At 33.4% G+C, this 230,686-nt stretch carries 240 protein-coding genes, 6 tRNA genes, 3 rRNA genes, 1 pseudogene and 2 riboswitches (2 of these 252 only partly in view); of the genes and pseudogenes, 198 read left to right on the top strand and 52 right to left on the bottom strand.

The genetic code is table 11. The features are described from left to right. Window positions 1-499 carry the 5' portion of a LysR family transcriptional regulator gene (locus tag ACM591_RS04190; RefSeq protein WP_326026634.1) on the bottom strand. It extends 377 nt beyond the left edge of the window, so 499 of the gene's 876 nt are visible here — the first part of the coding sequence; its start codon is at window positions 497-499; its stop codon lies off the left edge, out of view. Window positions 500-639: 140 nt separating this feature from the next. Between ACM591_RS04190 and ACM591_RS04195 the strand changes: the two genes are divergently transcribed. From ACM591_RS04195 to ACM591_RS04235, 9 genes are all read left to right on the top strand, one after another. Further along, window positions 640-1,914 (top strand): YjiH family protein, encoded by a 1,275-nt coding sequence (locus ACM591_RS04195; RefSeq protein ID WP_038679027.1) that lies wholly within the window; start codon window positions 640-642, stop codon window positions 1,912-1,914. Between the two features lie 38 nt (window positions 1,915-1,952). Next, window positions 1,953-3,617, top strand: coding sequence for a urocanate hydratase (hutU, locus tag ACM591_RS04200; RefSeq protein ID WP_326026632.1), 1,665 nt, complete (start codon window positions 1,953-1,955; stop codon window positions 3,615-3,617). Further along, window positions 3,614-4,852, top strand: a complete 1,239-nt coding sequence (hutI, locus tag ACM591_RS04205) for an imidazolonepropionase (RefSeq protein ID WP_029378435.1) — start codon at window positions 3,614-3,616, stop codon at window positions 4,850-4,852. Before hutU ends, hutI begins: the two co-directional genes overlap by 4 nt. 508 nt (window positions 4,853-5,360) lie before the next feature. Further along, entirely contained in the window at window positions 5,361-6,551 is a 1,191-nt protein-coding gene (locus ACM591_RS04210; RefSeq protein WP_418354436.1) for a SulP family inorganic anion transporter, read from the top strand. Further along, a complete protein-coding gene (locus ACM591_RS04215; protein WP_038679019.1) occupies window positions 6,551-7,681 on the top strand; it encodes an amidohydrolase in 1,131 nt (376 codons plus the stop codon). Before ACM591_RS04210 ends, ACM591_RS04215 begins: the two co-directional genes overlap by 1 nt. A gap of 78 nt (window positions 7,682-7,759) precedes the next feature. Then, complete coding sequence (locus tag ACM591_RS04220) at window positions 7,760-8,641, top strand: SDR family oxidoreductase (protein WP_029378438.1); 882 nt, start codon at window positions 7,760-7,762, stop codon at window positions 8,639-8,641. 127 nt (window positions 8,642-8,768) lie between these two features. Then, entirely contained in the window at window positions 8,769-9,380 is a 612-nt protein-coding gene (locus ACM591_RS04225; RefSeq protein WP_029378439.1) for a flavin reductase family protein, read from the top strand. Window positions 9,381-9,536: 156 nt separating this feature from the next. Beyond that, a riboswitch (SAM riboswitch) is annotated at window positions 9,537-9,637 on the top strand. Window positions 9,638-9,749: 112 nt separating this feature from the next. Next, a complete protein-coding gene (locus ACM591_RS04230) occupies window positions 9,750-11,042 on the top strand; it encodes a Na+/H+ antiporter NhaC family protein (RefSeq protein ID WP_029378440.1) in 1,293 nt (430 codons plus the stop codon). Window positions 11,043-11,474: 432 nt separating this feature from the next. Further along, a complete protein-coding gene (locus ACM591_RS04235) occupies window positions 11,475-11,981 on the top strand; it encodes an SRPBCC family protein (protein ID WP_029378441.1) in 507 nt (168 codons plus the stop codon). Between the two features lie 287 nt (window positions 11,982-12,268). Here ACM591_RS04235 and ACM591_RS04240 read toward each other — a convergent pair whose 3' ends face one another. Next, window positions 12,269-13,030: a MurR/RpiR family transcriptional regulator gene (locus tag ACM591_RS04240; RefSeq protein ID WP_418354437.1), complete on the bottom strand. Its 762-nt coding sequence runs from the start codon at window positions 13,028-13,030 to the stop codon at window positions 12,269-12,271. 222 nt (window positions 13,031-13,252) lie between these two features. On the opposite strand from ACM591_RS04240, the gene ACM591_RS04245 reads away from it, so the two are divergent. Next, complete coding sequence (locus ACM591_RS04245; protein WP_029378443.1) at window positions 13,253-14,848, top strand: alpha-glucoside-specific PTS transporter subunit IIBC; 1,596 nt, start codon at window positions 13,253-13,255, stop codon at window positions 14,846-14,848. Window positions 14,849-15,028: 180 nt separating this feature from the next. On the opposite strand, the gene ACM591_RS04250 is transcribed toward ACM591_RS04245, so the two are convergent. Continuing rightward, window positions 15,029-15,559: a hypothetical protein gene (locus tag ACM591_RS04250; RefSeq protein ID WP_029378444.1), complete on the bottom strand. Its 531-nt coding sequence runs from the start codon at window positions 15,557-15,559 to the stop codon at window positions 15,029-15,031. 264 nt (window positions 15,560-15,823) lie between these two features. Between ACM591_RS04250 and ACM591_RS04255 the strand changes: the two genes are divergently transcribed. The 3 genes from ACM591_RS04255 to ACM591_RS04265 all read left to right on the top strand — a co-directional run bounded on the left by ACM591_RS04255 (window position 15,824) and on the right by ACM591_RS04265 (window position 17,804). After that, window positions 15,824-16,738: a bile acid:sodium symporter family protein gene (locus ACM591_RS04255; RefSeq protein ID WP_418354438.1), complete on the top strand. Its 915-nt coding sequence runs from the start codon at window positions 15,824-15,826 to the stop codon at window positions 16,736-16,738. A 225-nt stretch (window positions 16,739-16,963) separates the two neighbouring features. Further along, window positions 16,964-17,608, top strand: coding sequence for an HAD family hydrolase (locus ACM591_RS04260; RefSeq protein WP_232164534.1), 645 nt, complete (start codon window positions 16,964-16,966; stop codon window positions 17,606-17,608). A 4-nt stretch (window positions 17,609-17,612) separates the two neighbouring features. Beyond that, on the top strand, window positions 17,613-17,804 hold the full coding sequence (locus tag ACM591_RS04265) for a hypothetical protein (protein ID WP_029378447.1): 192 nt from the start codon (window positions 17,613-17,615) through the stop codon (window positions 17,802-17,804). Between the two features lie 48 nt (window positions 17,805-17,852). Here the strand turns inward: ACM591_RS04265 and ACM591_RS04270 are convergent, their stop codons facing one another. The 3 genes from ACM591_RS04270 to ACM591_RS04280 form a co-directional block, all read right to left on the bottom strand. Next, window positions 17,853-18,035, bottom strand: coding sequence for a hypothetical protein (locus ACM591_RS04270; protein ID WP_029378448.1), 183 nt, complete (start codon window positions 18,033-18,035; stop codon window positions 17,853-17,855). After that, window positions 18,032-18,391: a hypothetical protein gene (locus ACM591_RS04275; RefSeq protein ID WP_029378449.1), complete on the bottom strand. Its 360-nt coding sequence runs from the start codon at window positions 18,389-18,391 to the stop codon at window positions 18,032-18,034. The genes ACM591_RS04270 and ACM591_RS04275 overlap by 4 nt, the downstream gene beginning before the upstream one ends. Before the next feature lie 70 nt (window positions 18,392-18,461). Next, window positions 18,462-19,292 carry a formate/nitrite transporter family protein gene (locus tag ACM591_RS04280; RefSeq protein ID WP_029378450.1) on the bottom strand — a complete coding sequence of 277 codons (831 nt, stop codon included), beginning with the start codon at window positions 19,290-19,292 and terminating at the stop codon, window positions 18,462-18,464. 303 nt (window positions 19,293-19,595) lie between these two features. Between ACM591_RS04280 and ACM591_RS04285 the strand changes: the two genes are divergently transcribed. After that, the gene (locus ACM591_RS04285; protein WP_029378451.1) at window positions 19,596-20,984 is read left to right on the top strand and encodes an amino acid permease; all 1,389 of its coding nucleotides are present in this window, start codon (window positions 19,596-19,598) and stop codon (window positions 20,982-20,984) included. A gap of 402 nt (window positions 20,985-21,386) precedes the next feature. Then, window positions 21,387-22,814, top strand: coding sequence for an alkaline phosphatase (locus ACM591_RS04290; protein WP_135059298.1), 1,428 nt, complete (start codon window positions 21,387-21,389; stop codon window positions 22,812-22,814). Window positions 22,815-23,045: 231 nt separating this feature from the next. On the opposite strand, the gene ACM591_RS04295 is transcribed toward ACM591_RS04290, so the two are convergent. The 6 genes from ACM591_RS04295 to ACM591_RS04320 form a co-directional block, all read right to left on the bottom strand. Beyond that, window positions 23,046-23,921, bottom strand: coding sequence for a MurR/RpiR family transcriptional regulator (locus ACM591_RS04295; RefSeq protein ID WP_029378453.1), 876 nt, complete (start codon window positions 23,919-23,921; stop codon window positions 23,046-23,048). A 2-nt stretch (window positions 23,922-23,923) separates the two neighbouring features. After that, window positions 23,924-25,363 carry a PTS transporter subunit EIIC gene (locus ACM591_RS04300; RefSeq protein ID WP_029378454.1) on the bottom strand — a complete coding sequence of 480 codons (1,440 nt, stop codon included), beginning with the start codon at window positions 25,361-25,363 and terminating at the stop codon, window positions 23,924-23,926. Between the two features lie 72 nt (window positions 25,364-25,435). Further along, on the bottom strand, window positions 25,436-26,323 hold the full coding sequence (gene murQ, locus ACM591_RS04305; protein ID WP_029378455.1) for an N-acetylmuramic acid 6-phosphate etherase: 888 nt from the start codon (window positions 26,321-26,323) through the stop codon (window positions 25,436-25,438). After that, complete coding sequence (locus ACM591_RS04310) at window positions 26,320-27,378, bottom strand: MupG family TIM beta-alpha barrel fold protein (RefSeq protein ID WP_029378456.1); 1,059 nt, start codon at window positions 27,376-27,378, stop codon at window positions 26,320-26,322. Before ACM591_RS04310 ends, murQ begins: the two co-directional genes overlap by 4 nt. Window positions 27,379-27,476: 98 nt before the next feature. Beyond that, on the bottom strand, window positions 27,477-27,806 hold the full coding sequence (locus ACM591_RS04315; RefSeq protein WP_038679009.1) for a hypothetical protein: 330 nt from the start codon (window positions 27,804-27,806) through the stop codon (window positions 27,477-27,479). A gap of 188 nt (window positions 27,807-27,994) precedes the next feature. Then, entirely contained in the window at window positions 27,995-28,687 is a 693-nt protein-coding gene (locus ACM591_RS04320; protein ID WP_029378458.1) for a helix-turn-helix transcriptional regulator, read from the bottom strand. Window positions 28,688-29,143: 456 nt separating this feature from the next. Here ACM591_RS04320 and ACM591_RS04325 point away from each other — a divergent pair, with 456 nt between their 5' ends. The 4 genes from ACM591_RS04325 to ACM591_RS04340 all read left to right on the top strand — a co-directional run bounded on the left by ACM591_RS04325 (window position 29,144) and on the right by ACM591_RS04340 (window position 34,741). Continuing rightward, window positions 29,144-29,935, top strand: a complete 792-nt coding sequence (locus ACM591_RS04325) for an inositol monophosphatase family protein (RefSeq protein WP_029378459.1) — start codon at window positions 29,144-29,146, stop codon at window positions 29,933-29,935. A gap of 125 nt (window positions 29,936-30,060) precedes the next feature. After that, a complete protein-coding gene (locus tag ACM591_RS04330) occupies window positions 30,061-31,023 on the top strand; it encodes an LCP family protein (protein ID WP_167330437.1) in 963 nt (320 codons plus the stop codon). Between the two features lie 296 nt (window positions 31,024-31,319). Further along, window positions 31,320-34,274 carry a formate dehydrogenase subunit alpha gene (gene fdhF / locus ACM591_RS04335; RefSeq protein WP_029378461.1) on the top strand — a complete coding sequence of 985 codons (2,955 nt, stop codon included), beginning with the start codon at window positions 31,320-31,322 and terminating at the stop codon, window positions 34,272-34,274. Then, window positions 34,274-34,741: a DUF1641 domain-containing protein gene (locus ACM591_RS04340; RefSeq protein ID WP_029378462.1), complete on the top strand. Its 468-nt coding sequence runs from the start codon at window positions 34,274-34,276 to the stop codon at window positions 34,739-34,741. The genes fdhF and ACM591_RS04340 overlap by 1 nt, the downstream gene beginning before the upstream one ends. Window positions 34,742-34,905: 164 nt before the next feature. Here the strand turns inward: ACM591_RS04340 and ACM591_RS04345 are convergent, their stop codons facing one another. Next, complete coding sequence (locus ACM591_RS04345) at window positions 34,906-35,160, bottom strand: hypothetical protein (protein ID WP_155238581.1); 255 nt, start codon at window positions 35,158-35,160, stop codon at window positions 34,906-34,908. On the opposite strand from ACM591_RS04345, the gene ACM591_RS04350 reads away from it, so the two are divergent. Genes ACM591_RS04350 through ACM591_RS04360 form a run of 3 tightly spaced genes read left to right on the top strand, consistent with a single transcriptional unit; the run spans window position 35,048 to window position 37,255 of the window. Continuing rightward, a complete protein-coding gene (locus tag ACM591_RS04350) occupies window positions 35,048-35,281 on the top strand; it encodes a hypothetical protein (RefSeq protein WP_029378463.1) in 234 nt (77 codons plus the stop codon). The two genes, ACM591_RS04345 and ACM591_RS04350, sit on opposite strands and share 113 nt — an antisense overlap. A gap of 27 nt (window positions 35,282-35,308) precedes the next feature. Then, window positions 35,309-36,085 (top strand): N-acetylglucosaminidase, encoded by a 777-nt coding sequence (locus ACM591_RS04355; RefSeq protein ID WP_029378464.1) that lies wholly within the window; start codon window positions 35,309-35,311, stop codon window positions 36,083-36,085. A gap of 45 nt (window positions 36,086-36,130) precedes the next feature. Next, window positions 36,131-37,255, top strand: a complete 1,125-nt coding sequence (locus ACM591_RS04360; RefSeq protein ID WP_029378465.1) for an FAD-dependent monooxygenase — start codon at window positions 36,131-36,133, stop codon at window positions 37,253-37,255. Window positions 37,256-37,353: 98 nt separating this feature from the next. Here the strand turns inward: ACM591_RS04360 and ACM591_RS04365 are convergent, their stop codons facing one another. From ACM591_RS04365 to ACM591_RS04385, 5 genes are all read right to left on the bottom strand, one after another. Beyond that, window positions 37,354-38,310 (bottom strand): 2-hydroxyacid dehydrogenase family protein, encoded by a 957-nt coding sequence (locus tag ACM591_RS04365; RefSeq protein WP_029378466.1) that lies wholly within the window; start codon window positions 38,308-38,310, stop codon window positions 37,354-37,356. A gap of 141 nt (window positions 38,311-38,451) precedes the next feature. After that, entirely contained in the window at window positions 38,452-38,766 is a 315-nt protein-coding gene (locus ACM591_RS04370) for a DMT family transporter (RefSeq protein ID WP_029378467.1), read from the bottom strand. Next, entirely contained in the window at window positions 38,766-39,086 is a 321-nt protein-coding gene (locus tag ACM591_RS04375) for a DMT family transporter (protein ID WP_029378468.1), read from the bottom strand. The genes ACM591_RS04370 and ACM591_RS04375 overlap by 1 nt, the downstream gene beginning before the upstream one ends. A gap of 476 nt (window positions 39,087-39,562) precedes the next feature. After that, a complete protein-coding gene (locus tag ACM591_RS04380) occupies window positions 39,563-40,024 on the bottom strand; it encodes a CHAP domain-containing protein (protein ID WP_029378469.1) in 462 nt (153 codons plus the stop codon). Between the two features lie 329 nt (window positions 40,025-40,353). Continuing rightward, on the bottom strand, window positions 40,354-40,725 hold the full coding sequence (locus ACM591_RS04385; protein ID WP_029378470.1) for a DUF4870 domain-containing protein: 372 nt from the start codon (window positions 40,723-40,725) through the stop codon (window positions 40,354-40,356). Between the two features lie 270 nt (window positions 40,726-40,995). Between ACM591_RS04385 and ACM591_RS04390 the strand changes: the two genes are divergently transcribed. After that, window positions 40,996-42,066 (top strand): NAD/NADP-dependent octopine/nopaline dehydrogenase family protein, encoded by a 1,071-nt coding sequence (locus tag ACM591_RS04390; protein WP_029378471.1) that lies wholly within the window; start codon window positions 40,996-40,998, stop codon window positions 42,064-42,066. Window positions 42,067-42,094: 28 nt separating this feature from the next. Further along, entirely contained in the window at window positions 42,095-43,492 is a 1,398-nt protein-coding gene (nhaC, locus tag ACM591_RS04395; protein WP_029378472.1) for a Na+/H+ antiporter NhaC, read from the top strand. 760 nt (window positions 43,493-44,252) lie between these two features. On the opposite strand, the gene ACM591_RS04400 is transcribed toward nhaC, so the two are convergent. Further along, entirely contained in the window at window positions 44,253-45,032 is a 780-nt protein-coding gene (locus ACM591_RS04400; protein ID WP_326025901.1) for a CHAP domain-containing protein, read from the bottom strand. A 478-nt stretch (window positions 45,033-45,510) separates the two neighbouring features. On the opposite strand from ACM591_RS04400, the gene ACM591_RS04405 reads away from it, so the two are divergent. The 4 genes from ACM591_RS04405 (at window position 45,511) to ACM591_RS04420 (ending at window position 49,004) form a co-directional block, all read left to right on the top strand. Then, window positions 45,511-46,563, top strand: coding sequence for an LLM class flavin-dependent oxidoreductase (locus tag ACM591_RS04405; RefSeq protein ID WP_029378474.1), 1,053 nt, complete (start codon window positions 45,511-45,513; stop codon window positions 46,561-46,563). A gap of 14 nt (window positions 46,564-46,577) precedes the next feature. Next, a complete protein-coding gene (locus ACM591_RS04410; RefSeq protein ID WP_029378475.1) occupies window positions 46,578-46,937 on the top strand; it encodes a DoxX family protein in 360 nt (119 codons plus the stop codon). Window positions 46,938-47,385: 448 nt separating this feature from the next. Next, on the top strand, window positions 47,386-47,733 hold the full coding sequence (locus ACM591_RS04415) for a transcriptional regulator, SarA/Rot family (RefSeq protein WP_029378476.1): 348 nt from the start codon (window positions 47,386-47,388) through the stop codon (window positions 47,731-47,733). A 188-nt stretch (window positions 47,734-47,921) separates the two neighbouring features. Continuing rightward, window positions 47,922-49,004, top strand: a complete 1,083-nt coding sequence (locus ACM591_RS04420; protein WP_029378477.1) for a PTS sugar transporter subunit IIC — start codon at window positions 47,922-47,924, stop codon at window positions 49,002-49,004. Between the two features lie 304 nt (window positions 49,005-49,308). Here the strand turns inward: ACM591_RS04420 and ACM591_RS04425 are convergent, their stop codons facing one another. Genes ACM591_RS04425 through ACM591_RS04440 form a run of 4 tightly spaced genes read right to left on the bottom strand, consistent with a single transcriptional unit; the run spans window position 49,309 to window position 52,304 of the window. Then, window positions 49,309-50,007, bottom strand: a complete 699-nt coding sequence (locus ACM591_RS04425; protein ID WP_029378478.1) for an amino acid ABC transporter permease — start codon at window positions 50,005-50,007, stop codon at window positions 49,309-49,311. A gap of 13 nt (window positions 50,008-50,020) precedes the next feature. After that, a complete protein-coding gene (locus tag ACM591_RS04430) occupies window positions 50,021-50,704 on the bottom strand; it encodes an amino acid ABC transporter permease (protein WP_029378479.1) in 684 nt (227 codons plus the stop codon). Window positions 50,705-50,706: 2 nt separating this feature from the next. Continuing rightward, window positions 50,707-51,558 carry an amino acid ABC transporter substrate-binding protein gene (locus tag ACM591_RS04435; RefSeq protein WP_058625597.1) on the bottom strand — a complete coding sequence of 284 codons (852 nt, stop codon included), beginning with the start codon at window positions 51,556-51,558 and terminating at the stop codon, window positions 50,707-50,709. Continuing rightward, window positions 51,555-52,304 (bottom strand): amino acid ABC transporter ATP-binding protein, encoded by a 750-nt coding sequence (locus ACM591_RS04440; RefSeq protein WP_029378481.1) that lies wholly within the window; start codon window positions 52,302-52,304, stop codon window positions 51,555-51,557. Before ACM591_RS04440 ends, ACM591_RS04435 begins: the two co-directional genes overlap by 4 nt. Window positions 52,305-52,456: 152 nt before the next feature. On the opposite strand from ACM591_RS04440, the gene ACM591_RS04445 reads away from it, so the two are divergent. The 4 genes from ACM591_RS04445 (at window position 52,457) to ACM591_RS04460 (ending at window position 56,223) form a co-directional block, all read left to right on the top strand. Continuing rightward, the gene (locus ACM591_RS04445; protein WP_029378482.1) at window positions 52,457-53,608 is read left to right on the top strand and encodes an acyl-CoA dehydrogenase family protein; all 1,152 of its coding nucleotides are present in this window, start codon (window positions 52,457-52,459) and stop codon (window positions 53,606-53,608) included. 160 nt (window positions 53,609-53,768) lie between these two features. Beyond that, complete coding sequence (locus ACM591_RS04450; RefSeq protein WP_029378483.1) at window positions 53,769-54,671, top strand: ABC transporter substrate-binding protein; 903 nt, start codon at window positions 53,769-53,771, stop codon at window positions 54,669-54,671. A 194-nt stretch (window positions 54,672-54,865) separates the two neighbouring features. Next, complete coding sequence (locus tag ACM591_RS04455; RefSeq protein WP_029378484.1) at window positions 54,866-55,414, top strand: biotin transporter BioY; 549 nt, start codon at window positions 54,866-54,868, stop codon at window positions 55,412-55,414. A gap of 71 nt (window positions 55,415-55,485) precedes the next feature. Then, complete coding sequence (locus ACM591_RS04460) at window positions 55,486-56,223, top strand: GNAT family N-acetyltransferase (RefSeq protein WP_051283171.1); 738 nt, start codon at window positions 55,486-55,488, stop codon at window positions 56,221-56,223. A gap of 73 nt (window positions 56,224-56,296) precedes the next feature. On the opposite strand, the gene fdhD is transcribed toward ACM591_RS04460, so the two are convergent. After that, on the bottom strand, window positions 56,297-57,094 hold the full coding sequence (gene fdhD, locus ACM591_RS04465; protein ID WP_069796672.1) for a formate dehydrogenase accessory sulfurtransferase FdhD: 798 nt from the start codon (window positions 57,092-57,094) through the stop codon (window positions 56,297-56,299). 191 nt (window positions 57,095-57,285) lie between these two features. Here fdhD and ACM591_RS04470 point away from each other — a divergent pair, with 191 nt between their 5' ends. The 7 genes from ACM591_RS04470 (at window position 57,286) to ACM591_RS04500 (ending at window position 64,373) form a co-directional block, all read left to right on the top strand. Continuing rightward, window positions 57,286-58,290, top strand: a complete 1,005-nt coding sequence (locus ACM591_RS04470; protein WP_029378487.1) for a LacI family DNA-binding transcriptional regulator — start codon at window positions 57,286-57,288, stop codon at window positions 58,288-58,290. Window positions 58,291-58,409: 119 nt separating this feature from the next. Continuing rightward, window positions 58,410-59,570 carry a galactokinase gene (locus ACM591_RS04475; RefSeq protein WP_029378488.1) on the top strand — a complete coding sequence of 387 codons (1,161 nt, stop codon included), beginning with the start codon at window positions 58,410-58,412 and terminating at the stop codon, window positions 59,568-59,570. 32 nt (window positions 59,571-59,602) lie between these two features. Further along, complete coding sequence (gene galE / locus ACM591_RS04480) at window positions 59,603-60,604, top strand: UDP-glucose 4-epimerase GalE (RefSeq protein ID WP_029378489.1); 1,002 nt, start codon at window positions 59,603-59,605, stop codon at window positions 60,602-60,604. A 3-nt stretch (window positions 60,605-60,607) separates the two neighbouring features. Continuing rightward, window positions 60,608-62,098 carry a UDP-glucose--hexose-1-phosphate uridylyltransferase gene (gene galT / locus ACM591_RS04485; protein ID WP_216715612.1) on the top strand — a complete coding sequence of 497 codons (1,491 nt, stop codon included), beginning with the start codon at window positions 60,608-60,610 and terminating at the stop codon, window positions 62,096-62,098. 193 nt (window positions 62,099-62,291) lie between these two features. Next, window positions 62,292-63,083: a molybdate ABC transporter substrate-binding protein gene (gene modA / locus ACM591_RS04490; protein WP_172606468.1), complete on the top strand. Its 792-nt coding sequence runs from the start codon at window positions 62,292-62,294 to the stop codon at window positions 63,081-63,083. Between the two features lie 12 nt (window positions 63,084-63,095). Further along, window positions 63,096-63,767 (top strand): molybdate ABC transporter permease subunit, encoded by a 672-nt coding sequence (gene modB / locus ACM591_RS04495; RefSeq protein ID WP_029378492.1) that lies wholly within the window; start codon window positions 63,096-63,098, stop codon window positions 63,765-63,767. After that, window positions 63,768-64,373 (top strand): ATP-binding cassette domain-containing protein, encoded by a 606-nt coding sequence (locus ACM591_RS04500; RefSeq protein WP_418354439.1) that lies wholly within the window; start codon window positions 63,768-63,770, stop codon window positions 64,371-64,373. Between the two features lie 165 nt (window positions 64,374-64,538). Here ACM591_RS04500 and cudC read toward each other — a convergent pair whose 3' ends face one another. Next, window positions 64,539-65,096, bottom strand: coding sequence for a choline uptake/conversion transcriptional regulator CudC (cudC, locus tag ACM591_RS04505; RefSeq protein WP_029378494.1), 558 nt, complete (start codon window positions 65,094-65,096; stop codon window positions 64,539-64,541). Between the two features lie 232 nt (window positions 65,097-65,328). Here cudC and ACM591_RS04510 point away from each other — a divergent pair, with 232 nt between their 5' ends. Further along, window positions 65,329-66,333 carry a ThiF family adenylyltransferase gene (locus ACM591_RS04510; RefSeq protein WP_029378495.1) on the top strand — a complete coding sequence of 335 codons (1,005 nt, stop codon included), beginning with the start codon at window positions 65,329-65,331 and terminating at the stop codon, window positions 66,331-66,333. Between the two features lie 11 nt (window positions 66,334-66,344). After that, a complete protein-coding gene (locus ACM591_RS04515; protein WP_029378496.1) occupies window positions 66,345-66,845 on the top strand; it encodes a MogA/MoaB family molybdenum cofactor biosynthesis protein in 501 nt (166 codons plus the stop codon). A 204-nt stretch (window positions 66,846-67,049) separates the two neighbouring features. Here ACM591_RS04515 and moaC read toward each other — a convergent pair whose 3' ends face one another. Beyond that, window positions 67,050-67,535, bottom strand: coding sequence for a cyclic pyranopterin monophosphate synthase MoaC (gene moaC, locus ACM591_RS04520; RefSeq protein WP_029378497.1), 486 nt, complete (start codon window positions 67,533-67,535; stop codon window positions 67,050-67,052). Between the two features lie 65 nt (window positions 67,536-67,600). Between moaC and glp the strand changes: the two genes are divergently transcribed. From glp to ACM591_RS04555, 7 genes are all read left to right on the top strand, one after another. Further along, window positions 67,601-68,860, top strand: coding sequence for a gephyrin-like molybdotransferase Glp (gene glp, locus ACM591_RS04525; protein ID WP_326026629.1), 1,260 nt, complete (start codon window positions 67,601-67,603; stop codon window positions 68,858-68,860). Continuing rightward, entirely contained in the window at window positions 68,857-69,348 is a 492-nt protein-coding gene (gene mobB, locus ACM591_RS04530) for a molybdopterin-guanine dinucleotide biosynthesis protein B (RefSeq protein ID WP_029378499.1), read from the top strand. The genes glp and mobB overlap by 4 nt, the downstream gene beginning before the upstream one ends. Then, window positions 69,349-69,804, top strand: coding sequence for a molybdenum cofactor biosynthesis protein MoaE (locus tag ACM591_RS04535; RefSeq protein ID WP_029378500.1), 456 nt, complete (start codon window positions 69,349-69,351; stop codon window positions 69,802-69,804). It begins immediately after the preceding gene. Further along, window positions 69,801-70,034 (top strand): molybdopterin converting factor subunit 1, encoded by a 234-nt coding sequence (moaD, locus tag ACM591_RS04540; protein ID WP_029378501.1) that lies wholly within the window; start codon window positions 69,801-69,803, stop codon window positions 70,032-70,034. The genes ACM591_RS04535 and moaD overlap by 4 nt, the downstream gene beginning before the upstream one ends. A gap of 7 nt (window positions 70,035-70,041) precedes the next feature. Continuing rightward, the gene (gene mobA / locus ACM591_RS04545; RefSeq protein WP_029378502.1) at window positions 70,042-70,650 is read left to right on the top strand and encodes a molybdenum cofactor guanylyltransferase MobA; all 609 of its coding nucleotides are present in this window, start codon (window positions 70,042-70,044) and stop codon (window positions 70,648-70,650) included. Window positions 70,651-70,664: 14 nt separating this feature from the next. Continuing rightward, window positions 70,665-71,687, top strand: coding sequence for a GTP 3',8-cyclase MoaA (gene moaA / locus ACM591_RS04550; protein ID WP_038678983.1), 1,023 nt, complete (start codon window positions 70,665-70,667; stop codon window positions 71,685-71,687). Window positions 71,688-72,087: 400 nt separating this feature from the next. Continuing rightward, complete coding sequence (locus tag ACM591_RS04555; RefSeq protein WP_029378504.1) at window positions 72,088-72,447, top strand: transcriptional regulator, SarA/Rot family; 360 nt, start codon at window positions 72,088-72,090, stop codon at window positions 72,445-72,447. Between the two features lie 258 nt (window positions 72,448-72,705). Here ACM591_RS04555 and ACM591_RS04560 read toward each other — a convergent pair whose 3' ends face one another. Beyond that, window positions 72,706-73,917: an MFS transporter gene (locus tag ACM591_RS04560; RefSeq protein WP_029378505.1), complete on the bottom strand. Its 1,212-nt coding sequence runs from the start codon at window positions 73,915-73,917 to the stop codon at window positions 72,706-72,708. A 1-nt stretch (window position 73,918) separates the two neighbouring features. Further along, on the bottom strand, window positions 73,919-74,353 hold the full coding sequence (locus ACM591_RS04565; RefSeq protein ID WP_038678980.1) for a MarR family winged helix-turn-helix transcriptional regulator: 435 nt from the start codon (window positions 74,351-74,353) through the stop codon (window positions 73,919-73,921). A 181-nt stretch (window positions 74,354-74,534) separates the two neighbouring features. Between ACM591_RS04565 and ACM591_RS04570 the strand changes: the two genes are divergently transcribed. The 3 genes from ACM591_RS04570 to ACM591_RS04580 all read left to right on the top strand — a co-directional run bounded on the left by ACM591_RS04570 (window position 74,535) and on the right by ACM591_RS04580 (window position 80,301). Further along, the gene (locus tag ACM591_RS04570; RefSeq protein WP_029378507.1) at window positions 74,535-75,296 is read left to right on the top strand and encodes a VOC family protein; all 762 of its coding nucleotides are present in this window, start codon (window positions 74,535-74,537) and stop codon (window positions 75,294-75,296) included. A 367-nt stretch (window positions 75,297-75,663) separates the two neighbouring features. After that, entirely contained in the window at window positions 75,664-76,911 is a 1,248-nt protein-coding gene (locus ACM591_RS04575) for a lipid II:glycine glycyltransferase FemX (RefSeq protein ID WP_029378509.1), read from the top strand. 195 nt (window positions 76,912-77,106) lie between these two features. Further along, window positions 77,107-80,301, top strand: coding sequence for an efflux RND transporter permease subunit (locus ACM591_RS04580; protein ID WP_326026628.1), 3,195 nt, complete (start codon window positions 77,107-77,109; stop codon window positions 80,299-80,301). A 217-nt stretch (window positions 80,302-80,518) separates the two neighbouring features. Here ACM591_RS04580 and mspA read toward each other — a convergent pair whose 3' ends face one another. Continuing rightward, window positions 80,519-80,836 carry a membrane stabilizing protein MspA gene (gene mspA, locus ACM591_RS04585; protein ID WP_017722914.1) on the bottom strand — a complete coding sequence of 106 codons (318 nt, stop codon included), beginning with the start codon at window positions 80,834-80,836 and terminating at the stop codon, window positions 80,519-80,521. Between the two features lie 64 nt (window positions 80,837-80,900). Continuing rightward, window positions 80,901-81,077 carry an SE1832 family protein gene (locus tag ACM591_RS04590; RefSeq protein ID WP_099265842.1) on the bottom strand — a complete coding sequence of 59 codons (177 nt, stop codon included), beginning with the start codon at window positions 81,075-81,077 and terminating at the stop codon, window positions 80,901-80,903. Between the two features lie 150 nt (window positions 81,078-81,227). Here ACM591_RS04590 and ACM591_RS04595 point away from each other — a divergent pair, with 150 nt between their 5' ends. Continuing rightward, complete coding sequence (locus ACM591_RS04595; RefSeq protein ID WP_029378511.1) at window positions 81,228-82,136, top strand: AEC family transporter; 909 nt, start codon at window positions 81,228-81,230, stop codon at window positions 82,134-82,136. A gap of 520 nt (window positions 82,137-82,656) precedes the next feature. On the opposite strand, the gene ACM591_RS04600 is transcribed toward ACM591_RS04595, so the two are convergent. The 3 genes from ACM591_RS04600 to ACM591_RS04610 all read right to left on the bottom strand — a co-directional run bounded on the left by ACM591_RS04600 (window position 82,657) and on the right by ACM591_RS04610 (window position 85,457). Continuing rightward, window positions 82,657-83,448 carry a glucose 1-dehydrogenase gene (locus tag ACM591_RS04600; protein WP_029378512.1) on the bottom strand — a complete coding sequence of 264 codons (792 nt, stop codon included), beginning with the start codon at window positions 83,446-83,448 and terminating at the stop codon, window positions 82,657-82,659. Window positions 83,449-83,507: 59 nt separating this feature from the next. Further along, window positions 83,508-84,365: a RhaT/GlcU family sugar-proton symporter gene (locus ACM591_RS04605; protein ID WP_029378513.1), complete on the bottom strand. Its 858-nt coding sequence runs from the start codon at window positions 84,363-84,365 to the stop codon at window positions 83,508-83,510. Window positions 84,366-84,587: 222 nt separating this feature from the next. Then, on the bottom strand, window positions 84,588-85,457 hold the full coding sequence (locus ACM591_RS04610; RefSeq protein ID WP_029378514.1) for a GNAT family N-acetyltransferase: 870 nt from the start codon (window positions 85,455-85,457) through the stop codon (window positions 84,588-84,590). A 123-nt stretch (window positions 85,458-85,580) separates the two neighbouring features. Here ACM591_RS04610 and ACM591_RS04615 point away from each other — a divergent pair, with 123 nt between their 5' ends. Then, a complete protein-coding gene (locus tag ACM591_RS04615) occupies window positions 85,581-87,719 on the top strand; it encodes a DNA topoisomerase III (RefSeq protein ID WP_058625602.1) in 2,139 nt (712 codons plus the stop codon). A gap of 110 nt (window positions 87,720-87,829) precedes the next feature. Continuing rightward, entirely contained in the window at window positions 87,830-89,164 is a 1,335-nt protein-coding gene (locus ACM591_RS04620; protein ID WP_186335556.1) for an NCS2 family permease, read from the top strand. A 190-nt stretch (window positions 89,165-89,354) separates the two neighbouring features. Here ACM591_RS04620 and ACM591_RS04625 read toward each other — a convergent pair whose 3' ends face one another. Next, entirely contained in the window at window positions 89,355-89,738 is a 384-nt protein-coding gene (locus tag ACM591_RS04625; protein ID WP_418354440.1) for a hypothetical protein, read from the bottom strand. Between the two features lie 373 nt (window positions 89,739-90,111). Here ACM591_RS04625 and rpsJ point away from each other — a divergent pair, with 373 nt between their 5' ends. The 36 genes from rpsJ (at window position 90,112) to ACM591_RS04805 (ending at window position 110,371) form a co-directional block, all read left to right on the top strand. Continuing rightward, window positions 90,112-90,420 (top strand): 30S ribosomal protein S10, encoded by a 309-nt coding sequence (rpsJ, locus tag ACM591_RS04630; RefSeq protein WP_002482611.1) that lies wholly within the window; start codon window positions 90,112-90,114, stop codon window positions 90,418-90,420. 27 nt (window positions 90,421-90,447) lie between these two features. Further along, window positions 90,448-91,107, top strand: a complete 660-nt coding sequence (rplC, locus tag ACM591_RS04635) for a 50S ribosomal protein L3 (RefSeq protein ID WP_017722923.1) — start codon at window positions 90,448-90,450, stop codon at window positions 91,105-91,107. Window positions 91,108-91,133: 26 nt separating this feature from the next. Continuing rightward, entirely contained in the window at window positions 91,134-91,757 is a 624-nt protein-coding gene (gene rplD, locus ACM591_RS04640) for a 50S ribosomal protein L4 (RefSeq protein WP_029378518.1), read from the top strand. Continuing rightward, window positions 91,757-92,032 carry a 50S ribosomal protein L23 gene (gene rplW, locus ACM591_RS04645; RefSeq protein WP_002482614.1) on the top strand — a complete coding sequence of 92 codons (276 nt, stop codon included), beginning with the start codon at window positions 91,757-91,759 and terminating at the stop codon, window positions 92,030-92,032. Before rplD ends, rplW begins: the two co-directional genes overlap by 1 nt. 31 nt (window positions 92,033-92,063) lie before the next feature. Further along, window positions 92,064-92,897, top strand: coding sequence for a 50S ribosomal protein L2 (gene rplB / locus ACM591_RS04650; protein WP_017722925.1), 834 nt, complete (start codon window positions 92,064-92,066; stop codon window positions 92,895-92,897). A gap of 64 nt (window positions 92,898-92,961) precedes the next feature. After that, window positions 92,962-93,240: a 30S ribosomal protein S19 gene (gene rpsS, locus ACM591_RS04655; protein WP_017722926.1), complete on the top strand. Its 279-nt coding sequence runs from the start codon at window positions 92,962-92,964 to the stop codon at window positions 93,238-93,240. A gap of 28 nt (window positions 93,241-93,268) precedes the next feature. Further along, window positions 93,269-93,622, top strand: a complete 354-nt coding sequence (gene rplV, locus ACM591_RS04660; RefSeq protein ID WP_017722927.1) for a 50S ribosomal protein L22 — start codon at window positions 93,269-93,271, stop codon at window positions 93,620-93,622. Between the two features lie 24 nt (window positions 93,623-93,646). Beyond that, entirely contained in the window at window positions 93,647-94,300 is a 654-nt protein-coding gene (rpsC, locus tag ACM591_RS04665) for a 30S ribosomal protein S3 (protein ID WP_017722928.1), read from the top strand. Window positions 94,301-94,302: 2 nt separating this feature from the next. Beyond that, complete coding sequence (gene rplP, locus ACM591_RS04670; RefSeq protein ID WP_017722929.1) at window positions 94,303-94,737, top strand: 50S ribosomal protein L16; 435 nt, start codon at window positions 94,303-94,305, stop codon at window positions 94,735-94,737. Then, window positions 94,727-94,936 (top strand): 50S ribosomal protein L29, encoded by a 210-nt coding sequence (gene rpmC, locus ACM591_RS04675; protein WP_002482620.1) that lies wholly within the window; start codon window positions 94,727-94,729, stop codon window positions 94,934-94,936. Before rplP ends, rpmC begins: the two co-directional genes overlap by 11 nt. Before the next feature lie 26 nt (window positions 94,937-94,962). Beyond that, window positions 94,963-95,226: a 30S ribosomal protein S17 gene (gene rpsQ, locus ACM591_RS04680; RefSeq protein ID WP_002482621.1), complete on the top strand. Its 264-nt coding sequence runs from the start codon at window positions 94,963-94,965 to the stop codon at window positions 95,224-95,226. Window positions 95,227-95,257: 31 nt separating this feature from the next. Next, on the top strand, window positions 95,258-95,626 hold the full coding sequence (rplN, locus tag ACM591_RS04685) for a 50S ribosomal protein L14 (RefSeq protein ID WP_002482622.1): 369 nt from the start codon (window positions 95,258-95,260) through the stop codon (window positions 95,624-95,626). A 42-nt stretch (window positions 95,627-95,668) separates the two neighbouring features. Beyond that, window positions 95,669-95,986 carry a 50S ribosomal protein L24 gene (rplX, locus tag ACM591_RS04690; RefSeq protein ID WP_017722930.1) on the top strand — a complete coding sequence of 106 codons (318 nt, stop codon included), beginning with the start codon at window positions 95,669-95,671 and terminating at the stop codon, window positions 95,984-95,986. Window positions 95,987-96,011: 25 nt separating this feature from the next. Next, window positions 96,012-96,551, top strand: a complete 540-nt coding sequence (gene rplE, locus ACM591_RS04695) for a 50S ribosomal protein L5 (protein WP_017722931.1) — start codon at window positions 96,012-96,014, stop codon at window positions 96,549-96,551. A gap of 21 nt (window positions 96,552-96,572) precedes the next feature. Next, window positions 96,573-96,758: a type Z 30S ribosomal protein S14 gene (locus ACM591_RS04700; RefSeq protein WP_002482625.1), complete on the top strand. Its 186-nt coding sequence runs from the start codon at window positions 96,573-96,575 to the stop codon at window positions 96,756-96,758. A gap of 31 nt (window positions 96,759-96,789) precedes the next feature. Further along, entirely contained in the window at window positions 96,790-97,188 is a 399-nt protein-coding gene (rpsH, locus tag ACM591_RS04705) for a 30S ribosomal protein S8 (protein ID WP_017722932.1), read from the top strand. A gap of 27 nt (window positions 97,189-97,215) precedes the next feature. Then, window positions 97,216-97,752 (top strand): 50S ribosomal protein L6, encoded by a 537-nt coding sequence (rplF, locus tag ACM591_RS04710; protein WP_029378519.1) that lies wholly within the window; start codon window positions 97,216-97,218, stop codon window positions 97,750-97,752. 31 nt (window positions 97,753-97,783) lie between these two features. Beyond that, entirely contained in the window at window positions 97,784-98,146 is a 363-nt protein-coding gene (rplR, locus tag ACM591_RS04715; protein WP_017722934.1) for a 50S ribosomal protein L18, read from the top strand. A 20-nt stretch (window positions 98,147-98,166) separates the two neighbouring features. Next, a complete protein-coding gene (rpsE, locus tag ACM591_RS04720) occupies window positions 98,167-98,664 on the top strand; it encodes a 30S ribosomal protein S5 (protein WP_029378520.1) in 498 nt (165 codons plus the stop codon). 16 nt (window positions 98,665-98,680) lie between these two features. Beyond that, window positions 98,681-98,860, top strand: coding sequence for a 50S ribosomal protein L30 (gene rpmD / locus ACM591_RS04725; protein WP_002482630.1), 180 nt, complete (start codon window positions 98,681-98,683; stop codon window positions 98,858-98,860). 18 nt (window positions 98,861-98,878) lie between these two features. Then, window positions 98,879-99,319: a 50S ribosomal protein L15 gene (gene rplO / locus ACM591_RS04730; RefSeq protein ID WP_017722936.1), complete on the top strand. Its 441-nt coding sequence runs from the start codon at window positions 98,879-98,881 to the stop codon at window positions 99,317-99,319. Next, a complete protein-coding gene (gene secY / locus ACM591_RS04735) occupies window positions 99,319-100,611 on the top strand; it encodes a preprotein translocase subunit SecY (RefSeq protein WP_029378521.1) in 1,293 nt (430 codons plus the stop codon). The genes rplO and secY overlap by 1 nt, the downstream gene beginning before the upstream one ends. A 17-nt stretch (window positions 100,612-100,628) precedes the next feature. Then, a complete protein-coding gene (locus tag ACM591_RS04740; protein WP_029378522.1) occupies window positions 100,629-101,279 on the top strand; it encodes an adenylate kinase in 651 nt (216 codons plus the stop codon). Between the two features lie 173 nt (window positions 101,280-101,452). Next, window positions 101,453-101,671: a translation initiation factor IF-1 gene (gene infA, locus ACM591_RS04745; RefSeq protein WP_001118443.1), complete on the top strand. Its 219-nt coding sequence runs from the start codon at window positions 101,453-101,455 to the stop codon at window positions 101,669-101,671. Between the two features lie 31 nt (window positions 101,672-101,702). Further along, window positions 101,703-101,816, top strand: coding sequence for a 50S ribosomal protein L36 (gene rpmJ / locus ACM591_RS04750; RefSeq protein ID WP_002471372.1), 114 nt, complete (start codon window positions 101,703-101,705; stop codon window positions 101,814-101,816). 21 nt (window positions 101,817-101,837) lie between these two features. After that, entirely contained in the window at window positions 101,838-102,203 is a 366-nt protein-coding gene (gene rpsM, locus ACM591_RS04755) for a 30S ribosomal protein S13 (protein WP_029378523.1), read from the top strand. Window positions 102,204-102,226: 23 nt separating this feature from the next. Next, window positions 102,227-102,616 (top strand): 30S ribosomal protein S11, encoded by a 390-nt coding sequence (gene rpsK, locus ACM591_RS04760; protein ID WP_029378524.1) that lies wholly within the window; start codon window positions 102,227-102,229, stop codon window positions 102,614-102,616. A 75-nt stretch (window positions 102,617-102,691) separates the two neighbouring features. Continuing rightward, on the top strand, window positions 102,692-103,636 hold the full coding sequence (locus ACM591_RS04765) for a DNA-directed RNA polymerase subunit alpha (protein ID WP_017722939.1): 945 nt from the start codon (window positions 102,692-102,694) through the stop codon (window positions 103,634-103,636). Between the two features lie 18 nt (window positions 103,637-103,654). Further along, window positions 103,655-104,023, top strand: coding sequence for a 50S ribosomal protein L17 (gene rplQ, locus ACM591_RS04770; RefSeq protein WP_029378525.1), 369 nt, complete (start codon window positions 103,655-103,657; stop codon window positions 104,021-104,023). Window positions 104,024-104,950: 927 nt separating this feature from the next. After that, on the top strand, window positions 104,951-105,760 hold the full coding sequence (locus ACM591_RS04775; protein ID WP_038678967.1) for an energy-coupling factor transporter ATPase: 810 nt from the start codon (window positions 104,951-104,953) through the stop codon (window positions 105,758-105,760). Next, on the top strand, window positions 105,757-106,620 hold the full coding sequence (locus ACM591_RS04780; protein WP_326025884.1) for an energy-coupling factor transporter ATPase: 864 nt from the start codon (window positions 105,757-105,759) through the stop codon (window positions 106,618-106,620). The genes ACM591_RS04775 and ACM591_RS04780 overlap by 4 nt, the downstream gene beginning before the upstream one ends. Then, window positions 106,610-107,416: an energy-coupling factor transporter transmembrane protein EcfT gene (locus ACM591_RS04785; RefSeq protein WP_326026626.1), complete on the top strand. Its 807-nt coding sequence runs from the start codon at window positions 106,610-106,612 to the stop codon at window positions 107,414-107,416. The genes ACM591_RS04780 and ACM591_RS04785 overlap by 11 nt, the downstream gene beginning before the upstream one ends. Before the next feature lie 6 nt (window positions 107,417-107,422). Then, window positions 107,423-108,217 (top strand): tRNA pseudouridine(38-40) synthase TruA, encoded by a 795-nt coding sequence (gene truA, locus ACM591_RS04790; RefSeq protein ID WP_029378529.1) that lies wholly within the window; start codon window positions 107,423-107,425, stop codon window positions 108,215-108,217. A 215-nt stretch (window positions 108,218-108,432) separates the two neighbouring features. Beyond that, window positions 108,433-108,870: a 50S ribosomal protein L13 gene (gene rplM, locus ACM591_RS04795; RefSeq protein ID WP_029378530.1), complete on the top strand. Its 438-nt coding sequence runs from the start codon at window positions 108,433-108,435 to the stop codon at window positions 108,868-108,870. Window positions 108,871-108,889: 19 nt separating this feature from the next. After that, window positions 108,890-109,282, top strand: a complete 393-nt coding sequence (rpsI, locus tag ACM591_RS04800; RefSeq protein ID WP_017722946.1) for a 30S ribosomal protein S9 — start codon at window positions 108,890-108,892, stop codon at window positions 109,280-109,282. Between the two features lie 222 nt (window positions 109,283-109,504). Next, window positions 109,505-110,371: an alpha/beta hydrolase gene (locus ACM591_RS04805; protein WP_038678964.1), complete on the top strand. Its 867-nt coding sequence runs from the start codon at window positions 109,505-109,507 to the stop codon at window positions 110,369-110,371. 119 nt (window positions 110,372-110,490) lie between these two features. Here ACM591_RS04805 and ACM591_RS04810 read toward each other — a convergent pair whose 3' ends face one another. After that, window positions 110,491-111,498: an LLM class flavin-dependent oxidoreductase gene (locus ACM591_RS04810; RefSeq protein ID WP_038678962.1), complete on the bottom strand. Its 1,008-nt coding sequence runs from the start codon at window positions 111,496-111,498 to the stop codon at window positions 110,491-110,493. Between the two features lie 148 nt (window positions 111,499-111,646). Here ACM591_RS04810 and ACM591_RS04815 point away from each other — a divergent pair, with 148 nt between their 5' ends. The 6 genes from ACM591_RS04815 (at window position 111,647) to ACM591_RS04840 (ending at window position 116,984) form a co-directional block, all read left to right on the top strand. Continuing rightward, complete coding sequence (locus tag ACM591_RS04815; protein WP_326026624.1) at window positions 111,647-112,654, top strand: NADP-dependent oxidoreductase; 1,008 nt, start codon at window positions 111,647-111,649, stop codon at window positions 112,652-112,654. Window positions 112,655-112,674: 20 nt separating this feature from the next. Next, on the top strand, window positions 112,675-113,682 hold the full coding sequence (locus ACM591_RS04820; protein WP_029378534.1) for a zinc-binding alcohol dehydrogenase family protein: 1,008 nt from the start codon (window positions 112,675-112,677) through the stop codon (window positions 113,680-113,682). Between the two features lie 221 nt (window positions 113,683-113,903). Continuing rightward, the gene (locus tag ACM591_RS04825; protein WP_029378535.1) at window positions 113,904-115,487 is read left to right on the top strand and encodes a BCCT family transporter; all 1,584 of its coding nucleotides are present in this window, start codon (window positions 113,904-113,906) and stop codon (window positions 115,485-115,487) included. A 134-nt stretch (window positions 115,488-115,621) separates the two neighbouring features. Then, window positions 115,622-116,158, top strand: a complete 537-nt coding sequence (gene amaP / locus ACM591_RS04830; protein ID WP_017722952.1) for an alkaline shock response membrane anchor protein AmaP — start codon at window positions 115,622-115,624, stop codon at window positions 116,156-116,158. 12 nt (window positions 116,159-116,170) lie between these two features. Continuing rightward, window positions 116,171-116,410 carry a DUF2273 domain-containing protein gene (locus ACM591_RS04835; RefSeq protein WP_029378536.1) on the top strand — a complete coding sequence of 80 codons (240 nt, stop codon included), beginning with the start codon at window positions 116,171-116,173 and terminating at the stop codon, window positions 116,408-116,410. Window positions 116,411-116,483: 73 nt separating this feature from the next. Then, window positions 116,484-116,984: an Asp23/Gls24 family envelope stress response protein gene (locus tag ACM591_RS04840; protein ID WP_029378537.1), complete on the top strand. Its 501-nt coding sequence runs from the start codon at window positions 116,484-116,486 to the stop codon at window positions 116,982-116,984. A gap of 92 nt (window positions 116,985-117,076) precedes the next feature. Here the strand turns inward: ACM591_RS04840 and ACM591_RS04845 are convergent, their stop codons facing one another. Then, window positions 117,077-119,041, bottom strand: a complete 1,965-nt coding sequence (locus tag ACM591_RS04845) for an IucA/IucC family protein (protein ID WP_038678957.1) — start codon at window positions 119,039-119,041, stop codon at window positions 117,077-117,079. Window positions 119,042-119,144: 103 nt separating this feature from the next. Here ACM591_RS04845 and ACM591_RS04850 point away from each other — a divergent pair, with 103 nt between their 5' ends. The 7 genes from ACM591_RS04850 (at window position 119,145) to ACM591_RS04880 (ending at window position 127,824) form a co-directional block, all read left to right on the top strand. Beyond that, on the top strand, window positions 119,145-120,323 hold the full coding sequence (locus ACM591_RS04850; protein WP_029378539.1) for an MFS transporter: 1,179 nt from the start codon (window positions 119,145-119,147) through the stop codon (window positions 120,321-120,323). Beyond that, window positions 120,320-122,077 carry an IucA/IucC family protein gene (locus ACM591_RS04855; protein WP_029378540.1) on the top strand — a complete coding sequence of 586 codons (1,758 nt, stop codon included), beginning with the start codon at window positions 120,320-120,322 and terminating at the stop codon, window positions 122,075-122,077. The genes ACM591_RS04850 and ACM591_RS04855 overlap by 4 nt, the downstream gene beginning before the upstream one ends. Before the next feature lie 3 nt (window positions 122,078-122,080). Then, a complete protein-coding gene (locus tag ACM591_RS04860) occupies window positions 122,081-123,142 on the top strand; it encodes an alanine/ornithine racemase family PLP-dependent enzyme (protein WP_326026623.1) in 1,062 nt (353 codons plus the stop codon). Window positions 123,143-123,237: 95 nt separating this feature from the next. Beyond that, complete coding sequence (locus ACM591_RS04865; protein ID WP_029378542.1) at window positions 123,238-124,248, top strand: ABC transporter substrate-binding protein; 1,011 nt, start codon at window positions 123,238-123,240, stop codon at window positions 124,246-124,248. Window positions 124,249-124,259: 11 nt separating this feature from the next. Next, on the top strand, window positions 124,260-125,294 hold the full coding sequence (locus tag ACM591_RS04870) for a FecCD family ABC transporter permease (RefSeq protein WP_029378543.1): 1,035 nt from the start codon (window positions 124,260-124,262) through the stop codon (window positions 125,292-125,294). Continuing rightward, the gene (locus ACM591_RS04875; protein WP_029378544.1) at window positions 125,291-126,253 is read left to right on the top strand and encodes an iron chelate uptake ABC transporter family permease subunit; all 963 of its coding nucleotides are present in this window, start codon (window positions 125,291-125,293) and stop codon (window positions 126,251-126,253) included. Before ACM591_RS04870 ends, ACM591_RS04875 begins: the two co-directional genes overlap by 4 nt. Window positions 126,254-126,504: 251 nt before the next feature. Continuing rightward, on the top strand, window positions 126,505-127,824 hold the full coding sequence (locus ACM591_RS04880; protein WP_216715635.1) for a YjiH family protein: 1,320 nt from the start codon (window positions 126,505-126,507) through the stop codon (window positions 127,822-127,824). 200 nt (window positions 127,825-128,024) lie between these two features. On the opposite strand, the pseudogene ACM591_RS04885 reads toward ACM591_RS04880, so the two are convergent. Beyond that, a pseudogene (locus ACM591_RS04885) lies at window positions 128,025-128,355 on the bottom strand (heme oxygenase). A gap of 239 nt (window positions 128,356-128,594) precedes the next feature. Further along, complete coding sequence (locus ACM591_RS04890) at window positions 128,595-128,855, bottom strand: hypothetical protein (protein ID WP_017722958.1); 261 nt, start codon at window positions 128,853-128,855, stop codon at window positions 128,595-128,597. Window positions 128,856-129,030: 175 nt separating this feature from the next. Here ACM591_RS04890 and ACM591_RS04895 point away from each other — a divergent pair, with 175 nt between their 5' ends. The 19 genes from ACM591_RS04895 to glmM all read left to right on the top strand — a co-directional run bounded on the left by ACM591_RS04895 (window position 129,031) and on the right by glmM (window position 145,662). Further along, the gene (locus tag ACM591_RS04895; RefSeq protein ID WP_029378547.1) at window positions 129,031-129,534 is read left to right on the top strand and encodes a metal-dependent hydrolase; all 504 of its coding nucleotides are present in this window, start codon (window positions 129,031-129,033) and stop codon (window positions 129,532-129,534) included. A gap of 115 nt (window positions 129,535-129,649) precedes the next feature. After that, the gene (locus tag ACM591_RS04900; protein WP_029378548.1) at window positions 129,650-130,837 is read left to right on the top strand and encodes a UTP--glucose-1-phosphate uridylyltransferase; all 1,188 of its coding nucleotides are present in this window, start codon (window positions 129,650-129,652) and stop codon (window positions 130,835-130,837) included. A gap of 17 nt (window positions 130,838-130,854) precedes the next feature. Continuing rightward, complete coding sequence (gene trhA, locus ACM591_RS04905) at window positions 130,855-131,538, top strand: PAQR family membrane homeostasis protein TrhA (protein WP_037557200.1); 684 nt, start codon at window positions 130,855-130,857, stop codon at window positions 131,536-131,538. Between the two features lie 236 nt (window positions 131,539-131,774). Beyond that, the gene (gene sdrM / locus ACM591_RS04910) at window positions 131,775-133,115 is read left to right on the top strand and encodes a multidrug efflux MFS transporter SdrM (protein WP_069796684.1); all 1,341 of its coding nucleotides are present in this window, start codon (window positions 131,775-131,777) and stop codon (window positions 133,113-133,115) included. A 158-nt stretch (window positions 133,116-133,273) separates the two neighbouring features. Further along, on the top strand, window positions 133,274-133,732 hold the full coding sequence (locus ACM591_RS04915; protein ID WP_029378551.1) for a SepA family multidrug efflux transporter: 459 nt from the start codon (window positions 133,274-133,276) through the stop codon (window positions 133,730-133,732). Between the two features lie 242 nt (window positions 133,733-133,974). After that, window positions 133,975-135,039 (top strand): P-loop NTPase, encoded by a 1,065-nt coding sequence (locus tag ACM591_RS04920; protein WP_029378552.1) that lies wholly within the window; start codon window positions 133,975-133,977, stop codon window positions 135,037-135,039. 502 nt (window positions 135,040-135,541) lie between these two features. Then, window positions 135,542-137,094 (top strand): 16S ribosomal RNA (locus ACM591_RS04925). Between the two features lie 288 nt (window positions 137,095-137,382). Beyond that, window positions 137,383-140,305, top strand: a 23S ribosomal RNA gene (locus tag ACM591_RS04930). Window positions 140,306-140,384: 79 nt separating this feature from the next. Continuing rightward, window positions 140,385-140,499 (top strand): 5S ribosomal RNA (rrf, locus tag ACM591_RS04935). Together the 16S, 23S and 5S rRNA genes with 6 tRNA genes alongside form the textbook arrangement of a ribosomal RNA operon. Window positions 140,500-140,510: 11 nt before the next feature. After that, window positions 140,511-140,585: transfer RNA gene (locus tag ACM591_RS04940), tRNA-Asn, on the top strand. A gap of 3 nt (window positions 140,586-140,588) precedes the next feature. Further along, window positions 140,589-140,660: transfer RNA gene (locus tag ACM591_RS04945), tRNA-Glu, on the top strand. A gap of 10 nt (window positions 140,661-140,670) precedes the next feature. Continuing rightward, window positions 140,671-140,746 (top strand) — tRNA-Val (locus ACM591_RS04950). 17 nt (window positions 140,747-140,763) lie between these two features. Further along, window positions 140,764-140,847, top strand: a tRNA-Tyr gene (locus tag ACM591_RS04955). A gap of 4 nt (window positions 140,848-140,851) precedes the next feature. Further along, a tRNA-Gln gene (locus tag ACM591_RS04960) sits at window positions 140,852-140,926 on the top strand. 3 nt (window positions 140,927-140,929) lie between these two features. Beyond that, window positions 140,930-141,002 (top strand) — tRNA-Lys (locus ACM591_RS04965). Window positions 141,003-141,359: 357 nt separating this feature from the next. Then, window positions 141,360-142,265 carry an arginase gene (gene rocF / locus ACM591_RS04970; RefSeq protein WP_029378033.1) on the top strand — a complete coding sequence of 302 codons (906 nt, stop codon included), beginning with the start codon at window positions 141,360-141,362 and terminating at the stop codon, window positions 142,263-142,265. A 272-nt stretch (window positions 142,266-142,537) separates the two neighbouring features. Further along, window positions 142,538-143,344, top strand: a complete 807-nt coding sequence (cdaA, locus tag ACM591_RS04975; protein WP_029378032.1) for a diadenylate cyclase CdaA — start codon at window positions 142,538-142,540, stop codon at window positions 143,342-143,344. A gap of 1 nt (window position 143,345) precedes the next feature. Continuing rightward, complete coding sequence (locus ACM591_RS04980) at window positions 143,346-144,278, top strand: YbbR-like domain-containing protein (protein ID WP_029378031.1); 933 nt, start codon at window positions 143,346-143,348, stop codon at window positions 144,276-144,278. 28 nt (window positions 144,279-144,306) lie between these two features. Further along, window positions 144,307-145,662 carry a phosphoglucosamine mutase gene (gene glmM, locus ACM591_RS04985; protein WP_029378030.1) on the top strand — a complete coding sequence of 452 codons (1,356 nt, stop codon included), beginning with the start codon at window positions 144,307-144,309 and terminating at the stop codon, window positions 145,660-145,662. Window positions 145,663-145,820: 158 nt separating this feature from the next. Here the strand turns inward: glmM and ACM591_RS04990 are convergent, their stop codons facing one another. The 4 genes from ACM591_RS04990 to ACM591_RS05005 are packed head-to-tail and all read right to left on the bottom strand — an operon-like array spanning window position 145,821 to window position 150,975. Beyond that, window positions 145,821-146,924, bottom strand: coding sequence for a mannitol-1-phosphate 5-dehydrogenase (locus tag ACM591_RS04990; protein WP_029378029.1), 1,104 nt, complete (start codon window positions 146,922-146,924; stop codon window positions 145,821-145,823). Next, window positions 146,924-147,358 carry a PTS sugar transporter subunit IIA gene (locus tag ACM591_RS04995; protein WP_029378028.1) on the bottom strand — a complete coding sequence of 145 codons (435 nt, stop codon included), beginning with the start codon at window positions 147,356-147,358 and terminating at the stop codon, window positions 146,924-146,926. The genes ACM591_RS04990 and ACM591_RS04995 overlap by 1 nt, the downstream gene beginning before the upstream one ends. Window positions 147,359-147,364: 6 nt before the next feature. After that, the gene (locus ACM591_RS05000) at window positions 147,365-149,395 is read right to left on the bottom strand and encodes a BglG family transcription antiterminator (RefSeq protein WP_029378027.1); all 2,031 of its coding nucleotides are present in this window, start codon (window positions 149,393-149,395) and stop codon (window positions 147,365-147,367) included. Between the two features lie 41 nt (window positions 149,396-149,436). Continuing rightward, the gene (locus ACM591_RS05005) at window positions 149,437-150,975 is read right to left on the bottom strand and encodes a PTS mannitol transporter subunit IICB (RefSeq protein WP_038678940.1); all 1,539 of its coding nucleotides are present in this window, start codon (window positions 150,973-150,975) and stop codon (window positions 149,437-149,439) included. A gap of 796 nt (window positions 150,976-151,771) precedes the next feature. On the opposite strand from ACM591_RS05005, the gene glmS reads away from it, so the two are divergent. The 5 genes from glmS to ACM591_RS05030 all read left to right on the top strand — a co-directional run bounded on the left by glmS (window position 151,772) and on the right by ACM591_RS05030 (window position 157,463). Next, entirely contained in the window at window positions 151,772-153,577 is a 1,806-nt protein-coding gene (gene glmS, locus ACM591_RS05010; protein ID WP_029378025.1) for a glutamine--fructose-6-phosphate transaminase (isomerizing), read from the top strand. Between the two features lie 237 nt (window positions 153,578-153,814). Continuing rightward, window positions 153,815-154,171 (top strand): DUF2200 domain-containing protein, encoded by a 357-nt coding sequence (locus tag ACM591_RS05015; RefSeq protein ID WP_038678932.1) that lies wholly within the window; start codon window positions 153,815-153,817, stop codon window positions 154,169-154,171. A 41-nt stretch (window positions 154,172-154,212) separates the two neighbouring features. After that, window positions 154,213-154,995 (top strand): ABC transporter ATP-binding protein, encoded by a 783-nt coding sequence (locus tag ACM591_RS05020; protein WP_326026972.1) that lies wholly within the window; start codon window positions 154,213-154,215, stop codon window positions 154,993-154,995. A 68-nt stretch (window positions 154,996-155,063) separates the two neighbouring features. Next, a complete protein-coding gene (locus tag ACM591_RS05025) occupies window positions 155,064-155,918 on the top strand; it encodes an HAD family hydrolase (protein WP_326026970.1) in 855 nt (284 codons plus the stop codon). Between the two features lie 403 nt (window positions 155,919-156,321). Next, window positions 156,322-157,463 (top strand): IS3 family transposase gene (locus tag ACM591_RS05030; RefSeq protein ID WP_107539410.1). Its coding sequence is split into 2 segments (ribosomal slippage): window positions 156,322-156,592 and window positions 156,592-157,463, totalling 1,143 coding nucleotides; the frame shifts between segments, so codons are not numbered across the junction. A gap of 167 nt (window positions 157,464-157,630) precedes the next feature. On the opposite strand, the gene ACM591_RS05035 is transcribed toward ACM591_RS05030, so the two are convergent. Further along, a complete protein-coding gene (locus ACM591_RS05035; RefSeq protein ID WP_225489527.1) occupies window positions 157,631-158,686 on the bottom strand; it encodes a DUF975 family protein in 1,056 nt (351 codons plus the stop codon). Window positions 158,687-158,817: 131 nt separating this feature from the next. On the opposite strand from ACM591_RS05035, the gene ACM591_RS05040 reads away from it, so the two are divergent. Continuing rightward, entirely contained in the window at window positions 158,818-159,549 is a 732-nt protein-coding gene (locus ACM591_RS05040) for a metallophosphoesterase family protein (protein ID WP_029378021.1), read from the top strand. Between the two features lie 119 nt (window positions 159,550-159,668). Here ACM591_RS05040 and czrB read toward each other — a convergent pair whose 3' ends face one another. Together czrB and ACM591_RS05050 are read right to left on the bottom strand one after the other, a co-directional pair. Then, a complete protein-coding gene (gene czrB / locus ACM591_RS05045) occupies window positions 159,669-160,634 on the bottom strand; it encodes a CDF family zinc efflux transporter CzrB (RefSeq protein ID WP_029378020.1) in 966 nt (321 codons plus the stop codon). 20 nt (window positions 160,635-160,654) lie between these two features. After that, window positions 160,655-160,954: an ArsR/SmtB family transcription factor gene (locus ACM591_RS05050; RefSeq protein WP_029378019.1), complete on the bottom strand. Its 300-nt coding sequence runs from the start codon at window positions 160,952-160,954 to the stop codon at window positions 160,655-160,657. 158 nt (window positions 160,955-161,112) lie between these two features. Between ACM591_RS05050 and ACM591_RS05055 the strand changes: the two genes are divergently transcribed. From ACM591_RS05055 to ACM591_RS05095, 9 genes are all read left to right on the top strand, one after another. Then, window positions 161,113-161,769, top strand: coding sequence for an SDR family oxidoreductase (locus ACM591_RS05055; protein WP_029378018.1), 657 nt, complete (start codon window positions 161,113-161,115; stop codon window positions 161,767-161,769). 241 nt (window positions 161,770-162,010) lie between these two features. Beyond that, entirely contained in the window at window positions 162,011-162,706 is a 696-nt protein-coding gene (locus ACM591_RS05060) for a FadR/GntR family transcriptional regulator (protein WP_029378017.1), read from the top strand. A 559-nt stretch (window positions 162,707-163,265) separates the two neighbouring features. Continuing rightward, on the top strand, window positions 163,266-164,204 hold the full coding sequence (gene manA, locus ACM591_RS05065; RefSeq protein ID WP_029378016.1) for a mannose-6-phosphate isomerase, class I: 939 nt from the start codon (window positions 163,266-163,268) through the stop codon (window positions 164,202-164,204). 18 nt (window positions 164,205-164,222) lie between these two features. Beyond that, the gene (locus tag ACM591_RS05070; RefSeq protein ID WP_213017872.1) at window positions 164,223-164,456 is read left to right on the top strand and encodes a hypothetical protein; all 234 of its coding nucleotides are present in this window, start codon (window positions 164,223-164,225) and stop codon (window positions 164,454-164,456) included. A gap of 284 nt (window positions 164,457-164,740) precedes the next feature. Next, complete coding sequence (locus ACM591_RS05075) at window positions 164,741-165,721, top strand: YeiH family protein (RefSeq protein ID WP_029378014.1); 981 nt, start codon at window positions 164,741-164,743, stop codon at window positions 165,719-165,721. A gap of 71 nt (window positions 165,722-165,792) precedes the next feature. Next, window positions 165,793-167,160 (top strand): EVE domain-containing protein, encoded by a 1,368-nt coding sequence (locus ACM591_RS05080; RefSeq protein WP_029378013.1) that lies wholly within the window; start codon window positions 165,793-165,795, stop codon window positions 167,158-167,160. A gap of 292 nt (window positions 167,161-167,452) precedes the next feature. Beyond that, the gene (locus ACM591_RS05085; protein ID WP_017722057.1) at window positions 167,453-167,836 is read left to right on the top strand and encodes a thiol-disulfide oxidoreductase DCC family protein; all 384 of its coding nucleotides are present in this window, start codon (window positions 167,453-167,455) and stop codon (window positions 167,834-167,836) included. Window positions 167,837-167,869: 33 nt separating this feature from the next. Further along, the gene (gene rbsK / locus ACM591_RS05090) at window positions 167,870-168,733 is read left to right on the top strand and encodes a ribokinase (protein WP_326026938.1); all 864 of its coding nucleotides are present in this window, start codon (window positions 167,870-167,872) and stop codon (window positions 168,731-168,733) included. A gap of 181 nt (window positions 168,734-168,914) precedes the next feature. Then, the gene (locus tag ACM591_RS05095; RefSeq protein ID WP_029378011.1) at window positions 168,915-169,364 is read left to right on the top strand and encodes a Dps family protein; all 450 of its coding nucleotides are present in this window, start codon (window positions 168,915-168,917) and stop codon (window positions 169,362-169,364) included. A gap of 151 nt (window positions 169,365-169,515) precedes the next feature. Here ACM591_RS05095 and deoD read toward each other — a convergent pair whose 3' ends face one another. Further along, entirely contained in the window at window positions 169,516-170,226 is a 711-nt protein-coding gene (gene deoD / locus ACM591_RS05100) for a purine-nucleoside phosphorylase (RefSeq protein WP_038678924.1), read from the bottom strand. 173 nt (window positions 170,227-170,399) lie between these two features. Here deoD and deoC point away from each other — a divergent pair, with 173 nt between their 5' ends. From deoC to ACM591_RS05120, 4 genes are all read left to right on the top strand, one after another. Next, complete coding sequence (gene deoC / locus ACM591_RS05105) at window positions 170,400-171,062, top strand: deoxyribose-phosphate aldolase (protein WP_029378009.1); 663 nt, start codon at window positions 170,400-170,402, stop codon at window positions 171,060-171,062. A gap of 65 nt (window positions 171,063-171,127) precedes the next feature. Beyond that, entirely contained in the window at window positions 171,128-172,429 is a 1,302-nt protein-coding gene (locus tag ACM591_RS05110) for a pyrimidine-nucleoside phosphorylase (RefSeq protein WP_038678922.1), read from the top strand. 11 nt (window positions 172,430-172,440) lie between these two features. Further along, the gene (gene deoB / locus ACM591_RS05115; RefSeq protein ID WP_326026937.1) at window positions 172,441-173,628 is read left to right on the top strand and encodes a phosphopentomutase; all 1,188 of its coding nucleotides are present in this window, start codon (window positions 172,441-172,443) and stop codon (window positions 173,626-173,628) included. Continuing rightward, window positions 173,625-173,978, top strand: a complete 354-nt coding sequence (locus ACM591_RS05120) for a MauE/DoxX family redox-associated membrane protein (RefSeq protein WP_029378006.1) — start codon at window positions 173,625-173,627, stop codon at window positions 173,976-173,978. The genes deoB and ACM591_RS05120 overlap by 4 nt, the downstream gene beginning before the upstream one ends. A gap of 225 nt (window positions 173,979-174,203) precedes the next feature. Here the strand turns inward: ACM591_RS05120 and ACM591_RS05125 are convergent, their stop codons facing one another. After that, a complete protein-coding gene (locus tag ACM591_RS05125) occupies window positions 174,204-174,674 on the bottom strand; it encodes an S-ribosylhomocysteine lyase (RefSeq protein WP_029378005.1) in 471 nt (156 codons plus the stop codon). Between the two features lie 276 nt (window positions 174,675-174,950). On the opposite strand from ACM591_RS05125, the gene ACM591_RS05130 reads away from it, so the two are divergent. The 3 genes from ACM591_RS05130 to ACM591_RS05140 all read left to right on the top strand — a co-directional run bounded on the left by ACM591_RS05130 (window position 174,951) and on the right by ACM591_RS05140 (window position 178,242). Beyond that, a complete protein-coding gene (locus tag ACM591_RS05130) occupies window positions 174,951-176,135 on the top strand; it encodes a M20 family metallopeptidase (RefSeq protein ID WP_029378004.1) in 1,185 nt (394 codons plus the stop codon). Beyond that, window positions 176,132-177,346 (top strand): L-aspartate--L-methionine ligase LdmS, encoded by a 1,215-nt coding sequence (ldmS, locus tag ACM591_RS05135; RefSeq protein WP_029378003.1) that lies wholly within the window; start codon window positions 176,132-176,134, stop codon window positions 177,344-177,346. Before ACM591_RS05130 ends, ldmS begins: the two co-directional genes overlap by 4 nt. A gap of 230 nt (window positions 177,347-177,576) precedes the next feature. After that, window positions 177,577-178,242 (top strand): DUF2750 domain-containing protein, encoded by a 666-nt coding sequence (locus ACM591_RS05140; RefSeq protein ID WP_029378002.1) that lies wholly within the window; start codon window positions 177,577-177,579, stop codon window positions 178,240-178,242. A gap of 84 nt (window positions 178,243-178,326) precedes the next feature. Here ACM591_RS05140 and coaW read toward each other — a convergent pair whose 3' ends face one another. Then, window positions 178,327-179,124, bottom strand: coding sequence for a type II pantothenate kinase (gene coaW / locus ACM591_RS05145; protein WP_029378001.1), 798 nt, complete (start codon window positions 179,122-179,124; stop codon window positions 178,327-178,329). Window positions 179,125-179,425: 301 nt separating this feature from the next. Here coaW and ACM591_RS05150 point away from each other — a divergent pair, with 301 nt between their 5' ends. The 30 genes from ACM591_RS05150 (at window position 179,426) to fabZ (ending at window position 206,985) form a co-directional block, all read left to right on the top strand. After that, window positions 179,426-180,286, top strand: coding sequence for a GNAT family N-acetyltransferase (locus tag ACM591_RS05150; protein WP_029378000.1), 861 nt, complete (start codon window positions 179,426-179,428; stop codon window positions 180,284-180,286). 109 nt (window positions 180,287-180,395) lie between these two features. Then, window positions 180,396-180,944, top strand: coding sequence for a DNA-directed RNA polymerase subunit delta (rpoE, locus tag ACM591_RS05155; RefSeq protein WP_042362308.1), 549 nt, complete (start codon window positions 180,396-180,398; stop codon window positions 180,942-180,944). 315 nt (window positions 180,945-181,259) lie between these two features. Beyond that, window positions 181,260-182,870, top strand: a complete 1,611-nt coding sequence (locus tag ACM591_RS05160; protein ID WP_418354441.1) for a CTP synthase — start codon at window positions 181,260-181,262, stop codon at window positions 182,868-182,870. A 259-nt stretch (window positions 182,871-183,129) separates the two neighbouring features. Further along, entirely contained in the window at window positions 183,130-183,990 is an 861-nt protein-coding gene (gene fdaB, locus ACM591_RS05165; RefSeq protein ID WP_029377997.1) for a class IIb fructose-bisphosphate aldolase FdaB, read from the top strand. Window positions 183,991-184,455: 465 nt separating this feature from the next. Further along, window positions 184,456-185,715 (top strand): UDP-N-acetylglucosamine 1-carboxyvinyltransferase, encoded by a 1,260-nt coding sequence (locus tag ACM591_RS05170; protein ID WP_029377996.1) that lies wholly within the window; start codon window positions 184,456-184,458, stop codon window positions 185,713-185,715. 88 nt (window positions 185,716-185,803) lie between these two features. After that, the gene (locus ACM591_RS05175) at window positions 185,804-186,127 is read left to right on the top strand and encodes a helix-turn-helix domain-containing protein (protein WP_326026935.1); all 324 of its coding nucleotides are present in this window, start codon (window positions 185,804-185,806) and stop codon (window positions 186,125-186,127) included. Between the two features lie 149 nt (window positions 186,128-186,276). Further along, window positions 186,277-187,704: an aldehyde dehydrogenase family protein gene (locus tag ACM591_RS05180; RefSeq protein WP_029377994.1), complete on the top strand. Its 1,428-nt coding sequence runs from the start codon at window positions 186,277-186,279 to the stop codon at window positions 187,702-187,704. Window positions 187,705-187,885: 181 nt separating this feature from the next. Beyond that, a complete protein-coding gene (gene rho / locus ACM591_RS05185; protein ID WP_029377993.1) occupies window positions 187,886-189,202 on the top strand; it encodes a transcription termination factor Rho in 1,317 nt (438 codons plus the stop codon). Window positions 189,203-189,346: 144 nt separating this feature from the next. Then, complete coding sequence (locus tag ACM591_RS05190; protein ID WP_017722078.1) at window positions 189,347-189,604, top strand: type B 50S ribosomal protein L31; 258 nt, start codon at window positions 189,347-189,349, stop codon at window positions 189,602-189,604. A gap of 196 nt (window positions 189,605-189,800) precedes the next feature. Continuing rightward, a complete protein-coding gene (locus ACM591_RS05195; RefSeq protein WP_029377992.1) occupies window positions 189,801-190,400 on the top strand; it encodes a thymidine kinase in 600 nt (199 codons plus the stop codon). Then, window positions 190,400-191,476, top strand: a complete 1,077-nt coding sequence (gene prfA, locus ACM591_RS05200; RefSeq protein ID WP_029377991.1) for a peptide chain release factor 1 — start codon at window positions 190,400-190,402, stop codon at window positions 191,474-191,476. Before ACM591_RS05195 ends, prfA begins: the two co-directional genes overlap by 1 nt. Further along, window positions 191,463-192,299 carry a peptide chain release factor N(5)-glutamine methyltransferase gene (prmC, locus tag ACM591_RS05205; protein WP_029377990.1) on the top strand — a complete coding sequence of 279 codons (837 nt, stop codon included), beginning with the start codon at window positions 191,463-191,465 and terminating at the stop codon, window positions 192,297-192,299. Before prfA ends, prmC begins: the two co-directional genes overlap by 14 nt. 93 nt (window positions 192,300-192,392) lie before the next feature. Beyond that, a complete protein-coding gene (locus ACM591_RS05210) occupies window positions 192,393-193,436 on the top strand; it encodes an L-threonylcarbamoyladenylate synthase (RefSeq protein ID WP_038678910.1) in 1,044 nt (347 codons plus the stop codon). Further along, complete coding sequence (locus tag ACM591_RS05215) at window positions 193,433-193,849, top strand: low molecular weight protein arginine phosphatase (protein WP_029377988.1); 417 nt, start codon at window positions 193,433-193,435, stop codon at window positions 193,847-193,849. Before ACM591_RS05210 ends, ACM591_RS05215 begins: the two co-directional genes overlap by 4 nt. 152 nt (window positions 193,850-194,001) lie before the next feature. Then, window positions 194,002-194,526, top strand: a complete 525-nt coding sequence (locus ACM591_RS05220) for a TIGR01440 family protein (protein ID WP_038678908.1) — start codon at window positions 194,002-194,004, stop codon at window positions 194,524-194,526. Between the two features lie 23 nt (window positions 194,527-194,549). After that, complete coding sequence (gene glyA / locus ACM591_RS05225) at window positions 194,550-195,788, top strand: serine hydroxymethyltransferase (protein ID WP_029377986.1); 1,239 nt, start codon at window positions 194,550-194,552, stop codon at window positions 195,786-195,788. A gap of 18 nt (window positions 195,789-195,806) precedes the next feature. Continuing rightward, window positions 195,807-196,436 (top strand): uracil phosphoribosyltransferase, encoded by a 630-nt coding sequence (gene upp, locus ACM591_RS05230; protein WP_017722086.1) that lies wholly within the window; start codon window positions 195,807-195,809, stop codon window positions 196,434-196,436. A 23-nt stretch (window positions 196,437-196,459) separates the two neighbouring features. Next, window positions 196,460-197,590 carry a non-hydrolyzing UDP-N-acetylglucosamine 2-epimerase gene (wecB, locus tag ACM591_RS05235; protein ID WP_038678906.1) on the top strand — a complete coding sequence of 377 codons (1,131 nt, stop codon included), beginning with the start codon at window positions 196,460-196,462 and terminating at the stop codon, window positions 197,588-197,590. Window positions 197,591-197,747: 157 nt separating this feature from the next. After that, a complete protein-coding gene (locus ACM591_RS05240; RefSeq protein ID WP_029377984.1) occupies window positions 197,748-198,098 on the top strand; it encodes an ATP synthase subunit I in 351 nt (116 codons plus the stop codon). A gap of 28 nt (window positions 198,099-198,126) precedes the next feature. Then, on the top strand, window positions 198,127-198,849 hold the full coding sequence (gene atpB / locus ACM591_RS05245) for a F0F1 ATP synthase subunit A (RefSeq protein WP_029377983.1): 723 nt from the start codon (window positions 198,127-198,129) through the stop codon (window positions 198,847-198,849). 37 nt (window positions 198,850-198,886) lie between these two features. Beyond that, complete coding sequence (gene atpE / locus ACM591_RS05250) at window positions 198,887-199,093, top strand: F0F1 ATP synthase subunit C (protein WP_017722089.1); 207 nt, start codon at window positions 198,887-198,889, stop codon at window positions 199,091-199,093. Window positions 199,094-199,190: 97 nt separating this feature from the next. After that, window positions 199,191-199,718: a F0F1 ATP synthase subunit B gene (locus tag ACM591_RS05255; protein ID WP_038678904.1), complete on the top strand. Its 528-nt coding sequence runs from the start codon at window positions 199,191-199,193 to the stop codon at window positions 199,716-199,718. Further along, window positions 199,718-200,257, top strand: a complete 540-nt coding sequence (locus tag ACM591_RS05260) for a F0F1 ATP synthase subunit delta (protein ID WP_038678902.1) — start codon at window positions 199,718-199,720, stop codon at window positions 200,255-200,257. Before ACM591_RS05255 ends, ACM591_RS05260 begins: the two co-directional genes overlap by 1 nt. A gap of 20 nt (window positions 200,258-200,277) precedes the next feature. Then, on the top strand, window positions 200,278-201,789 hold the full coding sequence (gene atpA / locus ACM591_RS05265) for a F0F1 ATP synthase subunit alpha (RefSeq protein ID WP_029377980.1): 1,512 nt from the start codon (window positions 200,278-200,280) through the stop codon (window positions 201,787-201,789). A 31-nt stretch (window positions 201,790-201,820) separates the two neighbouring features. Next, window positions 201,821-202,687: an ATP synthase F1 subunit gamma gene (gene atpG / locus ACM591_RS05270; protein ID WP_017722093.1), complete on the top strand. Its 867-nt coding sequence runs from the start codon at window positions 201,821-201,823 to the stop codon at window positions 202,685-202,687. Between the two features lie 21 nt (window positions 202,688-202,708). After that, window positions 202,709-204,121 carry a F0F1 ATP synthase subunit beta gene (atpD, locus tag ACM591_RS05275; protein WP_029377979.1) on the top strand — a complete coding sequence of 471 codons (1,413 nt, stop codon included), beginning with the start codon at window positions 202,709-202,711 and terminating at the stop codon, window positions 204,119-204,121. A gap of 19 nt (window positions 204,122-204,140) precedes the next feature. Then, a complete protein-coding gene (locus ACM591_RS05280) occupies window positions 204,141-204,545 on the top strand; it encodes a F0F1 ATP synthase subunit epsilon (RefSeq protein WP_017722095.1) in 405 nt (134 codons plus the stop codon). 339 nt (window positions 204,546-204,884) lie between these two features. Then, window positions 204,885-205,118 (top strand): DUF1146 family protein, encoded by a 234-nt coding sequence (locus ACM591_RS05285; RefSeq protein WP_017722096.1) that lies wholly within the window; start codon window positions 204,885-204,887, stop codon window positions 205,116-205,118. A 106-nt stretch (window positions 205,119-205,224) separates the two neighbouring features. Next, window positions 205,225-206,490, top strand: coding sequence for a UDP-N-acetylglucosamine 1-carboxyvinyltransferase (gene murA / locus ACM591_RS05290; RefSeq protein ID WP_029377978.1), 1,266 nt, complete (start codon window positions 205,225-205,227; stop codon window positions 206,488-206,490). 57 nt (window positions 206,491-206,547) lie between these two features. Beyond that, complete coding sequence (fabZ, locus tag ACM591_RS05295; RefSeq protein ID WP_029377977.1) at window positions 206,548-206,985, top strand: 3-hydroxyacyl-ACP dehydratase FabZ; 438 nt, start codon at window positions 206,548-206,550, stop codon at window positions 206,983-206,985. Between the two features lie 49 nt (window positions 206,986-207,034). Here fabZ and ACM591_RS05300 read toward each other — a convergent pair whose 3' ends face one another. Then, window positions 207,035-207,475, bottom strand: coding sequence for a YwpF-like family protein (locus tag ACM591_RS05300; protein WP_017722099.1), 441 nt, complete (start codon window positions 207,473-207,475; stop codon window positions 207,035-207,037). A 190-nt stretch (window positions 207,476-207,665) separates the two neighbouring features. On the opposite strand from ACM591_RS05300, the gene ACM591_RS05305 reads away from it, so the two are divergent. The 7 genes from ACM591_RS05305 (at window position 207,666) to yidC (ending at window position 213,531) form a co-directional block, all read left to right on the top strand. After that, complete coding sequence (locus tag ACM591_RS05305; protein WP_029377976.1) at window positions 207,666-208,085, top strand: single-stranded DNA-binding protein; 420 nt, start codon at window positions 207,666-207,668, stop codon at window positions 208,083-208,085. A 426-nt stretch (window positions 208,086-208,511) separates the two neighbouring features. Beyond that, window positions 208,512-209,207: a transglycosylase family protein gene (locus ACM591_RS05310; RefSeq protein ID WP_326008537.1), complete on the top strand. Its 696-nt coding sequence runs from the start codon at window positions 208,512-208,514 to the stop codon at window positions 209,205-209,207. A 265-nt stretch (window positions 209,208-209,472) separates the two neighbouring features. Next, a riboswitch (TPP riboswitch) is annotated at window positions 209,473-209,571 on the top strand. Window positions 209,572-209,648: 77 nt separating this feature from the next. Further along, window positions 209,649-210,329: a thiaminase II gene (tenA, locus tag ACM591_RS05315; protein ID WP_042362325.1), complete on the top strand. Its 681-nt coding sequence runs from the start codon at window positions 209,649-209,651 to the stop codon at window positions 210,327-210,329. 1 nt (window position 210,330) lies between these two features. Further along, on the top strand, window positions 210,331-211,152 hold the full coding sequence (gene thiD, locus ACM591_RS05320; RefSeq protein ID WP_029377973.1) for a bifunctional hydroxymethylpyrimidine kinase/phosphomethylpyrimidine kinase: 822 nt from the start codon (window positions 210,331-210,333) through the stop codon (window positions 211,150-211,152). Further along, entirely contained in the window at window positions 211,145-211,933 is a 789-nt protein-coding gene (gene thiM / locus ACM591_RS05325; RefSeq protein ID WP_038678895.1) for a hydroxyethylthiazole kinase, read from the top strand. The genes thiD and thiM overlap by 8 nt, the downstream gene beginning before the upstream one ends. A 2-nt stretch (window positions 211,934-211,935) precedes the next feature. Then, window positions 211,936-212,574, top strand: coding sequence for a thiamine phosphate synthase (gene thiE / locus ACM591_RS05330; protein ID WP_037557147.1), 639 nt, complete (start codon window positions 211,936-211,938; stop codon window positions 212,572-212,574). Window positions 212,575-212,661: 87 nt separating this feature from the next. Beyond that, window positions 212,662-213,531: a membrane protein insertase YidC gene (yidC, locus tag ACM591_RS05335; protein ID WP_029377970.1), complete on the top strand. Its 870-nt coding sequence runs from the start codon at window positions 212,662-212,664 to the stop codon at window positions 213,529-213,531. Window positions 213,532-213,647: 116 nt separating this feature from the next. On the opposite strand, the gene ACM591_RS05340 is transcribed toward yidC, so the two are convergent. Then, a complete protein-coding gene (locus ACM591_RS05340; RefSeq protein WP_029377969.1) occupies window positions 213,648-214,295 on the bottom strand; it encodes an HD domain-containing protein in 648 nt (215 codons plus the stop codon). Window positions 214,296-214,407: 112 nt separating this feature from the next. Continuing rightward, window positions 214,408-215,892 carry a cardiolipin synthase gene (cls, locus tag ACM591_RS05345; RefSeq protein WP_069796650.1) on the bottom strand — a complete coding sequence of 495 codons (1,485 nt, stop codon included), beginning with the start codon at window positions 215,890-215,892 and terminating at the stop codon, window positions 214,408-214,410. Window positions 215,893-216,034: 142 nt separating this feature from the next. Here cls and csoR point away from each other — a divergent pair, with 142 nt between their 5' ends. From csoR to ACM591_RS05360, 3 genes are all read left to right on the top strand, one after another. After that, window positions 216,035-216,328 (top strand): copper-sensing transcriptional repressor CsoR, encoded by a 294-nt coding sequence (gene csoR / locus ACM591_RS05350; protein ID WP_029377967.1) that lies wholly within the window; start codon window positions 216,035-216,037, stop codon window positions 216,326-216,328. A gap of 5 nt (window positions 216,329-216,333) precedes the next feature. After that, a complete protein-coding gene (gene csoZ, locus ACM591_RS05355; protein ID WP_306810357.1) occupies window positions 216,334-216,543 on the top strand; it encodes a putative copper chaperone CsoZ in 210 nt (69 codons plus the stop codon). A 215-nt stretch (window positions 216,544-216,758) separates the two neighbouring features. Beyond that, on the top strand, window positions 216,759-216,899 hold the full coding sequence (locus ACM591_RS05360) for an Lmo0850 family protein (RefSeq protein ID WP_099265859.1): 141 nt from the start codon (window positions 216,759-216,761) through the stop codon (window positions 216,897-216,899). A gap of 279 nt (window positions 216,900-217,178) precedes the next feature. On the opposite strand, the gene ACM591_RS05365 is transcribed toward ACM591_RS05360, so the two are convergent. Next, a complete protein-coding gene (locus ACM591_RS05365; protein WP_058625514.1) occupies window positions 217,179-218,384 on the bottom strand; it encodes an FtsW/RodA/SpoVE family cell cycle protein in 1,206 nt (401 codons plus the stop codon). 251 nt (window positions 218,385-218,635) lie between these two features. Between ACM591_RS05365 and ACM591_RS05370 the strand changes: the two genes are divergently transcribed. The 14 genes from ACM591_RS05370 to sigB all read left to right on the top strand — a co-directional run. After that, entirely contained in the window at window positions 218,636-219,706 is a 1,071-nt protein-coding gene (locus ACM591_RS05370) for a D-alanine--D-alanine ligase (protein WP_038678888.1), read from the top strand. Window positions 219,707-219,718: 12 nt separating this feature from the next. Next, entirely contained in the window at window positions 219,719-221,074 is a 1,356-nt protein-coding gene (locus tag ACM591_RS05375; RefSeq protein WP_099265860.1) for a UDP-N-acetylmuramoyl-tripeptide--D-alanyl-D-alanine ligase, read from the top strand. Between the two features lie 581 nt (window positions 221,075-221,655). Continuing rightward, a complete protein-coding gene (gene cshA, locus ACM591_RS05380) occupies window positions 221,656-223,182 on the top strand; it encodes a degradosome RNA helicase CshA (protein ID WP_029377962.1) in 1,527 nt (508 codons plus the stop codon). Between the two features lie 190 nt (window positions 223,183-223,372). Continuing rightward, window positions 223,373-223,852, top strand: coding sequence for a PH domain-containing protein (locus ACM591_RS05385; RefSeq protein ID WP_029377961.1), 480 nt, complete (start codon window positions 223,373-223,375; stop codon window positions 223,850-223,852). Then, window positions 223,845-225,353, top strand: coding sequence for a PH domain-containing protein (locus ACM591_RS05390; RefSeq protein WP_418354442.1), 1,509 nt, complete (start codon window positions 223,845-223,847; stop codon window positions 225,351-225,353). The genes ACM591_RS05385 and ACM591_RS05390 overlap by 8 nt, the downstream gene beginning before the upstream one ends. Continuing rightward, window positions 225,340-225,831: a PH domain-containing protein gene (locus ACM591_RS05395; protein WP_029377959.1), complete on the top strand. Its 492-nt coding sequence runs from the start codon at window positions 225,340-225,342 to the stop codon at window positions 225,829-225,831. Before ACM591_RS05390 ends, ACM591_RS05395 begins: the two co-directional genes overlap by 14 nt. A gap of 61 nt (window positions 225,832-225,892) precedes the next feature. Then, a complete protein-coding gene (gene acpS / locus ACM591_RS05400) occupies window positions 225,893-226,246 on the top strand; it encodes a holo-ACP synthase (RefSeq protein WP_029377958.1) in 354 nt (117 codons plus the stop codon). Window positions 226,247-226,359: 113 nt separating this feature from the next. Continuing rightward, entirely contained in the window at window positions 226,360-227,508 is a 1,149-nt protein-coding gene (gene alr, locus ACM591_RS05405; RefSeq protein WP_326026932.1) for an alanine racemase, read from the top strand. Between the two features lie 87 nt (window positions 227,509-227,595). Next, window positions 227,596-227,766, top strand: coding sequence for a type II toxin-antitoxin system antitoxin MazE (gene mazE / locus ACM591_RS05410; RefSeq protein ID WP_017722121.1), 171 nt, complete (start codon window positions 227,596-227,598; stop codon window positions 227,764-227,766). Then, window positions 227,763-228,125 (top strand): type II toxin-antitoxin system PemK/MazF family toxin, encoded by a 363-nt coding sequence (locus ACM591_RS05415; protein WP_029377956.1) that lies wholly within the window; start codon window positions 227,763-227,765, stop codon window positions 228,123-228,125. Before mazE ends, ACM591_RS05415 begins: the two co-directional genes overlap by 4 nt. A 348-nt stretch (window positions 228,126-228,473) precedes the next feature. Continuing rightward, complete coding sequence (locus ACM591_RS05420; RefSeq protein WP_029377955.1) at window positions 228,474-229,475, top strand: SpoIIE family protein phosphatase; 1,002 nt, start codon at window positions 228,474-228,476, stop codon at window positions 229,473-229,475. A gap of 79 nt (window positions 229,476-229,554) precedes the next feature. Beyond that, window positions 229,555-229,881, top strand: coding sequence for an anti-sigma factor antagonist (locus ACM591_RS05425; protein ID WP_029377954.1), 327 nt, complete (start codon window positions 229,555-229,557; stop codon window positions 229,879-229,881). Between the two features lies 1 nt (window position 229,882). Next, on the top strand, window positions 229,883-230,365 hold the full coding sequence (gene rsbW / locus ACM591_RS05430; protein WP_029377953.1) for an anti-sigma B factor RsbW: 483 nt from the start codon (window positions 229,883-229,885) through the stop codon (window positions 230,363-230,365). Then, window positions 230,340-230,686, top strand: partial view of an RNA polymerase sigma factor SigB gene (gene sigB / locus ACM591_RS05435; RefSeq protein WP_419749110.1) — the 5' portion only. It continues 424 nt past the right edge of the window; the window shows 347 of its 771 coding nt (coding positions 1-347); its start codon is at window positions 230,340-230,342; its stop codon lies off the right edge, out of view. Before rsbW ends, sigB begins: the two co-directional genes overlap by 26 nt.

Consider the following 230,686-nt stretch of genomic DNA (forward strand, 5'->3'; position numbering starts at 1 on the left):
AAACATAAGACTCTTCATATAATGGTATGGAAGTTATATCTTCATCAATGATTTGTTCGTTTGTGAAAGCGAGATGATTTTCAAAATTAATAAGTAATTCTATTATTTTAGTCTGATCATGAATTTCTGAAATTAGATAAGTTTGGTCTGCGTTCTGCTTTTTATGTGTTGCCAACACTTGAGAAATCCATTGATTTGTAGATTCTAAAATAGAGATTTTGATTTTGGGCACATGCCCCATATTGAGATCATACATTTTCTCGATTGTTTGATGATAATTCTGTATGAGTTGTAGAGCGTAGTTATAGAAATGGATACCTTTTTCGGTAATTTTAATATCTTTAGTAGTTCGCGTAAATAAATCATAACCTAAGTCTGATTCCATCTTTTTTATCGTAGTAGTCAGTGATGGTTGACTAATATGTAAAAAATTAGCTGCTTTCGTAAAGCTGTTGTATTTTACAACTGCCACAAAATATTCTAATTGAATAACCTTCATATCTCATACACCTCTTAAAATTTTATTTATAGTTTTAAGTTATCAATAATTAGTTTATTTATATTGGTAGTCTATATAATAACATACTATACTGTGAAATATAGAGGGAGGCGTACTTTCATGTAAGGGGCGTGAAGTACATGTGGAAATTTTTCATTTATAGTCTTATTGGTATTATATTCTTCTTTGTACCAATTACTATTAGCGGTCAATCGACGATTATGATTGATCATATCGTACAGTGGATATCAAAATTGCTTAATCCGATATTACCGTACTATGTATTGATTTTAATATTGATTGGCGCAGCACATCCATTTATCAATAAGAAATGGAATAAGTCTAAAACAGATATAGTCTTTAGTTTATTTAAAGTCATAGGGGTATTTATTGCTTTTATGGTGGTATTTGATTTTGGACCTGGTTTTGTATTAACCGAGAGTATTGGACCTTTTTTATATGAAAAATTGGCAATACCTTTAAGCGTATTAATTCCTATAGGTGCAATATTCTTATCCTTTTTAATAGGATTTGGATTACTGGAATTTATTGGTGTTATTTGTAGACCAATAATGAGACCTATTTTTAAAACGCCAGGAAAATCAGCTGTAGATGCTGTTGCTTCGTTTGTAGGTAGCTATTCAATAGGCTTATTAATTACAAATAAAGTATATAAAGATGGAGGATATACGCACAAAGAGGCAGTAGTAGTTGCAACTGGGTTTTCAACGGTATCTGCTACTTTTATGATTATCGTAGCAAATACATTAGGTATTATAGAATATTGGAATCTTTATTTTTGGTTTACTTTAGTAGTGACATTTATCGTGACTGCAATAACGGTACAAATCCCACCTATAAGAACAGAGAAAACAAGCACATATCAAGACCAACCGTATAAAGAAGAAATTCGTAGAGATATGCCATTATTAAAAGAATCATGGCTTGAAGCTAAGATAGCCGTCAAAAATTCGAAAACTTTGATAGAAAATATAACAGAGAATTTGCGTGACGGTGTAGTAATGACGATTGCTATTTTACCATCTATCATGTCGATAGGATTTTTAGGATTAATCATTGCGGAATATACACCAATTATTGAATATATTTCTTATATTTTTTATCCGATTATAAGTATTTTTCCTGTAAGTGACGTAGCAGTCTTAGCACAAGCTTCAACAATCTCTATAGTAGAGATGTTGTTGCCAGCAGCGATAGCTCAAAGTGCAGATTTAGCGACAAGATTTATAGTAGCAGTTATGAGTGTTTCAGCCATTATTTTCTTTTCGAGTGTAGTGCCAGTGATTTTATCGACGGAAGTTAAAATATCAGTCGGTAAACTAGTCATAATATGGTTTGAAAGAGTGGTATTCACCTTACTTATTACTATTCCATTTGCATTATGGATATTTTAAATAAAGGAAAATTTTATTAAATTAAGGAGTGATTTTTCATGAGAAAAATAGTAGCGAAAAAAGGTTTAGATATTGAATGTAAAGGTTGGGAACAAGAAGCGGTTTTAAGAATGTTATATAACAACCTAGATCCTGAAGTAGCAGAACGTCCAGAAGACTTGGTAGTTTATGGAGGTATTGGAAAAGCAGCTAGAAATTGGGAAGCATTTGAAGCGATTGAAGACACATTACGTTCGTTAGAAGCAGATGAAACAATGCTAGTACAATCAGGTAAACCAGTTGCTGTATTTAAAACACATGAAGAAGCTCCACGTGTATTAATTTCTAACTCAGTATTAGTTCCGGAATGGGCAAACTGGGATCATTTTAATGAATTAGATAAAAAAGGATTAATGATGTATGGACAAATGACTGCAGGTAGTTGGATTTACATCGGTTCTCAAGGTATTGTTCAAGGTACTTATGAAACATTTGGTGAACTTGCCAATCAACATTTTGATGGTAAATTGAACGGTACAGTAACATTAACTGCTGGACTAGGTGGTATGGGTGGTGCGCAACCACTTGCCGTTACTATGAACGGCGGTGTTGTAATTGGTGTGGATGTGGATGAAACACGGATTGATAAACGTATAGAAACACGCTATTGTGACGTCAAAACACATGATTTAGATGAAGCATTACGTTTAGCTAAGGAAGCACGAGATAAAGGTGAACCGCTTTCTATTGGTTTAGTAGGTAATGCTGTCGATACACATAAAGCCATTTTAGATAAAGGTTTTAAAATTGATATCGTAACTGACCAAACCAGTGCCCATGATCCATTAAATGGTTATGTACCAGAAGGATATTCATTGGAAGAGGCGAAAGCAGTTCGTGATAAAGACCCAAAACAATATGTTAAAGAATCACAAGCTTCTATGAGAAAACATGTTGAATATATGCTTGAATTTCAAAAAAATGGTGCTGTCGCATTTGACTACGGTAATAATATTAGACAAGTTGCATTTAATGACGGTTTAGAAAATGCATTTGATTTCCCTGGATTTGTACCTGCATATATTCGACCATTATTCTGCGAAGGGAAAGGTCCTTTCCGTTTTGCAGCTTTAAGTGGAGATCCAAAGGATATTGAGCGCGCTGATGAAGAAATGAGAAAAATCTTCCCAGACAATGAAAAATTAATTCGTTGGTTAGACTTAGCGCAAGAAAAAATTGCGTTTCAAGGTTTACCATCTCGTATTGCTTGGTTAGGGTATGAAGAGCGCGCCAAAATGGGCTTAGTATTGAATAAATTAGTACGTGACGGTGAAATTTCTGCACCAATTGTTATTGGACGTGACCATTTAGATTCTGGATCTGTAGCAAGCCCAAATAGAGAAACTGAAGGAATGAAAGACGGTTCTGATGCTGTTGGTGATTGGGCTATCTTAAATGCCTTAATCAATACTGCAGCAGGTGGTTCGTGGATTTCATTCCATCACGGTGGTGGCGTTGGTATGGGTTATTCGTTACATGCTGGTATGGTTGTTGTTGCAGATGGTTCAGAACGTGCAGACAAACGTTTAGGACGTGTACTTACTACGGATCCGGGTATGGGTGTAGTGAGACATGCTGATGCTGGATATGAGTCTGCAATTGAAGTAGCAAAAGAAAAAGGCATAAAAATCCCAATGATTACAGGTAAAGGAGACAAAAAATGAACGATTTAATTATTCAAAACATAAAAGAACTTATTTTACCAAAATCAACTGAACGTCCATTAAAAGGAAAAGAATTAGATGAGCTAAATATCATTGAGAATGGAACTGTCGTTGTAAAAGATGGCAAAATAGTTTATGCAGGTAATCATTCTAATGATTATGAAGCTAATGAAGTTATTGATGCAACAGGCAAAGTAGTTTCACCCGCACTTGTTGAAGCACATACACATCTTGTACATGGCGGGTCTCGCGAACATGAAATGTCACTCAAAAGACAAGGTGTTTCATATTTAGAAATTCTGGAACAAGGTGGAGGTATTTTATCTACTGTCGAAGCGACTCGTAAAGCGACTGAAGATGAATTGTTTGAAAAAGCAGAAAAGAATCTCTTAACTATGATTGAACATGGTGTGTTAGCTGTAGAAAGTAAGAGTGGCTATGGTTTAGATAAAGAAAACGAACTGAAACAGTTACGTGTATCTAATCGTTTAGCAGACAAATACAATTTAGATATGAAGCATACTTTTCTAGGACCTCACGCAGTTCCTAAAGATGCACAATCAAATCAAGCATTCTTGCAAGAAATGATTGACCTATTACCTGAAGTTAAACCATATGCAGATTTTGCAGATATATTTTGTGAGACAGGTGTATTTACCATTGAGGAATCACGAAAATATATGCAAGCTGCTAAAGCGTTAGGGTTTGATGTGAAAATTCATGCTGACGAAATCGATCCATTAGGTGGACTTGAATTAGCCATTGATGAAGGTGCGATTTCTGCAGACCACCTTGTTGCTTCTAGTACAGAAGGTAAAGCAAAACTAAAACAAAGTGACACTGTAGCTGTATTACTTCCAGGCACAACATTTTATTTAGGCAAAGAAACATATGCAGATGCGAGAGGCATGCTAGATAATGATGGTGCGATTGCAATTGCAACAGATTTTAACCCTGGTAGTTGCGTTACCAATAATTTACAACTTGTAATGTCTATTGCTGCGCTAAAATTAAAATTATCCCCAAATGAAATTTGGAATGCGGTAACGGTAAATGCTGCAAAAGCAATAGACGTAGCTGCTGGAACAATTAATGAAGGAGATAAAGCAAATATTGTAATTTGGGATGCACCTAACCATGAATATATTCCATATCATTACGGTATTAACCATGCAGAGACAGTGATTAAAGATGGCAAAGTATTGGTAGATAATAAAATTCAATTAAAAGGTTAATATAATTATACTGTCAGTCTGGGGCATCAAGTGATGCCCAAGATTATTTAGAGCCACTTCTCAATTTATTGAGTTAGTGGCTCTTACACATGAGCAAGGTCTCAGGTGGCCCAAGTCCACTTCTCAATTTATTGAGTTAGTGGCTCTTACACATGAGCAAGGTCTCAGGTGGCCCAAGTCCACTTCTCTAAAGAACCACTTCTTAATTTTGTTAAGATAGTGGTTCTTACACATGAGTTTTACTCAGGTGCTCCGCTTTTGAAATTGAAGTGGCTCTTACACATGAGCAAGGTCTCAGGTGGCCCAAGTCCACTTCTCTAAAGAACCACTTCTTAATTTTGTTAAGATAGTGGTTCTTACACATGAGTTTTACTCAGGTGCTCCGCTTTTGAAATTGAAGTGTCTCTTACACATGAGCAAGGGCTGTGGTGCTAAGCTTTTTATATTTTGATAAACAGAATTGATAAAATATTTTGACAATTATGATACCATATGACATGAGGAAGATATGGGGGTGACATTCGGCGTGACAAGCAACGGATATATAAAACAATGGCAAGGTAATATCATTCCGAATGTACTATCCGGTGTATTAATAGCATACGCACTTTTGCCAGGTGCTATTGCATTTTCTTTTATCGCAGGCGTTAGCCCAACAATAGGTATGTTGAGTACTGGGTTAATGATGATTGTCATTAGTTTTACAGGCAATAGGAATTTAATGGTCTCAGCGCCAAGTAGTGGTGTCTCTTTAGTTGTAGCACCACTTATGGCTAGTCAAGGGATGCAAGCAGTGATTCTAGCTACAATTATTATGGGATTAATACAAATTATATTTGGTTATTGTCATACAAATAAACTATTAGATTATATTCCTACAGGCGTTGTCATAGGATTTATGAATGCGCTTGGAGTACTACTATTCTCATCCCAACTTGATAATATATTTCAAATTTCTAATGCTACTTATGTTCTTGTATTAATTTCATTTTTAATTATTTGGTTGTCACAAAGGTATATAAAATTCATACCAGCACCTTTGGTTTCTATTATTGTATTAACCTTTGCCACTTGGTTAATTAAGCCAGATATACTATATGTTCATAATTTAGCTTCCATACATGTACGTTTTCCCAATATTACTTTACCTAAAATGATGTATGATTTAGAAAATATATTTATTATCTTTATGTATGGATTAACAATGGCAATTGTAGCTGTAGTACAAACAACTTTAACCGCTCGAATGATGGATGTTGTTACGGATACGACTAGTAATAAAAATAAAGAGTCAATTGGTCAAGGTATTGCAAACTTTATTGTAGGATTGTTTGGTGGATATGGTGGTAGTGCATTAGTGGGACAATCAAAATTCAATTTGAGTATGGGAGCAACATCAAGAGTTTCAACTTTGATCACAGGAAGTTTTTTAATTTTTAGTTTGTTTGTATTTGCTAGTTTTATTGGTCAGATACCTATGGCGGTATTAGCGACCGTACTAATTACGATATCATTAAATACATTTGATAGAAGAACTGTTTCGTTTGTTAAAAAAGCACCTATTTTTAATGGGGGTATAGTAATACTAACGATGGCGATTATATTAATAACGAATAATTTAGCTGCAGGTGTAGTGATTGTAACAATTGGTTACTACCTCATTTTGCGCTTGAAAAATAAGAAAGGGCGTGACATATAATGCCACAATATGAAGATTACATAAATTGGAGAAGAATTTTTCATCAATATCCAGAATTATCAGATGCAGAATATGAAACAACAAAAAGATTAAGAAGAATTTTAGAATCGTATGATATTACAATTCTAGATTTACCTTTAGAAACTGGCTTAGTAGCAGAGGTTGGTCAAGGTGAGCAATTTGTTGCAGTGCGAACAGATATAGATGCTTTGCCTATCAAAGAACAAGTTGTACATGAATTTACATCTACGAATGAAGGTATGATGCATGCTTGTGGACATGATATTCATATGGCAAGCATACTTGCAGTAGCAACAAAATTAAAAGAAATAGAAGCGCAATTAACTGGACGCGTACGTATTATCTTCCAACCTGCAGAAGAACTAGGTTATGGAGCGTATCATATTACTGATACAGGCGCGATAGAAGGTGCTAAAGCGGTGTTAGGTTATCATAATTATCCTACATTAGACATTGGTGAATTTGCAGTGAAACCAGGAGTGATTACATCTTCTGTAGATCGATTTGAATTTAAAATTAAAGGTGTAGGCGCTCATGCTGCGAAACCTGAACAAGGTAATGATCCAGTTATTGTGTTAGGACAATTAATTAATAGCGTGCAGTCTATTGTTAGTAGGAATTTATCAGCATTTGATAATGGTGTTGTTACTATTGGTGAAGTATCTAGTGGTAATACATGGAACGTTATTGCAGATGAGGCTTATGTTCAAGGTACAGTGAGAAGTTTTGATGAAGAGAAACGTAATTACATCGAAAAACGCTTGCGTGCAATCGGAAGCGGTCTTGCAGAGGCATTTGATGTTGAAATTGAAACGTTATATCACCGTTTACCAGGTGCGGTTGTTAACGACGAAAAATTAACAGAAGACGCTAAAGAGGTTGCTAAATCAGTAGGTTATAATGTGAGTGTTATGGACCAACCATTAACTATTGGAGAAGATTTTTCTGGTTTCTCAAATAAATATCCAAGTGTATTTGTATTTATTGGTTCTAATAGTGAATATGACCTGCATCATCCTAAATATGATCCAGACGAACGTATATTAGAAAAAGTACCAGAGTATTTCGTAAGTTTTGTACAAAAACTTTTAAATGAGCAATATCAATAGAATCTTCGAATGATGTATTAAACATTGAAAAATCAGGGTAATGCATAAACATATTGATTAAATAAGGAGTGTTTGCATATGCCAGGTCAAGATCCTAGAACAAAATTTTCAAGTGAAGATTTCCCAAAACAAGAGCAAGACGTTCCAGGTTTACAAAATAAATTAGACCCTAAGCCTGATTGTGGTGAAACAACTTATATCGGTTACGGACGTTTGAAAGATTACAAAATGTTAGTGACTGGTGGAGATTCTGCTATCGGTAGAGCCGCTGCAATTGCGTATGCTAAGGAAGGTGCAGATGTGGCGATTAATTACTTACCAGCTGAGCAAGCGGACGCTGAAGAAGTACAACAAGTGATTGAATCAGCAGGACGTAAAGCTGTATTAATCCCAGGTGATATACGTGATGAGCAATTTAACTACGATTTAGTTGAAACAGCTTATAACAAACTTGGTGGTTTAGATAATGTAACGATTGTAGCAGGACATCAGCAATATAGAAATAATATTAAAGGCTTTGATACGGAATCATTTACTGAGACATTCGAAACAAATGTTTATCCTATTTTCTGGTCAGTTCAAAAAGCAATTGATTATTTAAAACCAGGTGCAACGATTACACTGACTTCATCCGTGCAAGGTTATAACCCAAGCCCAATCTTGCATGATTATGCTGCTTCCAAAGCGGCTATTATTTCACTTACCAAGAGCTTATCTGAAGAATTAGGTAGTAAAGGAATCCGAGTGAACTGTGTAGCACCAGGACCATTCTGGTCACCACTCCAAATTTCTGGTGGACAGCCTCAATCTAAGATTCCAACTTTTGGCCAAAAAGAAGTGTTAGGTAGAGCAGGTCAACCGGTTGAACTTTCAGGTGTGTATGTACATTTAGCAGCTGAGGAATCAAGTTATACTACAGGACAAGTTTATGGCGTGACAGGTGGTACTCAATTAGATTAGAATTGATGAAGTAACGATACAGTAATTTGAAAATTAGTGTTATAATGTTTCGGCGATACTAAGTATAAGGAGGAAAGGATAGTTTAATATCCTACCTCCTTATTTTTGAAAGGAAAGGTAATCATTTATGAAAAAATTTAAAGCAGACGCTTTAACAAAAAAACAAAATTATAAATTATTAAGTGGAAGTGTGATACCTAGACCCATCGCATTTGTTACTTCTCAAGATAAAGATGGGCATTTAAATGCAGCGCCGTTTAGCTTTTTTAATGTTGTTAATAGTGCACCTCCAATGATTATGATTTCTACAGGGCGTTCTGAAGGAAAGCGAAAAGACACTTCTTTAAATATTGAGGAAACGGAAGCGTTTGTAGTACATATTACAGATGAAGCTACAGTCGAACAAATCAACAATACTGCAGCACCGTTGTCCCGTAACCAAAATGAATTAGAAAGAACAAGTTTGAAATGTGTTGACTCTGAATTAATTTCAGTACCTGGTATCGAACAAGCTAAAATTCGAATGGAATGTAAGTTAGATAGAATTATTCCACTAGGTGATCCACAAGAAGGGTCCGATTTAATTATAGGCGAAGTAGTCATGTTTCATATTGATGAATCAGTTTATTTTGAAGATAGTAAAATAGATGCTGATGCGCTTAGTGCGGTAGCTCGTTTAGCTGGTAATGATTACGCTTCTTTAGGTAATAAGTTCACTATCGAACGTCCGATGAAGTAAATATAAAGCAATTAAATGAATTGTATAAGCTATATAAAAATAGTAGATGTTGAAGGGATTAGACAATGAAAGCATTAATAAAAATTGTTTTCTGTTTAATCCCTATTTGACGAATTACAATTAATACTGTACTGTAATAAAATAAAATAAAATAATAACTTATCAAGAGAAGTTTAGGGACTGGCCCGGTGATACTTCGGCAACATGATAATGCGTGTGCCAAATCCAGTAGCATAATTTATGCTAGAAGATAAGAATGAATCGCAGTTTACTCTTTCTTCTTAATTTAGAAAGAGTTTTTTTATTTTTAAGGCTTAAAAATAACAGAAGGTTGGATTCTGTTCTAATATTTAGGAAAGTTGGTTATGTATGGAGGAAACGAAAAAAGGTAACGCTTGGGCTTTGATACCTTTAATCATATTTGTTGGTATGTTTTTAGGTGTTGGTATAAGTACAGGTGACTTTACAACAATGCCACTCAATGTAGCTATATTAGTTGCTTCTATTGTTGGCTTAGTGTTAAACAGAAAAGAATCATTTCATAAAAAAGTTGAAGTTTTTACAAAAGGTGCAGGACATTCCAATATTATTTTAATGATGCTAATTTTCTTATTAGCAGGTGCCTTTTCTCAAACGACAGAAGATATGGGTGGCGTGCAGTCGACGGTTAATTTAGGGTTATCATTAATACCAGAAAATTTAATTATCGTTGGACTATTTATAATATGTATGTTTGTATCATTATCAATGGGGACGTCTGTTGGGACGGTAGCTGCTATAGCGCCAGTTGGTTTTGGTTTAAGTCAGGCTACAGATGTTTCAGCGGCAATCACAATGGCTACTGTTGTTGGTGGAGCTATGTTTGGCGATAACTTATCGATGATTTCTGATACTACTATAGCTGCAGTACGTACTCAGAAAACGAAAATGAGTGATAAATTTAAGGTGAACATAAAGATTGTTTTGCCTGGTGCGATATTTACTATTATTGTGCTTTGGTTTTTAACAAATGGTGCACATATAGATGTAAATAAAAGTTATGATTATGATCTTGTTAAAGTAATTCCGTACTTATTTGTGCTTATCTTAGCATTAATAGGTATAAATGTAGTTATTGTATTAATCGGAGGTATTGTACTTTCTGCAATAATCGGTTTAATCTATGGTTCATTTGGATGGACAGGTTTATTAAATTCTATATCAAAAGGTATAATCGGTATGGAAGATATAGCGATTATTGCATTGCTCATTGGTGGTTTAGTTGCGCTGATTCAACATAATGGTGGTATTACTTGGTTATTAAATTTTGTGCGCAGTAAAGTGAAATCTAAACGTGGTGCAGAACTAGGTATTGCTGGATTAGTCAGTGTTGCAGATATATCAACAGCAAATAATACTATTTCTATATTAATGGCAGGGCCGTTAGCAAAAGATATTTCAGAAGAATATGATGTAGATCCACGTAAATCGGCTAGTATTTTAGATATGTTCGCAAGTTGTTTTCAAGGGATGTTGCCATATAGCCCTCAATTGATTGCTGCTGCAGGTGTGGCGTCTATATCTCCATTTGAATTAGTTCCTTACGCAATCTATCCGATGATACTAGGTGTTTGCGGACTTATAGCGATTTTCTTCAGATTACCTAGGTTAGATAAAAAGTAATTAAGATATATTAAAACATTAAGATCAAATTGCGAATTGATTTTTAAGCTCTAATTAGAGTGTTGAAATTACATGCTAATAAATATGAGGTAGAAGGTATTTGGAAATTGTTGTTGTTCATTGTGTTATTTAATACTAAGTAATTATAATAGAGATTAAATGAGTCCGGGATATAAAGGTTTCCCGGGCTCATTCGCTATTTTAAATAAACAGTATGTTAATAGAATATGCTAAGATAAATATAAAGTTTATTTAGTAAAATATTCAATATAAATGAAAGTTTTGACGTTTACTGACTAATAGCGATAAAATAAGGTTGTTAAAGCTTTATAAATATGAAAGAACATCACTATATTTACTTTATAATTGTTTAGAAGTATAGTGTAATGCGTTAGAATAGTAATAAGAGTGAAAGTAGGTGAACAATCGATCGTGGGTAAATACAATGTAGAAAATGAAAATGTTGAAATTCGTCTTGAAAGATTATTTAAGGTAGAACCTGAATTATTATACCAAGCTTGGACAGACCAACGTTTTCTTAAACAATGGTTTATGACAACTGAAAGAACAAATAAAACTATTGAAGTAACTGCTGAACAAAATGGAAAGTATAAAATTGTTGATGTTCGTAAGGGTAAGGAGAATATAGTGCAAGGTACATTCGCTTCATTAACACCTTATGAATATATCGTCATGACAATTGGTATGCCCGAATTAAGTGATTCAGAAGATACGATAGAAGTTGAAATATTCGAGAGAGAGCCAGGCATTACGCAAATGATTTTCAATTATAATGCTTTTGTACCAAGAGAAAGAAGATTAACATCTTTAGAATATAAACAGAAGAAGAAAGAATATCATGATTCGACGGCACATGGATTTGAAATGTTATTCGACAAACTACAATTAACGCTTGAAGAGTTTGAAGCGGATTTATAAAATAGTTCGCTAATATAACAATCATATTGTTATATATGGTTTTGTTATACTATTCCAACGCTGATATCATTGTTTGAGTATGAATAAGCTTCGTCCCGTATCAAAGTTAATACTTTATATGGTTTGCTCGGTCGGCACTTAAAATAATCATGCTCCCTTTAAAGTAAACACTAAATGTGTAAAGGCTTTAGAGGGAGCATTTTTGTAATTAATAAATTTAACATAATTCTTAAACTTCAAAATCGTTATTTAAACATGTCGCATAAGACAATAATTAGAAATTTATTTTAGTGCAATTCACCTATTACTTTACGTTCATTATATTTTCGTAATAAGGTTTCGAAGAAAATATGGTAACTAATAAAACTTGAATAATCTATACCATCTGCTAAGTAAAATGTATTACTAGATACATAAATATTATAACTCGCTTTTTGAGCAAGGGTATTATCTTTTAAAGTGGTTACAGAGAAAAAATATTTTTGACGCAACTGTAATAAATTGCTGATATCTGTCAATTGCTCTGATTCACCAGAAAGGGAAATGATAAAAAAGATGTCTTTTGGTGTTGTTTTATTCAAAACCATTTTAAATTCGTGTACGTCATGAAGTACTATAATACTTTTATGTATCGTTAGTAAGATACGCTGTGCTTCTTGAGCAACATTCATTTGAGCTAATCCTGTTCCATATAAATAAATCGTTTCTGCTTGATAAATTTTATCTGTAATAAGATTATAGTCGATTCTTTCTAAATAAGTAAAAGTATTTTCAATTTCTTGTTTAAAGCCTTCGATTGAATCTGAAGGTAATTGATGTGCTTGTTCAGTTTCAAATTTTAAATAAGATTTGAAATCACTATAACCATCAAAGCCTAACTTGCGAGTGAAACGATGAATGGTGGCGTTAGACGCGTGGGTGTGTTCGGCTAATTCTTGTATTTTCATCGTTTTACATTGTAGGATATGTGTATTAATAAAATGTGCAATATATAAGTCGTTTTCATTTAGTTTATTAAAGTTATTGTTAACACGTTCATCTAAAAACAATTTTATCACCTCACACTTCATGAAAATATTTTCATGTTTTGAAAATATAATCTGATTATACAAAATTGTTCCGAATGGCGTCAAACTATTGTTTGAATGTAAGCGTTTCCTTTAATATTGAATTAATCACATACAACACATATTCAATGAATTATATTTATCGATTTATTATGAATGATGTATAAATAAATCTTATATATATAAATAGGGGGTTATACGGCTATGAATGCAATTAAGAGATTTGGAAGTGCAATGATTGTTCCTGTATTAATGTTTGCATTTTTCGGTATTGTTTTAGGATTTGCGACTTTATTTAAAAATCCGTCAATCATGGGAAGCATTGCTAATGATGGAACAACTTGGTTTAAAATTTGGTCAGTAATCGAAGCTGGCGGTTGGACAATTTTTAATCATATGGAAGTTGTGTTTGTGGTTGGTCTGCCACTATCTTTGGCTAAAAAGGCTCCTGGACATGCAGCTTTAGCAGCATTGATGGGCTACCTCATGTTCAATACTTTTATAAATGCAATACTTACGCAATGGCCGCATACATTTGGAGCGAATTTGGAAAAAGGCGTTGAAAATGTAACAGGACTTAAAGCGATTGCTGGGATTGAAACGCTAGATACGAATATACTTGGTGGTATTATCATTTCAAGTATCATAACTTGGATACATAATCGATACTACAGTAAACGATTACCAGAGATGTTAGGGGTTTTCCAAGGCCTAACATTTGTGGTGACGATATCATTCTTTGTTATGTTACCAATAGCATTACTTACGTGTGTTATTTGGCCGACTGTTCAAGGTGGTATTACTTCATTACAAGGATTTATTATTGGATCAGGCTATATAGGTGTTTGGTTGTATCACTTCTTAGAACGAGTACTAATTCCAACAGGATTACACCATTTTATCTATGCGCCAATTGAAGTTGGTCCTGTTGTAGTTAATCATGGCTTAAAAGCAGAATGGTTTGAACACGTTAATGAATTTGCTAAAAGTACAGAACCATTAAAAGAACAATTTCCATATGGATTTATGTTACAAGGCAACGGTAAAGTATTCGGTGCTATAGGTATTGCTCTGGCTATGTATTCAACTACACCTAAAGAAAATAAAAAGAAAATTGCAGCATTACTTATTCCAGCAACTTTAACTGCAGTAGTAGTCGGTATAACAGAACCATTAGAATTTACGTTCTTATTCATAGCGCCATATTTATTTGTATTGCATGCTTTATTAGCTGCAACAATGGATACAATGATGTATGGATTTGGTTTAGTAGGTAACTTTGGAGGGGGACTATTAGACTTCTTTGCAACAAACTGGATACCGTTAGCACAAAATCATTGGTTAACATATGTGATACAAATCATCATAGGCTTAGGATTTACAGCAATTTATTATTTCTTATTTAGATTTTTAATTCTGAAATTTGATATTCCACTTCCTGGTCGTAAAAAAGATGAAGAAGATATGAAATTATATAACAAAAATGATTATAAAGGTAAAAAGAACGAAGATAATAATAGAGTATCAACAGGAAATGATTATGAAGATAAGGCGATTTATTATTTAGAAGGTTTAGGTGGTAAGGAAAATATTAAGGATGTAACAAATTGCACAACACGCTTAAGACTTACAGTGAAAGATGTTGAGAAGGTCGAAGATAGTGCTTACTTTACACATAATCAAATGGCACATGGATTAGTAAAAAGTGGTAAAAATGTCCAAGTAGTTGTAGGTATGTCAGTGCCTCAAGTAAGAGAAGCATTTGAAAATTTAGTGAATAATGATGATGTAATAAAATAATATATTAGTTTTATATGATGAATGACGCAAGGATGAAAGACTTGTATAAGAACTAGTTAATAATTTCGTTTTAGGAAACAATTACCTATAAGATTAAGAGGAACCAAAACACAAATGTCTTGGTTCCTCTTTTTTATTATTTATTGTATATTGGTGATTTTTATAAGCAGGCTGTTTATATTACGAAATTCTAGCTTTATTCATCCAACGAGGTTGGTATACAGCGCCAAGGATATCGATATTATGCGTAGCCATTATATATATGAGTTTTGCAAAGACTGAGGGTGACGTAGATACGTTTATCTTATTGCGATTAAAAGTATATGTAATGTACTCAGTTTGATTTATTAAATTCAAAATATCGATGACCTTGTCTTTAATAAATGCGTCACGAAGTCCATCTACAACTAGTTCAAAACGTCTGGAAGATAATAATAAATGATCTAAATCTAGAAGGTCATTAGTATCTGTACCTTGTAGTATTTGATAAATGGAATAGTTATGAAAACTAAGGAAACTAATCATATATGGTAATTGCTGCTTTGGTAAATTAATCTCTAAAGCATACAAATTATTTTGTTTGAAAATAGTAAATTTAAATGAATTACAAAATTGTATTTGTTTACAAAGTTTGGTTAAATTTTTTCGTGTGGCACGATTGTTTAATCCACCAATATTTAACACAAAAGTTTCAGTTTTATCTAAAAACATATGATACCCCCAATATCTATGGAAAGTGTTTTATCTCTATTAATCATAATATTCAATTACACTTAAATTTTCACAAGTTATTATTTCTATTAGATTGTACCACTCTTTTTTATTGGAATCACTAGGTCTTAAGAACGAAGTTAAAATTTTTAAGAGAAGTTACGTACAGATATTATATTTAGAATATTTAGAAAATTAAGTTGTTTGTAAGTTTAAAGTATGATACATTCTTCTTTGTTAATACATAAAGGGAAGTGTTTATAGATGTTATCAAAGGTAAGTAGATTTGCAACCAACACATTCTTATTATGGATGTTAGTTGCTGCAATTATAGGTTTTATTTTTCCTGCTCAATTAGCAACACTAAGTGGATGGGTTCCTTATTTATTAGGTATTGTAATGCTGGGGATGGGGCTAACGATAGACCCTAAAGATTTTAAAATTGTATTTCAAGCGCCACGCTCAGTGATAATTGGTGTTATCTTACAATATACAATCATGCCATTAACAGCTTTTTTAATTGCTAAATTATTTAATCTGCCACCAGAAGTAGCTATAGGTGTTATTTTAGTGGGATGTTGTCCTGGCGGAACATCAAGTAATGTAATGAGCTATCTTGCTAATGCAAATGTCGCTTTATCAGTTGCAATTACAAGTGTGTCCACACTATTAGCGCCAATTCTAACGCCAGCCTTAATATATTTATTTGCTAATCAATGGTTAGAAGTATCGTTTATGAGTATGTTTTGGTCGGTTATCCAAGTAATTTTAATTCCAATTATTATTGGTTTTATCTTACAAAAATTATTTAAAAACTTTGCCGCTAAGTCAGCGAAAGCTTTACCAATTGTTTCAGTTGTTGCTATATCGCTTATCCTAGCGTCGGTAGTAGGTGGAAGTAAATCACAAATACTTGAAACAGGCTTATTGATTTTTGCTGTTGTTATCTTACACAATATTGTAGGTTACACACTTGGATATACTTTGGCTAAAATATTCCATTTGGAAAGAGCCGATAAAAAAGCTGTTTCTATAGAAGTAGGTATGCAAAATTCAGGTCTAGCAGTATCACTAGCCACCGTTCATTTTAGTCCATTAGCTGCAGTTCCGGGAGCTGTATTTAGTCTGGTTCACAATATTACTGGACCAATATTAGCTAAATATTGGAATAAGCGATAAAAATAAGAAGAAGCTAGGCTAATTTATGAACTGTATTTAGTCAAGTAGACAAATAAATAATTAAAATAACCTAATGGTCTAATTCATAGCTATGTTATGGATTGGGCCATTTTTAATGCGATTCACTTATGTCATAAAAATGGTTACAATTAGTTAATTCAAATCTGAAATATGATAAGCTATCATTAAACGAATGTGATCTCATATTAAATAGGAGGCGTAATTATGTACAAAGCAGTTGTATTTGATTTTGATGGCACGATTATAGATACAGAAAAACATCTGTTTGAAATTATTAATAAACATTTAATTCAACATAATTCAGAAGAAATATCATTAGACTTTTATCGTCAGTCCATTGGAGGCGCTGCAACGGAATTACATAGATATTTGGAAGCACAACTCGGTAAGGATAATAAGGAAAAGGTTTATTTAGAACACAATGAAACGAGTGTTACATTACCGATTGTTGATGCAATGCATCAGCTTATGCAATATTGTAAAAAACGTCATATCCCTATGGCAATTGCCACAAGTAGTTACCGTGAAGATATTCAGCCAACGTTTGACAGTTTGGGATTGGATGAATATATAGATGTAATTGTAGGGCGTGAAGATGTAGAGGCGATTAAACCAAACCCAGACCCATATCTCACTGCTGTCCAAAGATTAAATTATAATCCAGCAAATTGCCTAGCGATTGAGGACTCAGTAAATGGTGCTACAGCGGCTATTACTGCTGGTCTTGATGTTATTGTTAATACTAATGACATGACCGAATTACAAGACTTTAGTCAAATTGCATATACAGGGAAAGATTTGTCTGCTGATGAAATCATAGCGTTATGTTTTGAAGTTGATAGGAGTTAGTTTTATGAATATTTATTTGTTAATATTTTTCCTAGGTGGTCCTATCGTATTAGCTATAGGTAATTTAGTTTTAGGACCTATATTTAATAAAAAGATTCCTTTTAATATACAATTTCGTTCATTTATGGTTGGTTCGATGGTTTATTTATTAGGTGCTGTAGCTTTATATTATTTTGTACTACAATATAGGTTTTAATTATATATTAAAAACAGATGACGCTTTACGAGACAAGCGCCATCTGTTTTATAGAAATTGAAATATTAATGTTACACATACTAGGACAAGTAGCATAGCATCTATACCTATCATGATAGCAAACCGGGGATTCTTTTCTCCGGTTTCTTTTGTTTTTTTATAGGCTTTCAAATTTGGTATTAAGCTCACAATTAATAAAATAATTACTACGATTCCTAAAATTACACTCATGATTTGTCACCACCATTTTGATTTTTTGCTAGAAACTCCCATACGTAGCCGGCAATAATACCTAAGATTAATCCAATAATAATTCCGGCTTTTATTGCTGAAAAGAGAGCGCTTATGATAATCGCAATTAATAATGCAATAGGAATGGTTATACCAAATTTATATTTTCGTTCTGGAGAATTTACAATAGAAAACAAAGTATAATATAAAATACCAAAAACAAAAATCACCATTATACTTTTTAATATTAAAGGACCAACTGAACTATCAGATCCACTAAAATAATTTAAAAAGAAAAATAACACACCAAATATAATGGAAATCGTAAGCGTACGTTTCATTAAGTGTTTATTCATATATAACTCCTTTGTAATAAATCTACTGAAAATTATACCATATAACACAGATGAATTATTGTATTAGCAGTTATCTTGGTATATTACGTTCATATTGGTGATGATCATTTAAATATGCATAAAACAAACCTATTATTAATCCTCCTCCGATATAATTACCAATGCCTGCACCTAATAAATTAATAATTGCAGGTATAAGTGCTAATTCACTGCTTTGATATACTAAACCACCACCAAATAGTACAGAGTTATAAACCACATGCTCATAACCCATAAAGGCAAATATAGATACACCAAACATCATAACGAACATTTTAGCTAAAATATCGTCTATTTGCATCGCTATAACTAAAGAGATATTAATGAAAAAATTAGCGAAGATACCCTTAATCAATATTGATGTAAAACTAGCAGTTAATGTCTTATGTTCAATAGTATGCTCTAATTGTATTAACATGTCAGTAGTCATCACATCAGAATGACGTAATAATAAGAAAAATAAAAAGCCACCTAATGCATTACCGATAAAGCATAATGTGAAAATTTTCAAAACTCTGGTAGGGTTGATGACACGATAATATAAACCAACTGTAAAATACATAAAGTTACTTGTCAGCAATTCTGAATTAGTAAATAAGATGAGTACTAGAGCAAAACTAAATGCTATAGATGCAATAATATTGATGATGCCAGAAGGTAGATGAGTTTCTAGGGATGCTTTAATAAGTAAGACAAATACAGTAATAACACCTAGAATAAAACCAGCCATTATAGCTCGTAGTAAATAGCGCTTAAAATAAAAACTTTGTAAGATGTCTTTAGTTTTAATAGTATCAACTACGTGATCAATCCAAGCTTTGCCATAAAATACTTTATCCCATTTAATGTTTTTTTCGCTCAATTTTTTATCCCCGCTTTCTGTAATTAATTATAAGTATACTATGTTATGTAGAATTTGTGATATTTTTCACAAATTCTACATGAATTCATGTTCACTTAAATTTTTATAGTTGATTTTCAAGAAAAATAATTTTTAAAAAAAGCTTTACTTTCCAATGTAAAATCGCATACAATTGATAAACGGTAATGTAAGCCCTTACATTATTCGAAAATAATTGTTTAAATTTTTTGAATTTATAGTATAATAACGACATAATAAGTGAATTTAGTTCCACTTATATTTGAAAGAGATGGGGTTTGAATGATGAAAGATAATAATGAATTACAGAGGGGGCTAGGTGCACGTCAAATGCGTATGATTGCACTTGGTGGAACGATTGGTGTAGGACTATTTATGGGAGCTACAAGTACTATAAAATGGACAGGTCCTTCTGTTATATTTGCATATTTAATAGCAGGTATATTTTTATTCTTAGTAATGAGAGCAATGGGAGAAATGGTTTATTTACATCCAACTTCTGGTTCTTTTGCTAACTTTGCGAGTGATTACATACATCCAGTAGCAGGGTATCTAACAGCTTGGAGTAACGTTTTTCAATGGGTAGTTGTAGGTATGAGTGAGGTTATTGCAGTCGGAGAATATATGAACTATTGGTTCCCTGACTTACCACAATGGATACCGGGCGTTATTGTTGTAGTTTTATTAGCTGGAGCTAACCTTGTATCTGTTAAAGCGTTTGGTGAATTTGAGTTCTGGTTTGCAATGATTAAAGTAGTTACAATTATTTTAATGATAGTAGCTGGTTTTGGTCTTATCTTCTTTGGTCTAGGAAATGGTGGAGAAGCAATTGGTCTATCAAATCTATGGGATCATGGCGGATTTATGCCTAACGGTTGGATTGGCTTTTTCTTTGCACTTTCAATTGTTATCGGATCATACCAAGGTGTTGAATTAATTGGTATTACCGCTGGTGAAACAAAAGATCCACAAAAAAATATCAAGAGCGCGGTTAACGGTGTTATCTGGCGTATATTGATTTTCTATATTGGTGCAATTTTTGTAATTGTTACAGTTTATCCTTGGAATGAACTAGGCAATATTGGTAGTCCATTTGTAGCTACATTTGCTAAAGTAGGTATCACTTTTGCAGCAGGATTAATCAACTTTGTTGTACTTACTGCAGCGATGTCAGGCTGTAACTCAGGTATATTTAGTGCTAGCCGTATGTCATTAAATTTATCTCAAAAAGGTATGTTACCTAAATTCTTTGGTAAAGTTATGAAAAATGGTGTCCCTGTTTGGACTGTACTTGCCATTGCAACAGGCATTTTAATTGGTGCTTTGCTTAACGTAATCTTACCGTTATTTATCAAAGGTGCCGATAGTGTATTCGTATATGTTTATAGTGCTTCGATTTTACCAGGGATGGTACCATGGTTCATGATTTTAATTAGTCATTTAAGATTTAGAAAAAATCATCCTGAAGAAATGGAAGGCCACCCATTTAAGATGCCAGGTGGTGCATTTACAAACTACATTACAATGGCGTTCTTTATCATGGTATTAATCGGTATGTTATTTAATAAGGAAACTGTGGTTTCTGTAGTTATCGGTATTGTATTTCTATTGTTTATGACAATGTTCTTCTTCTTGAAGGGCTACCATAAATTAAGTAAAGATCAACAACTCTAAAGTGTAATAGGGTAATTATATTTATATAAATTATTTTAATATTTAAAGTATTTTGTGAGAGGCTGGGACAATTTTAATTGTCCCAGCCTTAATGATTATAAAGAACCACTTCTCAATGTAATGAGTTAGTGGTTCTTATGCATGAGCAATAGCTTAGGTAAACCTTTTTTATCAAATAAGTCATTTTAATAAGATGAGACGATGAAACCTTTGTAAATGAATTAGCTTTCTGTCTCGTTACCATTTTTTAATTATTATCAGAATGTACTTTTTAATCCGTTATACACATAACTTTATTAATTAATTTACATAAAATTTACTGCAATAAAATAATTACTCAAAACTTGTAGACTACACTTAAAGTGTAGATTGATAATACATATTTAAAGGAGTTATTACTTTATGAAAATTTTTAACAAATTAGCAACTGTTTCTGTGGCAAGTGCAATCGTTATGGGTTCTGTGTTGGGGAGTGTGCAGTCAACCTATGCCTCGGCTGGAGGACATGCGCCAAAAGAAAATGGTGTTTCATATATGGGTAATACAAAAAATGCAAAGAATGTAATATTTTTAGTTGGGGATGGTATGGGTCCTTCGTACAATTCTGCTTATCGTTACTTTGCTGATAATCCAGAAACAAAAGAAATGGAAAAGACTGCTTTTGATAAATATCTAGTAGGTAATCAACGTACAAATCCGAGCGATCCAAAAGAAAATGTAACTGATTCTGCGGCTGGTGCGACAGCGTTTAGTTCTGGTCATAAAACTTACAACGGGGCTATTGGTTTAGATGATAATAAGAAAAAAGTGAAAACTGTGTTAGAGCAAGCAAAAGAGAATGGTAAGTCAACTGGATTAGTTTCTACTGCAGAATTAACTGATGCAACGCCAGCAGCATACGCAGCGCATGTTGATAGCCGAGACAAAAAAGATGAAATTGCTAAACAATTTTATAACGATAAAATTAAAGGTGAGCATAAAGTAGACGTTTTACTTGGTGGCGGGGCAGAATATTTTGGTAAAGAAAATGGTAATTTAGCAGATAAGTTTAAAAAAGACGGCTATGATGTTGTCGACAATAAAACAGATATGAAACAGTCTACGAACAAAAAAATCTTAGGGTTGTTTGCTGATAATGATATGCCATTACAAATTGACGCACCAGATAAAAATCCAAGACTGCTAGATATGGCAGATACAGCAGTAAATAAATTACAAGAAAATGATAAAGGTTTCTTCTTAATGGTAGAAGGCGCATCTATAGATAAAGCAGGTCACCCAAATGATGTAACGGGTGTAATGTCTGAAATGAATGGTTTCGAAAAAACGTTTGAATTTGCTACAAATTATGCAAAATCAAATCCTGATACACTAGTCGTTGCAACAGCAGATCATTCAACTGGTGGTTTGTCTATTGCTAAAGGTAAAGATTATGTTTGGAATCCAGAGGCAATTCAGTCTATGAAACACTCAGGTATGCATATGACTAAAGAAATTGCTGAAGGCAAAGATTCACAAAAAGTAATTCAAGACGGTTATGGTTTTGAAGTTGAGCAATCACAAATTGATAAAGTTAAAGACGAAGCAACAAAACTCAATAAATTAGATAAAGATTCCGATGAATATAAAGAACAAATGCAAAAAGTTCAAGATGCCATACAAAAACCAATAAATGACAAATCTAATACTGGCTGGACAACATATGGTCATACTGGTGAAGATGTAAACACATATGCATATGGGCCTGGTAGTGAGCAATTTAGAGGAAATATAGATAACACAGATAATGCGAACAATATCTTTGATTTCTTCAAAAATGAACAAAACTAATTGAATCAAATGGTATTAGTATAATGTTAGTGAGAAAGATAATAAATAATGACAAATAAATAGGAAGTGAGCTTGATAAATCACATGAAATATTGGTTTATCTCTCACTTCTTTATTTCATTGGCGATTAAAAATGATATGAACTAAAATTTTTGATTCAAAAAACTAGTATAAAAAGATAAAACCAACCTACTCAACTTAAAGAAACAGTTGTTAGGTTGGTTTTTTATATTAATGTTTAAAATATATATTAGATAAATGCTTTCGATAATTATCTAAAGCCATTTTAGATTGAGTAATAGCGTCTAATGATTTGTCGTAATTTAATGCGATGTAGCGGTAATATAAAATATCGACTGTGAACAATTGAGCAAATAAAGAGGTTGTTGCAGCCATACGTAATTCATTTTCATCTGTTTGACCATATATCAGTGTATAATCTGATATTTTTGCAATAGGATTATCGTTCGAACTTGAAATAGTTATGATAGGAATTTGATAATCTGTTGCTACCTTTGCCATGGATTGCAATTCACTGTGACTACCTTGATTTGTCACGAATATAATACAATCACGTTCATCATGTGTAGCAAGTGTAGACATAAACAAATGAGTTTCTTGCAAAAGTCTTACATTTAATCCAATTCTAGATAGTTTTTGAAATAGGTCTGTAACAATAACAAGTGAAGCCCCGTAACCAAATAGAAAAATCGTGCGAGCACTTTGCATCTTTGCACATATCATATCTATATTTTCATTTTCAATATGGTCTGACACGAAGTTCATCGTGTTTGTAACACGTGATAACATTTTAGACTTTAATACATCTACAGATTCATTATCCATTAATTCAAGGTGATTGTTGTTTAATGTTTCTTCGGGTAAATAGCGAGAAATGGCTATTTTAAGCTCTTGAAATCCTTTTTCGGTCATTTTCTTACTGAATCTAACGATAGACGCAGTACTTGTATTTATTTCATCAGATAAATCTTGAACAGACATATTGATAATCTTATGTGGTGTATTTAAGATATAATCAGCAATTTTTTTCTCACTTTTAGTTAATTTCGGGTATTGTCGATCAATTTTATATAGTACGTTGGTCATAGTTAATCACCTAGAGTATCAGTTTCTCGCATAGCCTTTGTCGTGCCGAAGAAATAAGTGAATAAGAAACCACCGGCATATGCTGCGAGTAATCCGGCTATATAGCCTAAGTACATGTGGTCCGAAATCAATGGCAATAATGATATGCCACTTGGGCCAATTGCGGTTGCACCAATATGGCCAATGCCTCCAATGACAGCGCCACCGATACCACCACCAATACAAGCCGTTATAAATGGTTTGCCTAAAGGTAAGGTAACACCATAAATTAGAGGCTCACCAATCCCTAAAAATCCAACCGGTAGGGCACCTTTAAGTGTATCCCTTAGTGTTGTGTTTTTACTACATCTTACCCATAATGCTAAAGCAGCTCCGACCTGTCCAGCACCAGCCATAGCAGCAATTGGTAATAAATAAGTTGCGCCAGTTTGATTGATCATCTCAATGTGAATAGGTGTGAACATATGATGCAAGCCTAACATAACTAATGGTAAGAAAAAGGCTCCAATAATAAACCCACTAAAGACACCACCAACGTCGATAATTGCATTGATAACTGAGACAAGTCCATCTGAAACGAAGCCAGCTAATGGCATAAAAATAAAGATTGTTAGAAGTCCTATAATAAACAGAGTGATTGTAGGCGTAACGATAATATCTACGGCGTTTGGAACAATTTTATGTAATCGTTTCTCAACGATACTAAGAAGCCATACTGCAAAAATTACGCCAATTATACCACCTTGACCAGCTTGTAGCGGTTCGCCTGTAAAAATGTTGGTAATCATATTTTCATCAGTTAAACCCGTTAATAATGTTGTACCACCAATAACACCACCTAAACCTGGTGTAGCGCCAAATTCTTTAGCTGCATTGATACCAGTAAAGATTGCCAAATATGCGAGCATACCATCTTTAATGACATTGAAGACTGTGACCAGTTGTGTTACCCACTCGCCGGAAATTTGACCAGCTGCTAAAAGGTTACTTAATACAGCTGCGATACCACCAATTAAACCTGCCCCAATAAATGCGGGGATAAGAGGTATAAAGATATTAGCAATTGTTTTTAGTAATTTATTAAATTTACCGCGATGTTGCTTACTTTGAATAGAAGTTTTATTTTCTTTAGCTTTCGCTTCAGCATCTTCGCGGTAATTTTTAGTGTTATGGGGGATAGTTTCACCTAAGCGTACACCGCTTAAGTCAGACATATGAGTAGCAACTTTATTGACTGTTCCTGGTCCAACAACGACCTGTACGCGATCGTCTTTTACGACACCCATCACGCCTTTAATTGCTTTTAGTTTCTCATAGTCAATTTTATCTTCATCGAGTACTTTTATTCTAACTCGAGTCATACAATTAATAACGTTATCCATATTATCAATTCCACCAACAGCATCTATGATACTTTCAGCAAGTATTTGCTCTTTTGTCATAAAATGACCTCCTTTTATGTCATTGAAGATTTATGAAATGTATAAAAAAATGAAAATTATAGTTAAAAATATTTAGTCTTTAATGGCTTGTTTGATAATATTGTCGTTTTCCTGTAAACGTCTTAAAGCTTCCTCTTTGGATATATTGCATAAGTGCATAACAACAGCAACTTTTAAATTTTGCTCTGCTTCTTCATATAATATTTGAGATTGTTCGTATGAAGTATCACAAATATCTTGAATTATACGGATAGAGCGATCAATTAACTTTTGATTTGTTGCTTTAACATCGACCATAAGGTTGTCATATACTTTACCAACACCAACCATTGTGATAGTAGATATCATATTCAGTATTAATTTTTGAGCAGTTCCTGATTTTAATCTAGTAGAACCAGTTAATACTTCTGGCCCAACATTAACTTCAATAGGGAATTGGGCTAATTTGCTAATTTGAGTATCTACATTACAGGAAATTGCTACGGTATATGCACCAACTTTGTTTGCGAATTTTAATCCTCCTTTGACGTAAGGGGTACTACCGCTTGCAGCTATACCAATAACAACATCTTTTTCACAAAGGTGGATGTGTTTTAAATCTTCATGCGCAAGTATTTCATCATCTTCAGCACCTTCAACAGCGACAGTCATCGCGCGTTGTCCACCAGCGATTAAGCCAATGACCTCATTTGTACTCGTATTAAATGTCGGTACGCATTCGGCGGCATCGAGTACGCCTAATCGACCACTTGTACCTGCACCCATATAGATAATACGGCCACCTTGCTTAAACTGATGTGTGGTAATTTCAATTACTTTCGTTAATTCAGGTAAGATGACTTTTATTTGTTCGGGGACTTTTTGATCTTCTGCATTCATTGTTTCTAAAGCTTGTTGAATAGTCATTTCATCTAAATGCATTGTTGCTTCATTTCTTGATTCAGTTATTGATTTATTCATGATTTCAACTCCTTAGCATTTATTGTGAATTCAAATGAATCATTAGGTCGCATACAGTTGATGATTGGTATGTCCTCGGTGTCAATTTGCGCTACAACATTTACATTTTTATGCGGTGGTAATACTTTATTAATGATTTGTAATTCACCTTGATAACGTCCATTAAGTTTATTGTCTAAAGTTATTGCGCCGAGTGTCCTTTCAGTTACTAATAATGGTTGTATATCAGCTTTACAATAATGGCGTGCTTCTTGAGATCTAATTAAAGTGCCGGGATTGTCAGGGCGCACTGTGTGAGATTTTAGTAAAATATCTTCCGCCTGTTTATCAAGTAATGTTATGGATAAGTTAAAATGTCTTTTTTCTAAAAATGAAATAAGTTGGTGCGCATTGTGACGGTTTAAATACGGATCACCAATCATAATATGTTGTGTATTTAAGTCTTGAAGTAATTGTGCGCTCTCAATTGTATGCATATATCTTGCGGTTTCTATTGTTGGTAAGCCTTTGAAAAGCGGGCCACGAAGTGTTGTTCCTACAATAAATCCATAAATATTAGCCTTGGGATTATACGATAGAATTAATTCATTTTGTGATTTAACAAATTGCGCTTCTAACCCTGTGTCAGGTCGAGGATAATAGTTATGACAATAGCATAAGTAATTAAAATGATTTAGGTTTTGATATAAATGTTGTAGTAACTGATCTGAAATAATACTAGCGTTTAAACAGCATTGGAAATCATTACTTATAATTTCATTTACAATTTCAATGGAAGTACTATGATCAATTCGAATAATAAATTGCGCAGAGTCATATTGCTTTAAAAATTCATAAAAATGATGATCCAGCAATGAAGGATTGATATCAATCATAAAATTCAGTTGGTCATTTGATAAAAAATCTAAAAGTTCTCCCAAATAACGATATTTAGTGTCATCATTCTCTTCGGGTATTTGAACTGAAGTAAAAATTGTCTTGTACCCTAGATCGACCATGCGTCGTATATACGACTTATCGATGGGTTGACCAAGATAAATGGAAAAGCCGTGCATCAGTTATCACTCCTCAATTACTGTAATCGTTTTCATTGTACAATAAATGAAAAACTATTACAATTTCATTTTCAATAAAACCTTAAAGTGAAATTTTATTACAAAATGAAGGAGAGTGATTTTAGTATTTTGAGTAATTGTCCTTGAATAATTTCAATATGTTTAAGCGTATTGCCAATTGTGAACTCATCCATTGGATCTGCTATTTGATTGGATAAAAAATTGAAATAGTTATAATGAAAAAGGGAATTATGTTGTAAGTTATTTTGAATGAAGTCATTGTAGTCATGTTCGATATAAGTATGTAATTCTTTCTGGAATTTTAATTTGTCTCTATGCTCGGTCATAATACCATATTTGTATAATTCGATTAAGTTTAATAATTTCATTATACGCTGTTCTAAGTTGTGTAAATCTAGGTGATACATAAAAGACATCCTTTCGTAAATTATGATATTAATTTGGTTAGGTTTTTAATCGTAGCTAAATATTTATAATAAATGGGCGTTACTAAGTAGCATATAGTAGAGGTTGTTATATTGTCTTAGTTTCAATTGGCTTAGTGGCAAGTTTAATTTTGGAGTGAAAATAGAAAATAAAAAATCCAACTGACACATTATGACTCAGTTGGATTTAAAAATTGCTGATAATTATTTATATTTATATCTTGCGTTTTAATCGTTTTTTCAAATGAATACGAAATATCATGAATATCAATAATCGGAATTTCATTTGTTTTACCGAGTCCAATTTCAAAGATAATTGCTTTCCATAATCCTTCTTCACATAAAAGGCCTATAAAAATGACATTTTCTGTTACAACTTGATTGTTGTTATAAAATTCCATCGCCATTACATTTCTTTCCGTACTATAAATGAGTACATCAGAAAATATAGGGGGTAAATTCGTGTGTTGCTGTTTGTCGAATTTAATATAACGATCTAGTTTTTTTAGTGCTCTTCTCATTTTAGTATAGGGCAAGTTGAGACATTTTTTAATAATAGCATTAATTTCTTCTCTGTATGGAAGTGTTGTATATGATTGACTTTCATTGAGTACCAAGAATAAAGCGGATAATTGATTCTCAGTTAGCTCAATTTCATAACTGTTTGGCGTTTCTTGCAGTTGATAACCGCCAAGTTTGCCGTGTTTTGCTAGTATTTTAACACCTTGATCTTCTAAATCTTGAATATCTCTTAAAATAGTACGCTTTGACACATTTAAATTTGAAGCTAACTCTGATGCTGTAATTTGTTTATTCTCTTGAATGGCTAGAACAAGTTTATTTTGTCTTTCGCGTTTATTCATTAGAAAGTCACCTCCCGAATGATTACATATTACATTTATTATAGCATAAAAGTGACAATGACGACATTTAGAAAATAAATTTTTAAAAAATTAAAGAAAACGCTTACATATTCTGAAAGGTTATGTTATTATGAATTTAGTAACAAGGGGATAGCGAGTAGATGACAAAGGGGTAGGCTATTACATAATAGTTTTGTTAACATCTATTCGTACGAGTTACTAATCAAACATCTTCAATATTTATTACTTACTTTCCTTTCTATTTAACCGACTAGCATCGCTAGTCGGTTTTATTTATGTTATGAGCGTGGCTTTAAAAAAGACTTATATTTAGTTATAGGAGTTTTCAAAGTTAGTTTCTATCATATATTTCTTTGATAATTCTATGATAGAATATAACAAATTATACATAGCGATTATTTTCTTAACATATTATTTAAAAGAGGTGTACTACAAATGGAAAAAACACAATTAAATTACATAGATGAGTCAGTAATAGCCTGGTTAGAAACTTTGGACGAGATTATTCCTAGTCTTATAAAAGAAATGGTAACAAGCACAAAACAGAATAGATTTGATTTAGTGACAAATGTTGATAAATCGATTCAACAAAAATTTGAACAGTTTTTAGCTGAAAATTATCCAGAGCATCAATTATTTGCAGAAGAAAAGTCTAATACCGATATCAATGCCAAGGAGGGGCATGTATGGGTAATGGATCCTATAGACGGTACGACAAATTTAGTTAAACAACAAGAAGATTATTGTATTATCTTAGGTTATTTCGTTGATGGAGTACCTGTCTTATCTTATATCTATGATTATCCACATAGGAAACTATATAAAGCAATTAAAGGTTATGGTGCATATTTAAATGGAGAGCGACTCATAGAACCAGAACCTATAGATTTACAAGAAGCGATTATTTCATTTAATTCATTAGTGATTAATGATGAAACTATTCATGATTTACAGGATGCATCATTTGGATATCGTTGTATTGGCTCATGTGGGTTAGATTCAATTCGTGTTATTAAAGGGCAATTTGGTGCTCATATAAATACAAACCCTAAACCGTGGGATATTGCAGCCCAATTTTTATTTGCAAGTGAACTTGGCTTGGAAATGACAACTTTGGATAATACAGCGTTAGATTTTGCTAAAGCCGGTCCATTTATAATTAGTAATCCAGCTTGTCATGAAAAAGTATTATCAATTTTAAATTCTGGCAATGGATATAAGAAATAAAACATTATTTACTATATTAATATTTTATTTAATAAATAATAGGTCTTAAGAACTATGTCATCTTAAAAGCAATACTATATAATGTATTATTAAATAGAATAGAAAATTGAATACGGAAATGGAGTATGATAAGAGTGAATCGTTCTGAGAAGAATAGAAAAATGGGCTTACCTGCTAAAATATTTTTATGGTTTTTGGGGATATTAGTTTTATTTGCTTTACTAGCAGTGATTTACCTTGGTTTCAAAATATTTTCTGTTGGAGGATCAATACACAATCCATTAGATAGAGATAAATCGGCATTAAGAGATAAAAATGTGAATTTAGATAATGGTGATCCATTTACTATAGCCTTATTTGGTGTAGATTCAGATGCTAAAAGAGATGCAGCTGGAGGTGGGCAACGTAGTGATACGGTGATGGTATTATCGATAAATCCACAAAAAAAAACAACTGAAATTGTAAGTATCCCTAGAGATACACAAGCTGATATCGTAGGTAAAGGAACTACTGAAAAAATTAACCACGCTTATGCTTATGGTGGTCCAGATATGGCAGTAAAATCAGTTGAAAAATTATTAAATGTACCAATAGATCATTATGCAACAATAGATATGGATGGTATGAAAGATATGATAGATACGGTCGGCGGTATTTCAGTAACAAGTAACGCTACATTTTCTTATGATGGCTACCAGTTTAACGAAGGTGAAAACACAAAAATGGATGGCAAAGAAGCGATGGCATTTATTAGAAGTCGTAAAGAAGATGGCGCAGGTGGAGACTTTGGACGTCAGGAACGTCAACAATTAGTAATACAAGGCCTTGCGAACAAATTAACAAGTGTAAGTTCAGTAACGCACTTCAATTCTTTGATGAATCATGTCGAGGACAACGTTAAGACAGATCTTACAATTGGACAATTAAATAAAGTTAGAAGTAATTATAAAGATGCTAATGATAATGTTAATAGACATCAATTAGAAGGTCAAGGTGGCATACAAGATGATGGACTTTATTACTTTGTTCCAAGTGAAAGTTCGTTAAGTGAAATCGAATCAATAATTAAAAATAATTTAGGTATATAATTTTATAAAGCTATATGTTTACAAGATCATGTGAACATATAGTCTTTTTTTATTTATACTATGACAATTATTAAGATGTTTGTACCATTCTCTATACTTTTGATTTTGTGCTATATACTAAATAAAGAATAAAAAACAGTGAAATATAATAGAATACCTTAACATTTAATGTAAATACATATACAATATAAGTAACATTATCTTAAAAAAGTGTGGGGCTTTTTAGATGGAATGTTAATCAACATCTTATGAAGTTTTTACATGGGTAGAATTAAATAATAATAGGGGTGAAGATTATGCAAGAACATTTAATTGTCTCTTTAGATGGTAAAGACTATCTTGTAGAACCCGGAACAAATTTACTACAGTTTATTAAATCTCAAGATACTTTTGTTCCGTCGATATGCTATAACGAATCGTTAGGACCTATCCAAACTTGTGATACATGTACTGTTGAAATTGATGGCAAAATGCAACGAGCATGTAGTACGACGATAGACAAACCAATGATTGTTAATACGCAAAATGACAAGGTACAAACTAGTCAAAAAGAAGCACTTGATAGAATTTTAGAAAAGCATATGCTTTATTGTACTGTGTGTGATTATAACAATGGTGATTGTGAAATTCACAATACAATGGATCAATGGGGATTAGAACATCAAACCTATGAATATAAGGAAAAACCTTATGAAAAAGATTATGGTCCATTCTATCGTTATGACCCAAATCAATGTATTTTGTGTGGTCGTTGTGTTGAAGTTTGCCAAGACGTTCAAGTAAACGAAACACTTACAATTGATTGGGAACGTCAACAGCCACGAGTAATCTGGGACAATGATACAACGATAAATGATTCATCGTGTGTAGGCTGTGGACAATGTGCAACAGTATGTCCTTGTAACGCGATGATGGAAGTGAATATGGAAGGTAACGCAGGTTACATGACAGATTTAGAGCCAGGTTCACTTGCAGCGATGATTGATTTAACTAAAAAAGCAGAGCCAGGTTATGGCCCATTGTTTGCTGTTTCAGACTCAGAAGCGGCTATGCGCGAAGAACGTATCGAAAAAACTAAGACAGTGTGTACATACTGTGGTGTAGGTTGTTCTTTCGATGTGTGGACAAAAGATAGAGAAGTGTTAAAAGTTCAGCCACAACACGAATCACCAGCAAATAAAATTTCTTCTTGTGTTAAAGGGAAATTTGGTTGGGATTATGTTGATTCAGATGAACGTTTAACGAAGCCTTTAGTACGTAAAAATGGGCAGTTTGAAGAGGTTGAATGGGAAGAAGCATTGAAAGTTGTTGCGGATAACTTTAACAAGGTCAAAGCTTCTCACGGCTCTGATGGTTTAGCATTTATTTCTTCTTCTAAAGCTACAAATGAAGAATCTTATCTTATGCAAAAACTCGCTAGACAAGTTATTGGTACAAATAACGTAGATAATTGCTCACGTTATTGCCAAGCGCCAGCGACTAAAGGATTATTTAGAACTGTAGGGCATGGCGGTGACTCAGGTTCTATTGATGACCTTGAGATTGCAGATATGGTGGTATTGATAGGTACAAATACTGCAGAAGCACATCCAGTAATTGCATCTCGTATTAAACGAGGGCATAAACTATATAACAATACTTTAAATGTCTTTGATATTCGTAAACATGAAATGGCAGAACGTGCCGATAATTTCTATCAACCAAAACCAGGTACAGATTTAGTATGGTTATCTGCTGTAACTAAATATATTATTGATAATGAATTGCATGATAAATCATTTATTGATGAATGGGTTAACCATTTTGATGATTATTATAATTCATTAGCGCCATACACTATGGAGTTTGCAGAAGAAACTACAGGTATTTCTAAAGAAGAATTAATAGATTTTGCGCAACAAGTAGCAGACGCTAAGTCAGTATCTATTGCTTGGGCCATGGGAGTTACTCAACAAGATATAGGTAGTGATACGTCAACTGCAATTTCTAATTTATTATTAGCAACAGGTAACTATAGAAAACCAGGTACAGGCGCTTATCCTCTGCGTGGACATAATAATGTTCAAGGATGTAGTGATATGGGAAGTATGCCTGATCAATTCCCAGGTTATCAAAAAGTTGTAGACGACGAAATTAGAGCTAAATTTGAACGTGAATATGGCGAAGCACTACCAAGCAAAGTTGGTAAAGATAATCACCAAATGATGGAAGGCATACACGAAGGTGAAATCGATTCCTTATATTTATATGGTGAAGATACAGGTATTGTCGATTCTAATATCAACTATGTACAAGCAGCATTAGAAAAAGTTGGTTTCTTAGTAGTACAAGATGAATTCTTTACATTTACAGCTACGTTTGCTGATGTTGTATTACCAGCAAGTCCTTCACTTGAAAAAACTGGAACATTTACTAATACAGAGCGTCGTATCCAACGTTTGTATCAAGCTTTAGATACTAAAGGCGATTCTAAACCTGACTGGGAAATTATCCAAGCAGTAGCTAAATCATTAGGATATGATTGGGGCTACACACATCCAAGCGAAATCATGGATGAAATTGCTAGAGTTACACCGCTTTATTCAGGTGTGAATTACGACAGACTTGAAGGATATAATAGTTTACAATGGCCAGTTGCTGAAGATGGTACAGATGAACCAACATTATATCTTAATGGATTTAATTTTGAAGATGGTAAGGCTAATTTCTATCCATTAACATTTGATAACTTCTTTAAAGTGAACGAAGAATATGACTTACATGTTAATAATGGACGTTTATTAGAACATTTCCATGAAGGTAACATGACTTATAAAGTACCGGGATTAGAATATAAAATGCCACATGCCTTCGTTGAAATATCTCCTGAGCTTGCTAAAGAAAGAGATATTCATGAAGGAGCAGAAATTAAATTGATTTCTGAAACTGGTGAAGCAGAATTAATTGCTCATGTTACAGATAGAGTAAAAGGAAAAGAAATTTACATTCCTTTAAATAATAATGCAATGGTTCATGGAGATAAGGGTGCTATCAACTTATTAACTAATAGTGATGTTGATAAAGACACAGATACACCATCATATAAACGCACAAGTTGTCGTATGGAAGTTAAAACGCGTAGAGGTAAATCACCACTGAATCCTACGAACTTCCGTGTTAATAAACAACGTCAACCACAATATAGTGTTCGAGTTCAAGACAAATGGAAACGTGAAGATTATACATTCCCAGGAAGTCAGGTGGATAAATAATGGCTGAAAGAATAACTAATATTAAACGTATGCAAAAGTCCGAAGAAGAATTAAAACAAGAGAGTTTGGCGGAAGTTACAGATGCAATTGTTGCCAATAAAGATAGCATCTTAAAAGCAATTAATATTATCAGTACATTAGATGATGCTAAATTATTAGATGCATTATCCGGCGCAGTCAAAAGTAGAGGTGTCATTGCTAATAAATTTTCAGTTGAATTAAACAAAGAACAATATACAGGGTTAATTTCAAATATGGCTTCACTTGTATTTTTACTTGGTGATTTAGATGTAAATGATTTATCGACAATGCTTAATAAAGTAAATAAAGGTTTGAGTGTTGCCAATAAAGCAAACCCTAATCAAAAGACATCCATTACTGGTTTGATGGGTATATTGAAAGATGAAGAAATGAATCGTAGTTTAACCTATATGCTAAACATGCTGAGAGGTATGTCTAGAGAATAGATAGATTATAATTACAAATTAATAAAAATAAACGAGGCTAGGGTATTAATAAATATCCTAGCCTCGTTTATATTCACAGGTGAAATTTATCGACATCGATTGAATATTTAGTTGCTTGAAAATTAAACAACCATTTAGAAGTGTACTAAAAGCAATGAGTAATTTTAAATTTCTTTTGATTGTCTTGCTGTTATTGTTTTTAAAATGACATATTGAAAGATGATTAAATGTGATACAATTTCTATTATTAGTGTTTTATTTAACTTATTAATTAAAGCAAGGAGTGGAAGACGTATCAATCCAAAAATGATAAAAATATCAGCTATAATGTCTAATATATTTTTAGTTATTGGAATTGTATTTTTATTAACTTTTAATATTTTAATGGCGATAACGATGTTTGTATTGTCTTTAGTCATTAGTTTAACTATATTTAACACGTTATTTAGAGATCGTAAAGGTATGAGAATAGCAATTAATGTTTCCTTTATAATTGTTTTAATTGCTATTGTATTTGCTTATGTTACATTAACAAAATAAGTGTAGGATAAGGGGTTATTTCACATAATGAATGAAAAACTAAAGCGTAAATTACCGTTGATTTTGGTGGGAGTAATTGTATTAATATTTGTTGTGTTATTGATTATTAATGAAACAGATTTATTTGATAAAAGTAAAACTCACACTTTCGATGAAGCGGTTGATAAACAAGTTGGAGCAGGCACATTAAATATGACTGAAAAAGATGGTCAATTTGTTGTGGCTTCAAAAAATGATGTAAAGCAAGCAATGGATGTTAATAGTGACAAAGAAAATTTGAACCACATGGATATTTCTGAAAAAGTGTCAATGTCTGAAAAGGAATTGAACAATATTTTAAAAGATAAGGGCATTTTAAAAAATAAAGGCAAGGCGTTTTTAAAAGCACAAGACGAATATGAAGTGAACGTGCTATATTTAGTCAGTCATGCGTTAGTAGAAACGGGTAATGGACAGTCAGATTTAGCTAAAGGTATTGAAGATGATGGAGAGCACTACTATAACTTTTACGGTATAGGCGCATTTGATGAAGATGCTATTCACACTGGTAGTAGTTTTGCTAAAAAACAGAAATGGACTTCACCAGAAAAAGCAATTATGGGTGGGGCTGAATTTGTAAGAAACAATTATTTTGAAAATGATCAACTTTCATTATATCAAATGCGTTGGAATCCAGAATCTCCAGGTGAACATCAATACGCCAGTGATATTGAGTGGGATGAAAACATCGCAACCTTTATGCAACGTTACTATGATGATTTAGGTATAAAAAAAGATCATGTAAAAAAAGATTATTATTTATAAAAAATAGCAATAGAGTAGACTAGGGAAATATGGAGTGGTTTGAAAATGAAAATAGCTATAGTTGGAGCAGGCATTGGTGGTTTAACCGCAGCAGCTTTATTAAAGGAACAAGGACATGAAATAAAGGTGTTTGAGAAAAATAGTGAACTAGCTGAAGTTGGAGCTGGTATAGGTATCGGCGGTAACGTCATCGATAAATTAGGCAAACATGATTTAGCTAAAGGTATTAAAAATATTGGGCAAATTATAGATGTAATGGAAGTACTAGACGACAAAGGGAACGTGTTAAGTAAAGCAAAACTGAAAAAAAATACTGTGAATTTAACTATGACAAGACAAGGGTTATTAGATGTTATTAAATCGTATGTACCAGATTCTATCGTATATACAAATCATAAAGTAACACGCGTGGATAGTGGTGCTTTAAAAGTTGAATTGCATTTCTCAGAACAAGCATCAGAAGCATTTGATTTATGTATTGGTGCGGATGGTTTACACTCTCATATGCGTAATTCGGTAGCGCCTAATAGTAAAACATTATATCAAGGCTATACGGTGTTTAGAGGTTTAGTAGAGGATATAAATATCAAACCGGACAACATTGCTAAAGAATATTGGTCATCTAAAGGAAGAGTAGGCATTGTTCCGTTATTGAATAATAAAGTATATTGGTTTATTTCAATTAATGCTAAAGAACAAGATGCTACGTTGAAATCTTATGGTAAGCCTCACTTACAAGCTAGATTTAATCATTTTCCCAATGAAGTTAGGCAGATTTTAGACAAGCAAAGTGAAACGGAAATTTTATTACATGATATGCATGATTTACAACCATTGAAATCATTCGTATATCAACGTATGATACTCTTAGGTGATGCAGCTCATGCAACCACCCCAAACATGGGACAAGGTGCAGGACAAGCGATGGAAGATGCCATTGTACTTGCAAATTGTTTGGAGGCATATCCCTTTGAAGAAGCACTGCAAAGATATGATAAGTTACGCGTTAAACATACAAAGAAAGTAATCAAAAAGTCTAGAAAAATAGGCAAAGTAGCACAACTAAGTAATAGAATGTTGATTACTTTAAGAAATAAAGTTACTAAGTTAATACCAAATCAATTGGTTTCTAGAGAAACAAAATTTTTATACAAATCAAAAAGCAAATAAAATACTGTAATAAATAAGAACCTAGAAATACGTTTGAATTGTAAAACGTATCTCTAGGTTCTTAATTTATTGTTTAATATTTATAAAAAAATAAAACTTTAATTAACTACGAATTTAGGTTCATTGTTAGTCAATTTACTAACTGTATCATTTGCAACAATCTTAGACATCATATCTCGAGATTCATATGTTGCGTTACCAATGTGTGGTGTGAGTACAACATTATCCAATTTTTTAAGTTCATCATTAATCTCTGGTTCGAATTCAAAAACGTCTAACGCTGCGCCTTCAATTTCTTTATCTTTTAAAGCTTGTACTAAGGCTTGTTCATGGACGATAGGGCCTCTTGATGCATTGATAAGGTAACTTGTTGGTTTCATTATTTTGAATTGCTCAGTATCAATCTGATGATGCATATTTGGATTATATGCAGCATTTATTGTTATGAAGTCTGAATTTTTTAATAATGTTTCTAAATCTACATATTTGGCACCAATTTCACGTTCTCTATCAACTTTTTGATTAGGACCTGTATAGAGCACATTCATATCAAATGCCTTCGCACGTCTTGCTACTGCACTACCAATTTCTCCAAGCCCAATTATGCCAATAGTCTTACAAGAAACTTCTCTACCACGGAAAAATAATGGCGCCCATCCATCAAAACCCGTTGTACGGCATAATTTATCTCCTTCTACAATGCGTCTTGCAGCTGAGAGTACAAGGCCAAATGTTAATTCAGCTGTTGAGTTAGTGGATGCTTTAGGTGTATTGGTAACATCTATATTAAGTTGACGTGCATAATCGCCATCTATATTATTAAAACCTGCACCGTAATTTGCAATTATTTTTAAATTACTTGCTGCATCAATCACATCTTTATCTACATTTGTTGAAAGTAGACTAATTAATGCATCGGCATCTTTTACACCTTCTTTAAGTGTTTCTTTATCAATAATGCCTTTGCCCTCATACATTGCAACTTCAAAGCCTTGATCTTTTAATAAGTTGAGTCCTACCTCTGGAATTGGACCTGCTATATAAACTTTTACCATGTATAATCACTTCCTTTATATCAAAGTATAGTAAATTTCATTGAGTCAAACAAATAAAAGTAATGATTATATAGAAAAATATGAAAACGTTTTATAGTAGCTCTATATAGTATGAAGATATGAGGGCATCGTTTTTAAAATTTAGTTTATTATTTTTAATCCAACAATGGATAAGATAATAAGAGCAATAAAGAAAATGCGCTTTACACTTTTAGATTCATTATAGATGAGCATACCAACTAAAGTGCCGCCTCCAGTACCAATACCACTCCAAATGGCGTAAGCAGTTCCCATTGGTATATCGTTCATTGCTACTTTAAGTGTGCTAAAACTACAGATAAATGCGACAGCTAAGAGTACGACTAGCCATTTCTTTTTAGTTCGTGCAATTTCATTTAAAATAACAACACCGATGACTTCTAATAGTCCTGCAATAAATAATATAAACCAAGCCATCAGCTTTCAGCCTCCTCTGTTGATAATTTTAATCCAATAATACCAATAACTAATAAGATGATTAAGCCAACTTTTAAAAAGTTAAATGGGTCACCCAAAAAAATCATATCTACTGCTACAGTTCCAACTGCACCAATACCAACAAAAACAGCATAGACTGTTCCAACTGGAAGGTGTTTACAAGCGGAAATAACTAGGAAGAAACTAATTATTATCACGATAATTGTACAAGTCCAACTGAATAAAGAATCAGCAGCATTTAGTCCTGTTACCCACAATATTTCAATTAGTCCGGCTAAGATAACTTTAAACCACTGCATAAATTGTGCCTCCTTTTTTCACTAAACCATTCTATTTTCTCAAATAATATATAAGAATTCAATGTTATCAATTGTATAAAAGTTATAGTGAGTTGCGATTAATTTTAAATATGAAACGAAAATTAACAGAAAAAGCGTGAGTAGGAAAAATTAAATGCAGATATTAAGGATGATGAGGTTAGAAAAGTTTAATAAGCGTTTAATTGAAGTTAATATGTAGAACACTGGTAATTTGCATAAAAAGGAACACCTGAGCTAAGGCTCATGTGTAAGAGTCACTAGCTCAATAAAGGAACACCTGAGCTTAAGGCTCATGTGTAAGAACTACTAATTTTCATAAATGAAAAAAGTAGTTCTTTAAAAAAAAGTCCGAGACATATGTTTATGTCCCGGACTCAATAGGGTAATTTCTATAAATAAGTTGAATTAAAATTACTTATAGTAAATACCAATACTTATTAATTTGTAACTATAGATTAGTTTACGTGGATATAGTTATAAGAGCTTGCTTCACCAGCTGAAATTGTACGTTCACTTACTGAATAAGGTCCGCCATTATAGTTCATCTCTGATACTGTAACAGAACCGTCACTACCAACACTTTCAACGTAAGCTACGTGACCCATTGGACCTGAACCTGATTGTAAGATTGAACCAGCTTCTGGATTGTTATCTACTGCATATCCTGCAGCAGAAGCAGCAGAAGCCCAGTTATTAGCATTTCCCCAAGTTGAACCAATGCCTCCACCTACTTTGTCAAATACATACCAAGTACATTGTCCTGCTGTATATAAGTTAGCGCTTGAATGATTTGATTGTGTAGTTTCATTTGTTTGTTGTGTTTGTTCAGCTGCATCAGCTTCGCTTCCGTGATCTAATCCTACGATTGCTGCGCCAATACCTGCTGTTAATGTTGTTGCTGTAACTAATTTTTTCATAATTAATAAATCCTCCCAGAGATTTTTAAAAGTTTATATTTTAGCTTGAATGCTTATCTTTAAATTTATATTTTATTTTTCGCTTTGCTTTCAACGACAAGTAATACTCTAACAGATGAATCAAGCTTTGTGTGGAATGTTACGCTTTTGTAAAACAATTAAAAAAACCTCACACATCGTTGTAATAAACGAGATGTAAGGTTACAAAATCGTATCAAGCCGTAATATTTCACAAACGGTGATATTATAATGTTTTTGTTGTAAATTTAAAATAGACTCCGACTTTACTGTTACATTCATTGTAAAAAGTCACAAAATTGTGATTCAAATTATTTGAAGAATCTAATGGATAAAGGTGGTAAATAATCTTCACCATTATATGCTTTTACAGCTGCTACAATTGTGAAAATGAAATTTAAAAGTAAAAGGATAGGAAGAATGATAATTCCTATAATAATAAATATAGCGATTGAAGCCACTGTTATCCAAATTAAGTAAGAGAGTAAAAAGTTCAAGTAATTCTTGCCGGCTCTATCTACAAACGGTGATTCATCCCGTTTAATTAGCCAAATAATTAATGGTGCAATTAAAGATGTAAAGAAACTTAATACATAGATAAGTGTTGCCATTAATCTAGCATCCGCATCTGGATATTGATTACCATATGTGTTTGAAACCTGTTCATCAAACTGTGTTGTCATAAAAAATAAACCTCCTTTACTTTAAGTTAATTATATCAATTTTAAGTGGTCTTTAGTATGTAATTAAAATAATTCTAAAACTTTTAAAATATACCTATTTTGATATGGCTTTAGTTGTTAAAATATAGCAATGTCACTATAGGTACTTACTTATGTTATAGCCATAAAATTAAGTTGTAAACCAGTGTTTATACAATTTCTTATTAGGTTATAGTTCAAAGTAATGATTTAATATTGTACAGAATAATAAATTTGGAAAGAAGGTTGATTATGAAAATTGCTATCGTAGGCTCAGGAAATGGAGCGGTAACAGCAGCGTTAGATATGATTAATAAAGGACACGAAGTGAAGTTATATTGCCGAAACCAATCTATTAATAAATTTGATAAAGCATTAGAACAAGGTGGATTCACTTTTAACAATGAAGGTGAAGAAAGCTTTGTAGCTTTTACAGACATTAGTGACGATATGGAATATGTAATTAATGATGCAGAAGTCATTCAAGTAATCATACCATCATCATTTATTGAACATTATGCACATACTATGGCTCCTTTTGTGAAAAAAGATCAATTGATTTTCTTCAATATTGCAGCAGCTATGGGTTCAATACGCTTTATGAATGTTTTAGAAGATATGCACATAGATGTTATGCCTCATTTTGCGGAAGTCAATACATTAACATACGGTACTCGAGTGAATTTTGAAGAAGCTCGTGTAGATTTATCGTTAAATGTAAGAAAAGTACATTTTTCGACTTATGATAAGGATTATTTAAGTGATTGTTTCGATAAAATTGAAAAACTATATCCATATATTGTAAAAGAAGAAAGCTTATGGAAAACTAATTTAGAAAATGGTAACCCTGAAGTTCATCCAGGCCCAACATTATTAAATGTAGGTCGTATCGATTATTCAGATGAATTTGCTTTATATGAAGAGGGTATTACTAAACACACTGTTAGGTTGTTACATGCGGTTGAATTAGAACGTCTAACATTAGGTCGTAAATTAGGATTTGAGTTATCTTCGGCTAAGGAAGCACGTATTGAACGTGGTTATTTGGAAAGGCAGGATGAAGATGAACCACTAAATAGATTGTTTAACACAAGTCCAGTATTTTCACAAATTAAGGGACCGAATCATGTTAAAAATCGTTATTTAACAGAAGATATTGCTTATGGCCTCGTATTGTGGTCTAGTCTTGGACGTGAGATTGACGTTCCAACACCTAATATTGATGCAATCATAGTTATTGCTTCAACTATTTTAGAGCGTGATTTCTTTGAAGAAGGACTGACGATAGACGATTTAGGGAAAGATAAGTTAGGTCTAGATTAATTAAAATAATTGACTAGGGGGATTGCGTATGAAAAGACAACCAACATTTTTAGAATCAATCTCAACCATATTAGTAATGATTGTAATCGTAATTACAGGTTTTGTTGTTTTTGAAATTCCCATACAAGCATTGTTAATTCTATCTTCTGCATATGCAGCTTTGATAGCAAGACGTGTAGGCTTAAAATGGCAAGATTTAGAGGAAGGTATAACGTATCGCTTAGCAACAGCGATGCCAGCAATTTTCATTATTTTATCAGTAGGTATTATCGTTGGAACATGGATGTTTTCAGGAACAGTTCCAGCATTAATTTACTATGGATTAGAATTTTTAAATCCTAACTTGTTTTTAGTATCAGCGTTTATTATTTGTGCTATTACATCTGTAGCAACTGGTACAGCATGGGGGTCAGCATCTACGGCAGGTATTGCATTAATGGCTATTGCTACACAATTACATATTCCAGCAGGTATGGCCGCAGGTGCAATTATTGCTGGAGCGGTATTTGGAGATAAAATGTCGCCGTTGTCTGATACAACAAATTTAGCAGCGTTAGTTACAAAAGTGAATATATTTTCACATATTCGAGCAATGATATGGACGACGGTTCCCGCTTCAATTATAGGACTTATAGTTTGGTATATTGCTGGAAGACAATTTGGTGGTAAAACGAATACATCAAATGTTAATACATTACTTAATGAACTATCTCAAATTTATAACATTAATATTTTTGTTTGGTTGCCATTAATCATCATTATCATATGTTTATTGATGAAAATATCTACTGTACCAGCAATGCTTATTTCGAGTTTAAGTGCCATTATTGTTGGCGTGTTTAACAATGGGTTTAATATGGTTGATGGATTTAAAGCAACCTTTGACGGCTTCAATAAAGATATGGTGTCATCAAGTAATGGACAATTAACCGATAGAGCGATTGGTTTAATTGAACAGGGCGGTATGATGAGCATGACTGAAATTGTCGTTACTATTTTTTGTGGTTATGCTTTTGCTGGTATTGTTGAAAAGGCTGGTTGTTTAGATGTAATACTTAATAAAATTTCTAAAAACATCAATTCCGTTGGTCAATTAATATTAGCTACAGTGCTTGGCGGTATTATGATGGTGCTTGCAGCGGGTGTAGCTTCCGTCGTAATTATTATGGTAGGTGTATTATTGATGGAAATGTATAATAAAATGGGACTAGATCGCTCAAATTTATCTAGAACACTTGAAGATTCTGGGACTATGATTATTCCATTAATTCCATGGGGTACTTCAGGCATTTATTATACACAACAGTTAGGCGTGACTGTAGATCAATTCTTCGTATGGACCGTTCCATGTTATTTATGTATAGTATTTGCAATATTTTATGGTTTTAGCGGTATTGGTATTAAAAAAGTAAAAACGACAGAATGAACATTTTTATAAAATAATCTAAAATAAAATGGTTAGAATTTTTAATATTTGAATAGTAAACTTTTTCTGCGCTTTTGATCCTAGCCATCTTTACAGAGGTAGAAAGGTGGAATCTTTTTAAATAAATTTTATTTCTGTCTTGCGATCTTATACTCACTCTTACTTCACTCTGAAGAGTTAATCATTAATTAGATTACAACTTCGCTATATTAATAGGATAGAAATTTTAACTATTATTTTTATAGAAATTTCAGATTAGAAGTTTAAAAAAATATAAATGGGATATATATAACTATGAATGAGGTGGCTCTTTGTACTACATAGTAATAATTGTAGCGATATTACTATTAGACATTGAAACTCATCAATATGTCAGTATAGATAAAAATTGTTAAATATACTTCCGTTATCTATTTTACAATCGATTTTGTTTTGTATATTGTAGCGATATTACATGACAAAGTCGATTGATTAATGTAGAGAATAATTTTAGATGTTGTGAACAATTACAACATGACATTTAAACCCATGACCTAAGTAATAACTTTATATGATGATTGTGTAGTTTAAACTATTCCTTTACTTAATAGATAGTTTGAAATAGGAAGTTATAAATATAGATACAGTAATACATTGATTAGGATAATTTCTAAGTAGATATTGTTATTATAAATCAATATATGTAGTTACTATCTTAGTTGTAGATATAATAAAAAAGACCAAATGCTAAAATAGCATTTGGTCTTTTTTTAATCACTAATTAGTGAATGTAATTGTAACTTGAAGCTTCGCTTGCAGAGATAGTACGTGAAGTTACGACACCAGCACCTTGACCGTAGTTCATTTCAGAAACGTTAATTGAACCGTCGCTGTTAACATTTTCAACGTATGCAACATGTCCCATAGCACCAGTTGAAGATTGTAAGATTGAACCTTGTGAAGGGTTATTGTTTACTGTGTAACCTGAAGCTGCTGCTGCGCTAGCCCAGTTGTTAGCATTACCCCAAGTAGAACCAATTTTACCGCCAACTTTGTCGTATACATAGTATGTACATTGTCCAGCAGTGTATAGGTTATTTGAAGAACCTGAAGTACTTGAAATTGAGTTTGAAGAACTTGATGGTGCACTAGTTGTACTAACTTTAACATTGCTGCTTGAAGTTGAGTGTGAAACTGCGCCACTTCCACCAGTACCTTGGTTGTTTGCTGTATATGATTGAGTAGAGTTCGTGTTGCTTGTAGCGTATGAACTATTGTTATTGTAGTTGTTGTAGCTATTGTAGTTATTGTAGCTATTGTAGTTATTGTAGCTATAACCACTGTTTGAGTGACCTTGGTCTGCTTGACTTGGGTTCCAGTTACCTTGCCAAGTGTAGTTGTAATTACCTTGTTGATCTATTGTATAAGAATAGCTATATGAAGTAGGGTCATTTGGATTATACCCACCATTATTGTTTTCTGCTGCGTCTGCTTCATGTTGAGCTAAACCAAAAGTAGCGATTCCTGCAGTAGCGATTGTAGCTGTAGCGATTTTTTTCATTGTTAAATATCCTCCTAAGAATTGTAAATAAATATATCCCAGTCTCTAAACGACAATTTTTATAATTTTTTAATTCGCTGTTTTAACGACAAGCAATACTTTATCAGAAAAACTTACGTTTGTGTGCGTTGTTATCATTTTGTAATTTAGTTCTAATAATATATCGATTTATGTAATAAAAGAAATATATAATTTATACGTTTTAACGCCGTTGTTATAGCTTTTATAATTTTTTCGGTGTAACATTGCACTACGCTTTATTACAACGATGTAAAATAACAGAAAATTTGAAACTCTAAAAAACAAGGGTATTTGATATTTAAAATATAAATAATTACTCTTACAAAATGTAGTGAATTATCAATTAAATTAAGCGTATTAATATATTGATTACTATCCAGGCAATGATATTGACACCTCATAAAGAAGATATTAATATAGTAGTATAAAAAATATACTTATATAGTGAGGTGAATAAATGAAGATTGAATTGGGTTTAACATCTTTTGCTGATAATAGTGACATATATATGGAAGACGGTTATCAACCTGCTATAAGTAATGCACAGAGAATTCGTAATATAATAGAAGAAATCGAAGTAGCGGATCAATATGGACTTGACGTTTATGGTCTAGGAGAACACCATAGACCTGATTATGCCGTGTCAGATCCAGTCACTGTATTAGCATCGGCAGCAAGGAATACTAAGCACATTAAACTGAGTAGTGCAGTAACTGTACTGTCTTCAGACGATCCCGTACGTGTCTACGAAAGATTTTCTACATTAGATGCAGTCTCAAATGGACGAGCTGAAATTATGGTGGGTAGAGGATCATTTATTGAATCATTTCCGTTGTTTGGTTATGACTTGAAAAATTATGAACAACTTTTCAATGAAAAGATTGAGCTATTAATGCAAATTAATCAGAAGGAAATTGTAAATTGGGAGGGTCATATGAGACCATCAATTCATAATCTAGGTGTTTATCCAAGAACAGAAAGAGGTTCAATACCGATTACTATTGCTACTGGAGGTACACCTGAATCTTCTTTAAAAGCAGGAGCATTAGGATTACCGATAACTTATGCTATAATAGGAGGCGATCCAAAAAGATTTAGAAGAAATATAGACATGTATAAATCTATTGCTGAATCATATGGGCATAATGTAAATGAACTATCAATAGGTACACATTCATGGGGATACATTGCTGAAACAGATGAACAAGCAAAACGAGAGTTCTTTCCGTCAGTTAAGGCAAGTCATGATATCTTGGCAAAAGAACGTGGATGGCCAATGTATGATGAGAATAGCTTTGAACGAGAAGCCGGACCAAAAGGTGCACTATATGTAGGTAGTCCTGAGACGGTTGCTCAAAAAATAATTGAAACGATTGAAGCTTTAGGTATTACACGCTTTATGTTGCATACCCCTGTTGGATCAATGCCACATGAAAACACAATTAACACAATTAAATTGTTGGCAGAGCGGGTAAAACCTATTGTAGATAAATATTTTGAAAACAAATAAAAGGAGATTTTGTAATGATATTACGTTATTTAACAAATTTAAAATTAGCTAAGGAATTATATGGTGCCGCAAAACCAAAACTTAAAGGTGACCAATCAATGAAAGATACATTTGTAGAGGTATTTAATTTACCTTCAAATGCAGTACCTTTAGCTGGTGCAGTAGAAGCATTAAGTGCAGTATTTTTCGTATTAAGTTTTGCTAGTAAAAGACTTTCTCGTGTCGCTTCACTATTAACGATTTCAGTTTTAGGTGTAGCTGCGTACAAACATTTTGAAGCTGGTCACGGTAAAGCAGGCGCTAAACATGCTTTAGATTTATCAGGTTTAGCAGCGTTAAGCTTCCTTGATACAATTGATTGTAAAAAAAAGTAAGTCATTAATTTAAATATATTAATAAATAAAGGGTGTCACTATTGAAGTGTCACTGTATAATATATTAAGAGCCGAGACATTTAGATATGTTTCGGCTTTTATTATTGTAGAGAAGAGAATTCATATACGAGTTGATTAGATTTGTAAGTTATTCAGCATTGATAATAATTTGAAAAGTTTGTGGAGATGTTGGGCGACATTTTACAAAGTCATCATTTGTTAAATGCAATGGATGGGCATATTCTTTTTTTAGTAATAAAAAGAATGAATATCCAATTAAAATTTGGATTTAAAAAGTAAACATTAAAAAAATAGTAGTATTTTTTAATATTTCTTATACTTGGAGATATTGAATTTACGTAATGTAATAGTATAGAATTATTATATTAATATTGTTAAAAATCGCTTTGACATATTAACATCATGAAGAAACAAAAGGAGTGGTTTTATGATTGAACAAAATTTTAAAACACTGAACGAACTAATTACAACTTATCAGAAGGGTAAATATTTTTTCAAAACAACTAAAAAACAACATAAGCTTAACTATGAAGAAATATTTATTTTAAACTACATCTTTAATTGTAAGGAAAATGAGATTACAGCAAAAGAAATAGCAAAGTATTCAGAATTACAGCCTTATTATTTAACGAAAGCTTTACAGAAATTGATTAAAATGGGTTATTTGAGTAAAAAGAGAAGTGAAATAGATGAACGAACAGTAGTTGTTCGTGTAAATGAAGCGCAACGTGATAAAATTAATGAGATAATTAGAACATTACAGCAAACGTTGTGATGATGGATGAAGATAATAGGGGGATGAATTGTACATAAGTAGAAATAAAAAGAATATTCTGAATAATGTAAAAAAATAATATTTATTATGTATTCAACTAATATTTATTTTTAGAAACAAATTAACTGTGTTATACTGATATTTGTTGGATGAAAGCGCATACAAAAACAGCTAAGAAAGGTGTTATTATGAATTTACTAATTGGAGTCATATTTTTAGGAATTGTTTTATGTTTGTTTACATTATTCACTAGTAAAGCGCCTAATGGTGGTAAAGCGATGGGGGCACTTGCTAATGCTGCAATTGCGTCATTTTTAGTTGAAGCATTTCATAAGTACGTAGGTGGAGATTTGATTGGCATACCATTTTTAGGAGATTTAGGAGAAGTTGCTGGTGGACTTGGTGGTGTTGCAGCTGCTGGTTTAGTTGCATTAGCAATGGGGGTATCTCCTGTCTATGCATTCGTAATTGCTGTTGCGTGTGGCAATATGGATTTACTACCAGGATTCATTGCAGCTTATATCGCTAGTTTTGGTATGAAGTGGATGGAAGAAAAATTACCAGACGGACTTGATTTAATCGCAGCAATCATTGTTATTGCACCAATTACAAGATTAATTGCAATTGGTACTACACCTTTGGTGGATGCAAGTCTGCTTCAAATCGGTAATATTATTAAAGAATCAACTACATCAAGTCCAATATTAATGGGGATAGTTCTAGGGGGGATTATTACAGTGGTTGCGACTGCACCATTAAGTTCAATGGCATTGACTGCATTACTAGGCTTAACTGGTACACCAATGGCTATAGGTGCATTAGCAGTATTTGGATCCTCATTTATGAATTTCGTACTATTTAAACGTATGAAGTTTGGAGATCGTAAAACAACGATTTCTGTAGCTATTGAACCGTTATCTCAAGCAGATATTGTAACTGCAAATCCAGTGCCAGTATACATAACTAACTTTATGGGTGGCGCAATTTCTGGTGTGATTATAGCTCTGTTTGGATTAGTTAATGATGCGACAGGAACTGCTACGCCAATAGCCGGACTTATGGTTATGTTTGGTTTTAATAATGCGTTAACTGTTATTACAGTTGCAGTTATGTGTGCTGTCAGTAGCGCAATTTGTGGGTATTTAGGTTCGCTTATATTTAAAAATTATCCAATCATCACTAAAGATGAACTACAAAATGGCACGATGTCTAAAAAGGTCAAAAAATATTATAAATTAAAAAAACAATATGCTGAAAGTTTGGCATTATAAAATTTAGTGAGTGCAACGTTAGCTGAATAGTTAGGCTAGAGGAAATAAAATCTTTTTGAAAATGATTTTTTTATCAAACTCTTACATATATTAAATGTATAAAGGATTATAAAACAATGGATACAATGTTCAAGTCGTAAAAACTTGAGATTGTATCCTGTTTTTTTAGGAGTTAAATTGCCTTTTAATTAAGATAAATCAAAAATTAAATGAAAGAATAAAGCTGCCCACAAAAATCAAAATTGTTGGCAGCTTTAATAGTAAAGGTGAATGCTATATTTCTTGCGTAGCTTCATAAACTATATTAAGTTGTGCGCGTATTTAAATAACGCGTTGTTCTGTATTCCATTTTCGAAAATAGGAACTCTAATAAAATCGCTAATAACCAATAAAAAGCTGCTGCAACTGAATAAACTGTTATAAATTTATATCCTTCATTAGCAATTACATGACTTACTGCCATAATTTCGGTGACTTGCACGGCGAATGCGAGTGAAGTACCTTTTATTAGCATAATAAATTGGTTTTCTATATTTGGTAAGGCATACGCAAAAGCTTGAGGCAAAACGATTTCTTTATAAATATGAAATGTTGAAAGACCTACACTTTGGGCTGCTTCTATTTGAGCAAATTCTACCGACTGTAATCCACTTTTTATTGATTCTGATAGATAAGCTATCGCATGTAATGAAAAAACAATGAAAGCAATAATTAAAGGTGGGAAAATATCGGGATTAATATGCCATTTGAATTGATCATTTAAAAATATTATAAATGCAGGTAATCCGTAATATAAAATAAATAGCTGAACGATTAATGGCGTACTTCTAAAAAATGAATTGTAGATAATGATAAATTGCGATAATACGGGAATGCGTTTTAAACGAATCAATGCAAAGCATAATCCTACAATTAGACCTATGATTATGGAAACAATAGAAATCATTATTGTATTAGGAACCCCTTTAAGCACTTCAATTATTGTATATAAAACAAAGTCCAAATGAATATCCTCCTTAAATGCGGTATGGTTTTTGTGCGCGTTTATCTATTAAAGTAAATGTTCCTTGGATTATTAAAGCAATGATCCAATAGATGATTGAAATGACAATATAAACTTCTAACATACCTAAACCATAATTATTACCGATAATCAATTTAACTTGTCCCATCATATCAATAATGCCTATAGTAAAAGCTAATGAAGTATCTTTAACCAGTTCGATAATTTGTGTTGTTAAATTTGGGATACTATTTCTTAAAGCTTGTGGAACAATTATTTCTTTTAATATTCTAGGATAGGAAAGACCAATTGATAAACCGGCTTCTATTTGATGATAGTCTACAGATTGATATCCAGCACGTATTATTTCTGATAAGTAAGCGCCAGTATGTAACGTGAAGGCTAAGATAACGAAAAATAATCTACTAAAATGATTAATATCTATATGAATCAATAACAATAGTTGTGGTAGTGCAAAGTAAACTAAAAATAGTTGTAAAAGTAATGGCGTGCTACGTATAAAAGATAAGTAAATTCTTACAATTGGTGAAATTACTTTGATTTGCTTAATACGAATAAGGGCTAATATAAAACCTAAAACCAACGCACATATCAATGATATGACAATCATTAAAAGAGTTAACGGCAATCGTTGTAATACTTGCCCAAATAAATCTAACCAATTTACAGATTGCATTATCACTGCACCTCCAATTGCGCTTTTTTGTCATTAATTGCATCTAAGTCATCAAAGACATTAATATCAAAATATTTTTCTGAAAGTGATTGTAATTTGCCTTCTTTTTTTAGTTCTAATGTCGCTTGATCAATGTCATCATGCAACTTTTGATGTTTCTTATTGTAAACGATATGTAAAGGCTCTTTTTTTACAATTCCGCCAATTTTAACATCTTCTTTGACTTGTGTTTGAATGGCTTTATAAGTATTCCAGTTTAATAACATAGCGTCACGTCGCTGATGACTAACCATTTTCAAGTTGTCTCCATTTGAGGGTTCTTGAATCGTGTTAATATTGATTTTTGATGAATTATTTTTGTTGTACTGAGATAAGATAGAATATAGTCCGCCACTGGGTGCCATAGGTGTGATTGATTTTCCTGGCAAATCATCTAAACTGTGTATATCCGTATTGCTACTATTGACTACTAGCATAGGCAACGCATAACTATAGGGCACATCTTGGTACAGAAATTGTTTTTCACGTTCAGGTGTTTTGAAAAACCAGTTAATTCCCATATCAAATTTACCAGCACCAATACCAACTAAATTTGATTCTTCTTCACCTACTTCGTATTTGAAGTCATATTGAGGTAACTTTTTTTCGATTAATTTCATGTAATCCATATCGAGACCTACAAACTCATTTTGCTTATTGGTATACAAGTAGGGTGGGTTAACTTCTGCTGACAGTGCTACTTTCACTTCTTTTTTATGAGAGTCTTTATTTGAATTATCGCTTTGAGTACAAGCAGTTAAAATGAAAATAGATGAGAGTAGGATGGCAGTAATAAATCTTTTTTTTAATATCATTGTTTATCACGCTCCGTACTCACTTTATTTAAAAAACGTTGTACTCTTTCTGAATTAGTATGATCTAAGACTTCTTGAGGTGTGCCTTGATGAATAATTTGGCCATCATCAATAAATATCATTTGATCGGCAATTGCTTTAGCAAATTCAATTTCATGTGTTACTAAAACCATCGTCATACCTTCTTGTGCAATGGATTTAATGAGAGATAGCACACTTTGTATAGATTCTGGATCTAATGCGGATGTCGGCTCATCCAACAGTAATACATCAGGGTTAAGCGCAAGGGCACGAATGATACCGATGCGTTGACTTTGACCACCAGACAACTGGATTGGATATTTGTCTTTTTGATTTGCTAAATTAATACGTTCTAAATATGATAACGCTATTTCTTTTGCTTCGTTTACGCTGTAATTTTTACCATGTATTAAACCAACAGTTATATTTTCTAAAATAGTTTTATTCTTAAATAAATTATAATTTTGAAAGACCATTGCAGATTTTTGGCGTAATTTTGTAATATCTTTTTTAGTATGTTTTGAAGTGTTAAATGTTTCATTGTCAATAGTAATAGTGCCAGATTCTGGTAGTGCTAATACATTTAAAGTTCTTAACAGTGTTGTTTTACCAGAACCACTTGGCCCGATAATTGCAGTGACGGTGCCTTGTTCTTGAGTAAAACTTACGTCGTTGAGTATCGTGTTTTCATTATATTTATGTATAAGATGTTTAACGTTAATCATTCAATTTTCCCCCAATATTTCATTAAGTATAAACTATCACAATAAATCTTATCGGTAAAGTAGGGTTTTTGTACTTGAAAAGCTTTATTTCAAGCATGGCGAGTGTTAAACTTGTAACTAATAAGGAAAAAGTGATGAACGAGGTGAAGGAAATGAATACGTCCGCATTAATACATACGGAGATTCAAGAAAAATGGATTGCTAAATTAGACACTGTAAAAGACGATTTTAGAGCGAAAGCGGAATATAATGATATACATTCACATTTTCCCTATGAAAATATTGAATGGCTTGTAAATGAAGGTTATACACTGTTAACGTTACCAAAAGCATACGGCGGTGAAGGTGCGACTATTGAAGATATGGTGATACTTCAAAGTTATTTGGGAGCAATTGATGGCGCAACTGCTTTATCGATAGGTTGGCATTTGAGTGTAATTGGACAATTATATGAACAACAAATGTGGGAACCCGATATGCTTGAGCAATTTGCTGAAGAAGTGAAGCAAGGGGCATTGGTGAATAGGGCTGTTAGTGAAGCGGAAACTGGTAGCCCAACACGTGGAGGTAGACCAGCAACAAACGCAGTAAAAGTAGATGACGGATTTGTACTTAATGGGGTGAAAACATTTACTTCTATGAGCAAAGGACTCACACATTTTGTAGTCAGTGCCTATTATGAAGCAATTGACCAAGTAGGTTTTTTCTTAGTGACAAAGGATACTCCAGGTGTGGAAATAGCAGATAATTGGAACATGGTAGGTATGCGTGCAACAGAAAGCCATGATCTCGTATTAAATGATGTACATTTACCAGAAGAAAACTTTGTTGAAATAAGGGGCGCTGGGGGTAAAAAGCCAAATGGTTGGATTTTACACATACCAAGTGTTTACTTGGGTATTGCTCAAGCAGCACGTGATTATGCAATAGATTTTGCCAAAACATACAGCCCTAATAGTATAGAAGGAACTATAGGTGACTTACCGACCGTTCAACAAAATATTGGGAAAATGGAAACACTTTTATTATCTGCGCGCCATTTTTTATGGAGCACAGCTGCTTTATATAATAATGAAGATTCTCAAAAAGTGAAATGGAATGAAACGTCTGCCAGTAAAGTAATGGTCATGAACCAAGGTTTAGAAGTTATAGACATTGCCATGCGTATTGTGGGTGCAAAAAGTCTTGAAATGGAACGCCCTTTACAACGTTATTATAGAGACATGCGCGCAGGTTTACACAATCCGCCTATGGAAGACATGGCATATACAAATATTGCACACAGTGTATTAGATCATTTTTAAATATTAAGGGCAATACAATAACTATGTATTTAGACAATTTGTCTAAATACATTTTTTATTAATTAAAAAAATAAACAATCGACTTGTTTGCTATTGTAAAATTACTAGAGTCATTATATAATCAATTGGTACTGATAATCATTTTCATTGGAGGAGAATTATGAAAAAATTATTGTTTCCGTTACTTGTTTTAGTACTCATTTTAGCTGCATGTGGTAATAAATCAGATAGTGACAAAAAGGAAGAAACAAAATCTTATAAATTAGATAGTGGTAAAAGCATAGATATACCTAAAAAACCTCAAAGAATAGCGGTTGTAGCACCTACATATGCAGGTGGTATTAAATATCTTGGAGGGGATATTGTAGCTGTAAATGAACAAGTAGATAGTAGTAAATTATTGAAAGATAAGTTTAAAGGCGTAGAAAAAATTGGAGAAAATGATGTAGAGAAGGTAGCGAAAGCAAAACCTGACTTAATCGTTGTTTATTCTACGGATAAAAACATTAAAAAATACAATAAAATTGCACCAACTGTTGTTTATGACTACGGGAAGCATAAATATTTAGATCAACAAAGAGAATTAGGTAAGTTACTTGGTAAAGAAGATAAAGTAGCTTCTTGGGAAAAAGAATGGAAAGCTCAAACTAAGAAAGACGGACAAGAAATCAAAGAGAAAATTGGAGAAGATGCAACAGTCTCTATCTTTGATGAATTTGATAAAAAATTGTACAGCTACGGACCTAATTGGGGACGTGGTGGCGAAGTATTATATCAAGCATTTGATCTTAAAATGCCCGATAAATTAAATGACTTAGTTAAAAAAGAAGGTTGGGCAGAAGTGAAACAAGAGAAGATTGCAGATTATGCAGGTGATTACATTGTTTCAACAAGTGAAGGTAAATCAAAACCAGCTTATGAAAAAACAGATTTATGGCAAAATATACCAGCTGTTCAAAAAGATCAAGTGATCCAAGTTCAAGCAGAAACATATTGGTATAATGATCCTTATACATTAGAGTATATGAGAAAAGATTTAAAAGAAAAATTTTTAAATAAATAGGAATTCATGTTCTTTCAACGTATAAGATAGTAAATTTAATAACTCATTAGTCTCTGAGGAGCGAGCATATGAATTCAAAGGTAATCTTTTGACTTCTAACTCGCTCCTTAAATTGTAAGTTTATCAATGTAAACTAGTAGTTTTTATTGGTTAACATTTGTGGTATAATTTTTCTCATTGAAGGAGGAATCACTTTGACTACAAAATATTTAGTATATACAGCTTTGATGACAGCAATTATAGCCGTTCTAGGCTTTGTTCCAGCTATCCCTCTGCCTGTCATGCCTGTACCTATAGTATTACAGAATATTGGTATATTTTTAGCGGCAATTTTGCTCGGACGTAAATATGGTACGTTAAGTGTCATTGTCTTATTATTGCTTGTAGCTGCTGGATTACCTTTACTATCAGGTGGTAGAGGCGGTATCGGTGTATTTGCAGGGCCGTCAGCAGGATTTTTATTTATGTATCCAGTTGTTACATATCTTATCGGCTTGGTAAGGGACTTATATTTTAAAAAAATTAATTTTGTTGTACTATTAATTACAATGATAGTGTTTGGTGTCTTACTATTAGATATCACAGGTACAATTATAATGGGCTTAATAACCAATTTACCTATCACAAAATCTGTTACATTATCACTATTATTTATGCCTGCTGATATTCTTAAAGCGATCGTTGCAAGTTTAATTGGCAATATTATGTTAAATCATAGTCAATTTAAACAGTTAATTAAATAAACTTTTAGATATTCAAAAGATAAGAATTAATGAGGGTGAAAGAGATAGGGTGAAGGTTCATGACAATTTCTATGGCAAATATATTTCAAGATGGTAAAATTTTTGCTGAGGATCAAAATAAAACAATTTATTTAACAGCAGAAGCCCCTTTAGTATATGATGCGAATAAATGGGTGTATAAAGAAATGCCTTCAATCAAGGATTGGAAACAACATATGGAAATACAACAAGCTTTACATAGACAACAATCTTCCGATCATTTAGCATTTACTTTTCCTGAGAACACACCGCTAAGTCAAGCTTGGTTAGATGAAATTAAAGCTTACGGTTTTGAGTTAGGGTGTATGGAGCTTTACGCAATTGAATCGCAGAATATTTGTAGGAGCCAGAATAGTCAAGTTGAAGTGAAATTCGTCACGAATCATACCTTAGAAGACTATATTGCAATTTATCGACAGTTTTCAGAACCTTTTGGATTTGAATATACAGAAGAAAGTATACGAGTAATACGTGATCAATTTCAAAGTGAAAGCAAATCCCGTATTATTGCCTATGAGAATCACATTCCAGTGGGTATTTTAGATTTAATAATTACTGATAAAACAGTTGAAATAGATGGCTTTGGTGTATTGGAAGATTTTCAAAGACGAGGGATAGGTCAAACAATGCAATCATTTGTAGCTGATATTTCGGATGATAAAGTTATTATACTTATCGCTGATGGCGAGGATAGTGCCAAACACATGTATATCAAACAGGGATACATTTTCATCAGTTATTGCTATCAAATATTGAAAGAAAAGGCTTAAATATAAATTATAAAGCGATCCTAATACATTTAGCTATGTCCTAGGATCGCTTTTGTATAATAGTGACTCTTTATTACATATGCTCTAATTGTATGCGTTCAGGGTGACTATATATATTGAAATTGCCATCTCTAATAAAGCCGACTGCAGTAATGTTTAAATCTTGAGCTAGTGTAACAGCTAATGTGGTCGGAGCAGATTTCGAAAGTATAACACCTACTCCTATTTTAGCGGCTTTAATTAGTATTTCAGAGGAAATGCGACCACTGAAAATTAGCACCTTATTTCGCACAGGAATGTGTCTTTGGATACAATAACCATAAAGTTTATCGAGCGCATTATGACGGCCGATATCTTGACGATGTTCGAAGAACGTCTCTCCGTCACTAATAGCTGCATTATGAAGTCCCCCAGTTTGTTTGAAAACGGCACTCGCACTTTGTAAACGTGTCATCATGTTTAGAATTTGTTTTGGACTAATAACAATTTTGGACATAGAAGTTTTTGCTACAGCAGCATCATTTTGAAAATAAAATTCCCTACTCTTACCACAACATGATGCAATCATTCGTTTAGTTGAGTATTCAAAACGTTCCCCTAAAGCTCTTGTTAATTCAACGTGAGCAAACCCTTTACTATCATCTATTTGAATTGATTTTAAATCATCACTTTTTAGAATAGCCCCTTCAGACGCTAGAAAACCAAGGACAAGTTCCTCCATATGGTTTGGACTACAGATTATGGTAGCAAATTCTTCTCCATTGACCATAATTGTTAAAGGAAATTCGGTTACATAGTGATCTGTTTTATCAATAAGTTCACCATTTTCGTATCGTACGATTGGCTGGTTTGTTAAAACGTCTTCATTCATTCGTACACCTCTTTTCGTATTCACCTTATATTTTAGCGCATTTTTAATTATAAAAAAATAATTCGGTTTTACTCATGTAACTTAATATACGTCAACGTTGGCCTTAAATAAGAATTAGAAGCAGTAAAGATTGATTTACGAATATAATGGAAGTAAACTTGAGGTAAACAAACTAAAGAGGTGAATTTGACATGGTTAGTATAAGAGATATTGCACATATAGCAGAAGTTAGCCCAGGAACTGTATCCAGAGTATTGAATAATGACCCGACTATTTCGGTATCAAAAAATACTAGAGAACGTATCCATCAAATTGCGAAAGAGAAACAATATCATAAGTCAGCAAGAAAAAATAAGAGTATTCAAATCATTACTTATGCATCAAGAGCTAAAGAAATGTCAGATCCTTATTATAGAGAAATTCGATTGGCAATTGAAGCGGAAGTTAAACGTTTAAATCTATCGTTAAAGCGAACAATACGTATAGATGGTAACCAAAATGATAATGAGTTAAATACAATTGAAAAGGCAGGCGCGATAATCGTTATAGGTAATTTTTCAGTTGATGCTCTATACAAACTCCAATCTTATAATCCTAATATGGTAGTAATTAATAATCCTCATGTGCCTAAATCCATAGATGCTGTATATTCAGATCTACATTACTCTATGACTCACTTGCTAGATAAGATAAAGGGCTTAGGTTTAACACGCATTGCATATATAGGTGGGTATCATACAATAAGAGATTTAGATGGCACCCCAACTTCAAATGCAACTGATGTAAGGTATAAAGCTTATCAAGATTGGTGCGAAAGACAGCAATTAGAAACGATAGCATTGCTTAATGGATGGAAAAAAGAACATGGTGAGTTAGCGGTTAAAACATTTATAGAGAGCAAACAGGAGCTTCCACAAGTGTTTATTGCGGGAAATGACATGGTCGCAATAGGCGTTTTACAACAAATTCAAGAGAATAAAATTGCAATACCAGAGAACGTAAAGTTAATCAGTTTTAATGATTTAGAAGTTATCCAATATGCAGTGCCTTCTATTAGCAGTGTACATATTCCTGTAGATGAATTTGGGAGAACGGCAGTAAGGATGGCAGAAGAACGTATTAATCAAACGAGAAAACTTGCTATTCATATAGTAGTAGAGGCGCCGTTGAAGTCTCGTAATACATTTAAAGTCTAAGTGAAGTAGATTACGTTGACAAAACTTTTAGTAAACAAGTAAACTTAATATGTGTTTACTATGAAGAGAAAATAATCAATTACCTTGCGTTTAATGTAGAAAAAAGGAGTGGGAAACTTATGTTACAAGCAATGCGCGAAAAATTTGAATCGTTATATGATGTAGAAGCGGAAGTTAGTGCTTTTGCGCCTGGGAGAATCAATTTGATTGGAGAACATACTGATTATAATGGGGGTTATGTTTTTCCAGCGGCAATAGAATTAGGGACATATGGGTTAGCAGCTAAAAGAGATGATCGTAAAATACAACTTTATTCTAATAATTTTGAAGAAAAAGGCATTATAACTTTCACTTTAGATGATTTAGTATTTAATCAAGATGATGATTGGGCAAACTATCCTAAAGGCGTCGTAAAGTATCTAACTGAAAAATTCGACAAAATTGACCGAGGATTTAATATTTTAGTCGAAGGCAATATTCCAAATGGAGCCAGTTTGTCGTCGTCCGCTTCAATTGAAATACTTACAGGGTGGTTATTAAAAGATTTATTTGATTTAGAATTAGAACATCTGCAGCTTATTAAAATAGGTCAAGTTGTCGAAAATAAATTTATGGGTGTAAACTCAGGCATTATGGATCAATTTATTATTGGAATGGGTAAAGAAAATCATGCAATATTACTTGATACTGCGACACTGGATTTTGAATACGTACCAACCAAATTTGGTGATTATGTGATTTCTATAATGAATACGAATAAACGTCGTTCATTGACTGAAAGTAAATATAATGAGCGCAGAGCAGAATGTGAATCTGCACTAGCTGACTTAAAAAAAGAATTGAATATAGAAGCACTAGGTGAACTGACACTAGCTCAATTTGATCAAAATAAGCATCTTATTAGAGATGAAGTGTCACGTAGAAGAGCTAAGCATGCTGTATCAGAAAATGAACGTACAAAACTTGCACGTAAAGTACTTGCTGAAAATGATTTTGAACAGTTTGGCAAACTACTTAATATGTCGCATGCTTCATTGAAAGAAGATTATGAAGTTACAGGGATTGAATTAGATACGTTAGCTGAAACAGCTCAACAAGTTAATGGTGTATTGGGTGCAAGAATGACAGGCGCAGGGTTTGCAGGATGTGCGATTGCCTTAGTACATAAAGACAGTATCGAGCTATTAGAACATGAAGTATCACAAATGTATTTAGAAAAAATTGGTTATGCACCTTCGTTTTATCACGTTGGTATTAGCGGTGGCGTAACGTCTTTATAAGTGATACAAAATAAATGAAGGAAGGTTTTTATATGTCTGTATTAGTGTTAGGTGGGGCAGGTTATATAGGCAGCCATGCCGTAGATCAATTGATTGAGAAGGATTACAAAGTTGTAGTTGTAGATAATTTAGGGACAGGACATAGAGAGGCAGTACACCAAGATGCAAAGTTCTATGAAGGTGATATTCGTGACAAAGCATTTTTAAACTATGTTTTCACAAATGAACAAATTGAAGGCGTATTTCACTTTTGCGCATATTCTTTAGTTGGAGAATCTGTAGAAAAACCATTAGCTTATTTCAATAATAATGTATACGGCTTACAAGTGCTATTAGAGGTAATGTATGAGCACCAAGTAAAACATATTATATTCTCGTCAACGGCAGCAGTATACGGAGAACCCGATACAGTTCCAATAACTGAAGAAGATTCTAAAAAACCAACGAGCCCTTACGGTGAAAGTAAATTAATGATGGAGAAAATGATGCATTGGAGCCATAATGCTTATAATGTAAACTATGCTGCACTACGTTATTTTAATGTTGCTGGTGCCAAACAAGGTGGATGGATAGGTGAAGATCATCGTCCTGAAACGCATTTAATTCCTATCGTATTACAAGTAGCATTAGGACAACGTGATGCTTTAACTATTTTTGGTGACGATTATGATACTGAAGATGGTTCTTGTATACGTGATTATTTACATGTTGTAGATTTAATAGATGCACATATTCTAGCTTATCAGTATTTACAAAACGGAGGTGAATCGGGTGCGTTTAACTTAGGTAGTAGTCAAGGATACTCTGTTTTTGAAATTTTAGAAGCTGCGCGTAAGGTAACTAAAGAACCAATTAAGGCTGAGGTAGGCCCAAGAAGAGCTGGGGATCCGAGTAAATTAGTTGCGGCAAGTGACAAGGCACAATCTGTCTTAGGTTGGAAGCCACAACATGATAATATTCATGATATTATCGACTCAGCATGGCAATGGCATCATCAGCACCCTGATGGTTATCAACAAAGTACGGAGGGATAACGCATGTTATTAAACCAACAACTAGTGCAACAATTTATTGCACACGCAATTTCATTTGGCGATTATGAACAACAAGATAGTATCTATATTCAAAACCAATTATTGCGTATTTTAAATGCACGAGGCGTTATGGAAACGTCAGAATCACCTTTAGCTAAAAACGCTACAGCAAATGATATAACACAATATTGGATTAATGAAGCTGTAAATGAAAATTACATTGAAGATGCGTTATACAATAAAGAAATTGTTGAAGCACAACTTTTAGACATAATTACGCCAAGACCATCTGTTCTTAATAGAAAGTTTAAAGAAGCTTATGAACAATCACCAGAAATAGCGACAAAATATTTTTATGAAATTGCTAAACGTAATCATTACGTGAAAGAAGACGCGATAGCTAATAATATTAATTATGAAGTGGGCACTGAATATGGTGACATAGAAATTACCATTAATTTATCCAAACCTGAAAAAGATGCAAAGCAAATTGCTGAAGCTAAAGCCGCGCCGGCTACTGAGTACCCAAAATGTGCTTTATGTATTGAGAATGAAGGGTTTCAGGGGTCTGTTACGCAAGCAGCACGTACGAATCATCGTGTGGTACGTTTGAATTTAGATGGGGAATCATGGGGATTTCAATACTCTCCGTATGCTTATTTCTTAGAACATAGCATAGTATTTTCTGAACAACATGTGCCGATGGAAATTAACAAGCAAACTTTTGTTAATTTAATTGATTTTATAAAACAATTTCCCCACTATTTTATAGGATCTAATGCAGATATTCCGCTTGTAGGTGGGTCTATATTATCACATAATCACTATCAAACAGGGCAACATATATTCCCGATGGATAATGCAGCGGAAATTGAAAAATTTACTATAACGGGTTTTTCATCAGTAGAAGCAAGTACTTTAAAATGGCCAATGAGTGTGATTCGATTAAAAAGTGAAAATAGTAATGAGCTAATTCAAGCGGCAACACATGTGATGGTACAGTGGAATCAATATTCTGATAATAGTGTAAACATTAAGGCTTATAGTGAAGATGGAGAGAGACATCATACGATTACACCTATTGCAAGGTATAGAGATGGATTGTATGAATTGGATATTGTACTGAGAGATAATCAAACTTCTGCGGAGTTTCCAGATGGTATTTTTCATCCACACAAAGATGTGCAACACATCAAAAAAGAAAATATTGGATTAATCGAAGTGATGGGGATGGCAATATTGCCCGGCCGTTTAAAGGAAGAATTACAACAAGTGAAATCATATTTACTAGGTGCAGTTCATGTTGATTTAGGTATTCATCAACAATGGGCTGATGATATGAAACAATCTTATGATATCGATACTGATAATGTAGATGGCATTGTAGAGAAAGAAGTAGGTTACAAGTTCAAACGTGTATTAGAAGATGCAGGTGTCTTTAAAAATAATGAGGTTGGCCGAGCAGCGTTTAATCGCTTTATAGACATTTTATGATTAAAATAAATTATCAATTATAACTTGAAAAGGTAGATAAAGTAGCTTCAATGAAACTTTATCTACTTTTTTACTAATTAGGAGTTTGGTGAGGCTATCAAATAATAAAATTTGATTTCCATCTATCATGCTCCTATTTTCTTCCTTTTATTTTGTTATGTGCAAGCATATAATAAAGTGAAGGAGTGATATTTTGAAAATTAGATCTAAATACATACTTATTACATTTATTGTTCTAACATTCATTTTGACTGGCTGTTCAAACGATAATAAAGGTAATGAAAATGCTAAGACGAAAAAAGAAGAAAACCAAAAGCAAGTATTGCATGTTGCTGCAGCAGCAAGTCTTACAGATGCAACAAAAGATTTAGAAAAAGCGTTTAAAGAGCAACACAACAACGTAGATGTTACCTTTAATTACGGAGGTTCAGGCGCTTTAAGACAGCAAATAGAAAAGGGCGCTCCTGTTGATGTTTTCATGTCAGCAAATGAAAAAGATGTCGATGCACTTGTAGATAAAGATCAAGCACAAAATACATATGAATATGCCAAAAATAAGTTAGTGCTTATTGGTGGGAAAGATAGCGATTATAAATCTGTAACAGATATTAAAGAGGATGACAAATTAGCTATAGGCGAAACGAAATCAGTGCCAGCTGGTAAATATGCTGAAGAATATCTAAAAAATAATGACTTGTTTGAAAGCGTAAAGTCTAATCTCGTATACGCAAAAGATGTACGCCAAGTATTAAATTATGTTGAACAAGGTAATGCACAACTAGGGTATGTTTACCAGACTGACTTATATCAAAGTCAACAAAACGGTAATAGCCAAGTTAAAGCGATTAAGTCAGCAAATTTAAACAAGCCAATTGTTTATAAATCAGCAACGATTACAGATAATAAATTAGCTAAAGCATGGGTAGATTTCTTAAAAACAGATAAAGCGAAAGCTATTTTGAAAAAATATAAATTCGAAGCATAGGAGGTTTTAGCAATGCAAGATATGACACCATTTTGGATATCACTTAAAGTAGCACTAATTAGCACTATTATTGTTACTTTTATGGGAATTTTAATATCAAAATGGTTATATAAACGCCATGGTATCATTGCTAGAATCTTAGAAAGTGTCATTGTCTTACCCATTGTCTTACCGCCGACTGTAATGGGTTTTATATTGCTAATTGTCTTTTCACCACAAAGTTATGTAGGTGCATTTTTTAAGGATATATTAAATATGCCAGTAGTTTTCACTTTGACTGGTGCAGTTATTGCATCTGTAATTGTAAGTTTTCCATTAATGTATCAGCATACGGTACAAGGCTTTCGCAACATTGATCATAAAATGCTAAATACCGCTAGAACAATGGGGGCCAGTGAGAATAAAATATTTTTCAAACTAATCTTTCCTCTATCGAAACGACCAATACTTTCAGGCATTATGATGAGCTTTGCACGTGCTATTGGTGAATTTGGGGCGACGCTCATGGTTGCTGGTTATATTCCAAATAAAACGAACACCTTACCATTAGAAATTTATTTCTTAGTAGAACAAGGTAAAGAAAATCAAGCTTGGTTATGGGTGATTGTGTTAGTAGCATTTGCAATTACTGTGATTGGAACTATAAATATATTAAATAAAGATCGTTTTCGGGAGGTGGACTAATTGTTGAAGATATATTTAAATCATCTATTAAAAAATCAACAATTAAAAATCCACATTGAAGACAGTGAGCCTAAAATTTATGCGATTAAAGGTCCATCGGGAATTGGTAAAACGACATTATTAAACATGATAGCTGGTTTAAGGAAACCCAATAAAGCCTTTATTCAACTCAATGGCCATGTTATTTATGATACAAAGCAAGCTATAGACGTGAAAATTCAAAAACGAAATATTGGTTATTTATTCCAAGATTATCAATTATTTCCTAATATGAATGTTTATCAAAACATAACTTTTATGGCAAAACCGTCTCAACATATAGATAGTCTTATACAACAATTGAACATAGAGCATTTAAAGACTCAGTATCCCTTGAGACTTTCAGGCGGTGAATCACAGCGTGTGGCATTAGCAAAAACGCTAAGCACAAGGCCGGATTTGATTTTACTAGATGAGCCATTTTCAAGTTTAGATGACACTACTAAAGCAGAAAGCATGCAGCTTGTTAAACATATATTTGAACAGTGGCGAATACCTATTATATTTGTGACACATTCCGATTACGAAGCTACTACTCTAGCGCATGAAGTTATAAATATCAAATGAGTTTAACGTTGTATTGCATTTATACAAAATATTGAAGACGTTAAATAGTTTGGGGTTTTTAATGTTCAACACTGCCATGTTTATATGGTAATGGATGACGATAGTAAAGCATTTTAGAAGCCCAAATTAAAAAGGCATAAAGTTCCGATTGGAACTTTATGCCTTTTACTCGTTATGGATATTTGGAATAGGGAAATGTTCGAAAATTTCTCCATTATGAAGTGATTCAGATAATGTAGATAACCAAGCATAATATACTTTAGAATGATCTAATTGTTTTAACATTTCTTTAGCTTCTTCGATGACTTCTTTAGATGCACTTTCTGAATGAATAATGGGGTCCAATAATTTTTCTGCTCGTTGAATTGCTTCTAAATTTAATTTAATCTCTCTGTTCCATTTTTGTGAGAAAAAATTACCGAAGAAAGTAAAGAAATCTTTTTCAGCAACAAAATGTTGTTTTCTACTACCACGCGTAAATTGTTGTTTAACGCCGTCAAATTCTTGAAGCTTTTTAACTCCTGCACTCATACTTGGTTTACTCATTTGTAATTCGTAGCGCATTTCATCCAGTGTCATGCTTTTTTGTTCGAACACCATCGTTCCATATAAATTGCCAACGCTACGATTTACACCGTAAAGATCCATAGTCTCGCCTATAGAATTAATCACGATGTCTTTAGCTTGTGTTAATAGTTGTTCATAATCCTTTGAACGTGCCATTGATTCACCTCCGAATAATATTCAACTCATTGTACCACGAACATTTATGTATGGGGTATGATTAATTAATATATAGCGTATTGAGAATAATTTCAATATAGAAATAAACTTCCAATCATAAAGATTTAACATAGGGAAAACGCTACTTTTTATAATATTAATAGCAAAACATTGTTACATTGTAAACCAAGATTTATAATGGAAATAATGATGTATAGAAAGGGTAATGCCTGTGACTAAAGATCGCTATTCGAGACAAACGTTATTTAAACACATTGGTTCTATCGGCCAAGATAAAATTATAAACGCGCATGTCGTGATTATTGGGATGGGTGCTTTAGGGACGCATCTTGCTGAAAGTTTAGTTCGCGCTGGATTAGGTGAGCTTACAATTGTGGATAGAGATTATATTGAGTTCAGTAATTTACAAAGACAAACTTTATATACGGAAACTGATGCACATGAAGCATTACCTAAAGTCGTAGCAGCTGAACGGCATTTAATGGCAATTCGCCAAGATTTAAATTTAAGTTGTCATATTGCACATGTTGATCGACAGTTTATGGATGATCATTGTAAAAATGTACAGCTGATATTAGATGCGACAGATAATTTTGAAACGCGCCAATTAATCAACGATTTCGCATATCAGCAAAGGATTCCTTGGATTTATGGTGGTGTCGTAGAAAGTACATATATAGAAACCGCGTTTATTCCAGGTTTAACACCGTGTTTTAATTGTTTGATGCCACAATTACCTGTTATTAATAGAACTTGTGATACAGTTGGTGTCATTCAACCATCTGTAAGCATGACTACAAGTTTACAGATGAGAGATGCGTTAAAAGTGTTAACCCAGCAAGACATTACAACCAAAGTAACATATGGAGACTTATGGGAGGGGACACATTTTACGTTTGGTTATAGTAAATTACAGCGACCGCATTGTCCAACCTGTGGGGAATCACCTACATATCCATATTTAAACGAAACAAAGCGTCAATTTGTGAGTTTATGTGGGAGAGATACGGTACAGTATGAAAACCCTAACATTTCCCAGGAAATATTAGAAGCATTTTTAATAGAATATCAAATTCCGTTTAAGCGAAACGACTATCTGCTTCAATTTAAATACAAAGGGTATCGAATAGTAAGTTTCAAAAGTGGGAGAATACTGATACATGGTATGACCAAGCCTAACTCGGCTATTACACTAATGAATCAACTTTTTGGATAAAGGAGAATTAGATGCATACAAATGTTAAATTAGATAAAAATATTAATTGTGCGATACTAACTGTATCTGATACAAGAAACTACGATACAGATAAAGGCGGAAAATTAGCAATATCACTTTTGTCTGAATTAAACGTTCATATTTCTGATAATCATTACCGTATTGTAAAAGATGATATTGCTGCAATACAAACTCAGTTAAAGCAATGGTCGACTGAAGCAATTGACGTTATTATCACTACGGGTGGCACAGGAATTGCACAAAGAGATGTGACTATAGAAGCAGTGTCATCTCTTATCACAAAAGAAATTGAAGGATTTGGAGAGTTGTTTAGATATCTTAGTTATACTGAAGACGTTGGGAGTCGTGCATTATTATCAAGGGCGATTGCAGGTACAGTTGGTAAGCAGTTAATTTTTAGTTTGCCTGGTTCTACTGGCGCAGTTAAATTAGCATTGAACAAGCTCATCAAACCTGAATTAAATCATCTAGTTCAAGAAATAACAAAATAAATAGGATAGAAGACAAAAATCAAAAAATTTCAATTGATTTTGTATTCTATCCTAATAACTTAGCTCAATCGTCAGAACATTTGATATACATAGCGGTATCTATTTACCAAACACATTGTTAATTTTAAATTTATATAGTAGCTAAGTCATATTGTGAAATATAATATGGTGTGGCTGTGTCTAATAAGCGCGTAAAACCGAGTATTAATTGGGTCGTTGGAAGTCACCAGATTTACCACCAGTTTTGGATAGCAAATATGTTTCACCGATAATCATACTTTTATCTAAAGCTTTCGTCATGTCATAAACAGTTAACGCAACTACAGATGCTGCAGTAAGTGCTTCCATTTCAACACCAGTTTTTCCGGTTGTTGAAACGCTCGCTTGGATATTTAAAGTAAATGATGCTTCGTTTTCTTTCCAATTAAATGAAACATCAATCCCAGTAAGTGGTAATGGATGACACATAGGAATAATATCAGCAGTATTTTTAGCAGCCATGATACCTGCGATTTGTGCAGTATTGAGCACATTACCTTTTTTATTTGTATTATCGACAATTTGCTGATAAATTGCTTGATTAACTGTAATACTTGAATGCGCAATGGCTGTTCGTTTGGTAATATTTTTTTCTGAGACATCAACCATTTTAGCATTACCTTGTTCATTAATATGTGTGAATTCAGACAAAGATATCCCTCCTAATCGTTTCCTAGTATATCACGAAATCCATTTTTTTAAGGAGTAGATTTTAAATGCCAATTGAAAAAAGAAACCCAATCCCAGTAAGAGAAGCAATTAATCGCGTTGTAAGTCAAGATATATATACTAAACAAATCGAAGTGCCTTTAGAAAGCAGCGTAAATTATATATTAGCGGAAGATATTGTAGCAACATATGAAATTCCGAGATTTAATAAATCTCCTTACGATGGATTTGCGCTGAGAAGTAAAGATACTGAAGGTGCCAGTGGAGAGCATAGAATCAATTTTACAGTGATTGATCATATTGGTGCAGGCTCAGTTTCAGAAAAAGAAGTAGGACCTTTTGAAGCGGTGCGTATTATGACAGGTGCTGAAATGCCCAAAGGTGCAGATGCAGTAGTAATGTTAGAACAAACTGTAGAAGATGAACAAAGCTTTACCATAAGAAAATCTTTTAATGTGAATGAAAACGTATCTTTAAAAGGTGAGGAAACGCAAATTGGTGATACAGTACTAAATAAAGGACAACAAATCAATCCGGGTGCTATAGCAGTGCTTGCAACGTATGGTTATACACAGGTTAAAGTTTTTGATAAGCCTAGTATCGGTGTTATTGCGACAGGAAGTGAGTTGTTAGAAGTTGGTGATGACATAGAACCAGGTAAAATTAGAAATTCAAATGGGCCCATGATTGCAGCTTTAAGTCAAAAGTTTAATTTAGATGTAGCATCATACCAAATTCAAGAAGATGATTTGAAAAGTAGTATTCAAGTTGTAAAAGAAGCTATGGCTAAACATGATATTGTTATCACAACAGGAGGTGTTTCTGTTGGTGATTTTGATTATTTACCACAAATTTATGACGAGATTAATGCAGAAGTGTTATTTAACAAAATTGCTATGCGACCTGGCAGTGTGACAACAGTTGCAGTGGCTGAAGGTAAATATTTATTCGGTCTATCTGGTAATCCGTCGGCATGTTTTACTGGTTTTGAACTATATGTTAAACCTGCTGTACTGCATATGATGGGGGCAACAGCGATTTATCCTCAAATGATACAGGCAACTTTAATGGAAGATTTAACTAAAGCCAATCCATTTACACGTTTTGTGCGAGCGACGGCTACTTTTAACGGAAAAGCGATGACAGTGGTGCCTTCGGGCTTTAATAAATCAGGTGCCGTCGTTGCTATCGCACACAGTAATGCGATGATCATGTTACCAGGCGGCACAAGGGGCTATCAAAAAGGTTATACAGTAGATGTTATTTTAACGGATTCACAAGCTTATGAAACGGATTGCTTTATATGATTCTACAAATAGTAGGTTTTAAAAACTCAGGAAAGACTACTTTGATGACACATACAATTAAACTTTTGAAAGCGCATGACTTAACTGTTGCTACTATAAAGCATCATGGACAACATCAACAAGATTTCCAAGATAATGATATTACGTTACAAAAAGACCATGTGGATCATATGAAACATTTTCATGCTGGTGCTGATCAAAGTATTGTACAAGGGAATTTATATCAACAAACAGTGACAAGAACTGAGAAACAAAGTCTTGATGAAATCATAAATGAATCTGTTACAATAGACAATAACATCATATTAGTAGAAGGTTTTAAAAATGCAGGTTTTGATAAAGTGGCTGTATACACTGATGAAAATGAGCGAAAGTCTTTAGGCAAGCTTTCCAATGTACAGTACTATATGAAAATGAATGATATTAATGCAATGGAGCAATACGACAATTGGTTATTAACTTATTTTAAGATAAAAGGAATGCATTAAATGAAGCAGTTTGAAGTAGTGAATGAACCCATACAAACAGAACAGTATAGGGAGTTTGTTTTAAATGAACACCAAGGTGCAATTGTTGTCTTTACAGGCCATGTAAGAGAATGGACAAAAGGGGTAAAAACAGAATATCTTGAATATGAAGCTTATATTCCTATGGCAGAGAAAAAACTTGCTCAAATAGGTGATGAAATTTCAGAAAAATGGCCAGGTACCTTAACGGCGATTGTCCATAGGATAGGACCATTAGATATATCAGATATTGCTGTACTTATAAGTGTTTCATCTCCCCATCGTAAAGATGCCTATCGTGCAAATGAATACGCAATAGAACGCATTAAAGAAATTGTGCCTATTTGGAAAAAAGAAATATGGGAAGATGGCGCACAATGGCAAGGTCATCAACATGGGAATTATAATGATGCTGTTATAGGAGATGATTCTAAATGAAGTTATTATACTTTGCAGAAATCAAAGATATATTAGAAAAAACGTCTGAAGAGATTGATTTGAGTTATGACATTACGGTAGATGAATTTTTAACAGATTTATTTGAGCGTTATCCACAGATCAAGGATAAACAATTTCAAATCGCAGTTAATGAAGAATTCGTTCAACATGATGATATAGTACATCCAAATGATACAGTGGCATTAATTCCACCAGTTAGCGGAGGGTAAATAAGACATGAAGGCTATTATACTTGCCGGAGGACAATCAGAGAGATTCGGCGAACCAAAAGCTTTTGCACAGATAGATTCCCAATATTTTTATAAACGGATTATTAGTGTGTTAGAAGCAACAAATATGTTTAACCAAATCATAATCAGTACAAACGAAGATTTAGCAACGCAGTTCGATTATGAAGATATTGTTATTGACGATAATCAAAATAAAGATAAAGGTCCTTTGGCAGGTATTCGTTCCGTGATGAACTTATATAAAAACGAAGAGCTCTTTTTTGTGATTTCAGTTGATACACCAATGATAACGCAAAAAGCCATTAGCAAATTATATCAATTTATGGTGGAACATCTTATAGAAGATCAATTAGATGTTGCAGGTTTTCATGAACAGGGAAGACCTATACCGACTCTGGCATTTTACAGCCCACATACATTAAATATGATGAACAAGGCGTTAGCTTCGGATGATTTCAGCTTAAAAAATGTATACAGTAAAGTTAAAAGTGACTGGTTAAATGTAGATACGATACAATCACCAGGATATTGGTATAAAAATATAAATTATCAACAAGATTTGGACTCTTTACAACAAGATATATTAAATAGATAAGGAGGCCTAACGTTATGGTAGAACAAATAACTGATAAACTCGGACGTCCGATTCGTGATTTAAGATTGTCAGTTACCGATAGATGTAACTTCCGTTGCGATTATTGTATGCCAAAAGAAATTTTTGGCGATGATTTTGTGTTCTTACCTAAAGATGAACTACTTTCATTTGATGAAATGGTACGTATAGCTCATGTCTATACAAAGTTAGGTGTGAAAAAGATAAGAATAACAGGCGGAGAGCCGTTATTGAGACGTGATTTGGACAAACTTATTTACAAATTAAATCAAATTGATGGAATAGAAGATATTGGACTTACTACCAATGGTTTGTTATTAAAAAAACATGGCCAAAAGTTATATGATGCTGGTTTGAGACGTATCAACGTAAGTCTTGATGCTATTGAAGATGAAGTGTTTCAAAACATAAATAATAGAAATATTAAAGCTTCAACAATCTTGCAACAGATTGATTATGCTGTTGCTATTGGTTTTCATGTGAAAGTTAACGTTGTTGTGCAAAAGCATGTCAACGACAATCAAATCCTTCCCATGATTCAATATTTTAAAGAGAAGAGAATTGAAATACGATTTATCGAATTTATGGATGTTGGTAATGATAATGGTTGGGATTTTAGTAAAGTCGTTACGAAAGACGAAATGTTAGAAATGATTGAAAAAGATTTTGATATTGAAGCGGTCAAGCCTAAATACTACGGGGAAGTGGCCAAATATTATAAACATAAAGGTATTGCAGCGCAATTTGGATTAATTACAAGCGTTTCACAATCTTTTTGCTCTACATGTACTCGCGCTAGACTATCATCAGATGGTAAGTTCTATGGCTGTTTGTTTAGTACAGTAGATGGCTTTGATGTTAAATCATTTATGAGAAATGGTGCGACTGATGCTGAGTTATTTGAACAATTTAAGCTTCTTTGGAATATTAGAGACGATCGTTATTCAGATGAACGTACAGCTCAAACAGTTGAAAATAGAAAACGTAAAAAAATAAATATGAATTATATTGGTGGTTAATTCAATTCATACAGCCACATCCCTATTTAAGTAGCATTTAACATTTTGCATACTTTAATAGGGATTTTTTGTTTTGAAAATCAAATAAAATAAAAAAATTAGCGTAGTAAACACTATTATATATGTATCATATCATAAAGAGATTAAAGTATTATAAATTAATAATGTTAAATAAAGAGGTTAATCAAGGTTGAAACATTTTAGTTAATACAAATTTTTAAAGATATTCATTTTAAGTGATATAAATAATGTTCAATAGAAAAAAATATTTATCTTTTCGATTAAAAATAATAGATTAAAAGAAGAAAGTGTTATATAATACTTTTGAAGCTTATTCATTAAGTAAAGCCAAATATGAAGAATTAAAACAACTAGAGTAGTCAATAAGGAGGCCATTTTTATGGATAGTAAAGTATCATATTTTATAACATCTGAAAGAGATTTATGTCAGTTAAAGCATTGGTTGAAATCAAAGCATAAAATGTCGATTGAAGAATTTGTTGTATTGTTCAAAGTATATGAAGCTACAAGAATAAGTGGTAAAGAATTACGTGACGCCCTTCATTTTGAAATGCTTTGGGATACTAGTAAAATTGATGTAATTATAAGAAAGATTTATAAAAAAGAGTTGATTTCAAAAGTGCGTTCAGAGACAGATGAAAGACAAGTTTTCTATTATTACAATAGTGACCAGAAACAGTTGTTAGATGACATTATTAAAGAGGTTGAACAAATTAATGTTGCGCAACCAACAAAATAATACATAATTAATATAATTACAAAAGTAAAGATAAGGCTGGGACAAGTAATTTGTCCCAGCCTTAATCATTATATTGAATGAGTGTAACTTGTGCTTAAGATTCAAGTTAGGTAAACCTTTTATTAATATCAAAGCTAGGAAAATTTGCCTAGCTGCGACGAGGAAATCAATTTAAATAAATTATGGTTCTGTCGCAATACCACCTAACGCTATTTTGTCACTACATCAAGATAATAAAATAGTATTAGATATATAAATTTAGTTAGAAGCAATTTCTTTTGCTTTTCTACCATGTAAGAAATAATAAATAATTGCAGTTATTAATACTATGATTGCCATAATACCGTATAGCTGTGCATAACTTACAGAAGAAGTTATAAAGCCTAATACATAAGGACCAAAACCAAGTCCCAAATCAAGTCCTATGAAATAAGTTGAAGTAGCTATCCCATATTTTGCAGGGGGTGATACTTTTATAGCAATTGCTTGCATACAGGAAGAAATATTGCCATAACCTGCTCCTAAGAATAAACCTGCTAGAATAAGTAACCATCCATTATTTGTAATACTTAATGTTAAAAAAGTAATAATTAAGAAAAAGAATGCAGGATATGCAATTACATTTTCATTTTTTTGGTCCATTAAGCGACCTGCTATTGGCCGAGTAACTAATGATGCAATAGCATAAAATATAAAGAAGTAACTAGATATAGTTACGAGATTAATTTCTTGGGCGAAGAATTGTAAAAACGTAAGAATAGATGAATAAGTCAGCCCTGATATTAACATAATGATAGCGACAGGTACTGCTTCTTTTGCAATATAATGGTTAATATTAAATTTCTTATTTTTAACATGTTCAGGAGTCGTTTGTGCTTTTGTCTCTAATTTGAAATCTAAGTTTACAAAGAACGAGATAATAAAACTAACAATACCACAAACTAAACATATTAAAAATAATAATTTAATTGGAAAAGTATTGATTAGTAATAAACCAAAGAATGGACCAATTGCAGCACCAATAACAAGACTTAGCGAGAATAAGCTAATACCTTCACTTTTTCTATCATTTGGTGTTACGTATGCTGCAATTGTCCCAGTCGCAGTAGTAGTAATACCTGTAGCAATACCATTAATTAATCTAGTGAACATTAAGAGTGCCAATGACCCTTCTATAAAATAAAAGAGCTGTGTGATGATTAGGAATATTAAACCTATCAACAAGATGGTCTTTGGACCTACCTTATTTACATACTTACCTGTAGCGAATCGTCCAATTAGTGAGCCGATTATAAAGAGACCTGAAACGAGTCCAGCTATGCTATCAGATACATGATATTCTGATTTAGTATAACTCGCTATAATAACGATAAGTAAATACATACTAAGATATATCGCAAAGTTCGTTATAAAATTGATATTAAAGCTTTTAGTCCATATAGGTGATCGCATAGATGATGATTGATTCATATTAAATTCCCTCCATTTTTGTTATCTCTTCATGAATTTTTTGAATGACTTGAATTGTATGATCCAGGTCAGCTTCAGATAAATTAGCTTTTTGAAGTATTTCTTCTTGTACGATAGAAACACGTTCATTTATATTGTCATAAAGAGATTGTCCTTCTTCAGAAAAAGATAATAATTTTTCTCTTTTATCTTCTCCAGTTTCAACTTTTAACAAAGATTTTTCGGAAAGCACTTTTAATATTTTTCGAGTTGTAGGCTTTTCTATTGCACGACGCTTAGAAATTTGAACTAATGTTGTTGGTGCATTATGTGCGATGTCTTTCATTACTAACCATTGTGCAGGATATAAGTCATAGTCTTCAAATATAGGTGAAAATAACTTTGTATAAGGTCGATAAACTGCAATTAAATTATTGAATATGTTTGGTTTATTCATAATAGTCTCCTTAATTTAGTTAGCAAAGCTAACTTTTTATAACAGATAACATTCTAAGCCTTTTTACGAAATAAATCAATAGCACCGTTTTAAAATAATAATTAAACTGCTGCTTATAGGAAGTAAAGTAGTACGCAATTTGTTATGATAGGGTTAAAGATGAGAGTAGGGGAGAAAAGTTATGCAATATTTAAAATTAGATCATTTAGTACACTATATTCAGCATTTAGACAACTTTAAATACCCAGGACATTTGCTAACTTTACAACAAGGAGGACAACACGAGAGGTTAGGTACATACAATAAATTAGCTTATTTAAACAATGCATATATTGAATTGATAGATGTATACAAGCCAGACGTCTTACAAAAAATAATTAAAACTGATGAAGGCCGAGTGTCATTCCCTTCTAAAATAGTTCAAGATAATTATGCACAAGGTTTAAAAACATTGGCATTTCGTACACAAGATATTGAACAATTAAAGGCAGATTTAGAAGAAAAAGATGTAGAGGTCATTGGACCTGTAAACATGCAAAGAGAAAATATAAAAGGCGATAGAACAACGTGGAAATTATTATATATTGCAGACCCAGATTATAGAGTAAAGCCCCCATTTTTTATACAGTGGAATGAACAAGAAGATACGCGAAATGAAAAGTTGGCATCATTGCGTCAAAATGAATTTATAATTCAATCTGTAGAATTGACTAGCACAGAGCGTAAACACACAGTTGATAAGTGGCAACGCTGGTTTGATATGGAAATCATAGATGAAGCAGCAAGTGTCACGACATTAAAATTAAAAGGGGATGAAACATTATTTAACATTAGTGATGGCACAGATTCAGGTTATAAATCAGTCACTATAAAAGATAATAAAACAACGTCCCCTTACACATTAATTATACGTGGCTTAAGTTACAAATTTATAGCAGATTAATAAATATATAAGTATGCACTATGTGCGATTATGAATATGTGTATCAAAGAAGTGATAAGTGTTAAAATAGCTAAGTAAGTAGAAATTTTTTGAGTACGCAATAATAGTAAATAAACAGTTATTATAAATGTAAACGCTGCTAAAATAATTCTTAAACTTAAATATGAAATTGTAAGTGGTTCATTGATAGCTTGAAAAATGAAAATTAAATTAATTAATAATAGTAAGCTAATAATTAAAATCCGCATAAAAAAACCTCGTTTCTATATTTATTATAGTATAGCAAATGATGGTTTGTATGTGAAAATTAGAATAAAACAATATATAATATCATAGAATTGAATTGATAAAGGAGACATCAGTTTTTATGGAAAAGATGAATATCACTAATCAAGCGCATGATGCATTTGTTAAAGCTCATCCGCAAGGTGACTTATTACAATTAACTAAATGGGCTGAAACTAAAACACTAACTGGCTGGTATTCAAGACGTATCGCAGTCGGAGAAGATGGAGAAATTGTTGGGGTAGGTCAACTACTATTTAAAAAAGTGCCTAAGCTACCTTATACACTTTGCTACATTTCGCGTGGGTTTGTTACTGACTATAGTAATAAATTAGCTTTAGAGACACTGTTGGAAGCTGCAATGCAAATCGCTAAAGAAGAAAAAGCATATGCCATTAAGATTGATCCAGATGTAGAGGTGGATAAAGGTGCGGAAGCTCTAACAAATCTACGTGCATTAGGCTTTAAACATAAAGGATTTAAAGAAGGGCTTTCTAAGGACTATATACAACCAAGAATGACAATGATTACACCTATCGACAAAACAGATGAAGAATTGATTCAAAGTTTTGAACGCCGTAATCGTTCGAAAGTAAGATTAGCATTAAAACGTGGCACTACAGTTGAACGTTCAGATAGAGACGGTTTAAAGACATTTGCTAATTTAATGCAAATCACGGGTGAACGTGATGGGTTCTTAACAAGAGATATCAGCTATTTCCAGAATATATATGATGCCTTGCATCCAGACGGTGATGCAGAATTATTCCTAGTTAAATTAGAACCAAAACCAGTTTTACAAGAGTTAAGAAAAGAGTTAGAAGAAATTGAAGCTGAAAAAGTAAAATTAGCTAATAAGAAACAAGATAAAAAGACACTTAATAAAATTAACGATGCAGATAATAAAATAAGCAAAACACAAGAACTCATTGATGAAATGGTTACATTAGAATCTAAACATCCAGAAGGAATATATTTATCGGGTGCATTGTTAATGTTTGCAGGCAATAAGTCGTATTATTTATATGGTGCTTCTTCAAATGAATATCGTAATTTCTTACCAAACCATCATATGCAATTTGCAATGATGCAGTATGCTAGAGAACACGGTGCAACGACTTATGATTTCGGTGGTACAGATAATGATCCAGATAAATCTTCTGACCATTATGGTTTATGGACATTCAAAAAAGTTTGGGGTACTTATTTGAGTGAAAAAATTGGTGAATTTGATTATGTATTAAATAAACCACTATATCAAGTTATTGAAAACTTTAAACCTAAACTTACTAAAGCAAAAATTAAATTATCACGTAAATTCAAAAAATAAAATAAGTAATCTAAATTCAAATGAATGCACGTTATAAAGTTTTAGAATTAATTTAATAAACTATATAACGTGCGCTATTTATGTATACATATTTTACTGTTATTTATATTAATTAATGTTAATGCGGCAAAAAGGGAAATGTTTGTTATTACAATGAAATATACGATATTTAAGAAGTGAGAGTGGGGAAACAATATGATAAAAAAACTGTTACAGTTTTCACTAGGGAACAAATTTGCCATATTTCTAATGGTGCTATTAGTTATTCTAGGCGGCTTATATGCTAGTACCAAAATGAAACTAGAATTATTACCAGATGTAGAATCTCCAATGATTACAGTACAAACTTCTATGCCTGGTGCCACACCAGAAACAGTTAAAGAGGACGTTAGTGACAAAATTGATGATCAAGTTAGATCGATGGCTAATGTAAAAAATGTCACAGCACAATCTATACAAAATGCTTCTATGGTTACAGTAGAATATGAAGAAAGTGTAGACCTGGATAAAGCAGAAAATGATTTAAAAAAAGAAATTGATAAAATTAAATTTGCTGAGGGTGTTGAAGAACCTGAACTTTCAAGAAATTCTATGGATGCCTTTCCAATCGTAGCATATTCATTTACGACTAAAGATAATAACTTAAAAGATACAACTAATAAAATTAATCATCAATTAATACCGAAACTACAAACAATAGATGGTGTACAGAATGCACAACTAAATGGACAAACATCTCGTGAAGTTTCTATTAAATTTAATCAAGATAAACTTGAGAGCAGTGGTTTAACAAAAGATAGTGTCGAACAATATTTAAAAAGTGCTACAAGTGAAACACCACTGGGATTATTCCAATTTAATAACACAGAAAAATCCGTGGTTATTGATGGTGAATTCACATCTGTAGACGCACTTAAAAACTTAAATATACCACTTTCTGCAGGTGCAAACTCAGGCGCTCAGTCGCAATCTAACGGTGAATCAAGCGATGCAACGATGCAAGAATCTAAAGGACAAAGTGAGTCGCAAGGTTCGCTTGACGCTCAGTCGCAATCTGGCGATTCGTCAACAAGTAGCCAAACTGATGGGGCCGAGATACCTTCAGTTAAATTAAAAGATATCGCTGATGTAACAGCTGGGGATGAACGCGAGTCTATATCTAAAACTAATGGTAAAGATGCTGTAAATGTTCAGATAACAAAAGCGCAAGATGCAAATACAGTTCAAGTAGCAAAAGATACGAAGAAAGAAATTGATAAACTTATTAAAGACAACCCAGATATGGTTGCTACAAAAGTAATGGATACAGCAAAACCTATTGAAGACGCACTGTATACAATGATTGAAAAAGCGATATTAGGTACGATTGTGGCAATTATCGTCATACTATTATTCTTAAGGAATATTAGAACAACTGCAATAGCTGTTGTTTCAATACCGATGTCTATTTTAATAGCGATGATTGCTTTGAAATTATCTGATGTATCACTAAATATTTTAACATTAGGTGCATTGACGGTTGCAATTGGGCGTGTCATAGATGATTCAATTGTAGTAGTAGAAAATATCTATCGGAGATTATCAGATCGAAATGAATCATTGACAGGAGATCGATTAATTGTAAGCGCAACGAGTGAAGTGTTTAAGCCAATCATGTCATCTACAATCGTAACGATTATTGTATTCTTACCTTTAGCGTTCGTTACTGGATCTGTTGGTGAAATGTTTAGGCCCTTCGCATTAGCGATAGCATTTAGTCTATTAGCATCATTACTTGTTTCTATTACAATCGTGCCTGCTTTAAGTGCTACACTTTTTAAAAAGGGCGTAAAACATCATAAAGAAGAGTCTTTAGGATTTATCGGTGAAAAATACAAAGTAATTTTAAAATGGTCTTTAAATCACAAATGGATTGTCATCCTAGTTAGTACAATCATTTTAATATCAAGTATAGGGTTAGGCGCAGCTAAATTAGGAACTAGCTTTATTTCTACAGGTGAAGATAAGTTCATGGCATTAACCTACACGCCTAAGCCAGGGGAAACAGAAAAAGGTGTGTTAAATCACGCGGAACAAGTCCAAAAATATCTAAATAAAAAAGATAAAGTGAAAACTGTACAATACTCTGTTGGCGGTGCATCACCAACTGATCCAACCGGAAGCTCAAACAGTATGGCTATTATGGTAGAATACGATTCAGATACACCAAATTTTGAGGAAGAGCCCGATAAAGTATTACAACACCTAGAAAAATATAAGCATCCAGGTGATTGGGCAAATCAAGACATGGGTACAGGTGGTAGTAATAATAAGTTAGAAGTTTCAGTTACAGGACCAACACTTGAAGCTATAAAAGGCACAGTTAATAAAGTTGAAGATGAGATGAAAGGCGTTAAAGGTATGGCGAATGTCAAATCTGATTTAACGCAGACGTATGACCAATACAATATTAAAGTTGATCAAAATGAAGCAGCTAAATATGGCTTGTCAGCGGCGCAATTGGCGATGATCCTCAATCAAAATACACCTGAACAAAGTGTGACTACCGTCAAAGAAAAAGGTAAATCTATTGATGTGAAGATTAAGGAAGATAAAAAAACAGATTGGTCGAAAGAGAAGTTAGAAAGTACAGAATTACAAACACCGATGGGGCAAGCTATAGAGTTAAGTGATATTGCAACATTAGAACAAACTAAAACGCCGAATAAGATCGAAACAAAAGCAGGTGATTATACTGCTACCGTTTCAGCTAAAGTAACGAATGACGATGTGGGCGGTACATCTCAAAAGGTATTATCTAAAGTGAACAACCTTGATACGCCTACGAATGTGAAAATAAACGTTGGAGGCGCGAATGAAGATATTGGAAATGCCATTACTCAATTAGCCTTCGCAATGTTAGCAGCTATTATCGTAGTTTATTTAGTACTTGTATTGACATTTAAAGGGGCGCTTGCACCCTTCACTATATTATTCTCTTTACCATATACAGTAATTGGCGTAGTTCTCGCGTTAGTGATTACAGGAGAAACAATCTCTGTACCAAGCATGATTGGTATGTTGATGTTGATAGGTATCGTAGTTACTAATGCTATTGTGTTAATAGATAGAGTGATTAATAAACAAAAGCAAGGACTAGAAATGAAAGATGCACTATTAGAGGCTGGTGGAACACGTATAAGACCAATTTTAATGACAGCATTAGCTACAATAGGTGCACTCGTGCCAATGCTATTTGGTGAAGGTAGTTCAATCATTATTTCTAAAGGCATGGCAGCAACTGTTGTTGGAGGATTGATATCTTCTACACTATTAACACTGATAGTCGTTCCAGTTATTTACGAAATATTATTTACATTAAAAGATAAAGTAACACGCAAAAAGAAATAGCTTGAATAAATATAGGGACAGTCCGAGGCATAAATATGTGTCTCGGATTTTTATAAATATAAGTATATTTAATAACGATCAGCTAATAGTATAAAATCATCTTAATAGAAGTTGTTTCTGCTCATAATTATTTAATTCATATAAAAAAGACGAGACCACAATCAATACTGTTGCATTGATTGTGGTCTCGCGTTTGTATAAGTATTCCAGTATTATATTAATATAATACTAAAGTTAAAATAACGTATATTACAAATATGATAATTGTAATAATATTTAAAATTTGAACCGCCTTTTGGTCTTTTTTACCACTTTTGAAACTTGTAATTTCCACGTTACCAACTAAAAGTAAGAGTAAGATAAATACCCACCAGTTGATTGCAGGGAAGGAAAGTGTTGTAATTGCTACTACAAATAGTAATAATAGAGCCATAATTATACGTAAAATACGAGTGATGATTGTATTCATTTTAAATATGCTTATGTAACTCACAATTAGATAAAGTATTGGTAATAAGATAAGATATAGTTGCATAGGTTAACATCCTTTCTATATTCGCTATTAATCTTAGCATGTAAAAAATAAATTGACTAGGATGTTATTTATGATCTTTTCGACTAATTTCTGAACGCACAGATGCAATTTCTTCTTCTATATCTTCAAGTTGTCTAACCAATGGATCAACATCTTGATTGACGGATTCTCTTTTTTCTAAATCGCCTTGTAATCTGACATAATCATATTTTAGTTCTGCTAATTTATCATTTAAATTCATTGCTAGTCACTCCTTATTATTATAGCATTAGGCTACATGAGATTGACTAGAATTATAACATGAAATCGAAAGCTTCTAAAATAGCTAACATTTATGTTAAAGTATGAAAATGGATTGAAAACGAAATAATGTAATGAAAGAAGGATTATTGTGACTCAACAATTTATCATAATTATTATACTGATTGCATTGGGTTATACATTAAAGAGGATTAATTATTTTAAGGCGAACGATAGCCAAGTATTCTCTACCTTAGTATTAAATGTCACATTGCCTTCGCTAGTAATAGTTAATTTGAATGGTGCAGAACTTGATTTATCACTTTCAATTTTACCAATAATGATGATTATTTATGGTATTCTTGCCAAAATTATTGTTGTCTGGTTATTTATAAAATATGATAACCAGATTCGTGGTGCGACTGGTATGATGATGGCTTCATTGAATATAGGCTTGTTTGCGTATCCGCTTGTTGAAGCGATATGGCCACAAACGGGAATGATATATTTTGGTATGGCTGATATAGGTGGGGCAATTATCATGTTTGGTGTAACTTATTTTGTCGGCAGCTATTTTAGTAGCGCCGGAGATAGTTTCGACTTTAAATATTTAGGAAAAAACTTGCTCAAATCAGTGCCACTTATGACTTATATCATAATGTTTATTTTAAATATGCTTGATATTCATTTTCCAGATCCAGTAATTGATTTTTTCTCTGTGTTATCAGGGGCTAATATGCCATTATCAATGATCTTACTAGGTCTGATGTTAAATTTCAGTATTGATAAGAGATTTTTACCTATTGCACTCAAATATTTAGCTATACATTATGGTTTAGGTATAATTGCTGGTTTATTAGTACATTTCTTTTTACCAGTAGACGATGAGATGATCAAAACAACTTTACAAGTTGCCTGGTTATTACCTGTTGGTGTAGCTATCATACCTTACTCAATACAATTCAAGTATAAAACTTTACCGTTGGTAGGCATGGTTACGAATTTAACAATTGTAATTAGTATTGTCATTCTGTATATTTATCAAGCGTTATTTGTATAAACGTTTGTAATGAATAATTTAATAACAAAGTATAGATTAAGGCTGGGGCAAATTGATTGTCTCAGCCTTAATCTATAAATAAGTATTATCTCAGGTGAACATTTTCACCTATAACAATCTAGTCATCTTTGTTGGAAGGGATGATTAACTATTTTACATAAATTGCTTTTTTATTCCATTTCTTATTTGGCTAATTAATTGAAAAGGGGGAGAGAAAAGGTACAGTTAAGATTAATTTAACAATCCATATCTGTATAAAGAAAAAAGTACTCAGGACATTCCACAAATGTCTTAAGCACTTTAATCATGATAGTAAATTTAATGGCCCGCAAGAACATATAAGCTTTAGCTCAAATATTCTTGTAGGCCATAGTATTGGGACACAAATATATGTCTCAATTAATTTAGATATTACTATCAGGGTATGACAGCAATATCGTTTGTAAAACATTCTCTGCGTAAATGAGCGTAACAAATGATTTATCATTAAACAGGGATAAGTCTAATTAATAAATATAAGTTATCCTTTACCGCCCATAAACGCTGGATAGTTTGTCATGCCGCCGTCTACATAGATTGTAGTACCGTGAATGTAGTCAGCTAAATCTGAACATAAGAAGCGTGCAACATTTGCAACTTGATCAGCTTCACCAATTTCTTTTGCTGGAATCATTTCTAATGTCTCAGCACGTGTTTCTGGGTCAGAGAATTTCTCTCTTGTATGTTCAGTTACGATAGCACCAGGTGAGATATTGTTAATGCGGATGCCATGTTGAGCGTACTCCATTGACATTGTTTCCATCATTAATTTTAAGCCACCTTTACTAGCAGCGTAGTTTACATAGTTTGGCCAAGGGATTCTATCATGTACACTTGATGTATTAAGAATGATACCTTTTTTATCTTCTTTAAGGAATTGATTAACTGCAGCTTTTGAACCAATGAATGCACCAGTTAAGTTGATATCAATAACTTTTTGCCATTCTTCTAAAGGCATCTCATGAGTTGGAATTGGTTTTTCAAAACCAGCATTATTTATAAGAATATCTAATGTTCCAAATGTGTCAACTGCAGCTTTAATTAAATTATTTACGTCTTCTTCTTTTGATACGTCTGCATGCACTTTAATTGCTTGTCCGCCTGCATCCTCAATTAATTTGATAGATTCAGCTACATCGTCTAATGAACTTTCTGAAAGATAGTTAATAACAACTTTAGCTTTTTCTTTACCAAATTGTTCAACCATTGCTTTACCAATGCCGCTACTACCACCTGTGATAACTACTACTTTACCTTCTAAATCTGTGAACATATTCAAACTCCTCCTTAATTAGTAACAATTTAAAGCATGGTCATATCTCTTAATTATAATTATGCTTTAATATTTCCGAGTACAAAGGCTGCAATAACGATAAGTACGATACCAGCCCAAATACCAATCATCTGACGTTTGTCTTTTTTCTCGCCTAATAGGAAAATACCGCCGAGTGTAGATACAATAACTAATAGTTGTGAAAATGAGAAACTAGTCGCTACACCAACTTTTGGTTGTGAGTAGAACATAAATAAGTTACCGATACCCCAAACAACACCTGGTATTAAATTCCATAGTGTACTTTTAACTGATGTTTCATGTTTAGCTGATAGTATTAAACCACCAATAGCCATACCTATAGATTGGAAGAATAAAGCATTCATTCCATCTACGCCGAATATTTGTGCTACTACTACGTAGACAACATAACCTACAGTAGATATTAAAAGGATAGGCATCGCTTTACCAAAGTTTTTAGTACTTTCTGATGCTTCATTTTTACCTTTAATAGATGTTAACGCAATACCAATAACAAGTAATACCATAGCGACAAGACCTAATGTAACTTGCACGCCTGTGCTCCATTCACCTAAGAAAATGGCACTAAATAACGTTGTACCAACTAACTGTAATCCTGTTGAAATAGGCATTGTTTTTGAAACACCTATAAGACTTACAGATTTTAATTGATATCCTTGGCCTAATGCCCAGAATGCACCAGAAATTAAACCGACAATAATGATAGTAAGATCATCAAATTTAGCATTACCTGTAAGTAATAAGATAATACCGATGATTAATGCACCAAAAGTTGTCCCTCTAATCTGATTATAAGGACCTCCACCTACAAGAACATTAATTAAAACTACACTACCCCAGAATAACGCAGGTAATAAAGCAATTAATAAATCCATACTTTTACTCACTCACTCTCTATTTGTTTTTCTCCCCTTAAAACAATCACCAACAATTGTTTACAAACATTCATTCTAAAGCAAACTATTATTTTAGTAAAAGTATTAGTTTATAATTTGCAATATTTTTTTATAATTAAAATGTAAAAAGAGAGTAATAGTGGTTTATTACCCTCTTTTTTCGAAATCAAAATGTCTTAATATAATTTTAAGTAATATATTTTAGAGATGAGCAGCAACGTATTTGAATTTCTTATATTCATAATTAATATAAAAACCTAATTCATTAAATCGTTCTACTAGTGTGTGGTTTTTATTTCTGATTTTGAAATATGTTTTATTTATATCATAATTAGAAAATGCAAAGTTTAATGCGTGTGATAATAAATCAAATGCGATTCCCATAAATCTATAGTCTGTATGAGAAGAAAAATACTTAATTTCAGCATTTTTAGTATTTTCATATATTTGTAAGTATAAGTAGCCTTTTAGAAGACCTTCAGACATAAAAACAAAAAGTTTATGTTGCTCATCCAATGAATTAACAATTTCGTCAGCGGTCATTACATCGTGTTTAAATGTGTGCTCATGTAACTTTTTGAAGGTACGATAATAAGCTGGATGATAGTCTGTTATGTTTTGGATATTATCGACAGTACCAATGTCCTGTGTTGATATTAAATGATAGTCTGTGAAACTATATGATGATTGGATTGATTTCATAAAAGATGAATAATTTTGTTCGTTTTCTTCAAAGGAAAAATTAAAGGTCGCTGTGTCAGGTTTGCTTTGCGCCATAGCTTCAAATAAAACTTTAAATGACTCAGTAGTTAATTTTTTATCTTTATCAATGAAAGGTCCAATAACTTTATACTTATTATCTTCATATTTAAATGCGAAGATAAGCATGACGATTTCATTTTCTTCATTGATTTGAGCAAATACACCAGGATCGTCTATAGCTTGTTTTATGGTAGCTTCAACATTTTCGTGTGCTTGTGGTAATTTATATAGATAAGATGCGATATGGTAATCAGCGTTATTAATAAACTTTACAATTTGATCATAATTATTTAACTGAATAATTTTCATAACAATACCTCCATAGAATGATCGCTTAAGTTAATTATAAGAACTTTTTTGAATAAATGGAAGTTTTGATGTGCTACAGACATGTTACAATGTATATTATATTGAATTTGAAAGGGCGAAATTATGAAATCATTAATTATAGCTGAGAAACCTTCAGTAGGTAGAGACATTGCAAATACGCTTAATATCAACGAAAAACGTAATGGCTACTTTGAAAATAATCAATATATTGTCACATGGGCATTAGGTCACCTTGTAACTAATGCAACACCAGAACAATATGATAAGAATTATAAAGAATGGAGACTTAATGATTTACCAATCATACCAAATAAAATGAAGACAGTTGTGATTAGTAAGACTAGAAAACAATTCTCGACTGTTCAGTCATTGATTAATAATAAAAATGTGAAAGATATTATTATTGCAACCGATGCTGGAAGAGAGGGCGAACTAGTAGCGCGTTTGATTTTAGATAAATCTCACAATAAAAAGCCGATAAAGCGTTTATGGATTAGTTCAGTAACTCAAAAAGCAATTAGAGACGGTTTTAGCAAACTTCAAGATGGACGGAAGTTCAATAATTTATACTATGCTGCGTTAGCGAGAAGTGAAGCAGATTGGATTGTAGGTATTAATGCTACTAGAGCATTAACTACTAAGTATGATGCGCAATTGTCACTAGGACGAGTTCAAACACCAACAATACAGTTAGTCCAAATGAGACAGAATGAGATTAAACAGTTTGAACCGAAGACATACTATACAATGTCAATTGATGCAGGAGGATTAACTTTTCAATGTACTAAGCCACAGTCTCATGAAGATAAATCAGTTTTTGAAAGCATAGAAGATAAAATTAAAGACTGTACAGCTCAAATAGAAACAATAAATAAATCACATAAAAAAGCTTACCCTCAACAATTATATAGTCTGACTGATCTTCAGCAAGATGCATATAAACGTTTCCACTTAGGACCTAAAGAGACATTGAATACGCTACAAACATTATATGAACGTCATAAATTGGTTACGTACCCGCGTACTGATTCTAATTATCTAACCGATGATATGGTAGATACTTTGAAAGATAGACTGCAAGCAATTATGGCAACTTCATTAAAAGATCTTGCCAAGAGGCAAATGTCGCAAACTTTCTCAGCTAAGCAAAAGTTTGTGAATAATAGCAAGGTTTCAGATCATCACGCGATCATTCCTACTGAAGTACGACCAGACATGAGTCAATTAAGTCAGAGAGAATCGAAAATATATATGATGATTGCACAAAGGTATCTAGAAAATCTTATGTCTCCACACGAATACGAGGCTGTTTCAATAGAATTGTATATTAATGGCTATGCATTTACTTTTAAAGACAAAGTAACTACTAAATTAGGTTTTAAAGAAATATTTGAAGACAAAGACAAAGTAAATGATCAAATGGAGCAATTGCAAAAAGGTGCAAAACTAAACATTAGTAAAGTACAAATCAATCAACATGAGACGACACCACCACCATACTTTAATGAAGGTACATTGCTTAAAGCGATGGAAAGTCCTCAAAAATTCTTTAATTTAACAGATAAAAAACATAATCAGACATTAAAAGAAACAGGTGGTATTGGTACAGTTGCTACAAGAGCGGATATCATAGATAAACTCTTTAATATGAACGCGATTGAATCTAGAGATGGTAAAATAAAAATCACATCAAAAGGAAAGCAAATATTAGAATTAGCACCACAGAAACTAACTTCGCCATTGTTAACTGCAGAATGGGAAGAAAAGTTAACGCTTATAGAACAAGGTAAATATGATGCAAGTAAATTTATAACTGAAATGAAGTCATTTACGAATGATGTTGTATCTGAAATTAAAGAGAGTGACCAGAATTATAAACATGATAATTTAACAACAACAGAATGTCCAACATGTGGCAAGTTTATGATTAAAGTGAAAACAAAAAATGGTCAAATGTTAGTCTGTCAAGATCCGCAATGTAAGACAAAGAAAAATGTACAAAGAAAAACAAATGCCCGTTGTCCAAATTGTCACAAGAAAATGACGCTATTTGGGAGAGGTAAAGATGCCGTATATCGTTGTGTATGTGGCCATACAGAAACACAAGCCCAAATGGATAAGCGACATAAAAATAAAAAGTCAGACAAAGTGAATAAAAAAGATTTGAAAAAATACATGGGTAATAATGAAGGATTAGAAAATAACCCATTCCAAGACGCATTAAAGGGACTAAAGTTCTAGATTAATCGAACAAATAGTATAAAAAATAAAGTAAGGTTCGTGTTTGCTATTGTAAAAAAGTTCGTTTGGTATTAGAATATGTAGGTATTTTAAAAAAAGGAGAACTAACCGTGAAAAAGTATTTCAAGTTTGATAAACACGAAACAAACTATAAGAGAGAGATACTTGGTGGGCTTACAACTTTCTTGTCGATGGCATATATATTAGCTGTTAACCCTCAAGTACTAAGTTTAGCAGGCGTTGATGGCGTGTCTGAGAATATGAAAATGGATCAAGGTGCAATCTTTGTAGCTACAGCTCTGGCGGCATTTGTAGGTTCATTATTCATGGGCTTAATAGCAAGGTATCCAATTGGACTAGCGCCAGGTATGGGCTTAAATGCATTCTTTGCATTTACAGTTGTACTAACTATGGGTATACCATGGCAAATTGGTTTGACAGGCGTTCTATTTTCTGGAATAGTCTTTGCATTTCTAACAATGACCGGGCTCAGGGAAATAATTATAAATGCTATTCCTTATCAGATGAAAATGGCTGTATCTGCAGGGATCGGTCTTTTCATAACTTTTGTAGGTTTGCAGAGTTCTGGAATAATTGTAAATAACGATTCAACATTAGTAACGTTAGGACATATTACTGATGGATCAGTCTTATTAACGATATTTGGTATTATAGCTACTGTTATATTGTATGCTTTAAGAGTACCTGGAGCGATATTTATTGGTATGGCACTAACAGCTATTGTAGGTATGATTACAGGCCTTATACATACGCCAAGTGCTATTGTAGGGCATGTACCAAGCATAGAGCCGACTTTTGGTGCAGCATTTGAAGCATTTAAAGATCCAAGTCAATTACTTACAGTGCAATTCTTAATTGTAATATTAACGTTCCTGTTTATTGATTTCTTTGATACTGCAGGTACACTTGTCGCTGTCGCTACACAAGCAGGCATAATGAAAGATAATAAGCTTCCAAGAGCAGGACGTGCACTGTTCTCAGATTCACTAGCAACAATTGTTGGTGCAATATTCGGTACAACGACAACAACATCTTATATTGAATCAAGTTCAGGAGTTGCAGTTGGAGCTAGAACAGGTTTTGCAAGTGTCATAACCGGGTTCTGTTTCTTACTAGCGATATTCTTTAGTCCTTTAATGGAAGTAGTAACAAGTGCTGTTACCACGCCAGCATTAGTTGTAGTTGGTGTATTAATGGCAGCAAACTTTGCAGAAATAGATTGGAAGAAATTTGAAGTAGCAGTACCTGCTTTTGTAACAATTATAATGATGCCTTTATCATATTCAATTGCTACTGGTATTGCATGTGGATTTATTTTCTATCCAATTACGATGCTTATTTCAAAACGTCATAAAGAAGTGCATCCAATCATGTATGCACTAATGATATTATTCATCCTGTATTTCATATTTGTTCACGGGTAATAAAAATATAAAGAAGCGCACATTGTCTTTGTCGTCTGACTTAGTTCAATGTGCGCTTTTAAATTACATATAGTAAAAAATAAAGGTAATATTAGAAATTAATTTGTAGTAGTTAACAAGTAGCGAAATTAGGTTTCTTCATTATATAGAATAAAAAACTATCTATATTAATACTTGCTATTTATAATGACTAACTATTTCGTCTGTCTTCAGTATAAATAACTTTAGAATTCTTATTAGGAACATAAAGTGGTGTGGATAATAAGATGAAGACAAAAAATACCATTAAGAAGAATAATATCCAATGTACTACCATACCGACAACAGGTACAAAGGCAATAATGTTACCTACAATACCCAATAAAGGGATAAACATCATCGGTTTAATTGCGTTTTGCTTATCTACAATTAAAATAACCATCATTATAAAATAGAGCAACATACTTATCAGTAACGGTTGCCAACCTAAACTAAGAATGATACTGCCTCCAAGAAAAGGAATACCGTAAACTAACTCGCTAATTATCAAAATAATACTTAATATTAAAAGAGTAGTGCGAATTGCACTTTTCATTTCATTTCACCACCTAACTTAAATCTTTATATCTATCTATTATATAGGAAATAATTAAAATAGAATAACAATAAGAAAATGTAAAATTATAGAAATTTAAATATTACAATAGAAATATTAGGAAATAGGTTGAAGTGAAATACTTAATCAAGTACAATAACAAAGTATGTGTTAGACAAAAGTTTTAAAAACTTTTATAGAAAAGCTTGATAAATCACTGTTTATCATGTATCATATCTAATGTTGGACTTTAAGAACACGCGATGAAGCGAAAGGTTACTGACACACCCGGCCGCTTTGCCATGGCGCTGTGTGAGATAGTTTTCGTGGAGAAGTCTATCACTTAAATGTAGACGAATAAGGAGGGAAAATTATGGCAAAACAAAAAATCAGAATCAGATTAAAAGCTTATGACCATCGAGTAATCGATCAATCAGCAGAAAAAATTGTTGAAACAGCAAAACGTTCTGGTGCAGATGTTTCTGGACCAATTCCGTTACCGACTGAAAGATCAGTTTACACTGTAATTCGTGCCGTGCATAAGTACAAAGATTCACGTGAGCAGTTCGAACAACGTACTCATAAACGTTTAATCGATATTGTTAACCCTACACCAAAAACAGTTGATGCTCTTATGGGCTTAAACTTACCATCTGGCGTAGACATCGAAATCAAATTATAATAGAAAAAATTAGGAGGTGGACTTTCGATGACCAAAGGAATCTTAGGAAGAAAAATCGGGATGACACAAGTTTTCGGAGAAAACGGTGATTTAATCCCTGTAACAGTAGTAGAAGCAAGCCAAAACGTTGTATTACAAAAGAAATCTGAAGAGATCGATGGATACAACGCTATTCAAGTAGGCTACGAAGATAAACAAGCTTACAAAAAAGATAGCAAAAGTAATAAATATGCAAATAAACCAGCTGAAGGCCATGCTAAAAAAGCAGGCACAGCACCTAAGCGCTTCATTCGTGAATTCAGAAACGTTAACGTTGATGAATACGAAGTAGGTCAAGAAGTCTCAGTTGATACATTTGAAGCTGGAGACGTAATTGATGTAACAGGCGTATCTAAAGGTAAAGGTTTCCAAGGTGCCATTAAACGTCATAATCAAGCACGTGGTCCAATGTCACATGGTTCTCATTTCCACAGAGCCCCAGGTTCTGTAGGTATGGCATCAGACGCTTCAAGAGTCTTTAAAGGACAAAAAATGCCTGGACGTATGGGCGGTAACACTGTAACAGTTCAAAACTTAGAAGTAGTTCAAATTGATGCTGAAAACAATGTTATTTTAGTAAAAGGTAATGTACCTGGTCCTAAAAAAGGTTTTGTAGAAATCACAACATCAATCAAAGGTAATAAATAATATAATACGAAAGGAGGAATTGCATAATGGCTAATTATGATGTATTAAAAGTAGATGGATCTAAATCAGGTTCAGTTGAACTAAGCGATGCAGTATTTGCAATCGAACCAAACAACAATGTTCTTTTTGAAGCGATTAACTTACAACGTGCTTCATTACGCCAAGGTACACATGCTGTTAAGAATCGTTCAGCAGTACGTGGTGGTGGACGTAAACCATGGAGACAAAAAGGTACAGGACGTGCGCGTCAAGGTACAATCCGTGCTCCACAATGGCGTGGTGGTGGTGTCGTATTCGGACCAACACCAAGAAGTTACTCATACAAAATGCCTAAGAAAATGCGTCGTTTAGCATTACGCTCAGCATTATCTTTCAAAGTACAAGAAAAAGGTTTAACTGTTGTAGATGCATTAAACTTAGATGCTCCAAAAACAAAAGAGTTCAAAACTGTACTTTCTAATTTAGAACAACCTAAAAAAGTATTAGTAGTTACAGAATCAGAAGATGTAAACGTTGCTTTATCAGCACGTAACATTCCTGGTGTACAAGTTACTACAGCTCAAGGTTTAAACGTTCTAGATATCACAAGCGCTGACAGTGTAGTAATTACAGAAGCAGCTGCTAAAAAAGTTGAGGAGGTGCTCGGATAATGGAAGCAAGAGACGTTCTTAAGCGCCCCGTAATCACTGAAAAATCTTCTGCTGCAATGGCTGAAGATAAATACACATTCGACGTTGATACTCGTGCTAATAAAACACAAGTTAAAATCGCTGTTGAAGAAATCTTTGACGTTAAAGTTGATAATGTAAACATCATTAACTACAAACCAAAGAAAAAACGTATGGGCCGTTACCAAGGCTATACAAACAAGAGACGTGTAGCAATCGTTAAATTAAAAGAAGGATCAATCGATCTATTCAACTAAAAAAAGATTACCAATAAGGAGGTAAACGACAATGGCTCTAAAAAAATATAAGCCAATTACTAATGGTCGTCGTAATATGACTAGTTTAGATTTCGCTGAAATTACGAAAACTACACCTGAAAAGTCATTATTACAACCGCTACCGAAAAAAGCGGGACGAAATAACCAAGGTAAATTGACAGTTCGCCATCATGGTGGAGGACATAAACGTCAATACCGTGTTATTGATTTCAAACGTAATAAAGATGGTATCAACGCTAAAGTTGATTCAATCCAATATGATCCAAACCGTTCAGCTAACATTGCATTATTAGTTTATGCTGATGGTGAAAAACGCTATATCATCGCTCCAAAAAACCTAAAAGTAGGTCAAGTTCTTGAAAGCGGTGAAGAAGCAGACATTAAATTAGGTAATGCATTACCATTACAATTCATTCCAGTAGGTACTGTAATCCACAACATCGAGTTAAAACCTGGTAAAGGTGGACAAATTGCTCGTTCAGCTGGTGCTAGTGCACAAGTACTTGGTAAAGAAGGTAAATATGTATTAATCAGATTAAGATCTGGCGAAGTACGTATGATTCTTTCAACTTGCCGTGCTACAATTGGACAAGTTGGTAACATCCAACATGAACTTGTAAACGTTGGTAAAGCAGGACGTTCTAGATGGAAAGGCATTCGCCCAACAGTTCGTGGTTCTGTAATGAACCCTAACGATCACCCACACGGTGGTGGTGAAGGTCGTGCACCTATCGGTAGACCATCTCCAATGTCACCTTGGGGTAAACCTACGCTTGGTAAGAAAACTCGTCGTGGTAAAAAATCATCTGACAAACTTATCGTTCGTGGACGTAAGAAAAAATAAAAATGACTTATTTGCGTGTGTGGCTTAAAAGCCGCACGCACACAATAAGAAGGGAGGCGCCACTATGGCTCGTAGTATTAAAAAAGGACCTTTCGCTGACGATCATCTAAAGAAAAAAGTTGAGGCTCAAAGCGGAAGCGAGAAAAAACAAGTAATCAAAACTTGGTCACGTCGTTCAACTATATTCCCTGAATTTATCGGACATACATTCGCTGTATATGACGGACGTAAACACGTACCTGTATTCGTAACTGAAGATATGGTTGGTCATAAATTAGGAGAATTCGCACCAACTCGTACATTCAAAGGACACGTTGCAGACGACAAAAAAACTAGAAGATAATTTCTAACAGGTAGAGGAGGAAATTCCAATGGAAGCAAAAGCGGTTGCTAAAACAATAAGAATCGCACCTCGTAAAGTTAGATTAGTATTAGATCTAATAAGAGGCAAAAATGCTGGAGAAGCTATTGCGATTTTAAAATTAAAGAACAAAGCTTCATCACCAGTAGTTGAAAAATTATTAATGTCCGCTTTAGCAAATGCTGAACATAACTACGACATGAACACTGATGAATTAGTAGTTAAAGAAGCTTATGCTAATGAAGGACCAACATTAAAACGTTTCCGTCCACGTGCACAAGGCCGTGCAAGTGCGATCAACAAACGTACAAGCCATATTACAATCGTCGTAAGTGACGGTAAAGAAGAAGCTAAAGAAGCTTAATACATTTTTTAAGGAGGGAACACTTTGGGTCAAAAAATTAATCCAATCGGACTTCGTGTTGGTGTAATCCGTGATTGGGAAGCTAAATGGTATGCAGAAAAAGACTTCGCTTCACTATTACACGAAGATTTAAAAATCCGTAAGTATATTGATAACGCGTTAACAGAAGCATCAGTTTCTCACGTTGAAATCGAACGTGCTGCGAATCGTATCAACATCGCTATTCATACTGGTAAACCAGGTATGGTAATCGGTAAAGGCGGTTCAGAAATTGAAAAATTACGTAATAAATTAAATTCATTAACTAACAAAAAAGTACACATCAATGTTATCGAAATCAAAAAAGTTGATTTAGATGCTAAACTTGTTGCAGAAAACATTGCACGTCAATTAGAAAACCGTGCTTCATTCCGTCGTGTACAAAAACAAGCAATTACAAGAGCAATGAAACTTGGTGCTAAAGGTATCAAAACACAAGTTTCAGGTCGTCTAGCTGGAGCTGACATCGCTCGTGCTGAACAATATTCAGAAGGAACTGTTCCACTTCATACTCTACGTGCTGACATTGGTTACGCACATGCAGAAGCAGACACTACTTACGGTAAGTTAGGTGTCAAAGTATGGATCTATCGTGGAGAAGTTCTTCCTACTAAGAACACTAGTGAAGGAGGAAAATAATAATGTTACTACCAAAACGTGTAAAATATCGTCGTCAACATCGTCCTAAAACAACTGGTCGTTCAAAAGGCGGTAATTATGTAACATTTGGTGAGTATGGTTTACAAGCAACTACAACTTCTTGGATCACATCTCGTCAAATCGAATCAGCTCGTATTGCAATGACACGTTATATGAAACGTGGCGGGAAAGTTTGGATTAAAATCTTCCCACATACACCTTACACTAAAAAACCTTTAGAAGTACGTATGGGTGCTGGTAAAGGTGCAGTAGAAGGTTGGATTGCAGTAGCAAAACCAGGTAGAATTTTATTTGAAATCGCAGGCGTTAACGAAGAAGTTGCGCGTGAAGCATTACGTTTAGCAAGTCACAAACTTCCAGTTAAAACTAAGTTTGTAAAACGTGAAGAATTGGGTGGTGAAACAAATGAAAGCTAAGGAAATTAGAGACTTAACCACTTCAGAAATCGAAGAGCAAATTAAATCTTCAAAAGAAGAGCTTTTTAACCTACGCTTTCAGTTAGCTACAGGTCAATTAGAGGAAACTGCACGTATTCGCACAGTAAGAAAAACGATTGCACGTCTAAAAACTGTTGCTCGTGAAAGAGAAATTGAACAAGGTAAAGCGAATCAATAATTCAATTGAAAGAGGAGGTTACTAAAGTGAGCGAAAGAAATGATCGTAAAGTTTATGTAGGTAGAGTCGTTTCCGATAAAATGGATAAAACGATAACTGTACTTGTTGAAACATACAAAACGCACAAGTTATATGGTAAACGAGTAAAATACTCTAAAAAATACAAAACTCATGATGAAAACAACTCAGCTAAATTAGGGGACACAGTTAAGATACAAGAGACTCGTCCTTTATCAGCAACTAAACGTTTCCGTTTGGTAGAAATTGTTGAAGAATCAGTAATTATTTAATTAAATAGTGAAGATAAAGGAGGTTTAACTCATGATCCAACAAGAAACACGATTAAAAGTAGCAGATAACTCTGGTGCACGTGAAGTTCTTACAATTAAAGTATTAGGTGGATCTGGTCGTAAAACAGCTAATATTGGTGATGTTATCGTAGTAAGTGTTAAAAATGCTACACCAGGTGGCGTTGTCAAAAAAGGTGAAGTAGTAAAAGCTGTTGTTGTACGTACTAAATCAGGCGTACGCCGTAATGATGGTTCATATATTAAGTTCGATGAAAATGCATGTGTTATCATTCGTGATGACAAAGGCCCACGTGGTACTCGTATTTTTGGACCTGTTGCTCGTGAATTACGTGAAGGAAACTTCATGAAAATTGTATCATTAGCTCCAGAAGTACTTTAATAAAAACATTTATAAATATATAAATTTAAGGAGGTGCCACACATGCATATCAAAAAAGGTGACAACGTTAAAGTTATCGCAGGTAAAGACAAAGGTAAAGAAGGTAAAGTTGTTTCAACTGAACCTAAAAAAGACCGTGTCGTTGTGGAAGGTGTCAATATTATCAAAAAGCACCAAAAACCAACTCAATTTAACCCTGAAGGTGGAATCTTAGAAACAGAGGCAGCAATCCATGTTTCTAACGTACAATTATTAGACCCTAAAACGAATGAACCAACTCGAGTAGGTTATAAATTCGAAGATGGAAAAAAAGTTCGTGTAGCTAAAAAATCTGGCGAAGAAATCAAATCTAATAATTAATAACTAATTGAAAGGAGGATCCACTGTGAACCGTTTAAAAGAAAAATATAACTCTGAAGTTACTCAAAACTTAGTGAAACAATTTGACTATAGTTCAGTAATGGAAGTTCCAAAAATAGAAAAAATCGTAGTAAATATGGGTGTCGGTGACGCTGTTCAAAATACGAAAGTATTAGATGACGCTGTAGAAGAATTACAGTCAATCACTGGTCAAAAACCATTAATTACAAAAGCTAAAAAATCAGTAGCAACTTTCCGTTTACGTGAAGGTATGCCTATCGGAGCTAAAGTAACACTTCGTGGAGAAAGAATGTATGACTTTTTAGATAAATTAATCGCTGTATCACTTCCACGTGTACGTGACTTCCGTGGTGTATCAAAAACTGCATTCGACGGTAGAGGTAACTACACTCTAGGTGTTAAAGAACAATTAATTTTCCCTGAAATCGACTATGATCGCGTAAGTAAAATACGAGGAATGGATATCGTTATCGTAACTACTGCTAACACTGACGAGGAAGCTCGTGAATTGTTAACACAATTCGGTATGCCATTTCAAAAATAATCTCTAAAGGAGGCTAATTAAGTGGCTAAAACTTCAATGGTTGCTAAGCAACAAAAAAAACAAAAGTTCCAAGTACGTGAATATACTCGTTGTGAACGCTGTGGTCGTCCACATTCTGTATATCGTAAATTTAAATTATGCCGTATTTGTTTCCGTGAATTAGCTTATAAAGGCCAAATCCCTGGCGTTCGTAAAGCTAGCTGGTAATAGAAAATAGTCTGAAAGGAGGCAACAATCAATGACAATCAACGATCCAATTGCAGATATGCTAACTCGTGTAAGAAACGCAAACATGGTGCGTCACGATAAATTAGAATTACCTGCTTCTAACATTAAAAAAGAAATTGCTGAAATATTAAAAAGTGAAGGTTTCATTAAAAACGTAGAATACGTTGAAGACGATAAACAAGGGGTAATCCGTTTATTCCTTAAATATGGTCAAAATAATGAGCGTGTTATCACTGGATTAAAACGTATCTCAAAACCAGGTTTACGTGTATATGCTAAAGCTAACGAAGTACCTAAAGTACTTAACGGTTTAGGTATTGCATTAGTTTCTACTTCAGAAGGTGTTATCACTGACAAAGAAGCTAGAAAACGTAACATCGGTGGAGAAATCTTAGGTTACATTTGGTAATAATAAATAATAAGGAGGTGCGATAACATGAGTCGTGTTGGTAAAAAAATTATTGACATCCCTAGCGACGTAACAGTAAGTGTTGAAGGTAACACAGTTACTGTTAAAGGTCCTAAAGGTGAATTATCAAGAACAATGAATGAAAGAATGACATATAAACAAGACGAAAGCACTTTAGAAGTTGTAAGACCAACTGATTCTAAAGAAGATAGAACAGTACATGGTACAACTCGTGCTTTAATCAGTAATATGATACAAGGTGTTAAAGAAGGATACCAAAAAACACTTGAATTAGTTGGTGTTGGTTACCGTGCTCAAATGCAAGGTAATGACTTAATCTTAAACGTTGGTTACTCTCACCCAGTTGAAATTAAAGCTGATGACGGTATTACTTTCGGTGTAGAAAAAAATACAACAGTTACAGTTGCTGGTATTTCTAAAGAACAAGTTGGAGCTATCGCTTCAAACATTCGTTCAGTAAGACCTCCAGAACCTTATAAAGGTAAAGGAATTCGTTACCAAGGTGAATACGTTCGCCGTAAAGAAGGTAAAACTGGTAAATAATAAATAACTTTCTATAGAAAGGAGAATTAAGATGATCAGCAAAATTGACAAAAATAAAGTGCGTTTAAAAAGACATTCACGTGTACGTAGTAAATTAGCTGGCACAGCTGAAAAACCACGTTTGAATATCTATCGTTCAAACAAGCATATCTATGCACAAGTTATAGATGATGTTAATGGTAAAACAATCGCGCAAGCATCAACTCAAGAAAAAGATTTAGCTAACGAATCAGGTTCAAAAGTTGACTTATCAGCTAAAGTTGGCGAAACTGTAGCTAAAAGAGCTAGCGAAAAAGGCGTAAAAACAATTGTATTTGACCGTGGAGGATATTTATACCATGGCCGTGTTAAAGCCTTAGCAGATGCAGCTCGTGAAAATGGTTTAGAATTTTAATTTAAAGGAGGGACATTTACATGGCTCGTAGAGAAGAAGCGAAAGAATTTGAAGAACGCGTTGTTACAATTAACCGTGTTGCGAAAGTTGTAAAAGGTGGTCGTCGTTTCCGTTTTACTGCTTTAGTTGTAGTAGGAGATAAAAACGGTCGCGTTGGTTTCGGTACTGGTAAAGCGCAAGAGGTACCAGAAGCAATCAAAAAAGCAGTAGAAGCAGCTAAAAAAGATTTAGTTGTTGTTCCACGTGTTGAAGGTACTACACCTCACACAATTACTGGACGTTTCAGTTCAGGCAGTGTATTTATGAAACCAGCTGCACCTGGTACTGGTGTTATTGCAGGTGGCCCTGTTCGTGCAGTATTAGAATTAGCAGGTATCACTGATATCTTAAGTAAATCTTTAGGTTCAAATACACCAATTAACATGGTTCGTGCAACAATCAATGGATTAAAAAACCTTAAAAATGCTGAAGAAGTTGCGAAATTACGTGGCAAATCAGTAGAAGAATTATACAATTAAGGAGGGAAAATAAGTTATGGCTAAATTACAAATTACCCTCACTCGTAGTGTTATAGGTCGTCCAGAAACACAACGTAAAACTGTTGAAGCTTTAGGTTTGAAAAAAACAAACTCTTCAGTAGTTGTTGAAGATAACCCTGCTATTCGTGGGCAAATCAACAAAGTAAGTCACTTAGTGACAGTAGAAGAAAAATAATTTTAAGGAGGTGCCGAAATGAAATTACATGAGTTAAAACCGGCAGAAGGTTCTCGTAAAGTTCGTAACCGCGTTGGACGTGGTGCAGCTACTGGTAACGGTAAAACTAGTGGTCGTGGACAAAAAGGTCAAAAAGCACGTTCAGGTGGTAGTGTAAGACCAGGCTTCGAAGGTGGTCAATTACCATTATTCCGTCGCTTACCAAAACGAGGTTTTACTAACATTAACCGTAAAGAATATGCTATTGTTAACTTAGACCAACTTAATAAATTTGAAGATGGTACTGAAGTAACTCCTGCTTTATTAGTAGAATCTGGTGTAGTTAAGAGTGAAAAATCTGGTATTAAAGTACTAGGTAACGGTTCACTTGATAAGAAATTAACTGTTAAAGCTAACAAATTCTCTGCATCTGCAGCAGAAGCTATTGATGCAAAAGGCGGAGCACACGAGGTGATCTAATGTTTGAAACGCTTGTGAATTTCTTTAAAACTAAAGAAGTTCGTAACAAGATCTTTTTTACTCTCGCAATGTTAGTTATTTTTAAAATAGGTACTTATATTCCAGCACCTGGTGTAAATCCAGCTGCTTTTGACAGTCAACAAGGTTCTCAAGGTGTCACTGACTTGTTAAACACATTTGGTGGCGGAGCCTTGAAGAACTTTTCTATCTTTGCCATGGGTATAATGCCTTATATAACTGCATCAATTGTTATGCAGTTATTACAAATGGATATTATTCCGAAGTTTTCAGAGTGGGCAAAACAAGGTGAGGCAGGTAGAAAGAAACTTAATAACGTAACTCGTTATTTTGCGATTGTACTTGCTTTTATCCAATCAATTGGAATGGCATTCCAATTTAATAATTATCTTAAAGGTCAATTGATCATGGATCAGTCAATCTTAAGCTATTTATTAATTGCTGTTGTATTAACAGCTGGTACTGCGTTCCTAATTTGGTTAGGTGAACAAATCACTCAATTCGGTGTTGGTAATGGTATATCCATTATTATCTTCGCAGGTATTTTGTCTTCATTACCTTCATCATTAATACAGTTTTATCAACAGGCCTTTGTTGGTCAAGATGATACTTCTATGGCATGGTTGAAAGTAATTGGATTAATTATTGGCATGATATTATTGACGGTTGGCGCAATATTTGTATTACAAGCTATTCGTAAAATTCCAATTCAATATGCGAAGAAACAATCAACACAACGATTAGGTTCACAAGCAACATATTTACCTTTGAAAGTTAACTCTGCAGGGGTTATTCCTGTTATCTTTGCAATGGCGTTCTTCTTGTTACCAAGAACTTTAACATTGTTCTTCCCTGACGCTAGTTGGGCGCAACGGATATCTGACGTGGCAAATCCATCAAATAACATCGGTATGATTGTATATGTGGTGCTTATTATTGCATTCGCATATTTCTATGCATTTGTTCAAGTCAATCCTGAAAAGATGGCTGATAACCTTAAGAAACAAGGAAGCTATGTCCCAGGTATTAGACCTGGCGAACAAACAAAACTATATATTACTAGAGTTCTCTATCGTTTAACATTTGTAGGATCGATATTCTTAGCTGTAATTGCGATTCTTCCAATTATTGCAACTAAAGTTATGAGTTTACCTCAATCTATTCAGGTTGGTGGTACTAGCTTACTAATTGTAATTGGTGTAGCGATTGAAACAATGAAGAGTCTAGAAGCTCAAGTGAGCCAAAAAGACTATAGAGGCTTTGGTGGTAGATAAATTGTAGGAGGGCACTTATGAATATCATTTTAATGGGTTTACCTGGTGCAGGTAAAGGAACTCAAGCGAGTGAAATTGTTAAGAAATTCCCAATTCCACACATATCTACTGGCGACATGTTCAGAAAAGCGATTAAAGATGAAACTGATTTAGGTAAAGAAGCTAAATCATACATGGATCGTGGAGAATTAGTCCCTGATGAAGTTACTGTGGGTATCGTAAAAGATAGAATATCTGAAGACGATGCAAAAAAAGGATTCTTACTTGACGGCTTTCCTCGTACTATTGAACAAGCTGAAGCATTAAGTAATATTATGCAAGAATTAGATAGAAAAATTGATGCTGTTATCAATATAGAGGTACCTGAAGAAGAATTAATGAACCGCCTTACTGGTCGTAGGATCTGTGAAAAATGCGGAACAACTTATCATCTTGTATTCAATCCTCCAAAAGTTGATGGTATTTGTGATCTTGACGGTGGTAAATTGTATCAACGTGAAGATGACAACCCAGAAACAGTTGCAAATCGTTTAAATGTCAATGTTAAACAATCTAAACCTATCTTAGAATTCTATGATGATAAAAATGTTTTGAAAAACATTGATGGTTCTAGAGATATTAACGTAGTAACTAAAGACGTAATTGATATCTTAGAGAACTTAAAATAAAGTCAACTTTGTACGGTCTATGTAATGCTAAAGGTATAATTAAATAAGAGTGACCATGCGTTAACGTAATTCATTTAATTTTGTTAAACTGATTAACAACACTTATAGACTCGTATGGTTAGAGTTGATTTTTTGACGATAACCAACTATTTCAAAAAGGGGGAAGTTAATTAATGGCTAAACAAGATGTAATTGAATTAGAAGGTACTGTATTAGATACTTTACCAAATGCAATGTTTAAAGTAGAATTAGAAAATGGTCATGAGATTTTAGCTCATGTAAGTGGTAAGATCAGAATGAATTATATTCGTATTCTACCTGGCGACAAAGTAACAGTTGAAATGTCTCCGTATGATTTAACACGCGGAAGAATTACGTATCGTTATAAATGATCGTCACTCCATAATATAGGGAGGTATTAAAATGAAAGTAAGACCATCAGTAAAACCAATTTGCGAAAAATGTAAAGTCATTAAACGTAAAGGTAAAGTAATGGTAATTTGTAGCAACCCAAAACATAAACAAAAACAAGGCTAATAAAGAGAGGTGTAATTAATTATGGCACGTATTGCAGGAGTAGATATTCCACGTGAAAAACGTATTGTTATTTCATTAACTTATGTGTATGGTATCGGTACTACTACAGCAAATAAAATTGCTGAAGAAGCTAACGTATCACCTGAAACACGCGTTAAAGATTTAACTGATGATGAATTAGGTCGTATCCGTGAAGTAGTTGACAGCTATAAAGTAGAAGGTGACTTACGTCGTGAGCAAAACTTAAACATTAAACGTTTAATGGAAATCTCATCATACCGTGGTATCCGTCACCGTCGTGGATTACCAGTTCGCGGACAAAAAACAAAAAACAATGCTCGTACTCGTAAAGGCCCAGTTAAAACTGTAGCTAACAAGAAAAAATAATAGGTAAAGGAGGCAAAATTTAAATGGCACGTAAACAAGTATCTCGTAAACGTAGAGTGAAAAAGAATATTGAAAATGGTGTGGCTCACATCCGTTCAACATTCAATAATACAATAGTAACTATTACTGATGAATTTGGTAACGCATTATCATGGTCATCAGCAGGTGCACTAGGCTTTAAAGGATCAAAAAAATCAACACCATTCGCAGCTCAAATGGCAGCTGAAACAGCTTCAAAAACAGCAATGGAACACGGTTTGAAATCTGTTGAAGTTACTGTAAAAGGTCCTGGTCCTGGTCGTGAATCAGCTATTCGTGCGTTACAATCAGCTGGATTAGAAGTAACTGCAATTCGTGACGTTACTCCAGTACCACATAATGGTTGTCGTCCACCAAAACGTCGTCGCGTATAATTTTATTGTTATTGTCGCAGGTCACTGAGAAATACAGTATATATCAAGTCGACGTAATCAAGGAGGATATTGTAAATGATTGAAATCGAAAAACCTAGAATTGAAACAATTGAAATTAGTGATGATGCTAAATTCGGTAAGTTCGTTGTTGAACCACTAGAACGTGGCTACGGTACTACACTAGGAAACTCCTTACGTCGTATCCTACTATCTTCATTACCAGGTGCAGCCGTTAAGTACATTGAAATCGAAGGCGTGTTACACGAATTTTCAGCAATAGATAATGTCGTTGAAGATGTTTCTACAATTATTATGAACATCAAAAAACTTGCATTAAAAATCTATTCTGAAGAAGACAAAACTTTAGAAATTGATGTTAAAGATGAGGGCGATGTAACTGCAAGTGACATTACTCATGATAGTGATGTTGAAATTCTGAATCCTGAGATTAAGATTGCAACAGTATCAAAAGGTGGACATTTAAAAATCCGTCTTGTTGCTAATAAGGGTAGAGGTTACGCATTAGCAGAACAAAACAAAACTAGTGATTTACCAATTGGTGTAATTCCAGTGGACTCACTTTATTCACCAGTTGAACGTGTTAACTATACTGTAGAAAATACGCGTGTGGGTCAAAGCAGTGATTTTGATAAGTTAACTTTGGATGTTTGGACAAATGGTTCAATCACACCACAAGAATCTGTTTCATTAGCTGCAAAAATCCTAACTGAACATTTGAATATCTTCGTTGGATTAACTGATGAAGCGCAAAACGCTGAAATCATGATTGAAAAAGAAGAAGATCAAAAAGAAAAAGTACTTGAAATGTCTATTGAAGAATTAGACTTATCAGTGCGTTCTTACAACTGTTTAAAACGTGCAGGCATTAACTCTGTTCAAGAATTAGCAGATAAATCAGAAGCAGATATGATGAAAGTACGTAATTTAGGTCGTAAATCTTTAGAAGAAGTTAAATACAAACTCGAAGATTTAGGTTTAGGTTTAAGAAAAGAAGATTAATATAAAGGAGGTTAACTCATGGGTTACAGAAAATTAGGTCGTACTTCTGATCAACGTAAAGCGATGTTACGCGATTTAGCTACTTCACTTATCGTTAGCGAACGCATTGAAACTACAGAAGCGCGTGCAAAAGAATTACGCAGTGTGGTTGAAAAACTAATCACTTTAGGTAAAAAAGGAGATTTAGCTTCTCGTCGTCAAGCAGCTAAAACTTTACGCAATGTTGAAGTCTTAAATGAAGATGAATCAACACAAACAGCATTACAAAAATTATTTGGTGAAGTTGCTGAACGTTATACAGAACGTCAAGGCGGTTACACTCGTATTCTTAAAGCAGGTCCTCGTCGTGGCGATGGCGCTGAATCAGTAATTATTGAATTAGTTTAATTTAAATATACGTAGCTACTATGTATAAAGCAAATGAGTGCAACGATAATGTTTGCCACATACAAATATTGTCTAGCTCAGAGTACCCCATCAAAACTTAATAAAATTTAAAGCGTGAACTCAAAATATGATGGGGTGCGCGCTTTTTTTGTTTAGTCCCCCTTAATTCTTTAGAATTTAGGGGGACTTATGCAATTGCGGAGCAATAGCGAACCTAAGAACCTTAATTCTTTAGAATATTAAAGGAATACATTCGATAAGCGAATGTATAAGCAGTGCTAGCTAAACGAAGTTTAGAGGACTGCTTTAGACTTATGCAATTGCGGAGCAATAGCGAACCTAAGAACCTTAATTCTTTAGAATATTAAAGGAATACATTCGATAAGCGAATGCATAAGCAAAACTAGCTAAAGAAAGTTTAGAGGACTGCTTTAGACTTATGCAATTGCGGAGCAATAGCGAACCTAAGAACCTTAATTCTTTAGAAAATTAAAGGAATACATTCGATAAGCGAATGCATAAGCAAAACTAGCTAAACAAAGTTTAGAGGACTGCTTTAGACTTATGCAATTGCGGAGCAATAGCGAACCTAAGAACCTTAATTCTCTAGAAAATTAAAGGAATACATTCGATAAGCGAATGCATAAGCAAAACTAGCTAAACAAAGTTTAGAGGACTGCTTTAGACTTATGCAATAGCGAACGTAAGAACCTTAATTCTTTAGAAAATTAAAGGAATACATTCGATAAGCGAATGCATAAGCAAAACTAGCTAAACGAAGTTTAGAGGACTGCTTTAGACTTATGCATGAAACTACTGATAAAATGGATATTGAGTCATTCTTTAATGGTAGTATATCTTCTTATTTTCATGTAAAATAGATAAGGTATATAAAAATAGACTTATTAAATATTGGAGGCAATCGATATGGATACGCAAGAGCATATTATTACATTTAATCATGTATCATTTAAATATAATAGTGATGAACCGCTTGCGTTGAATGATGTATCATTTAGTATTCCAAAAGGAACGTGGACTTCTATAGTTGGACACAATGGTTCAGGAAAATCGACGATTGCTAAATTAATGGTAGGTATTGAAAAGCCGTTTGATGGTAATATTTATTTTAGAAATGAAGCTATCAGTCAGCAGAATTTAGATTATTTAAGACAACATATTGGTATTGTATTTCAAAATCCAGAGAATCAATTTGTAGGATCAACTGTTGAATTTGATGTAGCCTTTGGTTTAGAAAACCACAGCGTCTCTTATGATGATATGAGAGCGATAGTGCCCAAAGCATTAAATGATGTAGATATGTTAGATAGAGCGAATTATGAACCTCAATCGCTTTCTGGTGGCCAGAAACAGCGTGTTGCTATTGCAGGTGTACTTGCATTAGATACCGATATCATTATTTTAGATGAAGCGACATCTATGTTAGACCCTGCTGGTAGAAAAGACTTAATTGCTTTAATTCATCGTTTAAAAGAAGAAAAAGATGTAACTATTATTTCTATTACACATGATTTATCAGAAGCTGCAGAGGCTGATTACCTCGTTGTTTTAAATGAAGGCGAGGTTTATCAAACGGGGCGACCGAACGAAATTTTTAGTGATGGCGATAAACTAACTCAAATTGGTTTAGACTTACCCTTCTCTATACGAATGCATAATCAATTATTAGGTAGTATTGATTTCATAACATATGAAGGGTTGGTAAAAAAATTATGACTGTTAATTTTAACCAAGTAAGTTATGTTTATCAAAAAGGGACACCATTTGAGCATCAAGCCTTAAGTGAAATAGTAACGACTTTTGAGCAAGGGAAATATTATGCAATCATTGGACAAACTGGTTCAGGAAAGTCTACATTAATTCAGCATTTTAATGGTCTACTTAAACCATCAGAAGGTTTACTTCAAATTGATGATGTAGTAATTAGTCATAAGACAAAAGATAAGCATTTGAAAGATATTCGTAGGCGTGTAGGGGTAGTATTTCAATTTCCAGAATCACAGTTGTTCGAAGATTCAGTAGAACGCGAGATATTATTTGGACCAAAGAACTTCAACATGCCATTAAACGAAGTAAAAGAAAGAGCATTTCGTTTGCTCATAGAATTTGGCTTTAATAGAGATATATTACAGCAGTCTCCATTTCAAATGTCTGGTGGACAAATGAGGAAAATAGCTCTCACATCAATATTAGCGATGGATCCAGATATTGTTATACTTGATGAACCAACAGCGGGGCTTGATCCTAAAAGTAGAAAACAGATAATGGAAGCGATAAAGAAACTCCAAGTTGAACAGCAAAAGACGATCATACTTGTGACGCATGAAATGAATGATGTGGCAAAGTATGTGGATGAAATAAAAATTATGCAACACGGTCAATTGATAGAATCATGTTCACCTCGCAAGCTATTTAGTGATACGAATTATGTTAATCAAATGCATCTTGATGTACCAGACATTGTAAAATTGCAACGTGATTTAGAAGATAAACATCAATATTATTTTAATAAAATTGCTTTGACAGAAGAAGAATTTGTTGAGATGTATAAGGGGTGGCAACAAGATGAAAGATAAATTTATTATAGGACGCTACCTTCCACTAAATACGATCATACATCGATTAGATCCACGTGCGAAATTAATTTTTGTCTTTGTGTTTATTATCTTAATTTTCTTTGCGCATTCTTTTGCAACGTATTTATGGTTATTTATTTCAATCATCGCGTTTATGAAACTAGCACAAATTAAGCTTTGGTTCTTAGCCAAAGGTTTAACGCCCATTTGGATTTTTCTAATATTTACTTTTTTAATGCATTTGTTCTTAACAAAAGGTGGTACAAGGTTATTTGAATTAGGCTTTGTCTCAATTGATATAGATGGTATTTTAGAAGGTGTTTATATTGTTTTGCGTCTCATGTTTATTATTATGATTTCAACCATTATGACGTTAAGTACAAGTCCAATTGATTTAACGGATGCTTTTGAAAAACTACTATCGCCATTGAAATTAGTTAAAATACCTGTACACCAATTAAGTATGATGATGTCTATTGCATTAAGGTTTATCCCCACGTTGATGAATGAGTTAGATAAAATTATATTAGCTCAAAAATCAAGGGGTTCTGAAATTAGTTCTGGTAGTATAATCAATAGAGTGAAGGCATTTGTTCCTCTGCTGATTCCTTTATTTATATCTGCATTCCAACGCGCTGAAGATTTGGCAATCGCGATGGAAGTGAGAGGATACGATACGAAGAAGCAACGGACAAATTATCGTAAATTACAGTGGCAAACGAAGGACAGTCTAACGCTGTTAATATTATTGCCACTATCCGTAGTATTATTTGTGTTAAAATTTATGGGAGTGTAGTAAATCATGCGTGTTTTAGTTAATATTTCTTATCAAGGAAGTCAATTTCTAGGTTTTCAAATACAACAAAATGGACGAACCGTACAACAACAATTCGAAAAGATTTTAAAGCGCATGCATAAGCATGATGTGAGAATACACCCAAGTAGTAGAACAGATAGAGGTGTACATGCAATTGAGCAATATTTTCATTTTGACACTGAGTTAAACATTCCCGAGCAACAATGGCAATATGCGATGAATCGTGCATTACCAGGTGATATATATGTCAATCATGTCAGTTTTGTTAGTGACGATTTTCATTGCAGATATGATTGCGTAGGCAAATCTTACCGTTATAAAATTTATCAATCTAAACACAAAGATCCGTTTCTTAATGGCTTAAAAACACATATCACTGAAACGTTAGATATTGAAAGAATGAATATAGCTGCACAGTATTTTATTGGTACACATGATTTTACAGGGTTCTGTTCACAAAAAACAGAAGTTGTTAGCAAAGTAAGAACACTTTACGAAAGTCGTATAGAAAAAACAGAAAATGGCTTTGACTATATTGTCACAGGCTCCGGTTTCCTATATAATATGGTGCGTGTGTTAGTAGCCTTTTTAATTGAAGTAGGCAAAGGAAAACGACAACCAGAAGAAATACCTAAATTATTAGAGGATAAAGATCGTAACAAAGTGCCTTTTACTGCTCCGGCAGAAGGGTTATATTTAGAGAAGATTTATCTAACACCAAGCGAATTAATCACTGATTTTGGTAATGATATAAAATTACATCAAAAAAAATCGATATGAAATTGTTAAATGTCGTTGACAAAATGACAAAAAAATTATACGATTACTAACGGTATTGTTTTATATCACCCACGATAAGCCCCGGAATCTTATTGTGTTACAAGATATAGAAGCACGTAGAAACAAACTATTAAAAAAAATAGATGAAATTTAAGATTTAGTAAGTATAAACTATTAATTTAAGAGACATTTATTTATTCTAGGAGGACAATTATATGCGTCAAACATTTATGGCTAATGAATCAAACATTGAGCGCAAATGGTATGTTATTGATGCTGAAGATAAAACACTTGGTCGTTTATCATCAGAAGTAGCAGCTATTTTACGCGGTAAAAATAAAGTAACTTATACACCACACGTTGATACAGGTGATTATGTAATCATCGTTAACGCTTCAAAAATCCACTTCACTGGTAACAAAGAGCGCGATAAAATGTACTATCGTCACTCAAATCACCCAGGTGGTATCAAATCAGTTTCAGCTGGTGAGTTAAAAGCTAATAACCCAGAACGTTTACTTGAAAACTCAATTAAAGGTATGCTTCCAAGCACACGTTTAGGCGAAAAACAAGGTAAAAAATTATTTGTATATGGTGGCGCTGAACATCCACACGCTGCACAACAACCAGAAAACTACGAGTTACGTGGTTAATTAAAAGGAGGAAATTACATTGGCACAAGTTGAATATAAAGGCACAGGCCGTCGTAAAAACTCAGTAGCACGTGTCCGTTTAGTACCAGGTGAAGGTAACATTACTGTTAACGGCCGTGATGTACGTAGTTATTTACCATTCGAATCATTAATTTTAGACATTAACCAAGCATTTGATGTAACAGAAACTAAAGGTAACTATGATGTATTAGTTAACGTTCATGGTGGAGGATTTACTGGACAAGCTCAAGCAATCCGTCACGGAATTTCACGTGCATTATTAGAAGCTGATCCTGAATACAGAGGTTCTTTAAAACGCGCTGGATTACTTACTCGTGATCCTCGTATGAAAGAACGTAAAAAACCAGGTCTTAAAAAAGCTCGTCGTTCACCACAATTCTCAAAACGTTAATATTGTCGAAGCTGTTGCGAATTCAATTCGCTTACAGATTTATTACACAAGTTCTATAGCAATTTGTGTTCAATCAAACAAACGTTTTAAACTTCCCAAGAAATTGGGAAGTTTTTTTGTTTTATTTAATATTATTTATTTGTATCAAAATGAATGACTAATCATGTAAAGTGTCATAATATAAATAATAATAGGACACAATTTTAAATTTGAGGTATTTATATGAATATTAATAAACGGAATACGAATATATATCTGACAATTGTATTGATCGCATTTATTTTATTTGTCATTATTTTGATTGCAGCTTTTAAAACATATAGTCAATATAAAGAAAATAATTATAAGTACGTTAATATACCTACATTTTATTTACATGGCTATGGTGGAACAGAGAATTCTATAAAATACATGATTAATTCAGCAGTACAAAAAGATATAACCGAAGAAGTAATCAAAGCAAAAGTTTCTAAAGAGGGAATGGTGACATTCGACGGAGAATTATCACCTGATGCAAAGAATCCAGTCATTGAGATTATATTAGAAGATAATAGAAATAAAGATTTAAATAAAAATGCGCAATGGATTCAACAAGTTATCATTGCTACGATGAGCCAACATCACTTTGATCAATTTAATTTTGTCGCACATTCTATGGGTAATCAATCTTTCAGCTATTATATGTTGAATTATGGTGATAATCAGAACTTACCCAAACTAAATAAGCAAGTAAGTTTAGCAGGTAATTTTAACGGTGAAGTTGACATAGATGGCCTTGATTTAGATGTTAAATTAGATGAAAATGGTAAACCAAGTAAAATGCTAAAAGCATATAAAGATTTGTTGCCTATGAAAAAGTCATATCCAGAAACTACAAGAGTGCTAAATATTTATGGTGATATAGAGGATGGCACACATTCTGATAATCGAGTTACCAATGTTTCATCTAAATCACTAAGGTATTTAGTTGATGATAAAGTAAGTAGTTATGAAGAATTTAAAGTAACCGGAAAAAAAGCTGATCATAGTGAACTTCATGATAATACTTATGTCACCAATAAAATGAATCAATTTTTATGGGGGAAATAAATTTAAAAGTACTACCTAATATGTTGGTTTAGTAATATATATACAAGATATTGAATGTTTGTATTCTATAATAAGCAAATGACACTTAGACATCTGATTTATAGATGTGTAAGTGTCATTTATTTATGCTTAAAGTTCTCAGTTGCGAGTAATTGAATGATCTGTTTCCTGTTATGTTCGCCATAAACATGTGGTTGTATCATAATTTCATCAACATCGAAGTCAGTCATCATTACTTTTAATTTGGAGATGACTTTACTAGGTGAAGCTACTATAACCCGACTATTGTGTTGATTCATTTTTTCAATTTCTCTAGAAGAAAATGATTTTTGTTTTGCGTAGTTCACAGAGGGATAGAATTTTGGTTGGTCTAAATAACCAATGCGGAGTAACCACAAATGAAACGCATTAGCTAAATCTTGGCGCTGGTATTTATTATCTGCCGTAATTACAAAAGACGTCATGATGACATATGGTTGATGTAAAGGATGAAGTGCTTTGAATTTAGAACGGTAATGAGTTATTACAGATTTTATTAGATCTTCATCTTGTCCCATATTGGCGATAACAAAAGGTAATCCTCTAATAGCAGCGAGTGATGCACTTTTTTTACTTGTACCTAAAATAAACATATCTGGTTTAGAGTCGATAATTGGCATAGCATATAAGTCTTTATAGCGCTGTTTTGTATTGTTGTCGCTGTCACTATTAAAATAAGCTATCAAATCATCAATTTGATTTTCATAATCAACAGGTATTGTTTTGTGTTCGTTCAAAGCTTTATTTACATTCTGATAACTCTTAGAATGACCAGTACCTAAATTGACTCTGCCAGGGTGTCTAGCTTCCATAGTTTTAAATACTTCAGCCACTTTATAAGCACTATAATGTGGCAACATAACACCGCCGCTTCCAATTTCAATTGAGTTAGTATTTTCTAATAATGACATCATAATCATTTCAGGTGCACTGGATGCTACTGAAAAAACTTGGTGATGTTCAGCAACCCAATAACGTGAGTAATTTAACTTTTCAGCTAATTGAGCTAATTCAACAGCATGATTTATTGCTTGATTAGCGTTACGGCCTTCAAATATTGGCACATAATCTAAAATACTAAGTTTCAATGTACAATCTCCTATCGTAATAAAATGAAAAATGTTTTATAAATTAGCAATAGCATAACACGTTATTAAAGTATTAAATAAGCGATTTGATTGATTGATGAAAAGTATCCCTTTAGAATAAAGTCAAACAATGAATGGAGGTAATATAATGAACACAGAAAGAATTGTATTGGCAAAAAGACCTGAAGGCATTCCATCCGATGATGTATTTAGATATGAAACTGTTGAGATAGATAGACCGAAGCAAGATGAAATACAAATAGAATCGTTATATATATCAGTAGATCCATACATGCGTGGTCGTATGGATGATAGTGAATCATATATAGCCCCATTCGAATTAGACAAACCAATGAATGGTCATGTAGTGGGGAGAGTTGTCGAATCAAATATAGATGGATTTGTAAAAGATGACATTGTTACTGGTACATTTCCTTGGCAAAAAATAGTGAACATAAAGGCAAAGCATGCTATTAAAGTAAGTCAAACTGATATTCCTTTATATTTATATCTTAGTGTTTTAGGCATGACTGGACAAACAGCTTATCATGGTTTACTAAAAATCGGACAACCACAAGAAGGTGAGACTGTTGTAGTATCAGCTGCTTCTGGTGCGGTTGGCTCAGTTGTAGGTCAGATAGCAAAATTAAAAGGTGCATATGTAGTTGGTATTGCAGGTGGTAGTGAAAAAACCAATTATTTAACTGAAGAACTAGGATTTGATGTAGGAGTAGACTATCAAGCCAATGATTTTGCTGAACAATTAGAGAAAGCAGTACCAAATGGCGTTGATGTCTATTTTGAAAATGTAGGTGGCACGATTGCGGATGAAGTCATGAAACACCTCAATCAATTTGCTAGAATTCCAGTTTGCGGTGCTATTTCTGGTTATAACAATACAGAAGTTGAATATGGCCCTCGTATCCAACCAATTATTATTAAATCTCAAGCATTGATGCAAGGATTTATTGTTGCCAATTATGCAGATGACTTCCTAAATGCTAGTAAGGCACTTGCACAGTGGGTTCAAGAAGATAAAATTAAGACAAAAACATCTGTTAAAAAAGGTTTTGAGAGTTTACCTAATGCCTTTAGAAACTTATTTACAGGAGATAATTTCGGAAAACAAGTTGTTCAAGTTTCAGATGATGTTTAATTAAGAAAGGAGTGCATACGATGAAAGCGATAGGTGCAGATCAAAGTTTTAATCTAGAAGATGGAAATTTATTTTATGAGTTTGCTATTGATACTCCCGAACCTGAACAATATGAATTATTAGTACGTGTTGAAACAATTAGTGTTAACCCTGTAGATACAAAGATTAGAAAGACAGAGGTTGAACAAGCGCCGAGAATTTTAGGCTTTGATGCTGTAGGTGTGGTAGAAGCAGTGGGTGATGGTGTTAACCACTTTAGCGTTGGCGATGAAGTTTTTTATTCTGGTTCTCCAAAATATCAAGGTTCCAACCAATCTTATCAAATTGTCGATGAGCGTTTAGTAGCGAAAAAGCCTAAAAACATATCTAATGTGGATGCAGCAAGCCTACCACTAACTGGTTTAACGGCTTACGAAACGCTGTTTGATGTATTTAAAATTTCCTTTAATTCAGAAGAAAATAAGGGGAAATCTATTTTAATTATAAATGGTGCTGGTGGTGTAGGAAGCATAGCAACGCAAATAGCTAAACACTATGGCTTACATGTTATAACGACAGCATCTCGTAAAGAAACATACCAATGGTCTAAAGATATGGGCGCAGATATTGTGTTAAATCATAAGAATGATTTAGCTGAAGAGTTTAAGAAATATGAAATTAGTGAAGTAGATTATATTTTCTGTACGTTTGATACGGATATGTATTATGAAAAAATGATTGAATTAGTAAAACCAAGAGGGACGATTGCAACGATCGTGGCTTTCAAAAATAATCAAGATTTAAACTTGCTTAAACCAAAGAGTATTACATTTACACATGAATTTATGTCATCAAGACCCATTCATGAAACCGAAGATATGCAAATACATCGTGATTATCTCACTGATATTTCTGAAAAAATAGAAGCGGGTATCTACAAACCAACCGTGAATGAAGTAATAGATGGTCTAACTGTTGAAAACTTGTATGATGCACATGTTAAGTTAGAAAATCAAAGTATGATAGGTAAGCTAGTGATTAAACTTTGAAATTAAGGTTAACAAAATAATTAATTAATTATTTAAATAAAAGTGAACATAAAGAGAAGCGTCTTCTGTAGTTCATCATGATATGGTGACTAGGAGGATGCTTTTTATTTTGAATAATATATAAAATTTATAATATATTTAATTGTATGAATTTTATGAATATATGCAATAAGTTAGGGTATGTAAGTTACATAAAACTATAGGGAGTGTGTGATTTTGACATGCGTTTAAACAGATTAACGATTGTATTTTGGGTAGCATTATCAATTTGTACATTGTTTGTTGTATACGGTGCAATATTGCCTAAACAACTAGAAACAGTTACACAAAGCATTACAAATTTTATTGCATTAAATTTTGGTTGGTACTATTTATTACTTGTACTTCTCATATTAATAGTATGTGTTTATCTATTATTCTCTAGATATTCATCAATCACATTAGGAGAAGATGGAGAGGATCCAGAATTCTCATTGAAATCTTGGTTTGCTATGTTATTTAGTGCTGGTATGGGGATAGGATTAGTCTTTTGGACTACAGCAGAGCCAATTAGTCATGCCTTTACGTTAACACCTTTACATAAAGCAGGTACGCAAACTGCAATTAATGATGCCATGCAATTTTCATTCTTTCATTGGGGTGTCCATGCTTGGGCTGTATACGGCATCGTTGGATTAGTCTTTGCATATTTTAATTTTCACAAAGGTTATCCAGGATTAGTAAGTGCGACGTTAACACCGATATTAGGTTCAAAAATGATGAGAGGACCCATCGGTGGTTCAATCGATGTGTTAGCGATTATCGCTACTGTAACAGGCGTAGCAGCAACACTTGGATTTGGTGCATTACAGATTAATGAAGGATTGAATTTTTTATTTGATATACCTTCAAACTTTATAACTCAGGTCATTATTATTGTTATAGCAACGCTTTTATTCAGTTGGTCAGCGTGGTCAGGTATTAATAAAGGAATCAAAACATTAAGTAATATTAATATGATACTCGCTTTTCTAGTACTCATCGTATTATTTTGTGTAGGTCCCACTTTAACTATATTAAATACCTTTACCAATTCACTTGGTGATTACATTGCAAATTTCTTTAATATGAGTTTACGTATTCCGCAAGCTGATGGCGAAAAATTCCAATGGTTACAACAATGGACGATATTCTATTGGGCCTGGTGGATTTCATGGGCACCATTTGTTGGAATATTTATTGCTCGTGTTTCAAGAGGTAGAACGATTAAAGAATTTATTTTGGGTGTCTTATTTGTACCAGCGCTTGTTTGTTTCTTATTCTTTGCAGTATTTGGAGCATCTGCTATTTACTTACAGCAAAATGGTATCGCAAATATTGCGAAAGAGGCAACGGAGACTGCAACATTTGCAACTTTAGAACATTTCCCACTAGGGTTCTTGCTAAGCATAGTGACTTTAATTGTGATTATGATTTTCTTTGTAACTTCAGCAGACTCAGCGACATACGTTTTAGGTATGTTAAGTTCTAAAGGTAGTATCAATCCTAAAGGTGTTGTAAAAGTGAGCTGGGGTATCATATTAGCTTTATTTGCAATGATTATGATATACACTGGTGGTACACAATCTATACAGAACTTATTAATTATTGCTGCTTTACCATTTTCGATTGTCATTATATTTATGATATGGTCACTTTTTAAATCATTAGCGATTGAAAAGCCAAGACCAAGTAATAAGTTGCTTGTATCAGACGACAAACTATTACAATATCGTATTGCAAACCATCCAGAACTATCTGATCAAGAAACAAAGGACAATCAATAAAATGGACTAAAAAAATTGTTTTGCAGTAAAAGCTAAAAATAAAATTCAATAAAAATGTTTCTAAGAATTTTTTTAAGGGTAGTAGTTCTGTATCACAAGTACATATTAACAAAGCATAGGAGGTGTCATACGAGGTGAAACGACTTAAGAATTTTATCCTAGGCATATTAATTGTAGTAATCGTTGGATTTTTACTCTTTATGTATATTCAAGATTCTAGAATTAGCCAGTATCAAGACTATTTTAATCAGTTTAACTGGTTTGAACCAACACTTATTGGTTTAGCAGCGTTACTCATTATTATTGGTCTCATATTAGTATTCAGCTTGTTTAAACCTACGTATAGAAAACCCGGACTATATAAAGATTTTGAAGATGGTCATATTTATGTATCGAGAAAAGCAGTCGAAAAATCTGCATACGACACACTTACGCAATATGATCAAATACGTCAACCAAACGTGATTGCAAAACTTTATAACAAGAAAAAGAAATCACATATCGCTTTAAAAGCAGATTTCTTTGTTCCTGGTGATGTTCAGGTTAATTCTTTAACAGAAGAGATTAGAAATGACATCAAGCAAAATGTCGAGCATTTTACAGAATTACCAGTATCAAAATTAGAGGTTAATGTTAGAGATCAAAAAACCTCAGGCAAACGTGTGTTGTAAGGGAGGGTTATCATGGCTAACAATAATAACCAAAATGGACAAGATTCTACGCAAGAAGTTGTTGAATTTTTCAAAACGTTTAAATGGAGAATCATTGGCTTCTTAGCATTTCTAATCATAGCAATATTATTTTTAACTTTAGGTTTCTGGAGTACAATTTTAATTCTAGTATTATGTTTGATTGGAATTGGAGTTGGGTATACTAAAGACCGTAAGCAAGACTTTTTAAATTTCCTCAATCGATGGAGTTAATCGATTAAATTTTATGAATTCTAATGTAATAAAAAATTTAAAACAAATTATATAAGGTAAAGGAGAATGCAATATGGCAGTAGACAACAATAAAGCTAAACAAGCTTATGACAACCAAACAGGAGTTCAAGAAAAAGAACAAGAAAAAAGACAAGAGCAACAAAACCAAGAACCTGAGTTCACTAATAAATTATCATTCTCAGATGAAGTAATCGAAAAAATTGCAGGTATTGCTGCACGAGAAGTTAGCGGTATCTTAGAAATGAAAGGCGGATTCGTCGACAATATTTCTAGTTCATTTGGTAGCAGCAACAATGTTACACAAGGTGTTAGCGTTGAAGTTGGAGAAAAACAAGCTGCTGTTGATTTAAAAGTAGTATTAGAATATGGTGAATCAGCACCAAAAATCTTCCGTAAAGTAACTGACTTAGTTAAAGAACAAGTTAAATATATTACTGGTCTAGACGTAGTTGAAGTTAACATGCGCGTTGAAGATGTTATGACTAAAAAAGAATGGTCTCAAAAAAATGAAAAAAACCAAAGCTCAAACAATGAGGAAAAAGGTTTACAATAATTAAGAACTATTCAATTCAATTAAAAGGTCCGAAACATTTAATGTTTCGGACCTTTTTTATTTATGAAAATTATTAAAATATATACTTCGTTTTATTGTTGCTTATCCATGTTTCTGTATAAAGGATTATTCACTTTAATGTAAGTATAATAATCCGCTTCATCTTCTAATCTCATTGTAGTAACACATTTATAATCGATTTGCGGTGCAAATAGCACGGATTTTATTTCGGTAATTCTGTCATTATTAGTCATTGTAGATGCAATATCTTGTAATTTTTTAAATATGATATCACTTATGATTGACCAAATCTGTTGTTCTAATTCATTACTTTCACTTGATTGGGCAATGGTTACAATGAGTTCACCAAGATGATTTTGAATACTAGAATAAAACACTTTGTTGAAAACGGTTTGCGACTGATCTGTAAGGATTAATGATTTTTCATGAAAGTCTGATGTACTATAACCAGCTTGATTTAAGTAAGTTTTATCAATACGCAGTCCTTCAAAATCACGAATATATAATGTGTGGATTGAACCGTCTTCATTGAAGGTAACTATAGAGTTTTGTAAATGTGCTTCTAATGCAATACCGTATTTTACATATAAAGGTAATGTTATATCAATCAAAGCTTTACTATATTCCACAATCCACTTGTTACATGCTTCCTCATAACTGCCGATATTAAATTTATTAGCATATGTTTTGATTAATGTTACGATAGGTGACTCATTATTATTACTATAATTGGCAACTAAGCTAGAAGGAATAAGCGGTATTGTATCTGCTTTCTTAATATTATAAATATTTTCTCTAAATAGTGTACCCAATTGTTCGCTCTTTATTGTTTGCTGTGATGGTGTGTCTTGTGGATTATAAAAATGAATACCAGCAACTTCGTCAATCGTATCTGCCTGAATATCATTAAACAATGAATCATGCTGCTTAATATGGTTCAATATGCGTGTGACCTGTGGTCCATTATATGTTGTTTGTTCAGATAGAGTGCGTATTTCACCTGTAATATGCACATTTGTTGATAATTTGATGTGCGGTTCAATATTTGGACTTTGTGGCATTAATGTTCTAAATGACAGACCAGCGTAATAATTTAAATCAAAGTCTAAAGGTATAAGCTGCTGTTTATTTAACTCATTAGTATAATCTTTTTCTAAAACAGCATTATATTGCCATGGGTGAACTGCCATAACATAATAATCATCAATTTGATCATCAGTTAGTAATTTGGCCACAGCTTCGTAAAGGCCATTAAATAATGTGAAGACAGTTTCGTTATAAGGTCTCGCTAATGATTGTACTTTCGCAATATCATGATGAATCAATATAAATTTCATAGGGATGGTATTTCCAAACTCAGAAGAATAATCAATAGTCATTTCTGGTGACATACCTTTACGTAGTTTCGCACCTGGATGTAATGGATGACCTTCAACAACAGCTTGTTCAGATCTTAAATAGCTATCCTTCGCATTAATGATTAATTCTAAAAGTGGTTCATTATTTTGAGACAATGTTATAGATTGATAACTTAACGAAATAGCCATATTTGCGACACTATTATTCATATCGTCCTTAAATTGGTTACTAGCTTCGTTATCAAGGTTAGGTGCTTCTATTAAAATAGCGTTTAAAATTTCATTTGGATGCAATATACGTTCTAAATGGTTGTCGTATTCAAAATAAAAGGGTCCTTCAACATCGATTCTGTCAAAGGCATGTTGTCCTGAAATAGGTGCATACAAAGTTTTTTTCGCTTCTGGAAAGGTTATTTTTAAAACGAAAGGTTGCGTGATCGCAATACCCAAGTTTAAGTTTTGTGTTTTGATAATCTCACTATGATGACGACTCTGAACTAAATTCTCTCTATGTAAAGAAGTAATTAACCTTTGTGAGATTTTATCACGGCTTTCTAATAATATATCTTCGAAAGCATTTGCCCATCTTCTATCTGTTGAACGTAAATATGATAAAGCGTGTTGTTCGTCATTAGTGAGTTTTTCAATTGAATTGCTGTCGTTTATTTTGTGATTCATAATGCACCTCTAAAAAAATTATTTTACAAATGTATAAGATATTTGTATAATCCATAATATCGATAATGATAATTATTATCAATTAAAAAACAGGAGGAATTTTATGGCAAAGTATTTTTTTCCTAGTTCATTCCTACTGTTCTTAGGGAATTGGATTGGTCAAATTACGTTAAATTGGTATGTATTTACTCTATATCATAACGCAATTTATCTAGGACTGATTAATTTTTTCCGACTCGTACCTATTTTACTCATAAGTGTATGGGCTGGAAGTTTGGCTGATAGATGTGATAGGGGAAAATTATTAAGAGTAACAATAACCTCCTCATTTTTATTAACAATGATACTATGTATTTTAACATTTCAAAATCCACAATTACCGATAATTGTATTTTTGTTATATTCTCTAGGTCGTGGCATTATGAGTGCAATAGAAACACCAGTACGTCAAGCGGTATTACCAGATTTGACACAACGATTAACAACAACACAAACAGTATCGTATCACTCATTTATAATAAATATATGTCGTTCGATTGGACCTGCGTTAGCTGGTTTTATTATGGCAGCTTATAATGCGCAAATTAGTTTTGGAGTACAAACATTATGTTATTTCTTATCGTTAATACTTTGCTTACCGTTATCATTCAGTCATAACGAACTATCAAAGGTAAATCCTGAAGTGAGTTTTAAGTATGTAATCAATTACTTTAAAGACAATCAAATAGGGGCTAGAATATTTGTGACATCGTTACTTATTATGGCAACTGGTTTTACATATACTACACTTTTGCCAGTATTGACAGACAAAACATTTCCTAATCAAGTAACAATATTTGGTAGTGCTATGACTTGTTGTGCAATAGGCGGTATTTTAGCAACCATAGTTTTACCTAATATCTTAGAAAAAATATCTATGGTCAAAATGTATTACATAAGCTCTGTGCTTTTTGGTGTTTCACTATTGTGTACGATTAGTAGCAATACTTATTTACTATTTATTGCATTATTCTTTATTGGTTTGTTCAGTCAATGGGCAAGAACTACAAATAGAATATATTTTCAACATAGAGTGGAACCTGAACATAGAGGGAAAATACTTAGTGTCATTATGATGGATAGAGGTATGATTCCTTTAGGGGCCATGTTAATGAGTTTCTTAGCAGAACTTATTGGTATTGTTGAAACCTTTATTATTATGGGAACGAGTACATTTGTTATTGCATTGTTATTCAGTACAATAACTAGAAGGCAAAGAAAAAATGGAGGCAGTATTGTATGATGCATGAAACATGGCAATTGGCAGATAGAAATGTGCAGTATCGTATTTTCAACTCAATTATTAAAGAGCAAATATTTCCACAGGGTATGTTATTTAATGAATTTAATCACTGTGTCGAAATACAATATAAAGGACAAGTGCTGCAATTAAATAAAATTAGAAAAAGTGCTATGCAACGTTATGAATTTTATGGTGCGATTTACTATATCAAGGGTAAGACACAAGTAGAGATGGATACTTTAGAACAACTATTAGAAGTGCTAGAAGTACATTTTAATATGCCTATTAGCCAGCGATTAACAGATGAGTTGATTTCTAGCAGGGAAGGTTTTGCACTGACTTATGAGCATTTTCAACATAGAAAGTCATTGATACATGCAACGCTAAAATTTTCAAAAATGCCTGAAACAATAAACTTCTTTTCTTGGCTACAGCATATGGTTGGGTCAAAGCAAATAAATGATTTGAATTATTCTGAAAGTCTTGTTATTGAAGGACATCCTACACACCCATTATCTAAGACTAAGCTTCCATTAACATCTGACGAAGTAAGAAAATACGCGCCGGAATTTGAAAAGATTATTCCATTAAAAGTTATGCTCATTCATAAAGATAATTGTGTAGTTACTTCTATGGAAGATGATCCAAACTATATGATAGATGAAGTTATTCCGGAATATCGTTATAAATTAAAAGGGTTTTTAGCACCACATGATTTAGAATTAAAAGATTATAGTGTTGTACTTGTTCACCCATGGCAATATGAAAATGTTATCATTCACAAATTTGCAGACTGGATTTTAGAAAAACGATTATTACCTACGTCTTTTGAAGTTGAGTCTAAAGCGACTTTATCATTTAGAACTATGCAACTTGTTCATAAACCGTTTCATATTAAATTACCAGTGAATATACAAGCAACAAGTGCTATAAGAACTGTGTCTAGTGTGACAACGGTAGATGGGCCTAAATTAAGCTATGAATTACAGGACATGTTAGCAATCTATCCGCAGCTACAAGTTGCTATGGAACCATTTGGTATACATGCTAAAACTGAACCAGATGATGCAAGGCATTTGGCTTGTATAGTTCGACATCAACCTTATGTCTCAGATAACGGCACTACTATAGTGACTGCAAGTTTAGTTAATAAAAATCCTGTTGATAACCAAATAACCGTAGATAGTTATATTAATTGGGTGAACGATGATTTAACGGTAGATGCGATTAAGCAATTTCTATTACATTATAGTAAAGCATTAATTGATCCATTAATAGCCTATATTCAAGATTATGGTATTGCTTTGGAAGCGCACATGCAAAATACAATCGTGAATCTAGGACCAAATTATCAAATGAAGTTTATCGTTAGAGATTTAGGTGGTTCAAGGATAGATTTAACGACATTAAAATATAAAATTCCTAATATTGATGTTACTAACACGAGTTTAATTGCAGAGAGTATAGAAGAGGTTATAGCTAAGTTTCAACATGCAGTTATTCAAAATCAAATTGCAGAACTCATTCATCATTTTTCACAATATGAATTTGTAAAAGCATCCGAATTATTTGAATTAGTAGGAGAGATAGTTGAGCACGCAATAGATCCTAGTAAACCACATGCAAATAAATTAAAACAAGTATTGTTCGGTGAAACGATAACGGTAAAAGCGCTCTTACGCATGAGAATGGAAAGTAAGGTAAAACAATATGTGACCATTGATTTAAGGAATCCTATATATAAAGAGGTGTAATAGATGGCTGAAATAAAGATAAATTTGTCCAAAATACAATATAATGCACAAGTATTGTTGTCTATTTTTCAACAGAATCATATGCAATTTACACCAGTTATTAAATGCGTAGGTGGCGATATAAAAATCGTGGAGACGTTAAAAAATATTGGTATAACGCATTTTGCTGATGCACGTATTGACAATATTAATAAAACTAAAGATCAAAATTTATCTTATATGATGATTAGAACGGCTAGTCAACATGAACTGGAAGATGTTGTTAGATATAGTGATATAAGTATACAAACTGAAATAGAGACGATTCGTAAGTTAAATGAAATTGCCCAAAAACATCAAATAAAACATCGCATATTACTAATGGTCGATTGGAAAGATTCAAGAGAAGGTATATTAACATATGATATTGTAGATTATATTAATGAAATACTTTCGATGTATCATGTAAGTGTAATTGGATTAGCATTTAATTTTATGTGCTTTCAGTCAATTATTCCAACAGAAGAAGATGTATCATTAATTAATCAATTCGTAGAATCAGTTGAATTAGAAACGCATATGAGATTTAAAATAATCTCAGGCGGCAATTCCAGTATGATATCACAAATGTTATACCAAGATATGGGCAAGATTAATGAGTTACGCGTGGGAGAAACACTTTTTAGAGGTGTCGAAACAACAACAAACCAACCAATAGCTTCACTATATCAAGATGCTATTATTTTAGAAGCGGAGATTGTTGAAATTAAACCACGCATTGATATTTCATCAGGGCAGCAATATTTACAGGCAATTGTTGATATTGGTAACTTAGATACATTTATCGAAGATATTAAGCCGCGTCATCATCATGTTAAAATAATAGGAGCGACTAGTGATCATGTAATGATTGATTTATTAAATCAAGACCATTATCAAATCGGTGATAAAATTCAATTTAGTTTAGGTTATAAGGCGTTGGCGCAAAGTATGTATATGACAAACTTAAGTAAAAATTATGTTCATGATAGCGTTATTGAAAAATTATGCCACAACTTTAATATTCAGAAATCTAATCGCATTTAAACTTCATTAAATTTTCTAAAAATTTTTGTTGACACCGATAATCATTATCAATAGAATTGAATATGTAATTATACATATTCTAAGGAGTGAAAACGATGAAACATAGTTATAAAATTATGGCTATCCTGTTTTTAACTTTAACCGTAGTAGTGTTGTCTGCATGTGGCAGTGTCAGCGATAAAGGTTCTGACAAATCCAGTAAAGGTGATGACAGCAAAGATGGCGTAACAATTAAGCATGATGGAGGTACGACAAAAATTGCTAAAGATCCTAAACGTGTCGTAGCATTAGAATTCTCATTTGTCGATGCACTTGCAGCATTAGATGTTAAGCCAGTTGGCGTTGCTGATGATGGTAAAAAAGATAGAATTCTTAAACCTATTCGCGAAAAAATTGGAGACTATAAATCAGTAGGTGCACGTAAGCAACCTAACTTAGAAGAAATAAGTAACCAAAAACCAGATGTTATTATCGCAGATAGCAATAGACATAAAGGAATTCAAAAAGATTTAGAAAAAATTGCACCAACAATTATGCTTCCTAGCTTTGATAGCGATTATAAAGACAACTTAGAGGCGTTTAAAACAATTGCAAAAGCAGTAGGTAAAGAAGATAAAGGTAAAGATAGATTAAAAGAGCATAATGAGCTAATGGATAAATATAGTAAAGAAATTACTATGGATAAATCACAACCTGTATTAGCATCAGTAGTTGCAAAATCAGGACTATTAGCGCATCCTGAAAATACATATGTTGGAGAACTTTTAAAAGAGTTAGGTTTTGATAATGCGTTAAATAAAACGAAAACTGATAACTTATCCAAGTATCTTAAAGGACCTTATTTACAATTAAATCCAGAAGTACTTTCTGATATTAATCCTGGTCGTATGTTTATTATGGCTGATAAAGGTGAAAATGATCCAAACCTTAAAAAACAAGAAGAGGATCCAGTTTGGCAAGATTTAGATGCGGTTAAAAATAATCGCGTATCTGTAGTTGATAGAAATACATGGGCACGTGCAAGAGGTATTATATCTTCAGAAGAAATTGCAAAACAACTTGCTGAAATTTCTAAAAATGAGCAAAAAGACTCACAACAAAAGTAGGATGAACGGTAATGATTAAATCACATAGCGTGAACCGAACTAAATCAAATGAAAAGAAAGCTCAAAAACGTACTACACTCACATTTATTGTGAGTGTATGTGCGCTTTTTGTCATTATATACTTCAATCTTAGCGTTGGAGCTTCACATATTACTTTTCAAGATTTTATTGATTACAGCGTAAAACATATTGATACAAAAGAGACATTTTTGATACATAATGTACGTATGCCAAGAATGTTTGCTGGCCTCTTAATAGGGGCTGCACTTGGCGTTTCAGGATTGCTGATGCAAGCGATGACTCGTAATCCTTTGGCATCACCACAAATATTTGGTGTTAACTCAGGAGCCTCATTTGTAATTGTATTTATTTCAATGATTGTACCAGCTTTAACCGCGTACTCAACGATATTAGCTTTTATTGGTGCATTTATTGGCGGACTGACAGTTTATACACTATCAGGTTCGACTAAAGGAATGACTCCCGTAAAGCTAGCATTAGCCGGTATGGCTATTCATTTATTCTTTTCTAGTATGACGCAAGGAATTATATTATTAAATGAAGATGCAACTTCAACTGTTATGTTTTGGTTGGTAGGTTCTTTATCAAGTATTCAATGGCCACAAGTCATTGGTATATTGCCTTGGTTAGTAATGGCTTTTATTGGAGCAATTTTCATATCTAAACAATTAACAATTATGGAATTAGGTGAAGATTTAGCAACATCACTAGGGCAAAATGTCAAAGTCGTACGAATCACTGTTGGGCTACTTGTCATTGTTTTAGCTGGTGCATCTGTTTCTATAGCTGGACCTATCGGTTTTGTAGGGTTAATTGTGCCACATATTGTAAAGCATTATATTCGAACGGATTACAGGCTAATGGTGCCATTGACGATGATTATCGGGGCAGATTTATTGTTATTATCCGATGTCTTAAGCCGTTTGATAGCATTTCCATTTGAATCACCTGTAGGAATTGTTACCTCATTTGTAGGGGCGATATACTTTCTATTCATTACAGTTAGGGGAGTTGATAGACTATGATCGGGAGATTAACTTTTCGTTATGGTATCGTTGTAGTATTAATTCTAATCTCAGCAGTTGCATCATTGTCTATCGGAGCAGTTTGGATTAATCCATTTGAAGCGGTTAAAAGTTTGTTTACACAAGATAACTTTATATTAAATGAATATCGTATACCAAGGATGATTCTCGCAATTATTGTAGGAAGTAGTCTTGCGATTTCTGGTGCACTTATTCAAGGGGTAGTAAGAAATGCATTAGCATCGCCAGATGTTATTGGTATAACTAAAGGTGCAAGTTTATCAGCAGTTTCAATAATTATGCTATTCCCTTCTGCACCACTTTTCATCTTACCGTTTGGATCATTTGCTGGCGCCTTATGTGTGAGTTTGATTTTGACGTTATTAATTGCAAAATTTAACGTAAAAGGATCTAAGTTAGCATTGATAGGTTTAGCGATAGGCGCAATATGTACAGCGGTAGTGCAATATTTATTAATACGTAATCCCCAAGATGCCAATACAGCTTTAGTGTGGTTAACAGGTAGTTTATATGGGCATAGTATGTCGCACGTGCTGGTTATTTTACCTTGGTTCATCGTTGCGTTACCTATTATCTTTTATTATTGTCATCAACTCGATATTTTAACTTTGGGTGATGATATTGCAATCGCATTAGGTACAAAAGTGAAAAAAATTAAAATGATATTGTTGCTATTAGCTGTTATTTTAGCGGGCGCATCTATTTCAGTAGTGGGTGGATTAAGTTTTTTAGGACTTATCTCTCCACATATAGCTAGAAGGATTGTTGGCCATAAACATATACATATTACTATTATGTCAGGATTGATAGGAGCACTAATATTATCCATAAGTGATTGTTTAGCGCGAGGAATACATCCACCTATCGATATTCCTGTAGGTGTTGTTGTTGCAATCGTCGGCGTACCTTACTTTTTATTCTTATTGAGAAAAATTTAATAATAAATTGCAATAGTAAACGCTTTCATTTAAAGTAGAGTTAATTCTAACTATTAGGATTAAGTCTACTTTTTTATGTGAAAATAACAATAAATAGACACAATTTATAGATTTACATATTTATACATCATAAGTTATAATTATTGGTGTTGTTTTTTTAAGTATATATCAAATAATACACCTAAGGGGTGAATGTAGTGACTCAGTATAATAAATCACAGCGGACACGTGGGCAACTTAAATTCATTATCATGTCATTGATTGGTATCATTTTATTCTTAATACCAATTACTGTGACTGAAGATGGTGAAAAACAAACAACACTTCCTGTTGCATTTCTGGCAGGATTGCTAAAAGATTTAATTGGAAATGCTATGCCATTGGTTATTGTAATTATTATTACGATATCAGGTATTTTATCTATTTTATGTTCGACAGTATGGAAAAATAAATTTAAACCAGAAGGTCTAATGAACAATGCATTTAATGTAAAGTTCGTCTGGTTAATTTTAAGAATATTAGCAGTAGTGTTTGTTTGGATGACATATTTAAAAGTAGGTACTAGCGTTATTTATTCAGAAGACACGGGTGGACTTGTATTTGAAAGTCTATTACCTACATTAGTAACTGTCTTCTTCTTTGCAGCGTTGTTTTTACCATTACTTATGGAATACGGATTATTAGAATTATTAGGACCAATTTTTAGGCCGATAATGAGACCTTTATTTACATTACCTGGACGATCAACTGTTGATAATCTAGCATCATTCATTGGAGATGGAACAGTAGGGGTTTTAATCACTAGTAGACAATATCAAGAAGGATTTTATTCTAGAAGAGAAGCGACAGTCATTGCTACTACGTTTAGTGTTGTTTCACTAACATTTGCAATTGTTGTTGCCGAAACTGTGCATATGAAAAATCATTTCTTCTATTTTTATTTAACTGTAATCATTTCTTGTATAGTATGCGCGGTTATATTGCCAAGAATTTGGCCACTTAGATCTATTAAAGATGAATACTCAAAAGAAGTGTCTGAAGAAATGAGAACAGAAAAGTTACCTGACAATAAAACTGCTCTAGGCCACGGTTTTGATATGGCGACTGAAACAGGTATCAATGCACCAGGATTTAAAGCGTTTTTCAAATCAGGATTCAAGACTGTGATAGACATGTGGTTTGTAATTTTGCCGGTAGTGATGAGTGTAGGTACACTTGCAACCATTATAGCAACCTATACGCCAGTATTTGCGATTATTGGGAAGCCGTTTGTTCCATATTTAGAATTGCTGCAAATACCTGAAGCAGCTCAAGCATCAGAAACAGTATTGATTGGATTTGCAGATATGTTCTTACCGTCAATTTTAATTGAAGGTGTCGGTAACAATATTACATTATTTGTTGTCGGCGCATTGAGTATCACACAATTGATTTACTTATCAGAAGTTGGTGGAGTAATCTTAGGTTCTAAAATACCAGTAAGTATCTTTAAGCTCTTTATCATATTCTTGATAAGAACAATTATTGCGTTACCTATTATAGCGTTAATGGCTCATTTGTATTTCAATTAAATTGTCCGGCATAGAAACTTGAATCTAAAAGAAATAGTAACTCTCCTGAGTTGAGAGCAAAAATAAGCACCTTAGACATTGATTTGTGTACTGAACCCCAAAGGTTAGATTTTTAGTCCAACTTTTAGGGTGCACATCAGTATCCAAGGCGCTTATTTTATTTATACGATATAGAACTTATAATTAGTTAAACGTTATTATTAGTTATTAAGTACGGATATTACATTAGCTTTGACAACTTTATTGCCTAAAACAGGTGACTCTTCACTGTTAGATTTTGATCTTCCTCCATGAGCTTCCTTCATGAGCTTCCTTAAATGCATCGCTTTGGACCCATGCTTTAAAGTCATTTTCAGTTTCCCACCACGTATTGATATACATTTGGTCGTAATCTTGCTCATCATCAATTAACCAAACTTCTACTTTATGAAAGCCGTCTAATTCTTGTATTTTTCCACCTTGAGTAAATTTTGGAGCCATTTTTTCAGCGAATCCTTTTTTTACATCAATTCTGTTCGTAACTACATACATGAAACGCACCTACTTTCTGTAATATATTCACATTATACCATTGATAATTTATTAATATCATTGAGAACCCTTATTAGTTAGCAGGGCATTGATAACTAGATAACCTTATAACAAAGGTACATTAAGACTAAGGTATATTATAAACTGTTCCAACTTCTCTATAATAATAAAAAATAGCTATGATGAAATCTGTCGTCATAGATTTCATCATAGCTAGTCTTAGTATATTGTTAAATTAATTATTTAGTTAATTCGTTATAAACTTTTTGATCATTTTGAGTGTATATAATGTATTCATGGTCATCAGTGTCGATGATAACACGGTTTGTTTTTCCAAATGTAGAACCGATTCTTGAAACTTTATTTCTATCAAGTTTAGGAACTTCATGAATATTTTGATCCTGCGAAATATTTTTAATTTCATTTGTTGGGATCTTAATATCTGCAACTCTCCATTGAATTCTTACTTCACTGTTATCTTTTTTTACTGTCATTGCCATATATCGAACACATCCTTTAATTAATTTATAGCTATAGCATACAATAAACTGCAAACGTTTTCAAGTGATTGTGTGATACTTTTTGAAAATAGGTTATACTCATATTTTTAACGAAAGTATGTTCGCATTTAACGCGTAAATGTGCTAAAATATAATCCGATAAGGAGTAGTGAAAATGACAGGTAAAACCCACGCATCATGCGGCTTATTAGTCGGAGCTTTAACATTAGAATATTTTCATACTGATTTGTTTACATCTGTTACAGTTATAACGCTTGCAGTTATTTCGAGTTTGGTACCTGATATTTGTCACGCACAAAGTAAAATTGGTAGACGATTTAAACTTATTAGTTACTTAATCAGAATGGTATTTGGACACAGGACATTTACACATTCACTTTTATTTATAGGGATTATTATATTTTTATTGTATTTGATACAAACCCCGGATTATTATTTGAGTAGTATTGTTTTCGGTTTGCTTTCACATGTTATACTAGATATGTTAACCCCAAGAGGTGTTAAATTATTTTATCCTGTTCCAATAAGTGTAAAATTCCCGGTGGTTTTTAAAACAGGCGGTCTAGTTGATTTGTCTTTAGCCAGCGCGTTAACTATTGGAGCAACGTATGTAATTTTTCAACCGTCTATACATAAGTTATTATTGACTTGGTTATAATTATGGTTGTACTGAGCATCATAATAATATAAAGTACATACAGTGAAATTATATATCCGTAATGTGAATAAGATATATTTTTTATTTAAATATTTGGATATTAAGGAGAGAGAGCATGCTAGATAAGAAAGCTTTAGAAAAGTTTAATCAAGAACATCTCATTGAGTTTGAAAAATTAATGAGCACTAATGAGAAAGAACAACTATCTGAAAAACTAGATGCACTAAATTTAACGGATATTCAAGATTTATACGAGGATTTATATGTAAATAAAAAAGAAATTGATGATGTTACTTCTATCAATGAAGTTAAGTATGATATAAAAAATGAATTTACAGACGAAGTGATAGAGCAATATGAAAAAGTTGGACTTGAAGCTATTCGTAAAGGTAAATTTGCAGTATTACTTATGGCTGGTGGCCAAGGTACTCGTTTAGGATATAAAGGTCCTAAAGGTTCTTTCGAAATAGAAGGCGTAAGTTTGTTTGAGATTCAGGCAAAACAATTATTAGCATTAAAAGAGCAAACAGGCGAATTTGTTGATTGGTACATTATGACCAGTAAAATCAATGATCAAGAAACACAGTTATTCTTCGAATCAAATAATTACTTTGGTTATGATAGATCACATGTGCATTTCTTTATGCAAGATAATATTGTAGCTTTATCTGAGGAAGGTAAATTAGTATTAGATGTAGATAATAATATTTTAGAAACGCCAAATGGTAATGGTGGTGTGTTTAAAGCACTTAAAAAAGCTGGATATTTACAAGAGATGCTAGATAATGGTGTCGAATACATTTTCTTAAATAACATCGATAACGTACTAGTTAAAGTACTTGATCCATTGTTTGCTGGCTATACATTCCAAAATAGTATGGATATTACTACAAAATCTATACAACCTAAAGATGGCGAAAGCGTTGGTCGTTTAGTTCATACAAAACACAAAGATACGGTACTTGAATATTCAGAACTAAGTCCCGATGTAGCAAATGAATTTAATAATGCTAATATAGGAATTCATTCTTTCAAACTCTTATTTATTAGTAATGTCGTTGACAATGAATTGCCATACCACTTAGCAATCAAAAAATTAAAGCAGTTAGATGAGGATTTTGGTGTGATTGAGCAATCAACTTTGAAATTTGAATTGTTTTATTTTGATATATTTCAGTATGCAAATAGCTTTATTACTTTACAAGTTTCGAGAGATGAAGAATTTTCACCTCTCAAAAACAAAGAAGGTAAAGATAGCGTAGAAACAGCTAGAGCAGATTTAAAACGTATGAATATGATATAAAAAAGGTGGTTACACTGTTGTCTCAATCAATAAAAGCTGATGATAATAAAGTAGTTAAAACATTTAAAGATATTGTACCTTTAACATTTGGAGAAGAAATAGGCAATGCAGTATCTCACGGTGTAGCAGCTTTTATAGCGTTATGTGCGCTACCTTATGCTGCCATCTTAAGTTTTCTAAACTTCGGTATAATGGGTGCTTTTAGTGTTTCTGTTTATGTTATAAGTATATTTTTAATGTTTATTTCATCAACGGTTTATCATTCAATGCCAAATAAATCATCGCATAAATTCATTTTGCGCATAATTGATCATAGTATGATTTATGTTGCAATCGCTGGTACATATACTCCTATTTGCTTGGCTTTAGTCGGAGGTTGGATTGGCTGGTCAGCAATGATTGTACTGTGGGGAATAACGATTTGGGGCATTTTATACAAATCACTAGCTAAAAATGTTAATCATAGATTAAGTTTAATTATGTATCTTGTAATGGGGTGGGTTGGAGTATTGTTCTTGCCTAGAATTATTTTTGATACATCACTTGCATTTATGTTATTTATACTGTTTGGTGGAATTGCATATACAATAGGTGCTTGGTTTTACGCACAAAAGGATAGACCATATTTCCATATGATTTGGCACTTCTTTATTGTGATTGCTTCAGTATTCCATTTTATAGCGATTATATATTTTATGTAGATTTATTTTATACCGACAATATCAAATGATATTGTCGGTATTTCTGTGTATTTAGTTGTTTTAACAAAATAAATGATTATGCAATTAAGCAAAGAATGTAATAGTATTATTAATTGGAAAAAGACATCAAATTTGTTTAACTTATAGTAAAGTAAAGATATATAACTTAGAAATAAATGAGAATTAAGTAGAATTTAATATAAATTTTAATAAGGCGAGAGAGGTGAGAATAATACATGAATATAAAATCATTAGGCATTATAGTTGCACTTATTCTAATAATGTTTATGTCTGCAATTGAAACATCTATAGTTTCTTTAGCTTTACCAACAATTAAAATGGATTTAAGTGTAGAATCATCCATTTCACTCATATTTGCAGTTTATTTTATTGCTATAGTTATTGCCAATCCGATTGTAGGCGAACTGTTAGAGCGCACTAAAATTATATACATAACATTATTAGGACTTTTATTATTCACAGTAGGGAGTCTGCTGTCGGGACTAAGTGACACTTTTACTCTATTAATTGTGTCTCGCTTTATCCAAGGATTAGGTGCTGGGGTTATGATGGCTTTAAGTCAAATTGTTCCAAAGTTAGCGTTTGAAATTCCATTACGTTATAAAATTATGGGCATAGTAGGAAGTGTATGGGGAATATCGAGTATTATTGGACCAGTGCTTGGAGGAGGTATTTTAGAATTCGCAACCTGGCATTGGCTATTTTTTGTGAATATTCCTATTGCAATAGTAGCGATGATTCTTGTTATATTTACTTTTCATTTTGAGAATGAAAGCACAACTGCTACAAATAAGTTAGATATAAAAGGTTTAACTTTATTTTATGTTTTTGTATTTTTCATAATGTTTACAGTTATGAATAAGTCGAACTTATATTTAAATATAGGTTCAATGATTATAGCAATAGTAGTAGCAATTATACTATTTAAAAATCAGAAGAAAGTAAAAGCGCCATTCGTACCAGTTAACGAATTTAATAAAATGATTGTTTTAATATTCTTTACTGATTTTGCTTATGCGATTATATTGATGGGCTACAATTTATATATGCCAATCTATTTACAAGAAGATATAGGATTATCCCCGTTGCAAAGTGGATTTGTTATTTTCCCAATATCGTTTGCATGGCTAATTTTAAATTTCTCATTGGATAAAATAGAAGCAAAAATGTCTAGAAAAGCATTATACATCAGTGCATTTACCTCATTAATAATTTGTGGGATATTAGTATTTGTTGGAACAGAATCACCAATTTTTATTGGATTTAGCTTATTATTGGCTGGTATTAGTTTCGGGACCGTTTATACTAAAGATAGTGTGATTACCCAAGAGGAAACATCTCCAGCAAATATGAAACGTATGATGTCACTCTATACATTAACGAAAAGCTTAGGAAATTCCATAGGATCTACAATTATGGGCTACGTGTATGCCTTGTCATTTACTTTTATTAGCGTTCACATACATAACGTCATTATTTTAAGTTTGGTAATACTTGTAATGCTCGTTTTATTATGGTTATTAGTATATAAAGAGAAAACAGTAACAACTAAGTAGTAATGTATATACATTAAGCTAACTTTGATATTAAGTGAAAGTTACCACATATATATATGTTTTTTGACAAGGTGGGTATAATGGTAATATAAATAATGAGTCGGAATATACCAGTTACACATATTGTAGATAAATCGAGAAAGGGAGGACAGTAAGCAATGAAATATATTAGATATTTATTTACAACGCTTATTGTACTTTCTGTATTTATAATATCTGGCGCCATCTTCTTAACATTTCTAGGTTTTGGCTTATATGGATTAAGTAGAATTTTAATATATTTTCATTTGGCGTACTTTGGTTATAATAAAAGTTTTTACGATAACTTAATTTACTATGGTAGTTATATCGTATTAGGTTATTTTAATTTATTTATTATAGAAAACTTAATGGATTACTTTAGGAAAAAAATACCTGAGAATCCGTATTTTCAAGGAACAACATATCATTTGATTACATTTACGGTAACGACATTACTATTTTACTTTATAGTGCATATCCATTATGCATATATCAATATTGATTTTTGGGTGATTGTCCTAATCATTGGCATCTTATTTATATGTAAGGAAATCTTTTATCCAGATAGTAAAAATCTAAACGATAAACACAAATAGCACTGTTTGTTATATATAAGGTGGAGACAGTTGCCTTTGGAGAATGAAATAAAATGTGTTGTAGGATATAAGCAATATTAAATCAAAGCAGCTAGTTCATTATTCTTATTTGTAAGAATGATTTGAGCTAACTGCTTTTTTATTCAACATATTAAATTTATACTAAGTATAAACAATTTAAAGCATAGTCAAAGTTTATTTGTTAGAATATAAATGATAACGAAATAAGAGGGGGACGCTTTGTGTTAACGATAGAGCAAGTTAAAGAACTTGTTGGAGAATTAAAAGATCCAATAATTGATGTACCATTAAAAGAAACAGATGGAATTATCGAAGTAAGTATTAAAGAAGAAAAAGAGCATGTAAGTGTTAAAGTAGCAATGGCTCAATTAGGTGGCCAACCACAACTAGACTTACAAATGGCAATTGTAGAAGTGCTTAAAGAAAATGGCGCGAATACAGTTGGGATTCGATTTGAAGAATTACCATCAGATGTTGTAGAACAATATCGTGGTTCAGGGGAAGAACAAAATCAAACAATAGAAGGATTACTTTCAAAAGATAATCCGGTTGAATTTATTGCAATTGCCTCAGGTAAAGGTGGCGTTGGTAAATCAACAGTAGCAGTTAACTTAGCAGTATCTTTAGCAAGAGAAGGTAAAAAGGTTGGACTTGTAGATGCTGACATTTACGGTTTCAGTGTTCCTGATATGATGGGTATTGATGAAAAACCAGGTGTCCAAGGTAAAGAAATTATACCTGTAGAACGTCATGGTGTTAAAGTAATATCTATGGCATTCTTTGTTGAAGAAAATGCACCAGTTATATGGAGAGGTCCAATGCTTGGCAAAATGCTGACAAACTTCTTCGTTGAAGTAAGATGGGGAGATTTAGACTACCTTATTCTAGATTTACCACCTGGTACGGGAGATATCGCATTAGACGTTCATACTATGTTACCTTCTAGTAAAGAGATTATTGTAACTACACCACACCCAACAGCAGCGTTTGTTGCTGCAAGAGCTGGAGCAATGGCAAAACATACTGAACATTCTATTTTAGGAGTAATTGAAAATATGTCTTATTTCCAAAGTAAAGAAACTGGAAATAAGGAATATGTATTTGGTACTGGTGGTGGAGAGAAACTTGCAGAAGAACTTCAAACCGATTTATTAGGGCAACTTCCATTAGAACAACCATCATGGAACCCTAAAGACTTTGCACCTTCTATATATCAAATAGATGATAGACTTGGTGAAATATACCAATCTATGGCGCAACAAATTATTGAAAAGACTAGTAAATAAGTGATTTTTGTTAGTGGGTAGAATTTATTTTAATTTCTATCCACTTTTCTATTGCTTTTTTTCTTAATGATGGTAGAATTGTTTCTTGTGACAAACATTTGATTTCGCTAATGTGAATTCAAAAATAATTAAATTAAAATTGTTGTTGACTTTCCTAGATAGAATTGATATCATATAAAAGTCGTCAAAAACGGCAAACAAATTATTTAAATTAATTATAAAAAGTGTAAAAAATATACTTGCATTAATAAGAAAAATAATTTAATATTGTTAGAGTAATGTTAATTGATTGTTAAAAAATAATATTTTCTTATTGACAAAACATCGAATGAAATGTTAACATTGTAAAGCAACTATTAATTAAATGAAGAAATGAACATTGAAAACTGAATTGCAATATGTCAACGTTAATTCCGAACGCAACATTAAATTGTTGGTTCAAAACAAGTGTTAGAGATAACACAAATTAGTATTTTATGAGCTAATCAAACATCATAATTCATTTATGGAGAGTTTGATCCTGGCTCAGGATGAACGCTGGCGGCGTGCCTAATACATGCAAGTCGAGCGAACAGATAAGGAGCTTGCTCCTTTGAAGTTAGCGGCGGACGGGTGAGTAACACGTGGGTAACCTACCTATAAGACTGGGATAACTTCGGGAAACCGGAGCTAATACCGGATAACATTTAGAACCGCATGGTTCTAAAGTGAAAGATGGTTTTGCTATCACTTATAGATGGACCCGCGCCGTATTAGCTAGTTGGTAAGGTAACGGCTTACCAAGGCGACGATACGTAGCCGACCTGAGAGGGTGATCGGCCACACTGGAACTGAGACACGGTCCAGACTCCTACGGGAGGCAGCAGTAGGGAATCTTCCGCAATGGGCGAAAGCCTGACGGAGCAACGCCGCGTGAGTGATGAAGGGTTTCGGCTCGTAAAACTCTGTTATTAGGGAAGAACAAATGTGTAAGTAACTGTGCACTTCTTGACGGTACCTAATCAGAAAGCCACGGCTAACTACGTGCCAGCAGCCGCGGTAATACGTAGGTGGCAAGCGTTATCCGGAATTATTGGGCGTAAAGCGCGCGTAGGCGGTTTCTTAAGTCTGATGTGAAAGCCCACGGCTCAACCGTGGAGGGTCATTGGAAACTGGGAAACTTGAGTGCAGAAGAGGAAAGTGGAATTCCATGTGTAGCGGTGAAATGCGCAGAGATATGGAGGAACACCAGTGGCGAAGGCGACTTTCTGGTCTGTAACTGACGCTGATGTGCGAAAGCGTGGGGATCAAACAGGATTAGATACCCTGGTAGTCCACGCCGTAAACGATGAGTGCTAAGTGTTAGGGGGTTTCCGCCCCTTAGTGCTGCAGCTAACGCATTAAGCACTCCGCCTGGGGAGTACGACCGCAAGGTTGAAACTCAAAGGAATTGACGGGGACCCGCACAAGCGGTGGAGCATGTGGTTTAATTCGAAGCAACGCGAAGAACCTTACCAAATCTTGACATCCTTTGAAAACTCTAGAGATAGAGCCTTCCCCTTCGGGGGACAAAGTGACAGGTGGTGCATGGTTGTCGTCAGCTCGTGTCGTGAGATGTTGGGTTAAGTCCCGCAACGAGCGCAACCCTTAAGCTTAGTTGCCATCATTAAGTTGGGCACTCTAGGTTGACTGCCGGTGACAAACCGGAGGAAGGTGGGGATGACGTCAAATCATCATGCCCCTTATGATTTGGGCTACACACGTGCTACAATGGACAATACAAAGGGCAGCTAAACCGCGAGGTCATGCAAATCCCATAAAGTTGTTCTCAGTTCGGATTGTAGTCTGCAACTCGACTACATGAAGCTGGAATCGCTAGTAATCGTAGATCAGCATGCTACGGTGAATACGTTCCCGGGTCTTGTACACACCGCCCGTCACACCACGAGAGTTTGTAACACCCGAAGCCGGTGGAGTAACCATTTATGGAGCTAGCCGTCGAAGGTGGGACAAATGATTGGGGTGAAGTCGTAACAAGGTAGCCGTATCGGAAGGTGCGGCTGGATCACCTCCTTTCTAAGGATATATTCGGAAACATCTTCTTACGAAGATGAAATAGGAATAACATTGACATATTGTATTCAGTTTTGAGTGCTCATTAGAGTATTCATTGCATTGTTTTGTACATTGAAAACTAGATAAGTAAGTAAAATTTATGATTTTACCAAGCAAAACCGAGTGAATTAGAGTTTTTTAACAAGCTTTGAATTCAAAAAGAAATAATCGCTAGTGTTCGAAAGAACACTCACAGATTAATAACATTTTGGGTTTTCAACCGACTTGTTCGTGTTGAAAGTCAAAAAAGATTAAGTTATTAAGGGCGCACGGTGGATGCCTTGGCACTAGAAGCCGATGAAGGACGTTACTAACGACGATATGCTTTGGGGAGCTGTAAGTAAGCTTTGATCCAGAGATTTCCGAATGGGGAAACCCAGCATGAGTTATGTCATGTTATCGATATGTGAATACATAGCATATCTGAAGGTAGACGCGGAGAACTGAAACATCTTAGTACCCGCAGGAAGAGAAAGAAAAATCGATTCCCTGAGTAGCGGCGAGCGAAACGGGAAGAGCCCAAACCAACGAGCTTGCTTGTTGGGGTTGTAGGACACTCTATACGGAGTTACAAAAGAATAAACTAGACGAATCATCTGGAAAGATGAATCAAAGAAGGTAATAATCCTGTAGTCGAAAGTTTATTCACTCTTGAGTGGATCCTGAGTACGACGGAACACGAGAAATTCCGTCGGAATCCGGGAGGACCATCTCCCAAGGCTAAATACTCTCTAGTGACCGATAGTGAACCAGTACCGTGAGGGAAAGGTGAAAAGTACCCCGGAAGGGGAGTGAAATAGAACTTGAAACCGTGTGCTTACAAGTAGTCAGAGCCCGTTAATGGGTGATGGCGTGCCTTTTGTAGAATGAACCGGCGAGTTACGATTTGATGCAAGGTTAAGCAGTGAATGTGGAGCCGTAGCGAAAGCGAGTCTGAATAGGGCGTTGAGTATTTGGTCGTAGACCCGAAACCAGGTGATCTACCCATGACCAGGTTGAAGTTCAGGTAACACTGAATGGAGGACCGAACCGACTTACGTTGAAAAGTGAGCGGATGAGTTGTGGGTAGCGGAGAAATTCCAATCGAACCTGGAGATAGCTGGTTCTCTCCGAAATAGCTTTAGGGCTAGCCTCAAGTGATGATTATTGGAGGTAGAGCACTGTTTGGACGAGGGGCCCTTATCGGGTTACCGAATTCAGACAAACTCCGAATGCCAATCAATTTAACTTGGGAGTTAGAACGCGGGTGATAAGGTCCGTGTTCGAAAGGGAAACAGCCCAGACCACCAGCTAAGGTCCCAAAATATATGTTAAGTGGAAAAGGATGTGGCGTTGCCCAGACAACTAGGATGTTGGCTTAGAAGCAGCCATCATTTAAAGAGTGCGTAATAGCTCACTAGTCGAGTGACACTGCGCCGAAAATGTACCGGGGCTAAACATATTACCGAAGCTGTGGATTGTCCGTAAGGACAATGGTAGGAGAGCGTTCTAAGGGCGTTGAAGCATGATCGCAAGGACATGTGGAGCGCTTAGAAGTGAGAATGCCGGTGTGAGTAGCGAAAGACGGGTGAGAATCCCGTCCACCGATTGACTAAGGTTTCCAGAGGAAGGCTCGTCCGCTCTGGGTTAGTCGGGTCCTAAGCTGAGGCCGATAGGCGTAGGCGATGGATAACAGGTTGATATTCCTGTACCACCATAATTCGTTTTAAGCGATGGGGGGACGCAGTAGGATAGGCGAAGCGTACTATTGGATTGTACGTCCAAGCAGTAAGACTGAGTGTTAGGCAAATCCGGCACTCTTAAGGTCAAGCTGTGATGGGGAGAGGAAATTGTTTCCTCGAGTCGTTGATTTCACACTGCCAAGAAAAGCCTCTAGCTAGAATTGTGGTGCCCGTACCGCAAACCGACACAGGTAGTCAAGATGAGAATTCTAAGGTGAGCGAGCGAACTCTCGTTAAGGAACTCGGCAAAATGACCCCGTAACTTCGGGAGAAGGGGTGCTCTTTAGGGTTAACGCCCAGGAGAGCCGCAGTGAATAGGCCCAAGCGACTGTTTATCAAAAACACAGGTCTCTGCTAAACCGTAAGGTGATGTATAGGGGCTGACGCCTGCCCGGTGCTGGAAGGTTAAGAGGAGTGGTTAGCTTCTGCGAAGCTACGAATCGAAGCCCCAGTAAACGGCGGCCGTAACTATAACGGTCCTAAGGTAGCGAAATTCCTTGTCGGGTAAGTTCCGACCCGCACGAAAGGCGTAACGATTTGGGCACTGTCTCAACGAGAGACTCGGTGAAATCATAGTACCTGTGAAGATGCAGGTTACCCGCGACAGGACGGAAAGACCCCGTGGAGCTTTACTGTAGTCTGATATTGAAATTCGGCACAGCTTGTACAGGATAGGTAGGAGCCTGAGATGCGTGAGCGCTAGCTTACGTGGAGGCGTTGGTGGGATACTACCCTCGCTGTGTTGGATTTCTAACCCGCACCATTTATCATGGTGGGAGACAGTGTCAGATGGGCAGTTTGACTGGGGCGGTCGCCTCCTAAAGAGTAACGGAGGCGCTCAAAGGTTTCCTCAGAATGGTTGGAAATCATTCATAGAGTGTAAAGGCATAAGGAAGCTTGACTGCGAGACTTACAAGTCGAGCAGGGTCGAAAGACGGACTTAGTGATCCGGTGGTTCCGCATGGAAGGGCCATCGCTCAACGGATAAAAGCTACCCCGGGGATAACAGGCTTATCTCCCCCAAGAGTTCACATCGACGGGGAGGTTTGGCACCTCGATGTCGGCTCATCGCATCCTGGGGCTGTAGTCGGTCCCAAGGGTTGGGCTGTTCGCCCATTAAAGCGGTACGCGAGCTGGGTTCAGAACGTCGTGAGACAGTTCGGTCCCTATCCGTCGTGGGCGTAGGAAATTTGAGAGGAGCTGTCCTTAGTACGAGAGGACCGGGATGGACATACCTCTGGTGTACCAGTTGTCGTGCCAACGGCATCGCTGGGTAGCTATGTATGGACGGGATAAGTGCTGAAAGCATCTAAGCATGAAGCCCCCCTCAAGATGAGATTTCCCAACTTCGGTTATAAGATCCCTCAAAGATGATGAGGTTAATAGGTTCGAGGTGGAAGCATAGCGATATGTGGAGCTGACGAATACTAATCGATCGAAGACTTAATCAAATTTAAAATGTTTTGTTTTGGTTGAATCATATTTTACTTACTATCTAGTTTTGAATGTATAATTTCATACATTTCATTGTCTGGTGACAATGGCAAAGAGGTCACACCTGTTCCCATGCCGAACACAGAAGTTAAGCTCTTTAGCGCCGATGGTAGTCGGACTTACGTTCCGCAAGAGTAGGACGTTGCCAGGCAATTGAATTATTCCACAGTAGCTCAGTGGTAGAGCTATCGGCTGTTAACCGATCGGTCGTAGGTTCGAGTCCTACCTGTGGAGCCATATGGCCCCGTGGTCAAGCGGTTAAGACACCGCCCTTTCACGGCGGTAACACGGGTTCGAGTCCCGTCGGGGTCATTACATATTTGGAGGATTAGCTCAGCTGGGAGAGCATCTGCCTTACAAGCAGAGGGTCGGCGGTTCGAACCCGTCATCCTCCACCATTTTAATTTAATAGTACGGAGGGGTAGCGAAGTGGCTAAACGCGGCGGACTGTAAATCCGCTCCTTCGGGTTCGGCAGTTCGAATCTGCCCCCCTCCACCATTTATGGGCTATAGCCAAGCGGTAAGGCAATGGACTTTGACTCCATCACGCGCTGGTTCGAATCCAGCTAGCCCAGCCATTAGAGCCATTAGCTCAGTTGGTAGAGCATCTGACTTTTAATCAGAGGGTCAGTGGTTCGAGCCCACTATGGCTCACTAGTAAGCACTTCTCACAAGAGAAGTGCTTTTTTTGTATATAAAATTAAAAATCCTTTTGTTATTTACTCAATCTAGGTTATATAAAGTTATTATAATTATATAAGTATGAAGTATAACGATCTTCTTTTATAGTTAAAGCTTTTGAATAAAGTTTGTTTTTTAATTTATACATTTTACTGTTTAATAAAATGATAAAAACCGATACTAAAAGGATTTGTTTTGAATGATAAATCACTATATTGATTTTATATGTAAAAAGCCTGAAATGAAGAGAAAATGCTATTTTAACAACGCTTGAAATGTTAATGTCTTTAGATTACTCTAGAAACATATAACAACAAAGGGGTTTTAAAAATGAATAAAACAGTAGAAATTATTGGAGTACCTTCAACATTTGGACAAAGGAAATTAGGGGTAAACCTTGGTCCAGATGCGATTCGATATGCTGGAATTGAAGAACGTATTAAAGCAATAGGACTATCTGTTAAAGATTCTGGGAATATTGCAGTACCTAAATTAGATTTAGAAAAGTTTAATTCAGAGCAAGAAGGCTTACGTAACATAGAGGAAATCATAGAAACATCAAATATATTAAGTGATGCGGTATCAACTAGCATTGAGCATAACCATTTCCCACTTGTATTAGGGGGAGATCATTCAATTGCAATTGGTTCTATATCAGGTGTTAGTAAGCATTACGAGAACTTAGGTGTTATTTGGTATGATGCACATGGTGACTTAAATGTACCTGAAGAATCACCTTCAGGTAATATACATGGCATGCCGTTACGTGTACTTGCGGGTGAAGGCGATGATCGTTTGGTTAATGTCTCTGATTATTCACCAAAAGTTAAACCTGAAAATATTGTGCTTATAGGCATGAGAGATTTAGATGAAGGTGAAAAACGCTACATAAAAGAGCATAATATTAAAACATTTACTATGGCTGAAGTTGACCGTTTTGGTATTAAACAAGTGATTGAAGAAACAATTGCTTATTTAAAACCTAAAACTGATGGTATTCACTTGTCACTAGATGTTGATGCCTTAGATCCTGTTGAAACACCAGGAACAGGTACTAGAGTACTTGGCGGTTTAACATATAGAGAAAGTCATTTTGCATTAGAGTTGTTACATAATTCTAATCTCATTACTTCTATGGATTTAGTGGAGGTTAATCCACTAATCGATCATAATAATGACACAGCAGAGCAAGCAGTAGGTTTAGTAGGTAGTTTCTTTGGGGAAACACTACTATAATTCACTTGAAATTATGTTAATGACAAAGACACATGACCCAAGTAATTAGTTATGAAGTAATATTAGAATGTTTGGCTATATCAAAACGTATTTTGTCATGTTTTAGTGTCAGTTAGTTTTATTGGGGCGGGATAATGAAATCTTATTTAAAAATAAGATTTCAGATTCTCTCCCTTTTTTGATTTTGCTAAAAATTTAAATACTAAATATGACAGTTAGTGTTATGATTGGTATAATATATAACATGGGAACAGATAACCGGAGGAGATGTTATGGAATTATCCAGCTTTTTTGATAACTGGAGTACAGTTAAAATAATAGCAAGTGTACTCGATTTACTCATAGTATGGTATGTACTTTATCTTCTCATTACAGTTTTTAAAGGTACCAAAGCCATTCAACTATTAAAAGGTATTGTTGTAATAGTAATTGGTCAACAATTGAGTAAAATACTGAACTTAACAGCTACATCCCGTCTTTTTGATTTAGTTATTCAATGGGGGGTATTAGCGTTAATCGTGATATTTCAACCAGAAATTCGTCGTGCCTTGGAACAACTTGGTAGAGGTAGCTTATTTAAACGTTATTCAACGAATTTAAATAGTGATGAAGGCAAGTTAATATCTTCTGTGTCAAAAGCAGTACAATATATGGCTAAACGTCGTATAGGTGCACTGATTGTATTTGAAAAGGAAACAGGGTTACAAGATTATATTGAAACAGGCATCGCAATGAATTCAGAAATATCACAAGAACTATTAACAAATGTTTTTATACCAAACACGCCTTTACATGACGGTGCGATGATAATTCAAGAGAATAAGATCGCTAGTGCTGCGAGTTATTTGCCCTTATCTGATAGCGCTAAAATTGCTAAAAGTTTAGGGACAAGACATAGAGCTGCAGTAGGTATATCAGAAGTATCAGATGCGTTCACTGTTATCGTTTCAGAAGAAACAGGATCTATTTCTGTTACATTTGACGGTAAATTAAGAAAAGATATTTCAAATGAAGCATTTGAAGAATTATTAGCTGAACATTGGTTTGGTACACACTTTCATGAGAAAGGTGTGAAGTAATATGTTAGAAAGTAAATGGGGCTTAAGATTAATCGCTCTCGTATTAGCGCTTGTGTTTTTCCTATCAGTTAACAATATGTTTGGCAATATATTCAATGCTGATAACTTAGGTCAAAAGTCTACTGAAACGATTCAGGAAGTACCCGTGCAAGTTAAGTATAATAATAAATCATTATACGCTAGCGAAGTGCCTGATAAAGTTGACGTGGAAATTTCAGGTCCTCAATCACAGGTTTTAAAAGCTGAGAATGGTGAAAATATTAAAGCAGTCTTAGATTTAAGTGGCGAAAAAGCAGGAAAGCATACGACGCAATTTCAGGTTAATGGATTGAATAAAGACATTGACTATAGTGTGAAACCGAAAGAGGCCACTGTAAATCTTGAAGAACGTGTGAGCAAAACATTAAAAGTGGAACCGGATGTAAGTAATAATGACTTAGATTCAGACTATAAAATTAGTGAACAAAGCGTTTCACCAGAGACAGTTAAAGTGACTGGTGGTCAAGACCAAATTGATAAAATAGCATATTTAAAAGCAACATATAAAAATAAAAGTAAAATCGCTAAAAATACTACAGATATAGCGAAAATTACTGCATTTGATAGAAATCTTAATAAAATCGACGTTTCAATTCAACCTAATGAAGTTAACTTGAGCGTTAAGGTAGAAGATTATAGTAAAAAAGTAAAAGTAAAAACAAAAGCAGTAGGGTCATTATCAAATGGTCGTGAATTAGACAATATAAGTTTAAAAGATGAAGAAGTAGAAATTTATGGTAATAAGGATGACTTAGAAGATATTGATGAAATTACTGCAAATGTAAATTTAGATAATATCTCGGATACTACTGAAAAAAATGTGAAGTTTAAAGTACCTAAAGATGTGACAAAAGTTAATCCGAACGGTACTACAGCTAAAATTACAGTTAAATAGATTTGTATAAATAAAGGAGATATAAAAAATGGCAAAATATTTTGGTACAGATGGCGTAAGGGGAGTAGCAAATAAAGAATTAACACCTGAACTTGCGTTTAAACTAGGGCGCTATGGCGGCTATGTTTTAGCACATAATAAAGGTGAGAAGCACCCTAAAGTACTAGTTGGTAGAGACACTCGTGTTTCTGGAGAGATGTTAGAATCTGCATTGATTGCAGGACTAATTTCTATAGGCGCAGAAGTCATGCGTTTGGGCGTTATTTCAACGCCAGGTGTAGCATACTTAACACGAGAAATGGAAGCCGAATTAGGTGTCATGATATCTGCTTCTCATAATCCAGTTCCAGATAATGGTATTAAATTCTTTGGTTCTGATGGCTTTAAATTATCAGACAACCAAGAACAGGAAATAGAAGAATTATTAGATCAAGAAAATCCTGATTTACCTCGACCTGTTGGTGAAGATATTGTACATTGCTCTGATTATTTTGAAGGTGCACAAAAATACATTAGCTATTTAAAATCAACTGTTGATGTGAACTTAGATGGAATGAAGATTGCATTAGATGGTGCAAATGGTTCTACATCTTCTTTAGCACCATTTTTATTCGGTGATTTAGAAGCTGATACTGTGACAGTTGGCTGTAAAGCAAATGGTTATAATATTAATAAAGATGTTGGTTCTACACACCCTGAAACATTAGCTAAAGAAGTTGTCGAATCAGAATGTGACTTTGGTTTAGCGTTTGATGGTGATGGTGACAGACTAATTGCAGTAGATGAAAAAGGTAATATTGTCGATGGAGACCAAATCATGTTTATTATTGGTCAAGCAATGAGCAAAAATCATGAGTTAAATAATAATATGATTGTTTCTACTGTAATGAGTAACTTAGGTTTCTATAAAGCTTTAGAAAATGAAGGTATACAATCTAACAAAACTAAAGTTGGAGATCGCTATGTTGTTGAAGAAATGAGAAGAGGTAATTACAATTTAGGTGGCGAACAGTCAGGACATATTGTTTTAATGGATTATAATACGACTGGAGACGGTTTATTAACAGGTGTTCAATTAGCTAGTATTATAAAAATGACTGGTAAAAGTTTAAGTCAACTTGCGAGTCAAATGAAGAAATACCCACAATCATTAGTTAATGTTCGTGTAACAGATAAATATCGTGTGGAAGAAAATATCGATGTTCAAGAAATAATGACTAAAGTAGAAGTAGAAATGAATGGTGAAGGTCGTATTTTAGTAAGACCTTCTGGAACAGAACCATTAGTGAGAGTGATGGTTGAAGCATCAACTGATGAAGATGCGCAACGTTTTGCCAATACAATTGCTGATGTAGTTCAAGATAAAATGGGATTAGATAAATAGTTAATAATTTAGTATAAGTAAGGCCTAAATATTTTATACAAGCACATCATATAAAAAGATGTGCTGGGCTACTATTATTAATTGTTTTAAAATAAATTAATATACACTCAATTAAGTAAAGAAGCGGTTGCTATTTTAATAGCAACCGCTTCTTATATTTATAATACATTGTATGCTTGAACAATTTCTTGAGTTAATTGTTCATCTGTTTTAGCAAATTCTTTCAAGAATGCTTCAAGTCCATGTTCTTGAATATAATCATTTTTTTCTACTGTTTCTTGATCATTTGTATCATCGTACTTTAATAGTAAAGCAGCGGTTTTAACTAATGCATCATGTTTTAAATTATTTTGATATAAGTAATTTAATGGTTTTATGATTCTATCTTGTGGTCCGATTTTACGCATTGTACCTCGTCCTACACGGGTAACTTCATCTGATAAGTTTGGATTTTTAAAACGTTCAATAATTTTTTCGACATATTGTGCTTGTTCGTTTTCGTTAAAATCAAACTGTTTGGTAATATATTGGCTTGTTTCTTTAAGCACACGTTCTAAATCATGTCTAATATCTGCATCGTTAACTGCATCTAGAACGGTAGGCTGACCAAAATATCTACCTGCATAAGCAAGGTAAGCATGACCAGTGTTTACAGTAAGTAACTTACGTTCAATATAAGGAGTTAAATTATCTACATATTTAATATGGTTAAGTTCTGGACCAAACCATGCGTCCTTCTCAATTACCCATTCATAGAAAGGTTCAACGACAACATCTAAAAGGTTATCATTGGTTTGTAATGGTACAATACGATCAACTGCAGAATTAGCAAAGTGAATGTGTTCAGGTAGTGGACCTGTAATGTCTAAAATTGCTTTTTCTAATGTATTGGTTGCCATGATTGCATTCTCACATGCAACAATATTAACAGGTGTTTCTTTTTCTGCTAAATAAGGAGCAAATGATTTCGCGATTATAGGCAAGATGTTTACACCCACTGCAGTTGTAATTAAATCGGCTTCTAAAACTGCATGTTTTAAACTTTCTGAAGGTGAACTGGAATTGATTGCATCTACATTATGCACACGTGTTGTTGTTTTAGCTTCATCAGCTAAAATGACATCATATTCATGATGTTGATCCAATGCAGTGATGATTTCAGCATTAACATCTGCAAAAGTTACTTTTATACCATTATCAGCAAGAATATAGCCAATAAATCCTCTACCTATATTTCCAGCACCAAAGTGTAAGGCTTTCATTATGCATCAGCCTCCTCAAAGACTTGTTTGATTTCCTCTGCTGATGAAGCTTGAATAATACGTTCTACGTTTTCTTCTTCGCTAAAAGTAATAGCTATTTTAGAAAGTAAGTCTAAATGCTCACCATCTTTACCTGCAATACCTACGACAACTTTAACAACTTCGCCGTCCCAGTCAACGCCTTCAGGTATTTGAATTAAAGTTAAACCTGATTTTAAAACACTAGTTTTAGCTTCGTCAGTACCATGAGGGATAGCTAAGCCGTTGCCCATAAATGTTGTTACTACTTGCTCGCGATCTTTCATTGCTTGAATATATGCTTCTGTTACAGCACCACTTGATACTAAAGCTTGGCCTGCCTTTTCAATTGCTTCGTTTTGATCTTTAACTGTTTGGTTGATAAAAATGTTTTCATTGCTAAATAATTCGCTCATTTTATTTCACTCCATATTCAATAATTTTTGTAATTGCATAAGATAACTTTGCTTAAGTAATGTTTGAAGTTGTTCAGGTTGTTCCATAAATCCATCAATATTATCTAGATGTTCGACTAATTTCCCTGAAATATCACTTACAAGTTGTGCCATTGTATCATCAGGTGGGACGAACATACTTAACAAATATCTCACGGAAAGATTGTCATTTTGATTGCTATTAAGCAAAATAGGCTCATTTAAAATGGTTATTAATATAAAAGGTTTCTTTATAATCTCACTTTTTAAATGAGGGATTGCGATTGGATAAGGGGCTAAGACAAACCCTTGATGATCCATGTGTTGCTTAATCAGTTCAGCGAATGACTGGCCTTCCGTGATAATTTGATGTTCCAATAATGTGTTGGTTAAATAAGTTGTCCAGTTCGTAACTGAAGTATAATCTACATTTACAGAATCAATTATTTCTAGTCCTTTTCTGATGTATGTTAATTTTTCTTCAGGATTTAAAATGTTACTATTATTCGTTTCATATGTTTGAATCTTTGGTTGTTTGTGATGTGTGTTTAAAAAAGCTGATACGTGATTTACATCTGCGTCGGGCAGTAAAGGATTCACAGTGATATATGGTAAGGCGATATCTAAATCTACAGTGGAAATAATAGCATCAAATTGTGTTGCATCAATATCATTTAAATCACCAACTGATGCTTGAGTAGTTTTTTGTATATCGCTAAATGTTTGTTGTAACCGTGTTGCTAGTAATCTACTGGTCCCAATCCCACTACTACATACTACGAGTACATTGTAAAAGGCGCTATTTTGATTTTGTAAAGCACCACCAAAATGAAGTACAATAAATGCAATTTCACTATCTGGAAAATTAAAATTTGGCCATGTTTGTAGTAATGCACGATGAACACTTTCAAATAGTCGTGGGTACTTATGTTGAATCATTTCCGTTAATGGATTATAAGTTTCAATATTAGCGTTTAAACGGTTAATTGCTGGAATGATATGCAATTTTAATCCTTCGCTAAGCGTTTTAAAATCTTTAAACGATTGTTGAGAAAAGTGTGAAACCGAATGAATAAATTTCTCGATCTTTGATTCATCCTTACTATCTTTAAATACTTGGGCAGATTCTTTACGTTTCGCACCTCTAAGGTGTATCGTGATAAAAGTCACTTCAGCTTGGTTAAACTGAACACCATAAATATGTTCGAGATGTAAGGCAAGTGCTTGAGCTACCTCGTGTTCAAAAGAATCCTTAACGCTGTTATAAATATCGTCATTTAAAGCTACATATTGATTATTAAGCATTCGTTCAATACTTAAGACAATGTGTACAGTTAAGGTTAAATAACTTGATTCTGTTAAAGAGTAGGGAAGTTGTCCTAAGTGATCCATTAAAATACGTTCAATTTGAAATATTTTGTCCATGTCAACCATTGCCAATTGAGACTGGTTAATAGATTGATATACAAAATGATTTTCAATAACTGAATAGACACTAGTACTGTTTAGATTATTGACCATCAATTGGCTTAATAGTTCACGTTTTTTTGATTCTGCACCATGTAATTGAATACCTTCGCCACGCTTTTTTTGTAGCGTTAATTGGTATTGATCAAGTTCTGTTTCTAAATCGTCTAAAAGCTTTGTCATTGTTTGATTAGAAACTCCGATTTCTTGTGCTAAAACGTATTGTTTAATAGGAGTATTTGTTTGAATCAATGCATATAAAATGATTACTTTTTGCTCTTCTTGTGATAAATCTATGGTATTTTCATGTAATAATGCATGTTTTAGTGAATTTAACGCCATCTCCGTCGTTTTCAGCTGTATGCCTTTTTTGGTAACTCTTTCAAGATCGATATCAAATGTTGATAAAAATGATTCAATAGATTTTAATTCCCTATGAATAGTACGAGAGGATACAGCTAGATGTTGAGCAATGTCGTAAATAGTGACATATTGACCGTGATATTTAATTAACATTTCGATAATTTCTTTTTCACGTGTACTCAAAAACATAGCCATACCCTCCAGTATCGTTCTATATAGTGATTGTTTAATTATTTAAGATTTTCAAGTAATTCATCATATCTAGGTGAATTTAAGAAATTATCAACTGAGATATGAATTGCATTTGGTACTTGTTTAATCGCTCTATCAGTAAGTTTCTTCTGTGTAATAACGAGTTGTGCATCGCCTGGTAATTGATTAATCGCAGTATTTGTTACATCTACGCCTTGTATATCAGCTTTTTTAAATTTATTGCGTAGCATGCTTGCTCCCATAGCGCTTGATCCCATACCAGCATCACAAGCGAATATTACGTGATTTACTTTACTATAATCATGAGCATCTACATTTTCAGTATCATAATTGTCTAGTAAATCTTCTTCAGATTGTGTGTCTGTACTCTCGGAATTGCTAGTGGTTGCACCAGCAACACCTGCTGTTGAAGTTGCATTACTATCTTCATTCCCTTTTAACTTAGAAGATACACTTGATTTTTTCCCTTTTGAAGCTTCCATTTTTTCAGTAGCAGCTTCTAGATCTTCTTCAGGCTCTTTTGTGAATTTTAAAATAATAGCGGCAACGATAAATGAAACAATTGCTGCAAGTAGTACACCGATTACCATGTGTAAAAATTCCCCCTTAGGCGCATTTAACATATAAACGATGAATGATCCTGGTGAAGCGGGACTCTTGAATCCAAAATCAAGTAGAGAATATGTTGCTACACCTGTCATTCCACCTAAAATTACAGCTACGAACAATAAAGGACGCATTAATACGTAGGGGAAGTAAATCTCGTGAATTCCGCCTAAGAAGTGGATAATACCAGCACCGTATGATGTTGCTTTAGCCGTCCCTGTTCCGAAAATCATATAAGCAACTAATATGCCTAAACCTGGTCCAGGATTAGATTCTATTGTGTATAATATTGATTGTCCTGCAGAAGATGCTTGGTCTGCACCAAGTGGCGTGAACACGCCGTGATTAATTGCATTATTTAAGAATACAATTTTAGCAGGTTCTACAATAATACTTACTAATGGTAGTAAATGTGCATGCACTAAAGCTTCTACAGCCAAAGATAAAATATGCATAATAAATTCCATTATTGGAGCTAATATTTTAAATCCAACAATTGTCATAATGAAACCTAAAATACCAGCTGAGAAGTTATTAAATAACATTTCAAATCCTTGTGGTGTTCTTGGCTGAATAAATTCATCAGTTTTTTTCATTAACCAACCAACGAGTGGTCCCATAATCATGGCGCCAAGTAACATTGGTGTGTCTGGTAAAGCAACGATTACACCCATTGTTGCTACAGCTGCGATAATACCCCCACGCATTTCATGTATTAAACGTCCACCGCTATAAGCAATCAGTAATGGTATTAAATATGAAATCATAGGTCCAGCCAATTGACTTAAATCTTTATTTGGCCACCAACCGCCATCTATAAATATAGCGGCGATGAAGCCCCATGCGATAAAAGCACCGATGTTCGGCATAATCATACTACTTAGAAATGATCCGAATGCCTGTACCTTACGACCAATCCCATTATTTTCTTTAGTCTCTGTTTGTGACATATTACTGCACCTCTTTTTCTCTTTTTATTTATAACTTCATTGTAGGTGGCAGTAGTGATTTAAACAATATAAAGTAATTTCAAATTTGTCACACTGTCTTTGACAATTATGACAATATAGAAATTATTATTACTACTTGCATTAACACAAAAAAATAATATAACAAAGATAAAATATGTTATGAACTTAAGTGATTACTTTATAGATAATATGGTTATTGCAAGTACTTAAGGAATACGCAATTATGTTGAGGAAGGTTCGATGATGTTAAAGAAAGCACGATATTTTTAACTAATGCCCAACTTTATTTTTGTGTTTGTAAATATATTGTTAATAAATTGTTTGCATTACAGATGAATAACATTGTACAATTAATGTTATTGAGAGGAAGGAGGAAAGTTAGAGTTTTAAGTCAATTATAGCGCCTGTACAAGCGATGAGGTTACGTATCAATAATTTAAGTTTTAAAACAGAAAGCTTAATAGGTATGTTAATCGAAGTTTGTAGACGAGGAGGATAGTTATCGAACCATCGGCGGATGCTATCCCGGATGTGGCTCATTCGTGAACTTATTAAGGAAAACATTAGGGCAACCTAGTGCACAAAGTTAATAAGATAGCCAAAATTAAATAACTATTATTATAAGGTAATTGAGATAACCATTATTATCAGAAGACCTAATACTATTGATATAAATAGGGATTAGTCTATCTATAATGGTTTTAATTGTATTGAACAAGTTCAAATGCGCTAGAAGTTCAATTATCTCATTGCCATTACATTGGAGGAAAATTAAATGTGTGGAATTGTCGGCTATATTGGTCAAGATAATGCGAAAGAATTATTATTAAAAGGATTAGAAAAATTAGAATACAGAGGTTATGATTCAGCAGGTGTTGCCATTGTTAATGATGAGGGCACATCAGTATTTAAATCAAAGGGTCGTATTGCAGAATTGAGAAAAGTTGCTGATAGCGAAGAAACTGACGGTAATGTGGGAATTGGTCATACACGCTGGGCAACACATGGTGTACCAAATCATGAAAACTCACACCCACATCAGTCTGCAACTGAACGCTTTACATTAGTTCATAATGGAGTAATTGAAAATTATGAAGAGCTAAAAAATGAATACTTAAGTGACATCACTTTCATTTCAGAAACAGATACAGAAGTTATAGTACAATTAGTTGAATATTTTTCAAATACTGGACTAACTAGCGAAGAAGCATTTACAAAAGTTGTATCTTTATTAGACGGTTCATATGCTTTAGGACTGATTGATAATGAAGATAGAGATACAATTTATGTTGCTAAAAACAAATCCCCGTTATTAATCGGTGTTGGTGATGGTTTCAATGTAATTGCGTCAGATGCAATTGCAATGTTACAAGCTACTAATCGTTATAAAGAAATTCATGACCACGAAATTGTTATAGTTAAACGCGATGAAGTAATCATTAAAGACCAAGATGGCAACGTTCAAGAAAGAGAAGCTTATACAGCACAAATTGATGCAGCTGATGCGGAAAAAGGCGTATACGACCACTATATGTTAAAAGAAATTCATGAACAACCAGCAGTTATGCGTCGTATCATTCAAGAGTACCAAGACGAAGATGGTAACTTGAAGATGGATCCAGAAGTGATTAAAGATGTAGCTGAAGCTGATCGTATTTATATAATCGCAGCAGGTACAAGCTATCATGCCGGGCTTGTTGGTAAAGAGTTCATTGAAAAATGGGCTGGTGTACCAACAGAAGTACATGTCTCTTCAGAGTTTGTATATAATACACCGTTACTTTCTGAAAAACCATTATTCATCTATATTTCTCAATCAGGGGAAACAGCAGACAGTCGTGCAGTATTGGTTGAAACAAATCGTTTAGGACATAAGTCTTTAACTATTACTAACGTACCAGGTTCTACGTTATCACGTGAATCTAATCATACATTACTCTTACACGCTGGTCCTGAAATCGCAGTAGCGTCTACAAAAGCTTATACAGCACAAATTGCAGTATTATCTATTTTGTCACAAATCGTTGCGAGAGAACATGGTAGAGATGTAGAAGTAAGTTTATTACGTGAATTAGCAAAAGTTACAACTGCTATCGAAGCAATTGTTGATGATGCAGATATTATGGAACAAATTGCTACTGATTTCTTAAGAACTACACGTAATGCATTCTTTATCGGTCGTACAGGGGACTATAACGTAAGTTTAGAAGGTGCATTAAAACTTAAAGAAATTTCATATATCCAAGCAGAAGGTTTTGCTGGTGGAGAATTAAAACACGGAACAATTGCATTAATTGAAGAAGGCACTCCTGTTATTGCATTAGCTACACAAGAAAAAGTAAACTTATCTATTCGCGGTAACGTAAAAGAGGTCGTTGCACGTGGAGCAAATCCATGTATTATTTCAATGGATGGATTAAATAAAGATGGTGATTCATATGTCATCCCTCATGTACATGAATTATTGACACCACTTGTTTCAGTAGTAGCATTACAGTTAATTTCATATTATGCTGCATTGCACAGAGACTTAGATGTAGATAAACCACGTAACTTAGCAAAATCAGTTACAGTTGAATAAATCAATCTAAATTAAATGTGGCAAAATTTATACTTTGTCATTAATATAAGGACTTATCATTAGCATTTAATCGCTAGTGGTAAGTCCTTTTTTAATTATAAGTTTCATCAGATGTCATAATATGAGTAGCAATCATTTAAAAATGATTAGAATCAAAATATTTTTAAACATGTTAAGACTTTATTATTCTAATTAAGGCAGTATATGATTGTATCAAGTTAAAGGAGGGATGGATTTTTGACAAAGCCTAAAATTTATACAATGTCATTTGCTTCGATATATCCACATTTAATAAAAAAAGTTGAGAAAAAAGGTCGAACAAAAGAAGAAGCGGATGAAGTCATTCATTGGATGACAGGCTACTCGCCATCACAAATAAATCAATTAATTAAAGACGGTACAGATTATGAAACTTTCATTAGCCAAGCACCAAAATTAAATCCAAATAGAACTAAGATAACAGGTGTAATTTGTGGTATTCGTATTGAAGAAATGGAAAATTCAATAATGAAGGAAATAAGGTATTTAGATAAAATGATCGATGAATTAGCAAAAGGAAAATCTTTGAATAAAATATTTAGAAACGACGTTTAGTATTCTAATATATATAATTATGTATCGGAGGGGGATATCATATGCTTATTGATCTAAAAAATATTGCACGTAGAAAACAGGGGAAAGAAATAATAAAAAATATAAGTTGGCGTATCAACGAAGGCGAGAAGTGGATGCTTTATGGACTTAATGGTGCAGGGAAAACGACATTGCTTAATATCTTAAATGCTTATGAACCAAATACATCTGGAGAATTGACGCTTTTTGGTATGCAACCCGGTAAAATTGGGTATTCGGCAGACGAAGTGCGCAATCAGATTGGCTTTGTGTCTAGTAGTTTAATGGAACGTTTTCAAGGTGGGGAAATCGTACGTGATGTAGTAATTAGTGGAATCTTTAAATCGATTGGTATTTTTAAAGAAGTAGAAGCCCACCATGTTGAAATGGCCCGTCATTATTTAGCGCAGATGGGTATGAGTGAATTTGAATCACAGTATTATGGTTATTTATCCACAGGTGAACGCCAAAAAGTACTTATTGCTCGGGCGTTGATGGGGAACCCTAAGTTACTTATTCTAGATGAGCCTGCTTCAGGTTTAGATTTTATTGCTCGTGAAGATTTGTTAGATGCGCTTGAACAATTATATCAACGACAATCTGGATTATCAGTTATATATGTTACACACTTTGTTGAAGAAATTACAAAAGATATACAAAAAGGATTTTTATTAAAAGATGGTACGTGTTATAAACAAGGTGAAATAAAAAGTGTATTAGACAGCGATACATTGAGTGATTTTTTTAATCGTAGGGTGAGTGTGTTACATCAAAATGAACGTTATTCATTATTTTTAAAGCGTTAGTACATTGCTTAAAACTTTAGATAGTGACATAATTTAAAATGAGAATATGTGATGGAGGGCTTTTATAAATGAAAAATGTTAAAGCGATATTTTTAGATATGGATGGTACGATTTTACATAAAGACAACCAAGTTAATCTGGAAACGACCGAAGTAATACATCAATTAAGGGAAAACGGATACAAAGTCTTTTTGGCTACTGGACGTGCTCATAATGAAATTCATTACTTAGTTCCGTCATCATTTGAAGTAGATGGTATTATCAGTTCAAACGGTACGTTAGGAATGATTAATGATGAAGCATTATATACTCATAGCTTATCGTTTACTACTGTCAATGACATTGTGAAACGTGCTCAACAACAAGAGATTTATTATGAAGTTTTTCCGTTTGAAGGTAATCGTATTGTACTTAAAGAAGATCAATCATGGGCGACTGCACTATTTGATGCAGAAACACCACCAGGTAATGTCGGTGTCTCAGAATGGACTTCTAGAAAAGCGTCACTCAAAGACAAAGTAGATTGGGCAACGGTAATTCCTGATACGACGTTTTCAAAAATATATTTATTTTCACCAAATTACGACAAAATAACAAACTTCCGTAATCAGTTGATTGAAGAACAGCAAGATTTAAAAATTAGTGTATCTAATTCATCCCGTTATAATGCGGAGACAATGGCTTATCAAATTGATAAGGGTACAGGTATTAAAGAAATGATAGAACATTTTGGTATCAAGCAAGAAGAAACGCTAGTCATTGGTGATAGTGATAATGATCGTGCGATGTTTGCTTTTGGTCATTATACGGTAGCTATGAAAAATGCTAGGCCAGAAATTAAAGAGCTAACTATGGATGTTACAACATATACAAATGAAGAAAACGGTGCAGCACAGTACTTAAAAGAACATTTCTTAAAGTAAAAGTTTTTAATATATTTTGCCTAACTGTTTATATAAATAAATTTTAAAGACAATAAGGAAGCCAGACATTAAAACTGTCTGACTTCCTTTCAGGATGTCGACATAGTCTCCGACTTTGTTGGCAGTTTTTGTGCACGCTTTCCGCGGGTACTGCCTTAGCCTGTAGTCTTCGGCTAGTGATTTTCCCGCAGGAGTCGGCCCTAACCCCTACCGGTGTTATATTAACACTATTATAATAGTGTAGTTTTTATTGAATTCAACAAAATCAACTCCTATTTGAAAATAACTCCACAAATATAAACAAACCCTAGATGAACTATGAACTGACCCCAAATAGTGGGAAGGAAATAAAAACACTTTCGTTGAATTCATTTAAAATGAATCATACGGAGGTGTTTTTTCTATGAAAATAATGTCTTATTCAATAGAAACAAAATATAAGACTATTGAAATGAAAGAAGCTGGATATACTGTAAAAGAAATTATGGAAGTATTAAATATCAAAAACAGCACACAGGTAAAAACTTGGTGGCGATGGTATCGAAATGGTGAAACTTATAGATTTTATCAACAAAGAGGCAAGCAATATACTTATGGCAAAGGAGTGAAAGAATTATCAGAAATAGAACAATTAAAGTTAGATAATAAGAAAAAAGATATTGAATTAGATATTTTAAAAAAGTACAAGGAATTAGAAAGGAAGTGGTACCAAAAGTAATTGTAGAATTAGTTAATCAATTAAAGCATAAGTATTCAATCAAAATGATACTTGATGTTTTAGAAATACCTAAATCGACATACTATAGATGGAAACACAAGAACAATGAAAAAGATAAAGTGACTCAAAAGATTATTGAATTATGTGAAGAAAATAATTTCACCTACGGTTATCGCAAAATTACAGCGTTGATTAATCAATTGTATTCAGCATCAATTAATCATAAAAGAGTTCAGCGAATCATGCGAGAGTATAATCTGAACTGCCGAGTTAGGCCTAAAAAATCTAAAAAAATTGGCAAACCTTATTATAAAACAGAGAATTTATTACAAAGACAGTTTAAAGCTAACCAACCAATGGAAGTATTAACAACTGATATTACTTATTTACCTTTCGGTAACTCTATGTTGTATTTATCTTCAATTATGGATGTTTATAACGGAGAAATTGTGGCGTATAAAATAGATAACAAACAAGATCAAAGCTTAGTAAATGATACATTGAATCAAATAGATATACCTGAGAATTGCATACTACATAGTGACCAAGGCAGTGTTTACACCTCGTACGCTTACTATCAATTATGCAAAGAAAAAGGCATTATCAGAAGTATGTCCCGAAAGGGAACACCAGCTGATAACGCCCCTATAGAAAGTTTCCATTCCTCGCTAAAGTGTGAAGCTTTCTACATAAACAATGAGCTCAATAGCTCTAACCAAATTGTAATAGATATTGTCGAAAATTACATTAAAAACTATAATAATAATCGAATTCAACAAAAACTAGGCTACTTAGCTCCCATAAAATATAAGGAATTAGCAGCCTAGAACAAAGTGTTTTTATTAAGTTCCCATTCTAAGGGTTCAGTGCCACTATCACCTAGGGTTTATCTATGTTCTGAATGAAGCCAGATATTAAATAAGTCTGGCTCACTTTAATTTTGTATGAAAGTTATTTATCAGATTGATTTAAATTGCTTTTTAAATTTTTTGCTTCATCTTTTTGTTTTATCTTGAAGTTGATCTGATTTTTGATCTACGTTTGCTTTTGCTTTTTCAGTAGTATTAGTTACGCTATTGTTTACTTTTGAGTCTTGATTATCTGTAATAGTTGCGTTCTTTTTCTTATCTTTTTTTGATTTATTATCATTAGTTGGTTCGCCATTACGGTTATAATATTGAATGATAGCTAGCGTATTAGTATAGTAAACAGCTAATCTAACAATGATAACAATGATTTGGACAATATAAATCAAAATCGTAGCGATATTTTGAGAAATACCACCAGTTAAGATAGAAATCAATTGGCTGACTGGGCTAGCTAAGATAATAACTATTAAGTTTAATAGTAATAAACCAATGTAGAATTTAAACCATGTTTTTTGGCCATTTTTAATGCCTTTAAATCCGCGTTTCACGGAATTCCATGCACCATTTTTAGGCTCTTTAATAAATGCTACAGTATAGTTAATGATAATTATAGCTAATAACCAATAAATAAATGATTTAATGAAAAGCGTTAAAGTCCCAGCAATGATTTGAAACGTTAGTGAATAGCCAAGCGCGTGATCTGACTTGCTAAGTGGACCTTGTATTGCTTGATACAATTGAATGATTCCTAACTGAAGCAATTGCGCGATTAATTCTCCTAACACCAATGCGATAATGATAAACAATACCGTAATTAATGAAAGCTTTATTGCTTTTAGATATTTACCTTTTGCAAACACTGAAAATAAATCTTTAAAATTAACCTTGTCTTTATTTAATGCTTTGTCTATAGTGTAGATAGTTCCAGCAATTAATGGATAGCCTACAAATAAAAATACTAGTATAGGTACAAGTATTGCAAGGACGATTCCAATTATTGGACCAACCACAGATTGTTGCATAGCCATTGACATCATTAACTTATAAATAGCTGGTTGTAATGGCATAAACGTTAAAATAGTTAAAGCAAATAATATTATAAAACTTACGATTGTAAACAGTAATACTTTAGCATTTTGGGGTTTTGCATTTTGTAATGCTAATTTATGGAAATTAAACAAATTTTAAGCACTCCTTTTTCATCATAAGCATACGATATCAAAAATTTGAAGATTTTAAAATAAATAGGTAACAAAATCGATATAAAATGTTAAAATGTCCTAATGAGAAAAAGTTGAAAGGAGATATCATCATGAAATTTGCAATTATAACTGATGTTCATGGTAATTTTGATGCATTAGAAACTGTTTTGGATGATATTGATAGAAGAGAAGATATCAACAAAATATTTAATCTAGGTGATAATATTGGTGTTGGACATGAAACGAATAAAGTACTTGATGAAATCTTTGATAGAGATGATATGGAAATCATTGCAGGTAATCATGATGAAGCGGTAATGTCAATTGTAAATGGTACACCTTATCCTGAAGACTTAAAAGATAAATTCTATGAACATCATCAATGGATAGAGAGTCATTTAGATGAAGATTACTATGACAGATTAAATGAGTTACCTCGTATTATTGAGAAAACATTTTGTAATAAGAAAGTATTATTTATTCATTATGAAATTCCTAATGACCAATTAAATACGCCAATTGATGGGCAACCATTCAGCCCAATTGTTGAACCAAACGAAGAAAATATGAAAGCACTTTTTGAAGATAAAGATGCCAATTTAATTATCTTTGGACATAATCATACGGTGCACTTATTTGACGATAAATCAACAGTTTATTTCAATCCTGGTTCTGTTGGTTTAAATAATGGCGCGTATGCAGTTTATGGAATCGTAACAGTAGATGAAAATGAATTTTCGTTTGAACGTGTGAAAGTACCATACGATAATGAAGAATTTATTAGAGGGTTTGATGAGAAGCAAGTTCCTGCTAAAAAACTTATTTTTGATAAATTTTTATAATAATGGTTATGAAAAAAGCTGATAGTTATATCCTAAGTATGTATTCCTCAAAGTCTTAACTTTGAGAGGAAAGAGAACTTATGGAAACTATCAGCTTTTTATTGTTATATGATTAATAATTAATGGCTATGTGCATGATGATGAGACTTTGATGTATCATGTGCTGAACATAGTGTGTCATTATCGTGTTTATGATTAATTGTTTCTAGTTGAATAGTCATGTGCTGAATGTTCAAGTGTTGGAGCTTGTGTTCTAGTTTATCTAGTAAATTTTCACACTGTTCGACAGACATATCGCTAGGAACAACAGCATGACAACTCAATGCATTCATTTCATTAGAAATAGTCCATATATGACAGTCATGTACATTTTCAATTTCGTTTTCTTCAGTAATCGAAGAAATGACTTCATTCATATTAACATCAGATGGCGTGCCCTCCATTAATATATTCAAAGAAGATTTTGTTATACCTAAGCTACTTTTTATTATAAGAATAGAGACAATAATACTTGCAATAGGGTCTGCAATCGTTAAATTTAAAGTCCATATGAGTATAGCAGCAGTGATTGCGCCTACAGAACCTAATAAATCACCCATTACATGTAGGAAGGCGCCACGCATATTAATATTATTTGAAGTGTCACCGCCCTTAAACATCAATAAAGCGACAATGATATTAACGATAAGCCCAATTACGCTTATTACAAACATCTCTGTTGACTTGACGTCTTCCGGATTGAAGAAACGACCAATCGCTTCTACTATGATAACAATGCCGATAATAAAGAGTGTTACACCGTTAAATAATGCAGCTAAAATCTCAAATCTCTTGTAGCCAAAAGTTTTACTTTTGGTAGCATTTTTTTCAGCATAGATAAAAGCAACTAAGGCAACGCCCAAAGAAATTGTATCGCTAAACATGTGTAAACCATCAGATAATAGCGCCAAGCTATTTGATATAAATCCTCCAATAATTTCTACAATCATAAAGAGTCCAATAATTAGAAAACTGATAAGTAATATTTTTTTATTATTTGTGTGTACATGACCATGTGCATGATCGTGACCGTGATGTCCAGACATATTTAGCGTCCACCTTTCAATTATTGTTTATGACTAGCATGATGAATTGCTTGCTTAAGTAATGTTGTAACATGTGTATCATCTATTGTATAAATCATAGATTGTCCATCTCGATTTCCTTTGACCAAATGGGCTTGTTTAAGTATACGTAATTGGTGAGAAACGTTAGATTGACTTAAATCTAATGCATGTGCAATATGACCGACACTACTTTCACCTTGAATTAATAAATGCATTATACGTAGACGATTGCCATCACTAAGTGCCTTGAAAATATCCGTTACTTGCTCAATCGTTTGTTCGTTAAATGAATCTTCCAAAATGAAGCCCTCATTTCTAATTATTGATTTTAATATATGAATATATGTTCATATATTAATTTATTTTTTAGAAAATGTCAAAGACAAACAGATTTCGTTTCAAAATTAAGTAAAAGTGGTAAAGTCTAATTAATAATTTTTTAAGGAGGCTATAAAATATGAGTACATTAGTTATTGGAGCAAATGGTGGCGTAGGTCAATATTTGGTTAAACAATTAAAAGAACGTGGAGAATCATTTACAGCAGGTGTTAGAAAAGAATCTCAAGTTGAAGCTTTAACCTCAGAAGGTGTTGAAGCAATTTTAATCGATGTGGAAGCAGACGATATTGATACTTTAACAGAAAAAATTAATGGCTTTGACAAAGTTGTATTTTCAGTTGGTTCTGGAGGTAGCACTGGTGCAGACAAGACAATTAGTGTTGATTTAGATGGTGCAATTAAATCAATCAAAGCGAGTGAAGCGAATAATGTTAAACAATATGTAATGGTCTCAACTTATGATTCAAGAAGACAAGCCTTTGATGCAAGCGGTGATTTGAAACCTTACACGATTGCAAAACACTATGCTGATGAGTATTTAAAACAAGCAAATATCGACTATACTATTGTACACCCTGGTGGTTTAACAGATGATCCTGCCACAGATAAAATAGAAGTTGGTGCATTCTTCGAAGGTAGAGGAACGATTCCTCGTGAAGATGTGGCTTCTGTTATTAGAGAAGTATTAACTAGTGATAATCTTTTAAATACAGAATTCCAAATTATTAGTGGGGATGCCTCCGTATCTGATGCATTAGCAAATTTTAATAAATAATCAAAACATAAGTAACTTAAAGATAGCCAAAGTGTTATTAATACAAAAAGAAGCGACTGTTAAATGATTGCTAAAGCTACTGATTGCAATTTTATAGCTTTTTATAGCGTGGGTTAATGAAATCTTATGATAAAAGATTAGATTTCATTAGCTAACGCTTTTTTTATACCTTTTTATAGCCATTTTATAGTATCTTTCAGCAAAAATTTGATACAATGAAAGATATCGTTTGGAGGTAATTATGAAAATTTCAAACACGAAAATCTATGAGCAAGTCGCAGATATTATTTTAGAGCAAATAAAAGCAGGTGATTACCAAGTGGGCGACAAACTGCCTTCTATCCAAAAGATTGGAAAGCAGTATGGCGTAAGCGTTGCTTCGGTAAGAGAGGCATTAAATGCTTTAAGAACAATAGGGATTATTGAAATGAAACAAGGCTATGGGACGTTTATTAAGCAAACGGAGCCTACCTTTTTTGAACTTGGTGACAAATTCACGTCGTTAAGTCAAATTAAAGAGTTATTAGAGTTACGTGAAATTGTTGAAAGTGCTACTGTAGAAAAAGCGGCTTTATATCGAACTGAAGAAGATTTGGTGGAACTGAAGCAAGCACTTGTTGAAATGGGGCAAGCTGTAATAGATGGTACTTCTGGTGAAAAAGCAGATTTAGAGTTTCATCTCGCAATTGCGAAAGCCGCCAAAAACACATTATTAGTTGAGCTATTAAATAATATTTCAGAACTAATGCGAAATTCTATGGAAGAAACAAGGAAGATTTTTATTTATAGTAAACAAAAAACTATGAATAAATTATTAGAGGAACATGATGTGATATATCAAGCCATTTTACAGCAAAATGATGTCAAAGCTGTAGATGCAATGCGCGCGCACCTTTTAGAAGTAAAGGAAACTATATTGGCTAATTTCAAAGCATAATCGTGTATGGGAATACATGATCAATAACTCTCAAATGTATATGATAAAAGCCATTGAGTATTGTAATTAAAAGAGGCAGAATATCCAAATTAATTTAGATAAAATAAAAGCCCAAACTTTTCCGAAGTTTGGACTTTATCGCAAATTAACTGTGTTGAAAAAGTAATCAACAATTTCAACTAAATCATAATTAATACATTACCTTATATGTAAAAAACAGATAGAGTACATTGCTGTAACTCTACATTTAATTATAAAATCAATTACAGTCAATTGGCAAGTATAAATTGATTAAAAAATAGAAAGATAAAATAACTGTTCAATAAAATGTCATAAAATGTTATTGAACAAAATATAATAGACTATCGAATTTTACAAAGCATTGATATAATTAAAAGTGGCTCTAAAGTGCTAGTGTTGTGATTTATGCGTTTAATCTAGAGGTATGAATGTGATACAATCACAATGGTTCTGAAAATTATGAAATGACAATCATACAAAAGTATATGAGATAAATATAAAAATTAAATTACAACTTAAGAATTTGGAGGTGTGATGTATGCCGTTATTTTTAAAGCCAGTATTTCATGAGAAAATTTGGGGTGGCAATCGTTTAAAGGATTATGGATATGATTTACCCAGCGATTATGTAGGAGAAGTATGGGGAATATCAGCACATCCAAATGGTAAGTGTGAAATATTGAATGGTCCATATGAAGGACAAACTTTGGACCGAGTATGGACAGAGCATCGAGAGTTATTTGGTGACTTTCCAAGTCAAGAGTTTCCGTTGATGACCAAAATTGTAGATGCAAGAGAAGCGTTATCGGTTCATGTTCATCCAGATGACGCCTATGCTTATGAAAACGAAAAAGGGCAATATGGTAAATCAGAATGTTGGTATATCATTGATGCTGAAGAAGGCGCAGAAATCATCTATGGATTAAATACAGAATCAAAAAATCTAGCAATAGATAAAATTAACGAAGAAGACTATGAATCATTGTTGAATAAGGTGAAAGTTAAACCGGGCGAGTTTTACTTTATACCTGCAGGAACAGTTCATTCTATAGGAGAAGGTATACTTGTTTATGAAACAATGCAATCTTCAGATGTTACATACCGGGTATATGATTATGAACGCGTGCACGATACTGGTGATAAACGTGTGTTAAATAAGGATAAAGCTAAAGACGTCATTGAGCTTTCTAATGATAATATTAATATACCTACAGATACAGAAATTATAGAAAATCATAAAAGAACCCAACTTGTATCTAGTGACTTTTTTACCATTGTAAAATGGAAAATTTCTGGAACTTTAAATTATATGAAACCAAGAGAATTCGTATTAGTTTCTGTACTTAAAGGTGAAGGACAAGTCATTATAGATGGAGAGGTATATACATTAAATCAAGGACAGAATTTCATCCTAACTTCAGATGATTTAGATACAATATTTGAAGGTGATTATGAATTAATCGTAAGTTATTTATAGTTAAAAAAGTGGGAGAGTATGAGTGTGTATAAATTTTTATATGTTTCCTTAATTTGTGGCCTATTAGCTGGTGCTGGCACATTTCTAAAGATACCTATGTTCCCCTCAATGGCTTTTCCAATTATAATCGGTGCGCTTGGCATTATTTCAGCATTAATTACGCTTCCAGATAAAGAGATAAGCGGTATGTTGAAATTTGGTGGCGTATTAATTAATTTGATGCCTATTATGGGGGCGCTAACTTTAGCGTAATGATTTGTGAATTTGAGGCTGAGACATAAATAAATGTCTCAGCCTCAAATATGATGTCATAAATATTTAGTTAACATAGAATAGTTACACAGTAAACTTTAAAGTAACTGATTAGATTTGTTGTACAAGTCACCAAATCAACAATTTTATAATTAGGTTAAAAGCCGATTTGACCTTCTGACCCATTTATAAAAATTGTTGAATTTTACTAAATCCATTTAAACTTTCGAAGTTTACCGATGAATAAATATGTTAAAATAGAATTTAAATTGGGGGTGACAAGGTTGGATAAAGTAAGAGGAATTGTTATGACGTTGGTTATAGCGATGGTAGCTACTATAATGGGGAGCAAGTTTCCAATAATTGGAAGTGCTATTTTTGCTATAATATTTGGTATAATAATTAATAATGTATTCTTGATTCCCAAAAAATATGAAGCAGGTATCAAATTTAGCAGTAAGAAAATACTGCATTATAGTATCGTAGTGTTGGGATTTACACTAAGCTTTCAATCAATTGGTATCATTGGATGGAAATCATTACCAATTATTATTGTTACATTATGTGCAGCGTTTTTAGCAGTATTCTTATTGATGAAAATATTTAAAGTAAATGAGCATCTTAGTATATTGATTGGTGTCGGTACAGCGATATGCGGCGGTTCTGCCATCGCAGCAACAAGCCCAGTTATTAAGGCAAAAGAAAGTGAAGTTGCTTTTGCAATTTCAACTATTTTTTTATTTAATTTATTAGCTGTTTTTATCTTTCCACCTTTAGGTCACGTTATGCACATGAGTCAAAGTACATTTGGCTATTTTGGTGGAACAGCAATTAATGATACTTCAAGTGTGATTGCTGCCACATCAAATTATGGTAAAACATCATTAGAAACGGGTGCAATTGTAAAATTAACACGCACATTAATGATTATCCCAGTAGTATTATTTTTTACATATAGAACGATAAGAAAAGAAAGAGAAGCACAAGCAGATATATCAATTGCTAAAATCTTTCCGTGGTTTATTGTATGGTTTGTTGTAGCTTCCTTAATTAGTACTATTTTCAATTTTTCTCCAATAGTCATAAGCTTTTTCCAACAAGTAGCATTATTTTTAATTACAATGGCTATGGCGGGTATTGGTTTGAATGTTAACTTTAATCAATTTAAACAGGCTGGTTTTAAACCAATACTTCTTGGTTTAGTGACATGGGTTGTAGTGATTATTACAAGTTTGATAACAATGAAATTAGTTAACTTACTATAATGTTTGTTCTAAGTGAATTTTTTGAATATAATAGGAAAAATAGAATTATATATGAGATAAGGAGTATCTAAATGGTAGAGGAAACAAGTTATTTTTGGCTGAACTGCGGTTATAATCGCTGGAATCATAACGAACCAATGGTAGGGCAAACGACATTATTTGAATCAGGTGCACAATTTAATCCTTCACAAGGTTTCCGATCCTTTAAACAAGCTAAAGTAGGAGATAAAGTCGTCTTCTATCAAGTACAAATGGATACTGGATTATTAGGCTTTGGAGAAATTACAAGTGTTCAAACTGGTGCACAAAATAAAATTCGTGTTCATTTTCAGTTACAAGAACAACTGAAGCCCTTAACAGCTGATTATTTGAAGAGAAGTGACCAATTAGAATTTAGAATGAGCAACATGAAAGAAACACTCTTTAATCAAATTACAAAAGAAGAATTTGAATTAATCGTTAGTTTAGGTAAAGGGGAAACCAAAATACCTAGATACTTTTTTGTATCAGAAGCACAAGAGTTTGAACCTAATTCATATAATACAATATACACGCATACGTATAATGGTATTAAACGAAATGGCTACCATTTTTATACGCAACTTGAAATTGGGGATAAAATCGTTTTTTATAATAAGAAACGAGATCAATCTGTCATTGGTATAGGAGAAGTCAGTAAGCATATACATGAAAAGGCACCGATACCTGGCAGGACCAATAGTACTGCTATAGAAGTTTATTTTGAAAAAGAAATTGAACCTGTATCACTTGGTACATTGAACAAGCATCCTAAATTAAAAAATATTTATTTTTTACAAGAAAATGCTAAACAGGCTATTGCTAGCTTGTCACAAGTACAATTTGAAGCAATTCTTGATATGAGCGCAAATGATGGTCTGAAATCGCAATTTGAGTCCGTTCCTACTGAAAATGTCATTGATAAAGTACAAGAAGAATTAAAACCATTCATTTTGCTAGTTGTAGATAAGGGCGAAGGTCTTAAAGCAGCAGAGGACTTATTACAGAAGACTAACGCGAACCCTGTAATTACAACAGGACACCCTGACTTTAAAGAAGATATGCTCTATGGTAAATATTTACCAAATGAGGCAGGCGCGCTATATTATAGAGAAGGATTTATTACTAACCTCATGCCTCGAAAAGATAAAAGCTATTTAGTGATAGACAACTTTAATCGAATTGATCCAGATGTATTCCAAGCTTATATTAACGTGTTGGAAGGTTATGAAGTGACACTACCACGTTATAATAAAGATGGCACAATGGTAAAATGGTCTAGAAAGAAAGATTCATATTATCACTTTAACCCTAATTGGCATATTGTGGGTGTAACGTATGATAATGTAAATGATATTAAACAAAAATATACTGAACAATTTTTAAAATACACTAGAATTGTGAAGGTAAATCAAGATTAATCTAAATTAACATCACTATTCATAGATGACATATCACAAATATTTCAACCGTCTATCATGTTTAAGGTTGAGGTGTTTTTTAAACACGTAAATTAGCTTACAATCGTCTTATTTTATAGACGAGGTAAGCTTTTTTTATTGTAATGATTTATTTTTATAAATTGAATAAAAGCTCAATTGTAGTTGGTAGCAGTATGATTTATTTTATGTAATTTAGGTTATAATAATGTTAGGAACATTTTAATTTATGAATAATTAACTTTAAAGTTATATAATATAAGGAGTGTTGAATATGCCAATAGTTTATTACGATAGCAATTGTGTTTATTGTTATAATTATGCAATATGGCTGATACAAAAAGGTTTGTCTAGACGCTATCAATTCGCATCATTACAAGGCGAAACAGCACAAAACCTATTATCAAACTATCCTGAAACACAACAATATGATAGCGTTATATTACAAGAAGGAGATCATTTAGAATATAAATCAGATGCAATTACAACGTTAATAACGTCATTGACTAATTATAAATGGATAGGGATACTATTACATTTAACACCTAAATTTATTAGAGATTTAGGTTATCAATTATTTGCTGACAATAGAAACCATATGTGGAAAACACATTGGCATCAGCCGAATGATTATGAGAAATCTTTCTTTATTGATTAATGAATTTCAACTGAAACTACGGAGGATACAGACATGGGAAAAATTATAGTGATAGGTAGCGCATCAATTGATTTGGTAGTACAAACAGAAATCTTACCTGAAACGGGAGAAACGGTGATGGGGAAATCTTTCTTTACTAATCCAGGAGGCAAAGGTGCAAATCAGGCAGTCGCAGCAGCTCGACTAAGTAATGAAGTTTATATGATTGGTGCTGTAGGTGACGATGATAATGGCAAACAAATTCTATCAAATTTAGAACAGAATAATGTGAACACAACTTATATGGATACTATAGAAAATGAGAAATCTGGGACCGCCCATATTACTCTATTTGACGATGATAACCGCATCATTGTAGTACCTGCAGCAAACAATTATGTAACAGCAGAAAGTGTGCTACCAAAACTTGAGAATTTTAGTGCAGGAGACATTATTGTAATGCAACACGAAATACCTGAATCAACGATAAAAGACGTTGTTGATTATGCTATTGACCATAATATGAAGGTTATATTAAATCCGGCACCATATCGAAAATTGTCTAACACAATAATCGATAAAGTAACATGGTTAACACCAAATGAGACTGAAAGTGAGTTGCTATTTGATAATCAAGTTGATGATGCATTAAAGGCATATCCACATAAATTGATTGTCACTAAAGGTGCCTCTGGTGCAATGTATTATAGTGATTCTCAACAATTAGTTGAAGGCTACAAAAAGCAAGTAGTTGATACTACAGGCGCAGGCGATACATTTAATGGTGCTTTAGCAGTAGCACTAATTGAGAATAAACCATTAGAACAAGCAGTTGCTTTTGCTAATTTAGCAGGCAGTTATTCAGTGACTGGCCTAGGAGCTCAAAGTGCAATGCCATACAGAAAAGACCTAGAATAAACCTAAGGTGCTTTGTTATAATATAAGTGGCTTTTTCAACTTGAACCTAGATTAAAATAATTCTAATTTATCAGTGTATTCCTCTTTACAGATTGTAATTATTATTATATAATATTTATTGTAATCAAGGATTTGTGTCGTCTCTTATGACGGTAATGAATTTTAAAAGGAGAGATTTTTTATGGCAAAAAGTAATGAAGAAGTAGTAAAAGTATTAAATCAACAAGTAGCAAACTGGACAGTAGCATTCACCAAATTACACAATTTTCATTGGTACGTAAAAGGGCCAAATTTCTTCTCACTACACACTAAATTTGAAGAATTATATGATGAAGCAAGCCAATACATTGATGATTTAGCTGAACGAATTTTAGCAACAGGCGGTAATCCAGTAGCAACTTTAAAAGAAAGTCTAGAACTTTCAATTATCGAAGAAGCTGGAAAAGGTTATAAAGCCGAAGAAATGGTTGAAGAGCTTTCAAAAGACTTCGATAATATATCAAAACAGTTAGAACAAGCAATTGAAGTTGCTTCAAATGCAGAAGACGATGTAACTGAAGATATGTTCATTGGTATGCAAACAAACATTGATAAACATAACTGGATGTTAAAATCTTATTTAGGTAGATAACCCATTCAAGATAAAATATAAGTAAATATAAAAAGAAGCTTTTCAGACATTTAGTGTACTGAGAAGCTTCTTTTTAGTTATCTTAAAAAATTAAAAACTATACTGTAAATGGATTAATACAGTATAGCTTTTAAGTAAGGTTAATATTGAGTTATTCTGCGATTTCTAATGCAATTTCCATCATTTGAGTAAATGAGTTTTGACGTTCTTCAGCTGTTGTAGCTTCATCGCGTAATATATGGTCACTTACAGTGAAGATACCTAAGGCCTTTTTATTTGCATGAGTAGCATTTAAATATAATGCTGCTGATTCCATTTCTATACCTAAGACTCCCATACGTTGCCATCTTTCATTGAATGTTTCGTCAGCATTATAGAATGTGTCAGACGATAAGATATTACCAACATGAGTTGTTGCACCAATATCATCTGCTTTTTGTTTTGCTTTTAATATTAAGTCAAAATCTGCCAACGGTGCAAAATGGCCAGGAATGTTATATTGCTCAACATAACTAGAATTTGTTGAAGCACCTTGAGCAATAATAACGTCATAAAGGTTTACATTTTCTTGTAATGCACCACAAGAACCGATGCGAATAATCGTTTCAACGTCAAAGAAATTATAAAGTTCATAAGAATAGATACCAATACTTGGTACGCCCATTCCAGATCCCATTACTGATACTTCCTTGCCATTGTATGTACCTGTATAGCCGAACATATTACGTACTTCGTTAAACTGTTCAACATTTTCTAAATAATTATCAGCAATATATTTTGCTCGAAGCGGATCGCCTGGCATTAATACAGTTTTAGCGATTTTAGTCCCATTAGGTTGAATATGAGGTGTTGCTTTTGTCATAGTCATCTTCTCCTTTAAATTCTTTATCAAATTAAAGATAACATTTGTTTATTATTTTTGCTAATTTTTGTAATATAGAGATAAAGAAAAGTTATTTATTAAGGATATGTTATTAATTTTGCTTTATAATTATGAGTGGTATGAAAACATATAGATAATTAGGAGGATTTAATATGAATTACGCAAAATATATAGATCACACATTACTTAAACCAGAGTCTACGAGAGCTCAAATTGATAAAATTATTGAGGAAGCTAAATCATTTAGCTTTAAATCAGTTTGTATCAATCCTACACATGTTAAATATGCTGCAGAACAACTTAAAGATTCTGATGTATTAGTATGTACGGTTATCGGATTTCCTTTAGGTGCATCTACAACAGAAACAAAAATGTTTGAAGTTGAAGATGCGATTAAAAATGGTGCGTCTGAAGTAGATATGGTTATTAATATTGGTGCGCTAAAAGACGGTCGTTTTGATGAAGTTCAGAAGGATATTGAAGGTGTAGTAGGCGCTGCTAATGGAAAAACAGTTAAAGTTATCATTGAGACATGCCTATTAACAGACGAAGAGAAAGTTAAAGCGTCAGAATTAAGTAAAGCAGCAGGTGCTGATTTTGTTAAAACTTCAACAGGTTTTGCAGGTGGAGGTGCTACTCCAGAAGATGTAAAATTAATGAAAGATACTGTAGGAGAAGACTTAGAAGTTAAGGCTTCTGGTGGCGTAAGAAACCTAGATGATTTTAATCAAATGCTTGAAGCTGGCGCTACACGTATTGGTGCAAGCGCTGGTGTTCAAATCATTCAAGGTTTAGAAAGTAATTCTGACTATTAATCAATTATTGAACATGGGAATATCAATGTTTTTACGTCTTTATTTGAAAAGGGAGGCCAACTCATATGAGAATGGTAGATATTATTGAAAAAAAACGTGATGGACAAGTATTGACTAAACAAGAGATTGAGTACTTTATTGAGGAATATACCAATGGTAATATTCCGGATTATCAAGCATCAAGTTTAGCTATGGCGATATATTTTCAAGACATGAATGATGATGAACGTGCAGCACTAACAATGGCTATGGTGAATTCTGGCGATGTCATAGACTTATCTAATATTGATGGGATTAAGGTAGATAAGCATTCAACTGGTGGCGTGGGTGATACAACTACACTAGTATTAGCGCCTTTAGTAGCATCAGTAGGCGTACCTGTAGCCAAAATGAGTGGCCGTGGTCTAGGACATACTGGTGGGACGATTGATAAATTAGAATCTGTAGCAGGTTTCCATGTGGAAATTAGTGAAGATAAATTTGTTAAATTAGTCAACGAAGCGAAAGTCGCAGTGATAGGTCAAACAGGCAACCTTACACCAGCAGATAAAAAATTATATGGCCTTCGTGACGTTACGGGGACTGTAAATTCAATTCCATTAATTGCTTCATCAATCATGAGTAAAAAAATTGCTGCAGGTGCAGATGCTATTGTTTTAGATGTGAAAACAGGTAATGGTGCGTTTATGAAGACAATTGAAGAAGCTGAAGCGTTGGCGCACGCAATGGTTCGCATCGGTAACAGTGTAGGTAGAAATACGATGGCTATCATTTCTGATATGGGTCAACCACTAGGTAATGCCATTGGAAATGCTCTAGAAGTCAAAGAAGCAATTGAAACTTTACAAGGTAAAGGACCAAAAGACCTTACAGAATTAGTGATGACATTAGGCTCACAAATGGTAGTTGTAGGTGGTAAAGCTAAGGATTTAGACGAAGCACGTCAATTGTTAGAAAATGCAATTCAAAATGGTTCAGCACTAGAAACATTTAGAACATTTTTAGAAAATCAAGATGGTGACGGTTCAGTTGTGGATGATGTAAAAAAATTACCACAAGCTAAATATCAAATTCAATTACCATCAACAAAGACAGGTGTTGTAACTGAAATCGTTGCTAATGAGATAGGCGTTGCTTCGATGATGTTAGGTGCAGGTAGACAAACAAAAGAAGATGATATTGATTTAAGTGTTGGTCTCGTATTGCATAAAAAAGTAGGAGACAAGGTGAATGAAGGAGAAGCATTATTAACTATTCACAGTAATAAAGAGCAAATTGATGACGTCAAAGACAAACTCAATGAAAATATTACGATAAGTCAAACTGGTACCGAACCGACATTGATTCATAAAATTATTACCGAATAGGAGTGAACGTCATGACTACACCATTTAAACGTGTACATTTAATCGTTATGGATTCAGTTGGTATTGGAGAAGGCCCCGATGCTAAAGCTTTTAACGATGAAGGCAGTCATACATTAAAACACACATTAGAAGGATTTAATCAAAATTTACCTAACTTACAAAAGCTAGGTCTAGGTAACATTGATCCTTTGCCAATTATTGGACAAGAGTCACAACCACAAGCGTTTTATACTAAAATGAGTGAAGCATCAGTAGGTAAAGACACAATGACTGGTCATTGGGAAATTATGGGGCTAAATATAATGCAACCTTTCAAAGTATATCCTGAAGGCTTTCCTGAAGAGCTTGTTAGTGAAATTGAATCATTAACTGGTCGTAAGGTTGTGGCAAATCGTCCTGCCTCAGGAACGCAGATTATTGATGAGTGGGGAGAGCATCAAATGAAAACAGGTGATTTGATAGTGTATACATCAGCGGATCCTGTGCTTCAAATTGCTGCGCATGAGGATATTATACCTTTAGAAGAGTTATATGATATCTGTGAAAAGGTTAGAGAGTTAACTAAAGATCCAAAATATTTGATAGGTAGAATTATTGCTAGACCATATATAGGTGAGCCTGGTTCATTTAAAAGAACATCTAATAGACACGATTATGCTTTAAAACCGTTTGGCAGAACAGTAATGAATGAATTAAAAGATAACGGCTATGATGTGATTGCCTTAGGTAAAATCAATGATATCTTTGATGGGGAAGGCGTTACAGAATCAATTCGTACTAAAGATAATATGGATGGTATGGATAAATTAGTTGAAACTGTACAGCGAGACTTTAATGGTATGAGTTTTTTAAATCTTGTTGATTTCGATGCTTTATATGGTCATCGTCGTGATAAAGGCGGTTATGCACAAGCCCTTAAAGAGTTTGATGAGCGTCTACCAGAGCTTATTAATCATTTGCAAGAAGACGACTTAGTGATTATTACAGCCGACCATGGAAATGATCCGACTGCAGATGGCACAGATCATACAAGAGAGTTTGTACCAGTATTGATGTTTAGCCCTAAAATTAATGACTACCAAGAATTAACAGTCGATAGCACATTCAGTTCTCTAGGAGCGACGATTGCAGATAACTTTGGCGTGAAATTACCAGAGTTTGGCAGAAGCTATTTAAAAGAAATGGGTGTTGAAAAGTGAATAAAATAACGAGAGTAATTTTTGGTATTGTCTTTAGCATTGCTGGTATTTTGCATTTTAAAGATGAGCAAAAATTTAGAGCAATCATACCAACATATCTTCCGTTTAGAAAAGCAGCAGTATTAATCACTGGTGTGTTTGAAGTGATTTTTGGTTTGTTATTGCTAGCTCGCAAACCTTCGACATGCTTGAAAAAGGCTATCATTGCGTTTTTATTGGCTGTGTTTCCGGCTAATATATACATGGCGCGTAATAATATTCCATTAGGTGGTAAAGAACTACCAAAGTGGGCATTGTACGGTAGACTTCCGCTGCAGTTTGTCATGATCAAAATGATAAGTAAACTATAAGTTATGGCTTGAATAAAGGGAAACGCTTCAAAGTGTGCATTGAAAAATGTCTGATTTGAAGCGTTTTTAAGTGGAAATTAGAATGTTATATATTTACGAATAAAAAATTTATGATTTATAAAAAGATGAAATTAGACATGAGATTGTATGTCTAACTTCATCTTTTTTGTTAATAATAAGTAATTGTTTAAGGTTTATTTTCTTTGTAAAGGTTTTAGTTTAAAGTTACTTATTTTCACCATAAATATCGTGCCATTCATCTTTTTTATCTAAAAATGTTTGCGCGATTTCTTTTGCGCCTTCTAATGAATGACTCGCCGCCCAACCACATTGCACTTCATTACAAGCTGGTACCTCTGTAGCATTTAACACGTCTTGAATTGTTTTTTCGATGATTTGTAGTACATCTTTATAATCATCATGGTTGATGAATGAAACATAAAAACCAGTCTGACAACCCATTGGACTGATATCAACGACTTTATCTGAATGATTACGGATATTTTCGGCCATAAGATGTTCTAATGAGTGCAATCCTGGCATATCCATATGTTCTTTATTTGGTTGTTTGAAGCGAATGTCATATTTATGAATAACATCACCGTTTGCACCTTCCATTTTTCCTGCAAGTCTTACAAATGGCGCAGATACAATTGTGTGGTCTAAATTGAAGCTTTCAACATTCATTTTTGGCATGGCGTTATCCTCCTAATATTTTACATAAACTAATTGTAACAAGACCAAACAGTATTTACAATTTCTGTATTTGGGTAAAACCATAGAGTAGCTAACAATTATTATAAATTTCAGAAAATTGATGACAGAATCTGATAAACCCGATAAAATAAGTAATGATTAAAACAGGTTTTGTACATTATGAATTGTAAATTGTGTTATTAAATAAATTACTTATTGCGTTTCATTTTAGTGTCAATCGCTATAAAGGCAATATTAGGAGGGCGTATTTATACTATGGAAAACAAACAAATTATTTTAGACTACATAGAGAATGATAAATATAAATTTTTGGAAATGAGTCATCAAATACATCAAAGACCTGAATTAGGGAACGAAGAAATTTTTGCATCAAGGTCATTGATTGAAATATTAGACGGAAATGATTTTGAAGTTGAAACAGATATCGCTGGTCATGCTACTGGTTTTATAGCTAGATATGAATCAGCTTTGCCTGGTCCTACAATAGGATTTTTAGCTGAATATGATGCATTACCAGGTTTAGGTCATGCTTGTGGTCACAATATTATTGGAACGGCAAGTACTTTTGCGGGTATTGCGCTAAAACAGCTTATAGATAAAGTTGGAGGAAAAGTTATTGTACTTGGATGTCCTGCTGAAGAAGGTGGAGAAAATGGCAGCGCTAAAGCAACTTACGTTAAAGAAGGTGTGATTGACGAGTTAGATATTGCGTTAATGGTGCACCCAGGAAATGAAACTTATAGAACGATTAATACATTAGCAGTCGATGTTTTAGATATTAAATTTTATGGTAAAAGTACACATGCTTCTGAAAATGCTGATGAAGCAAGAAATGCATTGGATGCAATGATTTCTTATTTTAATGGTGTAGCACAATTAAGACAACATATTAAAAATGGCCAACGTGTACATGGTGTCATATTAGATGGTGGTAAGGCGGCTAACATTATACCGGACTATACGCATGCACGTTTTTATACAAGAGCAACTTCGCGCCAAGAATTAGATATACTAACAGAACGGGTAGGACAAATTGCAAAAGGTGCAGCCATTCAAACTGGATGTGATTATGAATTTGGACCAATACAAAATGGCGTAAATGAATTTATAAAATCTTCTAAGCTAGACGATTTGTTTGTAAAATATGCAACTGAAATGGGAGAAGCTGTTATAGATGATGATTTTGGATATGGCTCAACAGATACGGGGAACGTAAGTCATATCGTCCCTACAATACATCCTCATATTAAAATAGGATCTCGCAATTTAGTTGGTCATACACATAGATTTCGTGAAGCTGCAGCAAGTACACAAGGTGATAATGCCTTAATTAGAGGAACGAAGATTCTTGCCTTAATGGGTTTAGAATTAATCACTAATAAATCGGTGTTTGATGAAATTATCGAGCAACACCGATATATAAAGGAGCATAAAAAATGACTAATCCAAGCTCTCTACGTCCTCAACTAACACTTAGTGATCTATATGATTCTAGTATTGTCTATACTTCACGGCCGTCATATGTTTCAAATCCTTGGTTAGAGCCTGAAGAACATCAATCTAATTTTCTAACTGGTAGAGAGCTCATCATCGCTAACCAAATGCCTGTGATAGTACATGAGGCATGTGTTACAAATAAATTGAAAATTTTGTTTGAAGCAGTGGGGAAATCCATGCCTTCAAATATTATCCAATTTAATAATCAAAGAAGTTATGAACAAGTGATTCAAGATTTAGCATTGAATGACAATAAAAAAATATACTTCCAATATATTCATGGTGAAGATATTGTAAACAAAGCACATTATGCATTAAACAAAGATGTTTTTACGGCCTTAAATAATAAAGCACGTATCCCAGAGTGGACTAATTACAAATATTTACCTAAAAGAGAAGTTATAGCAATTGATGATTTTGAACATGCGGTTTCTTTTTGGGAATTTCCATTTGTTTTAAAACCAGGCGACGACCTACCTACTGCAGGTGGATATGGTGTTATGATTTGTAATAATGAAAAAGATTTAGAACAAGCTAAAATCCGGATTGAACAAGCTAAAAGTGAAACAGACACAATCATTATAGAACAAAAAGTAGAGGCAGTTACGAATTATTGCGTGCAATATGCATATTCTAAAGCAACAGGTATTCAATATATTGGTACATCCGATCAAATTACAGATGATTATGGTTCTTACAAAGGTAATCAAAATACACATGATGTTCCACAATCGGTCATTCAAGCTGGTAGAGAAATAATGGAAATAGGTGTAGCGGAGGGATATTTTGGTATCGCTGGATTCGATTTGTTATTAGATAAGCATGGAGAAGTATTTGCTATAGATTTAAATTTTAGACAAAATGGCTCAACGAGTATGTTATTACTAGAACCTATATTACGAGGTGAATATCATAAATTCTTTAGTTATATAGCACCAGATAATTGTGATAATGAACAATTTTTCAAGATAATTAAGAAATATGTAGATAAAGGCATATTATTTCCGTTATCTTACTATGATGGTGATTGGTATAAGGATGAAGCTGTTAAGTCGAGGTTTGGTTGTATTTGGCATGGAGAAAGTAAAGCATTAGTAGAATCTATGGAGCGACAGTTTTTAGAAGAACTGAAAAAAGGAGAATCTCATTTATAGAAACTTTCAAGGGTGGATGCATGCAATTTTATCAGTTATTATAAGGTGGCTAATATCTCTCTAATTGTAAGCATAAGATACCATTGCAGTAGCAATTGTTCGCTGTTACAGTTCTATCATGAATGTCGATTGTATAGCGTCTCGTTTATTATCAGCGATTGACTAGAGTCATGCAGTCCTTTATATTCTTAATATAGGTAAATTATTATGAATGGATTGAAGGTGTATTGATGTCTTATAAAGAAAGTTCATTTTTTAAAGAAATATTAATTAATGAAGTGTTTTATGTAGCAACGAAAGCAAAGGAATTAATCAGACAAGAAATAGATGAAAATAAAGTCGTATGTACTTGGACTGATAAAGAGACTGCTGAAGCTTATTTGAAAAAACAAAAAATTGATTACGATAAAATCAAAAAGATAGATATCGATCGTTTTGTAACTTATGAAATAGATAATGTCTTTGACGCTAACGAACAAGTATTGATGAATCCTACCTCTGAGAAAGACGGTGAACTTATACCAATCGCAGAAGTTACGGATGAATTAATGTCTGATTTAGATAATATTCGATTGAAAGAATTTGTTAAGGATGTCGCTAAAGAAGATGCAGTGTTCGGTTTGACAAATAAAAGCGTTAAACAATTTCTTATGATTAGTGATGACTCACATCAAAGACCTAATATTATGCCTGTTTGGAGTATCAAAAATAGAGCTGAGAAGGTAAGAGATGAAGACTTTGAAGAGTGTGACATTATAGAAGTGGAAGGCGAAGTCTTTGCCGAATGGTTAGATAACCTACGAGATGATGACAACGCAGTTGCAATTGATTTGAAACCAGGCGTTTTAGGTAGTGTAGTACCTGCGCAAAAAGTAATAGATCAGCTTCCTTTTTAAAATAAAAGGGCTCTAAGACATAAAAAATATGTCTAAGGGCCCTTTTGTCTTTATTAGATAGTAATAACTTAAATGAAATTAAGATTATAAATGAATAGCACCGAGAGCACCTGAAAAGGCACCATGTTCAATATAATAAGGTTTGAAGCCTCTTAATACGGTATAGTCTTTAACGACTTCTTTTAATAATTCATTATTATGAAATGACGAACCGATATATGCAACATTTTCTGTGTTATGCTCTCTAGCTACGGTAATTGACATCGTAGTAATAACTTCACCGACGACACCAATAACAGAGGCTAATTTATCCGCTTCTGTAAAGTTAGTATCTAAATTATGTAAGACATTACCAAAGTTTGCTGCTGTTAAATCACCAGATATTGGTGGCTCACTATCTTTGTATATGTGTTTTACTTTCAAGTCAATAATATCTCTATTACCATTTTGAGCAGTATCAGTTAAATTTTTATAGTCTTTAATTCCGGTTAACAAGTAACCTAAGCCTTGTATCATACCGCCACCAGTGCCGACACCACCGACACGCTGTTGACTGTTTCCATTAGAGAAATGTATAGAAGTGCCGGTACCCACATTGGTGAAAATGTAGTCATCTAAAAAGTGACCTTGTTCTTCAAGTAGTATTTCTAGCCCTTTGGCAGCGGCATCAAATTCAACAAAAACACGTGAAGCAAAATTTAATTTTTCATTTATGAGTGCAGCATTACCGCCAGTTAAACTGATACTTTCACAGTCTTGTTGATTCAACCATTCTATGACATCATCGATTTCCGTTGTTAATCTTGTATTGTATTCACGTTTATCGGCATAATCTTGAACAATTTTAATAAGCGTTCCACCAGCATCGATGCCAATTTTCATCTAAAATTCCTCCTAAAAATTTCCATTTTAACTAATAGTATAATAAAATTTAAGAAAATCAACTATGAATTTACTAGAGTAGCAATTTCTTCACTTGAATTAAGCTTTATATTATAAAAAATAAATGTGCAAAAGATATAAACACATATTTTGGCTTTTTAATATGCATTTTAAGAGTTGAAATTCTAAATTATTAACAGTCAATGAATAGTTTTTTAAATTAATTCTAGATTTATAGATTATTTTATGTGTAATAGTGGTATTAATAATTACTACTACGTTTTAAATAGGGGATATTGAAATGGTGATTAAGCAAAATTTTGAAAATATTATAGTACAAGTGTTTGAAGAGAAGTATAGACAGGCACTTTATGATTTTAATTTAAATGAACGTCAACAAATCTATTCGTCTTTACCGAAAGATGTATTAGATGATGCCATAAATGATGAGGATAGGATTGCTAACATTGCACTAAATGAATCGGGAGATGTTATTGGATTTTTTGTGTTACATCAATATTATCAGCATGAAGGATATGATACGCCTAACCAAGTTATTTATGTTAGGTCTTTATCCGTAAATGAAGATTACCAAGGTTATGGGTACGGCACAAAGATGATGATGTATTTGCCTCAATATGTTCAAGATTTATTTCCGAATTTTAATCATTTATATCTTGTGGTTGATGCGGAGAACAAAGGTGCATGGAATGTATATGAACGTGCAGGTTTTATGCATGCTGCAACGAAAGAAGAAGGGCCAATTGGTAAAGAAAGATTATATTATTTAGATTTGGATTCTAAGCATGTCTCGTCTTTAAAGTTAAGACCTAATACAGATGAACAACCCTTTAACATACACATCATAGACTTAATAAAAGATGATCAAAAAGTTGGTTTTATAGCTATTGAGAGACACGATGGACGAATGAATATTTCTAAGATTGAAGTCAATAAAGATAAAAGAAATCACGGTATTGCAGAAAGTGCCTTGAGACAATTAGCAACATATGTCAGAAAACATTTTAATGATGTAGAACTTTTGACAATTACCCTCTATGGAGAGAATAATGAATTAAAACCATTGTGTATAAATAGTAATTTTGTTGAAATTGAGGCAGCTGATGATTTTATTGTCTTTGAAAAATATATAAATTACTAAATGCGATTGCGAAATCAGGCATTGTCATTTATAATTTACATTTGTTATTATTACTTATGATAAACTTAGTACTGAATTGGATAAATGCCTTTGAAAGGAAGAATAAATAATGAGAATTCAAGATTATACAAAAGAAATGGTTGATGAGAAATCATTTATCGATATGGCTTACACATTATTAAGTGAAAAAAATGATACGATGAACTTATACGATATCATTGATGAATTTAAAGCATTAGGACACTATGAAGACGAACAAATTGAAGATAGAATCGTTCAATTCTATACAGATTTAAACACAGATGGACGTTTTCTAAATGTTGGAGAAAATATTTGGGGTTTACGTGATTGGTATTCAGTTGCTGACATCGAAGAAAAAATCGCTCCAACAATTCAAAAATTCGACATCTTAGATGATGATGCTGAAGAAGACAAAAACTTAAAATTACTTGGTGAAGATGAAACTGATGACGATGATGATATTCCAGCAGTAACGGATGACCAAGAAACATTAAATGACCCAGAAGATCCTGAAGAAGACGATGTAGATGAAGATCTAAATGAAACAGATATCGTTATCGATGAGGATGATGAAGATTTTGATGATGAAGAAGACGAAGAAGATGATGAAGAGGACGATGAAGATTTAGAAGAATAATTCTTCGAGATTTAATTGACTTTTTCCAGGAACATGATAAAATTTTATTCGGGCTCCTTTAAATAGGACGACGTGTATAAATAATATACGCTCCCCCTTACAACCATGTGAGAGGGAGCGATTTTTTTATTTAAATTACTATATAAGCTTTATAATATTTTTAATTTAGGTGATTGTTTGTAAAGGCAATTCGTATGTATAAATCATTTGCTATGTAAAAGCTATCCCGCAAATTAATTAACCACTGAATTGGAAATGTGTTTGTCAATCATAGGTATTGAAGGAAATTACTGTTTTAATAATAGGAGGCAGAACATGACAAAATTTATTTTTGTAACTGGTGGAGTTGTTTCTTCATTGGGTAAAGGTATCACAGCAGCATCTTTAGGTAGATTATTAAAAGATAGAGGATTAAAAGTAACTATCCAAAAATTTGATCCTTATTTAAACGTAGACCCAGGTACGATGAGTCCGTATCAACATGGTGAAGTATTTGTAACGGATGATGGTGCAGAGACAGACCTAGACTTAGGACATTATGAAAGATTTATTGATATAAATCTAAATAAATATTCAAATGTAACTGCAGGTAAAGTCTATTCTCATGTATTGAAAAAAGAGCGTCGCGGTGATTATTTAGGCGGCACTGTACAAGTTATCCCACATATTACGAATGAAATAAAAGAGCGTTTACTTTTAGCAGGGGAAAGTACAAATGCAGATGTTGTTATCACTGAAATCGGTGGCACAACTGGTGATATTGAATCATTACCGTTTATTGAAGCAATTAGACAAATTCGTAGTGATTTAGGCCGTGAAAATGTAATGTACGTACATTGTACGTTACTGCCTTATATTAAAGCTGCTGGTGAAATGAAAACAAAACCAACACAGCATAGTGTGAAAGAATTACGTGGTCTTGGTATTCAACCGGACTTAATTGTAGTTAGAACAGAATATGAATTAACACAAGATTTAAAAGATAAAATTGCGTTATTCTGTGATATTGATAAAGCAAGTGTTATTGAATGTCGTGATGCTGAATCGCTTTATGAAATCCCATTACAATTAAGTAACCAAGATATGGATGACATTGTGATAAAACGTTTACAGTTAAACGCGAAATATGAAACTCAACTAGATGAATGGCAATATCTATTAGATACTGTGAATAGTTTAGATGGAAAAATAACAATAGGTTTGGTAGGTAAGTATGTAAGTTTACAAGATGCTTATCTTTCAGTCGTAGAATCATTAAAACACGCTGGATACCCATTGAAAAAAGATATTGAAGTAAAATGGATTGATTCCAGTGAAGTAACAGATGAAAACGTCTCAGAAGTTCTAGCAGATGTAGATGGTATTTTAGTACCAGGTGGGTTTGGTTTCCGTGCAAGTGAAGGAAAAATATCTACGATTAAATATGCGCGTGAAAATAATGTACCTTACTTTGGTATTTGTTTAGGTATGCAACTTGCCACTGTTGAGTTTGCTAGAAATGTAATTGGTCTTGAAGGTGCACATTCTGCGGAGTTAGATCCTAATACACCACACCCAATTATTGACTTATTACCTGAACAAAAAGACATTGAAGATTTAGGTGGTACTTTACGATTAGGATTATATCCTTGTCATATTCAAGAGGGTACTTTAGCTCATAGTATTTACAACGAAACAAATATTGAAGAAAGACATCGTCATCGTTATGAATTTAATAATGACTATAGAGAACAGCTTGAAGCGAACGGAATGGTATTCTCCGGTACAAGTCCAGATGGTCGTTTGATTGAAATGGTAGAGATTCCTGAAAATGACTTCTTTGTTGCTTGTCAGTTCCATCCAGAATTTTTATCAAGACCTAATCGTCCTCAACAAATTTTCAAAGCGTTTATTGAAGCGTCATTAAAACATAAACAAAGTAAATAATATATAGATTAAACGCGATATCAGAAAGTTAGTATTTAACTAATTTCTAAATATCGCGTTTTTTATAGTTGTATTAAAATATAAAATTTAAATTGCTATATTTATTTAAAAAATGGCATAAATTATAAGAATTTCACTTTTTGAATAAAAATTGTTAAATAAAAACGCTTACAATTATATAGAAGAATGCAAAAGTGATATGACTTTGATATAATTAGATTGTAAAAATATGTGCTTAAAGCACCAAGGAGGAACTTTCATGCCTTTAGTTTCAATGAAAGAAATGTTAATAGACGCAAAAGAAAATGGTTACGCGGTTGGTCAATACAACTTAAATAACTTAGAATTTACACAAGCGATTTTAGAAGCTTCACAAGAAGAGAACGCTCCAGTAATCTTAGGTGTATCTGAAGGTGCTGCTCGTTACATGGGCGGTTTCTACACTGTTGTTAAAATGGTTGAAGGATTAATGCACGACAAAGAAATTACTGTTCCTGTAGCAATTCATTTAGACCACGGTTCAAGCTTTGAAAAATGTAAAGAAGCAATCGACGCTGGTTTCACTTCAGTAATGATTGATGCTTCTCATGGTTCATTTGAAGATAATGTTGAAATTACTTCAAAAGTTGTTGAATATGCACATGAGCACGGTGTGTCAGTTGAAGCAGAATTAGGAACTGTTGGCGGACAAGAAGATGATGTTGTTGCTGAAGGCGTTATCTATGCTGACCCTAAAGAGTGTCAAGAACTTGTTGAAAAAACAGGTATCGATACATTAGCTCCAGCCTTAGGTTCAGTACACGGACCTTATAAAGGTGAACCTAAATTAGGATTCAAAGAAATGGAAGAAATTGGTGCTTCTACTGGTTTACCATTAGTATTACATGGTGGTACTGGTATCCCAACTAAAGACATCCAAAAAGCAATTCCTTTTGGTACAGCTAAAATCAATGTAAACACTGAGAACCAAATTGCTTCTGCTAAAGCTGTTCGTGAAGCGTTAGATAACGACAAAGAAGTTTATGATCCTCGTAAATATTTAGGACCAGCACGTGAAGCAATTAAAGCTACAGTAATTGGTAAAATTAAAGAGTTTGGTACATCAAATAGAGCTAAATAATTTAACTATTATATAGCGAAAGTTGACTAGTTTATAATTACAATCTCAGCCATTGCTAAGTGGTTCATTCATAAGTACTGCAATTGTTTAATTGTTAAATAAGCTTTAAACGAGCTTTTAGATATCTAGTCGTTTTCTGGGGCGAGAATAAGAAATCAAAATTGAATTTTTGATTTCTGTTTCGTCCCTTTTTTTATGTTATAATTTGTTAGGCTTTGAAAGCTGATAAATAGAATTACAGTCTTTTACATAATTTTTATAAATAAACTTTAAAAAATGATTTAAATTGCAAAATATTGGGAATTAGAAATTATAGTAAAAAATATATGCATTATGCAGCACTTAATTAAATTTGAAATAGATTTTATGAAACTGTTGTGCTTTGCAAACTGTAATCATTTAATTTATAATGCAAATGATATATTGGAATAGAATATCGATTGAAAGGCAAAGGAGAACAAGCGAATGGCTCAAGAAGTGATTAAAATTAGAGGTGGGCAAACACTTAAAGGTGAAGTGAATAACCACGGTGCTAAGAATAGTGCAGTAGCAATTATACCAGCAGCAATTTTGGCTGAAGACAAAGTAACAATTGAAGGCCTTCCAGAAATCTCTGATGTAAAAACTTTAGTAAGTTTACTTGGAGATTTAAACATTGAGACAGAATTAGAAGGTATGACATTACATGTTGATCCTGAAAATATTGAAAATGCACCATTACCAAATAATAAAGTAGAATCATTACGTGCTTCTTATTATATGATGGGTGCAATGTTAGGAAGGTTTAAAAAATGTGTCATTGGTTTACCTGGTGGATGTCCTTTAGGGCCAAGACCAATTGATCAACATATTAAAGGATTTAAAGCATTAGGTGCCAAAGTTGATGAATCAAGTAGTACTTCTATGAAGATTGAAGCAGATAGATTGGTCGGTGCAAATATATTTTTAGACATCGTCAGTGTAGGCGCTACGATTAATATTATGTTGGCCGCAGTACGTGCTGAAGGACATACAGTTATTGAAAATGCTGCAAAAGAACCAGAAGTAGTAGATGTAGCTAATTTCTTAATGAGCCTTGGAGCTGATATTAAAGGTGCAGGTACAAGTACAATTAAAATTAATGGGGTAGAACGACTGCATGGTTCACATCATCAAGTGATTCCAGATAGAATTGAAGCTGGTACATATATGTGTATTGCAGCTGCTTGTGGTGAGGACATCAGAATTAATAATATTATTCCAACGCATGTCGAACCACTTACAGTTAAACTAAAAGAATTAGGTGTAGATATCCAAGTTGATGATGATAGCGTATTTATTAGACGTAGTACGCCTTATTCAAGTGTTGATATTAAAACGTTAGTATATCCAGGATTTGCAACAGACTTACAACAACCAATTACCCCTCTATTATTTATGGCTGATGGTGTGTCGTTTGTTACTGAAACAATTTACCCAGCTCGTTTTAAGCATGTAGATGAACTGAAAAATATGGGTGCAAATATTTCTGCAGATGATGGTACAGCGACTATAAAACCATCGAAGTTAACTGGGGCTGAGGTTTACGCTAGTGATTTACGTGCAGGCGCTTGCCTTATTGTAGCTGGATTGTTAGCAGAAGGTGTTACAACTATTTATAATGTGAAACATATCTATCGTGGTTACACAAATATCGTAAAAACTCTAAAAGCACTTGGCGCAGATATTTGGACTGAAGAAGTTTAAAAAATGTGGTATACTAAATATACTAAGTAAAAAGTTGTGTATTTAGTGATATGTATTTTAGAAAAAAATCGATAATGAGGTGATAGCCATGGAGGTTTGCCCTTATCTAGAAGAAACCTTTAAAATCGTAGGTAGAAGCTGGAATGGTCTTATTATTAATTATTTATCTAGATGTACGGAAAAATCTGCTCACTTTTCAGATATGAAGCGTGATTTGAAGACAATAACACCACGTGCACTTAGCATAAAATTAACAGACCTTACGGAATGGGGACTAGTAGAGAAAAATGTAGTATCTATAAGCCCGATGAATATTTTGTATCAGCTTACAGATAAAGGTGATGCTTTAGCGGCAGCATTAGTACCAATGGAAGAATGGGCACAAGAGTATATTGAACTTGAAAATAAGTGACTAAATGCCTTGTAGAATAGAGTCTGAAACATCAAGATGATGTTTTAGGCTCATTTTTTATGCACTAGTAGCTGTGAGCAGTTATGTTTAAAAATATAAAATCTCGGTTAAAATATAATTATCAACATAACTTAAGGAGTGAATATATAATGAGAAATTTCACTAAACAATATATCAACGGTGAATGGGTTGAAAGTGCAAGTGGCGAAACGATAGAAGTCATCAATCCAGCAACAGAAGAAGTAGCGGGCACAATAGCGAAAGGTAACAAAGAAGATGTTGATAAAGCAGTGGACGCAGCAGAGAATGTATATTTTGAATTTAGACACAGTTCAGTTCAAGAAAGAAGAGAACTATTAGATAAAATTGTTCAAGAGTATAAAAATAGAAAAGAAGATATTATAGAAGCTATTACTGATGAACTAGGTGCGCCGTTAGACGTATCAGAAAATGTCCATTACCAAATGGGACTAGATCACTTTGAAGCAGCACGTGATGCATTAGATAATTTTGAATTTGAAGAGCGCCGTGGCGATGATTTAGTTGTCAAAGAAGCAATTGGTGTAGCTGGTTTAATCACACCTTGGAACTTCCCTACAAACCAAACGTCTCTTAAATTATCAGCAGCATTTGCAGCAGGAAGTCCGGTAGTTTTAAAACCATCGGAAGAAACTCCATTTGCAGCAATTATTTTAGCTGAAATTTTTGATAAAGTAGGTGTGCCAAAAGGTGTGTTTAACTTAGTCAATGGTGATGGTCAAGGCGTAGGGAATCCTTTAAGTGAACATCCTAAAGTTAGAATGATGTCATTTACTGGCTCTGGCCCAACTGGTTCAAGTATTATGAAGAAAGCCGCGGATGATTTTAAAAAAGTATCACTTGAACTAGGTGGTAAATCACCATATATTATCTTAGATGATGTAGATATAGATAAAGCAGCAAGTGCAGCAACTGGTAAAGTTGTTACAAATACTGGTCAAGTATGTACAGCTGGTACTAGAACGCTTGTACCTGAAAGTATTAAAGAAGAGTTCTTAACAGCTGTAAAAGAGAAATTTAGCCAAGTTAAAGTAGGGGACCCACGTGCAGAAGGCACAGAAGTTGGACCTATCATTAGTAAAAAACAATTTGATCAAGTGCAATCATATATTGATAAAGGCGTAGAAGAGGGTGCAGAATTATTTTACGGTGGTCCTGGTAAACCAGAAGGTCTGGACAAAGGATTCTTTGCACGTCCGACAATCTTTAACAATGTAGATAATGATATGACAATCGCTCGAGAAGAAATATTTGGTCCTGTTATGTCAATTATCACTTATAACGATGTAGACGAAGCTATTAAAATCGCAAATGACACAGAATATGGTTTAGCTGCATATGTATATGGTAAAGATCAAGATACCTTACACAAAGTAGCGCGTTCATTAGAGGCTGGTACAGTTGAAATTAATGAAGCAGGACGCAAACCAGATTTACCATTCGGTGGCTACAAACAATCAGGTATTGGCCGTGAATGGGGAGACTATGGTATTGAAGAATTCCTTGAAGTTAAATCTATCGCAGGTTACTATAAATAATAAATTTTAAAAATATAATTTGTTTGAAGATGGGGCATATAACTTATGCTCCATCTTTTTTCTGATTTTTAGAAATTGAAATACGTTTTGTAATTAAAAAGGAAATTTGCTATAGTTATAAAAGTAAGTAGCGTAGTTACTACGTTATTTAAAAACTTATTTATGAAATGGGTGCAAGATAATGCCTGAAAAAGTACGAACATCACCTCAGTATGAATCGTTCCACGAATTGTACAAAAATTACACTACAAAAGATCTCACTCAAAAAGCAAAATCTCTAAAACTAACAAATTATAGTAAATTGAATAAAAAAGAACTTGTTCTTGCCATTATGGAAGCACAAATGGAAAAAGACGGTAACTATTATATGGAAGGTATTTTAGATGATATCCAACAAGATGGTTATGGTTTCCTAAGAACAGTTAATTATTCTAAAGGTGAAAAAGACATTTATATTTCTGCTAGTCAAATTCGTCGTTTTGAAATTAAGCGCGGAGATAAAGTGACTGGTAAAGTGAGAAAGCCTAAAGATAATGAAAAATACTATGGTTTATTACAAGTTGATTTCGTAAATGGTGAGAATGCAGAAGAAGTTAAAAAGCGTCCGCATTTCCAAGCACTGACACCGTTATATCCTGAAGAGCGCATTTTACTAGAAACAACAAAACAAAACTTCTCAACGCGCATAATGGATTTAGTAACACCTATTGGTTTAGGACAACGTGGTTTAATCGTTGCCCCACCAAAAGCTGGTAAAACATCATTGCTTAAGGAAATTGCAAATGCAATTGCGATAAATAAACCAGATGCAGAGTTATTTGTGCTGCTTGTTGGAGAAAGGCCTGAAGAGGTTACAGATATAGAGAGATCAGTCGAATCTGCTGAAGTAGTACACTCTACATTTGACGAGCCACCACAACACCATGTAAAAGTTGCAGAATTATTATTAGAACGTGCAAAACGTCTAGTAGAAATTGGTAAAGATGTCATCATTTTAATGGATTCAATTACTAGGTTAGCTCGTGCTTATAATCTTGTAATTCCACCAAGTGGCCGTACATTATCTGGTGGTTTAGATCCTGCATCCTTACACAAACCTAAAGCTTTCTTCGGGGCTGCCAGAAATATTGAAGCGGGTGGTAGTATGACGATTTTAGCTACTGCTCTAGTAGATACTGGTTCTCGAATGGATGATATGATTTATGAGGAATTTAAAGGTACAGGAAATATGGAATTACATCTAGATCGTAAATTAGCTGAACGTCGTGTATTCCCAGCAATCGATATAGGTCGTAGTTCTACACGTAAAGAAGAATTGCTAATAGATTCAAAAGAACTTGAGTCATTGTGGCAATTACGTAATATGTTTACGGATTCTACAGATTTTACAGAAAGATTCGTGCGCAAACTGAAACGTACAGATAACAACAAAGAATTCTTTGAACAGTTACAAAAAGCTGCTAAAGAAAGCACTAAAACAGGCAAACCAATTATTTAATCTGAAATAATTAGGTATATATCAAAGCAATGTTTGATTTGGGGTTGCGTTTTATATTTAAAGCCATTATAATTATCAAGTATTGGGTAAAAACTCACAAAAAACTCTGTGCCAGATGGTTCAGGGCAAAGGAGCTGAAAAGTAATGAGACAAAATATTCATCCTGAATATCATAAGGTTATCTTTTTAGATACTACTACGGATTTTAAATTCCTAAGTGGTTCAACTAAATCTTCATCAGAAACTATGACATGGGAAGATGGAAACGAATACCCAGTTATTCGTTTAGACATTTCATCTGATTCACACCCATTCTATACAGGACGTCAAAAATTCGCTGCTGCGGATGGTCGTGTGGAACGTTTCAACAAAAAATTCGGATTCAAATCAAGCAACGAATAATTGTTGTTTTAAAGCATTCTCATTTTATGAGGATGCTTTTTTATATTTACATAAATAATAAATATCACATAATGGCATAGCGATATTCAAGAAACATAGACATAAATAAACGCAATAACTTGGAAATATATCATATTTTAACTTAAAAAATATGATATAATGAACCGATTATGTTTTGAAAAAGGTGGAACGCATAATGTATGAAACTTATCATTCCGGGTGGATTGAATGTATTACTGGAAGTATGTTTAGTGGCAAATCTGAAGAGTTAATACGTCGGTTAAGACGTGGCCTTTACGCTAAACAAAAAGTAGTTGTGTTTAAACCAGCTATAGATGACCGTTATCATAAAGACAAAATTGTTTCTCATAATGGTAATGCAATAGAAGCAATTAATATATCAACAGCAGCAGAGATTTTTAAACACGATTTATCAGATGTAGATGTAATCGGCATAGATGAAGTACAATTTTTTGAAAATGGAATTGTTCATATCGCTGAGCAATTAGCTGAAAAAGGACATAGAGTCATAACAGCTGGTTTAGATATGGATTTTAGAGGCAGACCTTTTGAACCTATACCAGAGCTGTTAGCAGTGAGTGAAGATGTAACGAAATTACAAGCTGTTTGTGCGGTTTGTGGGGCGTCATCAAGTCGTACTCAACGATTAATAGATGGTAACCCAGCGAAAATAGATGACCCAGTTATATTAGTTGGTGCAAATGAAAGTTATGAACCGAGATGTAGGGCACACCACATCGTCGCACCGAGTAATGATGAGAAGGAGGAAATGTAGTGTTTGATCAATTAGATATTGTAGAAGAAAGATATGAACAATTAAATGAATTATTAAGTGATCCAGATGTTGTGAGCAACCCAGATAATTTGCGTAATTATTCAAAAGAACAATCAGACTTACAAAAAACGGTAGAAGTATACCGTGACTATAAACAAACAAAAGAAGATTTAGCAGAAGTTGAAGAAATGTTACGTGAAACAAAAGATAGCGAAGAAATTGAGATGCTAAAAGAAGAGCATCAAACGCTCCAAAATAAAGTGCCTAAATTAGAAGAAGAACTTAAATTCTTACTAATTCCTAAAGATCCTAACGATGAAAAAGATGTTATCGTAGAAATTCGTGCTGCCGCAGGTGGAGATGAAGCTGCTATCTTTGCAGGAGATTTATTTAGAATGTACTCTAAATATGCTGAGGCGCTCAATTACAAGACAGATATTGTAGAAATTACAGAGAGTGATCATGGCGGATATAAAGAAATTAGTTTCTCAGTTTCTGGGAATGGTGCGTTCAGTAAATTGAAGTATGAGAATGGTGCGCACCGAGTACAACGTGTCCCAGAAACAGAATCTGGTGGCCGTATTCATACGTCAACAGCTACTGTGGCTGTTTTGCCAGAAGTAGAAGATGTGGAAATTGAAGTTCGTAATGAAGACTTAAAAATTGATACCTATCGTTCTAGTGGTGCAGGTGGTCAGCACGTAAATACGACAGATTCAGCAGTACGTATTACGCATATTCCAACGGGTATTATTGCGACTTCATCAGAGAAATCTCAAATTCAAAACCGTGAAAAAGCTTTAAAAGTATTAAAAGCACGTTTATTTGATATGAAATTACAAGAAGAACAACAAAAATATGCAGCACAACGTAAATCTGCGGTCGGTACAGGTGACCGTTCGGAACGTATTAGAACATACAATTATCCTCAAAGCCGTGTAACTGATCATAGAATTGGTTTAACATTACAAAAGTTAGATCAAATTATGGAAGGCAAATTGGATGAAATTATTGATGCTCTAACTTTAGCTGAACAAACTGATAAATTGAAAGAACTTAACAATGGTGAATTATAAAACTATATTAAGCAATGCTAAAGAAAAGTGCGTCGAACGACATATTGAGACAGCTCGAGCTGAATGGCTGATGCTTGATTTGTTTGAATGGTCCAAGGCGGATTATTTAATGCATATGAACGATGAAATATCAGTATCACATTTAAAAATGTTTGATGAAGCAGAGTGCAGAATGCTCAATGGTGAACCGATACAGTATATTACGGGAAAACAAACTTTTTATGGTGAGATTTTTAATGTAAATAAAAATTGTTTAATCCCTAGACCTGAAACTGAAGAGGTTATGTTACATTTCTACCATCAACTTAAAAAAGGCGATACTGTAGTGGATGTGGGTACAGGAAGTGGTAATATTCCAATTGTACTCAAAAAATTAGATAGCACGCTCAATGTGTACGCAACGGATTTATATCGAAATGCATTAACAGTAGCTAAAGCAAATGCTCAACATCATCAAGTTGAAATTAAGTTCTTGCAAGGAGACGGTTTAACACCCCTTATAGAACAAGGCGTAAAAGTAAACGGATTGATTTCTAATCCACCGTACATTGATAATGATGAAGCGGAAATGATGGAAGATACAGTGCTGAAATATGAACCACATTCTGCGCTATTCGCAGCTAATAATGGCTATAAAGTTTATGATACGATCTTAGATCGCTTACCAGAAGTTTTACTACCGAATGCTAAAGTAGTATTTGAAATAGGGTTTGCCCAAGGTCCAAAATTAAAAGAAAAGATTATAGCTAAATATCCAACATTAGATGTTCAAATTATAAAAGACATTAATAATAACGATCGCATAATTGCTTTCGTATGGTAAAAAAAAGTTATGCACTGAACATGGACAATCATGAGAGTGCATAACTTTTTATTTTGCTTTAAAATGAATAACAAGATGAAAGGATGTGCCTAGATGAAAACGCATATATGGGATTTACGCCACTATGAGCGCAATCTGACTACTTATGATGGGATTGAAGAAATAAAATCAATTTTTGAAAAAGGTGGATTAATCGCTATTCCAACTGAAACAGTTTATGGATTAGGTGGAGATGCACGTAATAATGAAGCGATAAAAAAAATTTATGAAGCTAAGGGTAGACCTTCTGATAATCCATTAATTGTTCATATACATGAACTTAATCAGTTGAAGTCATTTACTAATGACTTAACACAAGAAGTTGAACTATTAATGAATACATTTTGGCCAGGACCCATATCCTTCATATTACCATTAAAAAAAGGATACTTATGTGATCGTGTAAGCGGTGGTCTAAATTCAATAGCTGTGCGAATGCCAAGTCATCCTATCGGCAGAGAATTACTTCAATTAATTGATATTCCTATTGCTGCACCTAGTGCAAATTTAAGTGGCCGGCCTTCACCAACGACCTTTGATCATGTGTACCATGATTTAGATGGTCGTATAGATGGGATTGTTAATGGTGATCAAAGTGAAGAGGGACTAGAAAGCACAGTATTAGACTGTACACAATTTCCTTTTAGAATCGCTAGGCCAGGATCGATTACAAAATCAATGATTGAAAAAGTATTACCTGAGTGCATTGAGACAGAGGTATCATTGAACACAGACAAGCCAATTGCTCCAGGTATGAAATATAAACATTATTCACCTGACACGCCTATAAAAATATTAGAAAATTTTCATAAGAAACCTTCATCAGGTAAGAATTGGAGCAAGGTTGCTTTTATCGTCCCGCAGAGTCATCGTGAAATAGTTCCAAATCAAGCAAAATTTATACCACTATGTAAAGATGAAAATGATATTAAAGGTGCCAATCATAACCTTTATCATATATTACATCGATTAGATGAAGATTGTGAAATAGCGCATGCCTATATCTTTGGATTCCCGTTGAATGATAATACTACTGCGATTATGAATAGAATGATGAAAGCAGCTAACCAAACTGTTATAAAAGGAGACGAATTATGAAGATCGTTTTTGTGTGTACAGGTAATACATGTAGAAGTCCTTTAGCAGAAAGTATAGCAAAAGCAAAATTACCTAACCATACTATCGTATCAAGAGGTATTTATGCTATGGATGGTCAACCTATCTCTAAACATTCATTAAATATAATAGAAGAAGAAGGATTGCCAATACCAGAACATGCGATGTCGTTTACACATAAAGATTTAAGTGCAGATTTGATTTTGACCATGAGCTGGTCACATAAGTTAGCCATTCAACAAATGGGTCATAATACAGCACACGTCTATACATTGAATGAATATGCTGGGCTACGTGGCGAAGTCTCAGACCCATTTGGTGGTAACAAAGAAGACTACATTAAAATATATAATGAATTAAATGTGCTGATAGATAGTTTAAAAAATAAAATATAAAAAAATTAAATTTGTGAAATGAGTATGAGAGCGTTCCTAAATACGTTATAATGATAACGTGTAGCAAATTTGTTGTCAGTCAATTTTGTATGTTGTTAAAGCACATTGGTAGTTACATACTTTTATTCAACTTAATTAAAAGGGGTGGAAGAATGGAAGACTTAAAGTTACTATTAAACGAATTAAAAGCACAATCATTTTTTAAAGTTGATGAATTATGCATTATCGGTTGTTCTACATCTGAAGTAATTGGTGAACGCATCGGTAGTGTTGGATCAATGGAAATTGCTCAAGAAATATTTGAAGCATTAAAAGAAATTGAAAACGAAACAGGCGTTTCGTTTGTATTTCAAGGTTGTGAACATATTAATCGTGCAGTGACCATTGAGAAATCAAATTTTGATCCCCTTATAATGGAAGAAGTTACAGTTGTGCCAGATGTTCATGCTGGTGGAAGCTTAGCAACTTATGCGTATCAACATATGGTTGATCCAATGGTTGTTGAGCATATTTCTGTACCTAAAGGTATTGATATTGGCCAAACTTTAATTGGAATGCATATTAAACATGTTGCTATTCCAGAGCGTACAAGTGTCAAGCAAATTGGTGAAGCAATTGTTACAATCGCTTCTTCAAGACCAAAAAAAATTGGTGGCGAAAGAGCAAAATACAACTAATACAGAAACGAGGGAATTACCAAATGTCATTTATTCAAGAGCAAGATAAGGAAATATATGAAGTGATTCAAAATGAATTTAACCGTCAAAACAACAATATCGAGCTGATTGCTTCAGAAAACTTCGTATCAGAAGCAGTTATGGAAGCGCAAGGTTCAGTATTAACTAATAAATATGCTGAAGGCTACCCAAACAGAAGATACTATGGTGGTTGTGAATTTGTGGATGTTTCAGAAGCTTTAGCAATTGATCGTGCCAAAAAATTGTTTGGTGCCGAGCATGTTAATGTACAGCCACACTCAGGTTCTCAAGCAAATATGGCTGTTTATCTCGTAGCATTAGAACACGGTGATACTGTATTAGGTATGAATTTAAGTCATGGTGGACACTTAACACATGGCGCGCCTGTTAACTTTAGTGGTCAATTTTATAACTTTGTTGAATATGGCGTAGACGAAGAAAATGAACAAATTGACTATGATGAAGTATTGAAAGTAGCCAAAGAACATCAACCTAAATTAATCGTTGCAGGTGCTTCTGCATATTCAAGAACAATTGATTTTAAACGCTTTAAAGAAATAGCAGACGAAGTAGGCGCAAAATTAATGGTAGATATGGCTCATATTGCAGGTTTAGTAGCAGTTGGCTTACACCCAAATCCTGTAGAATATGCTGACTTTGTTACGACTACAACTCATAAAACATTACGCGGACCTCGTGGTGGGATGATTTTATGTAAAGAAGAATATAAAAAGCAAATTGATAAAACAATCTTCCCAGGGATTCAAGGCGGTCCTTTAGAACACGTTATCGCTGCCAAAGCTGTTGCATTTGGGGAAGCATTGCAAGATGACTTTAAAGTATATCAACAACAAGTAGTTAACAATGCTAAAACTTTAGCAAATACATTGACTGACGAAGGATTTAGAGTTGTTTCAGGTGGTACTGATAATCATCTTGTTTCTGTAGATGTCAAAGGTTCTGTAGGCATAACTGGTAAAGTTGCTGAAGAAACATTAGATGCTATAGGTATTACATGTAATAAAAATACAATTCCATTTGATCAAGAAAAACCATTCGTGACAAGCGGAGTTCGTTTAGGTACACCAGCAGCAACAACACGTGGATTTGATGAAGCTGCTTTTGAAGAAGTTGCAAAAATTATTAGCTTAGTTTTAAAAGATCCGGAAAATGAAAAAGCGTTAGAAGAAGGAAAAGAAAGAGTTAAAGCTCTAACTACTAAACATCCTTTATATAACTAAAATTGGAGGAAATAAATTATGGGCAAAGTACATGTTTTTGACCACCCACTTATTCAACACAAATTAAGTTACATTCGAGACGTACATACTGGGACTAAAGAATTTAGAGAGTTAGTAGATGAAGTTGGTATGTTAATGGCATACGAAGTAACACGAGATTTAGAATTGCAAGATGTTGAAATAGAAACACCTGTCACTAAAATGATAGCTAAACGCTTAACAGGTAAAAAATTAGCTTTCGTACCAATTTTAAGAGCTGGTTTAGGTATGACGCAAGGCATATTAAACTTAGTGCCAGCAGCTAGAATTGGTCATGTGGGACTATATAGAGATCCTGAAACACTTGAAGCTGTAGAATACTTTGTAAAATTACCACAAGACATCGAAGAGAGAGAAATTGTAGTGGTTGACCCTATGTTAGCAACTGGAGCATCAGCTATAGAAGCAATTAACTCGCTTAAAAAACGTGGCGCTAAAAATATTCGCTTTATGTGTTTAATTGCAGCGCCCGAAGGTGTGGAAAAATTACAAGAAGCTCACGAAGATGTAGACATTTTCATCGCAGCATTAGACGAGAAATTAGATGAACATGCTTATATTACACCAGGCTTAGGTGATGCAGGAGACCGTTTATTCGGTACAAAATAGTTTCGCCTAGGAGTGGAATAAAAATGAAAAAAATAATGACTGTATTTGGGACACGTCCTGAAGCAGTAAAAATGGCGCCTCTTGTACAAGCATTGAAAAATGATGATGCACTAGAACCGATTGTTGTAGTTTCTGCTCAACATAGGGAAATGCTTGATTCAGTATTGGAAAGTTTTCATATCAAGCCAGATTATGACTTGAATATTATGAAGCAAGGGCAATCTTTATCAGAAATTACATCTCGTATTTTACAAAGGTTAGAGCACGTCATTCAAGAGGTAAAACCAGATATGATACTGGTTCATGGAGATACCATGACGACTTTTGCTGGAAGTTTAGCCGCTTTATATAATCAAGTACCTATTGGTCATGTTGAAGCTGGCTTACGTACATGGGATAAATATTCGCCATTTCCTGAAGAAATGAATCGGCAAATGGTAGGTGTAATGGCAGATTTGAATTTTGCTCCTACTAATAATGCTGCAAATAATCTTATTGCAGAAAACAAACCGCTGGATGCTATAGTAGTAACTGGTAATACAGCAATTGATGCGATGAAGACAACAATTCACGAAAATTATCAATCCGATATTATTTCGAAACATAAAGATAAACGTATTATCTTATTGACTGCGCACAGACGTGAAAATATTGGTGAACCTATGTCACATATTTTTAAAGCGGTAAGAGATATTGTGGATACTTATGAAGATGTTGTTGTTGTTTATCCTATGCATAAGAATCCTCAAGTACGAGAAATTGCTGATATTTATTTATCAGGGCATAGCCGTATAGAATTAGTCGAACCTTTGGAAGTGGTTGATTTCCATAATTTTGCCCATCAATCTTATATGATATTGACTGACTCTGGAGGAGTACAAGAAGAAGCGCCATCATTAGGCAAACCAGTATTAGTTTTAAGAGATACAACGGAAAGGCCAGAAGGTGTAGAAGCTGGCACACTTAAAATAGTAGGTACAAATGAACAATCAGTATTTGAGGCTACAAAAGAATTACTTGAAAATCAACAAGTATATGAAACGATGAGTAGTGCCCGCAATCCTTATGGTGATGGTAATGCATCATTACGGATATGTGAGAATATTAAATATTATTTTCATATAATTTCTGAAAAGCCAGAATCATTCAAATAATAAAAGGTGTTAATGTGTCATTTTTGTGACAATTATGTAAAAAATAAAACTACATTTTGAATAGAATTGACACGTTAACTACCCTATATTATTATTAAAATTGTATGATTGAAATGGTTTTCATAATTGAACGAAAAAGACGAAGTGAGGCACAGTCATGAAACGTTTCAACATCTTTTTTAATAGGTACATTAAATACTATTTTTATGGTATAATTGTGCTATTAATTGTGTTTATTTTCACATACTCACCATTTGTTTTGGGACTTATAATAGGTACACTAGGATCACTAATTAACACCTTTACTTTCGAATATTATTTAGAGAAAGCAAAAGAGAAAGACAATATACATATATCAACGGGCAACGTTTGGAGATATTTAATAGTGATACTTTCGTGTTGTATCTGGTATTTTTATAAGGATCAAATTAATATTATTGGTGTAGTCATTGGTTTAATGATTTCGTATGTTTTGATTGTTTTCAAACCATTTATACACAAGAAATAAATTTAATATATGAAAGAGGTGAGAAAGCATGAAGCATAAAGACCCTCTTGTCAGTTGGGATGTATTCGGTATAGACATCGTGTTTAACCTATCATCAATTTTGATGTTGATTATTACATCGGTTATTGTTTTTGTCATAGCTATTACTTGTACACGCAACCTCAAGAAACGTCCAACTGGTAAGCAAAACTTTATCGAGTGGGTTTTTGACTTTGTAAGAGGAATTATTGAAAGTAACATGGCTTGGTCCAAGGGTGGTCAGTTCCATTTCTTAGCTGTTACATTAATATTTTTCATATTTGTGAGTAATATGCTAGGGTTACCATTTCAATTAATTTCAGGTCATACACTGTGGTGGAAATCACCGACAGCAGATGCCACTGTAACTTTAACTCTATCAACATTAGTCATCCTATTGACGCATTATTATGGTGTTAAGATGACAGGTACTAAAGGCTATTTCCGTAACTATACAAAACCTATCTTCTTATTACCGATTAACATTTTTGAAGAATTTACTTCAACGTTAACGCTTGGTTTACGTTTGTACGGTAATATATTTGCAGGTGAGTTATTACTTGGATTATTGTCAGGTTTAGTATTTAGTTTCCCAGCCTGGGGATGGATCATTGGATTACCTGGACTCGTAGTTTGGCAAGGTTTTTCAATATTCATAGGTACAATTCAAGCATACATTTTTGTAATGCTTTCAATGGTTTATATGTCCCATAAAGTTCAGGACAGTCATTAAATAAAATTAAAAGAAAAAAATTAGGAGGATTTTATAAATGAATACAATCGCAGCAGCAATCGCAATCGGCTTATCAGCATTAGGTGCAGGTATCGGTAACGGTCTTATCGTTTCAAGAACAGTAGAAGGTGTAGCACGTCAACCAGAAGCACGCGGACAATTAATGGGTATTATGTTTATTGGTATTGGTTTAGTTGAGGCATTACCTATCATCGGTGTAGTTATCGCTTTCATGTCACTATAATTCAAACAGCTATTCAGGCGAGGTCACTGTGACTTTCGCCGTTCGTTTTTATAAATATGTCTTATGATGATAATGAATGAAAGGAGTGTCTATGTAAGTGACTGCTACGACAAATATGTTCGTACTTGGTGCAGCTGGAGCAAGCGGAGTTCAATGGGGAACTATTATTGTTACCTGTATAACTTTCGGTATCTTATTACTATTATTGAAAAAATTTGCATGGGGTCCATTAAAAGATGTAATGGATAAACGTGAGCACGATATTAATAAAGATATTGACGATGCTGAACAAGCTAAGCTTAATGCACAAAAGTTAGAAGAACAAAATAAACAAACATTAAAAGAAACGCAAGATGAGGTTCAAAGGATTTTAGAAGACTCTAAAGTTCAAGCGCGTAAACAACATGAAGAAATTATTCATGAAGCGAATATCAGAGCAAATGGTATGGTTGAAACAGCACAAAATGAAATTAATAGTGAGAAAGAACGTGCAATTGCAGATATCAACAATCAAGTTTCTGAGCTTTCAGTATTAATCGCATCGAAAGTACTTCAAAAAGAAATTTCAGAACAAGACCAAAAAGCATTAGTTGAAAAGTACATTAAAGAGGCAGGCGATAAGTAATGGCTAAAATAGCAAAAAAATATGCCAAGGCATTATTTGATACTGCTAAAGATGCAGACATCCTTGACGCAATGTATGAAGAATTTTCAACTATCAATGCAGCAGTTCATTCAGAAATAAAAAAGTTACATGAATTGGATAGAGATCCACAAAAAGACGTTGACCAACGTCATCGCTTTGTGAATATTGTTTTTGGTCATGCCAACCAGTATATGCACAATATGTTGATGATATTAGCTAGTAATCGTCATCTTGGATATATTCATGAAATATACACAGAATTTGAAACATTATACAACGAACTTCATAATCAAGATTATGCTGTTATCGAATCAGTATATGAACTCTCTGAAGAAGAAGTATCACGTATAGAAGAAATTATAAAAGCACGTACAAAACTTTCTAAAACAATGATTACTAATAAAATTAATCCAGAACTTATCGGTGGTATCAGAGTAAAAGTAGGTACTAAAGTTATGGACGCAAGTTTGAAAAATGACCTTGCACAATTAGAAAAACAATTTACAAGAGTGAAATAAAAATAGAAGGAGTGACATAGATGGCCATTAAAGCTGAAGAAATCAGTGCATTACTTCGCTCACAAATAGAAAATTATGAGTCGGAAATGGCAGTTACTGATGTAGGTACAGTTCTACAAATTGGTGATGGCATCGCTTTAATCCACGGATTAAATGATGTTATGGCTGGTGAGTTAATAGAATTCAAAAGTGGCGTTCTAGGCTTAGCACAAAACTTAGAAGAATCAAATGTAGGTGTCGTTATTTTAGGACCATACGCTGATATCAAAGAAGGGGACGAAGTAAAACGTACTGGACGTATTATGGAAGTACCTGTAGGTGATGAATTAATCGGTCGTGTGGTTAATCCATTAGGACAAGCTATTGATGGGCAAGGACCAATCAATACTACTAAAACACGCCCTGTAGAAAAGAAAGCAACTGGTGTTATGGATCGTAAATCCGTTGACGAACCACTACAAACAGGTATTAAAGCCATTGATGCGCTTGTACCAATTGGCCGTGGGCAACGTGAATTGATTATCGGTGACCGCCAAACTGGTAAAACAACAGTAGCAATCGACACAATCTTAAACCAAGCTGATCAAGATACAATCTGTATCTATGTAGCGATTGGACAAAAAGATTCAACAGTTCGTGCCAATGTTGAAAAATTACGTCAAGAAGGCGCATTAGATTATACAATTATCGTATCTGCTTCAGCAGCAGATCCAGCTCCAATGCTTTACATAGCGCCATATGCTGGTGTTGCTATGGCTGAGGAATTCATGTTTGCTGGTAAAGATGTATTAATCGTTTATGATGACTTAACGAAACAAGCTGCAGCTTATCGTGAATTATCATTACTATTACGTAGACCACCAGGCCGTGAAGCTTATCCAGGTGATGTATTCTACTTACACAGTAGATTACTTGAGAGAGCTGCCAAATTAAACGATGATTTAGGTGGAGGCTCAATAACTGCTTTACCAATTATCGAAACACAAGCTGGTGATATTGCAGCATACGTGCCAACAAACGTAATCTCAATTACTGATGGACAAATCTTCTTACAATCAGATTTATTCTTCTCTGGTGTTAGACCTGCAATTAACGCAGGACAATCCGTATCACGTGTTGGTGGTTCAGCTCAAATTAAAGCAATGAAAAAAGTTGCTGGTACATTACGTTTAGATTTAGCGTCTTATCGTGAATTAGAGTCATTCGCTCAGTTTGGTTCTGATTTAGATGAGTTCACTGCACAAAAATTAGAGCGTGGTAAACGTACGGTTGAAATCTTGAAACAAGATAAAAACAAACCACTACCTGTAGAAAATCAAGTTTTAATTATTTATGCTTTAACTAAAGGTTATTTAGATGATATCCCTGTTGAAGATATTACACGTTTTGAAGACGAGTTAAATCTATGGGCTAAATCTAATGCGACTGAATTATTAAATGAAATCAAAACTTCAGGTGCGCTTCCTAAAGATGACGCGTTTGAATCTGCAATTAATGAATTCAAAAAAAGTTTCAGTAAATCAGAAGCGTAATAGTTAAAGTTAAATAAAAGGTGGTGAGATAATGGGATCTCTTAAAGAGATTGATACACGTATAAAATCAACCAAAAAAATGAAACAGATTACGAAAGCAATGAACATGGTGTCAAGTTCGAAATTGCGTCGTGCTGAAAGTAATACAAAGCAGTTCAGACCTTATATGGAAAAAATGCAAGACGCTATTACTGCAGTAGCTGGTGCTGATAAAAATTCACATCATCCAATGTTGCAACAACGTGAAGTGAAGAAAAGTGGGTACTTAGTGATTACTAGTGATAAAGGCCTTGCAGGTGCATATAACGCAAATGTACTCAAGCACCTAGTGAAAGATATAGAGAGTAAACATGCTAGTAAGGATGAATACTCCATCTTAGTCTTAGGACAAACAGGTGTGGATTTCCTTAAAAACAAGGGATATGAAATTCATGAATCGCTTATAGATGTACCAGATCAACCTTCATTTAAAGAAGTACAAGCTATCGCTAAAAAAGCGATTGATTTGTATAGCGAAGAAGTTGTTGATGAGGTTAAAATTTATTTTAGTCATTTCGTTAGTGTATTAGAAAATACGCCTTCAACTAAAACTGTGCTTCCATTGTCTCCTGAAGATTCTAGTTTAGGACATGGTCAAATGTCTTCATATGAGTTTGAACCAGATAAAGAAGCGATATTAAGCGTTATTCTACCTCAATACGTAGAGAGTTTAATATATGGAACAATTTTAGATGCAAAAGCAAGTGAACATGCTACACGTATGACTGCAATGAAAAATGCTTCTGATAATGCGTCAGATATTATTGATGACTTATCAATACAATATAACAGAGCAAGACAAGCAGCGATAACTCAACAAATCACTGAAATCGTTGGTGGTTCAGTAGCGCTTGAATAATTATTAAAGGAGGAAAAAAACATGGGATTAGGCCGTGTAACACAAGTTATGGGTCCAGTAATTGATGTTCGTTTTGAACACAATGAAGTTCCAGAGATTAACAACGCCTTAGTACTTGATGTAGAAAGAGACGAAGGTACTGTTTCTCTTACATTAGAAGTCGCATTACAATTAGGCGACGATGTAGTTCGTACGATTGCAATGGATTCAACTGATGGTGTTAAACGTGGTACAGAAGTTCGAGATAGTGGTAGCAGTATTAGCGTGCCAGTTGGTGATGCTACACTAGGACGTGTATTTAACGTTTTAGGTGATACAATTGATTTAGATGATAAACTTGAAAGCTCCGTTAAACGTGATCCGATTCATAGAGAATCACCTGCTTTTGACCAATTATCAACAAAAGTTGAAATTTTAGAGACAGGTATCAAAGTAATTGATTTACTTGCACCATATATTAAAGGTGGTAAAATCGGTTTATTTGGTGGAGCCGGTGTAGGTAAAACGGTATTAATTCAAGAATTAATTAACAATATTGCTCAAGAACATGGTGGTATTTCAGTATTTGCTGGTGTAGGTGAACGTACACGTGAAGGTAATGACTTATACTATGAAATGAGCGATAGTGGTGTTATTAAGAAAACAGCCATGGTATTTGGTCAAATGAATGAGCCACCTGGTGCGCGTATGCGTGTTGCATTATCTGGTTTAACAATGGCAGAACATTTCCGTGATGTACAAGGCCAAGATGTTTTACTATTTATTGATAACATATTCAGATTTACACAAGCTGGTTCAGAAGTATCAGCGTTGTTAGGCCGTATGCCTTCAGCCGTTGGTTATCAACCAACACTTGCTACTGAAATGGGACAATTACAAGAACGTATCACATCAACTACAAAAGGTTCGGTTACTTCTATTCAAGCAGTATTCGTACCAGCCGATGACTATACTGACCCAGCGCCAGCTGCAGTATTTGCTCACTTAGATGCAACAACTAACTTAGAGCGTAAATTGACTGAAATGGGTATTTACCCAGCAGTTGACCCGTTAGCATCTACATCAAGAGCACTTGATCCAACAATTGTTGGTCAAGATCATTATGAAATAGCACGTGATGTACAATCTACATTACAAAAATATAGAGAATTACAAGATATCATTGCTATTTTAGGTATGGATGAATTATCTGAAGAAGATAAACAAACAGTTGAACGTGCACGTCGTATTCAGTTCTTCTTATCACAAAACTTCCACGTAGCTGAACAATTTACTGGTCAAAAAGGATCATATGTACCTGTTCAAAAAACTGTAGAAGGCTTCAAAGCAATTTTAGATGGCGAATATGATCATATTCCAGAAGATGCATTCCGTCTTGTAGGTAGTATGGAAGAAGTAATTGCCAAAGCTAAAGATATGGGTGTTGAAGTTTAAAAATTAGGAGGTATAGATAATGAACACATTAAGCCTAAATATTGTCACTCCTAATGGTTCTGTTTACGACCGAGAAGATGTTAATCTTGCAGTATTACAAACTACTGCAGGTGAGATTGGTGTCATGTATGGACATATTCCAACTGTTGCAGCACTTGAAATTGGCTATGTCAAAATAAATTTTGACGGTGGTTCAGAATATATTGCAGTGAGTGAAGGTTTTGTTGAAGTAAGACAAGATAAATTATCAATTATTGTACAAACTGCAGAACCTGCGAAAGAAATAGATGTTGCTAGAGCAGAATTAGCGAAATCTAGAGCAGAATCTCATTTGAATAATGAAGAAGATAGTAGCGATATTAATAGAGCTAAACGTGCTTTAGATCGTGCGAATAACCGTATTCGTGTTGCTAATTTACAATAAATTATTTGTTAAAGTTTCTTAAGTAGAAATGTCTTAAACTGTCGATAAAGTCACTGGCTTTGTCGACAGTTTTTTATGTTGTTAGTGAAACTGATCTTAATATCAAATAGGCGATACTATTCATTATACAATCAATAATATTATTTTAAGTGATAGACACTATAAACTATGCGTATTGTGAGCTGTCAATCTTTAGAAAGAATATGAATAATACGTTTGAAACGGGGAAAAGATATCATATAAGTAGTGAGAATACCTTAAACAGTATAGTTCTAAAGTATCATTTCGGTCATTTTTCATGTAAAATAAATGGACAGTGTAAAGCGAGGAGCATGACTTATGGAATATTTAGGACAATTTTCGATTGTACATCTTATCTTACATGTTATTTGTATTTGTATTGCTTATTGGGCACTAAATGCAGTAAGATTAGAGCAGTTTTTTAAAAAAGGATTTCCTATGCAAGTTCAAATTTGCATGATTTTCTTAGCAATTTTGTTAGGCACTGCTGTAAGTAATTTTATTGTGGATTTATTACAATTTTCAACGCAAATAAAATATTTGGCACAATAATTCAAATACTTGTATATTTTTTTGAATTATAGATATAATTAATAAGAGTAATTAATGGTAAAAATATTAAAACGAAATATATAAGTAGTTAAGTGGAGGATTTAAGATGGATATGATAGAAATCAACGGTGGAAGTAGATTAACTGGAGAAGTCAAAGTTTCAGGTGCAAAAAATGCAGTATTACCAGTATTAACTGCTTCGCTATTAGCATCAAGAGGTGTCAGTAAACTTATGAATGTGCCTGCATTAAGTGATGTAGAAACAATTAATAATGTTATTTCAACATTAAATGCAGACGTTTCTTATAATAAAGAAGAAGAATCTGTTACAGTAGATGCAACAAAGCAACTAAATGAAGAAGCACCATACGAATACGTTAGTAAAATGAGAGCAAGTATTCTTGTTATGGGGCCTTTATTGGCACGTTTAGGTCATGCAAAGGTTGCCTTACCAGGTGGGTGTGCAATTGGTTCAAGACCTATCGAACAACATATTAAAGGTTTTGAAGAATTAGGCGCAGACATTCACATGGATGGCGGTTTTATTTATGCTAGTACTGAAAATGGTTTGAAAGGAACAACAATTCATTTAGATTTTCCTAGTGTAGGCGCTACACAAAATATAATCATGGCAGCATCTTTAGCAGAGGGTAAAACAGTATTAGAAAATGTTGCTCGCGAACCTGAAATCGTTGATTTAGCTAATTACATAAATGAAATGGGAGGAAATGTTGTTGGTGCAGGAACGGATACAATTATCATACATGGTGTAGATGAGTTACATGGTGTTGAACATGCCATCATTCCTGATAGAATTGAAGCCGGCACATTGCTAATTGCTGGTGCAATTACACGTGGTGACGTTTTAGTAAATGGTGCGATCAAAGAGCATATGACAAGTTTAGTATATAAATTAGAAGAAATGGGTGTTAATTTAGACTATCAAGATGATGCGATTCGAGTAACTGTTGAAGATAAACTTAAACCAGTAGATATCAAAACATTACCACACCCTGGTTTTCCTACAGACATGCAATCTCAAATGATGGCGTTATTACTTACAGCTGAAGGTCATAAAGTAGTTACTGAAACAGTATTCGAAAATAGATTTATGCACGTAGGAGAATTTAAGCGTATGAATGCTAAAATCACAGTTGAAGGTAGAAGCGCTAAAATAGAAGGTAAAAGTGAGCTACAAGGAGCACAAGTAAAAGCAACAGACTTACGTGCCGCAGCTGCATTGATTTTAGCTGGTTTAGTAGCAGATGGCAAAACTCAAGTTACTGAACTAAAACATTTAGACAGAGGTTATGTTGATTTACATGGTAAGTTAAGTGCATTAGGTGCAGATATTAGACGTGTAAACAATTAAAATCTAGCTACAATAATTTATAAATTGCAACGGAAGAAGATTTGGAGGAAGTTAACAATGGAAACAATTTTTGATTACAATGAAATAAAAGAAATTATACCACATAGACAACCTTTTTTATTAATCGATCGTGTGGTTGAATACGAAGCGGGTGAACGTTGCGTCGCAATTAAACAAGTTTCTGGTAATGAACCATTTTTCCAAGGTCATTTTCCTGATTACGCCGTTATGCCTGGCGTATTGATAACAGAAGCGCTGGCTCAAACAGGTGCTGTAGCTATCTTAAATAGTGAAGGAAATAAAGGGAAACTAGCACTATTTGCAGGTATAGATAAATGTAGATTTAAGAAACAAGTAACTCCTGGTGACACATTAAAACTAGAAGTTGAAATTACTAAAATGCGTGGACCAATTGGTAAAGGTAATGCCAAGGCTACAGTAGATGGTCAATTGGCTTGTAGTTGTGAATTAACATTTGCCATTCAAGATAAATAAGTAAAAGCCTCAAGGATTAGGTGTATCATACACCAGCCTTGAGGCTTTTTTATTTTTCTATTTTTTCATCTTTTAGACGTGGTTTCGATTGCATCATTCGATTAAATGATTTTTTTAGTTCTTCACCAGTTAATCCTTCATCAATTAACTGTTCTAATAAGCTTTCTGCATAAACTTGTCTAAGAGTATAAATGTGACATTCAAAAACGACAGAAATAGAATGTTCAAGTTTACTGATGTTTTTTATAGTTGCATCAAAAAGTGCCGGATCATTTGCAGGACGTGTGATGACCACACGTATATCTAATAATGTTTCATCTTCCATATATGTTTTCATTGTTTCATAATGAAAGTCTGATATAACAATTTCTAATAACCAGCCAGTGCCACTATTTTCTTTATTGATTATAACGCCATCTTCTAATTCGTATTCAGTGACGCCGCCACTTTCTGATACGATTTGAAATCGAACAGCTTTAAATGATTTCATCGTTCTCACATCCATTTAATAAATTTAAATTCTACAATTATTTCATTTATACAATCATTATAACGTAATTTTAAATAGTAAAGGTGAATTTTGTAGAATTTAGTGTGAATTCACTTTTAAATTCTAGTATTAATGCATTTTGACCTGCGATTTGAAAATGATTAGTATAAAGTTACAAAGGAGGTGACATATGATTAACAACATTGTCATAGTAGGGAGATTAACCAAAGACCCTAAAATTTATGAAAAGGAAGGGAATAAATTAGCTACAATGTGTGTAGCGATAACAAGAAATTATAAAGATAAGGATCAAAATACTATTTGTGATTATCTCTATTGTAAGGCAGTTGGTAAAATAGCTAATAATATCGAACTATATTTAAATAAAGGATCACTTGTGGGTATCACTGGTCAAATGCAATCACGAAAATATGAAAAAGAAGGGCAGATGCATTTTGTATCGGAACTTTTTATTGAAACGATTAGATTTATGTCTCCGAGAAGCAAAGATGAAGTTAATGAATTTCATGAAATATTCCCTATAGAGCAAGTTTGTAATTCTAATAAAGAAAAAAATTTACAAGATAATGAAATATATGAAATTGTATAATACTCCCAATTTAAACCTACCTCAAAATTAACCCACCCAAATCTATATACATTAAATCCTACTATCAATTATACTTCTTCAGGCTATTCCTCTTAATGTAAGTGAAAAAGAGGGATAGCTTTTTAAATATAAAAATAATTTTTGAGAAATGAAAAAGTAAAATAGAAGATTCTATTATCCAGAATAGTCAGATAAATTACAATTATATTACATGTCATATAACGATTTAATATTCTAAAAAACTTTCACAGTGGTATTTAAACAGAATGAAATTAATTTAAAAATATATTTATATGTAATTTAATCGTAAAGAAAGGGCAGTTTTTTTCACTTCACTGTAACCTACAAGGATTTTATGAATGTTATAGTTGTAATTGCAAATTAATCATAAATAACTTATTTATCTTATAGGAGGATTTTTTTACAATGAAAAAAACAGTAATCGCATCAACTTTAGCAGTAGGACTTGGAGTAACAGGATTTGCAACAGGAAATTCAGCTGACGCTGCTGAACAAGGTGTAGACAAAGCACAATTAGCACAACAAGCACTAACTAATCCAGAATCATTAAATGAAGCACCAGTTCAAGAAGGTGCATATGACATTAATTTCACATACAATAATACAGACTTTAACTTTTCTTCAGACGGTGAAAACTTTAGCTGGAGCTATGGGGAAGGTTCTAGCGAAGAATCAAACACACCAGTAGAAGAAACTACAAATAATAATGTACAAGAAGAGCAAGCTCAAACTACAACAGAGCAACCAGCACAAGAAGCAGCACCTCAAGAAGAAACAACACAACAACCGCAACAAGAAGCAACTTCACAACCTTCAACTACTTCAAACGAATCAAGTTCAAATGAAGCTTCAGAAGGTTCATCAGGTATAAATGCACACTTACAACAAATTGCGCAACGTGAATCAGGTGGCGATATTCATGCTACAAACCCATCATCAGGTGCTTCAGGTAAGTTCCAATTCTTACAAAGTACATGGGATTCAGTAGCACCAGCTCAATATCAAGGTCAACCAGCTGGTAATGCACCAGAAGCAGTACAAGACGCTGCAGCTCAAAAATTATATGATGAAGTTGGCCCTTCACAATGGGTAACTGCATAATATAATAGTAACTTAATATAGTGAATGATTAGAGTCCGCGACATAACTAGATGTCGCGGACTTTTTTATCGTAAAGATAACATACTAATGAAATAATAAAGTTAAATATTAATGTGATTTCGAAAATAGTCATATTCGTAGGAGATAAACTAATCTAATGAAATCTTTTTAACTAAATTTGATTTCTATGTCCTTAGTTTATATATAAACCATTTTATTGCAATAGCTGGCTTACTTTGATATCTTTTAGATAAATACAATATATAAAATCTACTAGGGGAGCCTTTTGGCTGAGATGATTTACGTCAGACCCTTACAACCTGATTTGGTTAATGCCAACGTAGGAAAGTAGTTTAATTATAGTTAAATTGCTATACCTTTCTATTAATTAACTACATTCCTAGTTGGAATGTAGTTTTTTAATTTATAGGAGGAAATCATTTGTTATTTTCAGAAATGTTAAAAAAAGAGTCACAATATATCATCAATGATATTTACGAGGATCCATTTATTCAAGGGATGTTGCACGGTGATTTATCAATTAATGCCACAAAGTTTTATTTACGTGCCGACGCATCGTATCTAAAAGAATTCGCTAATATATATGCATTGCTAATTCCAAAAATGAATAAATTAGAAGACGTGAAATTTTTAGTAGATCAAATTCAGTTTATTGTAGATGGTGAAGTAGAGGCACATGAAATCTTGGCTGAATATGTTGGAGAAAATTATGATGATATTGTAAGTGAAAAAGTCTGGCCACCAAGTGGTGATCATTATATTAAGCACATGTATTTTAATGCGTATGCAAAAGAAAATGCAGCATATACGATTGCTGCAATGGCGCCTTGTCCTTATGTTTACCAAGCGATTGCACAACGTGCGTTAGAAGATAATCAATTAAATAGAGATTCGATATTAGCAAAATGGTTCGATTTTTACAGTACTGAAATGGATGAACTGGTCGATGTATTTGATAAATTATTGAATAAACTAACTGAAGCATGTACAGTTGATGAAAAGTATGAAATAAAAATGTGTTTTTTACAAAGTACAATTCATGAACGTAATTTCTTTAATATGTCATATATAGAAGAAGATTGGTTATATGGAGGGGAATAAAATGAAGAAACCGAAAATTGCTTTGACTATTGCAGGCACCGACCCAACTGGTGGCGCCGGTGTTATGGCAGATTTAAAATCTTTTCATGCGTGTGGCGTATATGGGATGGCCACTATAACGAGTATTGTAGCTCAAAATACAAAAGGCGTACAACACATCCATAATTTAGAAACTCAATGGTTATCTGAACAACTTAGCAGTGTTTTTGATGATGAGTTACCACATGCAATTAAAACGGGTATGATTGCATCAAAAGATATGATGAAAGTTATTCAAGCGTATTTAGAAACGTATCCAGATATACCATACGTTATAGATCCAGTTATGCTAGCAAAAAGTGGAGACTCACTGATGGATGATGATGCTAAAAAGGATTTACAGAATATTTTATTACCATTGGCTACAGTCGCAACGCCTAATTTACCTGAAGCAGAAGAAATCACTGGATTGACTATAGATAATGAAGCATCTATTTATAAAGCCGGTGAAATTTTCATAAATGAAATTGGTAGTAAAGGTGTTGTGATTAAAGGTGGGCATGCTGAAGATTTAGATAAAGCTAAAGACTACTTATTCACGAAGGAAAATGTTTATACTTTTGAAGATCCACGTTATGAAACAAAACACACACATGGTACAGGATGTACATTTTCAGCAGTCATCACTGCGGAACTCGCCAAAGGTAAATCAATTTTTGAAGCGGTCAAAAAAGCTAAAGCCTTTATTTCATTAAGTATCAAATACACACCTGAAATAGGTCAGGGTAGAGGACCAGTAAACCATTTTGCATATATGAAGAAAGTAGGTTTAGATGATGAATAGCTTGAATCAATTAAGAGAAAATAATCCGTTAGTTATTTGTTATACGAATGATGTTGTAAAGAATTTTACAGCCAATGGCTTATTGAGCTTAGGCGCAAGTCCAGCTATGAGCGAAGCACCGGAAGAAGCGATGGATATGCTTACTTATGCAAATGCACTACTAATAAATATTGGTACACTGACGAAAGCAAGAGAAATAGATATATTAAAGATTGCTAAAACGGCAAATCAAATAGGAACGCCCATTGTTTTTGACCCTGTAGCGGTAGGAGCGTCTCAATATCGAAAAGATTTCTGCGCAACTTTTTTGAAAGAAATTGATGTTGCTGTAATCAAAGGTAATGCATCAGAATTATTAGCATTGATGGATGCAGATACAACAATGAAAGGGACAGATAGTGACCAAGATTTGGATGCAATTACTATTGCTAAAAATGCATATAAACAATTTGATACAGCAATAGCCATAACAGGAGAAACAGATATTGTGATTCAAGACAATAAAATGTATAAATTATCTAATGGCTCACCATTATTAGCAAAAGTGACAGGCGCTGGATGTCTGTTAGGTGCAGTTATAGCGAGTTTTTTAAATCAAGATAAAAAAGTGACTGTAGATAGGTTAATAGATGCTATTTCAATTTATAATATAGCTTCAGAACAAGCTGAACAAAATTCAAAAAATAATGGACCTGGCTCATTTATGATTGAATTACTAAATGCACTTTATCACATTCAATACGATGACTATTTAACATTGAGTAACAGGCAAGAGGTGTAATTATGTTCGATAAAGATAGTTTGAAAGTTTATTTTATATGCGGTACTCAAGATATACCAGTATCGAAATCGATAAAAGAGGTTGTGAAAACAGCCTTAGATTCAGGTATCACTATGTTTCAATATAGAGAAAAGGGTGATGGTTCTTTAACTGGAAATGATAAGGTGGAAATGGCACAACAATTATTAGAACTTTGTCACAGTTATAATGTACCTTTTATTGTAAATGATGATGTAACACTAGCTGAAAATATAAATGCTGATGGAATTCACGTAGGGCAAAATGATATGAAAGTTACGGAGTTTGCCCAAAAATTTAAAAATAAAATTATTGGTCTAAGTATTAGTGATATTAAGGAATATGAGCAATCTGATTTAACTTATGTTGATTATATCGGTGTTGGTCCGATGTACGCCACTAATTCTAAACAGGATGCAAACTCCCCAGTTGGTCCTGAAATGATACCTAAGTTAAGAAGTTATATTGAGGATTTCCCAATCGTTGCAATAGGCGGAATTACTGTCGATAATACAGAAGAAATAATCCAAGCTGGAGCGAACGGTGTATCAATCATTTCTGCAATAAGTAAAAGTGACAATATAAGTAAGACAGTAAGACAATTTTTACAAAATGTTGATTAAAGTATAAAAATTTCTTTTTTTGTTTTCTACTTCCCTCCTAATATGATAAAATAAATTCTATGTGAATATATCATTAGAGGTGGAAAAATGAAGAAGAAAGCGCTACTCCCTTTATTATTAGGTGTAATGGTCTTTTTAGCAGGCTGTGACTATTCAAAACCTGGAAATAGAGATGGATTTTTCTATAATACGTTCGTAGAACCAATGGATAAAGTTATACATTGGTTAGGAACTAGTTTTAATAACGACTATGGTTTAGCAATCATAGTACTTGTATTGGCGATTCGTGTAGTATTATTGCCATTCATGTTATCAAACTATAAAAACAGTCACATGATGCGTGAAAAAATGAAGGTTGCAAAACCGGATATTGATGCTATTCAAGAAAAGGTTAAACGTTCGCGTACGCAAGAAGAGAAGATGGCAGCAAACCAAGAAATGATGGAAGTTTATAAAAAATATGATATGAACCCTATGAAGAGCATGTTAGGTTGTTTACCGATTTTAATCCAAATGCCGATTATTATGGGATTATTCTTCGTATTAAAATACCCTTCAAGCGGTGGTTTCACTGAACACCCTAACTTCTTATGGTTTAACTTAGCAAAACCAGATATTTGGATTACAATTATTGCAGGTATTTTATACTTCTTACAAGCATATGTATCAAGTAAGAGTATGCCAAATGAACAACGTCAAATGGGTTATATGATGATGGTCATCTCACCTATAATGATTGTGTGGATTGCATTAAGCTCTGCATCTGCTTTAGGTCTATATTGGTCAGTTAGTGCGGCGTTCTTGATTGTACAAACACAAGTAGCAAATATGTATTACTCAAAACTTGCTAAAAAAGAAGTGGCACCGATGATTGAAGCAATGGAGAAAAATAAAGCAGAATCAACTGGTAAAGGTAAAAACACACAAGTAGTATCTAAGAAAAACAAAAAAAAATAAAATAAACACCAAGAGTTAAATTTCTAGATATAAGAAGAATCCCGAACTGATAATTAAATCAGTTCGGGATTCTTTTTGGTTCGAAAGTTTTTGATTATTTAAATTTAATGTTACAACTAGCAATACCATTCATTAAAAAATTGTTCAACGAATTGTTGCATATATTGATGTCGCTCTTGTGCAATTTGTTTGGCAGTAGTTGTATGCATTAAATCTTTAAGTTTAAATAATTTTTCATAAAAATGTTTTATAGCAGAAGGGGACCATTCGCTATAAAGAGATGTATCGACTTCGTTAATATTCTTTGTATCATGTTCTTTCCACATAGATTCTTTAAAATGACCGGAAAATTGAAAAGTTCTAGCAATACCAATAGCACCAATTGCATCTAGTCTATCAGCATCACGTACAATTTGGCCTTCGATAGATAATGATACAAGGTTGTTTTGCCCATTTTTATAACTGATATTCTCGATAATATATAAGATATGTTGTAACTGTTCGGGAGCTAATTGTAAGTTTGTTAGAAAGCTTTTCAAGTTTTGTAATGCTTTTTGAGTATTTGTAAGTTTTGTATCAACGGTGTCATGTAACAAACTTGCTAGTTGAATTGTTAACAAATCTCCTGCTTGTTCTTGTTTTGAGATGTATGTTGCCATTTTAACAACTCTATTAACATGAGCAATGTCATGGCCAGTCGCATCATTTTTATGAAAGTGAGTCATGTATTCATTTGCCTGATTAAGTATGTTTATATGATTCAAAATAAAATCACCTCTAAAGTTGTATATTGGTAATGATAAATATATGTTATTTATAAAAATAAAGGTCTAAGTAGTTTAACATCATAAACATTATCTTAGACCTCATAGCATACTATAATATTGGAGATAATAATCTAGAAATGCCTTCTTTAAATTTAATCCATAAGCTTCGCTGTTTGTAAATCTCTTGCGTTAATCTATAAGATACTTCCAAGTCTTTTTCGAAAGCTAATCTTAATTCTTTAGCTATGTGTGTATCATAAATAAAGGCATTAATTTCAAAGTTCAATGTAAAGCTACGATGATCCATATTTGTAGTCCCTACACTTGCAATTTCATCATCAATTACTAATGTTTTTGAATGTAAGAACCCATTATTATAATGGAATATATTTACACCAGCATCTAATAAAGAGGCAACGTTATTGTAGGTCGCCCAATATACGAATGGGTGATCAGGTTTATTTGGAATCATAATACTTACATCAACACCGCCAAGTGCTGCAATTTTTATTGCATCTAAAAATGACTGATCAGGAATAAAGTAAGGAGATTGAATATAGATAGATTGTTTTGCTGAAGCAATCATTTTTAAATAACCATATTTAATTTGTTCCCACGTTTCATCTGGACCACTAGATGCTATTTGTACACCTATGGTACCACCAGAATCTACGTCCGGAAAATAGCGGTCAGCGTATTTGAGATTATCACGTGTAGCTTGCGAGTTCCAATCTAGCATGAAACGTAACTGTAAGGCGTTGACAGCATCACCAACAATACGCAAATGTGTATCTCTCCAATAACCAAACTTTTTCTTCTTACCTAAATATTCTTCACCCACGTTGAAACCACCCACATAACCGATATGACCATCAATAATAACAATCTTTCTGTGATTTCGATTATTCATTCTAAGGTTGATTAGTGGTAGTTTAGAAGGGAAGAACGCTTCTACTTGACCACCGTTTTTCCTGAAAAATTTAAAATCTTTCAGTGAAAGACCTCTAGAACCCATATCATCATAGAGCATTTTAACTTCAATACCTTGTTCAAGCTTTTGTTCGAGCGCGTTCAAGATGCGTTCGCCAAGCGAATCATTTCTGAAAATATAGTATTGAATATGGATATAGTCGGTTGCTTCATCTATATCTTTAAGAAGAGAATCAAATTTTTCTTTACCATCAGTAAAAATTTTGATTTCATTATCTGTTGTTAAGAAAGCAGCATTATTATATAACAACATTTGAACCATATCTTTAAACTTTACGATTTGATGATTGCCTTTAGAAAAATCATCATTTTTTAAGGCTTCTAGTTGTTCGCTTACAATCATTTCAATTCCGATTTTATCTTCTTCATCTAATGAGAAGATGTGATCGCGCTGAATTTGTCTTCCAACAAATAGGTAAATAATAAAACCTAAGATGGGAATTAACACAAGGACTAAGAGCCAAGCCCAAATCGAACCAGCTGATCTTCGTTCCATAAAAATAATTGTAAACGCAAAGACAAGGTTTAATATAAATGCAGTAATCAAAATGATATTAATCACCACATTAGTATAATTGAGCGACATTGAAAATATATCTATCATATTAAACCTCCAAAATACAATTAATTAATTTTTAACTAGTGAAAGTCCTAACTATTGTAACATGTTCATACTGTTTTATCACTTGACTAATACCTTATAGGGGTATACGATATGAGTGATATACGTAGGAGGTGTTGAGAAAGTGACAGAAATACAAAAAGCGCATCATTCAGACCAAATAAAATCAAATTTGAAATCAAGACTAAATAGAATAGAAGGGCAAGTGCGAGCAATAAACCGTATGGTAGATGAAGATGTTTATTGTGACGATGTACTTACTCAAATTAGAGCGACACGTTCTGCACTAAATAGCGTAGCAACTAAATTGTTGGATCATCATATGAAAAGTTGCATCATGGATAAAGTGGAAAAAGGTCAACAAGAAGAAGCAATGGAAGAATTATTAGTAACTTTTCAAAAATTAATGAAGGATTAGGCAAGGTGACAAAAGTGCAATCAAAAGTAATTTACGTCTCAGATATTAATTCAGAACGACAATATCAAATAAAACAACGATTAATGAATGTTATAGGTGTACACAATGTTGCTATAGATATTGACAAAGGAGAAATACTTGTCGATTTTGAAACACCTGCGAGTTTAAATAATTTGGAAAAAGAAATTTATGATCTTGGATATCAAATATTTTAATAAATTCAAAAATGAATTATATTACAATTTGAGTATGAATACCCTTTAATATAGATGTGAAATGTAAAAAAACGAATAAAAACTAAAATTCAAATGGAATTTCACAATAAAAGTCACAATTTTTTGAAGTGATTTAAAAAAATTGAATATAATGTGGTATTTTTTATTTAAAAGGGGTAAGATATAGTAGAAGCTAGAAATTTAGGGGTGATGATATGAATAAAGATAACGAAAAAATTCAAAACGTAGTTAAACTATTATCATCATTAGGGGTAAACATAAAGAAAACCAAATCACGATTAGAAGTTATGCATACTCTACCATCTACTGTGAAAACCGCTAACGAATTGAAATAGTCAAGTTACCCAATGAAGTGATTGGAGCCAATGGTTCTAGTCGCTTTTTTACTTTTCACTGTATGAAACAGGACTGATACAAAAATCAGTCCTGTTTTTTTGATATAAAATATTATGTTACTCTCTCTTATTGATATTTACACATAAAATAACACCCCTAAAAGATAGATTTTAGGGGTGTATACCAGTGTCTAAGGACATCAATTTTTTAATACCAATCTACCTCGATGTTCTGTTTTATATAGACGTAACATTGTATAACGAAGGTATTAATGATAATCAATTCTTTGATCGCGTTAGTTGCGTTGTTGTTGAGTATTGTTTGGGCTGGTGATAAGTAAACGATAATATAACTCCGATTCCACACATTAAGCTCCACAACGAACTACCACCGTAACTGATAAATGGCAACGGTATACCTGTTATTGGCAATAACTGAATTGTCATACCAATATTTTGTAATACGTGGAATAAAACAAGGGTTGCATAACCAATAATAAATAATTTACTGAAGGGTAATTCGAATTTCGTAGCAAGCCTAACTAAATGGAATATAAAGGCTAAGAAAACTAATATTAAAATAACAGAGCCGATAAATCCAAATTCTTCACCAATAACGGAAAAGATAAAGTCTGTATGATTTTCTGGAATATAAACTTCACCATGATTAAATCCTTTACCAACTAGTTGACCTGATCCAATGGCTTTAAGTGATTCAGTTAAATGATAACCGTCACCACTGCTGTATGTGTAAGGATCAAGCCAAGAATTAATACGTCCCATTTGATAAGTTTTGATACCGAAACTATTTTCAATTAGGGAAGGCTTGTAAATGATTGAAAGGATGATGCTTGATCCTAAGGCGATTCCTGCAATAAATACAGGTGCTAAAATCTTCCAAGAAATACCACTTACAACGATAACCCCTACTATTATTGCACAAAGTACTAACATCGTTCCTAAATCATTTTGTAATAAGATAAGACCCATTGGTATTACTGAAATGCCTGCAATTTTTAATAATAGTTTGAAATCAGTTTCTAATGATTTGTTAAAGGTAAATTGATTATGTCTAGAAACTAATTTTGCAAGTGCTAGTATGAGTACAATTTTCATGAATTCTGAAGGCTGTACACTTAGTGGTCCTAATTTATACCAACTTTTAGCCCCGTTAATAATAGGTGTGATAGGTGTTTCTGGAATAATAATGAGTATAAATAAGGCTGCACAAAGTAAAAAATACAACAAGTATGTATATTTCATTAATTTCTTAGGTGATACGAGCATAATTAAACATGCAATTAAACCACCTAACACATAATATAAAATCTGTCTTATGCTAAAGTTGGCACTGTATTGTCCGCCACCCATAGCTGAGTTAATAATTGTGACGCTAATTATTGCTAATAATACGAGGATACCTATTAAAACCCAGTCAATCCGCCGTATCCAATGGTTATTTTTTAATTGACGTGAAATTCTCATTTCTTACCCCTTTAAACTACTTAGATTTCTCAATATTTGTATTATACTTAGATTTTACCGAACTTTAGCATATTTTGCTAGAATGAGGGTGCATTATTTAGAAAATTATAATTATTATGATACTGTAAAACATTAAAAATATAGTCGAGATATCTTTAGAAAATAAATGCTTTTTATACTACTAAACAAATGCAAAAAATTATAAAATCGTGATATGATGTAGTTTAAGAATTGTATATGGAGGCTAAAATATGGCTAAAGAAAATGTATGTATCGTATACGGAGGAAAAAGTGCAGAACACGATGTTTCAATATTAACAGCACAAAATGTTTTAAATGCTATTGATAAAGCACAATATCAAGTAGACATTATTTACATAACAAATGATGGTGCGTGGAAAAAGAAAGAAAATATCGTAGACACTATAAATGATATAGACACTTTACGTTTAACAGAAGTTGAAGCAGGAGAAATTTCACAGTTGCTTAACGTAGGTAGTACTGGAAATCCTTATAGTGCAGTTTTCCCTGTATTGCATGGGCCAAATGGTGAGGATGGTACAATACAAGGTTTATTTGAAGTATTGGATATACCATATGTAGGGAATGGCGTTTTAGCTGCCTCAAGCTCAATGGATAAATTAGTAATGAAACAACTTTTTGCACATAGAGGCTTACCTCAATTGCCATATGTGAGTTTTTTAAGAAGTGAGTATCATAAATATGAAGGTAATATATTAAAATTGGTACATGATAAATTAGAATATCCAGTATTTGTTAAACCAGCTAACTTAGGATCAAGTGTAGGAATTAGTAAATGTAATAATGAAGAAGAATTAAAAGTTGGTATTGAAGAAGCATTTCAGTTTGACCGTAAGTTAGTTATTGAACAAGGTATTGATGCTAGAGAAATTGAAGTTGCTGTATTAGGCAATGATTATCCGGAAACAACTTGGCCCGGTGAAGTCGTTAAAGACGTCGCTTTCTATGATTACAAATCAAAATACAAAGATGGAAAGATTAGTTTAGAAATTCCAGCTGACTTAGATGAAGAAGTTCAAATGACTTTAAGAAATATGGCGATTGAAGCATTTAAAGCAACTGACTGTTCCGGCTTATTACGTGCCGATTTCTTTGTTACTGAAGATAATCAAATTTTTATAAATGAGACAAACGCTATGCCAGGATTTACTGCGTTTAGTATGTATCCTAGTCTTTGGGAAAATATGGGTGTATCTTATGCAGATTTAATTAAAAAATTAATTGAATTAGCTAAAGAAAAACACAATGATAAAAAGCAAAATAAATACAAAATTGATTGAGGCGGATAAATTATGATTGAGGTAACGTTAGAACAAATTCAAGAATGGATTCCTTGTGAAATTGATAATGAGTATATGGATCAAGCTATACAAGGTGTTTCTATTGATTCACGCGATATTAAAAGTCAAAACTTATTTATTCCGTTTAAAGGTGAACACGTTGATGGTCATAAATATGTAGCACAAGCATTAAAAGATGGTGCGGGTGCTTCATTTTATCAAAAAGGTACGCCGTTAGATGAAAATGTCGATGGCCCAATTATATGGGTTGAAGATACATTAACAGCTCTACAACAACTTGCAAAAGCTTATTTAGAGTTTGTGAATCCTCAAGTTATTGCAGTCACAGGATCAAATGGTAAAACTACTACTAAAGATATGATCGAAAGTGTACTAAAACCACAATTTAAAGTTAAGAAGACACAGGGCAATTATAATAATGAAATTGGTATGCCATTAACAATTTTAGAATTGGATATAGATACTGAAATATCAATTCTTGAAATGGGGATGTCAGGTTTTCATGAAATTGAATTTTTATCAAATTTGGCAGAACCTAATATTGCAGTAATAACTAATATTGGTGAGTCACATATGCAAGATTTAGGTTCTAGAGAAGGTATTGCGAGAGCTAAATCTGAAATTACAATAGGCCTAAAATCAGGTGGCTTGTTTATCTATGATGGTGACGAACCGTTATTAGAACCTTATGTAAATCAATTGTCTAATGTAGATTTAGTGAGTATAGGTAAAAATGCTACTAATTCACTTGTGAGTCAAATTGAGTCGATTAACGATGATGGTATTGCATTTACTATTAATGAAAAAGAACGATTTGAGCTTCCAATATTAGGTGAGCATAATATGAAAAATGCTTCGATTGCAATTGCAGTAGGCAAGAGAATGAATTTGAGTTACGACACAATTTTTAATAATTTACGTGAAGTACAATTGACTGGTATGAGAATGCAACAATATCATACTTCAGATAATTCGTTAGTAATCAATGATGCTTATAATGCAAGTCCTACAAGTATGAAAGCAGCTATAGATACCTTGACAGTGATGACTGGTAGAAAAATACTTGTATTAGGCGATGTATTAGAGTTAGGTCCTAATAGTCAAGTGATGCATGAACAGGTTGGAGAGTATTTAAATGGTAAAGACATTGATACCTTATTTACATTTGGTGAGGAATCACACTATATCAGTAATGTAGGTAAACAGTATGTAAATCATATGGAGCATTTTGAGGATAAACAAAAGTTAATTGAAACTATAAAAACATATATACAACCAGAAGATAAAGTTTTAATAAAAGGTTCAAGAGGGATGAAATTAGAAGAAGTCGTTGAAGCATTAATCTAAGAAAACTGATATCAAATAGCAGTTGTGGTAGTGAAGGTTAATCCATACTATTAGGATTTTTGTTTTCAAATATGAGACATATCTAAATACACAAGACCGAGGCTTAAAATGTCTCGGTCTTTACTATGCTCTGACACATGGGATTATTGTATATTGCTAAATGAGATCAATATACAAAGATAAAATTGCTTTTATACTTTTAAGTCAATAATGCATTCTTAAAATTAAATATAGGAATTTATTATAATATTCTAAGGATGTAAAAAAGTTTAAATTAATATATTTAAGGCAAAAGGTAGTTGCACTTTCAAACTATAATAATCTGACAATTAACCGAATAAAAAAATTAACAAAAATTTTTCATAAGTTAAAACACATGTTGGGAAATAAATTTAAACGCTTACAACCTATGTTTTACAAGGTTTATTGTGATTACAGTTACAATCAATACATATGATATAGCTTATTTAATCAAATTTGGTTTATTGCGATTATATACTTGAGGTGGTACTATAAAGAAGTTGAAGAAACTTAAGTGAACATATATGTATAGAAATACAGATAAATAAAGGAGAATTATATTGCAAAATTTTAAAGAATTAGGGATCTCAGATAAGATGGCAGAAACCCTACAATCCATGGGGTTCGATGAGGCCACTCCTATACAAAAAGAGAGTATCCCTCTTGCCTTAGAAGGCAAAGATGTTCTTGGTCAAGCACAGACTGGTACAGGTAAAACAGGTGCATTTGGTATTCCATTAATTGAAAAAGTGGCAGACCAAGAAGGCGTTCAATCATTAATCCTTGCACCAACAAGAGAATTAGCAATGCAAGTTGCTGAATCACTTAAATCATTTGCTAAAGGGCAAAATGTACAAGTAGTTACAGTATTTGGTGGTATGCCAATCGACCGTCAAATCAAAGCGCTTAAAAAAGGACCACAAATCGTAGTAGGTACACCAGGCCGAGTGATTGATCACTTAAACCGCCGTACATTAAAAACAACTGATATTCATACGTTAATTTTAGATGAAGCGGATGAAATGATGAACATGGGATTCATCGATGATATGAAATTTATCATGGATAAAATACCTGCTGAACAACGTCAAACTATGTTGTTCTCAGCAACTATGCCTAAAGCAATTCAAACATTAGTACAACAATTCATGAAATCACCTGTCATTGTTAAAACAATGAACAACGAAACTTCTGATCCACAAATCGAAGAATTTTATACTATTGTAAAAGAATTAGAAAAATTCGATACATTCACTAGCTTTTTAGATGTACATCAACCAGAATTAGCTATTGTATTTGGTCGTACAAAACGTCGTGTTGATGAGTTAACAAGTGCGTTAATTTCAAAAGGATACAAAGCTGAAGGTTTACATGGTGATATTACACAAGCAAAACGTTTAGAAGTATTGAAAAAATTCAAAAATGACCAATTAGACATTTTAGTTGCGACAGATGTTGCAGCAAGAGGATTAGATATTTCAGGCGTAAGTCATGTTTATAACTTCGATATTCCTCAAGATACTGAAAGTTATACACACAGAATTGGACGTACTGGTCGTGCTGGTAAAAAAGGCGTAGCGATTACATTTGTTAACCCAATTGAAATGGATTATATCCGTCAAATTGAACAAGCAAATAAACGTCAAATGACAGCTTTAAGACCACCACACCGTAAAGAAGTGCTTAAAGCTCGTGAAAATGACATCAAAGGTAAAGTTCAAAACTGGATGTCTAGAGACAGTGAACCTAGATTACAACGTATTGCTACTGAGTTAATTGAAGAATATAATGATGTGAATTTAGTTGCAGCATTATTACAAGAGTTAGTTGAATCTAATGATGATGTTGATGTTCAATTAACATTTGAAAAACCATTATCTCGCGGCAAAGGTCGTCAAGGCAAAGGTGGACCAAAACGTGGTGGTGGAAATCACAAACGTGGCGGTGGCAAATTCGACAACAAAAATCGTCGTTCAGGTAAAGGCGGATTCAACAACAAGAAGAAAAATGATAGACCTTCTTCAGACAGAAACAACAATAAGAAATCATCAATGAAAGGTCGCACATTTGCTGACCATAAAAAATAAATAATAATTTATCATATATGAAATTTAGGTTTAATCATCCCAATTATTTGGGGTGATTTTTTTGTTTTTAAACATAAATTATACATTGGTATTGCCATATAGTTTAATAGATATTTACGGCATTAGGGGAGTGAAGCGTGTAATAACCATATGTTATAATGAGTTGAAATCTCAATAGAGGAGTGTGCATATGTCGAGCGAACAACTATTTAAGAGAAGTCCTAGCCAAGCATTAACTTACTATTATATAAGTGAAGGACTATCATTTATAGTTAATATCATTATAGCAATCGTATTAATGTTTTTGTGGAGCCATTTCGATTGGTGGCATTTTATATTTTATTTAATTTGTGCATTTATTTTATTTGATATTGTGTATGCTGTCCTAAAACCTTGGATTACTTATCGGTATACGTATTTTAGAATTATGGAAAATTATATAGAAATTAAATTTGATTTCTTTTTTAAAACGCAAAAAATTGTGAAACTTGAACGTACTCAATTTACTGAACGAAAAAATAATCCCATCTTAAAGAAGCTTGGTTTGGCTAGAGTATCTTTAGTTACAGCAGGTCATCGGGTGAGCTTTCCGTTATTATCGATTGAAGACTCAAAAGCATTTGAATCCATGACACTCGATTATTTGAGAGGGGCTGATTTTGATGTATAAACCTCAAAAACTTCATCCTATTTCATATTTAACAGGTATTATTGAAGCAATTAAGCAAAATATCTTTTTGATTATTATTTTTCTAGTGTTTAACATTAGAGATTTTGATTTCACTAATATTTATGCTTATATTTTTCCAGGTATCGTAAGTTTATTTTTTATTATTTCTTTTATAACTCAAGTTCTAAAAGTTTATAATACACGCTATTGGATAGAAAATGATCATTTTGTCTTAGCTACTGGCATATTTACCAAAGAAAGAAAAGAGTTAAATATCCGGCGTATTCAAACACTAGATACATCACAAGGTATTATCAATCAATTGGTTGGTGGTGTGAAATTACAAATCAAAACTCCGAGTGATGGTGTTGATTTAGATACAGTATCAAGATCACAAAGTGAAAAGATACAACGAGCCTTGAGAGATAAGCAAAAAGATTTAATTAAAAATAGTGAAGAATCGCAAACTGAGATGGAAGTCACGATAGAAGATGGCTATAATACTGAAGTGACCAATCAATCAATACACTTATATAAATTAAATTTTAAAGAATTACTATTTATGGCACTGACTAGCGGTGCTATAGGTGTTGCATTTGCTGCAGTATCACCTATTATTGGTAGTTTGTCGAACGTAATTCCGTGGAATTGGTTAACAGATGAATTTGCTCAAATATCAGAAGCAATTTTCGTGATCGTGCTTATGATGGTTGCAATGGTTGTAGCAATAAGTTATATAGTAGGGACACTTATCGTGATCATACGCAATTTTAATTATACTGTGACGCAAAATGAAAATCAGTTGAATATTAAATATGGTCTTTTTAATGTGAAAAGCATTACTGTTCCTACAGATAGAGTGCAAGCAATTGTTGAAAAACAATCCTTTTTAAGAAAATTATTTGGCTATACATCGATTCATTTTGTAATTACGAGTGACATGAATAGCAATGATAAAGATGATGTGTCACTAGATGGTAATGTTATGATTCTTCCATTTATTAAACGAGATAAGGGCTATGCAATTATTAAAGATTTAATTCCTAGCATGTCGTTTGAAAAGGCAGAACAAGGTATGCCTTGGCGTGGTTTTCACAGACATTTTTGGAAAGAGTCAATGGTCCTTATCATTGTTGCTGCTATCATAAATTATTTTTGGGAGCCATGGGTATTCTTAATCGCCGGAATAATAATACTTCTATTAATCATACATAGTTATCTTGTTGTTAAGTATTCCGGTTTGAAACTACGAAATGATGAACTCGTAGTACGGAATGTAACTCTGTTTGGATTCAGAAACTCATATTTTAAGCATAATAAAATACTGGGGATGGAGATAAAGCGCAATCCGTTTCTTATTAAAAGTAATTTAGGGAATTTCGATTTTATTATTGCAAAAGCTGCGGGGAATGAAGTAATAGGTCTTGATTTTAATCCGCAGCAGCATGTACAAATGCTTAGGAATTGGTATTTGAGAGGTGAAAACGATGGAGAACTATAATAATATGCATGAATCGGGAAAGACCGTCATGCGTCTCTCTGCAATTATTACTGCTGTTATTTTTATAATAGTATTAACTATATTTAGCGTGGTCAACCACATATGGCTTGAATGGATTGATAAAGAACCCATGAAATGGATTTTATTTATTGGAGTAGGTATAGCGTTTATATACTTAATTTTAAACGTTATATTTATTCCTATCTATAGATATAAAATTTTCAAGTATAGTATAGATGACCACGTAGTTACAGTGAGAAATGGCCTGTGGTTTGTGTCAGTATTAAAAGTTCCGTTATTTAGAATACAAAATGTAGATACACATGAAGGGCTTTTAATGAGAAAATACAAATTAGCAAATTTAACATTATCTACTGCTGGTGGAAATATAAATATTAAGTTTATAAATAAAACAACTGCTACAAAGTTGAAACAACAAATTAAATACGTTAATAAAGACAAAAATCCGTCATACTAAATAATAATTATGTATTTATAAGTAAGAGGATAAAAGTTATTTGAAAATAAGGAGAAGCGCTATGATACACGGTGTTGGTGTTGACTTAATTGAGATTGATAGAATAAAGAAACTATATCAAAAGCAAGATAAACTTGTGGAACGTATTTTAACAGCAAATGAACAATATAAATTCAACAGTTTCCAAAATGAACAACGTAAAATAGAATTCCTAGCTGGACGCTTTGCATGTAAGGAAGCTTTTAGTAAAGCATTAGGTACAGGCATTGGTAAAAAAGTCGCTTTTAATGATATAGATTGTTTTAATGATAATAATGGCAAACCTTGCATCAATTACAGTGGTTTTAACGTCCATGTCAGTATTACGCACACAGAACACTATGCAATGAGCCAAGTTATTTTAGAAGTTGATTAATTTTTTTAGTTTATTCGGTATGTTTGATTTGGCTATAGTATCGTGAGTGTTATAAAATTAATTTAATATAAAAAAGATGTATATCATATAAGCATACAGGAGGTATAAATTTAATGTCTGATAAGTACTATAGATCGTCATACTTGAACATAGATTTAAATACCATTGTTTCTAATTTTCAAGTCTTTCGAAAATTACATCCAAATAAAAAGGTTATCCCAGTAGTTAAAGCAAATGGCTATGGTTTAGGAAGTGTGCCTATTGCTAGACAACTTATGGAAAATGGTGCAGAGTTTTTTGCAGTGGCGACACTCGACGAAGCTATTGAGTTGAGAATGCATGGTATAGATGCCAAAATACTCGTGTTAGGAGTAATACCTTCATATAATATAAGTAAAGCTATTCAACATCGTGTTGCAATTACAGTACCTTCAAAGGATTGGTTGACTGATGCAATTCAAGAAATTCCAGAAACAAATGAAAAAGATATTTGGCTACATATTAAATTAGATACGGGTATGGGCAGATTAGGTATGAAAGACGTTGAAGAGTACAAAGAAGTTATATCGCTTATCCAATCACAAGAACATTTGATTTTTGAAGGAGTTTTTACACATTTTGCATGTGCAGATGAAGCTGGTGAATCAATGAATCAGCAACAAGCTCTATTTGAAGAAATAGTTAATCAAGCTGATAAACCGAAATATATACATTCTCAAAACTCAGCAGGTGCATTAATGAAAGATACACAGTTTTGTAATGCAGTTAGAGTTGGTATCTCACTATATGGTTATTATCCATCTCAATATGTTAAAACGAATGTTAAAGTGCATTTAAAACCTAGTGCGCAGTGGATTAGTGAGGTCGTTCAAACCAAAATACTACAAGCGGGAGAATCAGTAAGCTATGGTAGTGTATATACAGCTGATGCACCAACAAGAATAGGTATTATTCCAGTGGGGTATGCAGATGGTTTTCCAAGGATGATGAAAGGTTTTAACGTTAATGTAAATGGCATTCAATGTGAAATCATTGGAAAAGTATGTATGGATCAAATAATTATAAAAATTCCTGAAGATATACAAGCAGGTGATAAAGTCATTATTATGGATCATCATAGTGATAACCCACAATCTGCTGAAGCATTGGCACAACAGCAAAAAACAATCAATTACGAAGTTTTATGTAGGTTAAGTAGGAGATTACCAAGGATTTATCATGAGACTAAAGGCTTAGAAATTCACAATGAATTGCTAAAATAGTATAGTCACTGTGTGTAAAATTTGTTATTATATATCTAACAACAAATCTCGATATATTCTATTTTAGTCACCTGGAGGTCTCTATTCATGGCAAGTTTTAATCAAAGTAGAAATCATAGTATTGAACAACTTTTAAAAGAAGGCTATTCTCAAATGGCTGACTTAAATCTCTCCCTTGCAGCAGAAGCCTTTCCATTTGAATGTGAAGCTTGTGATTGCAATGAAGTTTACATTAGCTCTAAGAATAATAATGAATGATGAGAAGAGGAGACGTTTATTTAGCTGATTTATCACCAGTACAAGGGTCTGAACAAGGGGGAATTAGACCCGTCGTTATTATACAAAACGATACTGGTAACAAATATAGTCCTACAGTAATTGTAGCTGCAATTACTGGTAGGATTAATAAAGCTAAAATACCTACACATGTAGAGATAGAAAAAAGTAAATATAAACTTGATAAAGATTCTGTTATATTGTTAGAACAGATCAGAACTTTAGATAAAAATAGGCTAAAGGAAAAATTAACATATCTTTCTGAGAAAAAAATGAAAGAAGTTAATACTGCTATTGATATAAGTTTAGGATTACATAATATTAGGAATCATAAATCCTAGTTTTCAAGGGGTTAACTTAATAAGCAAAATAATAGCAAATGATAGGCATCGATTTGCTATAACATGTAACAACCATTTAATTGTCGAGTTAATTAAGTTTGCAAATTTTGAGTTTTATTATAGTGGTTGGATACCTTTACATAAGATGTCTAAGTGAGAAGCTTTAGGGTATCCTAAAGCTTTTTTAAATATTAAAGTAAAGGCTATTCTAGATAATAATTTAGTTTACAGCTATGCTTAAGCAATGGTTAGCATTTAAATACCCCGTTAAAAACATACATAAAGAACATATATATGTTACATCCAATGTATGCGATTTATATTTGCATTTTGAGGAGGATATACCGCGTGGAAGAATTCAAAAATCAATATAAAGCGCTAATTGACAAGAGTTTATATACTAAAGATTCGACCGAATTATTAAACGAGTGTAAGCGTTTTACTGAAGAAGTGATAAAAAAGGATTTATTACCTGAAGATATAGTGCAGATACATAAAGAATACATAAAAAATCACAGTTTAGATGAATCCCAAATTTTAAAAACATTTAACGTATTAAAAGAAATTGTTAAAGGATTTGGTTATAGCTATAGAGACTATAAACAATTAGTAGATCGCTTGCAATATCATGATAAAGAGATTGATTTAGCATCACGTTTACAACAAACTATGTTGAAAACAGATATACCTCAATTTGACAGTATACAAATCGGCGTGATTTCTGTCGCAGCACAAAAAGTAAGTGGTGATTACTTTAATCTCATTGACCATAAAGACGGAACGATGAGTTTTGCAGTAGCAGATGTCATTGGCAAAGGTATTCCCGCTGCATTAGCTATGAGTATGATAAAGTTTGGTATGGACTCATACGGACATTCTCAGCTACCAAGTGATGGCCTAAAAAGGTTGAATCGTGTGGTAGAAAAAAACGTTAACCAAAATATGTTTGTAACTATGTTTTATGGACTATATGAAGAATTGAATCACCTGTTATATTGTAGTTCAGCTGGTCATGAACCTGGCTATGTATACCGTGCAGAAACTGAGGAATTTGAAGAAATCACTGTACGAGGACGTGTCTTAGGTGTAAGTCAACAAACACGTTATAAACAGCAAGAAATTCCGATCTATTTAGATGATTTAGTAATTATATTTACCGATGGAGTAACAGAAGTTAGAAATGAAGCTGGAGACTTTTTAGATAAACATCATCTATTAGATATGATTCACAAGTATAAACATATGCATCCTCAGGATATAGTGCAGCTTTTATATGAGGCGATTTTAAAGATACAGAATCCGGAAAAAAGAGATGACTTAACAATATTAATAATAAAAAGAGTGAATTAGTTTTTGATGTTTTAGATTTAAAATTTAACTTTAAGGGTATAAAAGTTATTAATGAGACTATAATTAGGAGTGTAATGTTATGAACCTTAATATTGAAACTGTGACTCATGATACTCATTATGAGGTGAAAGTTGGTGGGGAACTGGATGTTTATACGGTTCCTGAGTTAGAAGAAGTCTTAGTTCCAATGAGACAAGAAGGAACACATGATATATATGTAAACTTAGAAAATGTAAGCTATATGGATTCAACTGGTTTAGGTTTATTTGTAGGTACATTAAAAGCACTAAACCAGAATGACAAGGAATTATATATTCTAGGTGTTTCAGATCGAATAAATCGATTATTTGATATTACGGGATTAAAAGATTTGATGCATGTTAATGAAGGAACGGAGGTCGAATAACATGCAACATAAACAGGATTATATTGAAATGCGTTTGCCAGCCTCAGCAGAATATGTAAGTTTAATACGATTGACCTTATCAGGTGTGTTTTCACGTGCAGGTGCTTCGTATGATGATATAGAAGATGCCAAAATTGCTGTTAGTGAAGCAGTTACTAATGCAGTAAAACATGCATATAAAGATGACCCAAATGATGTAGGAATGATAAACCTTTGTTTTGAAATTTTTGATGACAAGATAAAGATCATAATTTCTGATCAAGGAGAAAGTTTTGATTATGAAGAAACGAAAGCACAATTAGGACCTTATAAAGAAAATGAAAACATCGATTTCTTAAGAGAAGGAGGTTTAGGTCTGTTTTTAATTGAATCATTAATGGATGAAGTTACAGTTGATAAAAAATCAGGAGTAACAATCAGCATGATAAAGTATATTAAAAAAGAGCAGGTGCGAAATAATGGCGAGAGAGTCGAAATCAGTTAATGATGTATCACCTGAACAAATTAACCAATGGATAACAGAGCATCAAATTAATGAAAATTCTGATGCTCAAGATAAACTTGTAAAGCATTATAGAAAGTTAATCGAATCGTTGGCATATAAATATTCTAAAGGTCAATCTCATCATGAAGACCTCGTTCAGGTCGGTATGGTTGGTTTAATCGGCGCAATTAACCGTTTTGACTTATCCTTTGATAGAAAGTTCGAAGCCTTTTTAGTACCAACTGTAATTGGTGAGATAAAACGTTATTTACGTGATAAAACATGGAGTGTTCATGTACCTAGAAGAATTAAAGAAATTGG

Source organism: Staphylococcus sp. Ze2, from assembly GCF_048568365.1.
Lineage (GTDB): Bacteria > Bacillota > Bacilli > Staphylococcales > Staphylococcaceae > Staphylococcus > Staphylococcus xylosus.

Coding starts and splice junctions, on each gene's coding strand:
- ACM591_RS04195 (WP_038679027.1), top strand. CDS start 640: ATGTGGAAATTTTTCATTTATAGTCTTATTGGTATTATATTCTTCTTT.
- hutU (WP_326026632.1), top strand. CDS start 1,953: ATGAGAAAAATAGTAGCGAAAAAAGGTTTAGATATTGAATGTAAAGGT.
- hutI (WP_029378435.1), top strand. CDS start 3,614: ATGAACGATTTAATTATTCAAAACATAAAAGAACTTATTTTACCAAAA.
- ACM591_RS04210 (WP_418354436.1), top strand. CDS start 5,361: ATGGGGGTGACATTCGGCGTGACAAGCAACGGATATATAAAACAATGG.
- ACM591_RS04215 (WP_038679019.1), top strand. CDS start 6,551: ATGCCACAATATGAAGATTACATAAATTGGAGAAGAATTTTTCATCAA.
- ACM591_RS04220 (WP_029378438.1), top strand. CDS start 7,760: ATGCCAGGTCAAGATCCTAGAACAAAATTTTCAAGTGAAGATTTCCCA.
- ACM591_RS04225 (WP_029378439.1), top strand. CDS start 8,769: ATGAAAAAATTTAAAGCAGACGCTTTAACAAAAAAACAAAATTATAAA.
- ACM591_RS04230 (WP_029378440.1), top strand. CDS start 9,750: ATGGAGGAAACGAAAAAAGGTAACGCTTGGGCTTTGATACCTTTAATC.
- ACM591_RS04245 (WP_029378443.1), top strand. CDS start 13,253: ATGAATGCAATTAAGAGATTTGGAAGTGCAATGATTGTTCCTGTATTA.
- ACM591_RS04250 (WP_029378444.1), bottom strand. CDS start 15,559: ATGTTTTTAGATAAAACTGAAACTTTTGTGTTAAATATTGGTGGATTA.
- ACM591_RS04255 (WP_418354438.1), top strand. CDS start 15,824: ATGTTATCAAAGGTAAGTAGATTTGCAACCAACACATTCTTATTATGG.
- ACM591_RS04260 (WP_232164534.1), top strand. CDS start 16,964: ATGTACAAAGCAGTTGTATTTGATTTTGATGGCACGATTATAGATACA.
- ACM591_RS04265 (WP_029378447.1), top strand. CDS start 17,613: ATGAATATTTATTTGTTAATATTTTTCCTAGGTGGTCCTATCGTATTA.
- ACM591_RS04270 (WP_029378448.1), bottom strand. CDS start 18,035: ATGAGTGTAATTTTAGGAATCGTAGTAATTATTTTATTAATTGTGAGC.
- ACM591_RS04275 (WP_029378449.1), bottom strand. CDS start 18,391: ATGAATAAACACTTAATGAAACGTACGCTTACGATTTCCATTATATTT.
- ACM591_RS04285 (WP_029378451.1), top strand. CDS start 19,596: ATGAAAGATAATAATGAATTACAGAGGGGGCTAGGTGCACGTCAAATG.
- ACM591_RS04290 (WP_135059298.1), top strand. CDS start 21,387: ATGAAAATTTTTAACAAATTAGCAACTGTTTCTGTGGCAAGTGCAATC.
- ACM591_RS04295 (WP_029378453.1), bottom strand. CDS start 23,921: ATGACCAACGTACTATATAAAATTGATCGACAATACCCGAAATTAACT.
- ACM591_RS04300 (WP_029378454.1), bottom strand. CDS start 25,363: ATGACAAAAGAGCAAATACTTGCTGAAAGTATCATAGATGCTGTTGGT.
- murQ (WP_029378455.1), bottom strand. CDS start 26,323: ATGAATAAATCAATAACTGAATCAAGAAATGAAGCAACAATGCATTTA.
- ACM591_RS04310 (WP_029378456.1), bottom strand. CDS start 27,378: ATGCACGGCTTTTCCATTTATCTTGGTCAACCCATCGATAAGTCGTAT.
- ACM591_RS04315 (WP_038679009.1), bottom strand. CDS start 27,806: ATGTATCACCTAGATTTACACAACTTAGAACAGCGTATAATGAAATTA.
- ACM591_RS04320 (WP_029378458.1), bottom strand. CDS start 28,687: ATGAATAAACGCGAAAGACAAAATAAACTTGTTCTAGCCATTCAAGAG.
- ACM591_RS04325 (WP_029378459.1), top strand. CDS start 29,144: ATGGAAAAAACACAATTAAATTACATAGATGAGTCAGTAATAGCCTGG.
- ACM591_RS04330 (WP_167330437.1), top strand. CDS start 30,061: ATGATAAGAGTGAATCGTTCTGAGAAGAATAGAAAAATGGGCTTACCT.
- fdhF (WP_029378461.1), top strand. CDS start 31,320: ATGCAAGAACATTTAATTGTCTCTTTAGATGGTAAAGACTATCTTGTA.
- ACM591_RS04340 (WP_029378462.1), top strand. CDS start 34,274: ATGGCTGAAAGAATAACTAATATTAAACGTATGCAAAAGTCCGAAGAA.
- ACM591_RS04350 (WP_029378463.1), top strand. CDS start 35,048: ATGATAAAAATATCAGCTATAATGTCTAATATATTTTTAGTTATTGGA.
- ACM591_RS04345 (WP_155238581.1), bottom strand. CDS start 35,160: ATGACTAAAGACAATACAAACATCGTTATCGCCATTAAAATATTAAAA.
- ACM591_RS04355 (WP_029378464.1), top strand. CDS start 35,309: ATGAATGAAAAACTAAAGCGTAAATTACCGTTGATTTTGGTGGGAGTA.
- ACM591_RS04360 (WP_029378465.1), top strand. CDS start 36,131: ATGAAAATAGCTATAGTTGGAGCAGGCATTGGTGGTTTAACCGCAGCA.
- ACM591_RS04365 (WP_029378466.1), bottom strand. CDS start 38,310: ATGGTAAAAGTTTATATAGCAGGTCCAATTCCAGAGGTAGGACTCAAC.
- ACM591_RS04370 (WP_029378467.1), bottom strand. CDS start 38,766: ATGGCTTGGTTTATATTATTTATTGCAGGACTATTAGAAGTCATCGGT.
- ACM591_RS04375 (WP_029378468.1), bottom strand. CDS start 39,086: ATGCAGTGGTTTAAAGTTATCTTAGCCGGACTAATTGAAATATTGTGG.
- ACM591_RS04380 (WP_029378469.1), bottom strand. CDS start 40,024: ATGAAAAAATTAGTTACAGCAACAACATTAACAGCAGGTATTGGCGCA.
- ACM591_RS04385 (WP_029378470.1), bottom strand. CDS start 40,725: ATGACAACACAGTTTGATGAACAGGTTTCAAACACATATGGTAATCAA.
- ACM591_RS04390 (WP_029378471.1), top strand. CDS start 40,996: ATGAAAATTGCTATCGTAGGCTCAGGAAATGGAGCGGTAACAGCAGCG.
- nhaC (WP_029378472.1), top strand. CDS start 42,095: ATGAAAAGACAACCAACATTTTTAGAATCAATCTCAACCATATTAGTA.
- ACM591_RS04400 (WP_326025901.1), bottom strand. CDS start 45,032: ATGAAAAAAATCGCTACAGCTACAATCGCTACTGCAGGAATCGCTACT.
- ACM591_RS04405 (WP_029378474.1), top strand. CDS start 45,511: ATGAAGATTGAATTGGGTTTAACATCTTTTGCTGATAATAGTGACATA.
- ACM591_RS04410 (WP_029378475.1), top strand. CDS start 46,578: ATGATATTACGTTATTTAACAAATTTAAAATTAGCTAAGGAATTATAT.
- ACM591_RS04415 (WP_029378476.1), top strand. CDS start 47,386: ATGATTGAACAAAATTTTAAAACACTGAACGAACTAATTACAACTTAT.
- ACM591_RS04420 (WP_029378477.1), top strand. CDS start 47,922: ATGAATTTACTAATTGGAGTCATATTTTTAGGAATTGTTTTATGTTTG.
- ACM591_RS04430 (WP_029378479.1), bottom strand. CDS start 50,704: ATGCAATCTGTAAATTGGTTAGATTTATTTGGGCAAGTATTACAACGA.
- ACM591_RS04435 (WP_058625597.1), bottom strand. CDS start 51,558: ATGATATTAAAAAAAAGATTTATTACTGCCATCCTACTCTCATCTATT.
- ACM591_RS04440 (WP_029378481.1), bottom strand. CDS start 52,304: ATGATTAACGTTAAACATCTTATACATAAATATAATGAAAACACGATA.
- ACM591_RS04445 (WP_029378482.1), top strand. CDS start 52,457: ATGAATACGTCCGCATTAATACATACGGAGATTCAAGAAAAATGGATT.
- ACM591_RS04450 (WP_029378483.1), top strand. CDS start 53,769: ATGAAAAAATTATTGTTTCCGTTACTTGTTTTAGTACTCATTTTAGCT.
- ACM591_RS04460 (WP_051283171.1), top strand. CDS start 55,486: ATGGCAAATATATTTCAAGATGGTAAAATTTTTGCTGAGGATCAAAAT.
- fdhD (WP_069796672.1), bottom strand. CDS start 57,094: ATGAATGAAGACGTTTTAACAAACCAGCCAATCGTACGATACGAAAAT.
- ACM591_RS04470 (WP_029378487.1), top strand. CDS start 57,286: ATGGTTAGTATAAGAGATATTGCACATATAGCAGAAGTTAGCCCAGGA.
- ACM591_RS04475 (WP_029378488.1), top strand. CDS start 58,410: ATGTTACAAGCAATGCGCGAAAAATTTGAATCGTTATATGATGTAGAA.
- galE (WP_029378489.1), top strand. CDS start 59,603: ATGTCTGTATTAGTGTTAGGTGGGGCAGGTTATATAGGCAGCCATGCC.
- galT (WP_216715612.1), top strand. CDS start 60,608: ATGTTATTAAACCAACAACTAGTGCAACAATTTATTGCACACGCAATT.
- modB (WP_029378492.1), top strand. CDS start 63,096: ATGCAAGATATGACACCATTTTGGATATCACTTAAAGTAGCACTAATT.
- cudC (WP_029378494.1), bottom strand. CDS start 65,096: ATGGCACGTTCAAAGGATTATGAACAACTATTAACACAAGCTAAAGAC.
- ACM591_RS04515 (WP_029378496.1), top strand. CDS start 66,345: ATGCATACAAATGTTAAATTAGATAAAAATATTAATTGTGCGATACTA.
- glp (WP_326026629.1), top strand. CDS start 67,601: ATGCCAATTGAAAAAAGAAACCCAATCCCAGTAAGAGAAGCAATTAAT.
- mobB (WP_029378499.1), top strand. CDS start 68,857: ATGATTCTACAAATAGTAGGTTTTAAAAACTCAGGAAAGACTACTTTG.
- ACM591_RS04535 (WP_029378500.1), top strand. CDS start 69,349: ATGAAGCAGTTTGAAGTAGTGAATGAACCCATACAAACAGAACAGTAT.
- moaD (WP_029378501.1), top strand. CDS start 69,801: ATGAAGTTATTATACTTTGCAGAAATCAAAGATATATTAGAAAAAACG.
- mobA (WP_029378502.1), top strand. CDS start 70,042: ATGAAGGCTATTATACTTGCCGGAGGACAATCAGAGAGATTCGGCGAA.
- moaA (WP_038678983.1), top strand. CDS start 70,665: ATGGTAGAACAAATAACTGATAAACTCGGACGTCCGATTCGTGATTTA.
- ACM591_RS04555 (WP_029378504.1), top strand. CDS start 72,088: ATGGATAGTAAAGTATCATATTTTATAACATCTGAAAGAGATTTATGT.
- ACM591_RS04560 (WP_029378505.1), bottom strand. CDS start 73,917: ATGAATCAATCATCATCTATGCGATCACCTATATGGACTAAAAGCTTT.
- ACM591_RS04565 (WP_038678980.1), bottom strand. CDS start 74,353: ATGAATAAACCAAACATATTCAATAATTTAATTGCAGTTTATCGACCT.
- ACM591_RS04570 (WP_029378507.1), top strand. CDS start 74,535: ATGCAATATTTAAAATTAGATCATTTAGTACACTATATTCAGCATTTA.
- ACM591_RS04575 (WP_029378509.1), top strand. CDS start 75,664: ATGGAAAAGATGAATATCACTAATCAAGCGCATGATGCATTTGTTAAA.
- ACM591_RS04580 (WP_326026628.1), top strand. CDS start 77,107: ATGATAAAAAAACTGTTACAGTTTTCACTAGGGAACAAATTTGCCATA.
- mspA (WP_017722914.1), bottom strand. CDS start 80,836: ATGCAACTATATCTTATCTTATTACCAATACTTTATCTAATTGTGAGT.
- ACM591_RS04590 (WP_099265842.1), bottom strand. CDS start 81,077: ATGAATTTAAATGATAAATTAGCAGAACTAAAATATGATTATGTCAGA.
- ACM591_RS04600 (WP_029378512.1), bottom strand. CDS start 83,448: ATGTTCACAGATTTAGAAGGTAAAGTAGTAGTTATCACAGGTGGTAGT.
- ACM591_RS04605 (WP_029378513.1), bottom strand. CDS start 84,365: ATGGATTTATTAATTGCTTTATTACCTGCGTTATTCTGGGGTAGTGTA.
- ACM591_RS04610 (WP_029378514.1), bottom strand. CDS start 85,457: ATGAAAATTATTCAGTTAAATAATTATGATCAAATTGTAAAGTTTATT.
- ACM591_RS04615 (WP_058625602.1), top strand. CDS start 85,581: ATGAAATCATTAATTATAGCTGAGAAACCTTCAGTAGGTAGAGACATT.
- ACM591_RS04625 (WP_418354440.1), bottom strand. CDS start 89,738: ATGAAAAGTGCAATTCGCACTACTCTTTTAATATTAAGTATTATTTTG.
- rpsJ (WP_002482611.1), top strand. CDS start 90,112: ATGGCAAAACAAAAAATCAGAATCAGATTAAAAGCTTATGACCATCGA.
- rplC (WP_017722923.1), top strand. CDS start 90,448: ATGACCAAAGGAATCTTAGGAAGAAAAATCGGGATGACACAAGTTTTC.
- rplD (WP_029378518.1), top strand. CDS start 91,134: ATGGCTAATTATGATGTATTAAAAGTAGATGGATCTAAATCAGGTTCA.
- rplW (WP_002482614.1), top strand. CDS start 91,757: ATGGAAGCAAGAGACGTTCTTAAGCGCCCCGTAATCACTGAAAAATCT.
- rplB (WP_017722925.1), top strand. CDS start 92,064: ATGGCTCTAAAAAAATATAAGCCAATTACTAATGGTCGTCGTAATATG.
- rpsS (WP_017722926.1), top strand. CDS start 92,962: ATGGCTCGTAGTATTAAAAAAGGACCTTTCGCTGACGATCATCTAAAG.
- rplV (WP_017722927.1), top strand. CDS start 93,269: ATGGAAGCAAAAGCGGTTGCTAAAACAATAAGAATCGCACCTCGTAAA.
- rplP (WP_017722929.1), top strand. CDS start 94,303: ATGTTACTACCAAAACGTGTAAAATATCGTCGTCAACATCGTCCTAAA.
- rpmC (WP_002482620.1), top strand. CDS start 94,727: ATGAAAGCTAAGGAAATTAGAGACTTAACCACTTCAGAAATCGAAGAG.
- rplN (WP_002482622.1), top strand. CDS start 95,258: ATGATCCAACAAGAAACACGATTAAAAGTAGCAGATAACTCTGGTGCA.
- rplX (WP_017722930.1), top strand. CDS start 95,669: ATGCATATCAAAAAAGGTGACAACGTTAAAGTTATCGCAGGTAAAGAC.
- rpsH (WP_017722932.1), top strand. CDS start 96,790: ATGACAATCAACGATCCAATTGCAGATATGCTAACTCGTGTAAGAAAC.
- rplF (WP_029378519.1), top strand. CDS start 97,216: ATGAGTCGTGTTGGTAAAAAAATTATTGACATCCCTAGCGACGTAACA.
- rplR (WP_017722934.1), top strand. CDS start 97,784: ATGATCAGCAAAATTGACAAAAATAAAGTGCGTTTAAAAAGACATTCA.
- rpsE (WP_029378520.1), top strand. CDS start 98,167: ATGGCTCGTAGAGAAGAAGCGAAAGAATTTGAAGAACGCGTTGTTACA.
- rpmD (WP_002482630.1), top strand. CDS start 98,681: ATGGCTAAATTACAAATTACCCTCACTCGTAGTGTTATAGGTCGTCCA.
- rplO (WP_017722936.1), top strand. CDS start 98,879: ATGAAATTACATGAGTTAAAACCGGCAGAAGGTTCTCGTAAAGTTCGT.
- secY (WP_029378521.1), top strand. CDS start 99,319: ATGTTTGAAACGCTTGTGAATTTCTTTAAAACTAAAGAAGTTCGTAAC.
- ACM591_RS04740 (WP_029378522.1), top strand. CDS start 100,629: ATGAATATCATTTTAATGGGTTTACCTGGTGCAGGTAAAGGAACTCAA.
- infA (WP_001118443.1), top strand. CDS start 101,453: ATGGCTAAACAAGATGTAATTGAATTAGAAGGTACTGTATTAGATACT.
- rpmJ (WP_002471372.1), top strand. CDS start 101,703: ATGAAAGTAAGACCATCAGTAAAACCAATTTGCGAAAAATGTAAAGTC.
- rpsM (WP_029378523.1), top strand. CDS start 101,838: ATGGCACGTATTGCAGGAGTAGATATTCCACGTGAAAAACGTATTGTT.
- rpsK (WP_029378524.1), top strand. CDS start 102,227: ATGGCACGTAAACAAGTATCTCGTAAACGTAGAGTGAAAAAGAATATT.
- ACM591_RS04765 (WP_017722939.1), top strand. CDS start 102,692: ATGATTGAAATCGAAAAACCTAGAATTGAAACAATTGAAATTAGTGAT.
- rplQ (WP_029378525.1), top strand. CDS start 103,655: ATGGGTTACAGAAAATTAGGTCGTACTTCTGATCAACGTAAAGCGATG.
- ACM591_RS04775 (WP_038678967.1), top strand. CDS start 104,951: ATGGATACGCAAGAGCATATTATTACATTTAATCATGTATCATTTAAA.
- ACM591_RS04780 (WP_326025884.1), top strand. CDS start 105,757: ATGACTGTTAATTTTAACCAAGTAAGTTATGTTTATCAAAAAGGGACA.
- ACM591_RS04785 (WP_326026626.1), top strand. CDS start 106,610: ATGAAAGATAAATTTATTATAGGACGCTACCTTCCACTAAATACGATC.
- truA (WP_029378529.1), top strand. CDS start 107,423: ATGCGTGTTTTAGTTAATATTTCTTATCAAGGAAGTCAATTTCTAGGT.
- rplM (WP_029378530.1), top strand. CDS start 108,433: ATGCGTCAAACATTTATGGCTAATGAATCAAACATTGAGCGCAAATGG.
- ACM591_RS04805 (WP_038678964.1), top strand. CDS start 109,505: ATGAATATTAATAAACGGAATACGAATATATATCTGACAATTGTATTG.
- ACM591_RS04815 (WP_326026624.1), top strand. CDS start 111,647: ATGAACACAGAAAGAATTGTATTGGCAAAAAGACCTGAAGGCATTCCA.
- ACM591_RS04820 (WP_029378534.1), top strand. CDS start 112,675: ATGAAAGCGATAGGTGCAGATCAAAGTTTTAATCTAGAAGATGGAAAT.
- ACM591_RS04825 (WP_029378535.1), top strand. CDS start 113,904: ATGCGTTTAAACAGATTAACGATTGTATTTTGGGTAGCATTATCAATT.
- ACM591_RS04835 (WP_029378536.1), top strand. CDS start 116,171: ATGGCTAACAATAATAACCAAAATGGACAAGATTCTACGCAAGAAGTT.
- ACM591_RS04840 (WP_029378537.1), top strand. CDS start 116,484: ATGGCAGTAGACAACAATAAAGCTAAACAAGCTTATGACAACCAAACA.
- ACM591_RS04845 (WP_038678957.1), bottom strand. CDS start 119,041: ATGAATCACAAAATAAACGACAGCAATTCAATTGAAAAACTCACTAAT.
- ACM591_RS04850 (WP_029378539.1), top strand. CDS start 119,145: ATGGCAAAGTATTTTTTTCCTAGTTCATTCCTACTGTTCTTAGGGAAT.
- ACM591_RS04855 (WP_029378540.1), top strand. CDS start 120,320: ATGATGCATGAAACATGGCAATTGGCAGATAGAAATGTGCAGTATCGT.
- ACM591_RS04860 (WP_326026623.1), top strand. CDS start 122,081: ATGGCTGAAATAAAGATAAATTTGTCCAAAATACAATATAATGCACAA.
- ACM591_RS04865 (WP_029378542.1), top strand. CDS start 123,238: ATGAAACATAGTTATAAAATTATGGCTATCCTGTTTTTAACTTTAACC.
- ACM591_RS04870 (WP_029378543.1), top strand. CDS start 124,260: ATGATTAAATCACATAGCGTGAACCGAACTAAATCAAATGAAAAGAAA.
- ACM591_RS04875 (WP_029378544.1), top strand. CDS start 125,291: ATGATCGGGAGATTAACTTTTCGTTATGGTATCGTTGTAGTATTAATT.
- ACM591_RS04880 (WP_216715635.1), top strand. CDS start 126,505: ATGTCATTGATTGGTATCATTTTATTCTTAATACCAATTACTGTGACT.
- ACM591_RS04890 (WP_017722958.1), bottom strand. CDS start 128,855: ATGGCAATGACAGTAAAAAAAGATAACAGTGAAGTAAGAATTCAATGG.
- ACM591_RS04895 (WP_029378547.1), top strand. CDS start 129,031: ATGACAGGTAAAACCCACGCATCATGCGGCTTATTAGTCGGAGCTTTA.
- ACM591_RS04900 (WP_029378548.1), top strand. CDS start 129,650: ATGCTAGATAAGAAAGCTTTAGAAAAGTTTAATCAAGAACATCTCATT.
- sdrM (WP_069796684.1), top strand. CDS start 131,775: ATGAATATAAAATCATTAGGCATTATAGTTGCACTTATTCTAATAATG.
- ACM591_RS04915 (WP_029378551.1), top strand. CDS start 133,274: ATGAAATATATTAGATATTTATTTACAACGCTTATTGTACTTTCTGTA.
- rocF (WP_029378033.1), top strand. CDS start 141,360: ATGAATAAAACAGTAGAAATTATTGGAGTACCTTCAACATTTGGACAA.
- cdaA (WP_029378032.1), top strand. CDS start 142,538: ATGGAATTATCCAGCTTTTTTGATAACTGGAGTACAGTTAAAATAATA.
- ACM591_RS04980 (WP_029378031.1), top strand. CDS start 143,346: ATGTTAGAAAGTAAATGGGGCTTAAGATTAATCGCTCTCGTATTAGCG.
- glmM (WP_029378030.1), top strand. CDS start 144,307: ATGGCAAAATATTTTGGTACAGATGGCGTAAGGGGAGTAGCAAATAAA.
- ACM591_RS04990 (WP_029378029.1), bottom strand. CDS start 146,924: ATGAAAGCCTTACACTTTGGTGCTGGAAATATAGGTAGAGGATTTATT.
- ACM591_RS04995 (WP_029378028.1), bottom strand. CDS start 147,358: ATGAGCGAATTATTTAGCAATGAAAACATTTTTATCAACCAAACAGTT.
- ACM591_RS05000 (WP_029378027.1), bottom strand. CDS start 149,395: ATGTTTTTGAGTACACGTGAAAAAGAAATTATCGAAATGTTAATTAAA.
- ACM591_RS05005 (WP_038678940.1), bottom strand. CDS start 150,975: ATGTCACAAACAGAGACTAAAGAAAATAATGGGATTGGTCGTAAGGTA.
- glmS (WP_029378025.1), top strand. CDS start 151,772: ATGTGTGGAATTGTCGGCTATATTGGTCAAGATAATGCGAAAGAATTA.
- ACM591_RS05020 (WP_326026972.1), top strand. CDS start 154,213: ATGCTTATTGATCTAAAAAATATTGCACGTAGAAAACAGGGGAAAGAA.
- ACM591_RS05025 (WP_326026970.1), top strand. CDS start 155,064: ATGAAAAATGTTAAAGCGATATTTTTAGATATGGATGGTACGATTTTA.
- ACM591_RS05040 (WP_029378021.1), top strand. CDS start 158,818: ATGAAATTTGCAATTATAACTGATGTTCATGGTAATTTTGATGCATTA.
- czrB (WP_029378020.1), bottom strand. CDS start 160,634: ATGTCTGGACATCACGGTCACGATCATGCACATGGTCATGTACACACA.
- ACM591_RS05055 (WP_029378018.1), top strand. CDS start 161,113: ATGAGTACATTAGTTATTGGAGCAAATGGTGGCGTAGGTCAATATTTG.
- ACM591_RS05060 (WP_029378017.1), top strand. CDS start 162,011: ATGAAAATTTCAAACACGAAAATCTATGAGCAAGTCGCAGATATTATT.
- manA (WP_029378016.1), top strand. CDS start 163,266: ATGCCGTTATTTTTAAAGCCAGTATTTCATGAGAAAATTTGGGGTGGC.
- ACM591_RS05070 (WP_213017872.1), top strand. CDS start 164,223: ATGAGTGTGTATAAATTTTTATATGTTTCCTTAATTTGTGGCCTATTA.
- ACM591_RS05080 (WP_029378013.1), top strand. CDS start 165,793: ATGGTAGAGGAAACAAGTTATTTTTGGCTGAACTGCGGTTATAATCGC.
- ACM591_RS05085 (WP_017722057.1), top strand. CDS start 167,453: ATGCCAATAGTTTATTACGATAGCAATTGTGTTTATTGTTATAATTAT.
- rbsK (WP_326026938.1), top strand. CDS start 167,870: ATGGGAAAAATTATAGTGATAGGTAGCGCATCAATTGATTTGGTAGTA.
- ACM591_RS05095 (WP_029378011.1), top strand. CDS start 168,915: ATGGCAAAAAGTAATGAAGAAGTAGTAAAAGTATTAAATCAACAAGTA.
- deoD (WP_038678924.1), bottom strand. CDS start 170,226: ATGACAAAAGCAACACCTCATATTCAACCTAATGGGACTAAAATCGCT.
- deoC (WP_029378009.1), top strand. CDS start 170,400: ATGAATTACGCAAAATATATAGATCACACATTACTTAAACCAGAGTCT.
- ACM591_RS05110 (WP_038678922.1), top strand. CDS start 171,128: ATGAGAATGGTAGATATTATTGAAAAAAAACGTGATGGACAAGTATTG.
- deoB (WP_326026937.1), top strand. CDS start 172,441: ATGACTACACCATTTAAACGTGTACATTTAATCGTTATGGATTCAGTT.
- ACM591_RS05125 (WP_029378005.1), bottom strand. CDS start 174,674: ATGCCAAAAATGAATGTTGAAAGCTTCAATTTAGACCACACAATTGTA.
- ACM591_RS05130 (WP_029378004.1), top strand. CDS start 174,951: ATGGAAAACAAACAAATTATTTTAGACTACATAGAGAATGATAAATAT.
- ldmS (WP_029378003.1), top strand. CDS start 176,132: ATGACTAATCCAAGCTCTCTACGTCCTCAACTAACACTTAGTGATCTA.
- ACM591_RS05140 (WP_029378002.1), top strand. CDS start 177,577: ATGTCTTATAAAGAAAGTTCATTTTTTAAAGAAATATTAATTAATGAA.
- coaW (WP_029378001.1), bottom strand. CDS start 179,124: ATGAAAATTGGCATCGATGCTGGTGGAACGCTTATTAAAATTGTTCAA.
- ACM591_RS05150 (WP_029378000.1), top strand. CDS start 179,426: ATGGTGATTAAGCAAAATTTTGAAAATATTATAGTACAAGTGTTTGAA.
- rpoE (WP_042362308.1), top strand. CDS start 180,396: ATGAGAATTCAAGATTATACAAAAGAAATGGTTGATGAGAAATCATTT.
- ACM591_RS05160 (WP_418354441.1), top strand. CDS start 181,260: ATGACAAAATTTATTTTTGTAACTGGTGGAGTTGTTTCTTCATTGGGT.
- fdaB (WP_029377997.1), top strand. CDS start 183,130: ATGCCTTTAGTTTCAATGAAAGAAATGTTAATAGACGCAAAAGAAAAT.
- ACM591_RS05170 (WP_029377996.1), top strand. CDS start 184,456: ATGGCTCAAGAAGTGATTAAAATTAGAGGTGGGCAAACACTTAAAGGT.
- ACM591_RS05175 (WP_326026935.1), top strand. CDS start 185,804: ATGGAGGTTTGCCCTTATCTAGAAGAAACCTTTAAAATCGTAGGTAGA.
- ACM591_RS05180 (WP_029377994.1), top strand. CDS start 186,277: ATGAGAAATTTCACTAAACAATATATCAACGGTGAATGGGTTGAAAGT.
- rho (WP_029377993.1), top strand. CDS start 187,886: ATGCCTGAAAAAGTACGAACATCACCTCAGTATGAATCGTTCCACGAA.
- ACM591_RS05190 (WP_017722078.1), top strand. CDS start 189,347: ATGAGACAAAATATTCATCCTGAATATCATAAGGTTATCTTTTTAGAT.
- ACM591_RS05195 (WP_029377992.1), top strand. CDS start 189,801: ATGTATGAAACTTATCATTCCGGGTGGATTGAATGTATTACTGGAAGT.
- prmC (WP_029377990.1), top strand. CDS start 191,463: ATGGTGAATTATAAAACTATATTAAGCAATGCTAAAGAAAAGTGCGTC.
- ACM591_RS05210 (WP_038678910.1), top strand. CDS start 192,393: ATGAAAACGCATATATGGGATTTACGCCACTATGAGCGCAATCTGACT.
- ACM591_RS05215 (WP_029377988.1), top strand. CDS start 193,433: ATGAAGATCGTTTTTGTGTGTACAGGTAATACATGTAGAAGTCCTTTA.
- ACM591_RS05220 (WP_038678908.1), top strand. CDS start 194,002: ATGGAAGACTTAAAGTTACTATTAAACGAATTAAAAGCACAATCATTT.
- glyA (WP_029377986.1), top strand. CDS start 194,550: ATGTCATTTATTCAAGAGCAAGATAAGGAAATATATGAAGTGATTCAA.
- upp (WP_017722086.1), top strand. CDS start 195,807: ATGGGCAAAGTACATGTTTTTGACCACCCACTTATTCAACACAAATTA.
- wecB (WP_038678906.1), top strand. CDS start 196,460: ATGAAAAAAATAATGACTGTATTTGGGACACGTCCTGAAGCAGTAAAA.
- ACM591_RS05240 (WP_029377984.1), top strand. CDS start 197,748: ATGAAACGTTTCAACATCTTTTTTAATAGGTACATTAAATACTATTTT.
- atpB (WP_029377983.1), top strand. CDS start 198,127: ATGAAGCATAAAGACCCTCTTGTCAGTTGGGATGTATTCGGTATAGAC.
- atpE (WP_017722089.1), top strand. CDS start 198,887: ATGAATACAATCGCAGCAGCAATCGCAATCGGCTTATCAGCATTAGGT.
- ACM591_RS05260 (WP_038678902.1), top strand. CDS start 199,718: ATGGCTAAAATAGCAAAAAAATATGCCAAGGCATTATTTGATACTGCT.
- atpA (WP_029377980.1), top strand. CDS start 200,278: ATGGCCATTAAAGCTGAAGAAATCAGTGCATTACTTCGCTCACAAATA.
- atpG (WP_017722093.1), top strand. CDS start 201,821: ATGGGATCTCTTAAAGAGATTGATACACGTATAAAATCAACCAAAAAA.
- atpD (WP_029377979.1), top strand. CDS start 202,709: ATGGGATTAGGCCGTGTAACACAAGTTATGGGTCCAGTAATTGATGTT.
- ACM591_RS05280 (WP_017722095.1), top strand. CDS start 204,141: ATGAACACATTAAGCCTAAATATTGTCACTCCTAATGGTTCTGTTTAC.
- ACM591_RS05285 (WP_017722096.1), top strand. CDS start 204,885: ATGGAATATTTAGGACAATTTTCGATTGTACATCTTATCTTACATGTT.
- murA (WP_029377978.1), top strand. CDS start 205,225: ATGGATATGATAGAAATCAACGGTGGAAGTAGATTAACTGGAGAAGTC.
- fabZ (WP_029377977.1), top strand. CDS start 206,548: ATGGAAACAATTTTTGATTACAATGAAATAAAAGAAATTATACCACAT.
- ACM591_RS05300 (WP_017722099.1), bottom strand. CDS start 207,475: ATGAAATCATTTAAAGCTGTTCGATTTCAAATCGTATCAGAAAGTGGC.
- ACM591_RS05305 (WP_029377976.1), top strand. CDS start 207,666: ATGATTAACAACATTGTCATAGTAGGGAGATTAACCAAAGACCCTAAA.
- ACM591_RS05310 (WP_326008537.1), top strand. CDS start 208,512: ATGAAAAAAACAGTAATCGCATCAACTTTAGCAGTAGGACTTGGAGTA.
- thiD (WP_029377973.1), top strand. CDS start 210,331: ATGAAGAAACCGAAAATTGCTTTGACTATTGCAGGCACCGACCCAACT.
- thiM (WP_038678895.1), top strand. CDS start 211,145: ATGAATAGCTTGAATCAATTAAGAGAAAATAATCCGTTAGTTATTTGT.
- thiE (WP_037557147.1), top strand. CDS start 211,936: ATGTTCGATAAAGATAGTTTGAAAGTTTATTTTATATGCGGTACTCAA.
- yidC (WP_029377970.1), top strand. CDS start 212,662: ATGAAGAAGAAAGCGCTACTCCCTTTATTATTAGGTGTAATGGTCTTT.
- cls (WP_069796650.1), bottom strand. CDS start 215,892: ATGATAGATATATTTTCAATGTCGCTCAATTATACTAATGTGGTGATT.
- ACM591_RS05360 (WP_099265859.1), top strand. CDS start 216,759: ATGAATAAAGATAACGAAAAAATTCAAAACGTAGTTAAACTATTATCA.
- ACM591_RS05365 (WP_058625514.1), bottom strand. CDS start 218,384: ATGAGAATTTCACGTCAATTAAAAAATAACCATTGGATACGGCGGATT.
- ACM591_RS05370 (WP_038678888.1), top strand. CDS start 218,636: ATGGCTAAAGAAAATGTATGTATCGTATACGGAGGAAAAAGTGCAGAA.
- ACM591_RS05375 (WP_099265860.1), top strand. CDS start 219,719: ATGATTGAGGTAACGTTAGAACAAATTCAAGAATGGATTCCTTGTGAA.
- ACM591_RS05385 (WP_029377961.1), top strand. CDS start 223,373: ATGTCGAGCGAACAACTATTTAAGAGAAGTCCTAGCCAAGCATTAACT.
- ACM591_RS05390 (WP_418354442.1), top strand. CDS start 223,845: ATGTATAAACCTCAAAAACTTCATCCTATTTCATATTTAACAGGTATT.
- ACM591_RS05395 (WP_029377959.1), top strand. CDS start 225,340: ATGGAGAACTATAATAATATGCATGAATCGGGAAAGACCGTCATGCGT.
- acpS (WP_029377958.1), top strand. CDS start 225,893: ATGATACACGGTGTTGGTGTTGACTTAATTGAGATTGATAGAATAAAG.
- alr (WP_326026932.1), top strand. CDS start 226,360: ATGTCTGATAAGTACTATAGATCGTCATACTTGAACATAGATTTAAAT.
- mazE (WP_017722121.1), top strand. CDS start 227,596: ATGGCAAGTTTTAATCAAAGTAGAAATCATAGTATTGAACAACTTTTA.
- ACM591_RS05415 (WP_029377956.1), top strand. CDS start 227,763: ATGATGAGAAGAGGAGACGTTTATTTAGCTGATTTATCACCAGTACAA.
- ACM591_RS05425 (WP_029377954.1), top strand. CDS start 229,555: ATGAACCTTAATATTGAAACTGTGACTCATGATACTCATTATGAGGTG.
- rsbW (WP_029377953.1), top strand. CDS start 229,883: ATGCAACATAAACAGGATTATATTGAAATGCGTTTGCCAGCCTCAGCA.